Annotated in this window: 197 protein-coding genes, 3 tRNA genes, 3 rRNA genes, 1 other RNA gene, 2 pseudogenes and 2 riboswitches (1 of these 208 cut by a window edge); of the genes and pseudogenes, 88 read left to right on the top strand and 118 right to left on the bottom strand. The window is 68.4% G+C overall.

Annotated features, from left to right (window positions below; genetic code table 11):
* Positions 1-93, top strand: partial view of a hypothetical protein gene (locus AC3ANK_RS16060; protein WP_484171527.1) — the 3' portion only. The gene continues 426 nt to the left of window position 1, outside the view; only the last 93 of its 519 coding nucleotides appear in the window; its start codon lies beyond the left edge, outside the window; the stop codon is at positions 91-93.
* A gap of 70 nt (positions 94-163) precedes the next feature.
* On the opposite strand, the gene AC3ANK_RS16055 is transcribed toward AC3ANK_RS16060, so the two are convergent.
* The 3 genes from AC3ANK_RS16055 to AC3ANK_RS16045 form a co-directional block, all read right to left on the bottom strand.
* Entirely contained in the window at positions 164-628 is a 465-nt protein-coding gene (locus AC3ANK_RS16055; protein ID WP_206862153.1) for a DUF2846 domain-containing protein, read from the bottom strand.
* 5 nt (positions 629-633) lie between these two features.
* Positions 634-1275 carry a hypothetical protein gene (locus AC3ANK_RS16050; protein ID WP_206862152.1) on the bottom strand — a complete coding sequence of 214 codons (642 nt, stop codon included), beginning with the start codon at positions 1273-1275 and terminating at the stop codon, positions 634-636.
* A gap of 71 nt (positions 1276-1346) precedes the next feature.
* Complete coding sequence (locus tag AC3ANK_RS16045; RefSeq protein ID WP_206862151.1) at positions 1347-2603, bottom strand: 6-phosphofructokinase; 1257 nt, start codon at positions 2601-2603, stop codon at positions 1347-1349.
* A 188-nt stretch (positions 2604-2791) separates the two neighbouring features.
* On the opposite strand from AC3ANK_RS16045, the gene AC3ANK_RS16040 reads away from it, so the two are divergent.
* The 3 genes from AC3ANK_RS16040 to AC3ANK_RS16030 all read left to right on the top strand — a co-directional run bounded on the left by AC3ANK_RS16040 (position 2792) and on the right by AC3ANK_RS16030 (position 5653).
* Positions 2792-3370: an adenylate kinase gene (locus AC3ANK_RS16040; protein ID WP_206862150.1), complete on the top strand. Its 579-nt coding sequence runs from the start codon at positions 2792-2794 to the stop codon at positions 3368-3370.
* Between the two features lie 235 nt (positions 3371-3605).
* On the top strand, positions 3606-5012 hold the full coding sequence (locus tag AC3ANK_RS16035; RefSeq protein ID WP_484172891.1) for a Mur ligase family protein: 1407 nt from the start codon (positions 3606-3608) through the stop codon (positions 5010-5012).
* A gap of 53 nt (positions 5013-5065) precedes the next feature.
* On the top strand, positions 5066-5653 hold the full coding sequence (locus AC3ANK_RS16030; protein ID WP_206862149.1) for an LON peptidase substrate-binding domain-containing protein: 588 nt from the start codon (positions 5066-5068) through the stop codon (positions 5651-5653).
* Here the strand turns inward: AC3ANK_RS16030 and AC3ANK_RS16025 are convergent.
* Positions 5642-7651 (bottom strand): bifunctional DedA family/phosphatase PAP2 family protein, encoded by a 2010-nt coding sequence (locus AC3ANK_RS16025; RefSeq protein WP_206862148.1) that lies wholly within the window; start codon positions 7649-7651, stop codon positions 5642-5644. The genes AC3ANK_RS16030 and AC3ANK_RS16025 overlap by 12 nt on opposite strands.
* Before the next feature lie 135 nt (positions 7652-7786).
* Here AC3ANK_RS16025 and AC3ANK_RS16020 point away from each other — a divergent pair, with 135 nt between their 5' ends.
* Both AC3ANK_RS16020 and AC3ANK_RS16015 read left to right on the top strand, forming a co-directional pair.
* A complete protein-coding gene (locus AC3ANK_RS16020; protein WP_206862147.1) occupies positions 7787-8467 on the top strand; it encodes a protein kinase family protein in 681 nt (226 codons plus the stop codon).
* Positions 8468-8552: 85 nt separating this feature from the next.
* Positions 8553-9401 (top strand): SDR family oxidoreductase, encoded by an 849-nt coding sequence (locus AC3ANK_RS16015; protein WP_206862146.1) that lies wholly within the window; start codon positions 8553-8555, stop codon positions 9399-9401.
* 3 nt (positions 9402-9404) lie between these two features.
* Here the strand turns inward: AC3ANK_RS16015 and AC3ANK_RS16010 are convergent, their stop codons facing one another.
* Positions 9405-10277: an ion transporter gene (locus AC3ANK_RS16010; RefSeq protein WP_206862145.1), complete on the bottom strand. Its 873-nt coding sequence runs from the start codon at positions 10275-10277 to the stop codon at positions 9405-9407.
* 173 nt (positions 10278-10450) lie between these two features.
* On the opposite strand from AC3ANK_RS16010, the gene AC3ANK_RS16005 reads away from it, so the two are divergent.
* Positions 10451-11674, top strand: coding sequence for an acetylornithine/succinyldiaminopimelate transaminase (locus tag AC3ANK_RS16005; protein ID WP_206862144.1), 1224 nt, complete (start codon positions 10451-10453; stop codon positions 11672-11674).
* 51 nt (positions 11675-11725) lie between these two features.
* Here AC3ANK_RS16005 and hemL read toward each other — a convergent pair whose 3' ends face one another.
* Together hemL and thiE are read right to left on the bottom strand one after the other, a co-directional pair.
* On the bottom strand, positions 11726-13012 hold the full coding sequence (gene hemL, locus AC3ANK_RS16000; RefSeq protein WP_206862143.1) for a glutamate-1-semialdehyde 2,1-aminomutase: 1287 nt from the start codon (positions 13010-13012) through the stop codon (positions 11726-11728).
* Positions 13009-13677: a thiamine phosphate synthase gene (thiE, locus tag AC3ANK_RS15995; RefSeq protein WP_484171526.1), complete on the bottom strand. Its 669-nt coding sequence runs from the start codon at positions 13675-13677 to the stop codon at positions 13009-13011. Before thiE ends, hemL begins: the two co-directional genes overlap by 4 nt.
* Before the next feature lie 70 nt (positions 13678-13747).
* Between thiE and AC3ANK_RS15990 the strand changes: the two genes are divergently transcribed.
* Positions 13748-13939 (top strand): rubredoxin, encoded by a 192-nt coding sequence (locus tag AC3ANK_RS15990; RefSeq protein ID WP_206862141.1) that lies wholly within the window; start codon positions 13748-13750, stop codon positions 13937-13939.
* A gap of 31 nt (positions 13940-13970) precedes the next feature.
* Here AC3ANK_RS15990 and AC3ANK_RS15985 read toward each other — a convergent pair whose 3' ends face one another.
* Positions 13971-14420, bottom strand: a complete 450-nt coding sequence (locus AC3ANK_RS15985) for a DUF192 domain-containing protein (protein WP_206862140.1) — start codon at positions 14418-14420, stop codon at positions 13971-13973.
* Between the two features lie 570 nt (positions 14421-14990).
* Here AC3ANK_RS15985 and AC3ANK_RS15980 point away from each other — a divergent pair.
* The 5 genes from AC3ANK_RS15980 to rrf all read left to right on the top strand — a co-directional run bounded on the left by AC3ANK_RS15980 (position 14991) and on the right by rrf (position 20244).
* Positions 14991-16535: ribosomal RNA gene (locus AC3ANK_RS15980) — 16S ribosomal RNA — on the top strand.
* Positions 16536-16649: 114 nt separating this feature from the next.
* A tRNA-Ala gene (locus AC3ANK_RS15975) sits at positions 16650-16725 on the top strand.
* Positions 16726-16799: 74 nt separating this feature from the next.
* Positions 16800-16876 (top strand) — tRNA-Ile (locus AC3ANK_RS15970).
* Between the two features lie 232 nt (positions 16877-17108).
* A 23S ribosomal RNA gene (locus tag AC3ANK_RS15965) occupies positions 17109-19972 on the top strand.
* A gap of 157 nt (positions 19973-20129) precedes the next feature.
* A 5S ribosomal RNA gene (gene rrf / locus AC3ANK_RS15960) occupies positions 20130-20244 on the top strand.
* Together the 16S, 23S and 5S rRNA genes with 2 tRNA genes alongside form the textbook arrangement of a ribosomal RNA operon.
* 239 nt (positions 20245-20483) lie before the next feature.
* On the opposite strand, the gene AC3ANK_RS15955 is transcribed toward rrf, so the two are convergent.
* The 8 genes from AC3ANK_RS15955 to AC3ANK_RS15920 form a co-directional block, all read right to left on the bottom strand.
* Positions 20484-21950 carry a DNA polymerase Y family protein gene (locus AC3ANK_RS15955; protein ID WP_484171525.1) on the bottom strand — a complete coding sequence of 489 codons (1467 nt, stop codon included), beginning with the start codon at positions 21948-21950 and terminating at the stop codon, positions 20484-20486.
* Between the two features lie 111 nt (positions 21951-22061).
* Complete coding sequence (gene rpiA / locus AC3ANK_RS15950; RefSeq protein WP_206861796.1) at positions 22062-22724, bottom strand: ribose-5-phosphate isomerase RpiA; 663 nt, start codon at positions 22722-22724, stop codon at positions 22062-22064.
* A 49-nt stretch (positions 22725-22773) separates the two neighbouring features.
* Entirely contained in the window at positions 22774-23244 is a 471-nt protein-coding gene (locus AC3ANK_RS15945) for an EVE domain-containing protein (RefSeq protein WP_206861795.1), read from the bottom strand.
* Positions 23241-23828: a 5-formyltetrahydrofolate cyclo-ligase gene (locus AC3ANK_RS15940; protein ID WP_484171524.1), complete on the bottom strand. Its 588-nt coding sequence runs from the start codon at positions 23826-23828 to the stop codon at positions 23241-23243. Before AC3ANK_RS15940 ends, AC3ANK_RS15945 begins: the two co-directional genes overlap by 4 nt.
* Positions 23829-23986: 158 nt before the next feature.
* A non-coding RNA gene (ssrS, locus tag AC3ANK_RS15935) (6S RNA) lies at positions 23987-24173 on the bottom strand.
* Between the two features lie 100 nt (positions 24174-24273).
* The gene (locus tag AC3ANK_RS15930; RefSeq protein WP_206861793.1) at positions 24274-24573 is read right to left on the bottom strand and encodes a cell division protein ZapA; all 300 of its coding nucleotides are present in this window, start codon (positions 24571-24573) and stop codon (positions 24274-24276) included.
* Positions 24574-24580: 7 nt separating this feature from the next.
* Positions 24581-24802, bottom strand: a complete 222-nt coding sequence (locus tag AC3ANK_RS15925; RefSeq protein ID WP_206861792.1) for a TIGR02449 family protein — start codon at positions 24800-24802, stop codon at positions 24581-24583.
* Positions 24803-24876: 74 nt separating this feature from the next.
* Entirely contained in the window at positions 24877-29391 is a 4515-nt protein-coding gene (locus tag AC3ANK_RS15920; RefSeq protein ID WP_206861791.1) for an EAL domain-containing protein, read from the bottom strand.
* Between the two features lie 183 nt (positions 29392-29574).
* On the opposite strand from AC3ANK_RS15920, the gene AC3ANK_RS15915 reads away from it, so the two are divergent.
* Positions 29575-30114 (top strand): UPF0149 family protein, encoded by a 540-nt coding sequence (locus AC3ANK_RS15915; RefSeq protein ID WP_206861801.1) that lies wholly within the window; start codon positions 29575-29577, stop codon positions 30112-30114.
* 122 nt (positions 30115-30236) lie between these two features.
* Positions 30237-31565 carry an aminopeptidase P N-terminal domain-containing protein gene (locus AC3ANK_RS15910; RefSeq protein WP_206861790.1) on the top strand — a complete coding sequence of 443 codons (1329 nt, stop codon included), beginning with the start codon at positions 30237-30239 and terminating at the stop codon, positions 31563-31565.
* A gap of 15 nt (positions 31566-31580) precedes the next feature.
* On the opposite strand, the gene AC3ANK_RS15905 is transcribed toward AC3ANK_RS15910, so the two are convergent.
* From AC3ANK_RS15905 to rph, 8 genes and pseudogenes are all read right to left on the bottom strand, one after another.
* Positions 31581-31985, bottom strand: coding sequence for a putative quinol monooxygenase (locus AC3ANK_RS15905; protein WP_206861789.1), 405 nt, complete (start codon positions 31983-31985; stop codon positions 31581-31583).
* Between the two features lie 432 nt (positions 31986-32417).
* Positions 32418-33740 carry a Xaa-Pro dipeptidase gene (pepQ, locus tag AC3ANK_RS15900; protein WP_206861788.1) on the bottom strand — a complete coding sequence of 441 codons (1323 nt, stop codon included), beginning with the start codon at positions 33738-33740 and terminating at the stop codon, positions 32418-32420.
* Between the two features lie 181 nt (positions 33741-33921).
* Entirely contained in the window at positions 33922-34272 is a 351-nt protein-coding gene (locus tag AC3ANK_RS15895; protein ID WP_206861787.1) for a PilZ domain-containing protein, read from the bottom strand.
* 11 nt (positions 34273-34283) lie between these two features.
* Positions 34284-36446, bottom strand: a complete 2163-nt coding sequence (locus AC3ANK_RS15890; RefSeq protein ID WP_206861786.1) for a DUF1631 domain-containing protein — start codon at positions 36444-36446, stop codon at positions 34284-34286.
* A 317-nt stretch (positions 36447-36763) separates the two neighbouring features.
* A pseudogene (hemW, locus tag AC3ANK_RS15885) lies at positions 36764-37909 on the bottom strand (radical SAM family heme chaperone HemW); the annotation flags it as partial.
* A 121-nt stretch (positions 37910-38030) separates the two neighbouring features.
* A complete protein-coding gene (rdgB, locus tag AC3ANK_RS15880) occupies positions 38031-38630 on the bottom strand; it encodes an RdgB/HAM1 family non-canonical purine NTP pyrophosphatase (RefSeq protein ID WP_206861784.1) in 600 nt (199 codons plus the stop codon).
* Positions 38627-39016 carry a VOC family protein gene (locus AC3ANK_RS15875; protein WP_206861783.1) on the bottom strand — a complete coding sequence of 130 codons (390 nt, stop codon included), beginning with the start codon at positions 39014-39016 and terminating at the stop codon, positions 38627-38629. The genes rdgB and AC3ANK_RS15875 overlap by 4 nt, the downstream gene beginning before the upstream one ends.
* Positions 39017-39024: 8 nt before the next feature.
* Positions 39025-39789 carry a ribonuclease PH gene (rph, locus tag AC3ANK_RS15870; RefSeq protein WP_206861782.1) on the bottom strand — a complete coding sequence of 255 codons (765 nt, stop codon included), beginning with the start codon at positions 39787-39789 and terminating at the stop codon, positions 39025-39027.
* Between the two features lie 90 nt (positions 39790-39879).
* Between rph and AC3ANK_RS15865 the strand changes: the two genes are divergently transcribed.
* The 5 genes from AC3ANK_RS15865 to AC3ANK_RS15845 all read left to right on the top strand — a co-directional run bounded on the left by AC3ANK_RS15865 (position 39880) and on the right by AC3ANK_RS15845 (position 44899).
* Positions 39880-40740 carry a YicC/YloC family endoribonuclease gene (locus tag AC3ANK_RS15865; protein WP_206861781.1) on the top strand — a complete coding sequence of 287 codons (861 nt, stop codon included), beginning with the start codon at positions 39880-39882 and terminating at the stop codon, positions 40738-40740.
* A 136-nt stretch (positions 40741-40876) separates the two neighbouring features.
* The gene (gmk, locus tag AC3ANK_RS15860) at positions 40877-41503 is read left to right on the top strand and encodes a guanylate kinase (protein WP_206861780.1); all 627 of its coding nucleotides are present in this window, start codon (positions 40877-40879) and stop codon (positions 41501-41503) included.
* A gap of 164 nt (positions 41504-41667) precedes the next feature.
* Positions 41668-41967: a DNA-directed RNA polymerase subunit omega gene (gene rpoZ / locus AC3ANK_RS15855; protein ID WP_115844089.1), complete on the top strand. Its 300-nt coding sequence runs from the start codon at positions 41668-41670 to the stop codon at positions 41965-41967.
* Positions 41968-42230: 263 nt separating this feature from the next.
* Positions 42231-44423: a RelA/SpoT family protein gene (locus tag AC3ANK_RS15850; protein WP_206861779.1), complete on the top strand. Its 2193-nt coding sequence runs from the start codon at positions 42231-42233 to the stop codon at positions 44421-44423.
* A gap of 92 nt (positions 44424-44515) precedes the next feature.
* Positions 44516-44899, top strand: coding sequence for a RidA family protein (locus tag AC3ANK_RS15845; RefSeq protein ID WP_206861778.1), 384 nt, complete (start codon positions 44516-44518; stop codon positions 44897-44899).
* 115 nt (positions 44900-45014) lie between these two features.
* Here AC3ANK_RS15845 and AC3ANK_RS15840 read toward each other — a convergent pair whose 3' ends face one another.
* Positions 45015-45275 carry a DUF1232 domain-containing protein gene (locus AC3ANK_RS15840; RefSeq protein WP_425492590.1) on the bottom strand — a complete coding sequence of 87 codons (261 nt, stop codon included), beginning with the start codon at positions 45273-45275 and terminating at the stop codon, positions 45015-45017.
* A 38-nt stretch (positions 45276-45313) separates the two neighbouring features.
* The gene (locus tag AC3ANK_RS15835) at positions 45314-46366 is read right to left on the bottom strand and encodes an AraC family transcriptional regulator (protein ID WP_206861776.1); all 1053 of its coding nucleotides are present in this window, start codon (positions 46364-46366) and stop codon (positions 45314-45316) included.
* Positions 46367-46582: 216 nt separating this feature from the next.
* Here AC3ANK_RS15835 and AC3ANK_RS15830 point away from each other — a divergent pair, with 216 nt between their 5' ends.
* From AC3ANK_RS15830 to AC3ANK_RS15780, 11 genes are all read left to right on the top strand, one after another.
* Positions 46583-47833, top strand: coding sequence for a parallel beta-helix domain-containing protein (locus AC3ANK_RS15830; RefSeq protein ID WP_206861775.1), 1251 nt, complete (start codon positions 46583-46585; stop codon positions 47831-47833).
* Positions 47830-48978 (top strand): SO2930 family diheme c-type cytochrome, encoded by a 1149-nt coding sequence (locus tag AC3ANK_RS15825; RefSeq protein ID WP_206861774.1) that lies wholly within the window; start codon positions 47830-47832, stop codon positions 48976-48978. Before AC3ANK_RS15830 ends, AC3ANK_RS15825 begins: the two co-directional genes overlap by 4 nt.
* Positions 48979-49066: 88 nt before the next feature.
* Complete coding sequence (locus AC3ANK_RS15820; RefSeq protein ID WP_206861773.1) at positions 49067-51481, top strand: TonB-dependent receptor; 2415 nt, start codon at positions 49067-49069, stop codon at positions 51479-51481.
* Between the two features lie 325 nt (positions 51482-51806).
* Positions 51807-53918, top strand: coding sequence for an ATP-dependent DNA helicase RecG (gene recG, locus AC3ANK_RS15815; RefSeq protein WP_206861772.1), 2112 nt, complete (start codon positions 51807-51809; stop codon positions 53916-53918).
* 106 nt (positions 53919-54024) lie between these two features.
* A complete protein-coding gene (locus AC3ANK_RS15810) occupies positions 54025-55044 on the top strand; it encodes a glucokinase (protein ID WP_320415198.1) in 1020 nt (339 codons plus the stop codon).
* Between the two features lie 53 nt (positions 55045-55097).
* Complete coding sequence (locus AC3ANK_RS15805; RefSeq protein ID WP_484171523.1) at positions 55098-56105, top strand: glycosylasparaginase; 1008 nt, start codon at positions 55098-55100, stop codon at positions 56103-56105.
* The gene (locus AC3ANK_RS15800) at positions 56102-56830 is read left to right on the top strand and encodes a copper homeostasis protein CutC (protein WP_206861770.1); all 729 of its coding nucleotides are present in this window, start codon (positions 56102-56104) and stop codon (positions 56828-56830) included. Before AC3ANK_RS15805 ends, AC3ANK_RS15800 begins: the two co-directional genes overlap by 4 nt.
* A 49-nt stretch (positions 56831-56879) precedes the next feature.
* Positions 56880-57812 (top strand): nucleoside hydrolase, encoded by a 933-nt coding sequence (locus tag AC3ANK_RS15795; protein WP_206861769.1) that lies wholly within the window; start codon positions 56880-56882, stop codon positions 57810-57812.
* An 81-nt stretch (positions 57813-57893) separates the two neighbouring features.
* Complete coding sequence (locus tag AC3ANK_RS15790; protein WP_206861799.1) at positions 57894-58142, top strand: type B 50S ribosomal protein L31; 249 nt, start codon at positions 57894-57896, stop codon at positions 58140-58142.
* 571 nt (positions 58143-58713) lie between these two features.
* Entirely contained in the window at positions 58714-60018 is a 1305-nt protein-coding gene (locus AC3ANK_RS15785) for a citrate synthase (protein WP_206861768.1), read from the top strand.
* Positions 60019-60031: 13 nt separating this feature from the next.
* The gene (locus tag AC3ANK_RS15780; RefSeq protein WP_206861767.1) at positions 60032-60634 is read left to right on the top strand and encodes a hypothetical protein; all 603 of its coding nucleotides are present in this window, start codon (positions 60032-60034) and stop codon (positions 60632-60634) included.
* Positions 60635-60638: 4 nt separating this feature from the next.
* Here the strand turns inward: AC3ANK_RS15780 and AC3ANK_RS15775 are convergent, their stop codons facing one another.
* Complete coding sequence (locus AC3ANK_RS15775; protein WP_206861766.1) at positions 60639-61142, bottom strand: isochorismatase family protein; 504 nt, start codon at positions 61140-61142, stop codon at positions 60639-60641.
* A gap of 112 nt (positions 61143-61254) precedes the next feature.
* On the opposite strand from AC3ANK_RS15775, the gene AC3ANK_RS15770 reads away from it, so the two are divergent.
* A complete protein-coding gene (locus tag AC3ANK_RS15770; protein ID WP_206861765.1) occupies positions 61255-61659 on the top strand; it encodes an Lrp/AsnC family transcriptional regulator in 405 nt (134 codons plus the stop codon).
* Between the two features lie 3 nt (positions 61660-61662).
* On the opposite strand, the gene AC3ANK_RS15765 is transcribed toward AC3ANK_RS15770, so the two are convergent.
* Positions 61663-62316 (bottom strand): hypothetical protein, encoded by a 654-nt coding sequence (locus AC3ANK_RS15765; RefSeq protein ID WP_206861764.1) that lies wholly within the window; start codon positions 62314-62316, stop codon positions 61663-61665.
* A 226-nt stretch (positions 62317-62542) separates the two neighbouring features.
* Positions 62543-65035, bottom strand: a complete 2493-nt coding sequence (locus AC3ANK_RS15760) for a penicillin-binding protein 1A (protein ID WP_206861763.1) — start codon at positions 65033-65035, stop codon at positions 62543-62545.
* 280 nt (positions 65036-65315) lie between these two features.
* Between AC3ANK_RS15760 and AC3ANK_RS15755 the strand changes: the two genes are divergently transcribed.
* The 14 genes from AC3ANK_RS15755 (at position 65316) to tkt (ending at position 83258) form a co-directional block, all read left to right on the top strand.
* The gene (locus AC3ANK_RS15755; protein ID WP_206861762.1) at positions 65316-66374 is read left to right on the top strand and encodes a type IV pilus assembly protein PilM; all 1059 of its coding nucleotides are present in this window, start codon (positions 65316-65318) and stop codon (positions 66372-66374) included.
* Positions 66374-67156: a PilN domain-containing protein gene (locus AC3ANK_RS15750; RefSeq protein ID WP_206861761.1), complete on the top strand. Its 783-nt coding sequence runs from the start codon at positions 66374-66376 to the stop codon at positions 67154-67156. The genes AC3ANK_RS15755 and AC3ANK_RS15750 overlap by 1 nt, the downstream gene beginning before the upstream one ends.
* A complete protein-coding gene (locus AC3ANK_RS15745; RefSeq protein ID WP_206861760.1) occupies positions 67153-67827 on the top strand; it encodes a type IV pilus inner membrane component PilO in 675 nt (224 codons plus the stop codon). Before AC3ANK_RS15750 ends, AC3ANK_RS15745 begins: the two co-directional genes overlap by 4 nt.
* Position 67828: 1 nt before the next feature.
* Complete coding sequence (locus AC3ANK_RS15740) at positions 67829-68383, top strand: pilus assembly protein PilP (RefSeq protein WP_206861759.1); 555 nt, start codon at positions 67829-67831, stop codon at positions 68381-68383.
* 18 nt (positions 68384-68401) lie between these two features.
* On the top strand, positions 68402-70342 hold the full coding sequence (locus AC3ANK_RS15735; protein ID WP_206861758.1) for a type IV pilus secretin PilQ: 1941 nt from the start codon (positions 68402-68404) through the stop codon (positions 70340-70342).
* A 635-nt stretch (positions 70343-70977) separates the two neighbouring features.
* Positions 70978-71970, top strand: a complete 993-nt coding sequence (locus AC3ANK_RS15730; protein ID WP_206861757.1) for an AAA family ATPase — start codon at positions 70978-70980, stop codon at positions 71968-71970.
* 127 nt (positions 71971-72097) lie between these two features.
* The gene (locus tag AC3ANK_RS15725) at positions 72098-73045 is read left to right on the top strand and encodes a DUF58 domain-containing protein (protein ID WP_206861756.1); all 948 of its coding nucleotides are present in this window, start codon (positions 72098-72100) and stop codon (positions 73043-73045) included.
* Positions 73045-73530: a DUF4381 family protein gene (locus AC3ANK_RS15720; RefSeq protein WP_206861755.1), complete on the top strand. Its 486-nt coding sequence runs from the start codon at positions 73045-73047 to the stop codon at positions 73528-73530. The genes AC3ANK_RS15725 and AC3ANK_RS15720 overlap by 1 nt, the downstream gene beginning before the upstream one ends.
* Positions 73527-74549: a vWA domain-containing protein gene (locus AC3ANK_RS15715; RefSeq protein WP_206861754.1), complete on the top strand. Its 1023-nt coding sequence runs from the start codon at positions 73527-73529 to the stop codon at positions 74547-74549. The genes AC3ANK_RS15720 and AC3ANK_RS15715 overlap by 4 nt, the downstream gene beginning before the upstream one ends.
* Positions 74546-76279, top strand: a complete 1734-nt coding sequence (locus AC3ANK_RS15710) for a VWA domain-containing protein (protein ID WP_206861753.1) — start codon at positions 74546-74548, stop codon at positions 76277-76279. Before AC3ANK_RS15715 ends, AC3ANK_RS15710 begins: the two co-directional genes overlap by 4 nt.
* Positions 76280-76308: 29 nt before the next feature.
* Positions 76309-77982 carry a BatD family protein gene (locus tag AC3ANK_RS15705; RefSeq protein ID WP_206861752.1) on the top strand — a complete coding sequence of 558 codons (1674 nt, stop codon included), beginning with the start codon at positions 76309-76311 and terminating at the stop codon, positions 77980-77982.
* A 164-nt stretch (positions 77983-78146) separates the two neighbouring features.
* Positions 78147-79508 carry a dicarboxylate/amino acid:cation symporter gene (locus AC3ANK_RS15700; protein WP_242525254.1) on the top strand — a complete coding sequence of 454 codons (1362 nt, stop codon included), beginning with the start codon at positions 78147-78149 and terminating at the stop codon, positions 79506-79508.
* A 220-nt stretch (positions 79509-79728) separates the two neighbouring features.
* Positions 79729-81000, top strand: coding sequence for a dicarboxylate/amino acid:cation symporter (locus tag AC3ANK_RS15695; protein WP_206861751.1), 1272 nt, complete (start codon positions 79729-79731; stop codon positions 80998-81000).
* Positions 81001-81272: 272 nt separating this feature from the next.
* Entirely contained in the window at positions 81273-83258 is a 1986-nt protein-coding gene (gene tkt / locus AC3ANK_RS15690; RefSeq protein WP_206861750.1) for a transketolase, read from the top strand.
* Between the two features lie 73 nt (positions 83259-83331).
* Here tkt and AC3ANK_RS15685 read toward each other — a convergent pair whose 3' ends face one another.
* The 6 genes from AC3ANK_RS15685 to AC3ANK_RS15660 form a co-directional block, all read right to left on the bottom strand.
* Complete coding sequence (locus AC3ANK_RS15685; RefSeq protein ID WP_206861743.1) at positions 83332-85275, bottom strand: acetyl-CoA hydrolase/transferase C-terminal domain-containing protein; 1944 nt, start codon at positions 85273-85275, stop codon at positions 83332-83334.
* Positions 85276-85302: 27 nt separating this feature from the next.
* Positions 85303-85719 carry a DUF6691 family protein gene (locus tag AC3ANK_RS15680; RefSeq protein ID WP_206861742.1) on the bottom strand — a complete coding sequence of 139 codons (417 nt, stop codon included), beginning with the start codon at positions 85717-85719 and terminating at the stop codon, positions 85303-85305.
* Positions 85716-86141 carry a YeeE/YedE family protein gene (locus tag AC3ANK_RS15675; RefSeq protein ID WP_206861741.1) on the bottom strand — a complete coding sequence of 142 codons (426 nt, stop codon included), beginning with the start codon at positions 86139-86141 and terminating at the stop codon, positions 85716-85718. The genes AC3ANK_RS15680 and AC3ANK_RS15675 overlap by 4 nt, the downstream gene beginning before the upstream one ends.
* Before the next feature lie 12 nt (positions 86142-86153).
* Positions 86154-87020, bottom strand: a complete 867-nt coding sequence (locus tag AC3ANK_RS15670) for an MBL fold metallo-hydrolase (protein WP_206861740.1) — start codon at positions 87018-87020, stop codon at positions 86154-86156.
* A 112-nt stretch (positions 87021-87132) separates the two neighbouring features.
* Positions 87133-87933, bottom strand: a complete 801-nt coding sequence (locus tag AC3ANK_RS15665; protein ID WP_206861739.1) for a S1/P1 nuclease — start codon at positions 87931-87933, stop codon at positions 87133-87135.
* Between the two features lie 92 nt (positions 87934-88025).
* Complete coding sequence (locus tag AC3ANK_RS15660) at positions 88026-88649, bottom strand: OmpW/AlkL family protein (RefSeq protein ID WP_206861738.1); 624 nt, start codon at positions 88647-88649, stop codon at positions 88026-88028.
* A 201-nt stretch (positions 88650-88850) separates the two neighbouring features.
* Here AC3ANK_RS15660 and gap point away from each other — a divergent pair, with 201 nt between their 5' ends.
* Both gap and AC3ANK_RS15650 read left to right on the top strand, forming a co-directional pair.
* The gene (gap, locus tag AC3ANK_RS15655) at positions 88851-89852 is read left to right on the top strand and encodes a type I glyceraldehyde-3-phosphate dehydrogenase (protein ID WP_206861737.1); all 1002 of its coding nucleotides are present in this window, start codon (positions 88851-88853) and stop codon (positions 89850-89852) included.
* Positions 89853-89979: 127 nt separating this feature from the next.
* Positions 89980-90432, top strand: coding sequence for a group III truncated hemoglobin (locus tag AC3ANK_RS15650; RefSeq protein ID WP_206861736.1), 453 nt, complete (start codon positions 89980-89982; stop codon positions 90430-90432).
* 24 nt (positions 90433-90456) lie between these two features.
* Here the strand turns inward: AC3ANK_RS15650 and AC3ANK_RS15645 are convergent, their stop codons facing one another.
* The 3 genes from AC3ANK_RS15645 to AC3ANK_RS15635 form a co-directional block, all read right to left on the bottom strand.
* Entirely contained in the window at positions 90457-90945 is a 489-nt protein-coding gene (locus AC3ANK_RS15645) for a DUF4019 domain-containing protein (RefSeq protein WP_206861735.1), read from the bottom strand.
* 127 nt (positions 90946-91072) lie between these two features.
* Positions 91073-92092 carry a ribonucleotide-diphosphate reductase subunit beta gene (locus tag AC3ANK_RS15640; protein ID WP_425492588.1) on the bottom strand — a complete coding sequence of 340 codons (1020 nt, stop codon included), beginning with the start codon at positions 92090-92092 and terminating at the stop codon, positions 91073-91075.
* A 194-nt stretch (positions 92093-92286) separates the two neighbouring features.
* A complete protein-coding gene (locus AC3ANK_RS15635) occupies positions 92287-94650 on the bottom strand; it encodes a ribonucleoside-diphosphate reductase subunit alpha (protein WP_242525252.1) in 2364 nt (787 codons plus the stop codon).
* Positions 94651-94968: 318 nt separating this feature from the next.
* Positions 94969-95258: riboswitch (cobalamin riboswitch) on the bottom strand.
* A gap of 188 nt (positions 95259-95446) precedes the next feature.
* Here AC3ANK_RS15635 and AC3ANK_RS15630 point away from each other — a divergent pair.
* From AC3ANK_RS15630 to AC3ANK_RS15580, 11 genes are all read left to right on the top strand, one after another.
* Complete coding sequence (locus tag AC3ANK_RS15630; RefSeq protein ID WP_484171522.1) at positions 95447-96619, top strand: phosphoglycerate kinase; 1173 nt, start codon at positions 95447-95449, stop codon at positions 96617-96619.
* A 230-nt stretch (positions 96620-96849) separates the two neighbouring features.
* Positions 96850-97488, top strand: coding sequence for an HAD hydrolase-like protein (locus AC3ANK_RS15625; RefSeq protein WP_484171521.1), 639 nt, complete (start codon positions 96850-96852; stop codon positions 97486-97488).
* A 281-nt stretch (positions 97489-97769) separates the two neighbouring features.
* Entirely contained in the window at positions 97770-99251 is a 1482-nt protein-coding gene (gene pyk / locus AC3ANK_RS15620) for a pyruvate kinase (RefSeq protein WP_206861730.1), read from the top strand.
* A 366-nt stretch (positions 99252-99617) separates the two neighbouring features.
* Positions 99618-100319, top strand: coding sequence for a hypothetical protein (locus tag AC3ANK_RS15615; RefSeq protein WP_206861729.1), 702 nt, complete (start codon positions 99618-99620; stop codon positions 100317-100319).
* A 136-nt stretch (positions 100320-100455) separates the two neighbouring features.
* A complete protein-coding gene (locus AC3ANK_RS15610) occupies positions 100456-101466 on the top strand; it encodes a class I fructose-bisphosphate aldolase (protein WP_206861728.1) in 1011 nt (336 codons plus the stop codon).
* A gap of 272 nt (positions 101467-101738) precedes the next feature.
* Positions 101739-101903, top strand: a complete 165-nt coding sequence (locus AC3ANK_RS15605) for a periplasmic nitrate reductase, NapE protein (protein WP_206861727.1) — start codon at positions 101739-101741, stop codon at positions 101901-101903.
* A gap of 1 nt (position 101904) precedes the next feature.
* A complete protein-coding gene (napF, locus tag AC3ANK_RS15600) occupies positions 101905-102408 on the top strand; it encodes a ferredoxin-type protein NapF (RefSeq protein ID WP_206861726.1) in 504 nt (167 codons plus the stop codon).
* Positions 102405-102713 (top strand): chaperone NapD, encoded by a 309-nt coding sequence (locus AC3ANK_RS15595; protein ID WP_206861725.1) that lies wholly within the window; start codon positions 102405-102407, stop codon positions 102711-102713. The genes napF and AC3ANK_RS15595 overlap by 4 nt, the downstream gene beginning before the upstream one ends.
* A 22-nt stretch (positions 102714-102735) precedes the next feature.
* Positions 102736-105228 carry a periplasmic nitrate reductase subunit alpha gene (gene napA / locus AC3ANK_RS15590; RefSeq protein WP_484171520.1) on the top strand — a complete coding sequence of 831 codons (2493 nt, stop codon included), beginning with the start codon at positions 102736-102738 and terminating at the stop codon, positions 105226-105228.
* 10 nt (positions 105229-105238) lie between these two features.
* A complete protein-coding gene (locus AC3ANK_RS15585) occupies positions 105239-105856 on the top strand; it encodes a nitrate reductase cytochrome c-type subunit (RefSeq protein WP_206861723.1) in 618 nt (205 codons plus the stop codon).
* Positions 105856-106464 (top strand): cytochrome c3 family protein, encoded by a 609-nt coding sequence (locus tag AC3ANK_RS15580; protein ID WP_206861722.1) that lies wholly within the window; start codon positions 105856-105858, stop codon positions 106462-106464. The genes AC3ANK_RS15585 and AC3ANK_RS15580 overlap by 1 nt, the downstream gene beginning before the upstream one ends.
* A 105-nt stretch (positions 106465-106569) precedes the next feature.
* Here the strand turns inward: AC3ANK_RS15580 and AC3ANK_RS15575 are convergent, their stop codons facing one another.
* Both AC3ANK_RS15575 and cysK read right to left on the bottom strand, forming a co-directional pair.
* Positions 106570-107091, bottom strand: coding sequence for an O-acetyl-ADP-ribose deacetylase (locus AC3ANK_RS15575; RefSeq protein WP_206861721.1), 522 nt, complete (start codon positions 107089-107091; stop codon positions 106570-106572).
* Between the two features lie 51 nt (positions 107092-107142).
* Positions 107143-108099: a cysteine synthase A gene (gene cysK, locus AC3ANK_RS15570; RefSeq protein WP_206861720.1), complete on the bottom strand. Its 957-nt coding sequence runs from the start codon at positions 108097-108099 to the stop codon at positions 107143-107145.
* Positions 108100-108435: 336 nt separating this feature from the next.
* Between cysK and AC3ANK_RS15565 the strand changes: the two genes are divergently transcribed.
* The 6 genes and pseudogenes from AC3ANK_RS15565 (at position 108436) to AC3ANK_RS15540 (ending at position 116987) form a co-directional block, all read left to right on the top strand.
* On the top strand, positions 108436-109557 hold the full coding sequence (locus tag AC3ANK_RS15565) for an efflux RND transporter periplasmic adaptor subunit (RefSeq protein ID WP_425492587.1): 1122 nt from the start codon (positions 108436-108438) through the stop codon (positions 109555-109557).
* A 100-nt stretch (positions 109558-109657) separates the two neighbouring features.
* Complete coding sequence (locus AC3ANK_RS15560) at positions 109658-112798, top strand: efflux RND transporter permease subunit (protein WP_206861718.1); 3141 nt, start codon at positions 109658-109660, stop codon at positions 112796-112798.
* Between the two features lie 210 nt (positions 112799-113008).
* Complete coding sequence (locus tag AC3ANK_RS15555) at positions 113009-114508, top strand: alanine/glycine:cation symporter family protein (RefSeq protein WP_484172890.1); 1500 nt, start codon at positions 113009-113011, stop codon at positions 114506-114508.
* Between the two features lie 103 nt (positions 114509-114611).
* Positions 114612-115181, top strand: a complete 570-nt coding sequence (locus AC3ANK_RS15550; RefSeq protein WP_206861716.1) for a GNAT family N-acetyltransferase — start codon at positions 114612-114614, stop codon at positions 115179-115181.
* A 66-nt stretch (positions 115182-115247) separates the two neighbouring features.
* Positions 115248-116181: pseudogene (locus AC3ANK_RS15545) on the top strand (TrmH family RNA methyltransferase).
* A complete protein-coding gene (locus AC3ANK_RS15540; protein WP_206861714.1) occupies positions 116178-116987 on the top strand; it encodes a class I SAM-dependent methyltransferase in 810 nt (269 codons plus the stop codon). The pseudogene AC3ANK_RS15545 and the gene AC3ANK_RS15540 overlap by 4 nt, the downstream one beginning before the upstream one ends.
* Before the next feature lie 45 nt (positions 116988-117032).
* Here the strand turns inward: AC3ANK_RS15540 and AC3ANK_RS15535 are convergent, their stop codons facing one another.
* The 6 genes from AC3ANK_RS15535 to AC3ANK_RS15510 form a co-directional block, all read right to left on the bottom strand.
* Positions 117033-118067 (bottom strand): sensor histidine kinase, encoded by a 1035-nt coding sequence (locus tag AC3ANK_RS15535; protein WP_206861713.1) that lies wholly within the window; start codon positions 118065-118067, stop codon positions 117033-117035.
* A gap of 14 nt (positions 118068-118081) precedes the next feature.
* A complete protein-coding gene (locus tag AC3ANK_RS15530) occupies positions 118082-119254 on the bottom strand; it encodes a methyl-accepting chemotaxis protein (RefSeq protein WP_206861712.1) in 1173 nt (390 codons plus the stop codon).
* Between the two features lie 366 nt (positions 119255-119620).
* Positions 119621-120688: a protein-glutamate methylesterase/protein-glutamine glutaminase gene (locus AC3ANK_RS15525; RefSeq protein WP_206861711.1), complete on the bottom strand. Its 1068-nt coding sequence runs from the start codon at positions 120686-120688 to the stop codon at positions 119621-119623.
* The gene (gene cheD, locus AC3ANK_RS15520) at positions 120688-121290 is read right to left on the bottom strand and encodes a chemoreceptor glutamine deamidase CheD (RefSeq protein WP_206861710.1); all 603 of its coding nucleotides are present in this window, start codon (positions 121288-121290) and stop codon (positions 120688-120690) included. Before cheD ends, AC3ANK_RS15525 begins: the two co-directional genes overlap by 1 nt.
* An 11-nt stretch (positions 121291-121301) precedes the next feature.
* Positions 121302-122156: a CheR family methyltransferase gene (locus AC3ANK_RS15515; protein ID WP_206861709.1), complete on the bottom strand. Its 855-nt coding sequence runs from the start codon at positions 122154-122156 to the stop codon at positions 121302-121304.
* Between the two features lie 260 nt (positions 122157-122416).
* A complete protein-coding gene (locus AC3ANK_RS15510) occupies positions 122417-125116 on the bottom strand; it encodes a methyl-accepting chemotaxis protein (protein ID WP_305062455.1) in 2700 nt (899 codons plus the stop codon).
* Between the two features lie 294 nt (positions 125117-125410).
* On the opposite strand from AC3ANK_RS15510, the gene AC3ANK_RS15505 reads away from it, so the two are divergent.
* Positions 125411-125722 carry an energy transducer TonB gene (locus tag AC3ANK_RS15505; RefSeq protein WP_206861708.1) on the top strand — a complete coding sequence of 104 codons (312 nt, stop codon included), beginning with the start codon at positions 125411-125413 and terminating at the stop codon, positions 125720-125722.
* Positions 125723-126022: 300 nt separating this feature from the next.
* On the opposite strand, the gene AC3ANK_RS15500 is transcribed toward AC3ANK_RS15505, so the two are convergent.
* The 53 genes from AC3ANK_RS15500 to AC3ANK_RS15240 all read right to left on the bottom strand — a co-directional run bounded on the left by AC3ANK_RS15500 (position 126023) and on the right by AC3ANK_RS15240 (position 182834).
* Complete coding sequence (locus tag AC3ANK_RS15500) at positions 126023-128194, bottom strand: methyl-accepting chemotaxis protein (RefSeq protein WP_305062454.1); 2172 nt, start codon at positions 128192-128194, stop codon at positions 126023-126025.
* A 296-nt stretch (positions 128195-128490) separates the two neighbouring features.
* A complete protein-coding gene (locus AC3ANK_RS15495; RefSeq protein WP_206861707.1) occupies positions 128491-130386 on the bottom strand; it encodes a methyl-accepting chemotaxis protein in 1896 nt (631 codons plus the stop codon).
* A gap of 230 nt (positions 130387-130616) precedes the next feature.
* On the bottom strand, positions 130617-131099 hold the full coding sequence (locus AC3ANK_RS15490; RefSeq protein ID WP_206861706.1) for a chemotaxis protein CheW: 483 nt from the start codon (positions 131097-131099) through the stop codon (positions 130617-130619).
* A 121-nt stretch (positions 131100-131220) separates the two neighbouring features.
* Positions 131221-133227 (bottom strand): chemotaxis protein CheA, encoded by a 2007-nt coding sequence (locus AC3ANK_RS15485; protein ID WP_206861705.1) that lies wholly within the window; start codon positions 133225-133227, stop codon positions 131221-131223.
* Between the two features lie 116 nt (positions 133228-133343).
* Positions 133344-133709: a response regulator gene (locus AC3ANK_RS15480; protein ID WP_115844924.1), complete on the bottom strand. Its 366-nt coding sequence runs from the start codon at positions 133707-133709 to the stop codon at positions 133344-133346.
* 45 nt (positions 133710-133754) lie between these two features.
* Complete coding sequence (locus AC3ANK_RS15475; protein WP_206861704.1) at positions 133755-134036, bottom strand: STAS domain-containing protein; 282 nt, start codon at positions 134034-134036, stop codon at positions 133755-133757.
* Positions 134037-134335: 299 nt separating this feature from the next.
* Positions 134336-135559, bottom strand: coding sequence for a chemotaxis protein CheW (locus AC3ANK_RS15470; RefSeq protein WP_484171519.1), 1224 nt, complete (start codon positions 135557-135559; stop codon positions 134336-134338).
* 61 nt (positions 135560-135620) lie between these two features.
* Positions 135621-136400, bottom strand: coding sequence for a ParA family protein (locus AC3ANK_RS15465; RefSeq protein WP_206861702.1), 780 nt, complete (start codon positions 136398-136400; stop codon positions 135621-135623).
* Entirely contained in the window at positions 136400-137512 is a 1113-nt protein-coding gene (gene motD / locus AC3ANK_RS15460) for a flagellar motor protein MotD (protein ID WP_206861701.1), read from the bottom strand. Before motD ends, AC3ANK_RS15465 begins: the two co-directional genes overlap by 1 nt.
* 16 nt (positions 137513-137528) lie before the next feature.
* Positions 137529-138269 carry a flagellar motor protein gene (locus AC3ANK_RS15455; RefSeq protein ID WP_206861700.1) on the bottom strand — a complete coding sequence of 247 codons (741 nt, stop codon included), beginning with the start codon at positions 138267-138269 and terminating at the stop codon, positions 137529-137531.
* Positions 138270-138410: 141 nt separating this feature from the next.
* On the bottom strand, positions 138411-140129 hold the full coding sequence (locus tag AC3ANK_RS15450) for a chemotaxis protein CheA (protein WP_206861699.1): 1719 nt from the start codon (positions 140127-140129) through the stop codon (positions 138411-138413).
* Positions 140130-140340: 211 nt separating this feature from the next.
* Positions 140341-140979, bottom strand: a complete 639-nt coding sequence (locus AC3ANK_RS15445; RefSeq protein ID WP_206861698.1) for a protein phosphatase CheZ — start codon at positions 140977-140979, stop codon at positions 140341-140343.
* Positions 140976-141368 carry a chemotaxis response regulator CheY gene (gene cheY / locus AC3ANK_RS15440; protein WP_206861697.1) on the bottom strand — a complete coding sequence of 131 codons (393 nt, stop codon included), beginning with the start codon at positions 141366-141368 and terminating at the stop codon, positions 140976-140978. The genes AC3ANK_RS15445 and cheY overlap by 4 nt, the downstream gene beginning before the upstream one ends.
* A 120-nt stretch (positions 141369-141488) precedes the next feature.
* Entirely contained in the window at positions 141489-142256 is a 768-nt protein-coding gene (locus tag AC3ANK_RS15435) for an RNA polymerase sigma factor FliA (RefSeq protein ID WP_206861696.1), read from the bottom strand.
* Positions 142253-143155 carry a MinD/ParA family protein gene (locus AC3ANK_RS15430; RefSeq protein WP_206861695.1) on the bottom strand — a complete coding sequence of 301 codons (903 nt, stop codon included), beginning with the start codon at positions 143153-143155 and terminating at the stop codon, positions 142253-142255. The genes AC3ANK_RS15435 and AC3ANK_RS15430 overlap by 4 nt, the downstream gene beginning before the upstream one ends.
* A complete protein-coding gene (gene flhF, locus AC3ANK_RS15425) occupies positions 143139-145379 on the bottom strand; it encodes a flagellar biosynthesis GTPase FlhF (protein ID WP_206861694.1) in 2241 nt (746 codons plus the stop codon). Before flhF ends, AC3ANK_RS15430 begins: the two co-directional genes overlap by 17 nt.
* A 144-nt stretch (positions 145380-145523) precedes the next feature.
* Positions 145524-147602, bottom strand: a complete 2079-nt coding sequence (flhA, locus tag AC3ANK_RS15420) for a flagellar biosynthesis protein FlhA (RefSeq protein ID WP_206861693.1) — start codon at positions 147600-147602, stop codon at positions 145524-145526.
* Positions 147599-148753 carry a flagellar biosynthesis protein FlhB gene (gene flhB, locus AC3ANK_RS15415; protein ID WP_206861692.1) on the bottom strand — a complete coding sequence of 385 codons (1155 nt, stop codon included), beginning with the start codon at positions 148751-148753 and terminating at the stop codon, positions 147599-147601. The genes flhA and flhB overlap by 4 nt, the downstream gene beginning before the upstream one ends.
* 116 nt (positions 148754-148869) lie before the next feature.
* Complete coding sequence (gene fliR, locus AC3ANK_RS15410) at positions 148870-149658, bottom strand: flagellar biosynthetic protein FliR (RefSeq protein WP_206861691.1); 789 nt, start codon at positions 149656-149658, stop codon at positions 148870-148872.
* A 138-nt stretch (positions 149659-149796) separates the two neighbouring features.
* The gene (locus tag AC3ANK_RS15405; RefSeq protein WP_206861690.1) at positions 149797-150066 is read right to left on the bottom strand and encodes a flagellar biosynthetic protein FliQ; all 270 of its coding nucleotides are present in this window, start codon (positions 150064-150066) and stop codon (positions 149797-149799) included.
* A 4-nt stretch (positions 150067-150070) separates the two neighbouring features.
* A complete protein-coding gene (gene fliP, locus AC3ANK_RS15400; protein WP_206861747.1) occupies positions 150071-150886 on the bottom strand; it encodes a flagellar type III secretion system pore protein FliP in 816 nt (271 codons plus the stop codon).
* 176 nt (positions 150887-151062) lie between these two features.
* A complete protein-coding gene (gene fliO, locus AC3ANK_RS15395; protein WP_206861689.1) occupies positions 151063-151857 on the bottom strand; it encodes a flagellar biosynthetic protein FliO in 795 nt (264 codons plus the stop codon).
* Positions 151854-152183 (bottom strand): flagellar motor switch protein FliN, encoded by a 330-nt coding sequence (gene fliN / locus AC3ANK_RS15390; protein WP_206861688.1) that lies wholly within the window; start codon positions 152181-152183, stop codon positions 151854-151856. The genes fliO and fliN overlap by 4 nt, the downstream gene beginning before the upstream one ends.
* Before the next feature lie 3 nt (positions 152184-152186).
* Positions 152187-153224: a flagellar motor switch protein FliM gene (gene fliM / locus AC3ANK_RS15385; RefSeq protein WP_484172889.1), complete on the bottom strand. Its 1038-nt coding sequence runs from the start codon at positions 153222-153224 to the stop codon at positions 152187-152189.
* Positions 153225-153248: 24 nt separating this feature from the next.
* Positions 153249-153743 carry a flagellar basal body-associated FliL family protein gene (locus AC3ANK_RS15380; RefSeq protein ID WP_206861687.1) on the bottom strand — a complete coding sequence of 165 codons (495 nt, stop codon included), beginning with the start codon at positions 153741-153743 and terminating at the stop codon, positions 153249-153251.
* 286 nt (positions 153744-154029) lie between these two features.
* Positions 154030-155340 (bottom strand): flagellar hook-length control protein FliK, encoded by a 1311-nt coding sequence (locus AC3ANK_RS15375; RefSeq protein WP_206861686.1) that lies wholly within the window; start codon positions 155338-155340, stop codon positions 154030-154032.
* Entirely contained in the window at positions 155340-155783 is a 444-nt protein-coding gene (locus AC3ANK_RS15370; protein WP_206861685.1) for a flagellar export protein FliJ, read from the bottom strand. Before AC3ANK_RS15370 ends, AC3ANK_RS15375 begins: the two co-directional genes overlap by 1 nt.
* Positions 155780-157177: a flagellar protein export ATPase FliI gene (fliI, locus tag AC3ANK_RS15365; RefSeq protein ID WP_206861684.1), complete on the bottom strand. Its 1398-nt coding sequence runs from the start codon at positions 157175-157177 to the stop codon at positions 155780-155782. The genes AC3ANK_RS15370 and fliI overlap by 4 nt, the downstream gene beginning before the upstream one ends.
* Positions 157178-157331: 154 nt before the next feature.
* Positions 157332-157937 (bottom strand): FliH/SctL family protein, encoded by a 606-nt coding sequence (locus tag AC3ANK_RS15360; protein WP_206861745.1) that lies wholly within the window; start codon positions 157935-157937, stop codon positions 157332-157334.
* A gap of 26 nt (positions 157938-157963) precedes the next feature.
* Entirely contained in the window at positions 157964-158950 is a 987-nt protein-coding gene (gene fliG / locus AC3ANK_RS15355; RefSeq protein WP_206861744.1) for a flagellar motor switch protein FliG, read from the bottom strand.
* A 10-nt stretch (positions 158951-158960) separates the two neighbouring features.
* A complete protein-coding gene (gene fliF / locus AC3ANK_RS15350) occupies positions 158961-160661 on the bottom strand; it encodes a flagellar basal-body MS-ring/collar protein FliF (RefSeq protein ID WP_206861683.1) in 1701 nt (566 codons plus the stop codon).
* 122 nt (positions 160662-160783) lie between these two features.
* Positions 160784-161152 (bottom strand): flagellar hook-basal body complex protein FliE, encoded by a 369-nt coding sequence (gene fliE, locus AC3ANK_RS15345; RefSeq protein ID WP_206861682.1) that lies wholly within the window; start codon positions 161150-161152, stop codon positions 160784-160786.
* Positions 161153-162041: 889 nt separating this feature from the next.
* Entirely contained in the window at positions 162042-163517 is a 1476-nt protein-coding gene (locus AC3ANK_RS15340; protein ID WP_206861681.1) for a sigma-54 dependent transcriptional regulator, read from the bottom strand.
* Positions 163514-163897, bottom strand: coding sequence for a response regulator (locus tag AC3ANK_RS15335; protein WP_206861680.1), 384 nt, complete (start codon positions 163895-163897; stop codon positions 163514-163516). The genes AC3ANK_RS15340 and AC3ANK_RS15335 overlap by 4 nt, the downstream gene beginning before the upstream one ends.
* A 7-nt stretch (positions 163898-163904) precedes the next feature.
* Positions 163905-165287: an RNA polymerase factor sigma-54 gene (gene rpoN / locus AC3ANK_RS15330; protein WP_484171518.1), complete on the bottom strand. Its 1383-nt coding sequence runs from the start codon at positions 165285-165287 to the stop codon at positions 163905-163907.
* Positions 165288-165788: 501 nt separating this feature from the next.
* A complete protein-coding gene (locus AC3ANK_RS15325; RefSeq protein ID WP_206861678.1) occupies positions 165789-166418 on the bottom strand; it encodes a response regulator transcription factor in 630 nt (209 codons plus the stop codon).
* Positions 166419-166632: 214 nt separating this feature from the next.
* Positions 166633-167199, bottom strand: a complete 567-nt coding sequence (locus tag AC3ANK_RS15320; protein WP_206861677.1) for a PilZ domain-containing protein — start codon at positions 167197-167199, stop codon at positions 166633-166635.
* On the bottom strand, positions 167196-167498 hold the full coding sequence (locus AC3ANK_RS15315) for a hypothetical protein (RefSeq protein ID WP_206861676.1): 303 nt from the start codon (positions 167496-167498) through the stop codon (positions 167196-167198). Before AC3ANK_RS15315 ends, AC3ANK_RS15320 begins: the two co-directional genes overlap by 4 nt.
* A complete protein-coding gene (gene fliS / locus AC3ANK_RS15310; RefSeq protein WP_206861675.1) occupies positions 167498-167893 on the bottom strand; it encodes a flagellar export chaperone FliS in 396 nt (131 codons plus the stop codon). The genes AC3ANK_RS15315 and fliS overlap by 1 nt, the downstream gene beginning before the upstream one ends.
* An 18-nt stretch (positions 167894-167911) precedes the next feature.
* Complete coding sequence (fliD, locus tag AC3ANK_RS15305) at positions 167912-169246, bottom strand: flagellar filament capping protein FliD (protein ID WP_206861674.1); 1335 nt, start codon at positions 169244-169246, stop codon at positions 167912-167914.
* A gap of 166 nt (positions 169247-169412) precedes the next feature.
* Positions 169413-170621 (bottom strand): flagellin, encoded by a 1209-nt coding sequence (locus AC3ANK_RS15300; protein ID WP_206861673.1) that lies wholly within the window; start codon positions 170619-170621, stop codon positions 169413-169415.
* Between the two features lie 538 nt (positions 170622-171159).
* On the bottom strand, positions 171160-172359 hold the full coding sequence (flgL, locus tag AC3ANK_RS15295; protein WP_206861574.1) for a flagellar hook-associated protein FlgL: 1200 nt from the start codon (positions 172357-172359) through the stop codon (positions 171160-171162).
* Positions 172356-174236, bottom strand: a complete 1881-nt coding sequence (gene flgK, locus AC3ANK_RS15290) for a flagellar hook-associated protein FlgK (protein ID WP_206861573.1) — start codon at positions 174234-174236, stop codon at positions 172356-172358. The genes flgL and flgK overlap by 4 nt, the downstream gene beginning before the upstream one ends.
* 2 nt (positions 174237-174238) lie before the next feature.
* Entirely contained in the window at positions 174239-175195 is a 957-nt protein-coding gene (flgJ, locus tag AC3ANK_RS15285; protein ID WP_206861572.1) for a flagellar assembly peptidoglycan hydrolase FlgJ, read from the bottom strand.
* A 160-nt stretch (positions 175196-175355) separates the two neighbouring features.
* A complete protein-coding gene (locus AC3ANK_RS15280) occupies positions 175356-176501 on the bottom strand; it encodes a flagellar basal body P-ring protein FlgI (RefSeq protein WP_206861571.1) in 1146 nt (381 codons plus the stop codon).
* Positions 176502-176510: 9 nt separating this feature from the next.
* On the bottom strand, positions 176511-177209 hold the full coding sequence (gene flgH / locus AC3ANK_RS15275; RefSeq protein WP_206861570.1) for a flagellar basal body L-ring protein FlgH: 699 nt from the start codon (positions 177207-177209) through the stop codon (positions 176511-176513).
* Positions 177206-177991: a flagellar basal-body rod protein FlgG gene (gene flgG, locus AC3ANK_RS15270; protein ID WP_206861569.1), complete on the bottom strand. Its 786-nt coding sequence runs from the start codon at positions 177989-177991 to the stop codon at positions 177206-177208. Before flgG ends, flgH begins: the two co-directional genes overlap by 4 nt.
* A 219-nt stretch (positions 177992-178210) precedes the next feature.
* On the bottom strand, positions 178211-178954 hold the full coding sequence (locus tag AC3ANK_RS15265) for a flagellar basal body rod protein FlgF (RefSeq protein WP_206861568.1): 744 nt from the start codon (positions 178952-178954) through the stop codon (positions 178211-178213).
* A gap of 32 nt (positions 178955-178986) precedes the next feature.
* Positions 178987-180210 (bottom strand): flagellar hook protein FlgE, encoded by a 1224-nt coding sequence (gene flgE / locus AC3ANK_RS15260; protein ID WP_206861567.1) that lies wholly within the window; start codon positions 180208-180210, stop codon positions 178987-178989.
* 75 nt (positions 180211-180285) lie between these two features.
* Entirely contained in the window at positions 180286-180948 is a 663-nt protein-coding gene (locus AC3ANK_RS15255; protein ID WP_206861566.1) for a flagellar hook capping FlgD N-terminal domain-containing protein, read from the bottom strand.
* 40 nt (positions 180949-180988) lie between these two features.
* Positions 180989-181396 (bottom strand): flagellar basal body rod protein FlgC, encoded by a 408-nt coding sequence (flgC, locus tag AC3ANK_RS15250; RefSeq protein ID WP_206861565.1) that lies wholly within the window; start codon positions 181394-181396, stop codon positions 180989-180991.
* A gap of 11 nt (positions 181397-181407) precedes the next feature.
* A complete protein-coding gene (gene flgB / locus AC3ANK_RS15245; protein WP_206861564.1) occupies positions 181408-181767 on the bottom strand; it encodes a flagellar basal body rod protein FlgB in 360 nt (119 codons plus the stop codon).
* A 140-nt stretch (positions 181768-181907) separates the two neighbouring features.
* Positions 181908-182834, bottom strand: coding sequence for a chemotaxis protein (locus AC3ANK_RS15240; protein ID WP_206861563.1), 927 nt, complete (start codon positions 182832-182834; stop codon positions 181908-181910).
* 150 nt (positions 182835-182984) lie between these two features.
* Between AC3ANK_RS15240 and flgA the strand changes: the two genes are divergently transcribed.
* The 9 genes from flgA to AC3ANK_RS15195 all read left to right on the top strand — a co-directional run bounded on the left by flgA (position 182985) and on the right by AC3ANK_RS15195 (position 196218).
* Entirely contained in the window at positions 182985-183650 is a 666-nt protein-coding gene (flgA, locus tag AC3ANK_RS15235; RefSeq protein ID WP_320415188.1) for a flagellar basal body P-ring formation chaperone FlgA, read from the top strand.
* Positions 183651-183738: 88 nt separating this feature from the next.
* The gene (flgM, locus tag AC3ANK_RS15230; RefSeq protein ID WP_242525141.1) at positions 183739-184056 is read left to right on the top strand and encodes a flagellar biosynthesis anti-sigma factor FlgM; all 318 of its coding nucleotides are present in this window, start codon (positions 183739-183741) and stop codon (positions 184054-184056) included.
* A 10-nt stretch (positions 184057-184066) separates the two neighbouring features.
* Complete coding sequence (locus tag AC3ANK_RS15225) at positions 184067-184405, top strand: flagellar protein FlgN (RefSeq protein WP_206861561.1); 339 nt, start codon at positions 184067-184069, stop codon at positions 184403-184405.
* A gap of 210 nt (positions 184406-184615) precedes the next feature.
* Positions 184616-185863: an ATP-binding protein gene (locus AC3ANK_RS15220; RefSeq protein ID WP_242525140.1), complete on the top strand. Its 1248-nt coding sequence runs from the start codon at positions 184616-184618 to the stop codon at positions 185861-185863.
* Positions 185864-186744: 881 nt separating this feature from the next.
* Complete coding sequence (locus tag AC3ANK_RS15215) at positions 186745-189948, top strand: TonB-dependent receptor (RefSeq protein ID WP_425492565.1); 3204 nt, start codon at positions 186745-186747, stop codon at positions 189946-189948.
* 229 nt (positions 189949-190177) lie between these two features.
* The gene (locus AC3ANK_RS15210; RefSeq protein WP_206861560.1) at positions 190178-190924 is read left to right on the top strand and encodes a SapC family protein; all 747 of its coding nucleotides are present in this window, start codon (positions 190178-190180) and stop codon (positions 190922-190924) included.
* Positions 190921-191979 carry a cupin-like domain-containing protein gene (locus AC3ANK_RS15205; RefSeq protein ID WP_206861559.1) on the top strand — a complete coding sequence of 353 codons (1059 nt, stop codon included), beginning with the start codon at positions 190921-190923 and terminating at the stop codon, positions 191977-191979. The genes AC3ANK_RS15210 and AC3ANK_RS15205 overlap by 4 nt, the downstream gene beginning before the upstream one ends.
* A gap of 54 nt (positions 191980-192033) precedes the next feature.
* Positions 192034-193560: a tryptophan halogenase family protein gene (locus tag AC3ANK_RS15200; protein WP_206861558.1), complete on the top strand. Its 1527-nt coding sequence runs from the start codon at positions 192034-192036 to the stop codon at positions 193558-193560.
* 102 nt (positions 193561-193662) lie between these two features.
* The gene (locus AC3ANK_RS15195; RefSeq protein ID WP_484171517.1) at positions 193663-196218 is read left to right on the top strand and encodes a glycoside hydrolase family 3 protein; all 2556 of its coding nucleotides are present in this window, start codon (positions 193663-193665) and stop codon (positions 196216-196218) included.
* Positions 196219-196418: 200 nt separating this feature from the next.
* Here AC3ANK_RS15195 and AC3ANK_RS15190 read toward each other — a convergent pair whose 3' ends face one another.
* Entirely contained in the window at positions 196419-196958 is a 540-nt protein-coding gene (locus tag AC3ANK_RS15190; RefSeq protein ID WP_206861557.1) for a hypothetical protein, read from the bottom strand.
* Positions 196959-197038: 80 nt separating this feature from the next.
* Here AC3ANK_RS15190 and AC3ANK_RS15185 point away from each other — a divergent pair, with 80 nt between their 5' ends.
* Positions 197039-199039: an alpha/beta hydrolase family protein gene (locus tag AC3ANK_RS15185; RefSeq protein WP_206861556.1), complete on the top strand. Its 2001-nt coding sequence runs from the start codon at positions 197039-197041 to the stop codon at positions 199037-199039.
* 30 nt (positions 199040-199069) lie between these two features.
* Positions 199070-199957, top strand: a complete 888-nt coding sequence (locus AC3ANK_RS15180) for an MBL fold metallo-hydrolase (RefSeq protein WP_206861555.1) — start codon at positions 199070-199072, stop codon at positions 199955-199957.
* Positions 199958-199961: 4 nt separating this feature from the next.
* Here AC3ANK_RS15180 and AC3ANK_RS15175 read toward each other — a convergent pair whose 3' ends face one another.
* The 6 genes from AC3ANK_RS15175 to AC3ANK_RS15150 all read right to left on the bottom strand — a co-directional run bounded on the left by AC3ANK_RS15175 (position 199962) and on the right by AC3ANK_RS15150 (position 204991).
* The gene (locus tag AC3ANK_RS15175) at positions 199962-201695 is read right to left on the bottom strand and encodes an EAL domain-containing protein (RefSeq protein WP_206861554.1); all 1734 of its coding nucleotides are present in this window, start codon (positions 201693-201695) and stop codon (positions 199962-199964) included.
* An 11-nt stretch (positions 201696-201706) separates the two neighbouring features.
* On the bottom strand, positions 201707-203119 hold the full coding sequence (locus AC3ANK_RS15170; protein ID WP_206861665.1) for a M28 family peptidase: 1413 nt from the start codon (positions 203117-203119) through the stop codon (positions 201707-201709).
* Between the two features lie 143 nt (positions 203120-203262).
* The gene (locus AC3ANK_RS15165) at positions 203263-203418 is read right to left on the bottom strand and encodes a hypothetical protein (RefSeq protein WP_206861553.1); all 156 of its coding nucleotides are present in this window, start codon (positions 203416-203418) and stop codon (positions 203263-203265) included.
* Between the two features lie 80 nt (positions 203419-203498).
* Positions 203499-203900, bottom strand: a complete 402-nt coding sequence (gene mscL / locus AC3ANK_RS15160) for a large-conductance mechanosensitive channel protein MscL (protein WP_206861552.1) — start codon at positions 203898-203900, stop codon at positions 203499-203501.
* A gap of 50 nt (positions 203901-203950) precedes the next feature.
* A complete protein-coding gene (locus AC3ANK_RS15155; RefSeq protein WP_206861551.1) occupies positions 203951-204670 on the bottom strand; it encodes a fumarylacetoacetate hydrolase family protein in 720 nt (239 codons plus the stop codon).
* Between the two features lie 6 nt (positions 204671-204676).
* Positions 204677-204991, bottom strand: coding sequence for a hypothetical protein (locus AC3ANK_RS15150; RefSeq protein WP_206861550.1), 315 nt, complete (start codon positions 204989-204991; stop codon positions 204677-204679).
* A 60-nt stretch (positions 204992-205051) separates the two neighbouring features.
* Here AC3ANK_RS15150 and AC3ANK_RS15145 point away from each other — a divergent pair, with 60 nt between their 5' ends.
* Both AC3ANK_RS15145 and AC3ANK_RS15140 read left to right on the top strand, forming a co-directional pair.
* Positions 205052-205441 (top strand): Rieske (2Fe-2S) protein, encoded by a 390-nt coding sequence (locus AC3ANK_RS15145; protein ID WP_206861549.1) that lies wholly within the window; start codon positions 205052-205054, stop codon positions 205439-205441.
* A 43-nt stretch (positions 205442-205484) separates the two neighbouring features.
* A complete protein-coding gene (locus AC3ANK_RS15140; protein WP_206861548.1) occupies positions 205485-205913 on the top strand; it encodes an MAPEG family protein in 429 nt (142 codons plus the stop codon).
* A 550-nt stretch (positions 205914-206463) separates the two neighbouring features.
* On the opposite strand, the gene AC3ANK_RS15135 is transcribed toward AC3ANK_RS15140, so the two are convergent.
* The 4 genes from AC3ANK_RS15135 to thiS all read right to left on the bottom strand — a co-directional run bounded on the left by AC3ANK_RS15135 (position 206464) and on the right by thiS (position 210523).
* Positions 206464-208305, bottom strand: a complete 1842-nt coding sequence (locus tag AC3ANK_RS15135) for an SLC13 family permease (protein WP_206861547.1) — start codon at positions 208303-208305, stop codon at positions 206464-206466.
* A gap of 118 nt (positions 208306-208423) precedes the next feature.
* On the bottom strand, positions 208424-209155 hold the full coding sequence (gene trmB / locus AC3ANK_RS15130) for a tRNA (guanosine(46)-N7)-methyltransferase TrmB (RefSeq protein ID WP_206861546.1): 732 nt from the start codon (positions 209153-209155) through the stop codon (positions 208424-208426).
* A 146-nt stretch (positions 209156-209301) separates the two neighbouring features.
* Positions 209302-210108, bottom strand: coding sequence for a thiazole synthase (locus AC3ANK_RS15125; RefSeq protein WP_206861545.1), 807 nt, complete (start codon positions 210106-210108; stop codon positions 209302-209304).
* A gap of 214 nt (positions 210109-210322) precedes the next feature.
* Positions 210323-210523 carry a sulfur carrier protein ThiS gene (thiS, locus tag AC3ANK_RS15120; protein WP_206861544.1) on the bottom strand — a complete coding sequence of 67 codons (201 nt, stop codon included), beginning with the start codon at positions 210521-210523 and terminating at the stop codon, positions 210323-210325.
* A gap of 173 nt (positions 210524-210696) precedes the next feature.
* Here thiS and AC3ANK_RS15115 point away from each other — a divergent pair, with 173 nt between their 5' ends.
* The 6 genes from AC3ANK_RS15115 (at position 210697) to AC3ANK_RS15090 (ending at position 216669) form a co-directional block, all read left to right on the top strand.
* Complete coding sequence (locus tag AC3ANK_RS15115; RefSeq protein WP_206861543.1) at positions 210697-212532, top strand: autotransporter domain-containing protein; 1836 nt, start codon at positions 210697-210699, stop codon at positions 212530-212532.
* 93 nt (positions 212533-212625) lie between these two features.
* Positions 212626-212699: transfer RNA gene (locus tag AC3ANK_RS15110), tRNA-Gly, on the top strand.
* Positions 212700-212769: 70 nt separating this feature from the next.
* On the top strand, positions 212770-213291 hold the full coding sequence (locus AC3ANK_RS15105) for an ATP-dependent zinc protease family protein (RefSeq protein ID WP_206861542.1): 522 nt from the start codon (positions 212770-212772) through the stop codon (positions 213289-213291).
* Positions 213288-214193, top strand: coding sequence for a 30S ribosomal protein S6--L-glutamate ligase (gene rimK, locus AC3ANK_RS15100; protein ID WP_206861541.1), 906 nt, complete (start codon positions 213288-213290; stop codon positions 214191-214193). The genes AC3ANK_RS15105 and rimK overlap by 4 nt, the downstream gene beginning before the upstream one ends.
* Positions 214194-214643: 450 nt before the next feature.
* On the top strand, positions 214644-215324 hold the full coding sequence (locus AC3ANK_RS15095) for a response regulator transcription factor (protein ID WP_115843471.1): 681 nt from the start codon (positions 214644-214646) through the stop codon (positions 215322-215324).
* A complete protein-coding gene (locus AC3ANK_RS15090) occupies positions 215284-216669 on the top strand; it encodes a sensor histidine kinase (protein WP_206861540.1) in 1386 nt (461 codons plus the stop codon). Before AC3ANK_RS15095 ends, AC3ANK_RS15090 begins: the two co-directional genes overlap by 41 nt.
* Positions 216670-216917: 248 nt before the next feature.
* Here AC3ANK_RS15090 and AC3ANK_RS15085 read toward each other — a convergent pair whose 3' ends face one another.
* From AC3ANK_RS15085 to metK, 6 genes are all read right to left on the bottom strand, one after another.
* Entirely contained in the window at positions 216918-217829 is a 912-nt protein-coding gene (locus AC3ANK_RS15085) for a branched-chain amino acid transaminase (protein ID WP_206861539.1), read from the bottom strand.
* Positions 217830-217912: 83 nt separating this feature from the next.
* Complete coding sequence (locus AC3ANK_RS15080; protein ID WP_206861538.1) at positions 217913-218521, bottom strand: hypothetical protein; 609 nt, start codon at positions 218519-218521, stop codon at positions 217913-217915.
* Between the two features lie 77 nt (positions 218522-218598).
* Positions 218599-219174, bottom strand: a complete 576-nt coding sequence (locus AC3ANK_RS15075; RefSeq protein ID WP_206861537.1) for a hypothetical protein — start codon at positions 219172-219174, stop codon at positions 218599-218601.
* A gap of 76 nt (positions 219175-219250) precedes the next feature.
* Positions 219251-220078 (bottom strand): methylenetetrahydrofolate reductase [NAD(P)H], encoded by an 828-nt coding sequence (metF, locus tag AC3ANK_RS15070; RefSeq protein WP_206861536.1) that lies wholly within the window; start codon positions 220076-220078, stop codon positions 219251-219253.
* Positions 220079-220221: 143 nt separating this feature from the next.
* On the bottom strand, positions 220222-221682 hold the full coding sequence (ahcY, locus tag AC3ANK_RS15065; RefSeq protein ID WP_206861535.1) for an adenosylhomocysteinase: 1461 nt from the start codon (positions 221680-221682) through the stop codon (positions 220222-220224).
* Between the two features lie 74 nt (positions 221683-221756).
* Positions 221757-221852: riboswitch (S-adenosyl-L-homocysteine riboswitch) on the bottom strand.
* 155 nt (positions 221853-222007) lie between these two features.
* Positions 222008-223228 (bottom strand): methionine adenosyltransferase, encoded by a 1221-nt coding sequence (gene metK / locus AC3ANK_RS15060; protein ID WP_206861534.1) that lies wholly within the window; start codon positions 223226-223228, stop codon positions 222008-222010.
* A 266-nt stretch (positions 223229-223494) separates the two neighbouring features.
* On the opposite strand from metK, the gene olsF reads away from it, so the two are divergent.
* From olsF to AC3ANK_RS15045, 3 genes are all read left to right on the top strand, one after another.
* Entirely contained in the window at positions 223495-225240 is a 1746-nt protein-coding gene (gene olsF, locus AC3ANK_RS15055) for a bifunctional ornithine lipid synthase OlsF (protein WP_484171516.1), read from the top strand.
* Positions 225241-225245: 5 nt separating this feature from the next.
* On the top strand, positions 225246-226079 hold the full coding sequence (locus AC3ANK_RS15050) for a UDP-2,3-diacylglucosamine diphosphatase (RefSeq protein WP_425492562.1): 834 nt from the start codon (positions 225246-225248) through the stop codon (positions 226077-226079).
* Positions 226080-226276: 197 nt separating this feature from the next.
* A complete protein-coding gene (locus tag AC3ANK_RS15045) occupies positions 226277-227350 on the top strand; it encodes a metal-dependent hydrolase (protein ID WP_206861531.1) in 1074 nt (357 codons plus the stop codon).
* Positions 227351-227500: 150 nt separating this feature from the next.
* On the opposite strand, the gene AC3ANK_RS15040 is transcribed toward AC3ANK_RS15045, so the two are convergent.
* Positions 227501-227815, bottom strand: coding sequence for a hypothetical protein (locus AC3ANK_RS15040; RefSeq protein WP_206861530.1), 315 nt, complete (start codon positions 227813-227815; stop codon positions 227501-227503).
* A gap of 305 nt (positions 227816-228120) precedes the next feature.
* Positions 228121-228957 (bottom strand): class I SAM-dependent methyltransferase, encoded by an 837-nt coding sequence (locus tag AC3ANK_RS15035; RefSeq protein WP_206861529.1) that lies wholly within the window; start codon positions 228955-228957, stop codon positions 228121-228123.
* Positions 228958-229024 lie beyond the last annotated feature (67 nt).

Below are 229024 nucleotides of genomic sequence, written 5' to 3'. Positions count from 1 at the left end.
GAGCAGTCGCAAAAGGCGAAGGCGGGCCAGCTCGACGCCATCCCGATGTATGCGGCGCAGATGGAAGTCGAAGGCGCGGCCTGCGGGCGCTGACCGGTTGGGGAATCGTAGAACGACAAAGGGGCCCGCAAGGGCCCCTTCGCGTATCGATCAACGCAAGCCGTTACTTCGCGGGCTTGAGCTTGTTCGACATCGACAGGAACGTCGCTTCGTCGGAGGGCGACAGGTTCGGCCGGCCCGCAACGATGCCCATGCCGATGGACGCCTGCACGTAATAGGTCTCGCCGGCTTCGATTTCCATCGTCAGCACGTCCTTGGTTTCGCCGTGCACGTTGTACTCGTGCTTGCCCGGCTCGACCGTCGCGACGAAGTACTTGCCGCTGCGCAGCTTGCCCAGCTCGGTTTCGCCTTCGCGGACCTTGAAGCCGATGGCGCCGCCGACGAACTTGGATTCGCGGAAGAACACGATCTGGCCCTTGTCCTGCGGCGCGGCGGCGATGAGTGTGTTCGCGGCCGGCGCGGCGCTGGTCGCGGCGGCCGGAGCGTCGGCCACGGTATCGGCGGCGAACGCGAGGACCGGCGACATCAGCACGGCGACCGCGAGGGCACGGGAAAACATGTGACGCATGTGGATCACTCCTTGGGATCGGACACCGCGGTGTCCTGTGTGGTCGGGTGTGGGGATGGGGTGGGCGGCGCCGCCATGTCCTGCGCGTGCGGCTCGGCAGGCTGTGTTGCGATCCGAGCAGGATCGATGTCCCGCGCGAGCTTCGCGTGCGCGCGGGTGCCGGGCGGGATCTCGATCTCGCGGCCGTGCACGAACATCGCGAAGGGCCCCGCAACGAAGGAGGTCGCCAGCGCCGCGGCGGCCTTGTCCTTGCCGCGTGCGCTGAGCTTCATCGCACGCAGGGGCAGGGTGCCGTCGGCGAGTTCGAGATGGCGCGCGGCGAGGAGGAGTTCCCCCGGCTTTCCGCCGGCGCGGGACGAGGACGCGTGGATCACCTCGCCGATGCCGGTCGTGCCGGCCGGGACGATCACGGTGCCGTCGAACATCAGCGGTTCGGCCAGCGCGATCCGGAACCGGTCGCCATTGCGATGGCGCTCGGAGCTCACGGCTTCGAGCAGTTCGATCTCGACGGGCTGGCCCGCGCACAACTGCACGCAATCCGGGAGTGTCGCGGAGGACGGGGTTGCCGCGGCGGATTCCGTCATCGAGGCCGGATCCGGCGCCGGAAGCGATTGCGCGCGTGCGCTGCCGATGGCCAGCGCGGCCATCAGCATCCATGACGAACGGTGCATCCCACTGCCCCCCGCAGCTGGCGTGCGGCAAGGCTAGTGGATGCGTGTCATTCGGCCAAGGGGGGAAGTTTCCTGGCGACCAGCGTGTTCTTCAGCGACACGTACTTGGGCAGCCCATCGCGTCCGTACGGCGGCGGCGCCTCGCCGCGGATCAGCGGTTCGAGGTAACGCCGCGCCTGCGCGGTGATGCCGTAGCCGTCCTTGCGGATGAAGTCCGCCGGCATCTTCTTCTCGTGGTTCGCGACCTTCGACAGCGGGGCGGCTTCGACCTTCCAGCGATACGGCGCGTCCGACGTGCGCACGATCACAGGCATCACCGAATTCATGCCCTTGAGCGCGAACTCCACCGCCTTGCGGCCGACGGCCTGGGCCTGGTCGAGGTCGGTCTTGGACGCGAGGTGGCGTGCCGATCGCTGCAGGTAATCCGGCAGCGCCCAGTGCACTTTGTAGCCGAGCGCGTCCTTGACGCGGCCCGCCAGGAACGACGCCACGCCGCCGAGCTGCGTGTGGCCGAAGGAATCCTTGCCGCCGCCCGCGTCGGCGACGAACCGGCCGTCGGCGGTCTGGATGCCTTCGCTGGCGACGACGACGCAGTAGCCGACGCGTTCGACCGTGGCTTTCACCTTCGCGAAGAAATCCGCCTCGTCATACGGGCGTTCGGGAAAAAGGATCAGGTGCGGGGCGGCGTCCTCGCCTTCGCCGGCCAGGCCCGCCGAGGCCGCGATCCAGCCCGCATGCCGGCCCATCGCCTCGTAGACGAACACCTTCGTGGACGTGTCGGCCATCGCGGCGACGTCGAGCGCGCATTCGCGCACCGACACCGCGGTGAACTTGGCGACCGAGCCAAAACCCGGGCAGCAATCGGTGACGGCCAGATCGTTGTCGACCGTCTTCGGCACGCCGACGCAGGTGAGCGGGTAGTCGAACTCCGCCGCGAGCTGCGACACCTTCAGCGCGGTATCGGCCGAATCGTTGCCGCCGTTGTAGAGGAACCAGCGCACGTCGTGCGCGCGGAAGACCTCGAGCAGACGCTCGTAGCGGGCGCGGTCCTGCTCCAGCGATTTCAGCTTCACCCGGCACGAACCGAAGGCGCCGCCCGGGGTATGCGCGAGTCGGCGGATCGCCAGCGCCGATTCCTTCGAGGTGTCGATCAGCTCCTCGCGCAGCACGCCGAGGATGCCGTTGCGACCGGCGAGCACGCGGACCTTGCGGGCCCGCGCGGCGTGGATCACCGCGGAGGCGGTGGCGTTGATGACGGCGGTGACGCCGCCCGACTGCGCGTAAAGCAGGGTTCCGGAGGGCATGTGCGATTCCAGGTCCGTGGTCGGATCGGGTGAGGGGGGCCGGGCAGGATGCGGTAAAGTGGCCGCACCATGTGCCCGCCGGGCAGGGCGCTGCGAGTGTAGCGCCGGCCGGCGGGAGGCGGACGGGGCCTGACCCGTGTCCGCCGGCCCTTCGGCCGCACCATTTTCCCGTTCTAGGAGTGATGTTGATGCGATTGGTACTTCTGGGCGCGCCCGGCTCCGGCAAGGGCACGCAGGCCGCGCGCCTCAAGGAGCATCTGCAGGTCCCGCACATTTCCACCGGCGACCTGCTGCGCGCCGAAGTGGCCGCGGGCAGCAAGCTGGGCCTGGAGGCGAAGGAGATCATGGCCTCGGGCAACCTCGTCAGCGACGAGATCCTGCTCGGCATGCTCGAAGACCGCTTCTCGCGCGACGACACGAAGGGCGGCTTCATCCTCGACGGCTATCCGCGCAACCTCGCGCAGGCCGCGGCGCTGGACCGGCTGTTGCAGCGCATCGGCCAGCCGATGGATTACGCCGTGCAGCTGGAAGTGCCGACCGAGATGCTGGTCGAGCGCATCGCCGGCCGCGCCAAGGCCGAAGGTCGCGCCGACGACAGCCCGGAGTCGGTGCGCACGCGCCTGAAGGTCTACAACGACCAGACCGCGCCGGTGGTCGATTTCTACCGCCAGCACGGACAGCTGACCGTGGTGGACGGCGTGGGGTCGCTGGATGAGGTGTTCACGCGGATCGTCGAAGCGCTGCAGCCGGCGAAAGAGGTCGGGTGAAGCAGGCCGCTTGCGCGGCACTGCTTCAGCGGTGAACTCCGCGATGTATGGGGTGAGGACGACCGCCCATGCGCTTCGACCGGCGCGACCGGCCGCCTTCCTCACCCCTCGGCCTCTCCCGCAGGCGGGAGAGGGGGAGTGATGGCCGCGCGGTGCCATCTTCGTTGACGCTGTTGCGAACGTTCGGGAAGTCTCGATCTTGAAGATTCATATTCTGGGCATCGCCGGCACTTTCATGGGCGGCGTCGCCGCGCTCGCGCGCGAACTCGGGCATGAGGTCGAAGGCAGCGACCAGGCGGTGTATCCGCCGATGTCCACGCAGCTGGAAAACCTCGGCATCGCGCTGAAGCAGGGCTACACGCCCGAACACATCGGCGCCGATTGCGAACAGATCGTCGTGGGCAACGCGCTCTCGCGCGGCAACGCGGCGGTGGAGCAGGTGCTCGACGACGGACGGCGCTACACCTCCGGCGCGCAATGGCTCAGCGAGAACCTGCTGCCCGGTCGCGACACGCTCGCCGTCGCCGGCACGCACGGCAAGACCACCACCACCACCATCCTCACCTTCCTGCTGCAGGCGGCCGGGCGCGAGCCGGGCTTCCTGATCGGCGGCGTCGCCGAGGACTTCGGCGTGTCCGCGCGCGTCGGCGCGGGGCGCGAATTCGTGGTCGAGGCCGACGAGTACGACACGGCGTTCTTCGACAAACGCAGCAAGTTCGTGCACTACCGCCCGCTGGTGGCGATCCTCAACAACCTCGAGTACGACCACGCCGACATCTTCCCGGACGTGGCCGCGATCCAGCGCCAGTTCCATCATCTGGTGCGCACCGTGCCGCGCCGTGGACGGTTGATCGTCAACGGCGAGGACAGGCATCTGGCCGAAGTGCTGGCGATGGGCTGCTGGACGCCGGTGGAAACCTTCGGCCTCGACGCCAGCCTGCTGCCCGCCGCCACCGGCGAGGGCAGCCATGGCGATCGCGCCGACGATCGCACCGCCGCGCGCGCCGCGTTCGACTGGACCGCGCGCCTGATCGCGCAGGACGGCAGCCATTTCGCGGTCGTGCATCGCGGCATCGAACTGGGCGAAGTGCGCTGGCCGCTGCTCGGCCGCCACAACGCGATGAACGCGCTGGCCGCGCTTGCCGCGGCGAATGCAGTGGGCGTGGACGTGTCCGGCATCCTGGCGTCGCTCGCGGATTTCCGCAGCGTGAAGCGCCGGCTGGAAGTCATCGGCCAGGCACAGGGCGTCACCGTTTACGACGATTTCGCGCACCACCCGACGGCGATCGCGACGACGCTCGCCGGCCTGCGCGCGAAGGTCGGCGATGCGCGGATCGTGGTCGCGATGGAGCCGCGCAGCAATTCGATGCGCCTGGGCGCGCATGCCGATGCGCTGGCACCGTCGCTCGACCTCGCGGACACGGTGGTGTTCCTGCATCGTCCGGAACTCGCGTGGGACGCGGGCAAGGTCGTGTCCGCGCTGCGCAACGAAGGCATCGCCGTGCCGGATGCGGACGCGCTGATCGCCGTCCTGCGCGAACGCGTGCGCGAGGGCGACCACGTCGTGTTCATGTCCAACGGCGGCTTCGACGGTGCGCCGCGCCGCTTCCTGGCCGCGCTGAAGGAAACGGCCGCGCGCTGACGCGCGGCACGCCTTCGCATCGCGGGCACCCGTCCGGTCCTACACTGCGCGCGATGTCCGACGACGCCGAGCTGCAACCGCTGGGGCTGTTTCCGCTGCACACCGTGCTCGTCCCGGGCGCGGCGCTCGGGCTGCGCGTGTTCGAACCGCGCTACCTCGACCTGGTCCGCGATTGCAGCCGCAACGGCAAGGGCTTCGGCGTGTGCCTGATCATCGACGGCGAGGAAGCCGGCGCGCCGGCGAGCGCCGCGGCGTACGGTACCGAGGCGGTGATCGAGGATTTCGGCCGTGGCGACGACGGCCTGCTCACCTTGCAGGTGCGCGGCACGCGGCGGTTCCACGCTCGGCGCGTGCGCGTGCGCGACAACGGCCTGCAGGTCGCCGACGTGCGCTGGTGCGACGCCGATCCCGACGACCCGCTGCGCCCGGAGCACAGCCTGCTCGGCAAGCTGCTGGAGCAGATCGTGGAAAAGATCGGCGGCGAGCATGCGAAGGCGCCGCACTCGCGCTTCGACGATGCGGCCTGGGTCGGGTGGCGCCTGGCGGAACTGCTGCCGCTGGACAACGCGCAGCGGCAGGTGCTGCTGCAGACCGACGATCCGCACGCGCGGCTGGATCGCCTGCTCGCGTTACTTCCCTGACGCCTCGCCCGCAGGCGTCGTGCGCACGCGCAGCACCGGCGTGTCGCCGTGCGGATGCGGGGCTTCGATGCGCTCCAGGTCTTTCAGCGCCTCGCGCACCAGGGCGTGCGCGCGCCCGTCGTCGTTGACCGGCAGCCACAGCGCGGCCACGGCCAGCGGCTTGTTCAGGCGCAGCGTCTGGCTGGTGCCGATCCACAGCGGCGTGCCGTCGTCGAGCAGCACCGGCGCGCGCCACAGGCGCAGCACGAATTCCTCGTCCTCGCGCGCGCCCGGATGCACCATCAGCAACGTTTCGGCCTGTGCATCGAGCGTGGCGGGCAGCACCGGCTGGTCGCCCGCGGCGGCATCGTCGTCGAGCAGGCCGAGCGTCGCGATCCAGTCGGCCTGCGATTGCACGCGCCAGCCGCGCGCCTGCAGGCGTTCGCGCACCGGATCCAGCGGCCCGGCGATCTGCACGTCCAGCGGCCAGCGACGGCGCTCGTCGCGCTCGTTGCGCTGCGCGGGCAGCGTGCTCCAGCCCTCGCGCCACCATCCCTCGTCGTCCATGACCGTGGTCGGCGTGGCCGCGTCGAAGCGGGCCAGCAGCGTGTCGGCCGTGCGTGGGGCGTGCCACAGCGCGGCGACGGTGAAGGTGCCGTAGAACAGCCACGCCAGCGGGCGCATCCAGAACGAGCGCTGCACGTGCCGGCGATACGCGATGCCCAGCGCCAGCAGCCACAGCACGCCGAACAGCGTGCCGCCGACCAGGTCGCTGGGCCAGTGCGCGCCCAGGTACAGGCGCGCGAAGGCGACGACGGTGGTGATCACGCCGGCGAGCAGGTACGGCCACACGCGCGTGCGGCCGGGCAGTTCGCGCGCGATCAGCACCGCGAAGAAGCCGAAGACGATGGTGCACATCGTCACCGCCACCGACGGGAAGCCGAAGCCCGCCGGCGCGGTCGGCGGGCGCGGCATGTCGATCGCCGCTTCCAGCAGCGACGTGAACACCAGGCCGAACACGATCGCCGCGGCGAAATGCGCCGCGGCCATCCAGCGCTTGCGCCACAGCAGGTACGCCAGCGCGACCAGCACGGCCGGGCCCAGCACGGAGGCATCGCCGATGCACGCCAGCGCCGCCATCAGGCGATCGGCGAGGGGGTTGCGCAGGCTCCACATGAAGTCGTGGATCGTGTGGTCGAGCGCCAGCGGCCCGCCGCTGGCGAGCAGCGAGGCCACCAGCGTGAACCATGCCCAGCTGATCGCCAGCAGGCACACCGCGAGCATCAGCAGCGACGGGGATTCCGGCCGGTTCGGATCGATCAGCGCTGCCGCGTACGGCCCGAGCCGCGGATGCTGGCGCGTCCAGCGCAGGGCGCGGGCGAGCAGGGTGTCGGCGTGGTCGGCGAACCATCGCCACGTGTACAGCACGATGGCCCAGACCAGCGCGATGGCGACCACGAGCGCACCAAGCACCAGCGCGAGGCGATCCGCGACCGCGGCCACCGCGTCGTACGAACGCCCCAGCACCCAGCCCGGCGCGAGGAACAGCGCCGACCAGGCGATGCACGCGACGAGGCTCGGCAGGGCGTAGCGCCGCAGCGGCATGTGCAGCATGCCGGCGATCGCCGGCACGAAGGGACGCACCGCGCCCACGAAGCGCGCGATGAAGATGCTCTTCACGCCATGCCGGCGGAACATCGCCTCACCGCGGTCCAGCCATTGCGGATACCGCGAGAACGGCCATCGCGAACGCAACTGCGGTCCCCACCGGTGGCCGACCCAGTAGCTCAGGGCGTCGCCGATGAACGCGCCGAGCGTCGCGCACGCCAGCGCGTACGGGCCGTTGATGTGCCCCAGCCCCACCAGCGCGCCGACCGCGAACAGCAGCGGCAGCGCCGGCACGACGATACCCAGCAGGACCACGGCATCGCAGAACGCGATGAGGAAGATGGCGGCGCCGGCGGCGACGGGGTGTTCCGCGATCCATGCGGTCGCGCTTTCGATCCAGGCCGGTTCCATCGGAGGATTATAGGCAGCGCCTCCATGACGACGCGATGGCGGGAGTCACCGTGACCAACGGCCGTGGCCGCCGGGATCGGGGCGTCGGGGCATGCACATTCGAGGCGCGCCGCCGTCATTCCGTACACTGGCGCGATGTCCGAAACCCTCCATGCGACCGGAACCCCGGCCGTCGAAGTGCAGGCGCTCAAGGCCGACAGCTTCGGCCGCATCGCCCTGATGCGCGATGCGCGCGGCCTGTTCGTGCGCCGCGACCTGCGCCACGTGCCGGCATGGCTGCGGCTTCCGGCGTGGTGGCTGGCCCGGCGCGAAGCCCGCGCGCTGCAGCGCGTGGACGGCCTGCCGGACGTGCCGCAGCTGCTGCGCTGGGACGGACGGCGGCTGGATCGCAGCTACCTCGACGGCGCGGCGATGTACCAGCGTCCGCCACACGGCGACGTGGCGTACTTCCGGCGCGCGCGTCGCCTGCTGCAGCAGTTGCATCGACGCGGGCTCGCGCACAACGACCTGGCGAAGGAAGCCAACTGGCTCGTGCTGGCCGATGGGCGCCCGGGGATCATCGACTTCCAGCTCGCCACGCGCGGCGAGCCGCGTTCGCGCTGGATGCGGCTGCTCGCCCGCGAGGACCTGCGCCATCTGCTCAAGCACAAGCGCACCTATTGCCCGCACGCGCTCACGCCGGTGGAGCGGCGCGTGCTCAAGCGGCATTCGTGGCTTCGCGAGGCGTGGTTCGCCACCGGCAAGCCGGTCTACCGGTTCGTAACGCGCCGCCTGCTGAAATGGGAAGACAACGAAGGCCAGGGCCCGAAACCCTGACCGGCCGGTCGCGGTCTGCCGGCATAATCCGGCGCACCTGGCGGCGCGCCCCGACGGCGCGCCCCGACGATAAGGAGGACGCGCCATGCGCACCCTGTCCGGAAAGACGCTCTTCATCACCGGCGCCTCGCGCGGCATCGGTCGCGCCATCGCCCTGCGCGCCGCACGCGATGGCGCCAACGTCGCCATCGTCGCGAAGTCGGCGGTGCCCAATCCCAAGCTGCCCGGCACGATCCACACGGTCGCCGAGGAAGTCGAAGCGGCGGGCGGCAAGGCATTGCCGATCCGATGCGATATCCGTGAGGAAGAGGAAGTGCGCTCGGCCGTGGCTGCAACCGTCGACGCGTTCGGCGGCATCGACATCCTGGTCAACAATGCCAGCGCGATCTGGCTGCGCGGCACGCTCGACACGCCGATGAAGCGCTACGACCTGATGCAGGAGGTCAACGCCCGCGGCACGTTCCTGTGTTCGCAGGCCTGCCTTCCGCATCTGCTGAAGGCCGCCGATCCGCACATCCTCTCGCTCGCGCCGCCGCTGAACCTCGACCCGAAATGGTGGGCGCCGCACACCGCCTACACGCTGGCGAAGATGGGCATGAGCTTCGTGACGCTGGGGCTGGCGGCCGAATTCGGCCCGCAGGGCGTGGCGGTGAATGCGCTGTGGCCGCGCACCGTGATCGCCACCGACGCGATCAACATGATCCCCGGCGTCCGCCCCGAGTTGTGCCGCACGCCGGAAATCGTCGCCGACGCTGCGCACATCGTGCTTTGCCGGCCGTCGGACGATTACTTCGGCCATTTCCTGATCGACGACGACGTGCTGTTCGCCGCCGGCATCACCGATTTCAGCCGCTATGCCGTGGACCCGAACGTCGAGCACCTGCTGCCCGACCTGTTCCTCACCGAGTCGCAGCTGGCGCGAAAACCGCGCTGACGTTCAACCGGTAGGCGACAACAGCGCCGTGCCGCAATGCCGGCAGAAACGCGCGGCGGGATCGTGGCCTTCGAGGCCGCAGCCCTTGCAGCCGCGGCGGTCGAGATGGCCTGCTTCGTGGCTCGCTTCGCGCAGGCTGCTGGCCAGTTCCGCCGTATAGATGCCGGTGGGCACGGCGATGATGCTGTAGCCGATCAGGATCAGCAGCGAGGTGATGAAGCGCCCGAGCGTGGTCTGCGGCGCGATGTCGCCGAAGCCGACGGTCGCCATCGTCACCACCGCCCAGTACATGCTGGTGGGAATGCTCGCGAAGCCGTGCTCCGGGCCTTCGACCACGTACATCAGCGCGCCGAAGATCACCGTGATGGTGAGCACCGCGCACACGAATACGAAGATCTTGCGCCGGCTGCGCCACAGCGCGCCCATCAGCACGCCGCCTTCCTCGACGTAGTTCGTCAGCTTGAGGATGCGGAACAGCCGCAGCATGCGCAGGATGCGCAGCACCAGCAGGCTCTGGCTGCCCGGCAACACCAGCGACAGGTACGTCGGCAGGATCGACGCCAGGTCCACCAGTCCCCACAGGCTCAACGCGTAACGCCACCGGTTGCGCACCACCGACAGGCGCAAGGCGTATTCGGCGGTGAACAGCAGCGTGAAGCACCATTCCAGCGCGTAGAGCACGGTCGCGTGCCGCGCGTGGATGCGCGGCACGCTGTCGAGCATGATGACGACGACGCTCGTCAGGATCGCCGCGATCAGCCAAAGGTCGAAGTTGCGCGAGCGCCGCGTGTCGTGACGGAACACGATGTCGAACCAGCGGCGGCGCCAGCCGGACTCGGTGGCGGGCTGGAGCTGCGGATCCATCAGCAGGGGCATGGGCGTCCTCCTGCGGGCGATTGTGCGGAGCGGCTCGTGCAGGCGACGCAAACCTCCTGCCGTGATCTTCCCGGCGCGCTGGGCTTCGAAGGCGAGGAAGTCGACCGTTGGCGAAGGCGCCGCGACGGCCGGGATCAGCGACAATGTCGCATTCCGTCTCCCACCCGACTGCCATGACCGCCTCGTCCGACCTGTTCTCGCTCTCCGAACGCTACTACCTGCCGGTCTACCGGCCGCGCCGGATCGTGCTCGACCACGGTCGCGGCGCGCGCGTGTGGGATCGCGAGGGCCGCGAATACGTGGATTTCGGCGCAGGCATCGCGGTGAACGCGCTCGGCCACGCGCATCCGGCGCTGGTCGCGGCACTGACCGAACAGGCCGGCAAGCTCTGGCACACCAGCAACGTGTTCGTCAGCGAGCCGCCGCTGCGCCTGGCGGAGGAACTCGTCACCGCCTCGCGTTTCGCGCAGCGCGTGTTCTTCTGCAATTCCGGCGCCGAAGCGAACGAGGCGGCGATCAAGCTCGCGCGCAAGTGGGCCGCATCGCAGGGCCGCGCGGCCGAACAGCGCGGCATCCTCACCTTCCGCGGCAGCTTTCACGGGCGAACGCTCGCGACCGTCACGGCGGGCGCGCAGCCGAAGTACCACGAGGGCTTCGAGCCGCTGCCGCCGGGTTTCGTCTACAGCGATTTCAACGATCTCGCCGCGGCCGAAGCGGCGATGGCGTCCGGCAACGTGTGTGCGGTGCTGGTCGAGCCGGTGCAGGGCGAGGGCGGTGTGACGCCGGCGACGGCGGACTTCCTGCTCGGCCTGCGCGCGCTGTGCGACCGCTTCGGCGCGCTGCTCATGCTGGATGAGATCCAGTGCGGCATGGGCCGCACCGGCCATCTGTTCGCATGTCATGCATACGGCGTCACGCCCGACGTGGTGACGCTGGCGAAGGCGCTGGGCAGCGGCTTCCCGATCGGCGCGATGCTGGTCGGCGAGAAGGCCGCCGAGACCATGCAGTTCGGCACGCACGGCACGACCTTCGGCGGCAATCCGCTCGCGGCGGCAGTGGCGCGAGCGGCGCTGGCGGAATTGTCGTCGCCGCAGTTGCTGGCGAACGTCACGCGCCAGTCGCTCGCGATTCGCGATGCGCTGGCGGACATCGATGCGGAACTGGGGCTGTTCTCCGAAGTCCGCGGCGCCGGCCTGATGCTCGGCGCGCAGCTGCGCGAGGCCCACGCAGGCAAGGCGGGCGCGATCCTCGACGTGTGCGTCGAACACGGCCTGTTGCTGCTCCAGGCCGGCCCCGATGTGCTGCGTTTCGTGCCGGCGCTGAACATCAGCGACGAGGATGTCGCCGAAGGTCTGCAGCGGTTGCGCTCGGCGCTGCGGGCGTTTCTCGCCGGCTGATACGTTCTGCCGACATCCCCGCGTGTGTGCGGGGATGTCGCTTTGAAGCCGTTACGCGACCTCTGCGAAAGAAGCGCGCGCCGCCTCGACGGTATGCGCGATTTCCGCCTCGCCATGCGCGCTCGACACGAATCCGGCCTCGAACGCGGACGGCGCCAGGTACACGCCGCGCCCCAGCATCGCGTGGAAGAAGCGGTTGAAGCGCGCGGTGTCCGACGCCTTCGCATCCTCGAACGTTTCCACCGGTCCTTCGCGGAAATACAGGCCGAACATGCCCGGCGCGCGCGTCGTGGTGAACGCGATGCCCGCTTCGCTCGCGGCGGCTTCCAGGCCATCGCACAGCATGTGCGTGCGGCGCTCCAGCTCGGTGTGGAAACCCGGCACCTGGATCAGGTCCAGCGTCGCCAGGCCCGCGGCCATCGCCACCGGGTTACCACTGAGCGTGCCGGCCTGGTAGATCGGGCCGCTCGGCGCGACCTGTTCCATGAGATCGCGACGACCGCCGTACGCGCCCACCGGCATGCCGCCGCCGATAATCTTGCCGAACGTCGACAGGTCGGGCGTGATGCCGTAGCGCGCCTGCGCGCCGCCGAGCGCGACGCGGAAGCCGGTCATCACCTCGTCGAAGATCAGCAGCGCGCCGTGCTTCGTGCACAGCTCGCGCAGGTGCTGGAGGTAGCCGTCGCGCGGCAGGATGCAGTTCGCATTGCCGACGATCGGTTCGATGATGAGGCCGGCGATTTCGCCGCCGACTTCGTCGAACAGCTTCGTGGCGGCGTCGAAATCGTTGTATGGAATCGTCAGCGTCAGGTCCGCCAGCGCGGAGGGAACGCCCGGCGAATTCGGCAGGCCCAGCGTCATCACGCCGCTGCCGGCCTTCACCAGGAAGCTGTCGCCGTGCCCGTGATAGCAGCCTTCGAACTTGACGATGCGGTTGCGCCCGGTGGCGCCGCGCGCGACGCGGATCGCCGACAGCGTCGCTTCGGTGCCGGAATTCACCATGCGCACCATTTCGCAGCTGGGCACGATCCTGGTGATGCGCTCGGCCATCGTCACTTCCAGCGCGTTGGGGACGCCGAAACTGAGGCCATTGCGCATGGTTTCCGCGACTGCGGCGAGCACTTGCGGATGCCCGTGGCCGGCGATCATCGGGCCCCACGAGCCGACGTAATCGACATAGCGGTTGCCGTCGACGTCGACGATGTAGGCGCCTTCCGCACTCTGCGCGAAGAACGGCTCGCCTCCGACCGACTTGAACGCGCGGACCGGCGAGTTCACGCCGCCGGGGATGAGTTCGCGGGCGCGGGAAAACAGGGCGTGCGATCGTTCTTGGTTCATGGCGTGGGAATGTCCGTCTGAAGGGAGGAATGCGCGCGGCGCGCATCGAAGCAGTCGAGATAGGCGCGCACCGCGGTCGCGGGATCGGGTGCGTCGAACACGCCGGAAATCACGGCGAGCAGGTCGGCACCCGCATCGACGAGCGGGCGTGCATTGTCCGGCGTGATGCCGCCGATCGCCACGCGCGGCAGGCCGAGCGGTGCGCTGTCGTGCAACAGATCGGGCGTCGCCCGTCGCGCGTTGGGCTTGGTCGGCGAGGGGAAGAACGCGCCGAAGGCGATGTAGCTCGCGCCGGCCGCGGCGGCGTGTCGTGCGAGGGCGAGGTCGTCGTAGCACGACGCGCCGAGGATGGCGGTTTCGCCCAGCGCCGCGCGCGCGGCCGTGAGTTCGCCGTCGTCCTCGCCCAGATGCGCGCCGTCGGCGCCGATCGCCGCGGCCAGGCGCCAGTCGTCGTTCACGATCAACGGCACGCCGCGGCGGCGGCATAGCGGCAGCAATTCGCGGGCCTGGGCCTCGCGCAACGCGGCGTCGGCGGCCTTGTTGCGGTACTGCAGCCAGGTGGCGCCGGCCGCGAGGACCGTCTCCACGCGCGCCAGCAGGCGTGCGGTGTCGTTCTCGTCCGGCGTGATGGCGTAGAGGCCGCGCGGCGGCCGGGGCGGATTCATGCGGGAAGCTTCCGTGTGCGCGGACGCGGTGGGACAATGCGCGTTCCGCAAAGACCCGCATTATCCGCCCATGTCCGAGACCGCCGCGACCACCACGTTCCGCACCTGGATGTGCGTCGTCTGCGGCTTCATCTACGACGAAGCCAAGGGCCTGCCGGAAGAGGGCATCGCCCCGGGCACCCGCTGGGAAGACGTGCCGGACACCTGGACGTGCCCGGATTGCGGCGTCACCAAGGACGATTTCGAGATGATGCCGCTCTGAGGCGGCTTTCCAGGCCGATTCTCCGGCCGGATCAGGGGCTCGCGAGCCCGGGGCCGAACGTCAGCTCCGTTCCGTCTTCCAGCTTCAGCCGCGCGGCTTCGCCGGCGTTGAGTTCCAGCACGTAGCGCGCGGGCGCGTCGCTCGGGTACGGCGGGCAGCCGTCGCCCAGCGAGCACGGCGGCACGTCGCGCTGCTGCGAGACCAGTCTGCGGGCGGAATCGAAGTAGAGGATGTCCAGGGGGATCTTCGTGTTCTTCATCCAGTAGGCGAGCGGCTCCTGGCGCTCGTGGATGAACAGCATTCCGTGGTCTTTCGCCATTTCGTCGCGGAACATGAGACCGCGGGCCCGCTCGGCATCGTCGTCGGCCACTTCCACGGAATAGCGCTGACCTCCCACCTCGACCCACGGCGCGTCCGCGCCGGTGGCGCAGCCGGACAGGGCGAGGCCGCAGCAGGCGAGCAGCAGTCGGAAGGCGGTCATACGGGGCTCCGGGGCGGCGTGAAGAAGGGAGAGCGGAACATCCGGCAGCGCCCTGCGCGAGTCAATAGATGAAGTTCGACGAACCCCCTTCCCAAAGCCCGAACACGTGTGCACAATGCGCGCCCCGCCGAGGTGAATCACTGACGCGGGGCGCGGTTGAAGCGGCGGATTTCGAGGGGCGGTTGACGAACTTCGAAGGTGCTGTAAGATGCGCGGCCCGCTCCCCGGGACGGCCTCGAAAGAGGCGCTGAACGGAGGGCGGGGGCGGCGAAAAAGATCCTGACACGGTGTTGACGGAATCGAAATTCGCTGTATAGTAGTCGGCTCCCTCGGGCACTTCGGTGCGGCGGGGTGAGGCGAGAAAGGGAAAGGCGCTGAGGCCGGCCCCGGGATCTTTGACAGTGTGCGCAGGTGACTTGTGCGGGCGTCTGGCGAGTGGATGGTTGTCCATGAGCAGACGTTCGTAACAGAGCAACAAGTCAATTCAAATGCATGCAAATGCAAGCGAGTAATTTGGTGCCTGGGACGGGCTCTGCACTCAAGATATTGAACCTTCGGGTTCAGCAATTTTAAGTGAAGAGTTTGATCCTGGCTCAGAGTGAACGCTGGCGGCAGGCCTAACACATGCAAGTCGAACGGCAGCACAGAGGAGCTTGCTCCTTGGGTGGCGAGTGGCGGACGGGTGAGGAATGCATCGGAATCTGCCTATTTGTGGGGGATAACGTAGGGAAACTTACGCTAATACCGCATACGTCCTACGGGAGAAAGTGGGGGACCTTCGGGCCTCACGCAGATAGATGAGCCGATGCCGGATTAGCTAGTTGGCGGGGTAAAGGCCCACCAAGGCGACGATCCGTAGCTGGTCTGAGAGGATGATCAGCCACACTGGAACTGAGACACGGTCCAGACTCCTACGGGAGGCAGCAGTGGGGAATATTGGACAATGGGCGCAAGCCTGATCCAGCCATGCCGCGTGTGTGAAGAAGGCCTTCGGGTTGTAAAGCACTTTTGTCCGGAAAGAAAAGCGCTCGATTAATACTCGGGTGTTATGACGGTACCGGAAGAATAAGCACCGGCTAACTTCGTGCCAGCAGCCGCGGTAATACGAAGGGTGCAAGCGTTACTCGGAATTACTGGGCGTAAAGCGTGCGTAGGTGGTTTGTTAAGTCTGATGTGAAAGCCCTGGGCTCAACCTGGGAACTGCATTGGATACTGGCTTACTAGAGTGCGGTAGAGGGTAGCGGAATTCCCGGTGTAGCAGTGAAATGCGTAGATATCGGGAGGAACATCCGTGGCGAAGGCGGCTACCTGGACCAGCACTGACACTGAGGCACGAAAGCGTGGGGAGCAAACAGGATTAGATACCCTGGTAGTCCACGCCCTAAACGATGCGAACTGGATGTTGGGTGCAACTAGGCACTCAGTATCGAAGCTAACGCGTTAAGTTCGCCGCCTGGGAAGTACGGTCGCAAGACTGAAACTCAAAGGAATTGACGGGGGCCCGCACAAGCGGTGGAGTATGTGGTTTAATTCGATGCAACGCGAAGAACCTTACCTGGCCTTGACATGCACGGAACTTTCCAGAGATGGATTGGTGCCTTCGGGAACCGTGACACAGGTGCTGCATGGCTGTCGTCAGCTCGTGTCGTGAGATGTTGGGTTAAGTCCCGCAACGAGCGCAACCCTTGTCCTTAGTTGCCAGCACGTAATGGTGGGAACTCTAAGGAGACCGCCGGTGACAAACCGGAGGAAGGTGGGGATGACGTCAAGTCATCATGGCCCTTACGGCCAGGGCTACACACGTACTACAATGGTGGGGACAGAGGGCTGCGAACCCGCGAGGGCAAGCCAATCCCAGAAACCCCATCTCAGTCCGGATTGGAGTCTGCAACTCGACTCCATGAAGTCGGAATCGCTAGTAATCGCAGATCAGCATTGCTGCGGTGAATACGTTCCCGGGCCTTGTACACACCGCCCGTCACACCATGGGAGTTTGTTGCACCAGAAGCAGGTAGCTTAACCTTCGGGAGGGCGCTTGCCACGGTGTGGCCGATGACTGGGGTGAAGTCGTAACAAGGTAGCCGTATCGGAAGGTGCGGCTGGATCACCTCCTTTAGAGACTAAGGCAGCTAATTGCTGGCCGGACGTCCGCACAAGTGACCTGCATCTAGTTCCGGAAGCTCCCAAGGGGGAGTTTCGCGGGAGCGTCCCGTTCACTCGATTGAACATGGGGCTTTAGCTCAGCTGGGAGAGCACCTGCTTTGCAAGCAGGGGGTCGTCGGTTCGATCCCGACAAGCTCCACCAAGCTATGACGCGAATCCTTCGCAACAGCCCGCACATCCCTGTGCGGACTATTCAAGGAAACACGCACGACTTTTGGGTCTGTAGCTCAGGTGGTTAGAGCGCACCCCTGATAAGGGTGAGGCCGGTGGTTCGAGTCCTCCCAGACCCACCACTCCCGAACGAAACTAGATTGCGCACACATCAAGAATTGAAGCGGTGCGGCGTTGAGGCCGGATCGTGTTCTTTGAAAACTGGGAAAGTAGCGAGCGTTTTGAGACGAATGTCCATGACGTGTCGTGAGGCTAAGGCGGGTGCCGAAAGGCACCTTATATTGAGTCGTTGAATTCGCGTCCGGGCTTTGTACCCCTGGACACAGACGACCCTGAGGCGACTTGGGGTTATATGGTCAAGCGAATAAGCGCACACGGTGGATGCCTTGGCGGTCAGAGGCGATGAAGGACGTGGCAGCCTGCGAAAAGTGCGGGGGAGCTGGCAACAAGCATTGATCCCGCAATGTCCGAATGGGGAAACCCACCTGGTAACAGGTATCCTGCAGTGAATACATAGCTGCTGGAAGCAAACCCGGAGAACTGAAATATCTAAGTACCCGGAGGAAAAGAAATCAACCGAGATTCCCTAAGTAGTGACGAGCGAACGGGGACCAGCCCTTAAGTCGAATGAGTTTTAGCAAAACAACCTGGAAAGGTTGGCCATAGACGGTGACAGCCCGGTATGCGAAAGGGCTCATTCGATGAAATCGAGTAAGGCGGGGCACGAGAAACCCTGTCTGAACATGGGGGGACCATCCTCCAAGGCTAAATACTCCTGACCGACCGATAGTGAACCAGTACCGTGAGGGAAAGGCGAAAAGAACCCCGGAGAGGGGAGTGAAATAGACCCTGAAACCGTGTGCGTACAAGCAGTCGGAGCCCGCAAGGGTGACGGCGTACCTTTTGTATAATGGGTCAGCGACTTACTGTTCGTGGCGAGCTTAACCGTATAGGGGAGGCGAAGGGAAACCGAGTCTGATAAGGGCGCATAGTCGCGGGCAGTAGACCCGAAACCGGGTGATCTAGTCATGCCCAGGGTGAAGGTTGAGTAACATCAACTGGAGGCCCGAACCCACTCCCGTTGCAAAGGTAGGGGATGAGGTGTGATTAGGAGTGAAAAGCTAATCGAACCCGGAGATAGCTGGTTCTCCTCGAAAGCTATTTAGGTAGCGCCTCATGTGAATCTTCCTGGGGGTAGAGCACTGTTATGGCTAGGGGGTCATTGCGACTTACCAAACCATGGCAAACTCCGAATACCAGGACAGACTGCATGGGAGACACACGGCGGGTGCTAACGTCCGTCGTGAAAAGGGAAACAACCCAGACCCACAGCTAAGGTCCCAAATTTCGTGCTAAGTGGAAAACGATGTGGAAAGGCACAGACAGCCAGGAGGTTGGCTTAGAAGCAGCCACCCTTTAAAGAAAGCGTAATAGCTCACTGGTCGAGTCGGTCTGCGCGGAAGATTTAACGGGGCTAAGCACGGAACCGAAGCTTGGGGTGCACACTTTGTGTGCGCGGTAGAGGAGCGTTCCGTAAGCCGGTGAAGGTGTGTCGAAAGGCATGCTGGAGGTATCGGAAGTGCGAATGCTGACATGAGTAACGATAATGCGGGTGAAAAGCCCGCACGCCGAAAGCCCAAGGTTTCCTTGCGCAACGTTAATCGACGCAGGGTGAGTCGGCCCCTAAGGCGAGGCAGAAATGCGTAGTCGATGGGAAGCTGGTTAATATTCCAGCACCTCGCGTAAGTGCGATGGAGGGACGGAGAAGGTTAGGCAGGCCGGGCGTTGGTTGTCCCGGTGAGAGAGTTGAGGCGGTCCCCTTAGGCAAATCCGGGGGGGCAACGTTGAGACTAAGGACGAGTCCTTTAGGACTAAGCTGCCGATATCACGCTTCCAGGAAAAGCTCCTAAGCTTCAGCTTACGCAGACCGTACCGTAAACCGACACAGGTGGGCAGGATGAGAATTCTCAGGCGCTTGAGAGAACTCGGGTGAAGGAACTAGGCAAAATAGCACCGTAACTTCGGGAGAAGGTGCGCCCTTTTTGGTTCATAGCTGAGAAGGGCCGCAGTGACCAGGCCGCTGCGACTGTTTATCAAAAACACAGCACTCTGCAAACACGAAAGTGGACGTATAGGGTGTGACGCCTGCCCGGTGCCGGAAGGTTAATTGATGGGGTCAGCCGCAAGGCGAAGCTCTTGATCGAAGCCCCGGTAAACGGCGGCCGTAACTATAACGGTCCTAAGGTAGCGAAATTCCTTGTCGGGTAAGTTCCGACCTGCACGAATGGCGTAACGACAGCGGCGCTGTCTCCACCCGAGACTCAGTGAAATTGAAATCGCTGTGAAGATGCAGCGTTCCCGCGGCAAGACGGAAAGACCCCGTGAACCTTTACTATAGCTTTACACTGAACGTTGAGTTCGTCTGTGTAGGATAGGTGGGAGGCTATGAAGCGCAGGCGCTAGCTTGCGTGGAGCCATCCTTGAAATACCACCCTGATGTGCTTGACGTTCTAACCTAGGTCCGTAATCCGGATCGGGGACCGTGTATGGTGGGTAGTTTGACTGGGGCGGTCTCCTCCCAAAGTGTAACGGAGGAGCACGAAGGTACGCTCAGCGCGGTCGGACATCGCGCACTGTGTGCAAAGGCATAAGCGTGCTTGACTGCAAGATCGACGGATCAAGCAGGTACGAAAGTAGGTCTTAGTGATCCGGTGGTTCTGTATGGAAGGGCCATCGCTCAACGGATAAAAGGTACTCCGGGGATAACAGGCTGATACCGCCCAAGAGTTCATATCGACGGCGGTGTTTGGCACCTCGATGTCGGCTCATCACATCCTGGGGCTGTAGTCGGTCCCAAGGGTATGGCTGTTCGCCATTTAAAGTGGTACGCGAGCTGGGTTCAGAACGTCGTGAGACAGTTCGGTCCCTATCTGTCGTGGGCGTTGGAGATTTGAGAGGGGCTGCTCCTAGTACGAGAGGACCGGAGTGGACGAACCTCTGGTGTTCCGGTTGTCACGCCAGTGGCACTGCCGGGTAGCTATGTTCGGAAGCGATAACCGCTGAAAGCATCTAAGCGGGAAGCGCGCCTCAAGATGAGATCTCCCGGGAGCTTGACTCCCCTGAAGGAACCATCAAGACCAGGTGGTTGATAGGCTGGGTGTGTAAGTGCAGCAATGCATTGAGCTAACCAGTACTAATGATCCGTGTGGCTTGACCATATAACCTCAAGTGGCCTTGGACTTACGACAACGTCGTGACGTTCGGCTCACTCGCTACTTATCCCAACCTATCCGCGAAGGACGGCAACGTCCCAAGCAACCCAACGAGAGCGTGTGCGCGATCCAGTACACCGGAACCGCGACCCTCCACCCTCTCCCTGGTGACAATAGCTGTGTGGTCCCACCCGATCCCATTCCGAACTCGGAAGTGAAACGCACATGCGCCGATGGTAGTGTGGCTCAAGCCATGCAAGAGTAGGTCATCGCCAGGGGCTTTACCCCAGAAGGCCGGTCCGACAGGACCGGCCTTCTTCTTTTGTGCGGTTGAATAACCATCCGAGCGCCGCGCGACTCATGTGCGCGCGCCCAAAGCACTGGCCCGCTTCCAGTCCGAAGCATCACCTGCGAATAAATGCCGACTCCTGAGCCGGCATTTGCTTGCGAGGTGGAAACGGCACCCACCGCAGCCAGAACGCGAAACTCGAGCCTGCCCAGTGGCGCTTTTCACGGCCTAGAACAGCGATCCCGTAGTTCCGGGCGCCTCCGGCTCGGCTGCTGGATTTCGCACCCAGCCACCCACTCCGAATGGCTTTGCGGCAGCCCGAACCCGCTCCGGGTGTTCCCGTGCTTTCCGGTGCGCCTCTTCGGCCATCACCTTGAACTGGCGCTCGCGCTCGAGCCAAAGCTCCTCGGCGGTATCGGCAGGCTTGCGCGCGCCGACGTCTTCTTCCAGCCCCACCTCGGGAATCGTCGCGAACGGAATGCGCATCGGAGCGGCGTCCTGCTCCAGCGCTTCCTGCATGGCGCCGAAGTAGAGCGCGTTGTTGCCATAACGACGGTTGATCGAATCGAGCGTCGCGCTGATCGCTTTCGCGCGCCCGCGCGAGGCCATGAGTTCCTGCGTGATGCTGCCCACCGGCTCGAGTTGGGTAAGCGTCACGGCGACGGACAGCGGTGGATGCCGCTTCACGTTCCAGCGCCGGCGCTGGATGGCGCTCTCCAACGCTGCGAGCTCATCGCCCAGCAGCCGCAGCAACGTCGGCGTATCGTCGAGCGGGGCAAACGTCAGGTCGCGTTCGAATCGCTTGTCCAATCCGACGAAGCGCATGCGGATCGCCAAACCACCCGCGAGGTGGCGCTCATGCCGCAACCGCATCGCGGCCTTGGCGAGAAGCTTGAACAACACGGCGCGCGCGCCTTCGAAGGTGCGCAGTTCGGGGCCGAGTACGTGCGAATGACCCAGCGAGGCGCGGCGCTCGGCGCGGCCCGGCAATTCATGGCCACGCAGTTGCAACCAGTAGCGCTCGCCTTCGATGCTGCCCCAGGCGGCGCGCAACTGCGATCGGGACGCCGCGCAGAGCTGCTCCGACGTATGGATGCCCGCGCGCAGCAGGCGTTGCTCCACCGCCGGCCCGATCCCGCAGAAATCCCGCAATTCCAACGAATGCAGCGAATCCGGGAGATCGGATTGCTCCAGCACCGTCAGCCCGTCCGGCTTGCGCATGTCCGACGCCGTCTTCGCCAGGAAGCGGTTCGGTGCGATGCCGATCGAGCAGCGGATCGCCGGGCTGAAGCCCTCGTCGACCAGCCGCTGCTTGATGCGAAGCGCGATCGCCTCGGCGTTGGCGCGCTCGCGTTCGCGGCCGATCAGCCAGCACGGTACTTCGTCGATCGACTCCGCCTTGCCGTGCGGAATGCAGTCCTCGATCGCCGCCATCAGCCGATGGTGCAGGGCGATGTAGCGGGCCGGCCGCGCCTCGCGTAGCACCAGGTCCGGGCACAGCACCAGCGCTTCCCAGACCGGCGTTCCGGTCTTCACGCCGAACGCCTTGGCCTCGTAGCTCGCGGCGATCGCACACGTCGTCGCGGACATAACCGGCACGACGGCGACCGGCCGTCCGAGCAGCGCCGGGTCGTCGTACTGTTCGACCGAAGCGAAGTACGAGTTGAAGTCGACGAAGAGGCAGCGCAGGGTCATGGCGTACCGGCGATCGCACCGGAGGGAAGTCTGGCGCGCCGGCGTCGCCGGCGCGCATGCGATCGAATTGTCGACCCGGCCGGTCTCAATCCGCGAGACCGGCCAACGGGATTACAGAACGATCGGCGGCTCGCCGCCCACGATCACCACGTCCGCCGGACGACGCGCGAACAGCCCGACGCTCACCACGCCCGGGATCTGGTTGATCGCCTGCTCCAGGCCGACCGGATCGACGATGGACAGCCCGTGGATGTCCAGGAGCACGTTGCCGTTGTCGGTCACGACGCCGGCGCCGTCGGCGGTCTGGCGCCACACCGGCTGGGCACGGGTCATCGCCTGTATCTCGCGCGCGACCAGGCTGCGCGCCATCGGGATCACCTCGACCGGCAGCGGGAACCGGCCCAGCACGTCGACACGCTTGCTCGGGTCGACGATGCATACGAAGGTCTGGCTGGCCTCGGCGATGATCTTCTCGCGCGTGAGCGCCGCGCCGCCGCCCTTGATCAGCCGCTTGTGCGGATCGCATTCGTCCGCACCGTCGACGTAGAGCGAAAGCGGCCCCGTAGCATTGAGATCCAGCACCTCGATGCCATGCTGCCGCAAGCGCGCGGTGCTTTGCTCGGAGCTCGACACCGCGCCCTTGATGCGGTCCTTCATGCGCGCGAGCGCGTCGATGAAGTAGGCGACGGTGGAACCGGTACCGACGCCGACGATCATGCCGTCCTCGACGTACTCGATGGCTTTCTCGCCGGCCAGGCGCTTGGTTTCGCTCATTGTGGGCTACGTGGTGAGTGGAAATTCGGAATGCGCGACGCGTGCGACGTCACTCGAGCGACAACAGGTACTTCCACTGCGCCGCCGACACCGGCAGCACCGACAGGCGATTGCCGCGGCGGATCAGCGCGAAGTCCTCGCCGAGCCTGTCGGCGTGCTGCTTGAGTTCGTCGAGCGTAATGGTGCGTTTGAGCTTGCGATCGAAGGCGACGTCGACGAGGAACCAGCGCGGCTCCTCGCGTGAACTCTTCGGGTCGTAGTAGTCCGACTTGGGATCGAACTGCGTCTCGTCCGGATACGCCTTGCTCGCCACCGTCGCGGTGCCCACGATGCCGGGCACGTCGGTGTTGGAGTGGTAGAACAGCACGCCGTCGCCGACCTGCATGCCATCGCGCATGAAGTTGCGCGCCTGGTAGTTGCGCACACCGTTCCAGGGTTCGGTGCGGACGCGTTCGAGGTCGTCGATCGAGAAGGTGTCCGGTTCGGACTTCATCAGCCAGTAGCGGCGACGGGCGCTCATTCGGGACTCCTGCAGTCGAGCGTGGTCGATTCGGTGCACACCGTGTCGAGGGCGACATCCCAGTCCGCGCGATCGAGCGCGTCGACACGTTGCACGTCGAAGGCGGCTCCGACCAGCCACGGCGGCGCGGCGAGCTGGTGGCGGAAGGCGAAGCTGCGGTCGTACCAGCCGCCTCCCATGCCGAGCCGGTGGCCGCGCTCGTCGAAGCCCACCAGCGGTGCGACGACGAGGCTCATCTGCTCCGGCTCGAGCAGCGAGGTCGATGCGATGTCGGGTTCCGGAATGCCGTGGCGATTGCTGACCAGCGCATCGCCCGGACGCCACGGCGCGAAGCGCAGCCGGCCGTCCTCCTCGAGGACCGGCAGGCAATAGACGCATGCGCGCGGCAGGCGCAGCTGCCATACGTGCAGGGCGATCTCCCCATCCATCGCCCAGTAACCGGCGACATAGCCGGACGTCGGCGCGAAGGGCAGCGCGAGCAGGCGTTCGGCGAGGCGTTCGGCGGCGGCGATGCGATCGCCGGCGGCCAGTCCGCGGCGGCGGTTGCGGAGTTCGCGGCGCAGCGCCGTGCGATCGACCGTCATGCAGCGCGGGATCCTGTGGTGCGGCGGCTCATGTCGCCGGTGGAATCGAACGGGGAGGCAAAGGATTCGGGCGTGGGTCCACGCCGTTACCATAGAAATTCGGGCGCGAATCCGCGCCCGAACCGTGGTGCGGCATTTCTGCCGCGACCGTGAAATGGAAGTCCTCCGCCAATGGCGATGCTTGCGAAACGACCTTGAACCCGGGGTTCAAGTGGGGACGCTTGGATGCCTTCGGGCTTCCCGCTACGGGGCGGACCTGCACTCCGGGCTTCCGCCGCGCCCCCGTGGTCGTCATTAAGGGACAAGGCGAATGTTTGCGCACGCTGTCGCGCACAGCAGAGGACGTGGCGAAAGTATAGCGCGCCAGGCCGTGCCTGCGGGCCCGCTCGTCGGTGCCGTCGCGGAACGATTCAGTGCGGCGGGAACGCCGCCAATTCAGCGTCGTTCAGCGCGCCGGCGCGTCGAACAGATCGTCGAGGCGGCGGTGCAGCGTGTTGAGCGTGCGTTCGAGTTCGCGGTCGCGCGTGGCCAGTTCGTCGCGCATCTGCTGCAGGTCGTGCGCGAGGTTCAGCGCCGCGAGCACGGCGACGCGATCGAGCGCCGCCATGCGGTTGTTGCCGCGGATTTCCCGCATCTTCCCGTCGAGCAGTTTCGCGGCGGCCTGCAGGCTGTCGCGTTCGCCGGGCTCGCAACCGACGGTGTATTCGCGATCGAGCAGACGGATGCTGACGACTTCGCTGGTCATTGCGATCTCACGTGTGCTGTTCCAGCGATTTCAGCCGCGCGATCATCGCCTCGACCCGCGTGCGCGCCTGTTCGTTCTTGGCGAGCAGGGCGGAGCGTTCGCCCATCAGCTGTTCCTGTTGCTGGCGCAGGCTGCGGTTCTCCTCGGCGAGGCGGCGCGCGCGTTCGGCCAACTGCTCGACACGGTCGGCCAGCGACTGCATTTGTGCGAGGAGATGGGCCTGTTCCATGCCGGGCACGATAGCAGGGCGCGGTGACGGGTCAAGGGCGCGGCTGGCGAGGGCTGCGAGCCTGTTCACGCCCGTCAGGAGACCGTGCCCACGGTCCCGCCGCCGACCGGCACCGAATGCGGCGTCCAGGCGCGGATGAAGGACAGGCAGCTGGCTGCCTCCAGCGGGCGTGCCAGCCAGTACCCCTGGATCTCGTCGCAGCCGCGACCGCGCAGGAATTGCATCTGCGCCTCGGTTTCCACGCCTTCGGCGATGACCGTCAGGCCCAGCGAATGCGCCATCGCGATCACCGTGGTCGTGATGGCCTCGTCGTCGGCGTCGCGGGTGAGGTCACCGATGAATTCCTTGTCGATCTTCAGCGTGTGGATCGGCAGGCGCTTCAGGTACGCCAGCGACGAATAGCCGGTACCGAAGTCGTCGATCGCCAGGCCCACGCCGAGCGAGCGCAACGCATCCAGCGTCGCCGAGGTCTGCCCGGCGTTGGCCATGATCACGCTCTCGGTCAGCTCCAGCTGCAGCATTTCCGGTGGCACGCCGCTTTCGACCAGCGCACGCGCGACCTGCTTGGGCAGGTTGCCGCGCAGCAGCTGCAGCGACGAGACGTTCACCGCCATCGTCAGCTGGTCCAGGCCCTTCATGCGCCAGCCCTTGAGCACGCTGCACGCCTCGCGCAGCGCCCATTCGCCGATGTCGAGGATGAGTCCGCTTTCCTCCGCGAGCGGAATGAACTGGGCCGGCGAGATGTCGCCCAGTTCCGGGCTCGTCCAGCGCAGCAGCGCTTCCACGCCGGTGATGCGCGAATGATCCAGCGACAGCTTGGGCTGGAAGACGAGCCGCAGTTCGTTGCGATCGAGCACGCCGCGCAGCGCGGCGGAAATCGTCGCGCGCCCGCGGATCTCCACGTCCATCGCCTCGGTGTAGCGCATGAACGTGCGGCGTCCCGCGGCCTTGGCCTGGTACATCGCAGTGTCGGCGTGCTTGAGCAGGTCCGTCGGCACCAGCGCGTGGTCGGGATACAGGCTGATGCCGATCGACGGCGAAATCACCACGTCGTGGCGCTGGTCGATGTCGAGCGGCGCCTCGAACGCCGCCAGCACGTCGCGCGCGACCTGCTCGGCGTGCTCGATGGTTTCGAGGTTCTCCAGCAGCACCGTGAACTCGTCGCCGCCCAGGCGCGCGACGGTGTGCTGCGATCCGACCGCCTGCTGCAGGCGATGCGCCGCCGCGCGCAGGATGCGGTCGCCGGCGGCGTGGCCGAGCGAATCGTTGATGTCCTTGAACCGGTCCAGGTCGAGGAACAGCATCGCGATGCGCGTGTTGCCGCGACGCGCCTTCACGATCGCGCGCGACAGCCGCTCCGACAGCAAAGCGCGGTTCGGCAGGCTGGTGAGCGTGTCGTAGTTGGCGAGATAGCGAAGTTCCTGCTCGGCGCGCTTCTGGTCGGTGATATCGCCCAGCACCGCGACGTAATGCCCGTGCTGGCCGCCCGCGTCGAGCACTTCGCTGCCCTGGAACCAGCACAGGAATTCGTCGCCGTTCTTGCGCTGCTGCCAGATCTCGCCGGACCAGCGCCCGTTGCGGCGCAGTTCGCCGCGCACGTGCTGGTAGAACGCCGGGTCGTGCTGGTCGCTGTCGAGCAGCCGCGTCGGCCGGCCGATCACTTCCGCATCGGTGTAGCCGGTCATGCGGGTGAAGGCAGGATTGACCGAGACGAAGCGGAATTCCTGGTCGAACACCGCCACCGCTTCCATCATGCTGTTGAGCACCTGGCCGGCGACGCGACGGTCGCGCTCGGCGCTGCGGTTGGCGGTGATGTCGCGCGCCGTGCCGGCCACGCGCAGCGCACGGCCGGTGGCGTCGCGTTCGACCACGCGACCGCGCGCACGCATCCACACCCACTTGCCGTCGACCTCGCGCACGCGGTGTTCGGACACGTACAGCGGCGTTTCGCCGCGCAGGTGCCGGCGCAGCGAGGCGATGGCGCGCGGCAGGTCGTCGGGATGGATCTGGAGGTTCGCGTCCACCAGCGTCTGCACGCCCAGGTCCGTGGTCAGGCCGGCCTGGTCGTCGGCGCGCGTGCGGCGCAGCACGCGGCGTTCCAGGTCGTAATCCCAGAACTGCTCGCCGGACGCCCACAGCGCGAGCTTCAGGCGTTCGTCGCGTTCGCGGATCTGGGCGAAGTAGCCGCGTTCGCGACGACGATCCTGCATGCGACGCCACGTCAGTGCGCCGACCAGGCCGAACAACGCCAGCACGCCGGCCGCGATCACCAGCGGATGCCGCCACAGCGGCGGCGCGACGTGCACGGGGATTTCCAGCGTTGCCTCGTTCCACGCGCCGTGACGGTTGGTGGCCTGCACGAGGAAGGTGTAACGCCCGTTCGGCAGGCGCGAGTACGTCACGTCCTGCGCGGTGCCGTTGTCGATCCACTCGCGATCGAAACCGTCCATCCGGTAGCGGTAGCGCGTGGCGGCGGTCGGGGCGAAATCGAGCGCGCCGATGCGCAGGCGCAGCAGGCCGTCGCCTTCGTCGAGTTCGAGATTCGGCGCCTGCCACAGCGAGCGCGGATCGGCCTTGGCCTGGTTGCCCACCCACGCGCCGAGCAGGCGCAGCGGTGCGGTGTAGCCGGACTCGTGCATGCGCCGCGGATCGAACAGGTTCAGTCCGCGCACGCCGCCGAAGGCGATGCGTCCGTCGCCCAGCTGCGCGACGGAGCCACCGTGGAATTCCAGGTCCTGCAGGCCATCGGCGAGACCGTAGCTGCGCGTGCGTTCGTCGCGGATGTCGTAGCTGATGATGCCCGCCTGCGTGCTCAGCCACAGGCGTCCGGCCGGCGCTTCGGCGATGGCGAACACCACCGGTACCAGATCGCTGCTGAGCGTGCCGGTGAGCGGATGGGCGAAGTGGATGCCGCCGTCCTTCTCTTCGACGATGCGGCTCAGCCCGGCGTGCGTGCCGACCCACAGCGAGCCGTCATGCGCGACGTGCAGCGCACGCACGCGATTGCCGGGAAGGCTGTGCGGATCGCGGTTGGAATGGCGGAAGTGACGCAGGCGCCCGGTCTTCGGATCGAGTACGTCGAGTCCGTCGCCGGTGCCGAACCAGACGTGGCCGTGGCGGTCCTCGACGATCGCGTGCACGACCGGATAGCTCAGCCCGCTGGGGTCGTTCTCTCGATACGCGTAATGGGTGAGCTCGCCGGTGGTCGGCCGGTAGCGGTACACGCCGTAGCCGTGAGTACCGATCCACAGCGTGCCGTCGCGCCCGGTCGCGAGCGTGCGCAGCGGCGTGCGGCCGAGTTCCGGCACCGGCTGCGGCTGCGCGGTGCGACGCTGCGGATCCAGCCGGTACAGGCCCGCGTCCGAGGCGACCCACAGGTCGTCCGGACTGGCCGGCGCGAAGCCGGTGACGTGCGGCGTCCGTCCGCGATCGGCGAGGATCGCGCTCAGGTCTTCGAACCGGTCGTCGGCCAGCACGTAGCGGAACAGCCGCGCGTTGTCGGTGCCCAGCCACAGCGCACCGTCCTGGCCCTGCACGATGGAGCGGATGCTGTCGGCCGACGCCGGGCTGTCGGGTCGACGCGGATGCTCCATGTTGAACACGTAGCGGAAGCGCGTGCCGCGCGGATCGGCGACCGCGACGCCGCGGAACTGGCCGCCGATCCACAGCATGCCGCCGCGGTCGATCATCAGCGCGTTGATCGAATCGTCCGGCAGGCTAGCATCGATGCCGGGTTCCTCGCGCACTTCCTCGACGCGACCGCTGGCCGGATCGAGCCGGCGCAGGCCGTAGCCGTACACGGAAAACCACAACTGGCGATCCGGCGCCTGCACGATCGCGCGCACCGCCGGCGCCGCGTCGTCGGACAGCGGCTGCTGCGGCCAGGCACGCACGAGTTCGCGCCCGTTGCTGTGCAGGCGGAACAGGCCGTCGCGGCGGCCCAGCCACAGCTGGCCGGCGGCGTCCTGGAACAGCGCGGTGACCGGTACGTCCGGGCCGATGCGCTCGGGCAGGCTGCCATCGAGCCGGTACAGCCCCAGCGGGCCGCCCCACCATGCCACGCCATCGCGCGAGGCGAGCAGGCTCTGGGGGCTCGCGCGGCCGATCGTCTGCGTCTCCAGCGCCAGCATCGTCTGGCGCTTGCCGGTGACCGGATCGAGGTGCTCCAGTCCCGCCATCGTGCCCACCCAGACCTGCCCGCGATGCGGCAGCACGGCCATCACCTGGCGGTGCGGATGCGCGGAGCCCGAAGCGGCGAAGCGGCGGATCCGCCCATCGGCGAGATCCAGCCGGCTCAGGTATTCGGAATACGTGCCGACCCAGAGCGCGCGGTCGCCGTCCATCGCCAGCGCCGTGATGTGGCTGTCTGGCAGGCTGGCGGCGTCGCGCGGGTTGTGGCGGTAAGGCAGGTAGCGCTGCCCGTCGTAACGGTGCAGGCCGCCCTGGGTGGCGACCCAGACGTACCCCTGCGTGTCCTGCGCGAACGCGGTGACGGTGTTCTGGACCAGTCCGCGGTCGCTGCCGGGGCGGTCGAAGTAGAAGTCACGCGTGGCCGCTCCGGCCGTCCCGGCCAGGGCTGCAGCGATCACGAGCACCGCGCCGGCGAACCGGGCGGCTGGCAAGAAGGTCTGGCGGAACACGAACACCCCCGGCAACGACTCCAGCGTTGCTGCGTGCAGTGTAGGCAGGCGTTCGCGCCGGCAACAACCACCGGATTGCTACACTGCGCGCCGTCCCCCGCTTTCACGCCCTTCACGCCCTTCGTGTCCGACATCGAACTGCCCGACGTGTCCGCGATCGAGGCCGAGAGCCGCCAGTTGGCGCTCGCCGCTTCGCCCTATGAACTGCATGGCGGCCTGTGCGGCTGGCTGGCCGGCGGCGGCCCGTCGCTGCGCGAATGGCCGGCGAAAGTGCTGGCCGACGACGCGCTGCCCGCGCCCGCGACCGGCGGCGCGCTGGACGAACTGCGCCTGGCGAGCGCCGCGCAACTGGCCGACCGCAGCTTCGACTTCGCCCTGCTGCTGCCCGAAGGCGACGCCTCGCTCGCCGAGCGCAGCGGCGCACTGTTCGAGTGGTGCCGCGGTTTCCTCGGCGGCTTCGGCCTCGCGGCCGGTTCGCGTCCGAAGCTGTCGGACGAAGGCGCCGAAGCCCTCGGCGACCTCGCCAAGCTCGCCGCCGCGCAGCCGCAGAGCGACGGCGACGAGGAAGACGAGGAAGCGCTGGTCGAAATCGAGGAATTCGTGCGCGTGGCCGTGCTGCTGCTGCACGGCGACTGCGTGCTGGCAGCGCAGCATCGGCAGAAGTTGAACTGACGCCGGTTCGTGATTTGTGATTCGTGATTCGAGAAGGCGGATGCCACCTCGTTCTGGATCACGGACCTGATCCTGTCGCGTTCGAATCACGTTGCACGAATCACGAATCACGGTTCGACGACATGCACAAACCCCTCCGCATCCCCGACAAGGCCTACGCGAAGCGCCGCAGGCAGCTCATGCGCATGGCCGGCGACGACGCCATCGCGATCCTGCCGTCGGCGCCGGAGCGCATCCGCAGCCGCGACACGCACTATCCGTACCGCCAGGATTCGGACCTGCTGTACCTCACCGGTTTCCCCGAGCCCGAAGCGGTGCTCGTGCTGGTGCCCGGCCGCAAGCACGGCGAGGTGATCCTGTTCTGCCGCGAGCGCGATCCCGAGCGCGAAGGCTGGGACGGCCCGCGCTTCGGCCCGGAAGGCGCGGTGGAGGCGTTCGGTCTCGACGACGCGTATCCGATCACCGATCTGGACGACATCCTGCCCGGCCTGCTCGAAGGCCGTTCGCGCGTGTACTACCACTTCGGCCGCGACCAGGAATTCGATCTCAAGCTCATCGGCTGGCTCAACCGTGTTCGCGCGATGGTGCGGCAGGGCGCGCAGCCGCCGCACGAATTCCTGGAACTGGGCCATCTGCTCGACGAGCTGCGCCTGTTCAAGGACCGCGACGAACTGCGCCTGATGCAGCGCGCCGCCGACATCAGCGTGCTCGCGCATGAGGCGGCGATGCACGCCGCGCGTCCCGGCATCCACGAATACCAGTTGCAGGCGGAAGTCGAACGCGTGTTCCGCTCGCACGACGCCGATCCCGCGTACAGCAGCATCGTCGGCGCGGGCAGCAATGCGTGCGTGCTGCATTACCGCGCGAACGCGGCGCAGGCGAAGGACGGCGACCTGGTGCTGATCGACGCCGGCGCCGAGTATCGCGGCTATGCGGCCGACATCACGCGCACCTTCCCGGTCAATGGCCGCTTCACGAAGGAACAGCGCGCACTGCACGATCTCGTGGGCGAAGCGCAGGCGGCGGCGCTCGCGCAGGCGTGTGCGGGCATTGCGTACGAAGCGGGTCATGTCGCCGCGGTGGAAACGCTGACCGAAGGATTGCTGCGGCTCGGCCTGCTCAAGGGCAAGCTCGAGAAGAACCTCGCCGACGGCAGCTACCGCCGCTTCTATCGACACAAGACCGGGCACTGGCTCGGCCTCGACGTGCACGACGTCGGCGAATACCGCCTCGATGGGGAATCGCGCCTGCTCGAGCCGGGCATGGTGTTCACCATCGAGCCGGGCGTCTACATCTCGCCCGACGACACCACGGTGGATGCGAAGTGGCGCGGCATCGGCATCCGCACCGAGGACGACGTGCTGGTCACCAACGACGAACCGCAGGTGCTCACCAACGCGCTGGCGCGCAGCGCGGATGAGATCGAGGCGTTGATGGCTTCGCGCGCCTGAGTTCCGGAACCGAGGTTACTTCGACAGGCCGTGTCCGCCCGCCGGCGCGGTCTGGATGTAATCGCCGAACCCGGCGATCAGTAGCTTGGCCTTTTCGATCGCCGCCTTCACCGCCGGTCGCGAAAGCGACGCCTTATGGCTCGCCTCGCTGTCCCAGACCTCGGTGATCCAGATCGCGTCCTCGTGGCTGGTGTCGCGCGCGACGATGTAACTCAGGCAACCGGGCATGTCGTGGATGCCGTCGAGCAGGATCTCGATCAGCGCATCGCGCTGGCCGGGTGCGGCCATCATCCGGCCGATGAGTCCGTGCATGGAGGACTCCTTCGTGGACAACGCCTGCGCCGCGACGCTGCCCGGCAGTACGAAGGACAGCGCGCCCTGCGCGGCGCTGGTGATGAAATGGCGGCGATCGAGCGGCATGGCGGCGTCCCTGGCGATGGCCCAAGCCGATGCTAACCACGTGCGTGTCGCGCCGACGCAAACGCCGGGCCCGCTTCTGTAGCCCGGGCAAGCGGAGCGCACCCGGGAACGCCGCAGGATTCGATAACGTCACCACCGCCTCCCCGGGTGCGGCCTGCGGCCTTACCCGGGCTACAACGGCAGGTGATCAGCTTTTGTAGCCCCGGTAAGCGAAGCGCACCCGGGGAACGCCGCAGGATTCGAGAACGTCACCACCGCCTCCCCGGGTGCGGCCTGCGGCCTTACCCGCGCTCAAACGGCAGGTGATCAGCCTTTGTAGCCCGGGTAAGCGGAGCGCACCCGGGGGACGCCGCAGTACCTGGCAACCAGCAACGCCACATCCCGGGTGCGGCCTTCGGCCATACCCGGGCCACGACGGCAGGCGACGGCGAATCAGCCTGCGTCGGCGAACGCGTCACGCGTCAGATTGATCGGCGCCTCGCCCGTGCACACCACGTCGTCCTCGATGCGGATGCCGCCGTAGGGCCTGAACGCGTCCACGCGCGCCCAGTCGACGCTGTCGGCGTGACCGTTCTTCCTCACCTCGTCCAGCAGCATGTCGATGAAGTACAGGCCCGGCTCGATCGTCACCACCATGCCCGGCTCGAGCACGCGCGTGAGGCGCAGGTACGGGTGGCCGTCGGGCTTTGCGATCGTGCCGCCTTCGTCGCTCGCCGCGAAGCCGGCGACGTCGTGCACCTGCAGGCCGATGCCGTGGCCGATGCCGTGCGGAAAGAACGCGCTGCTCACGCCGGTGGCGACGGCGGCTTCCGGCGAGACGTTGATCACGCCGAAGTCCTTCAGCACGCCCGCGAGCGCGAGGTGCGCGTCCAGGTGGATCTGCTTGTAGTCCACGCCCGGACGCACCTGGTCGCACATCTTCAGCTGCGCCGCGTCGACCGCGTCGATCATCGCCTGGAATTCGCTGCCCGCATCGTGCGCGTAGGTGCGCGTGATGTCGCAGGCGTAACCGTCGTGCGCGGCGCCGGCATCGATGAGGAAGCTGCGCGGCGTCTGCGGCGCGACGAGGTCGCGATCGGTGTAGTGCAGCACCGCGCCATGTTCGTTGATCGCGATGATGTTGTTGTACGGCAGGTCGTTGGCGTCCTGTCCGGCGGCCTGGCAATACACCAGGTGGATGCCGAACTCGCTCGCACCGGCACGGAACGCGCGCTCCGCCGCGCGATGCGCGCGCACGCCGCGGCGCGAGGCCAGTCGCATCATCTCCACTTCGTACGGCGTCTTGAACGCGCGGTGGTATTCCAGGTAGTTGACCACCGGCGCAGGATTGTTCGGCACGAAGTTGCCGACCGCGCTCTGCGCCTCACCCAGGATCGCGCAACGCGCCGGATTCGCCGGCAGGTGCTGCAGCGCTTCCTCGGGCTTGCGGATGATCACGATGTCGAAATGCTCGACCCAGTAGCCGCTCGGCGCCGACGGCACGACGTGCCAGTAGTCGAACGGCTGCAGGAAGATCAGCTTCGGCTTCTGCCCCGGCGTGGTGACCAGCCAGCTGCCGGGCGCGCGCGTCAGCGGCAGCCAGGCCTTGAACTGCGGGTTCACCGCGTAGGGGTAGTCGCGGTCGTCGAACACCTGGTAGTGCGCGGTGCCGCTGGGGATCACGAGGTGTTCGAAGCCGCCGCGGGCCAGGGCCTGCTCGGTGCGGCGGTGAAGTTCGGCGATGTGGTTCGGGTACAGCGCGGCGACTTGGCTCATTGCGGAGGCATTCGGAGGCGGGAAACCGTCTTATTGTGCCGCATGCCGGCCGCGTTGCCCGATTCAGAAACAGGGGGAGGAACGCGGAACAGGAACGAGAGAGGAACGAAAACCGAGAAACGGCAAAGTCGCTGCTTTTCCCGCTTCTCGTGCCTGGTTTCTCGTTTGTTGTTCCCCGGCTCTACATCGGCCGCCCGTTCCCCGACTCCAGCCAATGCCGCAACTGCTGCAGCTCACTCTCCAGCATCGTGATGAAGCGGAAGCCCGACCACGTCTGCCCCGGCGTGCTGGTGCTGTCCTGCCACAGCAGGTGCGCGCCGACCTCGATCGGCGAGGACTGGTGCGGCGCGCCGCGCAGGTTGAAGCGCAATTGATACAGGCCGTCCTCGACCAGCGGCGTGGTGGCGATCAGCAGCATCCCGGTTTCCGAGAGGTTGCTGAGCTGGCCGATCACCGTGTCGGTCATGGTGTCGACCACCTGCACCGGTTCCTGGATCGCACGGCGGCGGGCGCGGCGGAACTCTTCCATCATGCGTGCATCCTTCAGGCGTGCGCTTCGGAGTGGTTGTTGTGCCCGACCAGCTGGCCCAGCGCGCCCATCACGGCGCTCCAGGCGCGATCCACCAGCCGGCTCTTTTCCTCGGTGACCACGCGCGCGCGGCCCGCGGCGACCTGGCGCGCGAGGCTGTCCAGCGACTGCTCGCTCACGCGCTGGCCGCGATGGTTCACGAACAGCGCGTTGTCGGTCACCGGGCTGAACCACGACAGCCGGCGGCGCACGACCTCGCCCGCATCGCCGATGTCGAATTCGAACCACGTACCGAACGGCAATGTGCGCAGATGGCGCCAGCATTCCTGTTCCTTCGGCGAGCGCTCGGGCGTCTTCGGTGCCAGCGCGTCCGCATCGTCGCTGCCCAGGCGCGTGCGCGCCTTCAGCTTGAGCGCGAGCTCAGTCCGCGATGCCGCATCGTCGTTGGCGGCGGTGCCGGTGACGAGCTGGCGCGAGATCGCGCCCGCATCCTCGACGTGGTAGCCGACCTGGGTGAGCGCGGCCTCGATGTCCTCGCCCAGCGCACCGGAGACCTGGCCGCGCTGTCCCGCCGCATTGGCGGCGACGATCTCGCGCGTCGCCTCGAGCTGCCGCTGCCAGTCTTCCGAATCCTCGCCGCTGCGCAGCAGCGTGAGCGTCAGCACGTCGGTCCACGCCTGGCTGAGCAGCGTCTGCACGAAGCGCGGCAGCTTGTGTTCGCCGACCACCTCGTCGATCGCCGCGCCCGCCTGGCGCTTGGCCAGCACGAGTTTCTCCTTGCCGCGCGCGGCCTCGACGTGCCGCCGCTCGGCGACTTCGGCCTTGCGCGCCATCGAACGCAGGTGCTCCTGCAACTGGCGATTCGCGTTCTCGAACACGCCGGTGTCGCCGTCGTAGTTGTCCACGACGTGATCGACCGCGCGGCGCAGCTGGTCGTTGAGGTGCGGATCGCTCTCGTCCTTCGGCACCCAGTGCGCGCCGGCTTCGGCCACGGCGTTGAGCAGCTGGCGGGCGGGATGTTCGTTGCGCACGAAGAAGCCGCGATCCTGCAACGCGAGCCGGACCAGCGGCACCTGCAGCCGGTTGAGCAGGCTGGACACCGCCGCATCGGTGCGCAGTTCGCGGCCGATCTCGGTGTAGAACAGGTCCAGCAGTTCGAAGGTGTCGGCGTCGTCGCGCGAGAGGAACGCCGCCTCGCCACGCTGCTGGCGCGCCTGCGCGAGCAGCGTCTGGCGCACGTCGGTGAGGTTGCGCGGCTTCGACTGGTGCTGCGGCACGCCCTGCAACGTGGACAGCGCCTTGACCAGTTCGTCGCGGGTCAGGGTCGGTCGCGCGGCAGGACCGTCGCTGGTGCGCAGGCGGCTGGTCAGTTCGCGCCGTGCGGACAGCAGGTGCTGCAGCAGCGCGAAGGTTTCCTCGTCCGCCGGGGTCGCGGTGGCGTTCCCGTCGAGCTGGCCCGGCCATGCCGTCATCGGCCGCTGCTTCGGCGGCGTGGGATCGGCGGCCTCGACGATGCGGCGCTGGCCCTCCTGGCGCTGCGGCGAGCGCGGGCGGATCGGCACGAACGACAGGCTCGGCAGCACGTTCTCGCGCGCGAGCAGGGCGTTCATGGTTTCCACCAGTTGCGCGTAGCCGGTCATCACCTGGTGGTCGAACACCTTGTACAGGTGCATGCGCGCCTCGGCGCTGATCTGCAGCGCGTGCGCGGCTTCCGACAGGATCCTGCCCAGCGCGTAGGGCCCGACCGGCAGGCGTTCTGCATCGAACGCCGGCTGCCCCGCGAGCACGCCGAAGCGCTGGCCGAGCAGCAGCAGCGGCAATCCCGCGCGCGATTCCTGCCGCGAGGCGATCGAGCGCAGCACCAGCGCCTCGTCCACCTCGCCATGCTCGACCAGCTTGAGGTCGCGGAACGCGGGCACCGCGGCATCGCTTTCGGCGGGCGCGCCGAGCGGTTCGCGGATCGTCGTCAGCTCGCCTTCCACCAGCGCGAGGAACCGCGGCACCAGGTCGGCGCGGTTGAGGCGCGTGGTGCGGAGGGTTTCCAGATGGCCGGCCTGCTGCGCCGGATTGCGCGCCAGGTCCGCATGCTTGAACAGCTGCTGCTCGAATTCGCCGAGCATCGCTTCCAGCTGGCGCGACATTTCGTCGGACACCAGCGCGTAGAGATGTTCGAGCACGCGTCGTACGCGCGGCGGAAGCGCGGCCGACGCCAGGGTAGGACGGGGTATCGAACTGCCTAGGGGTTCGAATGTGGCGGACATGGGATCACCGTCTCAGATCGGACGATCATGCATCGGCCCATCCGTGCCCCGCCAGCCTTGTCGCTCAGGCGGTCCCTCAGGGGGCGACCACTCGATGAAACGTCGTGGGACCTAAACAGCGGCCAGCGCGGCTCGCGGACCCGGCGTGTCCACCGGACAACGCGCCGTCACCCGACCGTGTAACCGGCGACCTCATGCGGCAGCGCGGGCGTTTCGTGGTCGCCGTCGCCTTCGAGGAAGAGTTCGATCACGTCGTTGGTGAAGCGGCGGCCGAGTTCGGTCGGACGCACGCGGCCGTCCTCGATCGACAACCAGCCCTGCGCCTCGGCCTGGTCGAGCGCGCCGGCGATGCTCGCCCGCGGCAGGCCGGTGCGCGCTTCGAACGCGTCCAGCGGGAAGCCGTCCACCAGCCGCAACGCGTTGAGCATGTATTCGAACGGACGGCGCGCCGGCGCGATGCGGTCGTCGCCGCCGATCGCCTCCGCATGCCCCGCCGCCGCGAGATAGCGCGTGGGATGCTTGATCTTCCAGCGGCGCAGGATGTCCTGCTCGGCGCCCAGCGTGATCTTCCCGTGCGCGCCGGCACCGATGCCCAGGTAGTCGCCGTACTGCCAGTAGTTGAGGTTGTGCAGGCACTGCCGGCCGGGCCGCGCGTAGGCGCTGACCTCGTACTGCGCATAGCCGGCCTGTGCGAGCATCGCCTGGCAATGCTCCTGCATGTCCCAGCTGGCGTCGTCGTCGGGGATGTCGCGCGGCGGCCTCGCGGCGAACACGGTGTTGGGTTCGAGCGTGAGCTGGTAATGGCTGACGTGCGTCGGCTGCAACGCGAAGGCGCGTTCGAGGTCGCGTTCGGCCATCGCCAGCGTCTGGCCGGGCAGGGCGTACATCAGGTCGAGGTTGAAATTGTCGAAGCCCGCGTCCTGCGCGAGCTTCACCGCCGCGTCCGCCTCGCCGCTGTCGTGGATGCGCCCCAGGCGCTTGAGACATTCATCGTCGAAGCTCTGCACGCCGAAGCTCAGACGATTCACGCCGGCGGCGCGGTAAAGCTCGAAGCGGCCGTGCTCGGCGGTGCCTGGGTTGGTCTCCAGCGTGATCTCGCACCCCGGCGCGAAACGCAGCCGGCTGCTCGCGCCCTGCAGGAAGCGGTCGATGAACTCCGGGGGGAACAGGCTCGGCGTCCCACCGCCGAAGAACACCGAATGGATCGTTCGGCCCCAGACCAGCGGCAGGTCGAAGTCGAGGTCGGCCAGCAGCGCGTCCACATAGGCGTCGAACGGCAGCGGCCCGCGTCCCTCATGCGAATTGAAATCGCAGTACGGGCACTTGCGTACGCACCAGGGTAGGTGGACGTAGAGCGACAGAGGTGGCGTGGTGAGCATGGGGTGATTCTGATCCCGGCGTGCTTAGGGATTCGTCATGTCCAGGAACCCTCATCCCGGAGGGGAACGTCTCCCGGCGGGGGCCGGGATACAGGCCGATGGCGTGTCCAGGAAGAGAGGCTTACGGCGAAAGCCGCCGCTTCAACTCCGCCAGCGCCAGCCCGCGATGGCTGATGCGATTCTTCAGCTCCGCATCGAGCTCCGCCGCCGACATGCCCTGTTCCTCGTCGAGGAACACCGGGTCGTAGCCGAAGCCGCCCGCACCGCGGCGCTCGTGCAGCACACGGCCGCGCCAGAGGCCTTCGGCGATGATCGGCTGCGGGTCCTCGGCGTGACGCAGCAGCACGATCACCGCATAGAAATGCGCGGTGCGCTGCGCATCGGGCACGTCGCGCAGCGCGTGCAGCAGCTTGTCGATGTTCGCTTCCGGATGGCCGTGCTTGCCGGCGTAGCGCGCCGAGTACAGCCCCGGCGCACCGCCGAGCGCATCCACGCACAGGCCCGAATCGTCGCCCAGCGCCGGCAGCCCGGTTTCGCGCGCCGCCTTGCGTGCCTTCAGCAATGCGTTCTCGACGAAGGTCAGGCCGGTCTCGTCGGCGTCGGCCACGCCGAGCTCGCCCTGCGTGACGATCTCGATGCCGGTGCCGCCGAGCAGTTCGCGGATCTCGCGCAGCTTGCCCTGGTTGCTGCTGGCGATGACCCAGCGTTCGTTCGCACTCATGCCGAGCGCTCCAGCAGGTCCCATCGGTTGCCGTGCAGGTCCTCGAACACCGCGACGGTGCCGTATGGCTCGTGACGCGGTTCTTCGAGGAAGCGCACGCCGTGCGCGAGCATCGAGGCGTGATCGCGCGCGAAATCGTCGGTATGCAGGAAAAAGCCCACGCGCCCGCCGGTCTGGCGGCCGATCGCCGCGCGCTGTTCGTCGTCCACCGCCCGCGCGAGCAGGATCGCCGTCTGCGCGCCGCGCGGGGCGACGAGCACCCACCGCTTGCCGCCGCCCAGGTCGGTGTCCTGCCGCAGTTCGAAGCCGAGCTTGCGCACGTAGAAGTCGATGGCCTCGTCGTAATCGGCCACGACCAGCGCGAAACAGCCGATGTGTGTCTGCATGGCCGGAATCAGCGTCCCAGCGCTTCGCGCTGCTTCGCGATCAGTTCGGCGATGCCGACTTCCGCCAGCGAGGTCAGCGCATCGAGCTCTTCGCGACGGAACGCGTGGCCTTCGGCGGTGCCCTGCAATTCGATGAAGCCGCCGCCATCGTTCATCACGACGTTCATGTCGGTGTCGCAGGCGCTGTCCTCGGCGTAATCCAGATCCAGCACCGGCACGCCGCGATAGATGCCGACGGACACCGCCGCGACCGCGCCGAAGATCGGATCGCGCGCGATCTCGCGGCGCTTGAGCAGCCACTGCACCGCATCGACCAGTGCGACGTAGGCGCCGGTGATGGCAGCGGTGCGCGTGCCGCCGTCGGCCTGCAGGACGTCGCAATCCAGGGTGATGGTACGTTCGCCCAGCACCTTGCGATCGATGCAGGCGCGCAGCGAACGGCCGATCAGGCGCTGGATTTCCAGCGTGCGTCCGCCCTGCTTGCCGCGCGCGGCCTCGCGGTCGGAGCGCGAATGCGTGGCGCGCGGGAGCATGCCGTACTCCGCCGTGACCCAGCCTTCACCCTTGCCGCGCAGGAACGGCGGCGCCTTGTTCTCCACGCTCGCGGTGCACAGCACGCGGGTTTCGCCGAAGCTCACCAGCACCGAACCCTCGGCGTGGCGGGTGTAGCCGCGTTCGATGCGGACCTCGCGCATCTGCGCGGGCGCGCGGCCGCTGGGGCGCGCGACGGAGGCCGGGAGGCCGGCGGAAGGGGCGACGGGCGTGCCGGACATGGCCTGAATACCTTGGTTTATACCGTTCGGGGGCGCGCGAGTTTACCATTCGCTCCCGGTCGGCCCGCCCGCCGACGTTGGATGTGCCGAATGATCCGCAGCATGACCGCCTTCGCCAGCGGCGAACGCTCCACGCCCTGGGGCACGCTCGGTTGCGAGCTGCGCTCGGTCAACCACCGCTTCCTCGAACTCGGCGTGCGCCTGCCCGACGAGCTGCGCGCGCTGGAACCGGCGCTGCGGGAGCGCGTCGCCGGTCGCGTGGCGCGCGGCAAGATCGACCTGACCCTGCGACTGCGTGCGCCGGAAGGCGAGGGCGCATTGCAGCTCAACGTCTCGCGCCTGCGCGAGTTGAGCGAGCTCGCGCTGGACCTCGACGCGCGCTTCCCGCGCCTGCGCACCGAGCTGACCGAACTGCTGCAGTTCCCCGGCGTCCTGCAGGCGCAGGCGGCCGATCCGGCGGAGCTCCAGGCGCAGGCGTTGTCGCTGCTGGACGAGGTGCTCGACGAATTCGTCCGCGCCCGCGAACGCGAGGGCGGCAAGCTCGCCACGGTGATTTCCGAACGCGTCGACGGCATCGCCTCGCTCGCCTCGAAGGTGCGCGCGATGATGCCGCAGATCCGCGCTGGCCAGCGCACCAAGCTGGAAACGCGCCTGGCCGACCTCGCCCAGCCGCTCGACAACGGCCGCCTGGAGCAGGAACTGGTGATGTGGCTGCAGAAGCTCGACGTGGACGAGGAACTCGACCGCCTCGACGCCCACGTCGCCGAAGCGCGCCGCGTGCTCAAGCTGAAGGAAGCCGTCGGTCGCCGCCTCGACTTCCTGCTGCAGGAATTCAACCGCGAAGCGAACACGCTCGGCTCCAAGTCGGTGGACGCGCGCAGCTCGGCGGCGGCCGTCGAGCTGAAGGTGCTGATCGACCAGGTGCGTGAGCAGATACAGAACATCGAGTAGCCGTGATTGGTGATTCGTGATTCGTGATTCGCGCAGAGCCGAAAGCGCGCCACGATTTCCGAATTCTTGGCCGGTACCGCTCGCTCCGCTTTTTCGAATCACGAATCACGAATCACCAATCACGAATCCCGACCCAATGCGCGGAACCCTCTTCATCGTCGCGGCCCCCTCGGGCGCCGGAAAATCCAGCATCGTCAACGCCGTGCTGGCGCGCGATCCGAACATCTGCCTGTCGATCTCGTTCACCTCGCGCAAGCCGCGGCCGGGCGAGCGGCACGCCGAGCACTACCATTTCGTCAGCAAGGAAGCGTTCGAGGCGATGGTCGCCGCCGGCGACTTCTTCGAGCATGCGCTCGTGCACGGCGACTGGAAGGGCTCGGCGCGCCAGTCGGTGGAGCCGCAGCTGGCGTCCGGCAAGGACGTGCTGCTGGAGATCGACTGGCAGGGCGCGCGCCAGGTGCGCGAGAAGGTGCCCGATGCGGTGAGCGTGTTCATCCTGCCGCCGTCGCGCCAGGCGCTGGAGCAGCGCATGCGCAACCGCGGCCAGGACACCGAGGAGGTCATCGCCCAGCGCCTGGCCGCCGCCCGCGAGGAGATGTCGCACTACGGCGAGTTCGACTTCGTGATCGTCAACGAGGACTTCGAGACCGCCGTGACCGAGATGTGCTCGATCTTCATCGCCAGCCGCGTCCGCAAGGACCAGCAGGTAGCCCGCCACGCCCGGCTGATCACGGCCCTGCTGGCGGACGATCCCGGCGCCTGAGCCCCCAGGCGAGGGTCCGCGGGGGGGGGGAACGCCCTGCAGTGGCGCGCCGGCCGTCCATAAGCCACTGATTCATATAGACCGGCTTGCCTGTGGACAACTCCCCCGCTAAACTTCGCGGTCCCATCTAGTCGCATGACGGCCCGCCGGCCGCCAGGAGCCCCATGGCCCGCATCACCGTTGAAGATTGCCTGGAAGTGGTCAACAACCGCTTCGAACTCGTCATGATGGCCGCCAAGCGCGCGCGCCAGCTCGCCAATGGCGTGGATCCGCAGCTGGACAACAGCGAAGCCAACGACAAGCCGACCGTGCTGGCGCTGCGTGAGATCGCCGCGCGCCGCATCGACACCGACTACATCGATGCCGTCGAGAAGGCCGAGCGCGAGCGCAAGGAGCGCGAGGCGCTGGAGTGGGCCGCCGCCGAAGTGGTCGCCGACGACGACCTGTCCAAGGGCGACGACTGAGTCCGATGCCCGCCGCGGCCGGTGCTCCGGCCCGCCGCATGAACGGCCCCGCTCTGGCGGGGCCGTTTTCGTTTGTGTCCGTTCACCACGGCCGTCACGAGTTTCGGGCGTTATGAGGTCCGTTTCCACGCGGCCAGCGCAGGCCGGCACCGGGGAATCGCGTGTCGCCCGCCTTGAATCTTCGTACAGTCATCGACGCGGCCTATCCATTGCATGATTCCGTTCGCATTGCGTGCCCGCGGGACCGCGCTTAGATTCCTCCCATGACCCCCGCAAACCCCGCGCCGACCGCCCCGCTTGCGGTGCCGCCCGTTCACGACGCGGCCGACGCCCCCGACTACGTGCGTGAACTGGAGCAGGCGGCCGACTACCTCCCCGACGACCAGCGCGCCCAGCTGCGCCGGGCGTGGGCGGTAGGCGCGGCCGCGCACGTCGGGCAGACGCGCAAGTCGGGCGAGCCGTACATCACCCACCCGGTCGCCGTCGCGAAGGTGCTGGCCGACCAGGGCCTGGACGTCGAGACGCTGATCGCGGCGATCCTGCACGACACCATCGAGGACACGCCGCTCACCTACGACGGCCTGGTGAGCGAGTTCGGCGAAACCGTGGCCGAACTGGTCGATGGCGTCACCAAGCTGGACAAGATCCAGTTCCGCGATCGCCAGGAAGCCGCGGCGGAGAGCTTCCGCAAGATGCTGCTGGCGATGTCGCGCGACCTGCGCGTGATCCTGATCAAGCTCGCCGACCGCCTGCACAACATGCGCACGCTCGGCGCGCAGAGCATGGAAGCGCGCCATCGCATCGCGCGCGAGACGCTGGAGATCTACGCGCCCATCGCGCAGCGACTCGGCATGAACCTGATCAAGGCCGAACTGCAGGACCTCGGCTTCCGCGCGCTGCATCCGTGGCGCCATGCGGTGATCGAAAAGCGCCTTCGCACGCAGCCGGTCGTGCGGCGCGAATCGCTGGTGCAGATCGAGGCGCAGCTCGCGCAGCGTCTGGCGAAGGAAAAACTCGCGCACCGGCTCGTCAGCCGGGTGAAATCGCCGTGGAGCATCTACACCAAGATGCGCGCCGAGCACAAAACCTTCGCGCAGGTGATGGACGTGTTCGGTTTCCGCATCGTCGTGCGCACGGTGCCGGACTGTTACCACGCGCTCGGCGTCGTGCATGCCGCGTACAAACCGCTGGATTCGCGCTTCCGCGACTTCATCGCCATTCCCAAGGCCAACGGTTACCAGTCGCTGCACACGGTGCTCTTCGGCCCGTACGGCTCGCCAATCGAAGTGCAGATCCGCACCGAGGAAATGGACCTCATCGCCGAACGCGGCATCGCCGCGCACTGGTCGTACAAGCACGGCGGCGACGGTCCGAACAGCGCGCAGAGTCGCGCGCACAGCTGGATCGCCAACCTCGTCGAATCGCAGCGCGCCACCGGTTCGTCGCTGGAATTCCTGGAGAACGTGAAGGTCGACCTCTTCCCCGACGAGGTCTACCTGTTCACGCCCAAGGGCGACATCATGGCGCTGCCGCGCAATTCCACCGCGCTGGATTTCGCCTACGCCGTGCACACCGACGTGGGCAACCGCGCGGTCGCCGCGCGCGTGGACGGCCGCCTGGTGCCGCTGCGCACCAAGCTCGCGAGCGGCCAGCGCGTGGAGATCATCACCGCCAAATCCTCCACGCCGAAGCCGCAATGGCTGGAATTCGTGGTCTCCGGCAAGGCGCGCACGTCGATCCGCCAGCAGCTCAAGCAGCTCGAACACGAAGATGCGGTGCAGCTGGGCCATCGCATGCTCGATCGCGCGCTGGAAGCGCTCGGCATCTCGCTCGACCGCGTGCCTGCCGTACGCATGGATGCATATCTCAACGAATTCCGCTATCCGCGCCTGGAAGCGCTGCTGGCCGACATCGCCCTGGGCAACCGCATGCCGCAGCAGGTCGCGATGGCGCTCGCGCGCGAGGCGCCCGGCAAGCCGTTGCGCGAACCGGGCAGCGGCATGCTGCCGATGTCGCAGGACAAGATCCTGATCACCGGCGCCGAGCGCGGGGTCATCAGTTTCGCCAACTGCTGCCTGCCGATTCCGGGCGACGAGATCATGGGCTACCACACCGCCGGCAAGGGCATCGTGGTGCATCGCCTGGATTGCCCGAACGTCGCCGATTACCGCAAGTCGCCCGACCGCTGGGTGCCGATCGGCTGGGACCGCCAGGTGGCCGGCGACTTCGCCGCGGCGCTGCGCATCGAAGTGGACAATCGTCCGGGCTCGCTCGCGCAGGTCGCCGCCGCGATCGCCGAGGCCGAATCGAACATCGATCGCGTCGAGTACCTGGAGCGCGACGCGAACATCGCGGTGATGCGCTTCGCGATCGAGGTGAGCGACCGCCGCCATCTCGCCGACGTGATGCGGCGCGTGCGGCGGCTCAACGTGGTGCTGGGCGTGCAGCGGATCTGAGGGCCGGGTTTCGGGACTGAGATTCGCAGGAACGCCGCCGCCGTGCGAGTTCTGTTCTAATCCCGGATCTCCCATCCCGAAAGAACAGGCCCATGTCCCGACAGATCATCCAGACCGACAAGGCACCGGCCGCGATCGGCCCGTATTCGCAGGCCGTGCGCGCCGGCGACACCGTCTACCTGTCCGGCCAGATCCCGCTCGATCCCAGCACCGGCCTGCTCGTGGAAGGCGACATCACCGCGCAGGCGCGCCGTTCGTTCGAGAACCTCAAGGCGGTGTGCGAAGCCGCCGGCGGATCGCTCGGCGACATCGTGCGCCTGGGGCTGTACCTCACCGATCTGGACAACTTCGCCGCGGTGAACGCGGTGATGAGCGAGTTCTTCAAGGCGCCGTATCCGGCGCGCTCCACCGTCGAAGTCGCCGGCCTGCCGCGCGGCGCGCGCTTCGAGGTGGATGCGGTGATGGTGCTGGACTGATCGTCCGCGCAACGCATCGCGTTTGTAGCCCGGGTAAGCGAAGCGCACCCGGGTTCTCTCTCGCCGTCATCCCGGGCGCGCTCCGCTTACCCGGGCTGCAACGGCAATAAGGGCATCAATGGCGAAACGCTCGCCGCGCCCACACGGCGAGCAACGCCAGCGCGATGGCCGAGATGGCCGGAGCCCGCAACACCAGCCACGATCCGAGCGGCACGAGGATGACGTCGCCCTCGTAATTCCGCACCGGGATGAAGTCGGGGATCAGGTCGATCGGACTCAGCGCATACGCCGCGACGGCGAGCGCGAGCAGGCGTGGAAACCATGGCGTGCGTGGATGCGTGCGGCGAACCCCAACGACGAGCGTCTGCCGCTTCATGGCGCGAGCCCAATCGCGCAGGCGCGACAGGTGCTCGATCAGCCACCGCCAGCTGCGGTGTGTTCGACGGCGCCCGCGTCCTGCTTTTCGCTCACGCGCATCTCGCGCGGCGCCACGCCCGTCCATCGCTTGAACGCGCGGCGGAACTCGCGCGCGTCCTTGAACCCCACCGCCGCGCCGACGTGCGCGATGCTCAGTCGCGCATCGGCGAGCAGCGCGCGCGCCGATTCGCTGCGCACGCGATCGTGCAGTTCGCTGAAGCTGGTGTGCGCGGCATGCAGCTGGCGGCGCAGCGTGCGTTCGGTGAGATGCAGCTCGGCGGCGATCTCGACCTCACGCGGGTTGTCGGCGATGCGCTGGCGCAGCAGGCGCTCCACGACCGCAACGATCTCGCTGCGCGGCTGCCCGGCGGGCATCTGTTCCTCGCACAGCGCGATGATCTGCTGCGCGCTCGCGGTGTTGTTCGCCGGCATCGCCGCCTGCAGCCAGCGCGGGTCGATGACCACGCGGTTGCGCGGCGATTCGAAGCGCACCTCGCACGCGAACACGTGCACGTAGTCGGCCGCGTAGGGCGGCGGCGGATAGGTCAGTTCGAGCACGCGCGGGCGGAATTCCGCGCCGAGCAGGCCGCGGCACAGCATCAGCGAACTGGCGAACAGTTCCTCGCACAGGAACGGTTCCAGCTCCGGTTCCTCCGACGGCATGCGCGCGACGACGCCCATCGCGCCGTCGTCGTATTCGTCCAGTTCCAGCTGCATCATCGCGCCGGTGATCGGCGCGTAGCGGATGCCCAGCTGCAGGGCCTGCGCGAACTTCGGCGCGGTCAGCATCGCGAGCCCGAGCAGGCCGAAATGGCCGATGCCCTGACGCTGCCCAAGCACGAGTCCCGGCCCCGCGACCGGCAGGCTGCGGGTGGCGCGGCGGATGATCTGGCACGCCTGCCGGTAGGAGAGATAGACCGGCGTTTCGCCGTCGAACGCGGCCGGTCCGAGCCGCAACCCCGAGAACCAGCCGTCGCATGCCACGCCATGCTCGCGCGCCATCGCGACCAGGCCGGCGACGATGCCGCTCTTGATCGTGGCGGTGCTCAATCGGGGATCGTCGCGGTGCTGGCTCGGCATACGCTGGCGTAGCTTGTCCGGTTTTCCCCCCTGAGTATGCCGGCTTTGCCCTCCACCGGGATCGCCGGATGGTCACAGACTTCCAAGGGGACCGGGGGGAGGGCCACGCCGCAGGGTCGGCGTGGCCCGGTTTTCCCGGCGGATCATTCGCGGCGGGGTGTCGCCGCAGGACAGGACGGGAGTCGGATGAAGCGCATCGTGCTCGGCGTGGCGGTCACCGTGGGACTGGCGGCGCTCGCCGCCTGCCAGCAGCAACCGGCCGCGCCCGCGGCCAGCACCGACTACCAGAAGGTGCTGATCGAACGCCTGCTGGACGCCAAGCCCGGCGACGTCATCGAGATCCCCGCCGGCCGCCACGCGTTCGATCGTAGCCTGACGCTGCGCGTGAACGGCGTGACCATCCGCGGTGCGGGCATGGACAAGACGGTCCTCAGCTTCAAGGACCAGAAGGCCGGTGCCGAAGGGCTGCTCGTCAACGCGGGCGATTTCACCCTGGAGAACCTCGCCATCGAGGATACGAAGGGCGACGGCCTGAAGATCAACGAAGGCGCCAACATCACCATCCGCGGCGTGCGCGTGGAATGGACGGGCGGGCCGAAGACCAGCAACGGCGCGTACGGCATCTACCCGGTGCAGACGAGCAACGTGCTGATCGAGGATTCGGTGGCGATCGGCGCCTCGGACGCGGGCATCTACGTCGGCCAGTCGAAGAACGTCGTGGTGCGCCGCAACCGCGCCGAGCGCAACGTGGCCGGCATCGAGATCGAGAACACCATCGGCGCCGACGTCTACGAGAACACCGCCACGCAGAACACCGGCGGCATCCTCGTGTTCAACATGCCGAACCTGCCGCAGCCGGGCCACACGACGCGCGTCTACAAGAACAGGGTGTTCGAGAACAACACCGGCAACTTCGCCGCGAAGGGCGCGGCGGTGGCGAGCGTGCCGGCCGGTTCGGGCATCGTCATCAATTCCAACGACAAGGTCGAGATCTTCGACAACGACATCGCCGACAACCAGACGGCGAACGTGATCGTGTCGAGCTACTACTCCACCGGCTACATGACCGACAAGGGCGTGGCGAAGAGCTTCGATCCGTATCCGGAGGAAATCGCCATCCACGGCAACCGCTTCAAGGGCGGTGGCGACAGGCCGGATGGTCTCGACCTGAAGGCGCTGAAGGTGGCGATGTTCGGCTTGAACGGACGCCTGCCCGACGTGTTGTGGGACGGCTACGTCAACACGCAGCGTGCCGGCGGCGCGCAGGTGTGCATCGACAACGGCGAAGCGCAGACGCTCAACGCCGACGGCCCGAACAAGTACAAGAACCCGAGCGTAGTCACCGACAAGGTGCGGTGCACACTGCCGCCGCTGCCGGTGGTGACCCTGCCCGGCGATACCGCGGCGACGACCGCGAAGGCGGCTCCGTCGGCATGAAGCGGTTCGTGATCTGCGCGGCGATGATCACCGCCGCGATGTTCCTCTCCGGTTGCAGGCGCAGCGAAGCCCCGGTGATGTTCCATGCGCAGGGCCAGCCGGAAACGCTCGGCGAATGGCACGTGCTCGCGTCCGACGGCGAGCATCTGCGCCTCAATCCCGGCGTGGAGCCGTATGCGCTGAATACCGCGTTGTTCAGCGATTACGCGCACAAGCTGCGCACGATCTGGATGCCGCCGGGCACGAAGGCGACGTACCACGCGAGCGAGGCCTTCGACTTCCCCGTCGGCACCATCATCACCAAGACGTTCTACTACCCGCGCGCGAAGGACGACGCAGTGCTGCGCGTGGCCGAAAACGCGGACGAAACGCGCGATGGCCTGGACCTGGCGAACGTGCGCCTGATCGAAACGCGCCTGCTGGTGCGCCGCGAAACCGGCTGGGTCGCGCTGCCGTACGTGTGGAACGCCGAGCAGACCGAGGCGACGCTCGCGCGCGCCGGCGACACCGTGCCGCTGGTGATGCACAAGCCCGATGGAAGCGCAAAGGAATCGTTCGCCTACCAGGTGCCCGACGAGAACCAGTGCGCCGGTTGCCACTCCACCAACAACACCACGCGCGAGCTGCACCCGATCGGCCCGAAGGCGCGGCATCTCAATCGCGACGATCCGTGGTATCCGGGACAGAACCAGCTCGCGCGGATGGCCTCGCTGGGCCGCCTGCAGGGATTGCCCGCCGACGGCGTGCCGCACAACGCGCGCTTCGACGATGCGGGCGCGTCGATCGAAAGCCGCGCCCGTGCGTACCTCGACGTGAACTGCGGCCACTGCCACAGCCAGGTCGGCCCGGCCGACACCTCGGGTCTATGGCTCGATGCCGGCACCAACGAACCGCGCCAGCTCGGCCTGTGCAAACCGCCGGTCGCGGCGGGGCAGGGTACGGGCGACCACCTGTTCGACATCGTGCCCGGCAAGCCGGAGGACTCGATCCTGCTCTACCGCATGAGCAGCCTCGATCCCGGCGCGATGATGCCCGAGGTCGGGCGCGCCACCGTGCACGAGGAAGGCGTCGCCGTGGTCCGCGACTGGATCGCCGCTTGGCTGGGCAACTGCACCAGCGAAGGCGAGCACGTCGCGATGAGGTAAGGTGCGATCGTCGCGCGGGCAGGGGCCGCGCGGCGCGGTGTTCAACGTCAGCCGCCACAATTCGAAAGCCATTGGGAGGGGAGTTCCGATGTCGCCACGCAAGAGCAGGCTCGCGCTCGGTCTGGGCCGCGCGCTGTTTGGATGTATCGTCGTCGCGGCCTCGCCGCTGGCCTTCGCGCAGACCGCGCCCGACCGGCCGGATGCGACCGAACTGGACACCATCACCGTCACCGCGCAGAGCCGCGAGCAGGAACTGCTCGACGTGCCGATCGCGCTGCAGGTCGTCACCGAACAGCTGATCGACGACGTCGCCGCCGAAGACCTCGGCGACATCGACAGCTTCGTGCCGGGCCTGCGCGTGAACAGCCTGCAGCCGACGCAGCCGAGCTTCCAGCTGCGCGGCATCGAAACCGACGACTTCGGCATCGGCACCGATCCGGCGGTCGGCGTGTACGTCGATGGCGTCTACGCCGGACGCGGCGGCGGCGTGCTGCTGCCGTTCACCGACGTGCAGCGCATCGAAGTGCTGAAGGGTCCGCAGGGCACGCTGTTCGGCCGCAACACCGCGGCGGGCGCGATCTCGATCATCACGCACCGTCCAGATACCGACGGTAACCACGCGCGCGGCAAGCTGCGCCTGGGCAACGACAACAAGACCTACTTCGAAGGCATGGCGAACGTCGCCGTGAGCGACACGTCCGCGTTCCGCTTCAACGGCATCTTCAACCATTCCGATGGCTGGGTGCGCGATGCGGCGACCGGCGAGGACCTCGCGCCGGAGAACAACTGGGCCACGCGCGCCGCGTTCCAGACGCGCTTCGGCGACAACACGCGCGCATGGATTTCGTGGGACCACGAAAGCCTCGACCAGCGCGGACAGGCGACCACCGGCGTGGTGCCGATTCCCGCGCTGCCGGCGTTGCCGACGGCGCCCGCGGATCCGGATTCGTTCCTCGATCCGGAGCGCCAGCCGTACATGACCGATGCGCCGGATGCGGAAACGCGCACCTTCGACGGCGCGACGCTGATCGTGGACCACAACTTCGGCGGCTTCAGCCTGACCTCCACCAGCGCGTGGCACCAGTACGACTCGCTCAACCGCGTCGAGGAAGACGGAACGAACCTGAGCTACCTCTACGTCGATTCGACCAACACCGAGAGCAACGAGAACTTCTACCAGGAGTTCAAGTTCGCCGGTTCCACCGACCGCATAGACTGGGTCGCGGGCCTGAGCTACTTCCAGGAAGAGGCCGACCAGACCAGCGAGGTCAACGCGCTCACCGATTCGGTCGACACCATCGCCAACAACCTCGGCCTCGCGCCGGGTGGCCTGTATGGGCCGCTGACGATGGCGGCGAACATGTTCGGCATCCCGGTGGACCTCACCGGCCTGCCGTGGAACGAGAAGTTCGTCAACACGCTCGACACCAAGGCCTACGCCGCGTTCGGTGACGTGATCTGGCACGTCAACGATCGCCTGAACCTCACCTTCGGCCTGCGCTACACGCGCGACGAGAAGGACTTCAGCTGGTTCAACGACGTGCGCAGCGCGCCGGAACTCGACGCGCAGCTGGCGCTGCTCGACCAGATCGGTTTCCTCGACGCGGTCGGCGTTCCGCTGGAAATGCTCATGTTCGACATCGCCTTCATCGATCCGCCGGCGGTGATGAACAAGGGCGTGCTCAATCGCGCGAAGAAGTCCTGGGACGACTGGAGCCCGCGCTTCGTCGTCGATTACCACTTCACCGACGACCTGATGGGCTTCGCCTCGCTCGCCAAGGGCTACAAGGCCGGCGGCTTCAACGCGCTGCAGATCGGCAGCGAGTTCGAGAACGAGGACGTGTGGAACTTCGAGACCGGCATCAAGCACGCGCTGCCGGATTACCGGCTCGCGTACAACGTGTCGGCGTTCTACTACGTCTACGACAACCGCCAGGCCGTCACGCTGGACATGACGACGGAGATTCCGCGCTTCGTCGTGAACACCTCCGACCAGGAAGCGTACGGCGTCGACTTCGACCTGCGCTGGCAGGCGACGCAGGGCCTGGGTTTCGACTTCAACGCCGAGTACCTGGATTCGACCTACAAGACCTACGTCAACCCGCAGGGCGTGGACCTGGGCGGCCAGCCGACCGGCGCGCCGGAGTGGTCGTTCGCGGTCGGCGCGAACTACGTGTGGCGCCTGGCGGACGCCGGCGACGTGCGCGCGGCCGCGCGTTACTCGTACGTGGGCGAATGCCGCAGCAACGACGAGTCGGTGTCGGTGCTGGGCTGTGGCCGCTTCGGCCAGGCGGAGGCGGGCGAGGCGCAGGAGATCCTCGATGCGCGCATCGGCTGGACCTCGGCCAGCGGGCATTGGGGCATCGCCGTGTACGGCAACAACCTGCTCGACAACCAGTACGTGAACTCCTTCGGCACCTACGGCATGACCGTGCTGGGCACCGTGGGCGCCCGGATGACGCAGCCGCGTACGTATGGCGTGGAGTTCACGGCGGATTTCTGATCTTGGTTGGAAAGCGCCTCCTTCTCCGCGGATGCAGGGAAGGTTGGAAGGCTCCCCACGCAATACTCCCTCCCCTGCGGAAGCAGGGGAGGATTGGGGAGGCGTGAAGCAGCGCCCGTTGCGTCCGGTTGGAGCGCGTCGCCCCCGGGTGCGCTTCGCTTACCCGGGCCACCAACGCCCGGCGATGCGTTAGGACGATGCGGCACTGCGCGGCATTCCTGCCCGGTCCCGCAGCCATCGGACATGGAGCAGGGAGACTTCTCCGACATCGGACCGCTCACTTTCCCTCTTTCTCCCGCGTCACCTTTCACGGCATCCTTTCCGGATGCCGATTCGCAAGGGCGGGGTGTCCGTCGATCTCCAGCAGCAGCCGATCAGCGCCCTGAAGGGTGTCGGGCCGCGCGTGGCCGAGAAGCTCGCCGCGCGCGGGCTCGCCACGTTGCAGGATCTGTGGCTGCAGCTGCCCCGCCAGTACGAGGACCGCACCGCGATCACGCCGATCCGCCTGCTGCAGCCCGGCGTGGCGGCGCAGGTGGAAGGGCGGGTGGAGGCGGTCGAGCGCGGATTCCGCTATCGGCCGATGCTGCGCGTGGCCGTCGGCGACGATTCGCACGGCACGCTGGTGCTGCGGTTCTTCCATTTCCGTGCGGCGCAGGTGGCGCAGTTCCAGGTCGGCGCGCGCGTGCGCTGCTACGGCACGCCGCGGCCGGGGCAGCACGGGCTGGAGATCGTCCACCCGAGCTACCGGATGATCGACGAGGCCGGCGACGACGCGCTTGGCACCAGCCTGGACCCGGTGTACCCGGCGATCGAGGGACTCGGCCCCGTATCCCTGCGACGCTTGATCGGCCAGGCCCTCGACCGCCTGCCCGACGAGGCCGCGCTCGAACTGCTGCCGCGTGAACTGCGCGACGGCCTGCCCTCGTTGCGCGAAGCACTGCTGACGGTGCATCGCCCGCCGCAGGATGCCGACGTCGCCTCGCTGCTCGCCGGCCGGCATCCCGCGCAGCGGCGGCTCGCGATCGAGGAACTGCTCGCGCATCACCTCAGCCTGCGTCGCCAGCGCATCGCGCAACAGGCGCACGCGGCGCCGGTGCTGCGCAAGACCGCGCTCGCCGACAAGTTGCGCAAGCGGTTGCCGTTCGCGCTGACCGGCGCGCAGCAGCGCGTGTTCGAGCAGATCCGTGCTGATCTCGGCAAGCCGCATCCGATGCTGCGTCTGGTGCAGGGCGACGTCGGCAGCGGCAAGACCGTGGTCGCCGCGCTCGCCGCGATGTGCGCCGTCGAGGCCGGCCAACAGGCCGCGCTGATGGCGCCGACGGAGTTGCTCGCCGAGCAGCACCTCCACAACCTGCGCGGCTGGCTCGAGCCGCTGGGCGTGCGCGTCGCGTGGCTCGCCGGCAAGGTCACCGGCAAGGCGCGCGCGAAGGTGCTGGAAGACGTCGCATCCGGACAGGCGCAGGTCGTCGTCGGCACGCACGCGCTGATGCAGGAGGGCGTGGCCTTCCACGACCTCGCGCTGGCCATCGTCGACGAACAGCATCGCTTCGGCGTGCACCAGCGCCTGGCCCTGCGCGACAAGGGCAGCGGCGGCAGTGGCAATGGCGATGCGATCGTCCCGCACCAGCTGGTGATGACCGCCACGCCCATTCCGCGCACGCTGGCGATGGCCGCGTACGCGGACCTCGATGTCTCCGCCATCGACGAACTTCCGCCCGGCCGTACGCCGGTGCAGACGGTGGCGCTGAGCGCCGAACGCCGTCCGGAACTCGTCGAACGCATCCGCAAGGCCTGCGCCGAGGGCCGGCAGGCGTACTGGGTGTGCACGCTGATCGACGACAGCGACGAGGTCGTCGCGCAGGCCGCGCAATCCACGTACGAGGACCTGTGCAAACGCCTGCCCGAAGTACGCATCGGCCTGGTCCACGGCCGCATGAAGGCCGCCGAGAAGCAGGCGACGATGCGCGCGTTCAAGGACGGCGAGATCGGCCTGCTGGTGGCGACGACGGTGATCGAAGTCGGCGTGGACGTACCCAACGCCTCACTGATGATCATCGAGAACGCCGAGCGGCTCGGCCTCGCCCAGCTGCACCAGCTGCGCGGACGCGTGGGGCGCGGCAGCGCGGCGTCCAGCTGCGTGCTGCTCTACCAGGCGCCGCTGTCGCAGATGGCCCGCCAGCGGCTGGAAACCATGCGCGAGACCAACGACGGCTTCGTCATCGCCGAGAAGGACCTGGAACTGCGCGGCCCCGGCGAGCTGCTCGGCACGCGCCAGACCGGCCTCGCGCAGTTCCGCGTCGCCGATCTGTCCCGCGATGCCGACCTGCTCCCGCAGGTGCACGAGATGGGCGAGCGCCTGCTGCGCGAATCGCCGGAACTGGCCGAACGCATCGTCGCCCGCTGGGTGGGCGGTGCGGTGCGGTTCGCGGCGGCATGAGCGCGCTGCCGTACGCCGGAGGGCCGAAGCGTGAAGGCCGGTCCTGCAGCCCGCCGCCCGAAACGGGCATCATGATCCCCCGCCGCCAGCCGCCGAACCGCCGATCGTGATCTCCGCTCCAAACGAACAACCCGTCGGACGGCACGGCTCGCAGCCGTTCATCGCCGCCGACGTCGGCGGCACCCACGCGCGGCTCGGCCTGGTCCACGTCCGGCCCGGCGGCAAGGTCGACGTGCTGGCCTATCACCGCTACGCCTGCGCCGAATTCCCCACGCTCGCCGCGATCGTCGCCGACTTCGCCGCCACGCACGGGGCCGACCGCACCCACGTCGTGGTCGCCATCGCCGGCCGGCTGGAAGGCGACACCCTGATCAACGCCAACCTGCCGTGGCCGGTGTCGCTGGAGCGCACGCGTCGCGAGGCGGGCATCGCGTATCTCGCGCTGCTCAACGATTTCGAAGCCGTGGCCTGCGCGATGCCCTACATCGACGTCGGCGCGATGACCCGCGTCTGCGGCCCGCTGCAGGCCGGCGAAGGCCCGGCGCTGGTGCTCGGACCGGGCACCGGCTTCGGCGCCTCGCTGTGCCTGCCGCGCTCGCTGCAGCAGGGCGTGCCGCTGCGGGTGCTCGCCAGCGAGGCGGGGCACGCCGCGCTCGCGGTCGGCACGGAGCGCGAAATGGCGCTGCTCGCGCGATTGCTCAGGCGCTGGCCGCACGTGGACAACGAGCGCGTGCTCTCCGGCCCGGGCCTGGTGAACACCTACGCCGCGCTGTGCGAGCTCGATGGCATCGCGCCGAAGCTCGACACGCCCGAAGCCGTCGCCGCCGCGGCGCAGGCCGGCAGCGACGCGCAGGCGCTCGAATCGCTGCGCCTGTTCTGCAGCCTGCTCGGCAGCCTGGCCGGCGACCTCGCGGTGACCTTCGGCGCCGATTCGGTGTACCTGGCCGGCGGCATTCCCGCGCAGATCCGTCCGTTCCTGCTCGAAAGCGACTTCGCGCAGCGCTTCCGCAACAAGGGCGTGCTGGGCGAAGTGCTGGCGCGCGTCCCGGTGTGGCTGGTCGATCACGGCCAGCTTGGCCTGATCGGCGCCGCCGCCTGGTATTACGAGCGCCATTCCGGCTTCTGATTCGACGCCGGTTCCGTCCGACCTTCTCCGACACAACGTTACGAAAGTTCCCGATGACCAATCGTCGTCAGTTCCTGCAGGCCTCGCTGTTCGCCGCCGGCGCCGCCATGCTCCCGCACGGCGAAAGCGCGCCTGCGACAGGCCGCGCGCGTGTCGTGTCGACCTGGGATTTCGGCGTCGGCGCGAATGCCGCGGCGTGGCCGGTGCTCGCGCGCGGCGGCAGCGCGCTGGACGCGGTCGAAGCCGGCGCGCGCTGGGCCGAGGCCGACCTGTGCAATCCCACCGTCGGCCGCTGCGGCAATCCCGACCGCGACGGCGTGCTGACGCTCGACGCCAGCATCATGGACGGCGACGGCCGCTGCGGTTCGGTTGCGGCGCTGGAGGACATCGCGCATCCGGTCTCGGTCGCACGCGCGGTGATGGAAAAGACGCCGCACGTGATGCTGGTCGGCGCGGGCGCGCAGCAGTTCGCCATCGCGCAGGGCTTCGAGAAGACGCCGCTGCTCACCGACACGGCGCGCGAAGCGTGGCGCGAATGGCTGAAGGCGTCGAAGTACGCGCCGCAGATCAACGCCGAGCGCCAGACGCGTCCGGGCGACAAGACCAACCACGACACGCTCGGCATCCTCGCGCGCGATGCGAAGGGAAACCTCGCCGGCGCGTGCACGACCAGCGGCATGGCGTGGAAACTGCACGGCCGCGTGGGCGACAGCCCGATCATCGGTGCGGGCCTGTATGTCGACAACGAAGTCGGCGCGGCGACGGCGTCGGGTGTGGGCGAGGAGATGATCCGCAACGCCGCCAGCTTCCTCGTGGTCGAACTGATGCGGCAGGGGCGCTCGCCCGCGGATGCGTGCCGCGAGGCGATCGACCGCGTGGTGCGCAAGCGGCCGGAAGCCAGCAAGACCTTGCAGGTGTGCTTCCTCGCGATGAACAAGGACGGCGACGTCGGCGCGTTCGCGCTGCACAGGGGCTTCGTCTACGCGGTGCAGGACGCCTCGCCCGGTCCGCACGATCGCCTGCATGAATCCGCATCGGTGTATCGCACGGAGCAGACGTGACCTCGTGCGCGACGCTGGAGATCGCGGCGAACTCGCTTGCCTCCGCGCTCGCGGCGCAGGACGGCGGCGCCGATCGCGTCGAGCTGTGCGAGAACCTCGGCGAAGGCGGCTGCACGCCGTCCTACGGCACGCTCGCGATGGCGCGCGAACGCCTGCGTATTCCGCTGTACGTGCTGATCCGTCCGCGCGCGGGCGATTTCGTCTACGACGCGCTCGAACGCGACACGATGCTGCGCGACATCGAACTGTGCGTGCGGCTGGGCTGCGACGGCGTGGTGATCGGCGCGCTCGATGCCGGCGGCGATGTCGATGTCGCACTGTGTCGTGAACTTGTCGACGCGGCGCGTCCGCTCGGCGTGACGTTCCATCGCGCCATCGACGTGGCGCGTGATCCGCAGGCGGCGCTGGACGCGGCGATCGCACTCGGGTGCGAACGCGTGCTCACTTCGGGAGCGCACGCTGCGGCGATCAAGGGCGCCGAGGTGATCGCCTCGCTCGTGCAGCGCGCTGTCGGGCGCATCGGTGTGATGGCCGGCGCGGGCGTCACGCCGGAAAACGTGCGCGATCTCGTGCAGCGCACTGGGGTTCGCGAGGTGCATGCGTCGGCGAAGGTATTGCGCACCTCCGGGATGCGCTCGACTCGCGAACAACCGGGCTTGGCAGCGGAATGGTCGCAATCAAGCGCGGACGTGGTGCGCGCGCTTCGACTTGCGCTGAACGCCTGACGCCCGAACGCTGACAGCACGCCGCAACCACAGCCCCCATAATGGGGCAATGAGAAAAATTCCCCTCCTGATCGACACCGACCCCGGCGTGGACGACGCGCTCGCCCTGCTGATGGCCTTCAACGATGCGCGGCACGAGGTAGTCGGCCTCACCATCGCCGCCGGCAACGTCGGCCTGAAACACACCGTCGCCAATGCGCTCAAGCTGTGCGAAGTGGCCGGCATCGATGCGCCGGTGTTCGCCGGTTGCCCCGGGCCGTTGCTGCATCCCGCGCCGGATGCGGGGTACGTGCACGGCGAGGACGGTTTCGGCGACGTCGGCTACGAGGCCGCGCAGCGCGCCGCCGAACGCGAACACGCCGCGCAGGCGATCCTGCGCCTCTCGCACGAGCACGCGGGAAAGCTGGTGCTCGTCGCGCTCGGTCCGCTGACCAACGTCGCGCTGGCGCTCAAGCTCGATCCGACGTTGCCCGAACGCGTCGGGCGCATCGTGGTGATGGCCGGCGCGGTGACCGGCCACGGCAACATCACGCCGGCGGCGGAATTCAACGTGTACTTCGATCCGGAAGCGGCGCACATCGTGTTCGAAGCGTTCCCGCAGATCGACCTCGCCGACTGGGAAGCGACGCTCGCGCACGGACTGCTGCATGATCGCGTGGTCGAGTGGCTTGCCGTCGATTCGCCGCGCGCCCGCTTCTACGAGCGCATCTCGAAGAAGACGCGCGAATGGTCCGCCGACCGGCGCGGCGAGTACTGGCATTCGGCCGACGCGCTGGCGATGGCGTACGCGCTGGAGCCGGAAGGTGCGACCGAACTCGTGGACCGCCCCGTCGCGGTCGAACTCGGCCATGGGCACGCGCGCGGCATGACGGTCGTGGACTGGAACCGCCAGGACGGCCGGCCGGACCGGTTCAGGATCCTCATGCGCTACGACCAGGCGCGTTTCGAGGGGCTGATCCGTGCAGCGCTGGCGGCCGGTTGAGCGGGGTGTCAGGGTGACTTGCGCAAGGGTGGGGGTGGTCGCTATACTGCCGCGCTTTCCCCGAATCTTTTGGTGAGTGCCATGAAGGCCGGCATCCATCCCGACTATCGCGACGTCATCTTCCAGGACGTCACCACCGATTTTCAGTTCCTGACCCGCTCGACCCTTGGCAGCAAGGAGACGATCAAGTGGGAAGACGGTAACGAGTACCCGCTGATCAAGGTCGATATCAGCTCGGCTTCGCATCCGTTCTACACGGGCAAGCACAAGATCGTCGACACCAGCGGTCGCGTCGACAAGTTCCGCAAGCGCTACGGCGCGCAGAAGTAATCCGCGGTCCGCGCCTTCAAGCGCGACCCACGGGACTTCGCCCGACGACTCGCCGGCCTCGCGGTTGCCCGCGGCGTCCCGGATCGCGATGAAATACCCGACGGCTGCCGAAAGGCGGCCGTCGGCCTTTTCGCGTTTGCGCGCAGGCACCGTGCCGACGGTTCAGTCGGTCGGTTCACAGGGGCGGGCGCCTCAGAGACGCCGATCACGCCGCGCCGGGCGCTCACATCGACTCACGGGTACGAGCGCGCACCCGCGCCGGCCCGATCCGGGACACTGCGCGCCCGACGGCCCGCCAGATCCGGGGACGCACCGCCGTCACTCGTTTCCCACTCCTGCCTTCTCTCACTCCTCGCCTTACGGCATGTGGCCGCTTCCTGCGCCCATTCCCGCGCAAGCCGCCAGACGGCCCGCCGGAACGGCGCGTGCCGTCCCTGCCACCAAAGTCCGGGGGTCAGGGGCCTCGGACGTTGTGCGATAATTCACGGATCGCGGCGTCGATCTGCGCCGTGACCCCCGTCCCCGCTTCGTGCCGCGCCTCCCGGCGGCATGCAGACTTGAGGAGTGTTTCGTGTCCGATTCCAAGAAGTCCGGCTTCGATCAGGTCTCCCTGACCGCCGGCGACAAGACCGTGACCCTGCCGGTCCACCATCCCGTCCTCGGCCAGCCGTGCATCGACATCGGCAAGCTGCCCAAGGAAACCGGCGCCTTCACCTACGACAACGGCTTCACGGCGACCGCCAGCTGCAAGTCGGCCGTGACCTACATCGACGGCGACGCCGGCGTGCTGCTGTACCGCGGCTACCCGATCGAACAGCTGGCCGAGAAGTCGAGCTTCCTCGAAGTCGCGTACCTGCTGATGAACGGCGAACTGCCGGGCAAGGGGGAGTTCGACGCGTTCGAGCACGAGGTCACGCATCACACGATGATGCACGAGGCCTTCCGCACGTTCCTCTACGGCTTCCGCCACGACGCGCATCCGATGGCGATGCTGGTCGGCATGCTCGGCTCGATGGCGAGCTTCTACCACAACGATCTCGACCTGGAAGATCCGGAACAGCGCCGCCTGGCCGCGATCCGCCTGATTGCCAAGGTGCCGACGATCGCCGCCGCCTGCCATCGTTATTCGATCGGCTGGCCGATGCGCTATCCGAAGAACAACCTCGAATACACCACGCGCTTCCTGCACATGATGAAGGAAGTGCCGAGCGAGCCGCTCGAGCTCAACCCGGTCGCCGCCAAGGCGCTGGACCTGCTCTTCATCCTGCACGCCGACCACGAGCAGAACGCATCGACCTCGACCGTGCGCCTGGTCGGTTCCACCGGCGCCAACCCGTACGCGTGCGTCGCCGCCGGCGTCGCCGCGCTGTGGGGACCGGCGCATGGCGGTGCGAACGAAGCCGTGCTGAAGATGCTGGAAGAGATCGGCCGCCCGGAGAACGTCGGTTCCGCCGTCGCCAAGGCGAAGGACAAGGAATCGGGTTTCCGCCTGATGGGCTTCGGCCACCGCGTCTACAAGAACTTCGACCCGCGCGCGAAGATCATCCGCGAGATGACCCACAAGGTGCTCGGCGAGCTCGGCATCAACGATCCGCTGCTCGAAGTGGCCATGAAGCTGGAAGAGGCCGCGCTGAAGGACGAGTACTTCGTGCAGCGCAAGCTCTACCCGAACGTCGACTTCTACTCCGGCATCATCTACAAGGCCCTCGGCATCCCGGTGGAAATGTTCACCGTGATGTTCGCCATCGCGCGTACCGCCGGCTGGGTCTCGCACTGGCTGGAGCAGCAGAACGATCCGGAAAACAAGATCGGCCGTCCGCGCCAGATCTACATCGGCTCGCCGCAGCGCGATTACACCGACCTGGCCAAGCGCTGAGTCCATCGCGCCGGTGGCTCGCGTCACTGCCGACCCTTCGAAGCCGCGGCCCCGCCGCGGCTTCGTCGTTTTCAAGTGGATCATCTACGCGCTGCTCGCCGGCGACGTCGTGCTGTATTCGCTGTATGGCCGACTCACCGAACTGATCGACACCGCCGCATGGCTGGTCCTGCTGATGCTGTTCGAGTGGGAAACCGGCGGCTGGCCGCTCCGCGCGCGCTGGATTCCGGTGCTGCACGGCGTGCGCTTGCTGGCGAGCATCGCGGTCGTCGTCGCGGTGATCGGCTACGCGCTGGAACGCGTGTGGCTGGACTTCTTCAACGAAACCACCTGGCTTGGCGTGATCGCGCTGCTCGAACTGGAAGTGCGCCTGCCGCCCGACGCGGTGCGCCTGCACCGGTTGCGGCGCATGCTCGCCGCCGTGCTGTACCTCGCGCTGGTGGGCTTCCTGCTGACCTGGGCGGCCATGGGATTCGGCGACGAGAACCCGCAGGCCGCGTGGCTCGACACCTGGGACGCGCTGCTGTGGCTGATCGCGTTCGTGGTGATCGAACTCAACGTCTTCGGCGTGCGCGACGCGGGCAGGACCGCACGTCGCGCCGCTCCGGCGCGATGACGCCTCAAGCACGCGCCGGATCGACGACCGGCACGCGATCGGACAAAGCGCTGAGCGCGATGCGGTGGACCATCTCGTCCACCGTCGTCGTGCACGGCGCGAGCACTTCGACGCGATAGCGATCGGCGGAACGCGAGAGGGCGGTATGCGTGACACAGTTCTGCGTCATCATGCCGGCAATGCGCAGGCGCTCGACGCCACGGCGCGCGAGCAGCGCCTCCAGGCCGGTGTCGCGGAAGGAATCGGCGTGATGCTTGACGATCACCGGCGCGTCGGGCGCCACCGCGAAGGCGCGCGGGTGGATCGCCACGCCGTCGGTATCCGGTTCGAAGAACGGCGCGCCCGGCGTGGCGATGTGCTGCACGTGGATCACCATCTCGCCCCGCGCGCGCGCGGCGGCGGTTTCGGCTTCGACGGCGGCGAGCGTCGCGTCCGCGTTCCACAGCGGATAGCGACCGCCGGGGAAATAGTCGTTCTGCAGGTCGATCAGGATCAGGGCGGTGCTCATGGCGCACTCCAGGGGGAAGTGGGTGCAGACTAGGCGGCGGGGCCGCGCGAGGCCATTGCGGATCGAAGGAATCGGGGCCCCCGCGCTTGCGGATTGAAAGAGCGAAGACAACATGGACAAGATCAACCACGAGATCCTCGCGCTGCTGTCGAACGACGCGCGCATGAGCTGGCAGGAACTGGGCCGCCGCGTGCACCTCACCGGGCAGGCGGTCGCCACGCGCGTGCAGCAACTCGTCGACGACGGCGTGATCCGGCGTTTCGGCATCGTGCGCGGCGATCTGCGTCGCCATTTCGTCACGGTGTTCCTCGACGGACCGAATTTCCAGGACGTCGAAACCTTCCTGCGCCAGCATCCGCACGTGGAGAGCGCCAGCAAGACCGCCGGCGAAGGGTGCTATCACGTGGTGCTGGCGTGCACGGACGATGCGGGCCTGGAAGCGTTCACCGAACAGCTGCAGCCGTACGGCCGCTATCGCGTCGCCAGCGAACTGCGGCGCGTGCGGGATGGCCTCTAGCGATCACTCGCCCGTGTAGCCCTGAATCTCTTCCTCGGCGAGCATCTGGCGAAGCTGCATCGCGCTCGCGCGCTTCATCGGCTTTTCGTCCAGGCTCGACAACGGTGCCTGGCGCAGGACGTCCAGCGGCAGCACGGTGAGATCGAACGCGAGGTCCTCGGCGGTGAACACCCACACCGGCACGTCGGCGGCGCGCTCGCGGTCCAGCCGCACGCGACGGCTGCGCGATTCGGCGGGAATGCCGTGCTGTTCGAGGAAACGCGGCGCCGCGTCGGGATCGTCGCTGAACAGGTGCAGCGTGACCGGGCTGCGCGTATCGGCGGTGCCGTCGAGCACCGGGCCGACCAGTCGCGGCTGGAACGCATGGAAGAACTCCATGGCGCGCAACGCCGCTTCACGCCGCTGGCGCAGCGCCGGCACGTTCTCGCGCTGGAACAGGCGCTGGTATTCGCGCAGCGCGTCCTCGATCTCGCGATTCCGCGGCAGCGAGGCATCGTCGAAGATGCCCAGCCTTTCCGCCGCCTTGAGCTTGGCCTGGTGGTAATCGCGAATACCGCCTTCGGCCATCAGCCGCGCGGCTTCGTGGGCGAGGCGATGCCGGCGTTCGCGGGTGCGCGTGAGCGCGTGCTGATGGGCGTGCTGTCGAGCGTGGGGCATGAGGACCTCCGCGGCTGGCACGACGACGGCGGAATTCGCCGCGGCCGGCAGCACCGGCAGAGGCGAAGCTAGCATGTTTCCTGGCGCACGCACGTTACCGTCCGTGGCGTGTCGGTTTCGTGGACGCCGCCGGCCCAGCATGAACGCCCGCCGTCCTGCATGAAAAGTCCTGCATGAAAAACGCCGGGACGTGCCCGGCGTTCTCATGCGGGTCGCCATGCGGCGATCAGAAGATGTCGAACGCTTCTTCCGCCGGCGCCGTTTCCTGCGGACCGAAGTCGACGTAGCTCTGCATGCGTTCGAGGTCTTCGGCCTTCACCCACTCGATGATGCCGCCTTCGCCGCCGGGGATCAGCGCGCCGTTGCCGCCCACCGAGACCTTCACCATGCCTTCCGGCGGCTCGTTCACCGCCAGCGGCTGGTCCTTCAGCGCCACGCGCATGTAGTCGATCCAGATCGGCAGCGCGGCCTTGCCGCCGTACTCGCGATAACCCAGCGACTTGTAGTTGTCGCGGCCGACCCAGACGGTGGTGACGTACGGGCCGCCGATGCCGGAGAACCATGCGTCGCGGTGATCGTTGGTCGAACCGGTCTTGCCGCCGACGTCGTCGCGCTCGAGCACCTTCGCCGGCGTGCCCGTACCGCGCTTGACCACGTCGCGCAGCATCGAAACGATCTGGTAGGCGATGCGGCCGTCGATCGCGCGCGGCGCCAGCACCATGTTGCTGGTGTCGATGGCCGGCTTCTTCGGCTCGTCCTTCGGCGCTTCCGGCGTCGCCGCCTGCGCGCCGGAGGTGGCCGGGCCGAGATTGAAGCCGTCGACGACGGTGGTGTTCTGCACCGCGCGGCCGACCGTGCCGGGCACGCCGCATTCGGGGCACGCGACCGCGGGCTTTTCCTTGAACACCACCGCGCCTTCGCGATCCTTCACTTCATCGATGAACCACGGCGTGATGCGGAAACCGCCGTTGGCGAACACCGCGAAGCCGCGCGCGACGGACAGCGGCGTGAGCGACGCGGTGCCCAGCGACATCGACAGGTTCGGCGGCAGTTCGGCTTCGTCGAAACCGAAGTGGCTGATGTACTTGCGCGCGTAGTCCACGCCGATCGCATCGAGCAGTCGCACCGAGACGAGGTTGCGCGACTGCACCATCGCTTCGCGCAGACGCATGGGGCCTGCGAAGTTGCCGGTGTCGTTCTGCGGACGCCAGATGTGGCCGCGGCGATCCTTGAACACCACCGGCGCGTCGAGCACCACGGACGCCGGATTGAAGCCGCGTTCGAACGAGGCCGCGTAGACGAACGGCTTGAAGCTCGAACCCGGCTGGCGGCGCGCCTGCGTGGCGCGGTTGAACTTCGCGCCGGCGAAGCTGTAGCCGCCGGACAGGGCGCGCAGCGCGCCGTTGGACGGCTCCAGCGACACCAGCGCGGCCTGCGCCTGCGGCACCTGGTCGAGGCGGTAGCGCGGCGGCGGCGGGACATCGCCCGGCTTCACCGGTGCGTTGGATTCGATACGGCTCACGCGGACCAGATCGCCGCGCTTGACCAGGCTCGCCGGCGCGCGTCCGCCCCAACCCTGGTCGTTGCCGAGTTCGACCTGGCTGCCGTCGGCGAGTACCAGTTGCACCTGGCTGCCACTGACGCGCGTGACGATCGCCGGCAGCAGCGCCGCCTGCGCCGCGACGTTGCGCAGGCGCGCGCGAACGGCGGTGGCATCTTCGTTCGGGGCGAGTTCGAAATGCTGCTCCACGCCATGCCAGCCGTGGCGACGGTCGTACACCGCCAGGCCGTCGCGCACCGCCTTGTCGGCCGCGGCCTGCAGCACCGGATCGATGGTGGTGGTGACGTGGTAGCCCTTGGTCAGCGCCTCGTTGCCGAAGCGCGCGACCATCTCCTGGCGCACCATCTCGGCCACGTACGGCGCGTACACCTCGACCGGGCGCTCGTGCGGTGTGGCGTGCATCGGCACGGCCTTGGCCTGGTCGGCCTCGGCTTGGCTGATGAACTTCAGCTCGGCCATGCGATCGAGGATGTAGTCGCGGCGCACCTTCGCGCGCTCGGGATTGCTCAGCGGATTGCCGCTGGACGGGAACTTCGGAATGCCGGCCAGCGAGGCCATTTCATCGAGCGCGAGCTCGTTGAGCTTCTTGCCGTAGTAGAACTCCGCCGCCGCCGCGACGCCGTAGGCGCGGTTGCCGAAGAAGCTCTTGTTCAAGTACAGCTCGAAGATCTCGTCCTTGCTCAGCTCGCGCTCCATGCGCATCGCCGTGGCCATCTCGGCGAGCTTGCGCGTGTAGCTGTATTCGTTGCTGAGGAAGAACTGGCGTGCGACCTGCTGGGTGATGGTCGAGCCGCCCGGCACGCGCTTCGCATCGGTGGTGGCGATGAGCCACACCGCGCGCGCGACGCCCTTGAAGTCGACGCCGTGGTGCTTGTAGAAGCGCGCGTCCTCGATGGCGAGGAACGCCTGCTTCTGCCGCTCCGGCACGTCCTGGATCGACACCGGGTAGCGGCGCGTCTCGCCGAACAGCGCCATCAGGCGGCCGTCCTTGGCGTAGACGTACATCGGCTCCTGCATCTCCACCGCGCGCAGGGTTTCCACGTCGGGCAGCTTGGGAGCCACCAGGTAGTACAAAGTGCCCAGGGCGATGGCGCCGAGAAGGGCCAGGCCGGCCAGCGCGAACAGCGCCCAGCGCAGCAGGCGGCGAAGACGGGGCATCAAGCAGATTCCGATTGCGGGTGTAGTGGGCGTGGAGTATAGAGGAGCGGGGAAGGGGGTTTTTTAAGCGCAGGACACCGGCGGAACGCGCAGCCGGCAAGGCGGCGCGGGCGTGGCGACCCGGGGGTGGGTCGGCCGGCCGGAAGGGCGCCGCGACAGGTTGGAAAGTGACGCAGTAAGGCAATTCGGAAGGAAACGGTTGCCAGCCTGTGCAAACTTGGTTATTTAAAGCGGGGTCACACAAGGCGCACGTAAGCGCCTGTGACAAGGGGAAAATATCGTGGGGATCGTCACAAAAAGCCAGCCGGCGCTCGTCGGCGTGGATATCAGTTCGACTGCCGTAAAGCTGTTGCAGCTCTCCCGGGCCGGCAACCGCTACCGCGTCGAGCATTACGCGGTCGAGCCGCTGCCGCCCAACGCCGTGGTCGAGAAGAGCATCGTCGAGGTCGAGGCCGTCGGCGAGGCGATCCGTCGCGCGGTCGCGCGTTCGGGCACGCGCGCCAAGCACGCCGCCGCTGCGGTGGCCGGATCGTCGGTCATCACCAAGGTCATCCCGATGCCGGGCGACCTGGACGAGGACGAGCTGGAATCGCAGGTCGAACTGGAGGCGGTGAACTACGTCCCGTACCCCATCGAGGAAGTCAACCACGATTTCGAAGTGCTGGGCCCGATGCCCGGCAGCCCGGACATGCTGCAGGTGCTGCTCGCCGCGTCGCGTTCGGAGAACGTCGAAGTGCGCGCGTCGGCGCTGGAGATCGGCGGCCTCACCCCGAAGGTGATGGACGTCGAGGCCTTCGCGCTCGAGAACGCCTTCGCGCTGGTCGCCGACCAGCTCGGCGGTCCGCGCGATGGCCTGATCGCGCTGGTCGATTCGGGCGCGACGATGACCACGCTCAACGTGCTGCGTAACGGCCGCAGCCTGTACGCGCGCGAGCAGGTCTTCGGCGGCAAGCAGCTCACCGACGAGGTCATGCGCCGCTACGGCCTGAGCTACGAGGAAGCCGGGCTGGCCAAGCGCCAGGGTGGCCTGCCGGAGAGCTACGAAGCCGAAGTGCTCGAACCCTTCAAGGAGGCGATGGTCCAGCAGATCAGCCGCCTGCTGCAGTTCTTCTACGCCGGTAGCGAGTTCAACCGTGTCGACCAGATCGTGCTGGCCGGCGGTTGCGCCTCCATCGCCGGCATCGCCGAGATGGTCGAGGAGCAGCTCGGCGTTCCCACCACCATCGCCAACCCGCTGGCGCACATGACGCTCGGCCCGCGCGTGCAGGCGCATGCGCTGGCGCAGGACGCCCCGGCCCTGATGATCGCCTGCGGCCTCGCCCTGAGGAGCTTCGACTGATGGCACGCATCAACCTCCTCCCGTGGCGCGAAGAGCGCCGCAAGCAGCGGCAGAAGGAAACCGGGCTGATGCTCGGTGCGGCGGCGATCGGCGCGTTGCTGCTGTCGTTCGTCATCGTCAGCTACTACAACGGCCAGATCGACGGCCAGAACGAGCGCAACACGTTCGTGCAGGGTCAGATCGACGAGGTCAAGAAGAAGAACGAGGAAATCAAGGTCCTCGAAGAGAAAAAGGCCAAGTTGCTCGCGCGCAAGGAAGTGATCGAGAAGCTGCAGGCCAACCGCTCGCAGATGGTGCACCTGTTTGATTCGCTGGTGCGCACGATCCCCGACGGCGCGGTGTTGACCTCGATCAAGCAGGACAGCGAGACGCTCACGCTGGAAGGTCGCGCGCAGTCCAACGCGCGCGTCAGTACCTACATGCGCAACCTCGAGGGTTCGGGCTGGATGACCAATCCGGACCTGTCGATCATCGAGGCCAAGGGTAGCGACAAGGGCCTGCCGTACGTGTTCAAGCTGCAGGTCAAGCTCGCCAACCCGAACGCGCCGAAGGATGAGGACGGCGACGGCGTACCGGACGCACCGGCCGCGCAGATCGCCCAGTCGGGCGATGCCGGCGCCACGGCCGGCGCCGCTCCGGCCAGCGGCGCCCCGGCCGCGCCTGCCGCGACGCCGGCCGATGCCGCGGCGCAGCCGGCCTCCGCGCCCGCTGCTCCGACCGCAACACCCGCCACTGCGCCCTCGGCGCCGAATGCCACGCCGGCCCAGGGAGCGGCGTCATGAGCAAGAAGAAACCCATCAAGCTCAACGAACTGGACTTCAACAACATCGGCGGCTGGCCGCAGCAGGCCAAGATCGGCCTGTGCGGCGTGATCGTCGTGGTGATCGTCGGCCTGGCCTGGTACCTGTTCGTCAGCGACCAGCGCAGCGAACTGGAAAACCTGGAAAGCAAGGAAGTCGCGCTTCGCACCGAGTTCGAAGCCGAGCAGGGCAAGGCCGCCAACCTCGAGCCGCTCAAGCAGCAGCTCGCGCAGATGGAGCAGCAGCTGCAGCAGATGCTGCGCCAGCTGCCCAGCAAGACCGAGATGCCTGACCTGATCGTCGACATCTCGCAGACCGCGCTGGCCACCGGCATCACCAACGAGTTGTTCCAGCCCGGCCCCGAGGAACCCAAGGAGTTCTACGCCGAGAAGCCGATCGCGCTGCGCATGGTGGGCAGCTACCACCAGTTCGGCGGGTTCGTCAGCGGCGTCGCCTCGCTCCCGCGCGTGGTGATCATGACCATGCACGACATCTCGCTGAAGCCGCGCGGCAAGGAAGGCGGCGTGATCACGCCCAACAGCCCGCTCGAACTCGCCGGCACGGTGAAGACGTACCGTTACCTGGACGAACAGGAAGTCCAGGAGCAGGAAGCCGCCGCGCAGTCGACCGCCGGCAAGAAGGAGGGCACCTGAGATGCGCGCATTGTTGAACCGTGACGGCGCCGCACCGCTGCGTGTCCTGGCGGCGATCGCGCTGGCGCTCGGTCTGGCCGCGTGCTCGCGCGGCGTCACCAGCACGCCAGGCGACGCTCCGAACCTGGAGAAGTGGATCGCGGAAGTGAAGGCGCGTCCGGCACCGCCGCTGGATCCGCTGCCGGTGATGCAGCAGTTCGAGACGTTCGAATACAACGCCTATGCGCTGCGCGATCCGTTCAGCACCGCCTTTACCGACGAAGACGGCGGCAACGGTCCGCGTCCGGACGCCGGACGCCGCAAGCAGACGCTGGAACAGTTCCCGCTGGACAGCCTCGACATGGTCGGCACGCTCGGCAAGGGGAGCAGCGTGGTCGCGCTGGTGATGGCGCCCGACAAGGTGACCTATCGCGTGACGCCGGGGAACTACATGGGGCAAAGCGACGGTCGCGTGACCGGCGTGTTCGAGGACCGCATCGAGCTGGTGGAACTGGTGCCGGATGGCGCGGGTGGATGGTTGGAGCGTCCGGCCACGGTCGCGCTTGAAGATCAATGATTCTTGGGGGAATGCACGATGACCGTTTCTAAACCGGCCCGATTTGAACCGGGTAGCTCCAGCGCGCGCGCTGAGCGTCGCCCCCTGCTGCGCAGCGGGTCCATCGGCCTGCTGATCGGCGCGATCGCCGCCGTCAGCGCCGTCCACGCCGCTTCGCCCGCGCCGACCGCCGGCACGGTCGTCGCGCCGCCGGCCAGCTTGGATCCGTCCAAGCAGCTGCCGGGCACCGTCGAGGTGTCCAACATCGACTTCAAGCGCGGCAGCGACGGCGCCGGCCGCCTGGTCGTGAAGTTCAGCGGCGATGGCGCCGCGCCGGACCTGCGCAACCAGGGCCAGAGCGTGATGGTGAACGTGGGCAACGCCACGCTGCCCGACTCGCTGCGCAAGTCGCTCAACGTCGTCGACTTCGCCACGCCGGTGCAGCGCATCGACGCGCGCGCCAGCGGCGCGGGCACGCAGCTCGTGCTCGACATGAGCGGCAACTTCGAATCGATGGCCTACCAGACCGGTCGCGAGTACATCGTCGAGATCGTGCCCCGCACCGGCTCCGCCAAGGGCCGCGCCGTCGGCCAGACCACCACCGGCAAGGCCGCGACCGGCGCTTCGCGCGGTTACAGCGGCCGTCCGGTGACGTTCAACTTCCAGGACGTGCCGGTGCGCACCGTCCTGCAGCTGATCGCCGAGGAGTCCGGCCTCAACGTGGTGGCCGCGGACACCGTGACCGGCAACGTCACCCTGCGCCTGACCAACGTGCCGTGGGATCAGGCGCTGGACATCGTGTTGCAGGCCAAGGGCCTGGACAAGCGCCGCAGCGGCAACGTCGTGTGGGTCGCCCCGCAGGCCGAGATCGCCAAGTACGAGCAAGACAAGGAAGACGCGCGCATCGCGCTCGACAATCGCGTCGACCTGCAGACCGAGTACGTGCAGATCAACTACCACAACGCCCAGCAGATCTTCAAGGCGCTGACCGAGGCCAAGGGCATCGGCGGCAGTGGCGGTGGTGGCGGTGGTGGTCAGGGCGGCAACACCGACAGCGGCTTCCTCTCGCCGCGTGGCCGCCTGGTCGCCGATGAGCGCACCAACACGCTGATGATCAGCGACATCCCGAAGAAGATCGCGGAGATGAAGCAGCTCATCCACGTGATCGACCGTCCGGTGGACCAGGTGCTGATCGAAGGTCGCGTGGTCATCGCGCAGGACACCTTCGCCCGCGAACTCGGCGCGCGCTTCGGCATCGCCGGTACGAAGGACGGCAAGTACTTCTTCAACGACACCATCGAGAACAACGACGCCACGCGCGGTTCGCTGGCCGAAGCGGGCCAGTCGGGCGACCTGCCGACGCTGTTCAAGGGCCCCATGAGCAATCTCGGTGTCGTGAACCCCGCCGGTTCGGTGGCGCTGCAGATCCTCAACGCCGGCTACGCGCTGGACATCGAGTTGTCGGCAATGCAGGAAGAGGGCCGTGGCGAGGTGATCTCCAACCCGCGCATCGTCACCAGCAACCAGCGCGAAGCCGTGATTCGTCAGGGCCAGGAAGTGGGTTACGTGACGATCTCCCCGCAGAGCGGCACGAACACCATTCCGATTCCGAACGTGCAGTTCAAGGATGTGCTGCTGGAGCTGAAGGTCACGCCGACCATCACGCATGATGGCCGCGTCTTCCTCAACATGAACGTGAAGAAGGACGAGGTCGAAGGTTTCGTCGATACCTCCATCGGCCAGGTGCCGACCATCGCCAAGCGCGAGGTCAACACCGCCGTGCTGGTCGAGGATGGCCAGACCGTGGTCGTGGGCGGTGTGTACGAGTTCCGCGATCGCAGCGACATCTCGAAGGTGCCCTTCCTCGGCGACATTCCTTTCCTGGGCAACCTGTTCAAGAAGAAGGGTCGCAGCAAGGACAAGGCGGAGTTGCTGATCATGATCACCCCGAAGGTGATGAAGGTCGAACAGCGGGGGTGAGCGGCCGCGCGGCCGCTAAAGCCCGGCCAGGATGGCCGGGCAGGGCGATCCAACGCCCATAAGGCATCGCCATGGACGGCGACCTCATCGCTACAGAATCCGGTGATGCGCGGCACTGCCACGTGGCCTGCCGAACGCCCGGTCGGTTGGCCGGGCCATCCAACGCGCATAAGGCATTGCCGTGGATGGCGACCCCATCGCTACAGAATCCGGTGATGCGCGGCCCTGCCGTGTGGCCTGCCGAACGCCCGGTCAGTTGGCCGGGCGATCCGAAGCCATCAAGGCATCGAGTGGATGGCGACCGCATCACCATGGATGGCGACCTCAGCGCTGCGGAACGGGGCATGCGCGGTACTGCCGCATGGGCCTGCCGAACGCACGGCGGCCCCCGGCAAGACGATGGCAAGGGGAAGCGCACAGCGCCACATCCCGAGGCCGTGGGGGCGAACCCAGCGTCCGCCACGCCGCCCCAAACCTCCCGCACCGACGGCCGCACGAATCGCGCCGCCTCCGCAGTTACACCCAGGGGCTCCCAGCGGAGCCTTTCGCATTTCATTGCTGAATGAATGACACAGCACGTGAACTGCCACGTCCGTCTTCGGTCAAACTGGCCCGGATTCCCCAACGAGACCGCCATGGACCGCCGCAGCGATGATCTTCCCCGCCTGTACGACGCCTTCCGCGCCCTGCGGGAGGCCTTATCGGCGCAGATCGTCGGCCAGGCGGCGCTGATCGACCGCCTGTTGATCGTCCTGCTGGCCGATGGCCACCTGCTCGTCGAAGGCGCCCCGGGCCTGGCGAAGACCTCGGCGATCCGCGCGCTCGCCGCGCGCCTGGAAGCCGAGTTCGCCCGCGTGCAGTTCACGCCCGACCTGCTGCCGGCGGACCTCACCGGCACCGAGGTCTGGCGCCCGCAGGAGGGCCGCTTCGAATTCCAGGCCGGCCCGATCTTCCATCCGATCCTGCTCGCCGACGAGATCAACCGCGCCCCGGCCAAGGTCCAGTCCGCCTTGCTGGAGGCGATGGGCGAGCGCCAGGTCACCGTTGGGCGCGCGACCTACGCGCTGCCGCAGCTGTTCCTGGTGATGGCCACGCAGAATCCGATCGAGCAGGAAGGCACGTTCCCGCTGCCCGAGGCGCAGCTCGACCGCTTCCTGATGTACGTCCGCATCGGCTACCCGCAGGCGGCGGCGGAAGCCGAGATCCTCCGCCTCGCCCGCGATCGCGCGCGCCAGACCACGCAGCACGTCGCGACCGCCATCGAGCGCATGTCGCTGGACGACGTCTTCGCCGCGCGCAATGCCGTGCTGGACCTGCATCTGGCGCCGGCGGTCGAACGCTACCTGATCGAACTCGTGCTCGCCTCGCGCGATGCCGCGCGCTACGACGCGACGCTCGCCCGCCGCATCGCCTGGGGCGCGAGCCCGCGCGGTTCGATCGCGCTGGAGCGCTGCGCACGCGCGCATGCCTGGCTGGCGGGCCGCGATTTCGTCACGCCCGACGACGTGCGCGCGGTCGCGCCGGACGTGCTGCGCCATCGCATCCTGCCCAGTTACGAAGCCACAGCCGAAGGCTGGGACGGCGAGCGCCTCGTCGCCGAACTGCTGCAGCGCGTGCCGTTGCCGTGACGTTCGCTTTCGAGACGGATCGAGCCTCGTGAACATGCGTCTCGCGACACGGAACCGGCTCGTGAAGCCTTGCGCCTGATCCGTTTCCATCCGTCCGATCCGCGTTCAACCGCTCCCCAATCGAACCGTGCAGAAAACCCCGCCATCCCATGATGAAGCCACCGGCAACGGCGTCACGCCGACGCTGCCGGAACTCGTCGCGTTGCGTCAGGCGGTCGCGGGAAGACGGCCCGCGCAGCGCGGCCGCTTCGGCGTGAGCGGACATGCGCTGTCGCCCTTGCGCGGGCGCGGCATGGAGTACGCCGAATCGCGCGAATACGTCGCCGGCGACGACGCGCGCCACATCGACTGGCGCCTCACCGCGCGAACCGGCCGCGCGCACACCAAGCTGTTCCAGGCCGAGCGCGAACGCCTGAGCCTGATCGTCGCCGACACGTCGCCGTCGCTGTATTTCGGCACGCGCGTGCGCTTCAAGTCGGTGCAGGCCGCACGTGCCGGCGCGGTGGCCGCTTGGGCCGCGGTACGCGACGGCGACCGCATCGCCGCCCTGCGCGGGAGCTTGCGCGAAGCGCCGATCGCGCCCGCTGCCGGTCCACGCGGTGCGCTGCGGGTGCTCGATGCGCTCACGCGGTGGTACGCGCGTGCGCCGGACGACGACGCCGGCCTCGGCGTCGCGCTCGACCACGCGCAGCGCCTGCTGCGTCCCGGTTCGCGGCTGGTCGTGCTCGCCGATCCGGAAAGCGTCGCCGCGCTGCCCGCGCAACGCTGGCCCGCGCTGACCCACCATCACGAAGTCATCGTGTTGCTGCTGACCGATCCGCTGGAAGTCGCACCGCCGAAGGCGTCGCTGCCGTTCGTGAGCGCCGATGGCGAGCCGCGCGCCACGCACCGCATCGACGTCGATCTCTCCGTCGCAGCGCAACGACAGGCCTGGCGCGCCGAGTTTGGGCGCCCGCTCGAAGCCGCGCTCGCGCAACTGCCCGCGCGCGGCGTGCGCGTGCAGGCGCTCTCCACGCAGGCGGATAGCGCATCGTGGCTGCCGCTGCTCGGCCGCAACCGGCCGCTGGTGGCGTGATGGGCGCGCCCGCTTCGCTCGTGCTGCGCGACATCCATGCCACGCCCGCGCCGTCGTGGTGGCCACCGGCGCCGGGATGGTGGATCGTCGCCGGCATCGTCGTCGCGGCGTTCGCGCTGCTTGCAGGGTGGCGACTTCGCGCACGCCGGCGTCGCGACGCCATCGCCGCGTTGTTCGATCGCGAAGTCGATGCCGCACCGAACCCGCCGCAGCAGATCGCAGCGATGTCCGAACTCCTGCGCCGCGCCGCACGACGGCACGACGCACGCGCCGATACGCTGCACGGCGAGGACTGGCTGCGTCATCTCGACGCCGCCGCGACGAACGCGAAACGCAAGGCGCCCGTGCGGACCGATTTCTCCGAAGGTCCGGGGCGGCTGCTGCTCGACGGCGGTTTCCGGCGTGACGTGGATGCCGGCGAAGTCGCTGCATTGCGCGCGCTGGCGCGCCAACGCTTCCTGCAATGGATGGGCGCCGCCGGATGATGGACGCCCTGCTCGCACCATTGGCCGTCCTGCACGACAGCTTCGCGTGGCCGTGGATGCTGCTCGCGCTGCCGCTGCCGTGGTTCGCGCGCTGGGTGCTGCCGCCGGCGCGGCATGCGTCGTCCGCGGCGTTGCGCGCGCCGTTCGGCGAACGCCTCGATCGCGTCGCGCACGCCGGCGGTCGCACCGCGTTCGGCGCGCGCACGGGCTGGCTCGTGTGGCTGGCGTGGATCGCGCTGTGCGTCGCGGCGGCACGGCCGCAGCAGCTTGGCGATGCCGTGCAGCCGCCGCAGGTCGGCCGCGACCTGATGCTCGCGCTCGACCTCTCCGGCAGCATGCGCGAGCCGGACATGGAACTCGGTGGCAGCACGGTGGATCGTCTCACCGCGGCCAAGGCCGTGCTTGCCGACTTCCTCGATCGCCGCCGCGGCGATCGCGTGGGCCTCATCGTCTTCGGCCGCCGTGCGTATGCGCTCACGCCGCTGACGCTCGACCTGACTTCCGTGCGCCAGCAGCTGGACGACAGCGTGATCGGCCTGGCCGGTCAGGAGACCGCCATCGGCGACACCATCGCGCTCGCGGTCAAGCGCCTGCGCGGTCAACCGGCGGAGCAGCGCGTGCTGGTGCTGCTCACCGACGGCGTGAACACCGCCGGCCTGCTCGAACCGAAGAAGGCCGCCGAGATCGCCCAGGCCGAAGGCGTGCGCATCCACACCATCGCGTTCGGCGGCGAAGGCACGATGTCGCTGTTCGGACTGCCCGTGCCGATGCCCGGCGGTGGCGACGAGATCGACGAATCCACGCTGCGCGACATCGCGCGCAGCACGGGCGGACGCTTCTTCCGCGCGCGCGACACCGGACAGCTGGCAGGCATCTATGCCGAGATCGATCGCCTCGAACCGGTCGAGCGTCCTGGCCAAGCGGTGCGCCCGCGCATCGAACGGTATCCGTGGCCGCTCGGCGTGGCGTTCGCGTGCGCGCTGCTGGCCTTCGCGTGGCCGCGACGGAGGGCGGCATGAATCCCTTCGCCGATCTGTCGCTCGCCGCGCTGCACCTGCTGCGTCCGCAGTGGCTGTGGGCGCTGCTCGCACTGCCGCTGCTGCTGGGGCTGTGGCGCGTGCGGCGACGCCGCACCAGCGTCTGGCGCGAGAACGTCGATGCACATCTGCTACCGCACCTGCTGGTCGAACGCGGTGGCGCGCGCGTGCGCTGGGGCGCGTGGGTCGCCGGTCTCGCGTACGTGCTCGCGGTGCTCGCGCTTGCCGGTCCGAGCTGGCGGCAGAGTCCGCAGCCGCTGTGGCAGAGCCGCACGCCGCTGGTGGTCGCGGTGGATCTGTCCGGCGCGGCGCTCGCGGCCGATCTTCCGCCTTCGCGCCTCGCGCAGGCGCGCGCGAAACTCTCCACGCTGCTGCGCGAACGCCAGGGCGGGCAGGTCGCGCTGGTCGCCTTCGCCGACGATGCGTTCACCGTCGCGCCGCTCACCGAGGACGCCGCGAACGTCGCTCTGTTCCTGGATGCGCTGTCGCCCGACGTGATGCCGGTCGACGGCCAGCGCGCCGATCGCGCGATCGAATGGTCCGCGCAGCTGCTCAGGCAATCCGGTTTCGATCGCGGACGCATCCTGGTGATGACCGACCACGCAGGCGAGGGCGCCACTGATGCGGCTTCGCGCGCGGTGCAGCAGGGCTATCGCGTGGACGTGCTCGGCGTGGGCGGCGAGAACGCAGTGCCGTACCGGCGCAGCGACGGCGCGTTCGCCAACGCGCGGCTCGACGAAGGCTCGCTGCGCGGCCTCGCATCCGCCGGCAACGGCCGCTATGCGCGCATCGCCAGCGACGACGGCGACCTGCGCGCGCTGGGCGTGCTCGATCCCAACGACGCCGGCGACGCCACGCGCGTGGACGGCAAGCGCGGCAGCGCGTGGCAGGACGAGGGCTACTGGCTGCTGCCGCCGCTGATGCTCCTGGCACTGTTCGCGTTCCGGCGGCGTGCGGCGCTGGCGGTGGTCGCGCTGTGCGTGCTGTGGACGCCGGTGAAGGCCGCCGACCTGTGGCGCCGCGCCGACCAGGTCGAACACGCGCGCATCGAACAAGGCAACGACGCGTATCGTCGTGGCGATTTCGACGCCGCCGCGCAGGCCTACCAGTCCGGCGACAGCGCCGACGCGCACTACAACCGCGGCAACGCGCTGGCGAAGGCGGGGCAGTATCCGCAGGCGATCGCCGCCTACGACGAAGCGCTCAAGCGCCAGCCGGGCATGGCGGACGCGATCGCCAACAAGCGCGCCGTGCAGGCCGCGATGCAGCGCAAGCCGCCGCCGCAGGGCGGAGGTTCGGGCGGGCAGTCGAAGGATCCGCAGCAGCAGAAGCCCGACCAGAAGCCGCAATCCGGCCAGGGCCAGCAGGGTTCGCAATCGCAGCAGCCACAACCGCAGGATTCGCAGCCGCAGGGTGCGAAGCAGGACCCGCAGCCGCAGTCGCGCTCGAAACTGGAAGCCGGCGATTCGCAGCAGCAGCGCGAGGCCGACGCCGCACTGCGCGAACGCATGCAGCGCGCCCTGGAGCAGCAGGGGCAGGGCAAGCCGCAGGAACAGGCGCAGCGGCGCGGCGAAACCCCGCAGCAACGCGAGCAACGCCTGGCCAACGAAGCCTGGCTGCGCCGCGTGCCGGACGATCCGGGCGGCCTGCTGCGCGAGAAATTCCGCATCGAGCACGAACGCCGCCGCTCCGGAGGCGAGGTCAACGAATGAACGTCGCGAGCTTCCCTCCGTCACGGCCCATGGCGTCGCGCCTGTTCGCCCGCGCGTCGCTGCTGTTGCTGCTCGTGCTGGCGAGCCTTCCCGCTGCCGCGCAGGTGCGCGCGTGGCTGGATCGCGACCGCATCGCGATGGGCGAGACGGTGACGCTCAACATCGAAAGCACCGCGGCCACGACCTCGACCGAGCCCGATTACGCGCCGCTGCTCACCGATTTCTTCGTCAGCGGCCGCACCAGCCGGCGCGAGTTCGTGATGAGCGGCGGACGCAGCACGATCCGCACGCTCTACGCGATCGCGCTGCGCCCGAAGCGCGACGGCGTGATCACGGTGCCGGCGCTACGCGTCGGCAGCCTGCAGACGCAGCCGATCCCGCTGACCGTCGCGCCATCCGCCGCGCCGCCGCCGACGCGCACGGAGGACGTCTTCATCGAAAGCGAGGCGGACGATCCCGATCCGTACGTGCAGCAGTCGGTGGGCTGGGTGGTGCGGCTGTATTCGGCCACGCCGCTGATCTCCGGGCAGCTCGACCAGGAAGCGCCGGAAGGCGCGTCGCTGCAGCGCGTCGGCGACGATGCGCAATACCAGCGCGACATCGGCGGCCGTCGTTACCACGTGGTCGAACGCCGCTTCCTGCTGGTGCCCGAGCGCAGCGGCGTGCTGACGGTGCCGCCGGCGCGTTTCGAAGGTCGCGGTGCGGGCGGCTTCTTCGACGATCTGCTCGGCGGGCGCGGCGGTGCGCTGCAAGCGCAGGGTGCGCCGCGCAAGCTCGACGTCCAGCCGGCACCCGCGAACGCGCCGCAGCCGTGGCTGCCGTTGCAGAACCTGACGCTGCGCTACCAGTCCACGCCGCAGGAACTGCGCGTGGGCAGCGCCGCGACGGTGACCGTCGAAGCCGTCGCCGACGGCGCCACCGCCGCGCAGATGCCCGAACTGCAACTGCCGCCGATCGACGGCGTGCAGGTGTTCGCCGAACCGGTGCAGGCCGACGAGCGCTTCGTCGATGGTCGCCCGCGGGTGAAGCTCACGCGGCGCTTCTCGCTGGTGCCGGCCCGCGAGGGAGGCGCGCAGCTGGCCGGCCTGCAACTGCGCTGGTGGGACGTGCGCGACGGCGTGGCGCAGACCTCCAGCCTGCCGCCGCTGTCGTGGACCGTGCTGCCCGGCACGACAACGGGCGCGAGCCCCGCGCCCGCGACGCCTTCGACGTCGGTGCCGGGCGATGTGGCCGCGACCGGGCCCGGTGAGCGCGACGCGCGCTTCGCCGACCTCGGCGGCGCGAACAAGGCCTGGGTGCTCGCGGCGCTGCTGTTCGCGGCGCTGTGGTTGTTCACGCTGGTGTGGGGCCTGCATCGCGGCGATGCCGCCAAGATCGCGACAAAATCCCAGGGCGACGCACCATCGACACCGCCGTCAGGCCATGTGGACCTGAAGCGGCTGATCGACCGCGGCGATCTCGGCGACGTCGCCGACGCGCTGTGCGCGCTCGCGCACCCGCCGGCACGCGACCTGGACGAGGTCCGCGCGCGCCTGGACGACGCCGACCAGCGCGACGCCGTCGACGAACTCCAGCGCGCACGCTGGGGCGGTGGCAGCGCCATCACCGCGCGTGAGCGCCTGCGCCGGGCGTTCGCGAAGGGGCCGTCGTGGCGTTCCATACCCGCGCGAACGGTTTCGCCGTTGCCGCCGTTGTATCCGTAGGACGCGGCCCGGAGCCGTGGTTCGACGACAGGGGAGGGCCCGCGCGGTGCGGGCCCGGATCCCGGCCTTCGCCGGGATGACGGGGCAGAGGGGCCGTCATCCGCTTTCCCGAATCCCCGCCTCTGCTACTCTCGCCGGCTGATTTTGCCCGGAGAGAGCCCCGCATGAGCCACGCAAGCCTGCCCGACGCCACGATGCCGGCGAAGGGAATGCCCCTCCACATCAAGGTGATGCTGGGCTTCGTCGCGGGTGCGGTGCTGGGCCTGATCGCGCACTTCATCGCACCGGGCTCCCCGTTCGTGCTCGGTGCGGTGGGCTATGTCGCGCAGCCGATCGGACAGCTGTTCCTCGCGCTGCTCTTCATGCTGGTGCTGCCGCTGATGTTTTCTGCGCTGGTGCTGGGCGTGGCCGAACTGGGCGACGTCGCGAGCCTCGGCCGCCTCGGCTGGCGCACGCTGATCTACACCGCCGTGGTCACGCTGATCGCCGTCGCCATCGGCCTGATGATGGTGAACCTGATCGGCCCCGGCCACGGGCTCGATCGAGGCATGCTCGACCAGGCCATGGCGCAGGGCGCGCAGAAGGCGGGCGAGATCGCCGCCACCGGCCAGCAGCTGGACTTCATGAAGATGCTGCTGGGCATCGTGCCGAAGAACGTGCTCGCCGCCGCGGTCGACGACAAGCAGAAGCTGGGCGTGATGTTCTTCGCGCTGATGCTCGGCATCGGCCTGGTGATGGCGCCGAGCCCGCACACGCAGGCGTTCAAGAACGCGGTGCAGGGCCTGTTCGAGATCTGCATGCGCCTGATCGGCATGATCATCAAGCTCGCGCCGTACGCGGTGGCGTGCCTGATGTTCGCGCTGTGCGCGCAGTTCGGCTGGGAACTGCTGCTGGTGCTGGGCAAGTTCGCGCTGACGGTGGTGCTGGCGATCGGCGTGCACATGTTCATCGTGCTGCCGCTGTGGGTGAAGTTCGCCGGCGGCATGAGTCCGCGCGCGTTCTTCCGCGGCAGCCAGGAAGCGCTGCTGACCGCGTTCGCCACCGCCTCGTCGACCGGCACGCTGCCGGTGACGCTGCGCGTGGCCGAGCAGAACCTGAAGCTGCCGCGCAAGGTCGCGCGCTTCGTGCTGACCGTGGGCGCGTCGGCGAACCATCACGGCACCGCGCTGTTCGAAGGCATCACCGTGCTGTTCCTCGCGCAGGCGTTCGGCGTCGAACTGACGCTGATGCACCAGGTGATGGTGCTGGGCCTGTGCCTGCTCGGCGGCATCGGCACCGCAGGCGTCCCGGCCGGTTCGTTGCCGGTGATCGCCATGATCTGCGCCGTGCTCGGCATCCCGGCCGAAGGCGTCGGCATCATTCTCGGCGTCGACCGCTTCCTCGACATGTGCCGCACCTCGCTCAATGTCACTGGTGACCTCGCTACCGCCGTCGTCGTCGCGAACCGCAGCGGCGACGTGGCCGAGGGCGAGGTCGTGCTGCCGGCCGGCATCGCATCCGAAGCGGCGCCCGAAGCCGCGGGCTGACGCGCATAGCGCCGCCGGCACAATCCGGCGGCGCCGCACGCGTGCGTGCGAAATGCGCGCGCAAGGCGTGCGGAATGTGTCCCGGTGCGCGAAGTGGCGGATGAAGACGCCCTCCACGCGCGTTTCTGCATCATCCTGAACTCCCGCCGCTGCGTGGAGTTCCGGGATGACGCCCGAACGCGGACACGAAACTGACAAACCGGGCGCCGGCAAATCCGGAATGCCGCTGCACTGGAAGATGGCGATCGGCTTCGCCGCCGGCCTGGTGCTGGGCCTCATCGTGCATTCCACCGTCGGCGCGAACGCCGACTGGGTCCAGTGGATCACCAGCAACGTCACGCAGCCCGCCGGCACGCTGTTCCTGCGGCTGATCTTCATGCTCGTCATCCCGCTGCTGTTCTCGGCGCTGGTGATGGGCGTGGCCGAAATGGGCGACGTGCGATCGCTCGGCCGCATCGGCTGGCGCACGCTGGCGTACACGATCCTGGTGTCCGGCATCGCGGTGATCCTCGGCCTGGTGCTGGTGAACTGGCTGCAGCCGGGCGCGGGCATCGATCCGGCGCGCGCGCAGCAGCTGCTCACCGAAGGTTCCGAGCGCGCGAGCGCCATCGTCGGTAGCGCCAGCGGCCAGCCCAGGGGCCTGGACATGCTGGTGTCCATCGTCCCCGACAACGTGGTGAAGGCCGCGGCCGAGAACACCATCCTCGCGGTGATGTTCTTCGCGCTGATGCTCGGCATCGGCCTGGTGCTCACGCGGACGAAGGCGACCGAAGTCCTGCAGCGCGGTATCGAAGGCCTGTTCGAAGTGTCGATGACGCTGATCGGCCTGGTGATCCGGCTGGCGCCGTACGCGGTGTTCTGCTTCATGTTCAACCTGGCCGCGCTGTTCGGCTGGGAACTGTTGCGCAGTCTCGGCGCGTACGTGGGCGTCGTGGTGCTGGCGCTCGCGCTGCATCAGTTCGTGGTGTATTCGCTGGTGCTGAAGTTCGCCGCAGGCTACCCGCCCGCGCGCTTCTTCAAGGGCGTGCAGGAAGCGATGGTGATGGCGTTCTCCACCGCCTCGTCGAACGCGACGCTGCCCACGTCCCTGCGCGTGGCCGACGAGAAGCTCGGCCTGCCCAGCCGCGTGTCGCGCTTCGTGCTGACCGTCGGCGCCACCGCGAACCAGAACGGCACGGCATTGTTCGAGGGCGTGACGGTGCTGTTCCTCGCGCAGTTCTTCGGCGTGGAACTCACGCTGGCGCAGCAGTTCACGGTGATGTTCGTGTGCATCCTCGGCGGCATCGGCACGGCGGGCGTGCCGGCGGGCTCGTTGCCGGTGGTGGCGCTGATCTGCGGCATGGTCGGCGTGCCGCCGGAGGGCATCGGCCTGATCCTCGGCGTCGACCGCTTCCTCGACATGTGCCGCACGACGCTCAACGTCACCGGCGACCTCATGCTGGCCACCGTGGTGTCGAAGGGCGAGCCGGACGGGCCGGGCCCAACGTCCTGAGGCTCCCTCTCCTGCCTGCAGGGGCGAGGAGCGACGCTAGCGCGCCACTGGCGCGCGTCGTGACGAACGCCATCAGGCCATCCCTATGGCCGCGGGGTTGGGCAGGGGAAGCCGGTGCGGTAGCGCTGGAAGCACCCCTCTCCCGCAGGGAGAAGGGCTTGAACGCGGGGCGACATCCCCGCCTCAGGGTGTGACAATGGGCGTCCGCCGGCCGGGCAGCGTGCCCGGAGCCCCGCGCGGCCTCCTCCCGCAGCCGAAGACCGCCCGACGCCATGACGACGCCCAGCCGCCGCGACCTCGCCAACGCCATCCGATTCCTCGCCATCGACGCGGTGCAGGCCGCCAACTCCGGCCACCCGGGCATGCCGATGGGCATGGCGGACATCGCCGAGGTGCTCTGGAACGATTACCTGCGCCACAATCCGGCCAATCCGGACTGGTTCAACCGCGACCACTTCGTGCTCTCCAACGGCCACGGTTCGATGCTGCAGTACGCGCTGCTGCACCTGTCGGGCTACGACCTGCCGATCGAGGAAATCAGGAACTTCCGCCAGCTGCATTCGAAGACCCCGGGCCACCCGGAAAACTTCATGACGCCCGGTATCGAGACGACCACCGGTCCGCTCGGCCAAGGCTTCGCCAACTCGGTCGGCATGGCGCTGGCCGAGAAGCTGCTCTCGCAGCGCTTCAACAAGCCGGACTTCTCCGTCGTCGACAGCCGGACCTGGGTGTTCATGGGCGACGGCTGTCTGATGGAAGGCATCTCGCACGAAGCGGCCTCGCTCGCCGGCACCTGGGGTCTGCACAAGCTGGTCGCCTTCTGGGACGACAACAAGATTTCCATCGACGGCAACACCGACGGCTGGTTCACCGACGATACGCCGAAGCGTTTCGAAGCCTACGGCTGGAACGTGATCCGCGGCGTCGACGGGCACGACGCGGAGAAGATCAAGGCCGCCATCGAGCAGGCGCTGAAGTCCACCGACAAGCCGACGCTGATCTGCTGCCGCACCACCATTGGCTTTGGTTCGCCGAACAAGGCGGGCAAGGAGTCCTCGCACGGCGCCGCGCTGGGCAAGGACGAAGTGGCCGCCACGCGCGCGGCACTCAACTGGAACCATGGCGAATTCGAGATCCCGCAGGACATCTACGACGGTTGGCGCAAGCGCGACCACGCCGCGGAAGAAAAGGCCTGGAACAGGCTGTTCGACGAGTACGCGAAGCAGTTCCCGGAACTGGCGGCCGAACTGACGCGTCGTTCGCGCGGCCAGCTGCCGGACGGCTTCATCGAAGCGGCCGATGCGTACATCGCCAAGCTGCAGGCCGACGGCCTGACCATCGCCTCGCGCAAGGCGTCGCAGATGGCGATTGAAACCTTCGCGCCGCTGCTGCCGGAACTGATCGGCGGCTCGGCCGATCTCGCGCACTCCAACCTGACCCTGTGGAAGGGCAGCAAGTCGGTCGCCACCGACGATCCGAACGCGAACTACGTCTATTACGGCGTGCGCGAGTTCGGCATGACCGCGATCAGCAACGGCCTGGGCCTGCACGAGTGCTTCATCCCGTACGACGCGACCTTCCTGGTGTTCAGCGATTACGCGCGCAACGCCGTGCGCATGAGCGCGCTGATGGGCGCGCACGCGATCCACGTCTACACGCACGATTCCATCGGCCTGGGCGAGGACGGCCCGACGCACCAGCCGATCGAACACATGGCGTCGCTGCGCTACATCCCGCACAACGACGTGTGGCGTCCGTGCGACGCGGTGGAATCGGCGGCGTGCTGGAAGGCGGCGATCCTGCGTTCGGACGGCCCGAGCTGCCTGATCTTCTCGCGCCAGAACCTCGCCCATCAGCAGCGCACCGCGCAGCAGGTCGCCGACATCGAGCGCGGCGGTTACGTGCTGAAGGATTCGGTCGGTGCGCCGGAGCTGATCCTGATCGCGACGGGTTCGGAAGTCGGCCTGGCGATGGACGCGGCCAAGCAGCTGGGCGACAAGGTGCGCGTGGTGTCGATGCCGTCGACGACGGTGTTCGACCGCCAGGACCCGGCGTACCGCGAATCGGTCCTGCCGAAGGCCTGCCGCAAGCGCGTGGCGATCGAAGCGGGCGTGACCGATTTCTGGCGCAAGTACGTGGGCCTGGACGGCGCGGTGATCGGCATCGACGAGTTCGGCGCCTCGGCCCCGGCGGAGCAGCTGTTCCCGTACTTCGGCTTCACGGTGGAGAAGGTGGTCGAGGCGGCGCGTTCGCTTTGATTCGTGATTCGTGATTCGTGATTCGTGATTCGAAAGAAGCGGCTTCGGCCGCTTCTTTCGTTTGGGCTTCGCGCTACGACCCGCGCCCGCTCTCCACCAGCGCCAACGACACCAGCCGCGCTTCCAATCGCTCGCCAAAGCCCTGCGGCGACGCAAGGTCCATGCGTTCCAGCGCTTCGCGATCAAGCGCCTTCGCGCCCAATGCGCGCCATACCGTGCGCAGCTTCGCGCCACGCGTCGCGGTGTTCGACTTCAACCACGCCAACGCCTTCACCAGCCGCTGCTCGACCGGCGTGAAATCGCTCCCCAGCGGGTAGTCCGGCAGCGCGCCGCTCTTGTGGAACGGGCGCAGCGCCGCGGCGAGGCGTTCTGGCGTATTGCGCGCCGCGGAAGCCGGCAACGCGAAGTCCGCGCGCAGCTTGCCTTCGCGCTTGGCGACATCGATCAGGCCCTGCTGGAAACGCGCATCGGCGATGGCCGCCATCGCCATCACGCAATCCTCGTCGCAACGTCCGCGGATGTCGGCGATCCCGTACTCGCTGATGTACACGTCGCGCAGGTGGCGCGGGATCGTCGTGTGCCCGTAATTCCATACGACATTCGACGTGACCCGTCCACCCGATTCGCGCGCGGCGCGCAGCATCAGCACCGAGCGCGCATCCGGCAGCGCGTGCGCCATCGCCACGAAGTTGTACTGGCCGCCGACACCCGAGACGACGCGACCGTCCTCAAGCGCGTCGGATACCGCCGCACCCAGCGCGGTCGCCATCATGCAGGTGTTGAAGAAACGCGCATCGCGACGCTGCAGGCGTTCCAGTTCGATGTCGCCGACCAGATCGTTCACTTCGCCGACACGACGCATGCCGATCGCGCGGCGCGCGTCCGGCGGCAGGTCGCGCAGCCACTCGTAGAACTCGGGCGAACCAAGATAGAACGCGCCGTGCAGGAACTCGCCCTCCCGTTCGAGCAAGGCAAGGTCGTGCGCGCTCGGGCCGCCGCGTTCGATGCGCTGCATCGCGGCGAGATCGTCCACCACGCGCCGCTTGATCACGCCCACTTCCACCAGCCGGCGGAAGCCTTCGTTGATCATCTCGCTGCAACCATAGAGGCCGCGCCCGAACGGCGCGAGCGCGGCATCGTCGGCGTGCGCGGAGCCGAGCGCGCGCAACACCTCGCGATACGCATCGTTGTCGACGTGACGCAGCACCAGCGCATGGCACAGCGCATCGGCGAGCGCGCCGATGCCGATCTGCAGGGTTCCGCCGTCGCGCACGAACGTGCTGGCGTGGAAGCCGATCGCGTAGTCGGCGTCGGTCACCGGTTGGCGCGGCAGGCCGAAGAGCTTCGGATACGGGCCTGGCGGAGTCACGATCGCATCGAAGAATTCAGGCGCGACCGCCGCGCTGCCGCCGAGCCATGGCAGGCGTGGATCGATCTCGGCGATCAGCACCGGACGCGGCAGGCCGCGCGCGGCGAGGGCGTCGATCGCATCGAAGGTGAGGTCGGTGTTGCACGACAGCGACAGGCGCGTGCCGTCGGGCGATCGCGCGACTTTCTGCACGATCGCGTTGAGTCCGCGGTCGGCGAGCGCGCGGGCGACGTGCGTGTAGTTCAGGCTCGCGTAGCGGCGCTGCACCGGCGCGGAGTTCAGCATCGCGCCGGATTGCAGGTAGAACTCCTCGATCTCGACGTGCGCCGGCAGTGCGTTGCGCTTGAGCGCCTGCACATACGCCAGGCGCGGGAAATCCGCGCCGAAGTGGCGTTCGACGAACGGCTTCACGAAGCGCGCTTCGAGCCCCTTACCGCCGCCGGGTGGATCGAGCGAGAGCGCGGTGTACAGATGCAGCGGGCGCGAGGCGTCGTTCTCGACGCGTGCATACAGGGCATTGAGCAGCCGGTGCGGTTTGCCTAGACCGAGCGGCGCGCCGACGTGCAGCGGGCCGCGGACGCGCGCGAGCAGGAACTCGACGGCGGCGTCGAGCGAGTCGAAGGAAAGGGGAGCGGGTCGGGGTTCCATGGCGCAAAGCTAACCGCTGGCGACGGCTCAGCGCGCGGGGAGGAGCGTTCGCGCCAGGCGCGAACCGGCGAGCATCGCGACGACGAACACCACGGCCTCCAGGCTGCCGTGCGCCAGGTTCGCCAGCGCCGGTCCCGGGCAGTAGCCGGCCAGTCCCCAGCCGATGCCGAACAGCACGCTGCCAAGCAGCAGGCGACGATCCACTCCGCCCGACGGCTGCGGCGGAAGGGCCGAACCGTCCAGCGTGCAGCCGCGCCGGCGCAGCCACGCGAATCCCGGCACGGCGACGGCGAGCGCCGCGCCCATCACCAGCGCGAGCGAAGGGTCCCAGCGTCCGCCGACGTCCAGGAAGTTGAGCACCTTGTCCGGATCGGTCATCGCGGACACGGCCAGTCCGAGGCCGAAGATCGCTCCGGCGATGAGCGCGTGCGCGACCTGCCTCATGGCCCGGCCCCGAGCACATGGCGCATCACGTAGACCGTCGCGATGGCCGTGCCCATGAACACCATCACCGCCCACAGCGAGCGCTTCGAGAAGCGTGCCAGTCCGCAGATGCCGTGACCGCTGGTGCAGCCGTTGCCGAGCCGCGTGCCGAAGCCCACGAGTGCGCCGCCGATGACGAGCCAGGTCCAGGAGAAGCCGACGCGCGGGGCCGCGCCGGACCAGGCGAACCACGCGCCGGCGGCGATCACCATGCCGGCGAGAAAGGCCAGCCGCCAGCCGCGTCCCTCGCGCGAATCGATCGCGGCGTTAGCGATGCCGCTGATACCGGCGATGCGGCCCAGCGTTGCCAGCAGCCAGACGGCGGCGAAGCCGATGAGTGCGCCGCCGAGCAGCGCGGAAACCGGTGTGAAGGAAGTAGGCATGCCGGAGTGGAATCAGATGCGGTCGAGCGGGATCCGGAGGTAGCGCACGCCGTTGGATTCAGGCGGCGGCAGCGCGCCGGCGCGGATGTTGGTCTGCACCGCCGGCAGGATCAGCGCCGGCATCGGCAGCGTCGCGTCGCGCGCGGTGCGCTGCGCGACGTAGTCGTCCTCGGTCGCGCCGTCGCGCACGTGGATGTTGTCGCGACGCTGTGCGCCGATCGTGGTCTCGCACGCGACCTCGCGTCCGCCCGGACCGTAGTCGTGGCAGACGAACACGCGCGTGTCGTCGGGCAGCGTTTCGAACAGGCGGCGGATCGAACGGAACAGCGTGCGCGCATCGCCACCGGGGAAGTCGCAGCGCGCCGTGCCGCCGTCGGGCATGAACAACGAGTCGCCGGTGAACAGCGCATCGCCGATCAGGTAGGCGCAGCTGTCGCTGGTGTGGCCCGGCACCGCGATGACGCGCGCGTCGAGCGTTCCGATGCGGAAGGTGTCGCCGTCGGTGAACAGGCGATCGAACTGCGAGCCGTCGGTGCGGAATCCGTCTTCCAGGTTGAACACCGGCGCGAAGGACTTCTGCACATCGCGGATGCCTTCGCCGATGGCGACCGCCGCGTCCGGCCATTGGGACTTGAGCCATTGCGCCGCGCTCAGGTGATCGGCGTGCGCATGTGTTTCCAGGATCCACTGCACGTCGAGGCCGCGTTCGCGCGCGGCATCGGCGACCTTCCGCGCCGACGTCGTCGACGTGCGTGCCGCCTTCGCGTCGAAATCGAGGACGGGGTCGATGATCGCCGCCGCGCTGCCGGCCGGATCGCGGACGAGGTACGTCCACGTGTTGCTGTCGGCGTGGAAGAAGGGATCGACGTCGGGCTTCATCGCGGTCCTCCACGCGGGGCGGGGAGCCCGCACGGGCCCAATCTAGCGGATCGGCGCGAGCGGCGTGATCGCGGCGCGTTAAACCGCAGTGGTTTCCGGCTTCGACCGGAACTCAGCGCGACAACGCGGCGTTCAGCGTGGCGGCCAGTTCGGCGCCGCCGCGCCGCAGCTGTTCCTCGGCCAGCGGGCGCCAGGTCTGCACGTAGGCGTCGCCGATCTTCGCCCTGGGCGGATAGAAGCCCGGCTGCAGCACGATGCGGCACGAGGCTTCCGCCCACAGCGCCGATGGCGGCGGCAACGCCGGGCCCGACCGTTCGACGGCCAGCGGCATCGCGCGAAGGCGCTGCAGCCAGGCGGCTTCCTCGAGGTCGGCGGCGTTGAGCATGCCGCTGTCCCACAGCGAGTGCAGGTTGGTGCCACGACCGTCGAACTGGACCTGGAAATCGTTGCCGCCCTTGTCGTGCCCGAAGCCCGCGTGCAGCGGCTGGTGCACGTCGCCGACGAAGTGCACGACGAACTTCAGCGCCTGCAGGCGTTCGGCGCGGCTGCGCGACGCGTCGGCGAGGATCGCGGTCTGCGCGCGGATCGCCTCGACCACGCAGTCGCCGCCCTTGCAGTGCTTCGCCGCGTCGTAATGGCAGTCGTCCTCGGCGATGTTGACGTAGTGCCAGCGGCTGCTGCGCTTGCCCAGGTCCGGATCGTGTTCGCGCAGCTCGTCCGCCCAGCTGGCGATGCCGGGCAGGGTCGGGTCGGCTTCGCCTTCGAGCAGTTCCGTAATGCGAGCGCGAACCTGCGGCGTGAGCTCGTCCCACGCCAGCGCGGCAACGAGGCGATGACCAAGGCGGCCCCACGCGTGCGCCGGTTGCGGCACGAGGAGGAAGGCGAGAACGAGGGTGATGAGAACGCGGGCCATGCCGGCATTCTAGCCGGCACGGCCTGTTCGCAGGATTGCGTCCGAGCGCATTCGCGGGTCGGAAAACACCGCGGCGTGCACCGGAAGTCGGCTCAGAACTTCATCACGTACGCCGCGCCGTAAACGATCGGGTCGATGTCCACGGTGCCGACCCCGGCGCCGTCCAGCGTCACGTCGGTGTCGATGTCGATCCAGCGCGCATCCACGCGGATCGCACTGCGCTCGTTCAGCGCAAAATCGATGCCGGCGTGCGCGGCGAGGCCCCAGGAGTCGTCCAGCTTGAGCTTGGAACCCGCCAGCGCGCCGCGCGTGTCCTCGCTGAAGAAGGCGGTGTAGTTCATGCCGGCGCCGAGGAACGGCGAGACCTTGCCGCGGCTGTTGAAGTGGTACTGCAGCGACACGGTCGGCGGCAGCTGCTTGGTGCTGCCGACCGTGCCCAGGCCGTCGATCGAGATGTCGTGTTCGAACGGCCACGCGGCGATGACTTCCACGCCCAGGTTGTCGCGGACGAAGTACTCGAAGGTGAGGGTCGGCTTCACGTCGGAGTCGACGTGGGTCGGCAGGCTGCCGTCGACCAGGCGGCCGTTGCCGGACTTGGGGTCGACCGCATGGACGCCGACGCCGAGGGTCCAGTCGCCCTTGGACTGGGCGAGGGCGGGCAGGGCGGCGCCGCCCAGGGCGACGGCAAGAGCGCAGGCGATGAGGGGTTTTTGCATGGAAGTGCCTCGTTTGGGAACGCTTCCAGTCTCCTCGGCGGTTCAAACGCGCGCTTGATCATGATCAATTCAGTTCCTGCCGCCTTGGTGGAGCCTGTGGCCGGGGCGGTCGCGGTAGAATGGGCATTCGCGGTTTTCCCCTTGTCCGGGCTCGTCCCGTCCACCCGCCGCGCGCGACGCGGCCGCAGGAGCTTGCAACTCATGACCATCAAGGTTGGCATCAACGGCTTTGGCCGCATCGGGCGCAACGTGCTGCGCTCGGCCGTGCAGAACTTCGCTGGCGAGATCGAGATCGTCGCCATCAACGACCTGCTGGAGCCGGAGTACCTGGCCTACATGCTGCGTTACGACTCGGTGCACGGCCGCTTCAAGGGCGATGTGTCGGTCGAGGGCAACACGCTGATCGTCAACGGCAAGAAGATCCGCCTGACGCAGGAGAAGGACCCGGCGGCGCTGAAGTGGGACGAGGTCGGCGCCGAAGTCGTCATCGAATCCACCGGCCTGTTCCTGACCAAGGAAACCTGCCAGAAGCACCTCGACGCGGGCGCGAAGAAGGTCATCCAGTCGGCGCCGTCGAAGGACGACACGCCGATGTTCGTCTACGGCGTGAACCACACGACCTACAAGGGCGAGGCGATCATCTCCAACGCTTCGTGCACGACCAACTGCCTCGCGCCGCTGGCGAAGGTGCTCAACGACAAGTGGGGCATCAAGCGCGGCCTGATGACCACCGTGCACGCCGCCACCGCGACGCAGAAGACCGTCGATGGTCCGTCGAACAAGGACTGGCGCGGCGGTCGCGGCATCCTGGAGAACATCATTCCGTCGAGCACCGGCGCGGCGAAGGCCGTGGGCGTGGTGATCCCGGAACTGAACAAGAAGCTCACCGGCATGTCGTTCCGCGTGCCGACCTCGGACGTGTCGGTGGTCGATCTCACCGTCGAGCTGGAAAAGTCCGCCACCTATGCCGAGATCTGCGCGGAGATGAAGGCGCAGTCGGAAGGCGCGCTGAAGGGCATCCTGGGCTACACCGAGGACAAGGTCGTCGCCACCGATTTCCGCGGCGATGCGCGCACCTCGATCTTCGACGCCGAAGCCGGCATCGCGCTCGACGGCACGTTCATCAAGCTCGTCAGCTGGTACGACAACGAGTGGGGCTATTCGAACAAGTGCCTGGAAATGGTCAAGGTCGTCGCGGAGTAAGCCGCGACGCACGCGAACCGACAGGGGCCGGCGCAAGCCGGCCTCTGCCTTTCCGGGCTCCGGCCAGCATCCATCGATCGGGCCGGAAGCCCTTGTTTTCCCGGCGTTCCGGCCGCACTACACCGCCATGAACGACACGCGCGACACGCCGCCAGGCGACCTCCCGGATCCGGCCGCCGCCGAAACCCTGACCGAACAGCACCTGGCCGAACTGGTCGACCGCTTCTACGAGAAGGTCCGCGCCGACGCCGAGCTCGGCCCGGTCTTCAACGCCGCCATCGACGACTGGCCCGAGCACAAGCGAATGCTCACCGCGTTCTGGTCGTCGGTCGCGCTCGGTACGAAGCGTTATCGCGGCAACCCGATGGCCGCGCACCGGCCGCACCCGATCCGCGTCGAACATTTCGACCGCTGGCTGTCGCTGTGGCGCGAGACCGCGCGCGAAGTGCTGCCCGCCCCGCACGTGGACACCGTGTGCGCATATGCGGAGAAGATCGGCTACAGCCTGCGTTACGGACTCGGGCTGATGGAGCGCAAGGGGGCGTTGCCGCTGGGATTGCCGATCGCGCCGGAGCGCTGATGCAGCGCCACGTTCCGTGCCCAGTCAATTGACCGTATAACCCGCCAGCCGCCAGGTGTTGTCGTCGTCGTAGTGGAGCGAGACCAGCTCCTCGGCAACACGGTTGGCGAAGCGTGTCTGGAAGCGCGCGCTGACGTACATCCCGGCCGGCACGTTGTCGCCGGCGGGAACGACGTTCCTCGACACCGACATCCATTCGCGCGACACCGGCGCGCCCAGCGCGTTGCGCTTGGCGGCGATGCCGTCGACGAACTGCTTCTCGGTGGTCGTGCCGCGTGCGACGGGCGAGGCGCCCTTCCAGACGTCGGCGGCCTGGCCGCGATCGATCACCTGTGCGATCGCGAGCGCCGCCTGCACGACGCTGTTGGGATCGACCTGCGGCGCCACGGCGCGGGATGCGGCCGGAGCCTGCTGCGCGGGCGCGGCCTGCGGCTGCGCCGGGCGTGTCTGTGCGGAAACGGTCATCGCGGCGCAGGACAACAACGCGATGGCGAGCGGGGTGCGTGCGTTCATGGCCGTGACTCCAACGTCGGTGGCGCGCGGAACTGGAGTCTGGACCTTGCGATGTAAAGGCGCCGCGACAGGCGACGCGGTTGCATCGCCGTCGGTCGCACGAGCCATCCCGTCGCCACGTCAATGATCAGAACGCCGCGTCGAACGCCACCTCGCCTTCCACGCCGACCTGGTACGCCGATACGCGGCGTTCGAAGAAATTCGTCACTTCCTGCACGTCCTGCAGGTCCATGAAGGCGAACGGGTTGCTTGCATTGAAGTGCTTCGGAAGCCCCAGCTGCGCAAGTCGCTGGTCGGCGCAGTACTGCAGGTACTGGCGCATGTCCTTGGGCGACAGTCCCGCAACGCCGCCGGAGAGCACGTCCTGCGCGAACTGCATCTCGCACTCGACCGCGTCCTCCAGCATGCGCACGACCTGCGCCTTCAGTTCGTCGTCGAACAGATGCGGATCCTCGCTGCGCGCGGTGCGGATCACCTCGAACGCGAAGGCCATGTGGCAGCTCTCGTCGCGGAATACCCAATTCGTGCCCGACGCCAACCCGTGCAACAGCCCGCGCGAACGCAGGTAGTAGACATAGGCGAACGCGGCGAAGAAGAACAGGCCTTCGATGCAGCACGCGAAGCAGATCAGGTTGAGCAGGAACTGCCGGCGCTGTTCGACGGTTTCGATGCGCTTGAGGTCCTGGACCGAATCGATCCACTTGAAGCAGAACTCCGCCTTCGCGCGGATCGACGGGATGTTCTCCACCGCCGCGAACGCCTTCGCGCGCGCGACCGGATCGGGCAGATAGGTGTCCAGCAGCGTGAGGTAGAACTGCACGTGCAGCGCTTCCTCGTACAACTGGCGCGAGAGGTACATGCGTGCTTCTGGCGCGTTGATGTGCTGGTAGAGGTTCAGCACGAGGTTGTTGGCGACGATCGAATCGCCCGTCGCGAAGAACGCGACGAGGCGTTCGATGAGGTGGCGCTCGGCCGGCCCGAGCTTGTGCTTGAGGTCGTTGACGTCGAGCGAGAAGTCGACTTCCTCGACGGTCCATGTGTTGCGGATGGCGTCGCGGTACATCTCGTAGAACTGCGGATAGCGCATCGGTCGCAGCGTGAGGTCGAAGCCGGGATCGAGCAGGCGGGGCGTGTGCGACATGGTCATTCTCGTCTGGGACCTTGCCCTTCAGCGGCAGCCGTTCCGCGACCCTGCGGAAGGGGAGGGAGGCAGGCCACGCATCGGCTGCCGGCTGAAGGGAAGGTTGGGGTTTCGTCATTCCCGCGGAGTCGGGAATCCAGTGCCTTGAGGCTTTCGTTCGAAGTCGCTGGATCCCCGCGTTCGCGGGGATGACGATGGGATCACTGGCACGCCTCGCACGCTTCCGGATTCTCGAGCGAGCACGCCACCGCTTCGGTAGGCGTGACTTCCGGCTTCGGCGCCTGCGTGGTGGCGCCACTCACCGTCGCCTTCGCGATCTTCGTCGCCGGTCGCGAGCGCAGGTAGTACGTCGTCTTCAGGCCCTTCTTCCACGCGTACATGTACATCGACGACAACTGGCCGATGTTGGGGCTCTCGATGAACAGGTTGAGCGACTGGCTCTGATCGATGAAGGCGCCGCGGTCGGCGGCCATGTCGATGAGCGAACGCATCGGCAGTTCCCACGACGTGCGATAGACCGCGCGCAGCGATTCGGGAATCGCGTCGATGCCCTGGATCGAGCCTTCCGACATCTTGATGCGGTCGCGCAGTTCCGGCGTCCACAAGCCGAGCGCCTTCAGTTCTTCCACGAGGTAACGGTTCACCACGAGGAAATCGCCCGACAGCGTCTCGCGCTTGAACAGGTTCGACACCTGCGGCTCGATGCATTCGTAGCAGCCGGCGATCGACGCGATCGTCGCCGTCGGCGCGATCGCGACCAGCAGCGAATTGCGCAGGCCGTGTTCGCGGATGCGCGCCCGCAGCGCCTCCCAGCGTTCGCCGTCTTCGGGTACCACGCCCCACGCATCGAACTGCAATTCGCCCTGCGCCGCGCGCGTATCGTCGAAGCCCGGATGACGACCGCGTTCAAGAGCGAGTTCGTTGGATGCGGACAGCGCGTGGAAGTAGATGTTCTCGGCGATCGCCCGCGACAACGCGCGTGCTGCTTCCGAATCGAACGGCAGGCGCAGTTTGAAAAACACGTCCTGCAGGCCCATCACGCCGAGGCCCACCGGCCGCCACTTCAGATTCGCGCGGCGCGCGGTTTCGATCGGATAGAAGTTCAGGTCGATCACGCGATCGAGCTGGCGAACGGCCAGTCGCACGGTTTCGGCGAGCTTGTCGAAATCGAAGCGTCCGGCCTCGCCGTGCAGCGGGCCGTCGTCGAACACCTCCACATGATGCGACAGGTTGATCGAGCCCAGGTTGCACACCGCGGTTTCGTCCTGCGAGGTGACTTCGAGGATCTCGGTGCACAGGTTCGACAGGTGCACGACGTTGCCGTCGCGCAGGGTCTGGTTGCAGGCGCGGTTGGATTTGTCCTTGAAATTCATCCAGCCGTTGCCGGTCTGCGCGAGCGTGCGCATCATCCGCGCGTAGATGTCGCGCGCCTTCACCTGCTTGGTCGCCAGTCCGGCGACTTCCGCCGCGCGATACGCGCGATCGAACGCCTCGCCCCACAGGTCGGTCAGTTGCGGCACCTTCGCCGGATCGAACAGCGACCATTCGCCATCGTTCTCCACGCGACGCATGAATTCGTCGGGAATCCAGTTCGCCAGGTTGAGGTTGTGCGTGCGGCGCGCCTCGTCGCCGGTGTTGTCGCGCAGTTCGAGGAATTCCTCCACGTCCGCATGCCACGGCTCCAGGTACACGCACGCGGCGCCCTTGCGCTTGCCGCCCTGGTTCACCGCGGCCACCGACGCATCGAGCGTCTTCAGCCACGGCACGATGCCGTTGGACAAACCGTTCGTCGAACGGATCAGCGAACCGCGCGAACGGATACGCGTGTACGACAGGCCGATGCCGCCGCTGAACTTCGACAGTTTCGCCACGTCCATGTAGCGCCTGTAGATGCCTTCGAGCGAATCGTCCGGCGAATCGAGCAGGAAGCAGCTGGAGAGCTGTTCGTGCGTGGTGCCGGAGTTGAACAGCGTCGGCGAGGACGGGATGTAATCCAGCTGCGCCATGCGACGGTACAGCGCGAGTGCTTCGCCGACGTCCTCGCTCAGCGCGCAGGCGATGCGCAGGAAAAACTGCTGCGGCGTTTCGATCACGGTGCGCGCGGTCGGATGGCGCAGCAGGTAGCGGTCGTAGAGCGTGCGCAGGCCGAAGTAGTCGAAGCGCTGGTTGTGCGCGTTGTCGATCGCGTCGTTGAGCTTGCGCGCGTGCGCCTGCACGAAGGCGAGCAGGCGGTCGTTGATCAGGCCCAGCTCGTGGCCGCGCTGCACCGACTGCGAGAACGCGTGGATCTCGATGCCGGCGACTTCCTTCTCGATCACGCCCGCGAGCAGGCGCGCGGCCAGGCGGCCGTACTCGGGCTCCTCGGCGGTGAGCAGCGCGGCGGTGCGGATCGACAGTTCGTCGAGTTCGCGCGTGCTGGCGCCGTCGTAGAGGCCGGAGATGGTGCGCGTCGCCACGCGCATCGGGTCGATCGCGAAGAGGCCTTCGCTCGCGCGCGTCACGGCGCGCACGATCTTGTTGAGGTCCACCGGTTCGCGATGGCCGCTGCGCTTGGTCACCGTCATGGTGAGGTTGGCGGCGGGCGGCGTGAGCGCGAATCCGGACTCGTGGTCGGACGGACGCGCTTCGGGCGCGCGTGCGGCGGGCTCGCGGACGGGCGTGGCGACGGGGGCTTGCGTGGTGGTGGTCATCGGCGACTCCGGTGCGTGGGCGCACGTCTGGCCGTCCTCTCCCTCGAAGGACGACGCGGGCGCGGGAGTCGGAGCGTGAATCCGGGGTGTCGCTCAGCCCGAGACGGCGGGCGGGCGACGGCGCGAACCGTCGCGTGCAGCGACACCGACCGTCTTCCCTCCGAAGACTCCGTGGCCGGTCACCGCGCGGTGTGCGACGCGCGGCTGTCGGCAGGTCTTCGGACTCGGGACCTGGAGCCGGAAACGAGCGGGGCAGGAACGAGAACCTGGAGAAAAGCGCTGCGAGCGCTCACTCGTTTCCCGTTCCTCGTCCTCGTGACTCGTTTCCCGTCTCCACCTACCAGCAGCCGCTTCCCAGGCGCGACGCCCAGTGCCATGGCCACCTTCGTTTCCCATACCGCTGCGGGGCAGTGCTGGATTCCCACCAGCTTCCCGTTTTAAGCCAGCCCGCGAGGGCCGGCACCGACGGGCCACAACATATGCGGGCTCACCGGATCCGTCAACGCAAAATGTTGTGGATAACCGCAGAACCGCAATCGCGTTCGATTTGCCCGCGCCCGTGTCGGGGAGGACAATGCACGGCTTCGCGGCGGCGATCGCACGCCGGCCCGCGCCTTCCCGTCACTCCCATCCCACCCCTTCCGCAGGAAGGGCAGCAGAGGAAGCACCCATGTCCATCGTCCGCATGTCCGACCTCGATCTCACCGGCAAGCGCGTGCTCATCCGCGAAGACCTGAACGTGCCCATCGAGGGCGGCCGGATCACCTCCGAGCAGCGCATCACCGCCGCGCTGCCGACGATGAAACTGGCGCTGGAGAAGGGCGCCGCCGTGATGGTCACCTCGCACCTGGGTCGCCCGAAGGAAGGCACGTGGACGCAGGAGGACTCGCTGGCGCCGGTGGCCAAGCGTCTTTCCGAGCTGCTCGGCATCGACGTGCCGCTGGTGAAGGACTGGGTCGATGGCGTCGACGTGAAGCCCGGCCAGCTCGTGCTGCTCGAGAACTGCCGCATGAACGTCGGCGAGGGCAAGGACGACGAGGCCCTGTCGAAGAAGTACGCCGCGCTGTGCGACGTGTACGTCATGGACGCGTTCGGCACCGCGCATCGCGCGCAGGCGTCCACGCACGGCGCCATCAAGTTCGCGAAGGTCGCCGCCGGCGGCCCGCTGCTGATGGCCGAACTCGACGCGCTCGCCAAGGCGCTCGACAACCCGGCGCGCCCGCTGCTCGCGATCGTCGCCGGTTCGAAGGTCTCGACCAAGCTCGAACTGCTGTCGTCGCTGGTGTCGAAGGTCGACCAGCTGATCGTCGGCGGCGGCATCGCCAACACCTTCATCGCGGCGATGGGACACGGTGTGGGCAAGTCGCTGGTGGAGATGGACCTCATCGACACGGCCAAGAAGATCATGGCCGACGCGAAGGCACGCGGTGCCGACATTCCGGTGCCGGTCGACGTGGTCGTCGCGCCGGCGTTCGCCGCCGATGCGCCGGCGACCGTGAAGGCCGTCGATGCGGTGGGCGCGGACGACATGATCCTCGACATCGGTCCGCAGACCGCGGCGCGTTACGCGGAGCTGATCAAGGCCGCCGGAACGGTGGTGTGGAACGGCCCGGTCGGCGTGTTCGAATTCGATGCGTTCGGCAAGGGCACCGAAACCCTGGCGCGCGCGATCGCCGCGTCCAAGGCGTTCTCGATCGCAGGCGGCGGCGACACGCTGGCGGCGGTGGACAAGTACGGCATCGAGGACGACGTTTCGTACATCTCCACCGGGGGCGGTGCGTTCCTGGAATTCCTGGAAGGCAAGGAGCTGCCGGCAGTGGCGGCGCTGAAGGCGCGCGCGTAAGCACCGCCGTTGTGGCCCGGGTATGCGAAGCGCACCCGGGCCAAATGCACCATCACGCATCACCCCGGGTGCGCTTCGCTTACCCGGGCTACACAAGCCGAAAGCATTCGCGTAACCACCGCGTCTGTAGCCCGGGTAAGGTCGAAGACCGCACCCGGGTGGCCCGCACCATCACGCATCACCCGGGTGCGCCTCGCTTACCCGAGCTGCAACAGCAATCGAGTACCCGCATGACCACGCTCTTCTTCGACATGGACGGCACCCTCATCGATTCCGCCGTCGGCATCACGCGCTGCGTCGAGCATGCGATGGTGCAGATGAGCCTGCCGGTCCCGCCGCAGGAGGAACTGCGTCGCTGGATCGGTCCCGCGCTGCGCACCAGTTTCGGCCCCCTGCTCAACGACGAGGCGAAGGTCGAGCAGGCCGTGCTGCATTATCGCGACCGTTTCGAAACGCACGGCTGGGCCGAGCACGAGATCTATCCCGGCATCGGCGAGACGATCGAGGCGCTGCACGCCGCCGGCCATCGCCTGGCCGTGGTCACCGCGAAGAACGAGCCGCACGCGCGCAAGATCGTCGACCATCTGCCGTTCGGCCATCGCTTCGACGACGTCGTCGGCGCCACGCTCGACGGCCGCATCAGCCACAAGGACCAGCTCATCGCCGAGGCGCTGCGCCGTTTCGAACTCGACGCCGATGCGTGCTGGATGATCGGTGATCGCCGCATGGACATCGAAGGGGCGCGCCATCACGGCATGCGCAACATCGGCGTGCTGTGGGGCTTCGGCGGCGAAGTCGAGCTGCGCGAGGCCGGCGCGCTTCACCTGGCGTCCACGCCGGGCGACTTGCCGGCGCTGCTGGCCGCGTGATCCGCTTTCCGCGCGTGTAGCGCGGCGGCCGGTGCTTCACGAACGGCTTCATCCGTGTTCATCCGTGTCGGAGGCACCCGCGCCGACCGCCCACACTCCGCGCGCGACCCGCCACGCGAGCCTCTCCACACGGTCTTGCGCCTCGCGGTGGTCTGCTTTCGGGTAGGTGTTTGCAGACCACTTGGAGGAATGCGATGCGGTATGGCGGCGCGGCAGGAGTGCTCGAACCGAAACGGCGGACGTCTGTGCTAGCGTCGCGGGGTTCCAGGGACCCGCACTCGATGACGACGCACTCGATCACTGCCGCAAAACGCCGCACCAAGATCCTCGCCACCCTCGGCCCGGCCACCGATCCGCCGGGCGTCCTCGACGCACTGCTCTCCGCGGGCGTCGACGTGGTCCGCCTCAATTTTTCCCACGGCGATCCGTCCTCGCAGATCGCCCGCGCGCAGGCCGTGCGCGACGCCGCGCAGCGCGTCGGCGTGGAAGTCGGCATCCTCGCCGACCTGCCCGGCCCGAAGATCCGCATCGAACGCTTCGCCGAAGGCCGCGTGCTGCTCAAGACCGGCGACCGCTTCGATCTGGTCGCCAGCGCCGACGCGCCGCCCGGCAACCTGCGCGAAGTCGGCGTGAGCTACCTCGGCTTGCCCAATGACGTGCGTCCCGGCGACGTGCTGCTGCTCGACGACGGCCTGCTGCAGCTGCGCGTGGGCGCGGTCGAAGGCGAGCGCATCGTCACCACCGTGCTCAACGACGGCGCGCTGTCCGATCGCAAGGGCCTGAACAAGCAGGGCGGCGGCCTGTCGCTGGGCGCGCTGACCGAGCGCGACAAGGAGCTGATCAAGGTCGCCGCCGAACTCGGCGCGGATTTCATCGCCGTGTCCTTCTGCCGCAACGCGCAGGACATGAACGATGCGCGCGCCATCGCACGCGCGCACGGCAGCGATGCCGCGCTGGTGTCGAAGATCGAACGCGCCGAGGCGATCGAGAACCTCGCCGAGATCGTCGACGCCAGCGACGTGGTGATGGTCGCGCGCGGCGACCTCGGCGTGGAAATCGGCGATGCCGAACTGCCGGGCCTGCAGAAGAAGATCATCCGCGAGGCGCTGGAGCGCAACAAGGTCGTCATCACCGCCACGCAGATGCTGCAGTCGATGGTCGACAGTCCGATCCCGACGCGCGCGGAAGTGCTCGACGTCGCCAACGCGGTGATCGACGGCACGGACGCGGTGATGCTGTCGCAGGAATCGGCGGCCGGGCGCTATCCGATCAAGGCGGTCGAGGCGATGGCGCGCATCTGCCTGGGCGCCGAACGCCAGTTCGTGCACGACACCGATTTCGAGGCCGCGCCGCGCAACCTCGAACGCGCCGACCAGGCCATCGCGATGGCGGCGATGTTCCTGTCCGAGCACATCGGCGTGCGCGCGATCGTCGCGATGACCGAGTCCGGCGGCACGGCGCGCTTCCTGTCGCGTTTCCGCGCGCAGGTGCCGATCTACGCGATGTCGCGCCACGACGACGCACGTCGCCGCATGGCGCTGATGCGCGACGTCGTTCCGTACAACTTCGACAGTCGCGGCCTGACGTCGCGCGACGCCGCTCGCAAGGCGGTGAAGCAGCTGTTCGAACAGGACCTGCTGAGCGTGGGCGACCGCGTGATGTTCACCAGCGGCGACCACATGGAACGTCACGGCGCCACCAACACGCTGCGTCTGCTGGTGGTGGGCGAGGACGGCGTCGCCGAGGGCCTGGGCGAGCTTTAACGGCCGTTGATGTTGCTTGAGCCCCTCTCCCAGCGGGAGAGGGGTTGTGGGGAGGGGCAACGAAGCTGAAGCGGCGAATCGCCGTTGCCGTACAGTGCTGCGCTGTTGCCTGAGCGCGCCTTGAAACAATTTCAAACTCGAAATGGATTCCAGCTTTCGCTGGAATGACGGTGACGCCCGTTGATCGCGTGACAGACTGGCTCCCGGCCTTCGCCGGGATGACGGACTCCGGGATAACAGACTGCCGAATGACGGCCTCTCGCGTTCCCGCACAGCCCCACGCACGAGCGCACCGCCTCCGACCCTGGCCGGACACCTCCTCCCGCACCGTTCATGCCATGGCCATCCCAACGCAAGGGGATCGTCATGGCACACCATCCTGCCGGCGGCATCGCCGCGCGGTGTTTCGCGATCGCATTGGGATGTCTCGCGCTGTCCGGCTGCACCAGCGTCGGCGTGCAGACCGGCATGCGGCACGCGCTCGACTACGGCCCGCGGATGCAGCTGCGCGTATGCGTGCTGCACACGCCGGACGTGAAGCCCGCGCGCGTCGATGCACTGATCCGCGCCGTCAACGACGAATTCGCGGACTACGGAATCGAGGTCGTGGTGCCGTGGTCGCGCCCCTGGCAACGCGCCGGATTCAGCCATGAGCGCCTGTTCGACGACATCGCGCGGCGCGAGCTCGAAGCGCCGTGCGACCGCCTCGTCGCCTTCGTCGACCGCAATGCCGGCGACGCGCTGTGGGGCCTGCTGATGCCGGAAGTGCTGGGCATGGTCGACGAGGCCACGCACACGCGCGGGTACGTCGTGGCCACGCGCGCTTCGCTCAACCAGTTGTTCGTGTCGCCGGCGAAGGCCACCGTGCACGAGTTCTACCACCTGCTCGGCTGCCCGCATGCGGAGTCGATGGACGCGTGCTACCAGCGCATCGCCGCACTGAAACAGGCACGCGCGGAAGGCGCGGACTTCGTGCCGGGCGTCGACGGGGAGGGCGAATTCGTGATGACCCGCGAAATGGCCAACCGCACGCTCCATCTCGCCTTGGCCGGACAGCCGGGCATGTAACCGCATACATGCGAAGTGGTATTGGATTCGGGGGTGTCCGGTCTGCAAGTGGTTGATTTTCTTTCGCGTTGACCGGCCCTTTGCACACCTGCGCGGCTATAATGTCGGGCTTCCCACCGCTCCCGCAGGACGACCCATGAGCATCGAACAGCTTGCCGAAACCGCCCAGGCCATGGTGGCCCCGGGCAAGGGCATCATCGCCATCGATGAGTCCACCAGCACCATTGCCAAGCGCTTCGCCGGTGTCGGCATCGAGAACACCGAGGAAAACCGCCGCCGCTACCGCGAGCTGCTGCTCACCACGCCGAAGCTGAGCGACTACATCTCCGGCGCGATCCTGTTCGACGAGACCATCCGGCAGTCCACCAGGGACGGCGTGCCGTTCGCCAGGTACATGAGCGAGAACGGCATGATCCCGGGCATCAAGGTCGACAAGGGCACGCACAATCTCGCCGGCTTCCCGGGCGAAGTGGTGACCGAGGGCCTGGACGGCCTGCGCGCGCGCCTGGAGGAGTACTACAAGCTCGGCGCCCGCTTCGCCAAGTGGCGCGCGGTGATCAACATCGGCGACGACATCCCGTCGGGCACCTGCATCGACGCCAACGCCCATGCGCTGGCCCGCTACGCCGCGCTGTGCCAGGAGCAGGGCCTGGTGCCGATGGTCGAGCCGGAAGTGATCATGGACGGCAGCCACGACATCGAGACCTGCTATGAGGTCACCGAAGTCACGCTGCGTTCGCTGTTCGCCTCGCTGTACGAGCACAGCGTCATGCTGGAAGGCACGATCCTGAAGGCTTCGATGGTCGTTCCGGGCACCACCTGCGCCGATCAGGCCTCGTACGAGGAAGTCGCCGCCGCCACGTTGCAGTGCCTGAAGTCCACCGTGCCGGCGACGCTGCCGGGCATCGTGTTCCTGTCGGGCGGCCAGTCGGACGAAGCCGCCACCGCGCACCTCAACGCGATGAACCAGATGGGCCCGAACCCGTGGCCGCTGTCGTTCTCCTACGGCCGCGCGATGCAGGCCGCCGCGCTGAAGCTGTGGTCGCAGGACCTGGTGAACAACTTCGCCAAGGCGCAGCAGACCGTGTACGACCGCGCCCGCGACAACGGCCTGGCCGCGCTGGGCCAGTGGAAGCAGGCCGCGTAAGCGTCGCTTCCATCGCAAGCGGAAACGGAAAGCCGGCCTCGTGCCGGCTTTCTTTTTGTGCGCCGCCGCGCTGGAGTACGGTCGGCCGCGTGTCCACATCGCGTCCACGCAGCGTGCACACGGCGCAGACGAGGATGCGGGCGGGTGGGGAACACGGGGCGCCGGGACAGGTTGATCCGGATCAAGTCCCGCTCCGGTCCCGCCAGCAGACTGGACGTGAGGGCCGCCATCGCGGCGGCCCGCACGAGCGACTGCAGCCACGGGAGCCGGCCATGGACCAGCCAGACGACACCGTCGTCAAGCGAAGAGAACGCACGGCCTTCCTGCTTCTCACGGCGGTGGTGTTCCCGCTGCTCGCGGTGCTGATCGTCGCCAGTTACGGTTTCATCGTGTGGTTCTGGCAGATGTTCGTGTCCGGTCCGCCGACGGGGCACTGAGATGGCCGTCGCGCCGGATCCATCGCGACGCGCCCTGCTGTTCGGCCGCCGGGCCGCGGCCACGCCGCTGCGCCCGCCGTGGGCGCTGGGCGAGGACGATTTCCTCAACGCCTGCACCGCCTGCGGCGCCTGCATCGAACGCTGTCCCGAACGCGTGCTCGTGCGCGGCGCGGGCGGGCATCCGGTGTTCGATCCACGCCTGGGGGAATGCACCTTCTGCGGCGAATGCGACACCGCCTGCGCGCCGCGCGCGCTGGATCGTTCGGCTTCGGACGAACCCTGGACCCTGCGCGCCCTCGTCGGCGACGCCTGCCTGCCGCGCCACGGCGTGGTGTGTTCCAGCTGCCGCGATGCGTGCCCCGAACGCGCCATCGCCTTCCCCCTGAACGCGCGCGTGCCGACGCCAACCATCGACGCCGCGCGCTGCACCGGCTGCGGCGCGTGTGTGGGCGTATGCCCGGCGCAGGCGATCGCGCTCTCCGCGCGGGCCACGGAGGCCGCATGAACCCCGAAGCCAGCCCGAACGCCGACATCCACATCGCCAGCCTCGTCGTGCAGCACCGCGCCGAGGCGGGCGAGGCGCTGGCCGCGCACGTCGCCGCCGACGACGCCCTCGAACTCGCGTTGCAGGGCGGCACGCGCAGCGTCGTCGTGTGCGAATGCGCCGACCAGTACGCGGTGCTAGACCGCATCGACGCGTTGCGCGCGCTGCCCGGCGTGCTGAACGTCGCGCTCGTCTACCACCATGCCGAACCGCGCGAGGCGCTCGATGCGCCGGCGCGGCCGGCGTCCGATCTTCCCGTCCTTTGACCGTACGACCTGGAGTCGCGCCATGACCACGCGCCGCGAATTCATCCGCAACACCGCCGTCGCCACCGCCGCGGCCGCCGCCGGCCTGCCGTTGCCGGGCGGCACCGCCAACGTGACGACCGAAGGCGACCTCACCGCGCTGAAGTGGGACAAGGCGCCATGCCGCTTCTGCGGCACCGGTTGCGGCGTCAACGTCGCGGTGAAGAACGGCCGCGTCGTCGCCACGCACGGCGATGTGCATGCCGAAGTCAATCGCGGCATCAACTGCGTGAAGGGCTATTTCCTCTCGAAGATCATGTACGGCGCCGACCGCCTCACGCTGCCGCTGCTGCGCAAGAAAAATGGCGTCTACGCGAAGCACGGCGAGTTCACCGAAGTGTCGTGGGACGAGGCCTTCGACGTGATGGCCGCGCAGTTCAAGCGCGTACTGAAGGAGAAGGGCGCCGACCACATCGGCATGTTCGGCTCGGGCCAGTGGACGGTGTGGGAAGGCTACGCCGCCAACAAGCTGATGAAGGCCGGCTTCCGCAGCAACCACATCGATCCCAACGCGCGCCACTGCATGGCCTCGGCGGTGATGGGCTTCATGCGCACCTTCGGCATGGACGAGCCGATGGGCTGCTACGACGACATCGAGGCGGCCGACGCGTTCGTGCTGTGGGGTTCGAACATGGCCGAGATGCATCCGATCCTGTGGACGCGCGTCACCGACCGCCGCCTCACGCATCCGCACGTGAAGGTCGCGGTGATGTCCACGTTCGAGCACCGCAGCTTCGAGCTGGCGGACATCCCGATCGTCTTCAAGCCGCAGACCGATCTGGTGATCCTCAACTACATCGCCAACCACATCATCAGCACCGGCAGGGTCAATCGCGATTTCGTCGACCGGCACACCAGCTTCAAGCGCGGCAACGACGACATCGGCTACGGCCTGCGTCCCGACAATCCGCTGGAGATGAAGGCCAGGAACGCGAAGGACGCGAACGGCGGCCAGGTTATCGACTTCGAGCAGTTCGCCGCGTTCGTGAAGCCGTACACGCTGGACAAGGCGGTCGAGATGACCGGCGTGGAGCGCGGCTGGCTGGAGAAGCTCGCCGAGCTGTACGCCGATCCGAAGATCAAGGTGATGTCGTTCTGGACCATGGGCTTCAACCAGCACACGCGTGGCGTGTGGGCCAACAACATGGTCTACAACATCCATCTGCTGACGGGAAAGATAGCAACGCCCGGCAACAGCCCGTTCTCGCTCACCGGCCAGCCGTCCGCATGCGGCACCGCGCGCGAAGTCGGCACGTTCAGCCATCGCCTGCCGGCGGACATGCTGGTGGCCAATCCGGAGCATCGCAGGCACGCCGAGGAGATCTGGAAGATCCCGCACGGCATCATCAATCCCAAGCCCGGTTACCACGCGGTCGAACAGAACCGCATGCTCAAGGACGGCAAGCTCAACGCGTACTGGGTGCAGGTCAACAACAACATACAGGCCGCGGCGAACCTCTACGAGGAAACGTGGCCGGGGTATCGCAATCCGGAAAACTTCATCGTCGTCTCCGACGCGTATCCGACGGTGACCGCGCAGGCCGCCGACCTGATCCTGCCCGCCGCGATGTGGGTGGAAAAGGAAGGCGCCTACGGCAACGCCGAGCGTCGCACGCAGTTCTGGCACCAGCTGGTGAACGCGCCGGCACAGGCGCGTTCGGACCTGTGGCAGCTGATGGAATTCTCCAGGCGCTTCACCACCGACGAATGCTGGCCGGCGGAGATCCTCGCGGCGAATCCGCAGTTCAAGGGCAAGACGCTGTTCGACGTGCTGTATCGCAACGGCAACGTCGACCGCTATCCGCTGTCCGACATCCAGGAAGGCTACGCGAACGACGAATCGCAGCACTTCGGCTTCTACGTGCAGAAGGGATTGTTCGAGGAATACGCGGCCTTCGGGCGCGGCCACGGCCACGACCTCGCGCCGTTCGACGCCTACCACCAGGCGCGCGGCCTGCGCTGGCCGGTGGTGGAAGGACGCGAGACGCGCTGGCGTTATCGCGAAGGATCCGATCCGTACGTGAAGGCCGGAAGCGGCTTCCGGTTCTATGGAAATCCCGACGGCCGCGCGGTGATCTGGGCGTTGCCGTACGAACCGCCGGCCGAGTCGCCCGACGAGGAATTCGACCTGTGGCTGGTCACCGGGCGCGTGCTGGAGCACTGGCATTCGGGTTCGATGACGATGCGCGTGCCGGAGCTGTTCCGCAGCTTCCCCACCGCGGTGGTGTTCATGAATCCCGAGGACGCGCGCAGGCGCGGCTTGAAGCGCGGCGACGACGTGCGCGTGGTGTCGCGTCGCGGCGAGATGCGCACGCGCGTGGAAACGCGCGGTCGCAACCACATGCCGCCGGGCGTGGTGTTCGTGCCGTGGTTCGACGCGGGGCAGCTGATCAACAAGGTCACGCTGGACGCGACCGATCCGATTTCCAAGCAGACCGACTACAAGAAGTGCGCGGTCAAGGTGCTGGGCGCATAGGAGGCCGGCCATGAGCAACGCATTCACGCGAAATCGCCCGTTGTGGATCGCCGGCGCGCTCACCGTCGGGCTGCTGGTCCTGGTGTTCGTCGCCGGCTGGCTGTTCGGGCGCGGCAGCGAGCGGAAGCATGAAGCGCAACGCGAAGTCGCCGCAGTGACGACGCCGGTCGTGCGTGCGGATTCGGCGCTCGGCCGCACCGATCTCCGGCAGGTCGATGCGCTGCGCCGCGGTATTCCGGTCGACCAGGAAGCCGCGCCGCAGCCGCTGTGGCACGTGCAGAACATGGACGTGAAGCGCGAGCGCGCGTATCCGATGCAGCCGCCGACGATCCCGCACGCGATCGATGGCTACCAGGTCGACATGAACAGCAACCGCTGCATGCTCTGCCACGCGCGCGCGAACGCCGAGAAGTTCCAGGCGCCGCCGGTGAGCGTCACGCACTACATGGACCGCGACGACCAGTTCCTCGCGACGATTTCCTCCCGGCGCTACTTCTGCAACCAGTGCCACGTCGTGCAGACCGATGCGCCGCTGCTGGTGAACAACACCTTCCAGACCATCGACGCGGTGCTCGCGGCGGCCGAAGCCGGCACGGCCACTGCGGAAACCGCGCAGGGGAGGCCGTGATGCGTCGTCTCCGGGAACGCGTGTGGTCGTGGTTGCGGCCGATATGGCTCACGCTGCGCCGCCCCAGCGTGCATTACAGCCTGGGGTTCCTGGTGGCGGCGGGCTTCGTCGCGGGCATCGTGTTCTGGGGCGGCTTCAACACCGCGCTGGAAGCGACCAACACCGAGGCGTTCTGCACGAGCTGCCACGAGATGCGCGACAACGTGTACCAGGAGCTGCAGACGACGATCCACTACACCAACCGTTCCGGCGTGCGCGCGACGTGCCCGGACTGCCACGTGCCGCATCGCTGGACCGACAAGATCGCGCGCAAGATGCAGGCATCGAAGGAAGTGTGGGGCAAGGTGTTCGGCACGGTGAACACGCGCGAGAAGTTCCTCGATCACCGCCTGGAACTGGCGATGCACGAATGGGCGCGGCTGAAGGCGAACGATTCGCTGGAATGCCGGAACTGCCATCAGTACGACTCGATGGACCTCACCCGCCAGGGTTCGCGCGCCGCGCAGATCCACAAGCGCTGGCTCGGCACGGGGGAGAAGACGTGCATCGATTGCCATAAGGGCATTGCGCATCGGCTGCCGGACATGGCGGGGGTTCCTCAAGGATGAGGGCCCCGTGCGGCCTTCGGCCTTACCCGGGCTACCAGCGCCCGGCATAGTTCGCCTTTGTAGCCCGGCCAGGCGCAGCGCACCCGGGAGGACGCGCAGAACGCCTCAACCTCCCAGCTCCGCGCGATACAACCGCGCCATCGTCTCCCCGAAGCACGCGAACACCACGCGCATCGGCGCCTCGTGTTGCGCCAGCCAGTCGCGCACTTCGCGCACCGCGACCGGCACCGCCGACTCCGGCGGGTAGCCGTAGATCCCGCAACTGATCGCCGGAAACGCCATCGACGCGACGCGCTGCTCCAGCGCCAGCCGCAGCGACCGGCGATAACACGACGCCAGCAGCGCCGGCTCGCCCGAAGCGCCGCCGCGCCACACCGGCCCCACCGTGTGGATCACGACACGCACCGGCAACCGATGCCCGCCGGTGGCGCGCGCCTCGCCCGTCGGGCAGCGCACGCCGGGGCGCACTTCGGGCAGCGAACGGCATTCGGCGAGCAACCCCGGCCCCGCCGCGCGGTGGATCGCGCCATCCACGCCGCCGCCGCCGAGCAGGCTCTCGTTGGCGGCGTTGACGATGGCGTCGACGTCGAGCGTGGTGATGTCGGTCTGGATGACTTCGATGGGCATGTGGAGCCACTTCGATCGCCCTCTCCCGACGGCAGAGGGGCTGAACGCGCGTCACCCCAGCGACGCCAGCCACTCGTCATCCGACCCTTCGTTGACCCCTTCGAACAGGAACGTCGAGAGGTAACGCTCGCCGGTGTCTGGGAGCATCGCCAGGATCACCGAGCCTTCCTCGGCATTGCGCGCGACTTCCAGCGCGGCGGCGGCGGTGGCGCCGGCGGAAATGCCGACGAACAGGCCTTCCTCCTGCGCCAGGCGACGCGCGGTGTCGCGCGCGAGCACGTCGTCGACCGGCAGGATCGCATCGGCGACGTCGCGATTGAGCACTTCCGGCACGAAGTCCGGGGTCCAGCCCTGGATCTTGTGCGGCTGCCATTCCTTGCCGGCCAGCAGCGAGGCTCCCGCCGGTTCGCACGTGGTCACGCGCACTTCCGGGCGCGCGACCTTGAGCACTTCGCCCACGCCGGTCAGCGTGCCGCCCGTGCCCCAGCCGGTGACGAAGTGGTCGAGCCGGCGGCCGGCGAAATCGCGCAGGATCTCCGCCGCCGTGGTCTGCCGGTGGTACGCGGGATTGGCCGGGTTGGTGAACTGGCGCGCGAGGAACCAGCCGTGCTTCTCCGCCAGTTCGGCGGCGCGGCGCACCATGCCGCTCCCGCGTTCGGCGGCGGGCGTGAGGATGAGTTTCGCCCCGTAGGCGCGCATGAGCTTGCGGCGCTCCATCGAGAACGAATCGCTCATGACCGCCACGAACCTGTAGCCGCGCGCGGCGCAGACCATCGCCAGCGCCACGCCGGTGTTGCCGGACGTGGCCTCGACCACGGTGTCGCCCGGCTTGAGCTGGCCGCGCGCTTCGGCGTCGAGGACGATCGCCAGCGCCAGGCGGTCCTTGACCGAGCCGCCGGGGTTGAAGGCCTCGACCTTGGCGTAGAGCGTGACGTGTTCCGGCGCGAGGCGGTGCAGGCGCACCACCGGGGTACGGCCGATGGTGTCGAGGATGCTGTCGTGGATCATGGGGGGAACTCCTGCGCGAGTGGGCTTGGAGCGGGACGGACGGAGCCGCCGGAAGCGGCCAGCCGCGGGCGCCGGACAGGTGCGTGGCGGGCCCCTGGCGCCTGTCGCGGCCCTGCACGAGACCGTCATCGGAGAGTGCCACAGTCGGGTGTCAGATCCCGTTCGGCCCCGGCCAGGCGCCGGCCGACCGACGGCCTTGCGCGATCTGGCGCGTGAAGGCGTTTGCGCAATCGGTTGTCAACCAATGGGCTAGGCGACCGTTGAAGATCGGCCGCTAGAATCCCCGGGCTTCACAGCGCGTCCGCTCCACCTTCGTCGTTTCCTTCCAGGCCCCGCATGCGACCTCGCTCCAGCTTCAGTTTTCGCGTCCTCCGAGCCGGCCTCGTGCTGGCCCTCGCCGGCGCGACCGTCGCATGCGGCAGCAATGGCGCCGAGCAGCGCCAGGACGGCGGCGAGCGCCCGATCCCGGTCACCACGCAGCGCGTGCGCCTGCAGCCGTTCAGCGACACGGTGCTGGCGCTGGGCAACGTGAAGGCGCGCGAATCCATCACCGTAACCGCCAAGGTCAGCGAGACGGTGCAGCAGGTGCATTTCGAAAGCGGCGACGTGGTGGCCGCGGGCGCGCCGCTGGTCACGCTCACCGGCCGCCAGCAGGAGGCCGCGCTGAAGCAGGCCGAAGCCACCGCCAACGAAGCCGAACGCCTCTACCAGCGCCAGCGCGAACTCGCCGACCAGCAGCTCGTCGCGCGTTCCACCCTCGACACCCAGCTCGCCCTGCGCGATGCCGCGCGGGCCCGTGTCGCGCAGATGCGCGCCGACATCGGCGACCGCGTGATCCGCGCGCCGTTCTCCGGCGTGCTCGGCATCCGCCAGGTCAGCCCCGGCGCGCTGGTCCAGCCGGGCACGGCGATCGCCACGCTCGACGACACCGCCCGCGTCTACGTCGATTTCCCGGTGCCCGAGGCGCTGATCGCCGCGCTCGGCGTCGGCCAGCAGGTCGCCGGGACCAGCGCGGCGTATCCCGGCCGCACGTTCGAAGGCCAGGTCAGCACGATCGACGCGCGCGTGGACGAAGCCACGCGTTCGGTCGTGGTGCGCGGCGATTTCGCCAACCCCGACCGCGCGCTGCGCCCGGGCATGCTGATGCAGGTCACGCTGTCGCGCCCGCAGCGCGAGGCGCTGCTGGTGCCGGAAATCTCCATCGTGCAGGTCGGCACCGATTCGTTCGTCTACCGCGTCAAGCCCGACTCCTCGGTCGAACGCGTGGACATCAAGGTCGGCAGCCGTCGTGACGGCCTCGCCGAAGTGGCGCAGGGCCTGAACGTCGGCGACCGCATCGTCGTGGACGGCACCGGCAAGCTGCGCGTGGGCGCGCGCATCGTCGACGCGGCGGGCGACAAGGCGCCGGCGGGCGAAGTCGGCGCCGCCACGAAGAACGGCACGGCCAAGGCCGGCTGAGCATCGCAAGCGAGCGAGGAGGAGTGGGAAGTGAGCGGAAGCGCTTCATCGCCGGTCCCACGCCCCGCTTCTCGTTCCTCACTCCTCCACGGGTGACGTCATGAATCTGTCCGACCTCTCGATCCGCCGTCCCGTGTTCGCCACGGTGATGAGCCTGCTCATCATCGTGCTGGGCGTGATGGCGTTCTCGCGCCTCACCCTGCGCGAACTGCCGGCGATCGATCCGCCGATCGTCTCGGTGGACGTGAACTATCCCGGCGCCTCGGCGGCGGTGGTGGAAACGCGCATCACCCAGATCCTGGAAGACGCGCTGGCGGGCATCGAAGGCATCGAGACGATCGAATCGCGCAGCGTCAACGGACGCGCGGCGATCAGCATCGAATTCACGCTCAACCGCGAGATCGAAGCCGCCGCCAACGACGTGCGCGACGCGGTCAGCCGCGTGCTCGACCGCATGCCGGAAGAGGCCGATCCGCCGGAAATCGAGAAGGTCGAGTCCGACGCCGACCCGATCCTGTGGCTCAACATGAGCTCCACGCGCATGGACACGCTGCAGCTGTCCGATTACGCCGAACGCTACGTGGTCGATCGCCTGTCCTCCGTGGACGGCGTGGCGCAGGTGCGCATCGGCGGCCAGCAGCGCTATGCGATGCGCATCTGGCTGGACCGCGACGCGCTCGCCGCGCGCGGCATCACCGTCAACGACGTGGAGAACGCGCTGGAAGCGGAGAACGTCGAGCTTCCCGCCGGCCGCATCGAATCCAACGCGCGCGACTTCACCCTGCGCGTGGCGCGCAGTTACCAGCGGCCGGAAGACTTCGCGCAGATCCCGCTGGGCAAGGGCGTGGACGGCTACGTGGTGCGCATGGGCGATGTGTCGCGCATCGAGCTCGCGTCCGCCGAACGCCGCGCGTACTACCGCAGCAACGGCGAGCCGAACATCGGCCTGGGCATCGTCAAGACCTCCACCGCCAACAGCCTCGACGTCGCGCGCGCGGTGCGCGCCGAAGCGGAGAAGGTGCAGAAGACGCTGCCGGAAGGCACCAAGATCTTCGTCGCCTTCGATACCACGATCTTCATCGAATCGGCGGTGGAACGCGTGTACCACACGCTGATCGAGGCGATCGTGCTGGTGCTGGTGGTGATCTGGCTGTTCCTGGGCAGCTTCCGCGCCGCGCTGATCCCGGCGGTGACGGTGCCGGTGTGCCTGATCGCCGCGTTCATCCCGCTGTACCTGTTCGGCTTCTCGATCAACCTGCTGACGCTGCTCGCACTGGTGCTGGCGATCGGCCTGGTGGTGGACGACGCCATCGTCGTGCTGGAAAACATCCAGCGACGCACCGACCTGGGCGAGCCGCGCCTGGTCGCGGCCAAGCGCGGCACGGCGCAGGTGGCGTTCGCGGTGATCGCGACCACCGCCGTGCTGGTCGCGGTGTTCCTGCCGGTGGGCTTCATGGAAGGCAACACCGGTCGCCTGTTCCGCGAGTTGTCGGTCGCGCTGGCCGGCGCGGTGGCGATCTCGGCCTTCGTCGCGCTGACGCTCACGCCGATGATGTCCTCCAAGCTCGTGCGCCCGCACAGCCAGGAGAAATCCAACGTCGTCCACCGCTGGGTGAACGCGCGCCTGGACGGCGTCACCTCGCGCTATCGCGGGCTGCTCTCGCGCGTGACCGACCACAAGCCGTCGAAGCTGTGGATGCTCGTCGTCGGCGTGATGCTCGCGACGATGGTGGTGAGCGGCTTGCTGCTGAAGCTGGTTCCGTCGGAACTGGCGCCGGCGGAGGATCGCGGCTTCTTCTCGATCTCCATCCAGGGGCCGGAAGGCGCCGGTTTCGACTACACCGTCGGCCAGGTGCAGCAGGTCGAGAAGATCGTCGCCGCACACACCGGCGAGGGCGAGACCATCCAGCGCTACAACCCGCGCGTGCCGGGCGGCTTCGGCGCCAGCGAGGAGATGCACACCGGTCGCATCTCGGTGTTCCTGCAGGACTGGAAGAACCGCACCACCTCCACCGCCGACGTCGCCGAATCGTTGCGGTCCGAACTGGGCAAGCTGCCCGGCGTGCGCGCGATGCCGCAGGTGTCCGGCGGCCTGGTGCGCTCGCGCGGCCAGCCGATCAACATCGTGCTGGGCGGCCCGGAATACGCCGAACTGGCGCAGTGGCGCGACAAGCTGATCGCGAAGATGGAAACCAACCCGGGTTTCTTCTCGGTCGATTCGGACTACAAGGAAACGCGCCCGCAGATGCGCGTGGAGATCGACCGTCAGCGCGCCGCCGACCTGGGCGTGCCGGTGACCGACATCGGCCACGCGCTGGAAACCATGATGGGCAGCCGCCGCGTCACCACCTTCGTGCAGAACGGCGAGGAGTACGACGTGGTCGTGCAGTCCGACCGCGAACTGCGCGCTTCGCCTGAAGACCTCGCGGCGATCCAGGTGCGCGCGCGCGACGGCGCGCTGATCCCGCTGTCGAACCTGGTGACGCTGCGCGAACTCGCCGAGCCCGGCAGCCTCAACCGCTTCAACCGACTGCGCGCCATCACGATCAGCGCCGGCCTCACGCCGGGCTATCCGATGGGCGATGCGATCACCTGGTTGCAGGACACCGTGCGCGCGGAGCTTCCGGATCATGCGCAGATCGACTGGAAGGGCGAGTCGCGCGAGTACATCCAGGCCGGCGGTGCGGTGCTGCTGACCTTCACCCTGGCGCTGCTCGTCGTGTACCTGGTGCTCGCCGCGCAGTTCGAAAGCTTCATCCATCCGTTCGTGATCATGCTCACCGTGCCGCTGGGCGTGCTCGGCGCGCTGATCGGCCTCGCCGCGACGGGCGGCACGCTCAACCTGTTCAGCCAGATCGGCATCGTGATGCTGGTGGGCCTGGCGGCGAAGAACGGCATCCTGATCGTCGAGTTCGCCAACCAGCTGCGCGACGAAGGCCGCAGCATCCGCGAGGCGATCGTCGAGGCCTCCTCGGTCCGTTTGCGCCCGATCCTGATGACCTCGATCGCGACGGTCGTCGGCGCGATCCCGCTGGTGCTCGCCGGCGGCCCGGGTTCGGCAAGCCGCGCGACCATCGGCATCGTGGTGATCTTCGGCGTCTCGTTCTCGACGTTGCTGTCGCTGTTCGTGGTGCCGGCGTTCTACATGCTGCTGGCGAAGTACACGCGATCGCCCGAAGCGGTGGGCCAGGAGCTGGAGAAGCTGGAGGCCACGACGCCGTCGGTGGGCGGGCACGCGTAACGCGTGCCCTTCGTGCCGGGGCGAGCATGACGGCGCAGGTTCGAACCTGTCTGCGCGGATCGCCGGCAGGCACGCACGGCGCCGCGCTTTCATGCAGAATCGGGCGGTTCCCCCACGACGGGGCGACGCCCTTTCCTCCGTCCGGGAGCCTGCGTGGAAAACATCCTTAGCGCCGTCAACGGCATCGTCTGGAGCCAGGCACTGATCTTCATGTGCCTCGGCGCCGGCCTGTACTTCAGCATCCGCACCCGCTTCATGCAGGTGCGCGGCTTCGTCGAGATGTTCCGCCTCACCGTCGCCGGGCAGAAGTCAGAGGCGGGCGTGTCGTCGTTCCAGGCGCTGGCGATGTCGATGGCCGGGCGCATCGGCATCGGCAACATCGCCGGCGTGGCCACGGCGATCGCGTTCGGCGGGCCGGGCGCGATCTTCTGGATGTGGGTGATGGGCTTCCTCGGCGCGTCGACGTCGTACGTGGAATCCACGCTCGCGCAGATCTACAAGACCAAGGACGCCGAAGGTCGCTACCGCGGCGGTCCGGCGTACTACATCGAGAAGGCGATGGGCCTGAAGTGGTACGCGATGGCCTTCGCGATCGCGACGATCGCCGCCGCCGGCTTCCTGATGCCCGGCGTGCAGGCCAACGCCATCGCCGACAGCGCCGCCAACGTGTGCCACGGCTCGGCGCTGTGCGGTTCGCTCGACGGCCAGTGGTTCGGGCTGGATGCGCGCGACGCGTTCAAGCTCGGCATCGGCGCGGCGGTGTCGGTGCTGCTGGCGATCATCATCTTCGGCGGCGTGAAGCGCATCGCGAACTTCGCCGAGATCGTCGTGCCGTTCATGGCGATGGGCTACATCCTGATGGCCGTGGTCGTGATGGCGATGAACGCCGGGCAGGTGCCGGAGATGTTCGGCATGATCTTCTCCAGCGCGTTCGGCGGCCACGCGGCGTACGGCGCACTGCTCGGCCTGGCGGTGGAGTGGGGCGTCAAGCGCGGCATCTACGCCAACGAGGCAGGCCAGGGCACCGGTCCGCACGCGGCGGCCGCGGCGGAGGTCTCGCATCCGGCCAAGCAGGGTTACGTGCAGGCGTTCGCGATCTACTTCGACACGATGATGGTGTGCACCGCCACCGCCTTCCTGATCCTCTCCACCGGCCGTTACAACGTGGTCGCCGCCGACGGTGCGGCGCTGTATTCGGGGCTGGCGGGCATCGAGGCGGGACCGGGCTTCGCGCAGGCGGCGGTGGAATCGGTGCTGCCGGGCTGGGGCGCGGGCTTCGTCGCGGTGGCGCTGTTCTTCTTCGCCTTCACCACGATCATGGCCTATTACTACATGGCCGAAACCAACCTGGCCTACGTCAACGGCGGCCGTCGCCGCCCGCTGACCGTGCTGCTGCTGCGGCTGGGCATCATCGCCATGGTGATCTTCGGCGCCTCGCACAACGCGACCGTGGCCTGGGCGCTGGGCGACATCGGCGTGGGCCTGATGGCGTGGCTCAACATCATCGCGATCCTGATCCTCGCCAAGCCGGCGATGATCGCGCTGCGCGATTACGAACGGCAGAAGAAGCTGGGCCTGGACCCGGTGTTCGATCCGGACGCGCTGGGCATCCGCAACGCCGATTTCTGGCGTGGCCGTCGCGGCGCGCAGCCGGCGGACGAGTCCGCCGCCGCCGCGTCCGCGCAGCCCTCGCTGCAGGGCGAAGGCTGAATCCGCCGGTTCCGCCGCCTTCGTCCCGGCAACGGGCAGGCGGCGGGGCCCGACTGAACACGCCGTTCGGATTCCCGCGCCCTCGCGCGGGTACCCTGTGCGCATGCTCGCCAGCCCGCCCGTCCGCGATCCACGTTCCGTCCGCCTGCAGGGCGACGGCTTCGTGCTGCGGGCGTGGCGCGCGGACGATCTCGAACCGCTGCTGCGCCACGCCAACGACGCGGAGGTCGTGCGCGGCCTGAGCAGCCGCTTCCCGCATCCGTACACGCGTGAGGACGGCGAACGCTTCCTCGCCGGCGAGGTCGTCGATTTCGACGATCCGGTGTTCGCCATCGAAGTGGACGGACAGGCGTGCGGCGGCATCGCCGCGCGGCCGGGGCAGGCGGAACGCGGTCAGTCGGCGGAGCTGGGGTACTGGCTCGGCCGGTCGATGTGGGGTCGCGGACTGATGACGCGCGCGGTCGCGTTGTACGTGCCGTGGGCGATGCAGGCGCTTTCGCTGCATCGGCTGCAGGCGAATGTGCTCACGTTCAACGAGGCGTCCGCGCGCGTGCTGCTGAAGAACGGTTTCATCGAGGAGGGCGTCGCGCGCTGCGCCCTCGTGAAGGACGGCCATGCGCACGACCTGCGCGTGTTCGCCAAAGTACGAAGGAGTCTGTGTGACGCACCGTGATCCGCCCAATCGTCCGCCCCGTGGTCCGCGCCCGCCCGGCCCGCCTTCGCGCGACGCAGCGTCGCCGTGGGGTGGCACGCACGTGCGCAGCCGCAAGGAGCGGTTCGAGGAGCACACCGCGCGCTTCCGCCGCGACCGCGATGCGCACGACGCACAGGCGCGCGGCAGCCGTGCCCAAGACGCCCGTCCGCACGAAGCCCGCGTGCACGATGCAGCCCACGACGCGACCGGCCACGAAGGCGAGCACGTCGCGCATCCCGCGCGCGAACGCCGCAGCGCCGAGCTGCGCCTGTACGGCCTCAACGCGATCCACGCGGTGTTCTCGCGCCGGCCGCAGGCGATCCGCAAGCTGTACCTCGCCGAAGCGCGCATTCCCGCGTTGCAGCCGCTGCTGAAGTGGTGCGTCGCCAACCGCGTGGGTTATCGCGTGGTGGACGAACTCGACCTGCACAAGCTCGCCGCCAGCAGCCATCACGAAGGCGTGGTCGCCGACGTGCTGCGCGAGGAACCGCTGCCGTTGTCGACGTGGCTGCGCGATCTGCCGTCCGGTCCGCAGTGCGCGATCTGGCTCGACGGCGTCGGCAATCCGCACAACTTCGGCGCGATCCTGCGTTCGGCGGCGCACTTCGGCGTGTCGGCGATCCTGCTGCCGAAGCATTCGAACCTGTCGTTGTCCGGCGCCGCCGCGCGCGTGGCCGAAGGCGGCGCCGAAGCGGTCCCGCTGGTGCGCCTGGGCCGCGAGGACAACGCCATCGCCCAGCTGCGTGGCGCCGGCTTCACCCTCGCGGCCACGGTGGTGAACGGCGGTACCGACGTGTTCGCCACGCCACTGCCCGATCGCACGATCTACGTGCTGGGCGCGGAAGGCGAGGGCATGGACCGTGAACTGGCGGCGGCCTGCGACCTGCGATTGTCGATTCCGGGGACGGGGCTGGTGGAAAGCCTGAACGTGGCATCGGCTGCGGCGGTGCTGCTGGCGGCATGGCGCGCGAAGCGATGAGCGGGTCTGCGTTGCAGTGGTCCACCGCCGCCGCCTGGAGGGCGGACGCGGGCTCGCCCGAGCCGCTGCCGCACGACTTCGTCGTCGATGGGCGCTGTCCCCTGTGCGGAGACGCCATCCGCGTGGAAACCACCGGCCGGAAGATCTGCTTCCGCGAGGGACTGGCATGCCCGCGTTGCAGGACCAACGCGCGCCATCGTGCGGCCGTCGTTACGCTGCTGGAGGAACTGCATGGCCGCGACGACGCGCGCGTCTACGCGACCGAGCAGGCCACGCCGTTCTACGTCGCGCTGAAGCGCCGCTTGTCCAACCTGAGCGGTAGCGAGTACGTGCGCGACCTTCGCCGGCGTCTTCGGCTGACCGGCTGGCTGTGGTGGCACGGCGTGCGGGAATGCCTTCACTTCGCCGACCTGACCGCGCTGAAGCGGCGCGATGCGTCGCTCGATGCGATCGTGTCGCTGGACGTGCTCGAACACGTCTCCGAGCACCGCCTCGCCCTGCGCGAGTGCGCGCGCGTGCTTCGACCGGGCGGCACGCTGGTGCTGACCGTGCCGTTCCAGGAATCGATGCTGCAGTCCCGTCGCCTCGCACGCGTCCGCGGCGACGGGACGATCGAACACCTGATCCCCGAGCCCGAGTACCACGGAGATCCCGTCTCCGGCGGCGTGCTGTGCTTCCACCACTTCGGCTGGGACCTGCTGGACGACATGCGCGAGGCCGGGTTCGCCGAAGCGTGCGCAAGGCGCGTGCACGCGCCGGGCGCCGCGATACCGCAGCCGCTGTGGGTGCTGGTCGCCACGCGCTGACGGACGCCCGCATTCCGCATCGCCTCGTGGGCCGTGGCGGCTGCGTCAGGGCCGCGCAATGCGCATCGGCAAGCACGCACGAACGCACGTCCCCGCATCCGCCACCGTCTCCACGTCGAACGTGCCGCCCAGGTGCGTCGCGCGTTCGCGCATCGCGATCAGGCCCAGGCCGTGGACGTTTTCGGGATCGAAGCCGCGCCCGTCGTCGATGATCGACAGCAGCAGCTGGTCGCCACGCGGTGCGAGCAGCACCGTCACCTGCGTCGCGCCGGAATGGCGCAGCACGTTGGTCAGCGCTTCCTGCGCGATGCGGAAGCATGCCAGTTCCACCGGAGCGTCCGGGCGTTCGGCCAGCGGCGACAGATCGAGTTCCAGCGCCGGCGCGCCGCCGCGGAACAGCCGCTCGCATTGCCAGCGCAATGCCGCGACCAGGCCCAGCGCATCCAGCTGCGGCGGGCGCAGCAGGATCGAGATGTCGCGCAGCTTGGCGATGGTCGCGTCCGCGATGCCGACGATCTCCTCGACGATCTCGCGCCGCCCGGCTTCGTTCTCGCCTTCTATCGAAGTGGCCGACATCTTCATCGCCGAGATCGCCTGGCCGATGTCGTCGTGCAGTTCGCGCGACAGCGTGCGGCGTTCGGCTTCCTGCACGTCGATCAGGCGGCCGGTGAGCGCGTGCAGTTCCTGCTGCTGGCGATGCAGGTGTGCGGTCAGTTCGACCTCGCGCGCGTCCGAACAGGTGCGGCGCAGCATCAGGAACATCAGCACCGCGACCAGTGGCAGCGAGAGCGCGTTGGCGATCCAGTGCGCGGCGTCGCCGAAGAAGCGGCGCAGTTCCAGCGCGAGGGCGGGGGCGATCAGCGCCATCCACGCGATCGCCAGCGCGGCCATCGCCAGCGAGAGCAGGAAACCCCGGCGTCCGCGCAGCCGCGCGCGCAGGCCGCCGCCGTCCAGCCGATCCGCCGGTCCGTCCACATCGGGCGAAGCGGGCTCGACACGCGCACGGGCGCGCTCTTCAGCGCGCCCGTGGGCGGGGTCCTGGCCGGTGGAGCCGGCCGGCGATGGAGGGATCGCGTTCATCCCGTCATGGAAGGTCAGAAGAGTTCGACGCTACCAGCATCCATCGACTGCTGCATCACGGCCTTGTGAGGCGGACGCTCCCACTCGGACTTCATCTGCGCGATGCGCTGGCCGAGCTGCTGCAGGGCCTGGCGTACTTCGGCGTCGGCGCGGTCGGCGTTGTGCAGCAGCTGGTGCAGGGCGGTGGCCTCGCGGTTGATCGCGCTCAGGCGGTCCAGGTGCGTGGTGGCCGCGCCCAGGGCCTGGGTGGCGATGTCCTCGAACTGCAGCGAACGCACGGCTTCGGCGACGGAGCCGTCGATGGCGCGGCCGCAGTCGGCGATCTCGCGCATGCCGTTGCCTAGGCCGCGGTTGATGCCGTCCACGCGTTCCAGCATCGCGGCGGCTTCGGCGCGGGCGCCGCGGGAGCGGTCCATGTCGCGGGACGCCATCGTGGTGACGGTGTCGCGGACGCGGGCGATGGCGTCCTTGGAGCTGTGCGCGAGCTTGCGGATCTGTTCGTTGAAAGCGGTGGAGCGCTCGGACAGGTTGCGCACCTCGTCGGCGACGACCGCGAAGCCGCGGCCCGCCTCGCCGGCACGCGCCGCTTCGATCGCGGCATTCAGCGCGAGCAGGTTGGTCTGGTCGGCGATCGACTTCACGTCTTCCAGCAGCGCGAAGATGCCGTCCAGGTGATCGGCCATCGCGTCGATGTGCGTGACCGTCGTGGTGCTCTGGCCGCTGACGGCTTCCAGCGCTTCCACCAGCTGTTCCATCTGCTGGCTGGCCTGCAGCGCGAAGCGCGAGACGTCCACGCCGCCGTGTTCGCCGTCGGTGCGGTCGATGATGCGCGAGACCACTTCGCTCTGTTCGCGCGACTTGCGGTTCACCGCCTCGAAGCTGGTGCCGAGCTTGGCGACCGACTCGCGGATCAGCGTGCGGGTGCGCTCGATCTCGCCGCGCGAACCCTGCACTTCGGAATTGACGAAGTTGCGCAGGTCGTCGAGCAGGCGCGTCTGTTCGCGCAGCATCGCCGCATCGTTGTGGCTGGGACGCTGCATCGTCCAGGCAAAGCCCAGCCACGCGAGCGTCATGGCGACCAGCGCGCCCCATTGCACGGCGGAGGGCCAGCCCATCGCTTCGGCGGCGATGAGCAGGGTCGTCAGCGCCACGGGCGCTGCAAGGCGAATCAGTACGCGGGAATCCATCTTCGATCTCACCGAATGGGGCAACTTAGATAACGGCGGGGGTTGCGGGTGCTTTAGAGCGAGGAACGAGGGCAGAGGAGCCAGAAGTGAGTAAAAGCGTCAGTGCGTCACGGTTTTGGTTGGGGCGAAGGTGCGGGCGGTCACTGGGTTCTCGTTTCCCTTCACTCACTCCTCGCCGCGACGTGCGGGCTCCCTCCCCTGCGTGCAGGGGAGGGTCGGGGAGGGGTGACGTGCACGGCGCCGCATCAGTCGGTTGTCGGCTCCTGCAACCCGGGTAAGCGAAGCACACCCGGGGTCGAACGTCGCGGCGACCTGTTTCCCGGGTGCGGCCTGCGGCCTTACCCGGGCTACAAACGCAGGCGTTCGTTACTCGTGCGCGGTGCCCGACAACAACTTCTGCGCGACCAGCGACAGCGGCACGGTTTCCTGCGCCGCGCCGAGTGCGACCGCCGCGCCGGGCATGCCCCAGACGACGCTGCTGGCCTCGTCCTGCGCGATCGTCGCCGCGCCGGCCTTGCGCAAGGCGAGCAGGCCACGCGCGCCGTCGTCGCCCATGCCGGTCAGCAGGGCGGCGCTGGCGTTGGCGCCGACGTGTTCGGCCACCGAATCGAACAGCGCGTCCACGCTGGGACGATGACGGCGCACCGGATCGTCGTCGCCGAGCCGGCAATGCCAGCGCGCACCGCTGCGGAACACGCGCAGGTGACGACCGCCCGGTGCGACGTACGCATGCCCCGGCAGCAGTTCCTGGTCGCGTTCGACGTGGATCACCGTCATGCGGCTGTGCCGATCAAGCCGATCGGCGAAGGGCGCGCTGAATGCGCCCGGGATGTGCTGCGCGATCACCGTCGCCGGCGCATCGGCCGGCATCTGCGAGAGCACTTCGCGGATCGCCTCGGTGCCGCCGGTGGAGGCGCCGATCGCGATCAGCCGGTGCGTCGTGCGATACGCCACCGCCGGCATCGCCGACGCCTCGGCGACGCGGGCCGGCGAGGGCGGCACCACGCGCGCCTTCGCGGCCTGCTTGACCTTCTCGATCAGCAGCCCGGCGTATTCGGTCAGCCCGCGCGCGACGTCGAGCTTGGGCTTGGCGATGAAATCCACCGCGCCCAGCGCGAGCGCGTCCAGCGTCACCTGCGCGCCGCGCTCGGTCAGCGTGGAGACCATCACCACCGGCATGGGCCTGAGGCGCATCAGGTTGCGCAGGAAGGTCAGGCCGTCCATGCGCGGCATCTCGACGTCGAGCGTGAGCACGTCGGGTTCGAGCTGCTTGATCTTGTCGCGCGCGATGTACGGATCGGCCGCGCTGCCGACGACCTGGATGCCCGGATCGGCCTCCAGCAATTGCGTCATCAACTGGCGCACCAGCGCCGAGTCGTCGACCACGAGCACGCGGATGGGACCGCGTGCGGGAGTACGTACGGCCGCGTTCATCAGAACAACTCCACGCTGCCGCTGGCGACCGGCTCGCGGGCGAGGCGACCGTAGTAGGCGCGTTCGGCGTCGACGATCACGTCGTTGCGTGCCGACGGCAGGCGCTTGACCAGCGTGCGCCCGGTCTGCGCGAAGAAGCAGACCTTGCGCGGGTGGATGTCGCCCAGGTCCTGCGCCATCACCGGGATGCGCTCGGCGGTGAGGTATTCCAGCACGAAGCTCGCGTTGCGCGTGCCGATCGGATCGCTGTAGAAGCCCGACAGCACGTTGCCGCCGCCGAACACCTTCGCCATCAGCCGCGCACGGCGCGCGCCTCGCTTGAGCAGGTCGTTGATCAGCAGTTCCATCGCGTGCGCGCCGTAGCGCGAGGACACCGAGCCCGCTTCGCCGCCGGGCAGCATGAAGTGGTTCATGCCGCCGACCTGCAGCATCGGGTCGTACAGGCACGCGGCCACGCACGAGCCCAGCAGCGTGACCAGCGCGATCGGGCGATCGGTGACGCGGTAATCGGCCGGAAGCAGCTTGATCGCCTCGGTCTGCAGCACCGGATCGAAATAGCTGCCCGGCTCGATCGCGGGACGGGCGGGAATGGCGGCGTTCATGGTCGCTGCGTCTATCGGCGGGGGTCGGTGCGGGAGGCGGGGCGGTAGGTGGTCCGGCCGCAGGGCGTGATCAGGTCGTGCGCGTGGCCGAAGCTTTCCGAATGCCCGGCGAAGAGCAGGCCATCGGACGCGATCAGCGGTGCGATGCGCGTGAGCACCTGGTACTGCGTGGCCTTGTCGAAATAGATCATCACGTTGCGGCAGAACACCGCGTCGAAACCGCCGCGTAGGCCGTAGTCGGCATCGAGCAGGTTGAGCGGGCGGAATTCGATCAGCGCCTGCAGCTCCGGCTTGACCCGGCACAGCCCCGCGTTGGGCCCGTCGCCGCGCTGGAAGAACTGGCGGCGCCGTTGCAGCGACAGCGCGTTGATGCGCTCCACCGGATACACGCCGCGCGCGGCGGTCTGCAGCACGTTGGTGTCGATGTCGGTGGCCAGGATGCGCACCGGCGGCGTCATCGTGCCGTACGCCTCGCAGGCGGTGATCGCCAGCGTGTACGGCTCCTCGCCGGTGGAGGCGGCGTTGCACCAGATCGACGCGCCGTCGCGGCAATGCGCGCGCAGGTGGTCGGCGAGCAGGTCGAAGTGGTGCGACTCGCGGAAGAACGAGGTGAGGTTGGTGGTGAGCGCGTTGATGAAGCCCTGCAGCTCGGCGTCGGGATCGGCCTCGACGTAGTCGAGGTAATCGCCGAAGCGTTCCATGTCCAGCGCACGCACGCGCCGCGCGAGGCGGCTGTAGACCATGTCGCGCTTGTGCGGGTGCAGGTGGATGCCGGCGTGGTCGCGGATCATCCGGCAGACGCGGCGGAAGTCGCGTTCGTCGAAGGTGAACTCGCGGTCGTCGGAGGTGCGCGGGGAAGGACGCATGGGGCCAGGGGCGAGTGAGGAGGAACGAGGGTGAGGAGTGAGAAGCGAGTGCTTCGGTTCGCTGGGCGCCCGCCTTGGCTTCTTGCTCCCTCCCCTGCTTGCAGGGGAGGGTTGGGGAGGGGTGAAGTGCACAGCGCGGTTACGCCAGTGCACTTGCATTGAGCTCGGCGCTCTCGCGCCTCACGACCCCCTCCCAACCTCCCCCTGCAAGCAGGGAGAGGAGCTCACCCCGAAGGGAGAGGGCTTCACGGCAATACGGCTCAGAACTCCTGCCAATCCCCATCCGCATTCGCCGCCGCCGTGGCGCGCACCTTGCGCGTTGCGGGCTTGGCGGGCGATGCGGAAGCGGCCGGCGCGGCGGGCTTGGCGCGCGGCGGCTTGGCCGCCGGCATCTCCACCACCGTCGCCTGCGCGGCGCGTGCGGCCTGCGTGGCACTGGCCTGCGCGAGGCGGAACACCGCGACGGTCTGCACCAGCTGCTCGGACTGCTGTTCCAGGCTGCGCGCGGCGGCCGACGCCTGTTCGACCAGCGCCGCGTTCTGCTGCGTGCCCTCGTCCATCTGCGTGATCGCGTTGTTGACCTGCTCGATGCCCGAGCTCTGTTCCTGCGACGCCGCCGAGATGTCGGCGATGATGTCGGTGACCTTCTTCACGCTGGTCACGATCTCGTGCATCGTGCGGCCGGCCTGGTCGACCAGCTGGCTGCCTTCCTCGACCTTGCCGACCGAGTCGGTGATCAGCTGCTTGATCTCCTTCGCCGCATTCGCCGAACGCTGCGCGAGCGAGCGCACTTCGGCGGCCACCACCGCGAAACCACGGCCCTGTTCGCCGGCGCGTGCGGCTTCCACCGCCGCGTTCAGCGCCAGGATGTTGGTCTGGAAGGCGATGCCGTCGATCACGCCGATGATGTCGGCGATCTTCTTCGACGACTGGTTGATCGCGTTCATCGTCTCGACCACTTCGCCCACCACCGTGCCGCCCTGGCCGGCGACTTCGGCCGCGCTCTGCGCCAGCTGGTTGGCCTGGCGCGCGTTGTCGGCGTTCTGGCGCACCGTGCTGGTGAGCTCTTCCATCGACGAGGCGGTTTCTTCCAGCGACGCCGCCTGCTGCTCGGTGCGCTGCGACAGGTCGTTGTTGCCGGCGGCGATTTCCGCCGCGGCCGAGCTGATCGCATCCGAACCCTGGCGGATCTGGCCGACGATCTGCGCGAGCTGGTCGACGGTGCGGTTCGCATCGCCGGCGAGGCGGCCGAACTGGCCCGGCAGTTCCACTTCGACGCGGCGGTTCAGGTCGCCGTCGGCGACCGCCGACAGCAGCGTGCCGACTTCGTGCAGGCCTTCCTCGGCGGTGGCCATCAGCTGGTTCAGCGACTGCACCACGTCGTGGTAGACGAACTCGAACGCCGACGCATCGCCGCGACGGCTGAAATCGCCCGCGACGGCGGCGTCGACCAGCGTCTTGATCTCGGCGTTGATCGCGTTCATGCCGCTCTTCACCGAATCCACGGCGTCGGTGATGCGCGCCTTCTGGCCCGGCAGGCGGTCCATGTCGCGCGACAGGTCGCCGCGCGCGTAGGCGGCGACGATCTCGATCGCGCGGGTATTCACCTGGATGTGCGAATCCACCAGCGTGTTCACTTCGCCGGCCATCTGGCCGTAGGCGCCGGGGAAGTCGTCGCTTTGCAGGCGGCGGTCGATCTCGCCGGCCTGGTGCGCTTCGAACAGTTCACGCTGCGCGCCCGCGAAGTTGCGCAGCGTGTTGATGGCGCGTTCCAGCCCGCGCGCGATGTCGCGCACTTCGTCGCGGCTGTCCACGCGCACCGCGTCGGGGAATTCGCCGCGTGCGAGCAGATCGGAGGCGTCCTGCACTTCCTTCAGCGCGGCGCGCGTGCTGCGGCTGAAGCCGAGGAACAGGTAGGTCGCCAGCGCGAGGATCAGGATGCACGAGCCCAGCGTCCACGCGGTGCGCTGTTGCAGGCGCGAGATTTCCGTCGAGGCGGCGTGGTCGAGCGAGGCGTTCGCGGCCGACAGCGCGGAGGCGAGCGCAAGGCGCGTGGCCTCGGTGCGCGCGGCCATGATCTTCACCGGCAGCACCGGCGTTTCGGCGTCGAGGATGTGCTTCTGGATGTCGGCGTTCTGCTTGGCGACCGCATCGAGCGCCTTGCGGAACGGCGCGCCGATGGTCGCGGCCAGCTCGGCCATTTCCTCTTCGGCGTCCTTGATCTCGATTTCCGAACGCGTGCGCACGTAGTCCTGCATGTTGCGCGAGACAGCCAGGCCGGTGCGGTCGTCGACCCAGATCGCGCCGTCGCCCAGCACGCGCAACGCGGTGGCGCTCTGCTGCTGGGTGTATTCGGCCAGCGTCGGCACCCACACGGTCGCGGCGCGGCCCATGTAGAGCACGGCGGGGTTCTGGGCCTGCGCCAGGCCGGTTTCGTCGGCGATCAGGCCGTGCACTTCGCCCAGCTTGCGCACCGCGACACCGTGGTCGGTCGCGGCGGCGGCCGAATCGCCGTGTTCGCCGTTGGCCTTGTCCCACGCGGCGCGGGCGTCCTTCAGCGCGGCCGGCAGGGCCGACGCGGGCAGGTTGCGCGCCTGCCAGGCAGTGAGCGCGTCGAGTTCGCGCGCGACCTGCGCGGCCGATTCCTGCAGCGCCTGGTCGGACACCTCGTCCTTGGCGAACTTGCGCACGACCTGCAGCTCGTGCTGCTGGATCGCCAGCATCGCGCGATGCAGGTGGCCCAGGCCCACGACCGCGTCGCGTTGCTTCGTCGCGGCGCTGACCTCGGCGTTGGAACGCACCACGAGGATGCCGGCCAGTACGCCGCAGGTGAGCATGAAGGCCGCGCCGATGACGATGGCCTTCTGGTTGAAGCGCAACTGCGACATCAGGCGGGTGGCCGGACCCAGGAAGCGGTCCAGCAGGGTGGCCGACGGCCGACGGTGTGCAAGGGTGGACATGGATCCTCTCGTGCGGAACGGACCCTTTCGGGTCGACATCCGTTGCATCGGCGCGGGGGAGGGAAACTTTAGGTGAGGGACTTTGCGGGTCCGGCCCTTACCCGGTGCGAGGGCGCACGGCTCCTGTAGCGGGTAAGCGAAGCGCACCCGGGGGCGCGTCTGCGGTGGCGTTGCCCCGGGTGCGGCCTGCGGCCTTGCCCGGGCTGCAACCGCCCGGAATTCGAGGGCTAAAGATTCCGCGGAACCGGCCGATGACCCCGGTGTCGCCAGACACCATCCCCAAGGAGCCATCCCATGCGCCGTTCCCTCCTCACCGCCGCCGGCATCGCCGTGCTGGCCCTGTCCTTCGCCGCCCCGGCCTCGGCCGACCTCAAGCCGATCAAGCGCGTCGAGCCGCAGTACCCGGCCGAAGCGGCCCGTGCCGGCACCCAGGGCTTCGTCGAAGTCGAATTCACCGTGGACCCGGCCGGCAAGGTCGCCAGCGTCTCGGTCGTCAACGCCAAGCCGGCCCGCGTGTTCGAGCAGTCGGCCGTGCGCGCCGTGAAGCAGTGGGAGTTCGCTCCGGGCGGCGGCAAGGGCAAGGTGCGCCTGGACTTCTCGCTGTAAGCACCGCTGCATCCGCCATCGCGGGGAGGAAGACGCGCCGGAGACGGCGCGTTTTTCTTTTGTGGGGCGCAGGGAGGCCGATGTTGCTCTTGTAGCCCGGGTAAGCGAAGCGCACCCGGGGATCGCCAAGAGAATGGCCGCTTTATCGATGCAACGCGCTGCGGCGCGGTCATCGCAACCACAACTGAATTACACAATGGCGCGGTGCGCTTCGCTTACCCGGGCTACAACAGCGCGACGGCGTCGTCGCACCGCTTGCCCCGACCCTCACCCACAACCCTCTCCCGGAGGGAGAGGGGCTTACCGCCGCCGCGCGATCCGCGCCAGCTCCGTATCTACCGTCGCACCCGCTGCTGCACCCGATCGCGACAGCCGGAACACCGCCACCGTTTCCACCAGCTCGGCGGCCTGCTGCTCCAGGCTGCGCGCCGCGGCGGAGGCCTGCTCGACCAGCGCGGCGTTCTGCTGCGTGCCCTCGTCCATCTGCGTGATCGCGCCGTTGACCTGCTCGATGCCCGCGCTCTGCTCGCGCGAGGCGGCGGAGATGTCGGCGATGATGTCGCTGACCTTCTTCACGCTGGTCACGATGTCCTCCATCGTGCGCCCCGCCTGGTCGACCAGCTGCGTGCCCTGCTGCACTTCCACCACCGAATCGGTGATCAGCTGCTTGATTTCCTTGGCCGCATTCGCCGAACGCTGCGCGAGCGAACGCACTTCGCCGGCGACCACCGCGAAGCCGCGGCCCTGTTCGCCGGCGCGCGCGGCTTCCACCGCGGCGTTCAGCGCCAGGATGTTGGTCTGGAACGCGATGCCGTCGATCACGCCGATGATGTCGCCGATGCGGCGCGAGGATTCGCTGATCGCGCTCATCGTGCGCACCACGCGGTGCACGATCGCGCCGCCCTGCGAGGCCACTTCCGCCGCATCGCGCGCCAGGCCGTCCGCCTGCAGCGCGTTGTCGGCGTTCTGGCGCACGGTGGAGGTGAGTTCCTCCATCGACGAGGCGGTTTCCTCCAGCGACGCCGCCTGCGACTCGGTGCGCTGCGAGAGGTCGTGGTTGCCCGCGGCGATTTCCGCCGCCGCGCTGCCGACCGCGTCCGAACCTTCGCGGATGCGGCCGACGATCTGCTCGAGGCGGTCGACCGTCTCGTTCGCGTCCACGCTCATGCGCGCGAACACGCCGCGGAAATCGCCGTGCATGCGCTGGGCGAGATCGCCCTTCGCCACGCCCTGCAGCAGCGTGGACAGCGCGGAGAGGTTCTCGTCGGCGGTGGCCATCAGGCGGTTGAGCGTGTCGACCATCGCGCGGAAATCGTGGTCGAAGCGCGACGCGTCGCCGCGCGCGGCGAAATCGCCGTCGGCCGCGGCGGCGGCGAGGCGGCGGATCTCGCCGTTGATCGCGCGCAGGTTCGCCTTCACCGAATCCATCGTCCGCGTCAGCACGGCCTTCTCGCCGGGCAGGCGGTCCATGTCCTGCGAGAGGTCGCCGATCGCGTAGCGTTCCATGATCTGCAACGCGCGCTGGATCGAATCGATGTGCGAGGCGACCAGCCCGTTAGTCTCGCGCACCATGCGGCCGTACGCACCGGGGAAGGCGGATTCGTCGATGCGGAAGCTGATCTGGCCTTCGTCGTGTCGGCGCGCCATTTCGCCCTGCGCGCTGGAATAGTCCTCCAGCCGGCGGCACATGCGCTCCAGCGCCTGCTGCAGCTGGCCGATCTCGTCGCGCTGTTCGGTGTGGATGACCAGGTCGAAGCGGCCGTCGGCCACCGCCTGCGCGGCCTCCGTCGCGCCGCGCACCGAGGCGGCGATGCTGCGCGCGATCACCAGGCACAGCACGATCACCGCGGCCAGCGCGATCGCCGCCGCCACCAGCAGCATGCCGGCGAAGCGCCACGCGCGCGCGGCGATGTCGTCGGTGTATTCGCCGCTGCCGACCACCCAGCCCCAGCGCGGCAGGTGCTCGACGTAGGAGATCTTCAGCACCGGTCCTTCGACGCCCGGCTTGGCCCACTGGTAATCGACGAAGCCGCCGCCGTCGCGCGCGACCTTCACCATCTCCACGAAGATGTGCTTGCCGTCGGGGCTGACGTAATCGGTGAGGTCCTTGCCGACGAGCTGCTTCTGGTGCGGGTGCATGAGCATGCGCGGATGCTCGTCGTTGACCCACAGGTAATCGGTGCCGTCGCGGCTGCGCAGCGTGGAGAGCACCAGCAGCGCCTCGCGCCGCGCGACGTCGTCGGCGAGCTTTCCGGCCTGCGCCAGGTCGGCGTAGCGCCGCACCACGGTCATGGCGGCGGCGACGCGCGTGTGCAGGCGGGCGCGCTCGTCGGCGATCTGGCCGGTGTAGTTGCGCTGCACCGCGATGCCGGTGAGCACGACCAGCCCGAGCGCGAGCACCGCGATCATCCACGCGAAGCGCGCGCGCAGGGAGAGGGAGGAGAAACGGAAAATCGAAAGGACGTTCGGCATGGGGCACCGCGACAGGGACTCGACGCGGAAGCGCGTCTTGCCGTCGTTATCGGCGCCGCGCGTTTTTGATTCAGATCGAAGTTGCGGTATTTGCCGGGATTTATTGCTGAATGGGGGAAGTGGGATGTCGGTCACTTGTGGCGAGGTGATGCGGCTTTCGTAGCGGCTTTCGTAGCCCGGGTAAGCGAAGCGCACCCGGGGTCACGCGTCTCCGGCGGCGTTGCCCCGGGTGCGGCCTGCGGCCTTACCCGGGCTACAAGAGCTGCAGTCGCATCGCTGCATTGATCGGGAGGGGCTCAATCGTTCGCCGGCAACCGCGACGGCACCTGCCGCAGCGTCCCCATCGTCCGCGCGTCATCGCGCACACCGCCCGACCCCTCGTTCGCAGCCACCCGCCGCGCATCGCTCGACCCCAGCCGGAACGCCGCCACCGTCTGCATCAGCCGCGCGGCCTGTTCCTCCATGCTGCGCGCGGCGGCGGAGGCCTCCTCGACCAGCGCGGCGTTGCGTTGCGTGCTCTCGTCCATCTGCGCGACGGCCTGGTTGACCTGCTCGATGCCCGCGCTCTGTTCCTGCGAGGCCGCGCTGATCCGCGCGACGATCTCGCCCACGCGCTTCACGCTGCCGACGATCTCGTCCATCGTGCCGCCCGCGCCGCGCACCAGCCGCGTGCCGGTGTCCACGCGCTCGCTCGAATCGCCGATGAGGTGCTTGATCTCCTTCGCCGCGTTCGCCGAACGCTGCGCGAGCGAACGCACTTCGCTGGCGACAACCGCGAAGCCGCGGCCCTGTTCGCCTGCGCGCGCCGCTTCCACCGCGGCGTTCAGCGCGAGGATGTTGGTCTGGAACGCGATGCCGTCGATCACGCCGATGATGTCGGCGATCTTCTTCGACGAGTCGCTGATCTGCGACATGGTGGCGATCACCTCGCGCACCGCCTCGCCGCCGCGCGCGGCGATCTGGGTGGCGCCGATCGCCAGCTGGTTGGCCTGGCGCGCGTTGTCGGCGTTCTGGCGCACGGTGTGGGTCAGCTCGTCCATCGACGAGGCGGTTTCCTCCAGCGACGCCGCCTGCGATTCGGTGCGCTGCGACAGGTCGCTGTTGCCCGACGCGATCTCGCGCGCGCCCAGGCCGATCGTGTCGGCGGCGAGCCTGATCTGCCCGAGGATGCCGGCCATCGTGTCCACCAGCGCGTTGATGCCTTCGCACAGCTGCGCGATCGAGCCGGACTTGTCGGCCATGTCGATGCGGCGGGTGAGGTCGCCCGCCTGCGCGGCGCCGACCACTTCGTGCGTCTGTTCGACCGCGCGCTGCAGCGCCTGGGTGTCGCGCACCTGCGTGGTGATGTCGGTGGCGTACTTCACGACCTTCACGACCCGGCCGTTCATGTCGAGGATCGGGTTGTACGACGCCTGGATCCACACCTCGCGCCCGCCCTTGCCCAGGCGGCGGTACACGCCGGCGTCGTATTCGCCGCGGCCGAGCTTGTCCCAGAAGCCGCGATATTCCGCGCTGTGGCGATACGCCTCCTCGGCGAACATCGAGTGATGCCGGCCGCGCACGTCGTCCAGCGCATAGCCCATCACCGCGAGGAAGTTGTCGTTCGCCGCGAGGATGGTGCCGGTGAGGTCGAACTCGATCACCGCCTGCGACTTGCCGATCGCCGCCAGCTGGCCGGCGGAATCGGCCGCCTGCATCTTCTGCGCGGTGATGTCGGTGGCGAACTTCACCACCTTGCGCGCACGTCCCGCGCGGTCGAACACGGGGTTGTACGACGCCTGGATCCAGATTTCGCGGCCGTCCCTGCCGAGGCGCCGGTACTGGCCGGCATCGAACTCGCCGCGCGCGAGCCGCGCCCAGAACGCGCGGTACTCCTCGCTCTTCGCATGCGCCGGATCGACGAACATCGAATGGTGGCGGCCCCGGATCTCGTCGAGCCGATACCCCAGCGTGCCCAGGAAGTTCTCGTTGGCGTGGACGATGGTGCCGTCGAGATCGAACTCGATCACCGCCTGCACGCGGTCGATCGCGGCGATGCGGCCCTCCAGGTCGGCGACGTGCGCGTCCTGGATGCGGTCGTCGGCGGCGGGGGAGAAGAGGGCAGCCAGGCGGCGCCAGAACGGCGCGGGCGTGGCGGCGCGGCGCGACAGGGGACGGTCGGCGAAGGCGGCCGGGGTCCTTGCGGTGTCCATCGATGTGGTCCTCGGGTGTCGTCAAATCGAAGACGCCGCGTGCGATGCGGCGTCCATCACTACGCTGATTCGTGACTCACGAAAGATCGCCCGGGGGGACGGCGGACCTTGGGTGCGACTACAACTGCGCTGGCTTGGCGGATGCGCTCCGCCTGGCGTGCGTTTGCGGAAACCCCGATGCCGCGCGCGATGTGCGCCCGCGGCGACCGGTTACTGCTTCGATGTTGCGATCAGGCGGCGTCCGCGTGAGAGACCAGGCCCATTTCCGCGCTGGTCATCAGCCTCTCGATCTCCAGCAGGATCAGCATGCGCTCGCCGTGCGTGCCGATGCCGGTGATGAACTGGCGGTCGATCGTCGCGCCGATTTCCGGCACCGGGCGGATCTGCTCGGCCTCCAGGCGGACCACGTCGGAGACGCTGTCCACGACCATGCCCACGACGCGGTCGGCGACGTTGAGCACGATCATCACCGTGAGCGCGTTGTATTCGGCCTTCGCGAGGCGGAACTTCAGGCGCATGTCGATGACCGGCACGATGGTGCCGCGCAGGTTGATCACGCCCTTGATGTAGTCGGGCGCGTCGGGCAGGCGGGTGACGGTGTCGTAGCCGCGGATTTCCTGGACTTTCAGGATCTCCACGCCGTACTCCTCCTCGCCCAGGGCGAAGGTGAGGTACTCGTCGGCCGATTCGATGGTGGCGGTGATGTCGTTCATGTCGGGCTCTCGCTGGTTCTTTTGTAGCCCGGGTAAGCGCAGCGCACCCGGGTATTGCGTTTGTTGGGGCGTGCACCCCGGGTGCGGCCTGCGGCCTTGCCCGGGCTGCAACATCGGGCGGTCAAGCCGCCTGCGGCATCCGCTGCGCCTGCACCAGCCCGCCGACATCGACGATCAGCGCGACGCGCCCGTCGCCGAGGATCGTCGCGCCGGAAATGCCCTGCACGCGGCGGTAGTTCGCTTCCAGGTTCTTCACCACCACCTGCTGCTGGCCGAGCAGTTCGTCGACTTCCAGCGACAGGCGCTGGCCGTCGGCTTCGACCACCACCGCGATTCCGTTGCCCGGATTCGCGCCGGCATGCGCGTGGGCGGACGCGCCGGCGGACAGGCCGTACTGCGAGGCCAGGTCGATCAGCGGCAGGTAGTCCTCGCGCACGCGCAGCACGCGCGCCTCGCCGGCGATGGTGCGTACATCCCCCGCGGCCGGCTGCAGCGATTCGATCACCGAATTCAGCGGCAGGATGAAGACTTCGCCTCCGACCGCGACGGTCATGCCGTCGAGGATCGCCAGCGTCAGCGGCAGGCGGATCGACACCGTGGTGCCGGCGCCCTTCTTCGACCGGATCTCGACCTGGCCGCCGAGCGCGGCGATGTTCTTCTTCACCACGTCCATGCCGACGCCGCGACCGGACAGGTCGGTGAGCTGTTCGGCGGTGGAGAAGCCCGGATGGAATACGAGGTCCCACACCTGCGCGTCGGTCGGGTTGTCGCCGATGGGCAGGTTGCGTTCGGCGGCCTTGCGCAGGATGCGCTCGCGATCCAGGCCGCGGCCGTCGTCGCTGATCTCGATGACGATGTGCCCGCCCTGGTGCTGCGCGTTGAGCGAGATCGTGCCGGTCTCGTCCTTGCCGGCCGCGCGGCGCTCGGCAGGCAGCTCCAGGCCGTGGTCGATGGCGTTGCGCACCAGGTGCACGAGCGGATCGACGATCTTCTCGATCACGCCCTTGTCCAGCTCGGTGGCTTCACCGCTGGTGCGCAGGCGCACCTTCTTGTCCAGGCGCGCGGCGAGGTCGCGGACCATGCGCGGGAAGCGGCTGAAGGCGAATTCCACCGGCAGCATGCGCACGCCCATCACCGCTTCCTGCAGGTCGCGGGTGTTGCGGTCGAGCTGTTCCAGGCCCGACAGCAGCAGTTCGTTGGCGACCGGGTCCAGCTGCGTGGAGCGCTGGCGCAGCATCGCCTGGGTGATGACGAGCTCGCCCACCAGGTTGATCAGCGCGTCGACCTTGTTGACGGCGACGCGGATGGACGAGTCGGCGGCGTCGCCCGCGCCGGCCTTGCGCGCGTCGTTGCCGCCGTTGCGCGTGTCGATCGCGACGACGTTGTCGGGCGTTTCCGGCAGCGGCGACGGCGGCGGCGCGACGGCGGACGTGGCCGGAATGCCTTCGATGGCGAGTTCGCACTGGTCCTCGACCCACGCGAACGCGTCGTCGATCGCGCTGCGCGGCACGCTGCCGGGCAGCATCAGGTCCCAGGCGAGGTAGGCCTCGTACGGATCGAGTTCGGAGAACTTCGGCAGCGTGTTGTCGAGCGCGGTGACGCCCAGTTCGCCGTGGCTGGACAGCTCGCGCAGGATGCGCAGCGGATCGTTGCCGGACAGGAACATCGACGGCGCCGGCTTGAAGCCGATGCGCCATTCGGCGATTTCCGGCGCCTTCGCTTCGGTCTTCGCGGCGGACGCGACTTCGCGGCCCATCATCTTCGCCAGGCCGTCGTGCGCGCGCTTGAGATTCGCCTCGTCGATCGCATCGCCGTGTTCGGCCGCGCCGAGCAGGCCGCGCAGCGCATCGCCGGCGACCAGCAGCGCGCCGATCGCATCGGCGTCGAGCTGGCGGCGGCCGCTGCGCGCTTCGTCCAGCAGCGTTTCAAGCTGGTGGGTCAGTTCGCTGATCGCGGTGAAGCCGAACGTCGCCGCGCCGCCCTTGATCGAATGCGCGGCGCGGAAGACGACGTTGATGGTCTCGCCGTCTGCCGAACCGGACTCCATCGCGAGCAGGCCCGCTTCCATGGCGTCCAGGTTTTCGCGGCTTTCCTCGAAGAAGGCGGCGTGGAAGCGGGTGATGTCCATGGGCGAGTGATGAGTGAGTAGGAACGGGAAACGAGAGGGAAGGGCGCGGCGGTGGTGGGTCGAATCAACTAGCGCAACTGGCCAGGTTCTGGGTCCTCACCACTCGTTCCTCGCTTTCAGCCCAGGACCTTGCGGACCGTCGCCAGCAGCTGTTCCGGATCGAACGGCTTGACCAGCCAGCCGGTCGCGCCGGCGGCCTTGCCTTCGGCCTTCTTGTCGCCGCCGGATTCCGTGGTGAGCATCAGCAGCGGGGTGAAGCGGTAGTCGGGCAGCTGGCGCAGCTGGCGGATCAGTTCGATGCCGTCCATGCGCGGCATGTTCACGTCGGTCACCACGGCGTCGAAACGCTGGGTCTTGGCGACGTCGAGCGCGGCCTGGCCGTCCTCGGCTTCGCGCACGTTGAAGCCGCCGCCGGTGAGGGCGAAGGCGACCATCTGCCGCATGGAGGTGGAGTCGTCGACGATCAGCAGGTTCTTGGACATCGTGGCCGGCTTCTGTTGGAAGTGAAAGGAGAGGTGGGGATGGGGTCAGGCGGTCGGCGCGTCGACGCCGAGGCTCTTGGCGAGCGCGAGCTGGCGCGCGGCGTCGGCGAGCACCGGCGATGCGCCGGTCACGACGGTGGCGAGGCCAAGCGCGGCGCGTTCGCGCACGAAGGCATGGAGCATCTGCAGCCCGGCCGTGTGCACGCGCTCGACGGCGTCGCCGGTGAGCGAAAGCGGTTCGGCGTCCTCCAGGTGCGGGCGCAGCGCGGCCTGCAGGTCGGCGACGTGTTCGATGCCGAGGTCGGAGGGAAGGGGCAGTGCGTTCATGGCTGTGTGCGGTTCGCCGTGGTCATTCGAATGGGATAACGGCGGGGGTTGGGAGGACTTGAGTGCGTGGCGTGGCGGGCGTTTGTAGCCCGGGTAAGCGAAGCGCACCCGGGAACATCGTCTCCGGCGCCGTTGCCCCGGGTGCGGCCTTCGGCCTTACCCGGGCTACAAGAGCCGCTTCGATCGGACGCACCGCTGCCATCCATGGCGGGACGCTTCAGCTCCCGGAACGCCCGGCCCGTCCATCCATGGCCGGTCGTTCGTCTCGACGCGCGCCAGTGGCGCGCAAGCGTCGCTCCTCACCCGAACAAGGCATTGGCGTCCAGCAGCACCGTCGGCTTCGCCACCACGCGCGCGACACCCACGATCGCCCGCGACGGCGACGCCATCAGCGGCGGTTCGATGCGATCGGGGCCGAGCGTCACCACGTCGTCGACCGCGCTGACCAGTGCGCCGATCAGTTCGTTGTCGCGTTCGACCACGACGATGCGCGCGCGCTCGTCGGGCGTGACGCGGCCGGTGCCGAGCCACAGCCCCAGGTCGAACACCGGCACGATCCGCCCGCGCAGGTTCATCGCGCCGAGCACCGACGGCGCCGCGCCACGCATGGCGACGATGGGCGCGGTGCGGCCGACTTCCTGCACGCGCAGCAGTTCGATCGCGTAGCTGTCCTCGCCCACGGCGACGCGCAGCCAGCGGTGCGTGGTGGTGACCGACGGCGGCAACGCGGGCGGGGTGAATTCGACCGGACGCAGGCCGGTGCGGGCGTCGGGTTGCGCGCTGGTGGGGCGGTGGGCGGGTGGTTGCGGGGGTGTTGCGGGCGCGGGTGCGGCGATGGGAGCGGAAGCCGGTATCGACGCCGAAGCAGAAGCCGCGGCGCTCGACATGGACGGCGCAGCCGGTGCGGCCATGGCCGCGGCGAACAGCGGATCGGAGTCGAGTTCGGCGAGCAGCCCGGGATCGATCTGCGGCGCGGCGACGTCCGGCGCAGCGAACAAGGGGTCGGAGTCGAGCTCGGCGAGCAGGCCTGGATCGATCTGCGACGCCGCGACTTCGGGCGCAGCGAACAGCGGATCGGAGTCCAGTTCGGCGAGCAACCCCGGATCGATCCGCGACGTGGCCGGACTTGCCGGAGCATTCGTCGCGAACAACGGATCGGAGTCCAGTTCGGCAAGCAGACCCGCGTCGATCAACGTCGTCGAAACGTCGTCGTGAGCTGCAGCCTCAACGCTCCCTCCCCTGCCTGCAGGCGAGGGTTGGGGAGGGGTGACGTCCACAGCGCGGTCGTGCCCGGAGCCCGGCACCTGCGCGCCGCGTAGCTGTCCGGCGAACAACGGATCGGAGTCCAATTCCGCAAGCAACCCCGCATCGATCACCGACGGCGCAGCGTTGCCGTCAGCGACAGCCTCACCGCTCGCCAGCGCCATCACCGGCGCATTCGCCGCCACAGGCGCAGGCGCCACCGCATCGACCGTGAGGTCGAGCAGTTCGTCGAGGTAGGCGTCGAGGGCGGGATGGTTCATGTCGGTTCCGTTACGGGCGCATCGCCGCGCGCGAAGGCGGCAACGCAGGGCCCTGCAAATCTCAAGCCGCTTCCTTGTGCTGATCGCCGGCGGCTTCCTGCTCCAGCAGCCACTTCAATGCGCGCCGGTACATGTCGACGCCGCGACCGTCCGGCGGATCGGCCTTCACCAGCGAGGCCGCATCGCGCAGGCGCGTGTCCATCGGCACGGCGTGCGTCCAGACGCGGTCGCCGTAGCGGTCCTGCAACTCGTACAGGCTCGCCACGCCCGTGCGCGTGCGGCGGTCGAACAGCGTCGGCAGCACGTGGCGCGGCAGCGGGCGGCGGCGCGAACGCTCGACCATCTCCGCCGTGCGCAGCATGTCGGCCAGGCCGTGCAGCGCGAGCGGGTCGGTCTGCGTCGGCACGATCAGGCGATCGGCCGCCGCCAGCGCGTTGACCATCAGCAGGCCGAGCGTGGGCGGGCAGTCCATCAGCACGTAGTCGTAGACCTCGCGCACGGTGTGCAACGCGCGACCGAGCGCCAGGCCCAGGCCCGGCTGCGTCGCGCCGCGGCGTTCCAGCGTCGCCAGCGCGGCCTGCGCGGCGACGACCTGCAGGTCGGGCACGTGCGTGTAGCGCGCCAGTTCGAGCAGCCCGGCACCGCTGCCGCTGAACAGGTCGTGGGTGCCGGATGGCGGCGGATCGGCGGGGATCTCGAAGGCGCGCGTCAGCGACGCGTGCGGATCGAGGTCGAGCAGCAGCACGCGGTTTCCCGCGGTCGCGAGGCCGCGTGCAAGCAACAGCGACGTCGTGGTCTTGCCGACGCCGCCCTTCTGGTTGGCGATTGCCCAGGCGCGCATCAGCCCGCTCCCGGTTGGGTGGTGGTGGAATTCGTTCGTGCCGCCGCCGCACGCGCGGCGTCGGCGGCGGTGCGATCGGTTTCGGCGGCGATGCCGTCGTTCCCCGCGCCATGCGCGCGCGCGGCGGCCGCGGCGGCGCCCGGCGCCTTCGCGGCGGGGTAGAGGTCGGCGGCGACGTCGTCGGCCGTGTCGTCATCAGCCGCGTCGTCGTCCATGGCGATCGTCGGCGGCGAGCGGTCCTCGACCGCGTCAGGGCCCTGCGGACTGGCGAGGATCACCAGCAGCACGCGGCGGTTCGCGTTGCGGCCTTCGGGCGTGGCGTTGTCGGCGACCGGCTGGTATTCGCCGTAGCCGACCACCGCGAGGCGCGCCGGCGAAATGCCCGCCTGCGCCATCACGTGGACGATGCTCGCCGCGCGCGCGGTCGACAGTTCCCAGTTCGACGGGAACTGCGCCGTCGCGATCGGCATGTTGTCGGTGTAACCCTCCACGCGCAGCGCGTTGGGCTCGTCGGCCAGCACGGTGGCGATGCGGCGCACGGTGTCGACCGCGCGCGGGTTGGGCACCGCGACGCCGCTGGCGAAGAGGATGTCGCTCTGGATCTCGACTTCCAGGAAGTTGTAGCTGCGCCGCACGGTGACCAGCTTCTGCTTCACCAGTTCCGACAGCGCCTCCTGGATGCGCCGGCCGATCGAATGCAGCTGCGCGCCCTGCGCCGACTCGCGTTCGCTCACCTGGCGCGCGGCCTCCTTCGCGCTGCCGCTGGCGCCGAAGGTCGGCATGTCGAGCACCTGCTTCATGCGCGGCGAGGCGATGGGCGTGGACGAGGACGGCCCGGATTTCGAACCCGGCGTCACCAGCGAGGGACGATCGAACGCCGAACCGCGCAGCTGGTGCATGCCCAGCTGGATCGGCGTCACCGTGCGCGGCGGTCCGCCGAACGCGGACGACAGCGCATCGGCCAGCACGCGGTACTTGCCCTCGTTGATCGAGGAAATCGCGTACATCACCACGAAGAAGGCGAGCAGCAGCGTGATCAGGTCGCCATAGGGGATCGCCCACGCTTCGTGGTTGGCGTGCTCCTCGTGCTGGTGTCGGCGGCGACCGGCCATGATCGTGCGCGCTCCGTCAGACCACGAAGCCGTTGAGCCGCGCTTCGATGTTGCGCGGGTTCTCGCCCTGGGCGATGCCGATGAGGCCTTCGATGATCATCTCGCGCTCGTCGGCCTGCTGGTTGATCAGGCCCTTCAGCTTGGCCGCGATCGGCAGCAGCATCAGGTTCGCAAGGCCGATGCCGTAGATCGTCGCGGTGAACGCGGCGGCGATGCCGTGGCCGAGCTTGCTCGGGTCGGCGAGGTTCTTCATCACCGCCATCAGGCCGAGCACCGCGCCGATGATGCCCAGCGTCGGCGAATAGATGCCGGCGCCCTCGAACACCTTCGCCGCGGCGAGGTCGCGCTGCGACTGGCCGTGCAGTTCGATCTCCAGCATCTGCCGGATCGATTCGGGCTCCACGCCGTCGACCACCATCTGCAGGCCCTTGCGCACGAACGGATCGTCCTGCGCCTGCACTTCCGCTTCCAGGCCGAGCAGGCCCTGGCGGCGCGCGACGGTGGACCACTCGACCAGGCGCGCGATCATCGCCGGACGGTCCTGCACCGGCGGGCGGAACACCCAGCGCACGATCGCCAGCGCACGCTTGAACGTCGCCATCGGCGTCTGCACCAGGATCGCCGCGCACGTGCCCAGGATCACGATGACGAACGCCGCCGGCGACCACAGGCCGGAGAGGCCTGCGCCCTTCAGGATGCTGCCGCCGACCAGGGCGACCAGCGCGAGTACGATGCCGATGACGGAGAGTCTGTCCATGGGTCGATGGTCCTGGCTCAGGAACGAGGGAAGAGCAGCGGGAAACGAGCAGGGACGTCAGCGCTCACTCGTGTCTCGTTCCTGTTCACCCGTTCCTAGTTCTTAACGGTTGCCGCCTGCCCGACTTGAGCCGGCCTGCCTTCACTCGTTCCTGGTTCCCCGGCCTTCGTTCCTGGCCCGCAGGCCGGTCCTGAGCAGCGCGTCGACATCCAGGATCAGCGCCATGCGGCCGTCGCCGACCAGGCTGGCGCCGGCGTAACCGGCCAGGCCGCGCAGCGTGCGGGGCAGGGCCTTGATGACCACTTCCTCGCGACCGCGCACGCGATCCACCGTCAGGCAGAAGCGCGAATCGCCCGACTGCAGCACCACGCAGGTCGTCGCCGCGCCGGGTTCCGGCGGCAGGCCGAGCCAGGTGCGCAGCTCGATCAGCGGCAGCGGTTCGTCGCGCAGGTCGAGCATGCGCTGGCCGTCGACCCACAGCGGTTCGATGCGCTCGTGCGCGAGCACTTCGACCACGCGCACCAGCGGCAGCGCGTAGACGTCCTCGTCCAGTTCGATCAGCAGCGTCGGCAGGATCGCCAGCGTCAGCGGCACGCGGATCGCGAAGCGCGAACCGCGCCCGACCTCCGAATGGATCTGCACCTGGCCGGACAGTTCGCGGATCTTCGACTGCACCACGTCCATGCCGACGCCGCGCCCGGACAGGTCGCTGACTTCGCTGCGCGTGGAGAAGCCGGCCATGAAGATCAGGTTGAGGCATTCGTCCGAGGTCAGCCGCGCGGCGGCATCGGAATCGATCAGGCCCTTCCTGATTGCGCTGCGGCGGATCTTTTCCGGATCGATGCCGGCGCCGTCGTCGCTGACTTCGATCGAGACATGGTCGCCTTCCTGCTGCGCCGACAGGCGCACGATGCCCTGTTCGGGCTTGCCGGCGGCGCGGCGCGCCTCGGGCGATTCGATGCCGTGGTCGATCGCGTTGCGCACCAGGTGCACGAGCGGATCGGCCAGCGCTTCGACGAGGTTGCGGTCCAGTTCGGTTTCCGCGCCGATGATCTCCAGTTCGACCGACTTCTTCACCTGCCGCGCGACGTCGCGCGCGAGCTTGGGGAAGCGCGCGAACACGCGTCCGACCGGCTGCATGCGCACCATCATCACCGCCGATTGCAAACGCGAGGTGGCGACGTCGAGCGCGGTCACGGCGCGGTCGAGGTCCTCGTCGCGCAGGCGCGGGCGGATGGTCTTCAGGCGGTTGCGCGCGAGCACCAGTTCGCCGACCAGGTCGACCATGGCGTCCAGGCGGCGCACGTCGACGCGGACGGTGGGGTCTTCGGCGGCTTTTGAAGGAGCCGCGGCTTTTGCTCCTCCCGCTGCCTGCGGGGAGAGATGGGGAGGAGGTGAAGTCCGTGCGATTGCGTCGCCCGCAGGGGCCGGCTTCGCGACCGGCTTCGCCGAAATCGTCGGCACGTGCGTGACGAAACCCTTCGCGCCGTCGCGCAATGACTGCAGCAACCCGGCCGGTGCGTGTTCGGGTTCCTCGCCGTTCGACACGGCCGCGAGCATGTCCACCAGCAGGTCCAGCGACTGCTGCGCACCGTCGAACGCGTCCGCGTCCATCGGCACGGTGCCGTCGCGCGCGACGTTGAGGCGATCCTCCACCGCGTGGCAGATCTCCACCATCGGGCCGAAGTCGAGGAAGCCCGCGCCGCCCTTGATGGTGTGGAAACCGCGGAACACGGCGTTGAGCGCGTCGCGATCGGTCGGCGCGTGTTCCAGCGCGACCATCTGCTCGCCGAGCTGGTCGAGGATCTCGCGCGCTTCGATCAGGAAGTCGGCGGCGATGTCGTTGGCGATGGCGCTCATGAGCAGGAAACGAGAGGAGAGGGGTGAGGAACGAGTGACGCGGTCACGCGGAGCCCGGCGTTGGTAGCCCGGGTAAGCCAAGCGCACCCGGGGTTTGCGGCGCCGGAGACGTTGCCCCGGGTGCGGCCTTCGGCCTTACCCGGGCTACAAGAGCGACGCGCGCCGCGATTTGCTTCATCCGTTCTCATCGGCATGACTCGCGTCGAACGCCTCAAAGCCCCAGCGACGACAGCAGATCGTTCGCGTCTTCCTGCGTCGCGGGCGTCGGGTCCACGCCCGCCACCGACGGGCCGTAACCGCGGTTGTTGTGGTTGAGGTGGCTAAGGTGGATTGGCGTCGCCTCGCCGTCGGTGATCTCGCCCAGACCCGCATGCACCGCACGGACGAGTTCGACGACGCGGCGGATGATCTGGCCGGTGAGGTCCTGATAGCCCTGCGCCGCGGTCATTTCCGACATGCGCGAGCGGATCGCGGCGATGGTCGCGGCTTGTTCGTCGGTCGATGCATCCGGCAGCGTGCCCAGCAGGACGCCGCATTCCTGGATCAAATCGAGCGTGCGATGGCTCGCGTCCTCGCTCACGTGCACGACGTGCTCGAGGCGCGCGCAGGCTTCCGGCAGCGATGCGTTCGGATTCGCGCTGCCGTTGCCCAGCGCGGTGTCCAGTTCGCGCGCGAGCTTCGCCAGGCCCTGCACCAGCGGCTGGCTGCGCCACTGGATCAGCGCGTCGACGTTGCTGCGCCAGCCGGCGAGGTCGTCGTGTTCCAGCGCCCACAGCGCCGCGTGCAGGCGCGCGATGACGGCCTGCCGATCCTCGCTGAGCGCCTTCTCGAAGGAGGGCGCGTCGGTCACGCGGCGGCTCCCAGGCGCTCGAACACCTTGTTGAGCTTGTCTTCCAGCGTCGCCGCGGTGAACGGCTTGATGACGTAGCCGTTCACGCCGGCCTGCGCGGCTTCGATGATCTGCTCGCGCTTGGCTTCGGCGGTGACCATCAGCACCGGGATCTTCGCCAGCGACGCGTCGGCGCGGATCGCCTTGAGCAGGTCGATGCCCGGCATGCCCGGCATGTTCCAGTCGGTGACGACCAGGTCGAACGGCGCCTTCTTCAGCTCGATCAGCGCGGTCGAGCCGTCGTCGGCCTCGGCGGTGTTGTGGAAGCCCAGATCGTTGAGCAGGTTCTTGACGATGCGGCGCATGGTCGAGAAGTCGTCGACGATGAGGATGCGGATGTTCTTGTCCATGTGGGCTTGCTCGATACGAAGTGGTTCAAAAGGGAAGATCAGGCGGTTGCAGCCCGGGCAAGCGGAGCGCACCCGGGTCGTGCGCGTGGGTCCCCGGGTGCGCTGCGCTTGCCCGGGCGGTCAGAACTCGTCGTCGTCATCGCCGTGCGTCCCGCGCCATTCGCCCAGGCGCGAGCGCAACCGCAGCATCGCCTGGCCGTGGATCTGGCACACGCGCGATTCGGATACGTTGAGTACCGCGCCGATCTCGCGCAGGTTCAGTTCCTGCTCGTAGTACAGCGACAGCACCAGCTGTTCGCGCTCGGGCAGATGGCCGATGGCCGCGCCGAGCGCTTCCTTGAAGGCGACCTGCTCGAACTCGCGCGCGGGCGTCGCGCCGGCGTGGTGCGCCAGGTGCGGTTCGCCGTCGTGTTCGTCCAGGTGCGCTTCCAGGCTGATCAGCTGGCCGCGCGCGGCGTCCTCGAGCATGCGGTGGTATTCGTCGAGCGGGACGTTGAGCGCGACCGCCACTTCCTGCGCGGTCGCGGCGCGGCCGGTGCGCTGTTCGACCTCGCGTGTCGCCGCGACCACGTCGCGATAACGGCGATGCACCGAACGCGGCACCCAGTCGCCACGGCGGATCTCGTCGATCATCGCGCCGCGGATGCGGATGGATGCATATGTTTCGAACGCGGCGCCTTGATCGGCCTGGAAATTCCGCGCCGCGTCGATCAGGCCGAGCATGCCGGCCTGGATCAGGTCGTCGATCTCCACGCTCGCGGGCAGTCGCGCGGCGAGGTGGTGCGCGATGCGGCGCACCAGTTCGCCGTGTTTCTCGACGATCTCCGTGGCGTTGCCGTGGTCGGCCGCGCGCTGGGTCGCCTTGTATTGGGCGGCGGCGGCGTTCATGCGACGGCGCTCCTCAGCGGGTCGTTGGCGTTGGCGGCATTCGCGCCATGGGCGACGAGGCGTTCCATGAAGAACTCCACGCCGCCGCGCGGGCCGAGCGGCGACTGCCAGCTGCCGGCGCGTCGCGCGATGTCGCGGAAGGCCAGCGCCGACGGGCAGCCGGGAAAGGCCTCGACGACGGCTTCCTGACGCTGGATCGCGCGGCGCAGCCATTCGTCGCGCGGGATCGCGCCGAGGTAGTGCAGGGTGACATCGAGGAAGCGCGCGCTGACGCGTTCGAGCTTCTCGAACAGCTGCTTGCCCTCGATCGCGTTGTTGACCTGGTTCGCCAGCACCTGCACGCGGGTGACGCCGCGCTCGCGGCTGAGCACCTTGATCAGCGCGTAGGCGTCGGTGACCGAGGCCGGCTCGTCGCAGACCACCACGATCACGTCCTGCGCGGCCTGGCAGAAGGTCAGCACGCTGTCGGAAATGCCGGCGGCGTTGTCGACCACCATCGCGTCCAGCGGCAGGTCGAGCTGGCAGAAGGCGTGCACCAGGCCGACGTGCTGCTGCGGCAGCAGTTCGGTCATGTGGCGCTTGCCCGACGCGGCGGGGACGACCCACAAACCGCGCGGGCCTTCCAGCAGCGTGTCCTGCAGTTCGCAGCGGCCGGCGAAGACGTCGGCAAGGGTGAACTGCGGCGACAGGCCGAGCATCACGTCGACGTTCGCCAGGCCCAGGTCGGTGTCCAGCAGCAGCGTGCGCTGGCCGGCGTGGACCAGCGACATGGCGAGGTTCACCGACACCGAGGTCTTGCCCACGCCGCCCTTGCCGCTGGCCACCGCGATGACGCGTACCGGCGCGCGCGCGCTGCCGTTGGCGGCGGAGGTGGCGTTGAGATCAGCTGGCGAATGCATGGCGGTCCTCGGTGGGGAGGGTCACAGGGCGGGAATCGAGAGACCCGAGGGGGTTATCGGCAGCACGTCGCACTTTCTCGAGGGTCGAAACGAGGCGATGTGCATCGGCGGCGGCGATGTCGGCCGGAACCGCCTGTCCGTCGGTGGTGTAGGCCAGGCTCAGGCCCTGCTGGACCAGCACCGACAGCGGCGAACCCAGGCGGCCGGTCTCGTCCAGCTTGGTCAGCACCACGCCTTCCGGCGAGGCCGGGCGGTAGCGGCGGACCACTTCGCCCAGGTCGTGGGCGTTGGTGTTGGCCGGCAGCACCAGCAGGCTGCGCACGCGCTTGGCGGCGCGCAGCCAGAGGATCTGGCCGAGCAGCGCCCGGTCGCGCAGGCCGTGGCCGGCGGTATCGACCAGCACCAGCGGGTAGTCGGCGAGCTGGTCGAGCGCGTCGTTCAGCGCCTCCGGGCCGGCGGCTTCGCACACGGTCACGCCGAGGCGGCGGCCGAGGATGTGCAGCTGCTCCGTGGCGCCGGGGCGTTCGGTATCGGTGGTCACCAGGGCGACGTCGCGGGCGCGGTGGCGCTGGGCGAAGCGCGCGGCGAGCTTGGCGGCGGTGGTCGTCTTGCCGGCGCCGGTCGGGCCGACCAGGGCGATCACGCCGCCGTCGTCGATGGGTTCGTGGCGGGCGACGGAAATCGCGCGCGCCAGTTCTTCCAGCACCGGTTCGCGGATCTGCGCCGGCTCGAGGCGGGCGTCGATGCGGCCGGCGATGGTCTGCGCCAGATTTTCGTCGCAGCCGTAGCGCAGCAGCATGTCGAACGCGGCGGCCCGCGCCGGCGATCCGCGCAGGCGTTCGACGGTGAGCTGGCCGAGTTCGCGCTCGATCAGGGCGCGCATGGTCGCCAGTTCGTCGCGCATGGCGATGAAGGCGGGGTCGCGGTTGTCGGGGACGGCGTGGAGGTGGGGGGCTTCGGCTTTCGCAGCGGCGCTGTTCGGGGCGACGTTCGAGATCGCGGCCGACTGGGCCGCTCTCCCCACGGGAGAGGGGTTGGGGTGAGGGGCAACGGAGGGATTGCTCAACAGATCGATGTAGGAGGCAGAACCCCCTGCGGCAGCGACCTCTTCGACGTGATCCCGACCTCCAGGAGAAGGAAGCAACGCGTCATCGCTCCACAGATCCGCAAGGCTGCGGTACTCGCCCGCACCACTCGCCGAAGCGTCGGAAGAGAGGACAGCGCCACCGATCGGAGAGGCGGCCGTGGGCGCGGCCTCCTCCCGATCGGTGGCGCTCTCCCGCATTGCCTCGTTGCTGGCGGCGACCTTGCCGGCGTTCGCAGCCGCTTCGGCGATGGCGGCATTCGAGAAGGCCGCCGCCGTCGCTTCGAACTTCTCCCCCTGCGGAATCAGCGCCGCCATCATCGCGTCGAAACGCGAGGTGTCCGGCGGCGGCAGCGGCGAGGCCGTCACGACCGTTTCGGACTTCGGCATGCGCGGCGCGGTCTGCAGCGGCGTGCCGTCGCCGATGGCGAACACGGCGCGGCCCCGGATCGGCGATTCGGCGATCTTCGCGCGCGGCTGCGCGCCGGCGGACAACGTGACCACGGCCGGTTCGTCGCGTTCGAGTTCGACGCGCGTGGCCTGCGCAGGTTCCACGTTCTTCATTTCGATGCGCTCCATGTGGGCGCGCGCGTCCTCGCGCGGCGCTTCGCCGACCGGCGCGGTCCAGGCGGGCTTGGACTTCGATGGCTTGGTCAGCAGCGCGGCGAGCGAGCCGAAGCGCGATTTCTCTTCCGAGTTCGCCGCGGAGCGGTTTTGCTCCTCCCCCTCCTTGGAGGCCGGGGTTGGGAGGAGGGAGCCCGGCGCGGTAGCGCCGAGCCCTGCGCGGTTGGTTGTATGGCGTGCAAGCTCGCCGCTGCGCGGCTTCGCGACCCCTTCCCAACCCTCCCCTGCACGCAGGGGAGGGAGTCGATCGGCTTCGGGCTGCTTCGCCACCGGCACCGCAGCCACCGTCGCCGGCGTGCTCGGCGACGCCACCGGCGCCGGCGTGGCCGGCAGCGACGGCAAGGCGGCGCGCAGGGCCTGCTGCGCCAGCGATTCGTCGTAGTCGGTGGCGGCGACGATCTCGATGCCTTCCTCGACCGGACGGTTCGACAGGATCACCGCGTCGGGACCCTGTTCGTCGCGCACCATGCGCAGCGCGGTGCGCATGTCGGGGGCGGTGAAACGTTTGATTCGCATGGTGAGAGCCGTGATTCGTGATTCGTGATTAGTGATTCGTCAAAGCGGTGAACAACTGCGGCGGTGATGTGGTCGGTACCTGTGGGCCATCGGCGTTTGCTCCTGACGAATCACAAATCACGAATCACGAATCACGGATCGAAATCACCCCACCGCCCCCACCAACCGCAACCGCTTGTCCTCCGGCACCTCGCCGTAGGCCAGGACGGTCAGCGCGGGGACGCTGTGCCGCACGAGCCGGGCGATCGCCGAACGGATCCCGCCGGGGACCAGCAGCACGGCGGGTTCGCCGCGGCTTTCCTGGCGGGTGACGCACTCGCTGAGGTTCTGATGCAGACGCTCGGCGAGTCCGGGTTCCAGCGCGGCGCCCTGGCCGCTGACGGAGTCCTGCAATACCCGTTCCAAAGCCGGCGCCAAGGTATAGACGGGCAGTTCGGCGCCCAGTCCGTTCAGTTCCTGGACGATGAAGCGGCCCAGCGCGGTGCGCACCGCGGCCGTCAGCAGCGCCGGGTCCTGCGTATGCGGGCCGTGCTCCAGCAGCGCTTCGACGATCTGCCGCAGCTGGCGTACCGGCACGCGTTCGGCCAGCAGCGACTGCAGCACGCGCACGATGGTCGACAGCGGTAGCAGCTTCGGCGTCAGGTCTTCGATCAGGCGCGGCGAGGCGCGGCCCAGCGTCGCCAGCAGCTGCTGCACTTCCTCGTGGCCGAGCAGTTCCGCCGCACGCTCGCGCACCAGGTGCGACAGATGCGTGGCGATCACGGTCGCCGCATCGACGACCGTGTACCCCAGCGATTCGGCCTGCGCGCGCTGGCTCGGCAGGATCCACACCGCATCCAGCCCGAACGCCGGGTCCTTGCCGGGAATGCCGTCGACCTTGCCGAACACATGGCCCGGATCGAGCGCGAGGTGGCGGTCGGGATGGATCTCGCCGCTGGCGATCGGCACGCCGTGCACCAGCACGCGGTAGCTGCCGGGCGCGAGTTCCAGGTTGTCGCGCACGTGCACGGCGGGAATCAGGAACCCCAGGTCCTGCGTGAGCTTGCGACGCACGCCCTTCAGGCGCGCCAGCAGTTCGCCGCCCTGGTGCTTGTCGACCAGCGCGATCAGGCGGTAGCCGACTTCCAGGCCCAGCGGTTCGACCGGGCGCAGTTCGTCCCAGCTCAGTTCCGGCTGCGCGGCGGCGGTGGCGGCGGCCTCGCCTTCGGGCGTGTCCTGCGGCGGCGCGAGCGATTTGCGATGCAGGCGCCACGCGGCGAAGCCGAGCAGCGCGGCCAGCGTCAGGAACGGCAGGTTCGGCATGCCCGGCACGACACCGACCAGCCCGAGCAGCGCCGCCGACACCGCCAGCGCACGCGGATGCAACACCTGCGTGCTCACCGCCTGGCCCATTTCCTGCTCGCGCGTGGCGCGCGTGACCAGCATCGCGACCGCGGTGGAGATCAACAGCGCCGGCAACTGCGCGACCAGGCCGTCGCCGATGGCGAGCAGCACGTAGGTGGTGCCGGCGTCCTTCAGCGCCATGTCGTGCTGGAGCACGCCGATCAGCACGCCGCCGATGATGTTGATCGCCAGGATCAGCAGGCCCGCGATCGCATCGCCGCGCACGAACTTGCTGGCACCGTCCATCGAGCCGTAGAAGTCCGCTTCGGCGCGCACTTCCTCGCGGCGCAGCTTGGCGTCCTCGCGCGACAGCAGGCCGGCGTTGAGGTCGGCGTCGATCGCCATCTGCTTGCCGGGCAGGGCGTCGAGGATGAAGCGCGCCGACACTTCCGAGATGCGCCCGGCGCCCTTGGTGACGACGACGAAGTTGACGATGGTCAGGATCGCGAAGACCACGATGCCGACCGCGAAGCTGCCGCCGATGACGAACTGGCCGAAGGATTCGATGACGTGGCCCGCCGCCGCAGGGCCCTGGTGGCCGTGCAGCAGCACCACGCGGGTGGAGGCCACGTTCAGCGCCAGGCGCAGCAGCGTGACCAGCAGCAGGACGCTGGGGAAGATCGAGAACTCAAGCGGCCGCCGCACGTACACCACCGCCAGCAGCACCACCAGCGACATGGCGATGTTCACGGTGAACAGCGCGTCCAGCACCAGCGGCGAGAGCGGGACGATGACCATCGCCAGCATCGCGAGGACGACGACCGGCGTCGCCAGGCCGCTGCGGATGGCGTGGCCTACGTTCGCGATGGAGAAGCGGCTGTCGGACGCCTGGCTGCTCATGCCGACGGCTTTCCGTCACCCGCGGGATCGATGTCCGCCAGGCCCTTCTCGACCGACACATCGCCCAGCGTCGGCATCGGCCCATGCGCCGGGTGCCAGCGCTTGAGCTGGTAGACGTAGGACAACACCTGCGCGACGGCGGCGTAGAGCTTCACCGGGATCTCCTGGTCGATCTGCGCATGCCGATACAAGGCGCGTGCCAGCGGCGGCGCCTCGATGATCGAGACGCGGTGCTTGCCGGCGACGTCGCGGATCGCCAGGGCGATCTCGTCCACGCCCTTGGCCACGACCTTGGGCGCGCGCATCTTCCCGGCCTCGTACTTCAGCGCCACGGCGTAGTGGGTCGGGTTGGTGACCACCACGTCGGCGGTGGGCACCGCTTCCATCTGCTGGCGACGCGACAGCTGCGCGGCGACCTGGCGCACGCGCGCCTTCACTTCCGGGTTGCCCTCGCTTTCCTTGTATTCGTCGCGCAGCTCCTGCTTGCTCATCTTCAGCCGGTTGCGGTACGACCAGTGCTGCCACGGCACGTCGATCAACGCGAGCAGGCCGAGCGCGCCGACCATCGCCAGCACCGCCCTGGTGATCAGCGAAAGACCGACGGACACGGCTTCCTGCAGCGACATGCCGGCCATGCCGGTGAGATGCGAGAACGCGCCGTACACGACCATCCCGGCGAGGCCGCCGATGAGCAGCACGCGCAGCAGCGAGCGCACGAGTTCGGCGGCGCTCTCCTTGCCGTACATGCGCTTGAAGCCGTTGAGCGGGCTCAGCCGTGCGAAATCCGGCGCCAGCGACTTGCTCGCGAAGCGCAGCCCGCCCATCACCATCGGCGCGATGAAGCAGGCGCCCAGCGCGGCGAGCAGCACCGGCAGCATCGGCTTGAGCAGGCCGAGCAGCAGCGAGGCGGCGTGCGGGAGGAGGCGATCGGGCTGGTCGAGAATGGCCGGATCGATGATCAGCGCGTTGCGCAGCCAGTCCTGCGACGCGCTGCCGATGCCCGAACCGGTCGCCACCAGCGCCATCGCCGCGCAGCCGAGCACCGCCACGTTGCCCAGTTCGCGCGATCGCGGAACGTCGCCGCGTTCGCGCGCCTCGCGCAATCGTTTCTCTGATGGCTGCTCGGTCTTGTCTTCCTGGTCTTCGCTCATTGCGTGCGGCCCTGGCTTTTGTAGCCCGGGTAAGGCCGAAGGCCGCACCCGGGACCGGAGTCGAGGCGGCGCCCGGGTGCGCTTCGCTTACCCGGGCTACAACAGCGAAGGAACCGTCAGGCCGTCACCGCGCGCGCCGCTTCGAACGCCTGATCGAACAGACGCTCCACCGGCCCCTGCATCTCGCGTGCCAGCAGCATCAGCAGCACCAGCCCCACCAGCAGCGCGACCGGCAGGCCCAGCTGCACCGGATTGAGCTGCGGCGCCGCGCGCGCCAGCACGCCGAAGGCGAGGTTCACCGCCAGCATCGCCACGATCACCGGCAACGCCAGCAGCAGGCCTGCCTGCAACGCGGCGGAGAAGAACGTCGGCACCACCGACAGGAACTGCTGCACGTCCGGGATGGGCGTGCCCAGCGGCAGCGCGTGATAGCTGTCCAGCAGCAGTTTCACCAGCGCCAGATGACCGTCGAAGGCGAAGAAAAGCAGCCCGAAGACGAGGTAGAACCACTGCGACAGCACCGGCGAGGACGCGCCGGAGAGCGGATCGGCCATCGTCGCGAACGACAGGCCCATGCCTTGGGATACCAGCTCGCCCGCGAACTGGCCCGCTTCGAACGCGAGCCGCAGGATCGTGCCGATCGCCAGGCCCACGGCGAATTCGCGCACGACGGTGAGCACGGTGGCGGCATCCACGCCCGCGGCGGGCGGCGTCGGCAGCAGCGCGGAAAGCGCGCCCGACAGCGCCAGCGTGATCATCAACCGCGCCCGCATCGGCACGCCGCGCCCGCCGATCATCGGCATCGCCTGCATGGCCGCGCCGATACGGATCGCATGCCACAGCACCGTGGCGAGCATGCCGAACAGGTTGAGGCCGTCGATGACGGTGGCGGAGGTGGGTTCCATCTCAGCGACGCGATGTTGCGGTTGCCGTGGTAGCCCGGGTAAGCGAAGCGCACCCGGGGCTTGCGTCTCCGGAGGCGTTGCCCCGGGTGCGGCCGTTGGCCTTGCCCGGGCTACAAACGCCGGTCCTGCGCGATGCGTTCATCCGACGATGTGCGGAATGCGATGAAACAGATCCGTCGTGAACGCGACGAGCTTCCCGAGCAGGAAATGCCCCGTCAGCGCCAGCGTCGCCACCAGCGCGATGGCCTTCACGACGAAGCCGATCGTCGGTTCGTTGAGCTGCGTGGCCGCCTGCACGATGCCGACGACCACGCCCACCACGAGCACCGCGATCAGCGGCGGCGCGCCGAGCACCAGCGCCATTTCCAGGCCACGGCCGATTTCGGTGAGGGCGGTTTCCGGCGTCATGGCGTCAGACCGGGTTGAACGACGCGGCGAGCGAGCCCACCACCAGCACCCAGCCGTCCACCAGCACGAACAGCAGGATCTTGAACGGCGCCGACACCAGCATCGGCGAGAGCATCATCATGCCCATCGACATCAGCACGCTGGCCACCACCAGGTCGATGATCACGAACGGGATGTAGATCAGGAACGCGATCTCGAACGCGGTCTTCAACTCGCTGGTGAGGAACGACGCGGCCAGCACGCTGAACGGCACGTCCTGCGGCGTCGCGTACGGGCCGCTGTTGGAAAGACCCGCGAAGGTCATCAGGTCGTTCTCGCGGATCTGCGCGAGCATGAAGCCGCGGAACGGCTCCGACGCGGCGGTCCACGCGCTGCGGAAATCCATCTGGTCGTTGAGGTAGGGCGCGATGCCGGCGGCCCAGGCCTGGTCGAACACCGGCATCATCACCATCGCGGTGAGGAACAGCGCCAGCGCCAGCAGCACCTGGTTGCTCGGCGTCTGCCCGGTGCCGAGCGCCTGCCGCAGCAGGCCCAGCACGATGATGATGCGCGTGAACGCGGTGAGGCCCAGCAACGCCGCCGGCAGCAGCGTGATGCCGGTCATCAGCAACAGCACCTGCATCGGCAGGCTGACCGGTTCGCCGCCGACCTTGCCGACCGTCACCGATGGCAGCGGCTTGTTGAGCGACGGGAGGCCGGGGGCGGAGAGCGGGGCGGCGGGCTGTGCGGTGGGTGCCTGCGCCGGGACAGGGTCGGGCAGGGCCTGGGCGTTGGCGGGGTGGACGACCGCAAGGCTGGCGACGAACAGCGCCAGCGACATCGCGAACGCCGAAGCGATGCGCTTCACGTTGGTCCGTTGAAACAAGGACAGCGTCATTCCGGCGAAGGCCGGAATCCAGGCCGTCATGGCCTGGGTCCCGGCCTGCGCCGGGACGACGGTTTCCCCAAACGATGCGGCGGCATCATGCGCCGCCGTGGAATCCTGATTCGCGAACGTCACGGCTTCTTCCCAAGGTGTTTCTGCAGCAACTGCGCGAACGGCGTCGCGAGGTTCTGCAGGCTGGGCGTTCCCTGCGAAGGCTGTGCCACGGGAAGCGGTTCGGTGAGCGTGTGCAGCGCCGTCATGCCGTTCTGGCCGACGCCGAGCAGCAGCTGCGTGCCGCCGACATCGACCACCACCACGCGATCGCGCGGGCCGAGCGTCAACGAGCCGACGATGCGCAGCGCGTTGCCGCCGCCGGTCGCGCGCGTGAAACCGGGCATGCGCCTGGCGAGCCAGCCGAGCGCGAGGATCAGCGAGACGACGAGGATCAGCGCGAACAGCGCGCCGCCGATGCCGGGACCTTCGGGTTGTTTGGCGAAGGTTTGGGGTTTGGACGGGTGGCCGACGGTGGCTGTGTGCTTTGCGGTGGACGCAGCCGGAGTCGACGCCGCACCGAAGTCCGACCCTGCTTGCAGGGGGAGGTTGGGAGGGGGTAGCGAAGCCGCGCCAGCGGCTGAGGCCTCTTGCGGGGGAAGCTGCGAAGAAATCGTCTCCGAAGAGCCCGCCGCAAGCGGCGCGCACCCCTCCCCAACCCTCCCCTGCGAGCAGGGGAGGGAGCTGTCCGCCGCAGCGGCGAGGCTCACGGCAGTGCCTGCACTCTTCGCAGGAATAACGCCAGCGGAAGTGGCATCAGCAGAGGCGACAGAAGCAGCGGAAGCAGCAGGAGCAGCAACCGGCGCCGAAGCCACCACGAACGCCGCATTCCCGACCGCGACCGTCGCCTCGCCAAGCGGAACCGGACCGCTCATCGCAGCCTCTTGATCCGCTCCGCCGGGCTCACCACGTCGGTCAGCCGCACGCCGAAGCGGTCGTTCACCACCACCACTTCGCCCTGCGCGATCAGCGTGCCGTTCACGTAGAGGTCCAGCGGTTCGCCCGCGCCGCGTTCGAGTTCCACCACCGAACCCTGGTTGAGCTGCAGCAGGTTGCGGATCGGGATGCGGGCGCGGCCGACTTCCAGCGACAGCGTCACCGGCACGTCGAGGATCACGTCCAGGTTGAGGTCGCTGGCCGCGCCGGTCTCGGCGGTCAGCGGGTCGAAGGCGGCGCGTGCGGCGTTGTCGGAAGTGTTCATCGGTCAGGCCTGGGTGAGCGCGGTGGCGCTGATGGTGTCGAGTTGGTTCGGGTTGTGCGGATCGAACACCGGCGCGCTGCGGACCGCGTGCACGGCGTTGACCTTGATGGCGTTGCGGCCGTTGTGCGTGCCGAATTCGCCGGAAAACAGCGGCATCTGCTCCACCTTCAGCATCGCCGTGCCGGGCAGTTCGATCGGGATCACGTCGCCCACGCGGAGCCGGCACAGCTCGCGCAGGCTGATCGAACGCTGCGCCAGCACGCTGGACAGCTCGATCTCCGCGTCGTGCAGCTGCGAGCGCAGCGCGATCGTCCAGCTTTCGTCGCGTTCGATGCGGTCGCTCTGCACGCCGGCGTCGAGCTGCTCGCGGATCGGCTCGAGCATCGCGTACGGGAAGGAGATGTGGAACTCGCCGCCGCCGCCTTCCAATTCGACGTGGAAGCGGCACACCACGATGTATTCGCGCGGGCTGATGATGTTGGCGAAGTGCGGGTTGACCTCGGAATTGAGGTATTCGAACTCCACCGGCATCACCGGCGCCCAGGCATCGACCAGGTCGGAGAAGGTCTGTCGCAGCAGCAGCTGGATCACGCGCATCTCGGTGGGCGTGAACTCGCGGCCCTCGATGCGCGTGTGGTACTTGCCCGAGCCGCCGAAGAAGTTGTCCACCACGGTGAACACCAGGCGCGGCTCGAACATCACCAGCGCGGTGCCGCGCAGTGGCTTCATCTTCACCAGGTTGAGGTTGGTCGGCACCTGCAGCGAGTGCATGTACTCGCCGAAGCGGATCAGGTCGATGCCGCGCACCGACAGGTCCGCCGAGCGGCGCAGCAGGTTGAACAGGCCGATGCGCCAGGTGCGCGCGAAGCGCTCGTTGATCATCTCCAGCGTCGGCAGCTTGCCGCGGACGATGCGGTCCTGGCTGGCGAAATCGTAATTGCGGGCCTCGCCGGGCGCCGGCGGCGGCTCGGTCTCGACCGCGCCGCTGTCCATGCCGTGGAGGAGGGCGTCGATCTCGTCCTGTGAAAGCAGGTCGGTCATCATCGAAGTCGCGCTCCGGCGGGGTTACTGCGTGACCAGGCTGGTGAAGAACACGGCTTCGACCTTGTCGGGCGCGTGTTCGGCCTTCAGCACGCCGCGCACTTCGGCCAGGGCCTGCTGCTGCAGGCGTTCCTTGGCCGAGCGCTGCGCGAGCTGGGCGGCGGTCTGCTGCCCGAACAGGAGCAGGAGGCGGTTGCGGATGGCCGGCGTGTGCAGTTCGAGCGCGGCGCCGGTGGCTTCATCGCGCGTCATGACCTGCACGTCGGCCTGGAGGTAGCGCACGGCCGTGGTGTCGGCGAGGTTCACCACGAACGCCGGTTCCAGCGCGTAGTAGCGCGCCGGCTGCGAGGCGGCGGCGGGTTCCTTCTGGGCGCCGGCCGATTCGCCGCCGCGCCCCTGCATGAACCACCACGCCCCGGCACCGGCCAGACCGATCGCCAGCAGGGCGATCAGGATCCACAGCGCGAGGTTGTTGCTCCTGGGCGCGGGCGGAGCGGCTTGGGCAGCGGGCTTGGACATTGCGGTGGAGCTCGGCGTGATGGGGATGCCGGGTCCGTGCAAGGCGTGTGCCGGTGGTTAGCCGCTCTCCCGAGGGGAGAGGGGCTCAAGAGTGTTTGTAGCCCGGGTAAGGCCGCAGGCCGCACCCGGGACGCCGGCGCCGGAAACCTCGACCCGGGTGCGCTTCGCTTGCCCGGGCTACAAGGGCAAATGGATCGCCTGGTTCAAGCCCCTCTCCCGCGGGGAGAGGGGCTTAACAGCGTCGGCCTTTTGACAGGAGCCGGGCGTCAGACTCCCGACAGCCCCGTTAGGCGTACTCGTCCAGCAACCCGCGCGACGCCCTCACCGCCGGGCCGCGCGACCAGCCGGCATCGTTCCCGGCATCGGCGCGATCGGCGCCGCCGGCAAACGCTGACGACGCCTGCCCGTTCGCCCCCTGCTGCTGCGCCTGGCGCTGGCCGACGTCGGCCTGGCCAAGTTGCAGCCCCTGCTGCCCCAGCATGTCGCGCAGGCGCGGCAGGCTCGATTCCAGCGCATGCCGCACGTCCGGCTGGGCGCTGTTGAATTCGGCGTTCACGCGGTTGCCGTCGATCTGCAGGCGCACGTCGATCGCGCCGAGGTGATCCGGCGTGATGCGGATTTCGGCGTGACCGATCTTCTGGTCGGCCAGCCACGCGATGCGCGAGGAGAAGCCATCGTCGAAACCGTTGTCCAGCGGAATCGGCGTGTTCGTCTGGACCGTCGCTGCGACACCGCGCGGAAGCGGATGGTTCGTCATCGTCGATACCGAGGGCAGCGACGCGGACGTCGAAGCCGTATCGCCCATTCCGATCGAATCCAGCGTGGCGTCGGTAGCGCCCGAGGTCTTCGTGTCCGCCGAAGCGGCGGCGCCCATCGCCATCGCGAACGCAGCCGTGGCGCCGCCATCGGTCGCCGCAGCGGTCGCGGCTTGCGCGCCGGGCAGCGTCGGCAGGACCGGAGCGGTGGCATTGCCGCCGCGCGGATCGGAAGCCGTCGCCACGGCAACGTCACGCAGCAGGCCGGGCGGCTGCGCTTCGGGGGCAACGGCGAACGGCGTCGCGGCGGCACCCGTGCTGGCGCCCGCCAGGCCGTTGAGCAGCGCCAGCATCTGTTCGGGAAGCGCCGGCGCCGTTGCATCGCCGGACGCCGTCGTCGCAGCGGGCGCGGACGTGTCGCTCGCAGCCGTCGTGTCTTCCGAAGCGGTCGCAGCGGTGTCGGACTCGGAAGCGCCATCGCTCGCGTCGCGCGGTGCATCGTCCCTGGACTCGGCACGCGCGGTCTCGCGCGACGCGTCGTTCGATTTCGCCTCGCCGGACTTCGTTTCCGGCGACTTCGATTCCTCCGACGCACGCGGCGATTCCGCATGGCGCGGCGACGCGTCCTTCGCCTTCGCCTGCGCGGACGCATTCGGCGATTCGTTCATGCGCGACGCCGGATTCGACGCGATGTTGCGCGCCCCCTGCGCCTGCAGCATCCGGTCGAACCCGCCCGACGAAGCTGCGCCGTCCTGCGCGTTCGAAGAGCGCGACGCATCCGGAGTCGTGTTGCGCGCCGAACCCGCGCGCTGCCCGCCGAAGAGGGCGTCGAACGCCTGCATCACTCCGCTCCGTCGTTGCCGTTGGTGCGGCGCCGTCCGCCGAGGTCGTCCAGTTCGCGCTGCACGCGCTGTTCGGCCACGCGCGTTTCCTGCGCGCGGTAGCTGTCGGCCAGCTGCCCGAGTACCTTCGTGTCGCGGCTGGCGAGCATCAGGCGCGCGCGCTCGACGTCGCGGTTCTGGCGGCTGGAATCGACGATGCGCGTCTGCTGGTCCACGGCGGTTTCGAGCTTGGCGCGGAAGGCGATGCGGTTGGCGAGCAGCGCCGGCGCGATGGTCGCCTCGCTCGGCGTGATCGCGTATTCCTCGGCGTAGCGGCGCAGCGCGTCCAGGCGCTGTTCCTGCTCGGCGAGCTGGCGGTCGCGCTCGGCGACCTCGCGCGCGGCGGCGTCCTGGCGCTGCTGCATCAGGTTGAGCAGGGGATCTAGGCGTTGGGAGCGGGTCATGCAGTCTCCATCGGTCGGGCGACAACGGGTTCACGGACATCGTCAAGCAGTCGGGCGAGCGCATCGCGACTGGCGGCGACATCCGCCGCCTCGCTCACGTCCTGGCCCAGGAAATTCAGGATCGCCGGCCAGCGCGCCAGCGCTTCGTCGACGACCGGATCGTTGCCGCGCTGGTAGGCGCCGATCGCGATGAGGTCGCGCTGCGCGTTGTAGGCGGCCATCAGGCGCTTGAGCTTGCGGATGCGCTCGCGCCACGGCGCGTCGGTGATGTCCTGCATCACGCGGCTGACCGAGACTTCCACGTCGATCGCCGGGTACTGGCCGGCATCGGCGATGCGGCGCGTCAGCACGATGTGGCCGTCGAGGATCGCGCGCGCGGCGTCGGCGATGGGTTCCTGCTGGTCGTCGCCTTCGGTGAGCACGGTGTAGAACGCGGTGATCGAACCGCGCCCGTCGGCGCCGTTGCCCGCGCGTTCGACCAGCGCCGGCAGTTTCGCGAAGACCGACGGCGGATAGCCGCGCGTGGTCGGCGGCTCGCCGACGGACAGGCCGATCTCGCGCTGCGCGTGCGCGTAACGCGTGAGCGAATCCATCAGCAGCAATACGTGCAGCCCCTGGTCGCGGTACCACTCGGCGATAGCGGTCGCACGCAACGCGCCGTGCAGTCTCGCGAGCGGTGGGCGATCGGCGGGTGCGGCGACGACGACGGCGCGGCGCAGGCCTTCCTCGCCGAGCGTGGCTTCGACGAAATCGCGCACTTCGCGGCCTCGTTCGCCGATCAGCCCCACCACGATCACGTCGGCGGCGGTGAAGCGCGTCATCATGCCCAGCAGCGTGGATTTACCGACGCCGGAGCCCGCGAACAGGCCCACGCGCTGGCCGCGGCCGATGGGCAGCAGCGCGTTGATCGCGCGCACGCCGACGTCGAGCGAACGCGTGATCGGTTCGCGCATCAGCGGATTGACGGATTTGCCGGCGAGGCCGACCCAGTTCTCCGCGCGGATCGGCCCGCGTCCGTCGAGCGGCACGCCGTCGCTGTCGATCACGCGGCCGAGCAGGCCTTCGCCCACCGCGACTTCACCGCGTTGCCGCGACGGGACGACGCGCGCGTTCGGAAGCAGCCCTTCCAGGTGTGCGCTGGGCATGAGGAAGGTGCGGTCGCCGGAGAAGCCGACGACTTCCGCATCGACCCACACGCCGCCCTGCGTTTCCACGCGGCAGCGCGAGCCCAGCGGCGCGCTGCAGCCGGAGGCTTCCAGCGTCAGGCCGACGGCGCGACGCAGCACGCCTTCGCGCGCCAGCCCCATGGACGTGGGCTGCGGCGCGGCTTCGTTGAGGCGCGCGGCGAGGCGGAGGTTGCGCGCGTCCTGCCAGTGGGAGGCGGGGGTGGTCATGCCTGGGCCGTGCAAATTCCGGACCGTTTGCCGGGCCAGGCGTTCGTAGCCCGGGTAAGCGAAGCGCACCCGGGGCGTACATCCCCGGAGCCGTTGCCCCGGGTGCGGCCTCCGGCCTGACCCGGGCTACACGAGCGAGGCTTCAAAGGCGCGCTCACTTCACCGCCCCATGCGCCGCGATCGTGCTCTCCAGCACCGCCTGCAGCCGCGCCGCGAGCGTGCCGTCGATGCGCACGCTTTCGCTGTGCACGCGCAGTTCGCCGCGAGCCAGCGTGCTGTCGTTGGTGAAACGCACGCCGTCCAGGCCGGCCAGGTGCGGGTAGAGCACGCCCATGTCGTCCGGATGCAGGCGCAGTTCGACCGCGCGCTGGTCGGTGCCGACGGCGTCCAGCGCTTCGCGCACCAGGTCGGCCAGCAGCGACGGATCGGCCGTGTAGGCAGGCCCCAGCAGCGATCCCGCCACGCGCACCGCGAGTTCGGCGAGCGCTTCCGACACCTCGTCGTCGAGCCGCGACAGCGGACGCGTGAAGCCGTCCAGGATGCCCTCGATCTGCGCGATCAGCCGGCGCACTTCCGCCTGGCCCGTCGCGAACCCTTCCGCATGCCCGCGCGCGAGGCCGTCGGCATAGCCCTGGTCGTGCGCGGCCTGCTCGATCGCCTGCAGTTCCTCCACGCTCGGCGGCGGGGGCGGCGGTTCGACGATCGGTTCCGGCGGTGGCGGTTCCAGGCCCGGCGCGGTCCAGCGCACGGCGCCGGCCATCTCGGTGTTCCAGGCCGAGGTGAGGCTCATACGAACGCCTCGGCCTTCGCCGCCAGCTGGATCGTGCCCGCGTCGGCCATCTTGCGGACCATCGCGAGGATGTCCTTCTGCGCCGCCTCGACTTCCGCCAGCCGCACCGGGCCGCGCGCCTCCATGTCCTCCAGCAGGATTTCCGCCGCACGCTGCGACATGTTGGAGGTGATCTTCTCGCGCACCCGCGCCTCGGCGCCGCGCAGCGCGACGGAGAGCTTGTCGTTGGGCACCTCGCGCAGGATCGCCTGCATCGCGCGGTCGTCGATCTCGGCCAGGTTGTCGAACACGAACATCAGGTCGCGGATGCGCACGCCGAGCTCGCCGTCGATCTCGCCGATGGTGCCCAGGATCTGCTCGTCCTGGCCCGAATCCATGAAGTTGAGGATGTTCGCCGCGACCTTCACGCCGCCGACCGAGGACGACTTCAGGTTCTGCGCGCCGGCGAACTGGCGCGCCATCACGTCGTTGAGTTCGTTCAGCGCGTTCGGCGGGATGCCGTCGAGCGTGGCGATGCGCAGCAGCACGTCGGCGCGCACGCGGTCCTGCAGGCACTTGAGCACTTCCGCGGCCTGGTCGCTGTCCAGGTGCGCCATCACTATCGCGATGATCTGCGGGTGCTCGTTGCGCACCAGGTCGGCGATCGCGCGCGGCTCCATCCACTTGAGCGTGTCCAGGCCGGAGGTGTTGCGGCCCAGCAGGATGCGGTCGATCAGGCTGCTCGCGCGCTCCTCGCCGAGCGCCTGCACCAGCACGGCGCGCACGTATTCGTCGGCGCCGGCGCCCAGGCCGCTGGGCTGGGCGAGGGTGTCGACGAACTGGTCGATCACCCGGCCCACGGCATCGCGCGAGACGCCGCTGACGGACGTCATCGCCAGGCCCAGTTTCTGCACTTCCTTGGCGCTCATGTGCTTGAGCACCTCGGCGGCCTGCTGCTCGCCGAGCGAGAGCAGCACCACCGCGGCGCGCTGCACGCCCGTCAGTCCGGTCGGATCAGCCATCGGATTCCACCCACTCGCGTACCACCTGCGCCACGCGCTTGGAGTCGTTGCTGACCGCCGCGCGCGCCACTTCCAGTTTGTCGTCGAAACTCATCGTGCCCGGCGGCAGCGCGGCCGGCGCGGCTTCCTGCGGCGGCGCGGAGAGCGCGACCGGAATCTCCTCGTCCTCCACCGGCACGATGGTGGCTTCGGCGATCTGCTTCTTGTTCTTCTTCGGCTCGGGCTTGACGCCCATCAGCTGGCGCAGCATCGGGCGCAGCACGAACAGGATCAGCGCGAGCACCGCCAGCCCCCCGACGACGATGCGCAGGAACTCCATCGCGCGCGGGTGCTCCCACAGCGGCACGTTGTCTTCCTCGCCCTGCGCGGCGACGTCGCGCGCGAACGGCGCGTTGACCACCGACACCGCATCGCCGCGCTGCGCGTCGAAGCCGATCGCCTGCTGCACCAGCGCCTCGATGCGCTTGAGTTCCGGATCGGTGAGCGCGCGCAGCGACGGCTTGCCGTTCTTGCCGGCCGCGCCGGGCACGTTGTCCACCAGTACCGCGGCGGTCACGCGGCGCACGCGGCCCGGGCCCTGGCGGGTGTGGGTGAGCGTGCGGTCGATCTCGTAATTGCGCACCGAACTGCGCGAGGACGGGCCGCTCGGCGCGGCCTGCTGCTGTTGCTGCGCGGCGGCGGTGGCGTTCGCGGGCGCGTTCGCATTCGCGGCGGCATTCGCCGGCGGCGGTGCGGGCGGCGTGTTGCTCGCGCTGCCCGGCACGCCCTGCGGCGCGTTGCCGCCGCCGGCGCTGGATTCGGACAGCTGTTCGCTGCGGATCATCGGCTGCTGCGGGCCGTAGACCTCGCGCGCCTCCTCGGTCTGCGCGAAGTCCATGTCCACGCTGACCTGCGCGCTGACGCGGCCGTTGCCGGTCATCGGTTCGAGCAGTTCGTGGATGCGCTGGACGTAGGTCGCTTCGAGGCGATGCTGCTGGTCGAACTGCTTGGCGCTGATGGCGGCGTCGGAATCCGGATCGACGTTCGACAGCATGCGGCCGTACTGGTCGACGACGGTGACGCGTTCCGGCGGCAGGCCGGGGATGCTCGAGGCGACCAGGTGCACGATGGCGTCGACCTGGCCCTGTTCCAGCGCCGCGCCGCTGTGCAGCTGCAGGACCACCGACGCGCTGGCCGGCTCCTTCTGCCGCGTGAACGCGGACGGCTTGGGCATCGCCAGGTGCACGCGCGCCTCGCGCACCGGGCGCAGGTTGGCGATGGTGCGGGCGAGTTCGGCTTCCAGCGCATGCTGGTAGCGGGCGTTCTCGATGAACTGGCTGGTGCCGAAACCCTGGTCGCCCTTGATGGCGTCGAAGCCCGAATCGGTCTTCGCCGGAAGCCCGGCCGCGGCGAGCGCGAGCTTGGCGTTGCCGAGCTGGTCCTGCGGGACGGCGAGCGCGCCGGAACCCGGATCGATGCGGAACGGGATCTGCGCGGTGCCCAGCAGCTCCGACGCTTCGCTGGTGGACTTCGGATCGAGCCCGGCGAACACCGGCACGTAGTCGGGCTTCTGCGTCCAGAAGAACATCCACAGCCCCAGCGCGATGACCGCCGCCACGAGCGCGAACAGCCCCAGCTGCCGCACCACCGGGATGTCCTGCAGCCCGCGCAGTTCGCGCAGTTTGGTCTGGTTGGGGAGGGTGATGACGGCCATGGGCGTGGTTCGTGATTTGTGATTCGTGATTGGTGTTGCGGGCGCGAGGTGGTGGGCTGGCGATCAGGTTGTCGTGCGGTGGCTCTTTCGAATCACCATTCACGAATCACCAATCACGGTCATCAGACCGGCATGTTCATCACGTCCTGATACGCCTGCACCAGCCGGTTGCGCACTTCGACCGTCGCGCGGAAGGCGACGGAGGACTGCTGCATGGCGACCATGACGCGGGCGAGGTCGGCGCGCGGGTCGCCGAGTTCGAACGCCTGCTGCAGCGCGCCGCTGGTGTTCTGCGCGCGGCTGACGCTGTCGATGGCGTTGCTGAGGGTCTGCTGGAATCCCGGCGCACCCTGCGTCCCCGACGCGCCGCTGGCGGCGCCCGGCGCGAGCGCGGACGGCGAGATCGCGTTGCCCGGCGCGGCATCGGGCCCGCGCATGCGCATTTCATGCGCGCGGATCTGCGACAGGATGGAAGAAATGGCGTCGGTCATGAGGCGTGACGTACCGGCACGGAGGTCCTGCCGGGTACAGGCAAGCGGCGTGCCACGGATTCATGAACGGGTTTCTGGCGCGGGGGAGGGGAGGCGCCGCAATTCCGGCGCGTAGGCGCTTCGGGTACTCCGTCTGTGGCGTCCCGCACCACACCGTCAACCCGGCGGAGGATGGGGTGACGATCCTCCTTGGAATCACGGTGTTCTCCGGCGGCGATGTGTCTTTGTAGCCCGGGTAAGCGAAGCGCACCCGGGTTGGAGACGCGACCGCGCCCGGGGTGCGCTTCGCTTACCCGGGCTACAAGAGCGTTGGCAAACGCAATGGGTTCCAGCTTTCGCTGGAATGACGGTGGGGTGGTTTGCCGGTGAGAAAGTGCCCGCGCATTACGGGCCTGGATCCCGGCCTTCGCCGGGATGACGATCCTCTCGGGATCACGGCGTTCTCGGGCGGCGATGTTCTTCTCTAGCCCGGGTAAGCGAAGCGCACCCGGGTTGGAGACGCGACCGCGCCCCGGGTGCGCTTCGCTTACCCGGGCTACAAGAGCGGTGGCAAACGCATGGGTTCCAGCTTTCGCTGGAATGACGGTGGGGTGGTTTGCCGGTGAGAAAGTGCCCGCGCATTACGGGCCTGGATCCCGGCCTTCGCCGGGATGACGATCCTCTCGGGATCACGGCGTTCTCGGGCGGCGATGTTCTTCTCTAGCCCGGGTAAGCGAAGCGCACCCGGGTTGGAGACGCGACCGCGCCCCGGGTGCGCTTCGCTTACCCGGGCTACAAGAGCGGTGGTAAACGCATGGGTTCCAGCTTTCGCTGGAATGACGGTGGGGAGGTTCGCCGGTGTTTCCCGATTACCGAACAACGCGCGAGCGCTAACACCCTCCGCGCGAAATCAGAACTCCGACGCCAGCTCCATCGAATCCCGCTCGATCCCGTACTTGCGCAGCTTCTCCACCAGCGTGGTGCGGCGCAGGCCGAGCAGGGGGGCGGCATGGGCGACGACGCCGCCGGTCTGGGCCAGCGCGGCGCGGATGAGGTCCAGTTCGATGTTCGCGATGTGCCCGCGCAGGTCGATGCCCTGCGGCGGCAGCGTGGTGGTCGGCGAGAGCGTCGCCGGGTCGGGCGCGGCTTCGGCTTCGCGCAGCAGCGCCATCACCGGCGCGGGTTCTTCCGGTTCGATGCGGTCGATCGACGCCAGCGTTTCCGCCGGCAGCTGGCAGCGGTAACGCGCCGGCAGGTCGTCGGCGCGCACCAGGCCGTTCGGGTGCAGCACCGACAGGCGCTCCAGCAGGTTGCTCAGCTCGCGCACGTTGCCCGGCCAGGCGTACTGCTGCAGCATCGCGACCGCATCGCCGGCCAGCGTCACGCGGCCACGGCCGCTGTCGGACAGCTGGCGCGAGATCGCGTTGATCAGGTCCGGAAGATCCGCCGCGCGCTCGCGCAGCGACGGCATCTCGATGGGGAACACGTTGAGGCGATAGAACAGGTCCTCGCGGAACTTGCCCTCGGCGATGTGCGATTCCAGGTTGCGGTGCGTCGCGGCGATCACGCGCACGTCGCACTTCATCGTCGCGCCGCCGCCGACGCGCTCGAAGCAGCGCTCCTGCAGCACGCGCAGCAGCTTGACCTGCATCGCCATCGGCATGTCGCCGATTTCGTCCAGCAGCAGCGTGCCGCCTTCGGCCATCTCGAAACGGCCCTTGCGCTGCGTCAGCGCGCCGGTGAAGGCGCCCTTCTCGTGGCCGAACAGTTCGCTTTCCAGCAGGTCCGGCGGGATCGCGCCGCAGTTGATCGCGACGAACGGCTTCTCGCGACGCTTCGAACGCGCATGGATCGCGCGCGCGGCGACTTCCTTGCCGGTGCCGGATTCGCCAAGGATCAGCACGGTCGTATCGAAGTTGGCGACCTGGTCGATCATGCGGTTCAGGCGCAGCACGGCGGCGCTGCGGCCGGTCGGGCCGACCTGCGGGATCTCGCGGCGCGCGTCGTCGTCCAGCCGCTTGAGGCTCGCGCGACGCAGCACGTCCTGCAACTGCGTGCGACGGATCGGGTAATCCAGCGCCCAGACCTGGTCCGGATGCAGCTGCACGCGCCACGCGGCGTTATCGGCATGGCCCGGCAGTTCCAGCACCGGCGGATGCAGCGGATGCGAACCCAGCCACGCGGCGAAGCGCTCCCACGCCTGCGCGTCGCCGCTGGTGTCGCCGGCGATGACGGCGACCCAGTCGGTGGCGCGCGCGCGGTCGAGGTTGATCTCGCCGGCGTCGCTGGCGATGCGCGGGGTGAAATCCATGAACTCCAGCAGCGTGGCGACGCGTTCGGCGCGCGCCATGTCGGTGTCGATCAGGAGGATGCGGGACTCGCTCATGGGGTGTCTTCCGAAGCCAGGCGCTCCAGCAGCGGGAGCACGTCCTGGATGTAGGCAAGCTTGCTGACGAAGGCATCGGCGCCGGCGCGCAGGGCGTGCTCGCGGTGCTCGGTGTCGTCGAAATGGCTGGCGATGACGATGTAGGGCAGCGGTTCGTCCTGCGCCTTGATCAGGCGCGCGGCCTGCAGGCCGCCCATTTCCGGCATCGCCATGTCCATCAGCACCACGTCCGGACGCAGCGTCTCGCACTGGGTGATGGCTTCGATGCCGTTGCCGGCGGTGCCCACGACGTTCGCCCACGGCTGCTTGCGCAGGTGGCGGATCGCCGCGCTGATGAAGCCGGGGTGGTCGTCGACGATGAGGATCTTGAGTTCGCGCATGTTCGGATCATCCAGCCTTGGCGAGGGCCGGGCGGCGGCGCTGGCGCGCCGGCGCGATGGCCAGCTGGTCACGGTACTTCGCGACGGTGCGGCGCGCCACGCGCACGCCCTGGCGGGCGAGCAGGCCGGCGATGGTGTCGTCGGCGAGCGGCGCGTGCGAGGGTTCGGCGTCGATCAGGCGCTTGACCATCGCCTTGACCGCGCTGCCGGAGACTTCCGCGCCGTCCAGGCGCACGGCGAACAGGCGCTTGAGTTCGATCGTGCCGCGCGGCGTCTGCAGGTACTTGCCGCTGGTGATGCGCGAGACGGTGGATTCGTGCATGCCGATGGCGTCGGCGACCTCGCGCAGCGTCAGCGGGGCGATGGCTTCCTCGCCGCGCTCCAGGAACGCGCGCTGGCGTTCGACCAGCACCTGCGTGGTGCGCAGCAACGTGTCGTTGCGCATCGCCACGCCGCGAACCAGCCAGCGCGCTTCATCGAGCAGGCCGCGCAGCGCGGACACGTCGCCCGGCGCATCGGCCAGGGCGCGTTCGCAATGCGGCGCGATGCGCAGGCGCGGGGCGGTGCGCGAGTTGAGCGCGACGTGCCAGCGGCCGTCGGCGCGCCAGGCGACGACGTCGGGCACCACGACGTCGCGTTCGTTCACCGCGCTGTCTTCGATGGGATGCGCGCGCAGGGTGAGGATCAGGGCGATGGCGTCGCGAACGTCGCCGGGGTCGGCCTTCAGCGCCTTGGCGAGCGCGGCTTCGTCGTGCATCGCGAGCAGGTCGATGTGATCGGCCAGGATGCGCGCGGCGAGCGTGCGCGTGGCCGATCCGGGCGCAAACGAGAGCTGCGCGCGCAGGCATTCGGCGGCATCGCAGGCGGCCACGCCCGGCCATTCGCCGTGGAGCAGGCGCTGGCGGACGATTTCCAGTTCGCTGGCATCGGCATTGCACGTGCCCGCACCGAGCGCGTGCAGTTCGTCGAGCGGGGCTTCCAGGTAGCCGCGGTCGTCGCACTGGTCCAGCCACCACGCGGCCAGTTCGACGTCGCGCGGCTTCCACTGCAGCGACAGCGACTGCAGCAGGCGCACGCGCGGATCGCTCGATTCCCCGTCGGCGATCCGCGACGCGGCGTCGTCGTCGAACTCGCCGCCGCCGTTGCCGCCGGACAGGAACGACGGCTCGGGAAGCTCGTCCCACGCGGCGGTTTCCTGCTGCGCGTCGGCCGTGGGTTCGGTGCCGTCGTCCTCGACGTCGTCCTGCTCCAGCAGCGGATTGCGCTCCAGCGCCTGGCGGAGCTCGAGTTCGAGCTGCGGCGCGGTGAGCTGCAGGAGCCGGATCGATTGCAGCAGTTGCGGCGTCAGGTTGACGCCGAGTCCGAGCTTCGGACTCAAGGTAGCTTTCACTGTCGTGTCCCCATCCGCCGGAGCCGGCGGCCACGGAGGTAATCGTGGTGTGAAGGTGACGGCAAACGAATCGGGGCATCCCCGGACATGAGCCGGGGAATTCCTGTCGGTTTGTCGGGGCGTCCCCTACATTGCGACGTGTTTCCGACTGGGGTTGTTCGCGCGCGTCAGGCAGTGACGCGGATGGGCACGTGGATACGGGTCACTGTCGGGGGATGTGACGACGCTTTGGCGTTGGCGCGATGTCGGGTTTGTGGCGTTGGGGGTGTTGCAAGGGGTGGGCCACAGGGGCGGCTGGGCGTGACGTGTGGCGCTCGCTCGCCGGTGAGCCACCCAGCCGTCATTCCAGCTTTTGCAGGGACCACGATCTTCCAGGGAGGACGATGCTGCTCTTGTAGCCCGGGTAAGCGAAGCGCACCCGGGAAGGGGAGGTGACCGCGTTCCCGGGTGCGCTTCGCTCACCCGGGCTGCAAAGGCTCGCTACAAGGGCAGCGCCTTTCGTTATCCCGCCGGCCGATCGTGCAGCCGCATCGCCATGCGCAGCAGTTCGATCGCGTTGCGGCAGCCCAGCGTGGCCATGATGCGGGCGCGGTGGGTTTCCACCGTCTTGACGCTGATCCCCAGGTCGGCGGCGATCTGCTTGCTGGTGCGGCCGGCGCCAAGCGCGGCGAGGATTTCGCGCTGGCGCGGGGGCAGGGCGTCGACGCCCTCCTCGGTGCGCGGGCGCGCGAACAACTGCGGTGCGGAGACCTGCGGGCTGAGGTAGGTGCGGCCGGCGGCGGCGGCGCGGATCGCGATTTCCAGCTCCGCCGGCGCGGCTTCCTTGACGACGAAACCGCTGGCGCCGCGCGCCAGCGCTTCGCGCACGTGGGTCGGATCGTCGTGCATCGACATCACCACGACGCGGCAGGCGGGTTGCTCGCGGCGCAGTTCGACCAGCGCTTCGAAGCCGCTGCGGCCGGGCATGGAGAGATCGAGCAGGACGATGTCCGGCTGGTGCTGGCGCGACCCGATGACGGCCTGGTCCGCGTTGGCGGCCTCGGCCACGACCTCGATATCGGCGAACGACTCCAGCAGGCGCCGCAGCCCCGCACGGACCAGCGTATGGTCATCGCAGATCAGTACGCGCAACAGCCCCGAGCCCAACTCCGTTCCCCAGAAACGCCAACCCTTCGTCGGGCACCTTATCCGAGGTGACGTGGAGGGACCATTCGTTCACGTCCGGAATGTGACGGGGGCTGCAAATGTGTCGTCGGAGCGCCGGGGACCGGACGCGACGGTATGGGTGCACGGCTCCATTCCTCCCTGCACGCAGGGCCGGAGCTTTCGGCAAAAGCTGCAAGCGCTACAAGTCCTTCAGGCGCCTGCTTTCCGCCACCTGCTTGCGATGCAGGCGGAACAGGTGACGCTCCAGCGCGTCGGCCAGCGTCGGCGGCAAGGGGTCGAAGGCGAGCCACGCACGGGCGCCTTCGACGGCGATCGCGTGCGCGGGCAGTTCGATGCAGTCGGGGAGCCATTCGGCCGGCTGCACGCGCAGCACGCCGCGCGCGCCGGGGTGGATCGCCAGCGCATCGCCGAGCACGTCGATGCACGCGCCGCGCGTGGACCAGCGCAGCACCGTGGGCGGCGGGAGGTCGCCACGCTCGCGCAGCATCGCGCCGAGCAGGCCGAGCACGAGGTCGAGCTTGGCTTCCACGCGTTGCAGCGACGACGACGGTTCGACGTGTTCGTCGCCGTCCTCGCTGCGCGCGTTTTCGCTCAGCGCGAGCGAGGTCAGCAGCATTTCCGCGCGCGCCGCGGCCAGATGCGCGGCGGCGGGATCGGCCGGGCCGGGCACGAAGGCCGCCGGGCGCCGGTCCTGGTAGGCCAGCACGTCGCCGAACAATTGCGCGTCGGCGGCCGAAGAGGTCATCCGGCGAAGGTCCGGTAGGCGAGGGCGCCGCGACGCTCGCGACCCATGCGCGCGAGGATCTCCGCGGTTTCGTCGCGCAGCGCCACCAGGTCGCCGAGCAGCGCGGCCTGCTGGTCCAGCAGTTCGCGCCACGGCGCCGACGGCAGTTGCGACAGATCGGCCGATCCCAGCGCCTCGCGCAGGGCGCGGTCGTGGTCGGCCAGCAGTTCGAACGCGCGCTCCCACTGCTGCGCGTGCATGGCCGCGCGGATGTCGGCTTCGGGCAGCGCGGGCACGGTGGGCGACACGGAACCGGACATCACGGCGACTTCGGCGCGATCGCCAGCCAAGCCGATTCGATCTCGCCCAGCAGCGAATCCACTTCGTTCAGGGCCTCGGCGTCGTTGTCGCTGTTGGCCAGCAGCAGGCGCTGCTGCGCGTAGTCGTACAGCGACTGCAGGCCCTGCGCGATCTCGCCGCCGGCTTCCAGGTTGAGCGCGCCGTTGAGGCCGGTGATCAGGCCGCTGGCGTCGCTGATGGCCTTGGCCTTGCGCGGGATGTCGCCGCGTTCCAGGCACGCGCCGGCCAGGCGGATGCGATCGCGCGCGCCGGCGAGCATGAGCGCGACCAGGCGGTGCGGATCGGCTTCCAGCACGGCGGCGCTGACGCCGGTGCTGCGGTACTGGTTGGCGTAGTTGCGGTGGGCGCCGAGCATGTGGATGGGCTCCAGGGATTACGACATCGAAACGAGTTGCTGCGAAAGGAAGCCGCTGGAGCTCTGCAGCTGCGTGACCATCTGCTCCATCGCGGTGAACTGCGCGGTGTAGCGGGCCTGCAGCGATTCCATGCGGCGATCCAGGTCTTCGTACTGCTTGTTGTAGGTCTTCAGGCGCGCGTTGAGGCTGTCGGTGCGCGAGTCGAACAGGCCTTCGTTCTCCAGCACGTCGCCGAGCATGGTCTCCAGCTTGGCGCCGTAGCTGGTGTCGTCGCCGGAGAACAGGCGCGACAGCGCGCCCGGGTCCTCGGCCAGCGCCTTGGTCAGCTCGGAACTGTCGAGCGTGAGCGTGCCGTCGGTGTTGATCTTCACGCCCAGCTCCTTCAACGCGACGACCTGTTCGCTGGCCATGTTGCGCAGCTGCGCCTGCAGGCCGCGCACCATGCTGTCGCCGGTGAGCGCCGAGCCGGTCTGCGTGTCGGCGTTGTAGGCGGTGAGCGACTTGGTCAGCCCGATCGCCGCGTTGTACGCGCTGATGAAGCCCGACAGCGTGGTCTTGAGCGCGTCGTTGTCGGTGGACACCTTCAGCGTGAACGTCTCGTCCGGCTTGGCTTCGGTCAGGGTGAGCGTGACCCCGGGCAGCAGGTCGGTGATCGAGTTGCTGGACGAGGTGCGCGCCAGGCCGTCGACGATCACCTTCGCGTCCTTGGCCTGCACGGTCTCGGCCATCGCGGTGCTGACGCCCGGATCGAAGGTGAGCATCGACAGGCCGCCGTCGCCGCCGGTCGTGGTGATGCGCAGCTTGCCTTCGGTGCCGGTGTCGGTGGCGGTCAGCACCAGGTGCTGGCCGTCGTCGGCGTTGACCAGGCTGGCGCTCACGCCCTTGCCGGCGGCGGCGGTGTTGATCGCGCTGCGGATGTCGGCCAGCGTGTTGCGGCCTTCCTCGATGGTGACCTCGATGGTCTCGTCGCCTGCCTCGATGACCAGCGTGCCGGTGCCGATCTTCGTGTCGGCCGGCTTGCCCGCGGAGGTGAGCTTGTGCGCGGTGGCCAGCTCGCGCACCTGGATGTCGTACTCGCCCACCGCCGCCGTCGTGCCGGCGCTGGCGGTGAAGCCGGCGTCTTCGGGCACGTTGGTGACGCGCGCGTTGGTGCCGTCGTCCTTGCGCAGCTTGTCGAGCGCGGTCTTGAGATTGGAGAACGCGCTCTTGAGCGAACCGATCGCCGAGAGTTCGGTCTTCGCCGCGTTCTCGCCGCGCGCGATGCGGTTCTCCACCGGCGAACGCTCGGCCGCGACCAGCTGCGCGACGAGCGAGGGGATGTCGATGCCGGAACCGAGCGTCGAAATGGCCATGACCGCTCAGCCTCCGTGTCGACCGTGGACCGCGTTGCGCGGCGTGGGACGGAACGAACGATGAGCGGTCATGGCGACTCCTGTCGGAAAGAACCGGCGGGATGCGTTCGCGCGCATCCCGCCGGGGTGCCATCGGGGCGCGCATCGCGCCCCGTCTGGCGGTGGATCAGCCCAGCAGGCTGAGGACGTTCTGCGGAACAGCGTTGGCCTGCGCGAGCATCGCGGTGCCGGCCTGGCTCAGGATCTGAGTACGGGTCAGCTCGGCGGTTTCCTTCGCGTAGTCGGCATCGCGGATGCGGCTGCGCGAGGCGGTCAGGTTCTCGCTCGTCGCCTGCAGGTTGGCGATGGTCGAGGTGAAGCGGTTCTGGATCGCACCCATGTCGGCGCGGGCCGAGTTCACGCTGGTCAGCGCCTTGTCGACGATTTCCATTGCCTGCTGCGCGCCGGTGAACGAGGAGATGTCCAGGTCGTTGGCGTACTTGGCGGCCGGAGCGGTGGCGGTGGCGGTCGGGGCCGTCGGGGCGGTCGCGCCCGTCCAGGTGCCCATGTCCACGTCGATCGCGTTGAACGTGCCGTCGGAGCCGACGCTGTGCTTGATCGACGTCATGTTGATCTGGCCGGCGGTGCCGCTGTCGACTTCGGCGTAGACGCCGGTCTGGTCCATCTTGGCGTTGATCGCGGCGGCCACGGCCTTGGCGGTGGCTTCCTGCGTGGCGGCGGCATCGGCGCCCATCTTCACTTCGATGTCGTCCAGCGTGACTTCCACGCCGTCGGTGCCGGTGATCTTCATGCCGGTGATCTTGACGTCGGCGTTGGTGCCCGGCGCGGCGATGGTGAAGTCGTTCTCGTCGAACACCGCACCGCCCAGCGCGTTGGCGTTGGCGTCGACGATGTTGTTCACGGCGATGGTCTGGCCCGAGTTGGCGCCGACCTGGAACAGCGCGCCGGCGAAGGAGCCGTCGAGCAGCTTGGTGCCGTTGAAGTTGGTCTGGTTGGCGACGCGGTCGATTTCCGAGACCAGCTGCGAGACTTCCGCGTTCAGCGCGTCGCGGTCGGACTGCGAGTTGGTCGCGTTGGACGACTGCACGGCCAGTTCGCGGATACGCTGCAGGTTGTTGCCGATCTCGACCATCGCGCCTTCGGCCGACTGGGCCAGCGAGATGCCGTCGTTGGCGTTGCGCACGGCGACGTCGAGGCCGCGGATCTGCGTGCTGAAGCGTTCCGAGATCGCCAGGCCGGCGGCGTCGTCCTTCGCGCTGTTGATGCGCAGGCCCGACGACAGGCGCTGGATGGTGGTGCCGAGGCTGGCGCTGCTGGTGCCCAGGTTGCGCTGGGCGTTGAGCGACATCACGTTGCTGTTGATGACTTGTGCCATGGTGGTTCTCCGTGGGTTTCCGTTAGGGCACCGGCGAAGCGCTCGCCGGCCGGCAATTACCGCAGTGGTTGGTCGGTGGTGCCGGCCCTTGCCGCTGCTGAACTAGGTAGCGGCGCGGCGTGGGAAACCTTTAGCTCCTGGTTGACAAGTCTTTGGAAGTGGGATGGACGTCTAGAAGCGGGGGCGTGATTCGTGATTTGTGATTCGTGATTCGTGATTCGCAAGGGCCGGGCGCCCGGTCGGACCCGGCTCCTGTAGCCCGGGTAAGCGGAGCGCACCCGGGGTTTACCTCGCCGGAGCCGTTGCCCCGGGTGCGGCCTTCGGCCTTACCCGGGCTACAAACGCTGGGTTCTCCCATCGTCCCGGCCCCGGAGCCGTGCCCCGGGTGCGGCCTTCGGCCTTACCCGGGCTACAAACGCCCGGCTCACGGCTCACCAATCACCAATCACCAATCACCAATCACCAATCACGAATCACGAATCACGAATCACGAATCACGAATCACGAATCACGAATCACGAATCACGAATCACCAAACTCACATCAGATCGAACAACGAACTCGACTGCAGCCGCATGAACGCCTGCTGGGCCGCCTGCAACGCCGTGCTTTCCAGCTGGAAGCGGCTGATCGCCTCGGCGTAGTCCAGGTCGCGGATGCCCGACAGCGTGGTTTCCAGGGTCACCGACTGCGCCTCGCGCAGTTCGGCCGCGCTGTCCATCGCCGCCAGTTGCGCGCCGCCGGCCGCACGGCCGTCGATGAAATGCTCCTGCGCCGTCGCCGCGTCGCGCAGCGAGGCCTGCAGCGCGTTCTGCTGCGCCGCGCGCTGGGCCGGGGAGTCGTCGGGCATTTCCAGCGCGCCGACCAGGTCGTCGATCATCGCGAACACGTCGTTGGTGCCCGCTGGGCCGACGGAAAAGCGGTCGCCCGCCGCCGGCGCGCCGTCGATGCGCAGGTTGAGCCCGCCGACGTTGATGCCTTCGCCGCTGGCGTACGTGCCGGTGCCGATGACCGCGCCGCTCGCGTCGCGCAGTTCGTACGCGTCGGCGGCGGTGAAGACGACGCTGTAGCTCGCACCGCTCCACGTGCCCGATGCATCCAGGCCGAATTCCATCAGCACGCCGCTGCCGGTGTTGGTCGTCGCGGCGGCGCCGTCGATACGGCCGTCGCCGGTCTTGACCCGCATGAACAGCTCGCTGCCCGGGATCGTGTCGGACACGAACTGGTCCGGTGCGATCTCGACCTCGCGCTGGCGCTGGTCGCCGGTGTAGCTGACGTTGCCGCCGCTCACCACGAACGGCGCGTGGTCGTCCGCGGTGCCGCCGAACAGGTAGCGACCGCTGCCGTCCTGGCTGTTCGCCAGGCCGATGAGTTCATCGCGGATCACCTTGAGTTCGGCGGTGATCGCCTTCTTGTCGTCGCTCGACATCGCGGCGTTGTTGGCCTGGATGGTCAACTCGCGCACGCGCGCCAGGCGGTCGCCGGCCTGCGCGAGCACGCTTTCCTGAAGGTTGAGGCGATTGCCGAGCAGGTTGGCGTTCTCGCCGAAGCGTTCCAGCTCGGCGGTCGCGCGATCCAGCGACACCGCCGTGCCGGCCGCGACCGGATCGTCCTTCGCCGTGACCAGCCGCTGGCCGGTGGCGAGCTGCTGCTGCGTGTGCGCCAGGCTCGACTGCTTGCGCAGCATCGTGCCCAGCTGCAGCTGGTAGGCGCCTGCGGTGGAAATGCGGTTGTTCATCGGCTCACCGCCGCGATCAGGGACTGGAACATGCTGTCGGCGGTGGAGATCACCTGCGCCGCGGCCTGGTAGGCCTGCTGGAAACGCAGCATGTTCGCCGCCTCCTCGTCGAGGTTCACGCCGGACACCGAATCGCGCGCCGCCTGCGCCTGGTCGAACAGCACCTGCTGCGCCTCGGCGGCGTAGTCGGCCTGTCTCGCGGCCGAGCCGATCGACGTGGTCAGGCCGCCGATCGCGCCGTTGAGCGACACCGTGCTGCCGTTGAGCGCCTTGGCGTCGTCGATGTTGCCCAGCGCGATCGCGTTGCCGTTGTCGCTGGAGCCGGCGCCCGTGCTGCCCACGCTGAAGCGGTCGCCCGCGGCGGGCACGCCGTCGAGGCTCAGGCTCCAGCCGTTGGCTTCGATCGGCTGGCCCGGCGTCCAGGTGAACGGGCCCGCGCCGTTGACGGTGTACTGCGTGCCGTCGATGAATTCGATGTCGGCCGGGGTCAGCAGGTCGGCGTTCGCCGCATCGGTGACCTTCACCCCGCCGATCCTGCCGGTGCCGATGTTGTCGAGTTCCGCCTGCGCCTTCACCGGAGTGGCTGCCGCTATCCGGTTGGGATCGTCGATGGCGACGCCGATGCCGCCCGCCGCGCCCGCGGTGGGCTGCAGCAGGAAGCGGTCGCCCGCGGCCGGCGCGCCACCGACGACGAGTTCCACGCCGTTGACGACCAGCGGATCGCCCGCCGTACCGGTGCCGGTGAGCGGCACGTTCGCGCCGGTGTCCGAACGCGTGGCGCTCCACGCGGTGCCGTCGAACTTCAGCACGACGTTCTGCGCGTCGAGTCTGGAAAGATCGCCGATGCTCGCCGTCAGCGTGCCGGTGCCGGTGTTGTTCGCGTGGCTGTTGACGGCGGGCGCGGGCACGGTGAAGAAGTCCGTGCCCATCTGGCCGTTGAGGTCCATGCCGGCGCGGTGCTGCTGGTTGAACGCATCGGCCAGGCCCACCGCGATGCGCCCGAGTTCGGCCTGCGCCGGATCGAGCACGTCGCTGCGGAAATCCATCAGTCCGCCGATCTTGCCGCCCAGCGCGGAATCGCTGAGCTGGATCTGCTGGCCATTGCCGTCCAGCGCCAGGCGCACGCGCTCGGGGCGGTACGGATCGGTGCCCACGGTGAGCTTGGCCGACGTGTTGCCGACGACCAGCGCCTGCCCGCCGGCGGTGAACACGTTGAGCGAGCCGTCGCCCTGTTCGACCGCGGTGCCGCCGGTGAAGCCGACCAGCTGCGAGACCAGGCGGTCGCGCTGGTCGAGCAGGTCGTTGGAGACGTTGTTCGGGTTGCTGGCGACCTCGCCGTTGAGGCGGGCGATCTCCGCGCCGATGCGGTTGACTTCCTCGGCGCTGCTGCGCAGGCCGCTGTTGACTTCGTTGCTGAGCGAATCGAGCTGGTTGTTGAGCTGCTTGAAGCGCGCGGTGAGCGCGTTCGCGTCGGCCAGCACGTCCTCGCGCGCGGCGCTGGAGGCGGGGTTGCTGGTCAGGCCCGTGGTCGCGTCGAAGAAGTTCGACCACACGCCGGCCAGGCCGGTCGCGGTGTCGGAGAACAGCGCGTCCACGCGCGAGGCGAGCCCGGAGAGCTGCTGCGCGCGGGCGAGTTCGCCGCCGCTTTCCAGCAGGCGCGTGTTGGCGAGCTGGTCGGCGATGCGGCGCACGTCGCTCACCTGCACGCCGTTGCCGACGTAGCCGTAGCCCATGTCGGTGGGCGAACGCGTCGACAGTTCGACGCGCTGGCGCGAATAGCCGTCGGTCGCCACGTTGGCGACGTTGTGGCTCACGGTCGCCAGTGCGCGCTGGAACGCGATCAGGGCGCCGGTGCCGGTGGACAGGACGTTGGCCATGCTTAGCCTCGGGTCGGACCGTCGAGCGCGGCGAGCGCGCGGTTGAGGGTGGCGCCTTCGGCGATCGCGTTGATCTTCGCGGCGTAGGCGGGATCGGTGGCGTAGCCGGCCTTCTGCAGCGCCTGCGCGAACTGGCGCGTGTCGCCGCCGGCGGCGCGCGCCTGGGCGTAGCGGGGGTTGTTCAGCAGCCTGGCGTAATCGGCGAAGCTCTCGCCGATGGAGCCGTAGGCGCGGAAATCGGCGCGCTCGCTCACGCGCGTGCCGCCCACGTATTCGTGCGTGGCGGCGTTGACGCGTTGGCCGCTCCACTTCGAGCCGGCCTTGATGCCGAACAGGTTGTGCGAGGTCGCCTCGCCGCCGTCCTTCGCCAGGCGCCGGCCCCAGCCGGTTTCCAGCGCGGCCTGCGCGACGAGCGCCTTCGGGTCCACGCCCAGCTCCTGCGCGGTGCGTTGCGCGTGCGGCCACACCGACTTCACGAAGGCTTCCGGGCTGGAGCAGTCGAGCTTGGCGTTGGGATCGCATTCGACCTGCGGCGTTTCCACGCGCGGCAGGGCGGGCGTGGCGAGCGCGGGGAGCGAGACGCCACCGCTGCTCGGCGTGAGCGACAGCGACATCGGCGATGCGCCGGGCGAGAGCGGGAAGCCGCCCTCGGGCGCGATGGCGGCGTCGGTCTTCATGCCGGCGCTGCGCTGCAACTGCTGCACGATCATCGGCGCCAGGCCGAGGCCGCGACCCTTGGCGAGCTCGCGCGAGAGCTGCTGGTCGTACATGTCGCGGTAGGTCGAGTTGTCGCCCATCAGCGGATCGCCGAAGGACGCGCTGCGCATCGACTTCACCAGCATCTGCGCGAACTGCGCTTCCAGCTGCCGCGCGGCGTATTCCAGGCGCGAGCGATCGCGCGGGGCACCGTCGGTGCTCGGCGTGGTCAGCGGCTGGGACAGGGTGGGGCGCAGGTGCATGGTGGGGTCAAGGCAAGAGTTGTGCCGTGACGCAGCGGAAGTCCGGCGCTGGTAGCCCGGGCAAGGCGAAGCCGCACCCGGGATGGCGCACCATCAACGCACGAAACCCGGGTGCGCTTCGCTTGCCCGGGCTACAGGAGCGATGGCGTGCGAGCGCCACTCAGATCACCTCCAGCTCCGCCCGCAGCGCCCCTGCGCGCTTGAGCGCCTCCAGGATCGCCACGATGTCGCCGGGCGCGGCGCCCACGGCGTTCACCGCGCGCACGATCTGCTCCAGCGACGTGCCGCCCTGGAACAGGAACATGCGACCGCCGTCCTCCGAGGCTTCCACCGTGGACTGCGGCGTGACCACGGTCTGGCCGCGGCCGAATTCGTTGGGCTGGCTGACCTGCGCGTTCTCCGAGATCGACACCGTGAGCGAGCCGTGCGACACCGCCGCCGGCAGCACGCTCACCTGGCCGCCCATCACGACGGTGCCGGTGCGCGAGTTGACGATGACCTTCGACGCCGCGGCGCCCGGACTCACGTCCAGCGATTCCAGGCGCGCCAGGAATCCGACGCGGTCGCCGTCGGCCGGCGGGCTCACTTCGATGGTCACCGCGTCCACGGCACGCGCGCGGCCGTTGCCGAACTCGCGGTTCACCGCATCGACGATGTGCGCGGCGGTGGTGAAGTCGGCTTCGTGCAGGTTCAGCGTGACGTTGCCCGACGGCGGCGCGCCGGCGACGGCGCGCTCGACGATCGCGCCGTTCGGGATGCGGCCGCCGTTGGGCGCGTTGACCGAGATGCGCGAACCGTCGCGGCCGGAGGCGCCGAAGCCGGAGACGATCAGGCTGCCCTGCGCGATCGCGTAGACCTGCCCGTCCGCGCCACGCAACGGCGCCATCAGCAGGCTGCCGCCGCGCAGCGAACCGGCGTTGCCGATGGACGAGACGGTGACGTCGATCGGCTGGCCCGGCTTGGCGAACGGCGGCAGTTCGGCGTGGATCGCCACCGCCGCGACGTTCTTCAACTGCGGATTCACGCCCGGCGGAATGCTGACCCCGAGCTGGTCGAGCATCGTCTTCAGGCTCTGCACGGTGAAGGGCGTCTGGCTGGTGCGGTCGCCGCTGCCGTCCAGGCCCACGACCAGGCCGTAGCCCACCAGCGGATTGCCGCGAACGCCGGCGACCTGCGCGAGGTCCTTGATGCGCTCGGCGCGCGCGGGCGGGACGACGGCGAGCGTGAGCACCAGGCCGGCGAGGGTGCAGGCGATCGCGTAGGCGATGAGGCCGGTGCCCCTGAAAGAGGACTTGCGAGTGTTCATACGCCCCCCTCAGTACGGATAGATCGCGGAATTGAAGAACCGGCCCAGCCAGCCCATCGCGTTGGAACGCGCGAGCGTGCCGCGACCGCCGTAGACGATGCGCGCGTCGCCGACGCGGTCGGACGATATGCGGTTGTCGGGACCGATATCGGCCGTGCGCACGATTCCTTGAACCTGGATCAGCTCGTCGCCCTGGTTCAGGCGCACGCGCTTCTCGCCGCGCACCAGCAGGTTGCCGTTGCCCAGGTTCTGCACGACGGTCGCGGTCACCGAACCGTTGAGGCGGTTGCTCTGCGTGCTGTTGCCCGAGCCCTGGAAGTCGCGCGAGCCCTCGACCGAGGCTTCCAGGATGGGATTGCCCTTGTAGGTGATCGGCACGCCGGCGATCGTCGGCGCGGCCATGTCGATGCCCGATTCCTTGCTCACCGAGGTGTCGGCCTGCGCGCGCGCGCTGGTGTTCTCCACCAGCACGATGGTCACCAGGTCGCCGACATCGCGCGCCTTGTTGTCCTCGAACAGGCGCAGGCTGCGGCCGGAGTAGATGGAGCCTTCGCTGGCCGGGGCGGGCGCGGCGACCACGGCCGCGGGCGGCGCGGACATCGGCTCGAACGGTCGCACGTCGCCGACGACCGTGGCGCAGCCGGACAGCGACAGCGCCACGCCGGCGATGGAAAGACGGATGAACGCGTTCACGGGCGCCGCACTCACAGGTTGTTGTTGAGGAAGCCGAGCATCGAGTCGGTGGTCGAGATCGCCTTGGCGTTGGTCTCGTACGCGCGCTGGGTTTCGATCATCGACACCAGCTCCTCCACGACGTTGACGTTGGAGCCTTCCAGCTGGCCCTGCGCGAGCTGGCCGATGCCGTTGGTGCCCGGCGCGCCCTGCTGCGCGGGGCCGCTGGCGCCGGTCTCCACGAAGAGATTTCCGCCGATGGCCTGCAGGCCCGAGGGATTCACGAAGTCGGCCAGGGTCAGCGCGCCGACCTGCACGTCGTCGGCCTGGCCCTGCACCTTCACCGACACGGTGCCGTCGGCGCCGATGGTCACGCTCTGCGTGCCTTCGGGGAACTGGATGCCCGGCTGCACCGGATAGCCGGCGCTGGTCACCAGCTCGCCCTGCGAATTGCGCTTGAAGCTGCCGTCGCGCGTGTAGGCGCTGCTGCCGTCGGGCATCAGCACTTCGAAGAAGCCGCGTCCGTCGATGCCGACGTCGAGCGCGCCGCCGGTGACGGCGAGGTTGCCCTGCGAGAACTCCTTCGCCGTCGCCGCCACCCGCACGCCGGTGCCGGTGGAAAGCCCGGTCGGCAGCTGCGTCTGTTCGGACGTGGCACCGCCGGGCTGGCGCACGGTCTGGTACAGCAGGTCCTGGAACTCGGCGCGATCGCGCTTGAAGCCCGTGGTGTTGACGTTGGACAGGTTGTTCGAAATCACCGCCATGCGCGTCTGCTGCGCGTCGAGGCCGGTCTTGGCGATCCATAGAGCCTGGGTCATGGCGTGCTTCCTCTTGAAGGTCGGGGTGTTGCTCCTCCCCGTGCTTGCAGGGGGAGGTTGGGAGGGGGTGCGAAGCCGCTTGCGGCGAGCTCGGCATGACATCGCCTTGCTCGATGCACCGCGGCCATCCCTGGCGAAACGTCCTGGGGACGGATCGCCCGGCCGGCCGTCCATGGCCGGTCGGGTAGGCGGGCCACGCGGCAGTGCCGCGTAAACGGCCTACCTGCCCCCAAGCAGCGAATTCGCGCTGCGCGCGTTCTCATCCACGCTCTGCAAGACGCGTACCTGCATCTCGAACGCGCGCGCCGTCTGGATCATCTGCACCAGCATCGAGGTCGCCTCGACGTTGCTGTTCTCCACCGCGCCGGGCGTGAGCGATTCGCCGGCGGCGGGCGCGGGCGGCTGGCCGTTGGCGGGGCGCATCAGGCCGTCGTCGCCGCGCACCAGGTCCGCCGTGCGCGCCTGCACGACGCCCAGGCGTCCGGCTTCGGCGATGGTGTTGGCGGGCTGGCCCTGCGGAACGATCGAGATCGTGCCGTCGCTGGCGATGTCCATCGACTGGAACGGCGGCACCGTCACCGGCGCGCCATCCGCGCCGATCACCGGGCGGCCGTTGCTGGTGAGCAGGCCGTTGGCGTTCATCGCCAGGTTTCCGGCGCGCGTGTAGGCGAGGTTGCCCTGGGCATCCTGCACGGTGAGCCAGCGGTCCTGGTTCAGCGCGACGTCCAGCGTGTTGCCGGTCTGCAGGATCGCCCCGTGCGTGCCGCTGATGCCGTAGGTCTGCGAGGCGGCGGCCACGCGCGAGGCGTGGCCGTTGCCGGCGACCGGCGCGGCGGTGGAACCGGCGAGCGTCGCCTGGAAACCCACCGTGTTCGCGTTCGCCAGGTTGTGCGACACCGCCGCCTGCGTCTTCAGCGACGTGCTGGCGCCGGTCATCGCGATGTAGAGCGCGCGGTCGGTCATGACGCGAACCTCCTATCCCATCGCGTCCGCGCTTAGCGGATGTTGATGATCGTCTGGGTGACCTGGTCCTGCGTCGAGATCATCTGCGCGTTCGCCTGGAAATTGCGCTGCGCGGTGATCATGTTGACCAGCTGTTCGGTGAGGTCGACGGTGGACGCTTCCAGCGCGCCGGACTGCAGCGTGCCCAAATCCGCCGTGTCCGGCGCACCGGTGCGCGGATTGCCCGACGCGTAGGTTTCGGCCCACACGTTGTTGCCCTGCGGCGCCAGGCCCTGCGGATTGGTGAAGGTGCTCAGCGCGATCTGGCCCAGCGCCTGGTCGGCGCCGTTGGAGTAGCGCGCGTAGACCACGCCGGTGGAATCGATGTCGATCTCGTTGAGCTTGCCGGCGGCGTAACCGTCGGGATTGAGGTCGCGCAGCGCGAAGGCCGAACCGTACTGCGCCGAGTCGGACAGGTTCAGCGTCAGGTTCATGACGCCCGCGCCGGTCGGCGGCGTGAACGGATCCATCGCGATCTGACCGCTCGCCGGCGCGATCAGCACGCCGGAGCCGTTGAACTGCAGCGTGGTCGGCGCGCCGACGGCCGTGCCGTCGATGAAGTTGTGCACCTGCCACTCGTTCGGGTTTGCGGTCTTCACGAAGTACGAGGTCTGCACGTGCGCGACGCCGAGCGAGTCGTACACCGTCGCGCCGCCGCTGGAATGGTTGTAGGTGTTGGTGTCGGTCGGATCGAACGGCGCCACCGTCGGCGCGCTCGCGTTGCCCGGCAGCGTCACCTGCATGTCGACGGTGGTCGAGGCCTGCGGCGGGCTGGTGGTGGTGAGCAGCTGCAGGTCGACCAGGCGGCCGACGTCGAAGCCGTTGCCGTTCGCGTTGGGCGCGAACACCTGCAGGCGCTTGCCGTCGGGCGTGCCGATGAAGCCGTTCGGATCGGGCTGGAAATTGCCCGCGCGCGAATACACGCGCGCGCCGTTGTCGTTGAGCACGAAGAAGCCTTCGCCGTCGATCGCCACGTCCAGGCCGCGACCGGTCGGGTCGATGTTGCCCTGCGAGAACTGCTGGGCGACGTTGCTCAGCTTCACGCCCGAGCCGATCGCGTTGCGCGACAGGCCGTAGGCGGTCGACGAGAACAGGTCGGCGAACTCGGCGCGCGATTCCTTGAAGCCGGTGGTGTTGACGTTGGCGATGTTGTTCGCCGTGACGTTGAGGTCGGCGTTGGCGGCGTTGATGCCGGACAGCGAGGTGTTGAAGCCCATGTCGTGTTCTCCGGGATGGAGGTCTTGTTTCCCTCTCGCCAGAGAGGGCGGATGAGGGAAATCAGTGGTAGGTGTTCATCGGATGCGCAGCACGTAGTCCAGCGGCGCCGTGCCCAGTCCCGCGAGGTCGAGGAACACGCCGTCGCTGCCCACGGTCACGCTGTCCACGCGCGATTCGACGTAGGTGCTCAGGTCCTGCCTGGTCTCGCCGGAGCCCATGCTCGCGGTGACGCCGTAGGTGCCGGCCACGAGGCGATTGCCGTCCGCGTCCTTGCCGTCCCATTCGAAGGCCACTTCGCCGGCCTTCTCCGCAGTGACGATGATCTTGCGGACGCTCTGGCCGTTGGCGTCGGTGATGTCGAAGGTGACGGTGCCGGCGTCGGGTGCGGCGACCACGCCCCTGACGCTCCCTTCGCCCTCCAGCGCCATCTTCGCCGAGGGCACCAGCACAGTGCGCCCGACCAGCGAGGCGCCGCGCAGCATCTGGTCGGTGGCGAGCGAGGTGCCCAGGCCGTCGAGCGAGCTCTGCAATCCCTGGATGCCCTGCACCGTGGAGAACTGCGCGAGCTGCCCGAGGAACTCGCTGTTCTGCATCGGATTGAGCGGGTCCTGGTGCTGCAGCTGCTCGGTCATCAGGCGCAGGAAATCGGCCTGGCCGAGCGAGTCGGACTTCTTGCCCGTGTCGCCGGTGGTGCCGGTGGCGCCGTAGGTGGCGGCGAAGTCGGAGATGGTGGTCATGCGGGTTCCCGATCAGGTTCGGCGAAAGGTGGCGAGGGCCTCAGCGGCCCATCTGCAACGTCGACAGCGCCAGTTCCTTGGCGCTGTTGAACACCTCGACGTTGGCCTGGTAGCTGCGCGAGGCGGAGATCAGGTCGACCATCTGCGCCACCGGATCCACCGCCGGCGCGTACACGTAGCCCTGCGCGTCGGCGAGCGGATGGCCCGGCTCGTAGCGCTTGAGCGGCGCGTCGTCGCTCTCGCGCACTTCCACCACGTTGACGCCGGCGAGCGAGGCATCGCCCGGTACGCCTTCGGCGCGGAAGACCGGCTGCTTGGCGCGGTAGACCTCGTCGGGATTGCCGGACACCGAATCGGCGTTGGCGAGGTTGGACGCGATCGTCGAAAGACGCACCGACTGCGCGTTCATCGCCGAACCGGCGACGTCGAAGATGGGCAGGTTGCTCATGCGGTCGCTCCTTACTGGCCAGTGATCGCGGTGAGCATCCCGCGCACCTTCGATTCCACGAAGGTCAGCGAGGCGCGGTATTCCAGTGCCGCCTGCGCGAACAGCGCGTGCTCGCGCTCGCCATCGACGGTGTTGCCGTCGACGCTGGGCTGGCTGCTCGGACGTGCGTAGCGCGCGCCCTGCGCGGCGCCGTCGATGGCGTCGCCCACGGCGGCATTGGGTTGCAGGGCCGATTGCAGGGCGCTGGTGAAGTCCAGGTCCTGCGCCTTGAAATTGGGCGTGTCGGCGTTGGCCAGGTTGGCCGACAGCAACTGCAGCCGCTGCTCGCGCAGGGCCAGCGCAGTGCCGTGGATGCCAAGGAAATCGGACATGACGCCTCCGGGATCGGGTTCAACCGGAGGAGAGGCAAGACGTGTGCCAGAACGGCCGTGATTGGTGATTCGTGATTCGTGATTCGCCAAGAGCGGGGTGCCCCGGCTTCTTGCGAATCACCAATCACGAATCACGGGCTTCAACCCAGCGAATTCACCCGCGCCGCCACCCGCTGCGCCAGCTCGTGCTCGGAATACTTCGGCACGAAGTCGTCCGCGCCCACGCGCTCGACCATCGCCTGGTTGAACACGCCCGACAACGAGGTGTGCAGCAGCACGAACAGGCCGCGCAGGGCGGGGTCGCGTCGGATTTCCGTCGTCAGGGTGTAGCCGTCCATGGCGGGCATCTCGATGTCGGAGATGACCATGGCGTAGCGCTCGTTCGGATCGATGCCGCTCAGGAGCAGCGCCTGCAGGTGGTCCAGCGCCTGACGGCCGTCGGAGAGCAGGGTCGAGCCCAGGCCGAGTTGCTCCAGCACCATGCGGATCTGGTTGCGCGCCACGCGCGAGTCGTCGACCACCAGCACTTCGCGCGGCGCGGTCGGGCTGGTCGCGGCGAGCGGGGCGATGCGGTCGGCGTCGCTGGCGCGCGGGGCGGATTCGGCCAGCACGCTTTCCACGTCGATCAGCTGGATCAGCTCGCCGTGGTGGCGCGTCACGCCGGTGAGGTAGTGCTGGTCGGCGCCGTGTTCCGGCGGCGGGTGGATGTCCTCCACCGCGATGTTCACGATGCGGTCCACCGCCGAGACCAGGAAGCCCTGCACGGAGCGGTTGAATTCCGTCACCACCAGGTACCTGGGTTCGACCGAATCCGCATCGCCGTGGCCGATCGCGCGCGCCAGGTCCAGCACCGGAATGCTGCGCCCGCGCACGTCGGCCGCGCCGCTGAATGCCGCCGGCAGCTGCGGCAGGGTGAACAGCGGGGGGCGCGGCAGCACTTCCTGCACCTTGAAGACGTTCACGCCAAAAAGCTGACGCGTGCCCAGGCGGAACAGCAGCAGCGCCAGCCGGTTGTGGCCGGCCAGGCGGGTGCGTTGGTCGATGCGGTCGAGCAGGTCCTGACTCATGGTCGGGTTGTCGGCCGGGCGGGGCGGGACTTGAGCATGGCCGGCGCCGTGCAAGGGGCGGGCCGTGATCGCGGCGGCGCTCTACAAACGCTCAGGCCGTTCCGGCACGAATCCTGCACGCACCTTCCGAATCTCCCTCCGGAGCCCCGCGTGCGCGCCATTCCGAATGCCTTGCTGACCGCCCTCGCGCTGTCGCCGTTACTGGCGACGGCGGGTACGTTCCAGCCGGTCGAATCGATCCGCGACGCCGCGATTGCCGCCATGGGCGCGATGGACGCCAACGCGCAGGCCGAAGCCGCCGTGGATTCGCGCCTGCGCATGCCGGCCTGCACGCAGCCGCTGGCGGCGACCGTCGCCGGGCCGACTTCAGTGGCGGTGCGCTGTGCCGATACCCCGGGGTGGCAGCTCTACGTGCCGGTGCGGGTGCGACGCGAGGCCGACGTGGTCGTGCTCGCCAAGCCCGTGCGCGGCGACGAGCCGATCACGCCTGCGCACCTCACCGTGCAGCGGCGCGAGCTCGGCGCGAGCGACGGCCCGGTCGTAACCGACCCGGCCGCCGTCGTCGGCAGGCGCCTGCGCCGGGCCATGCCGGCCGGCGCGGTGCTCGGGCCGGACGACATGGGCGGTGAAGGCGCGCTCAAGCGCGGCGACCCGGTCACGCTGGTCTCGCGCGTGGGCGGGATGGAAGTGCGCATGGGCGGTCGCGCGATGGGCGCGGGCAGGGTGGGGTCGACCGTCTCGGTCGAGAACACCACCTCGCGCCGTATCATCCGGGGCCGCGTGGTCGGGCCCGGGATCGTCGAGGTCAATTTGTGACGACCCTTACAAAGTTGTCAGGTTTTCCCCTCAAGTCCGGCCGCGGGCGGCCGTTATCGAGTTCGAACACGTTCCCCAGGAGTCAGCCATGACCCACAAGATCGACGGCGCCATGTCGCCCGCGCTGCGCCAGATCGAGTCGGCCGCCAGCTCGTCCGTCCAGTCGCGCTCCGGCGCCGACCGCGGCCAGCCGGTGGGCGCCACCGCTTCCGCCGACCAGATGCGCCTCACCGGCGATGCCACCCACCTGCAGGCGCTGGAGCGCGAGCTCGGCGCGGCGCCGGCCGGCATCGACGTCGCCAAGGTCAACGCGATCCGCGCCTCGCTCGCCGAAGGCAGCTACAAGGTCGATCCGCAGGCGATCGCCGACCGCATGCTTTCGCTCGAGAACGCACTGTCGAAGTGAGCCATCGCGGATGAACCCGCAACCGCATCCGCTCGACGTACTGGAAAGCGCCCTCAACGAGGAGCGCCGCGCGCTGCTCGACCACGACGTCGAGGCGCTGCTGCGCTCCACGCAGGCGAAGCTCGACGCGCTGCGTGCGGCCGAACGCGCCGGCACCGCCGCGGCGGACATTCCGCGCGTGATGGCGCTGAGCGAGCTCAACCACGCCAACGGCGCCCTGCTGGCGCGCCGTCGTCGCGAAGTGAACTGGGCGTTGCGCCACCTCGGACGCATCGACGCCGACGCGGTGTACGACGCGAACGGCCAAGCCGGCGCGCGTCCGCATAGTCGGGTCAACGTGTCGGCCTGAAGGCGGGCACTCGCCGACGTCATCCCGGCGAATCGTTTCACCGTCATCCTCGCCAACGGCGAAACTCCGGCCTCCAAAGGTGGTGACGCTCGCATGCATGGAGCCCCACCTTCGCGGGCATGACGCATTGCAGGGCGATCGCGCATTCCGACGTGATTCCTCCACCTCGAATGCGATAAGTTGAACCCGCCCACGCATGCGCGGAACGCAATGAGCGAACAACCCAGCACACACACCGGCGAGGCCTGGAGCGAAGACATGCTCTGGGCGGTCGCGATGTCGGACCTCGCGGTCTTCCTGCTCGACGACCAGGGCCGCCTGCTGCACAGCAACGACGCCGGCCGCGTGCTGGCGATGCGCCTGCATCCGGACGATCCGCATCCGGATCCGGCGAGGCTGCTGACGTACATCCCCGAACAGGGCTGGCAGATCGCGCAGCGGGACGGCCGCTGGATCGGCGAGGTGCCCACCGCGTTGCCGGGCCTGGTGCTGGAGATCAAGGCTTTCGCCGGCCGCGATCGCGGGCGCTGCCGCCGCTACACGGTGATGACCGACATCTCCGTGCGATCGGCGCGCGAAGGCGAACTGCGACGACGCCACGACGAACTGCAATCGACCTACGACCGCCTCGCCAGCGCGCAGGAACAGCTGCTGCAGTCGGAGAAGATGGCGTCGATCGGCCAGCTCGCCGCGGGCGTCGCGCACGAGATCAACAATCCCATCGGCTACGTGCATTCCAACCTGGGCACGTTGCAGGAATACGCCAGCGCGCTGCTCGCGCTCGTCGACGGTTACGCCAACGCGCTGCAATCGTCCGATCCCGCGGCGAGCCGTGCGCAGTTGAAGCAGCTGCGCGAGCGGCTCGACGTCGACTTCATCGTCGGCGACCTGCCGAAACTGCTGGAGGAATCGCGCGAAGGCATCGAGCGCGTGACCAAGATCGTGCAGGACCTCAAGGAGTTCTCGCACGTCGAGCGCGACGAGCCGATGCGCCCGTCGGACCTGCGCAAGGGCCTGGAGTCCACGCTCAACATCGTGTGGAACGACCTCAAGTACAAGGCGAAGGTCGAGAAGCATTACCAGGACGTGCCGCTGGTGGAGTGCTACCTGTCGGAGATCAACCAGGTCTTCATGAACCTTTTGATCAACGCGGGCCAGGCGATCGACGACCGCGGCCTGATCACGCTCGCGATGGGCGTGGAAGGCGACGAGGTGTGGGTGAGCGTGGCCGACGACGGCGTCGGCATTCCCGAAGAAGCGTTGCAGCGCATCTTCGATCCGTTCTACACGACCAAGCCGATCGGTCGTGGCACCGGGCTGGGGCTCGCGATCGCGTATCGCATCGTCGCCAAGCATCACGGCCGTATCGAAGTGCACAGCCGGCCCGGCGAAGGCAGCACGTTCCGCGTGGTGCTGCCGATCATGCAGCCGGTGCTTTCGCGGCCAAGAAGCAAGTGAAGCAGGAACGAGTGGGCCGGAACTAGGCACGAGAGCGGCGAAGCGCTTCGCGAGCAAGCGCTTCGCACACGGCGAAAAGCCTCGCCGTCATCCCGGAGAAGGCCGGGATCCAGGCCGATAACGCGCGGGCATTCCAACAACATCGAACAACAGCGCCGTCATTCCAGCGAAAGCTGGAACCCATTTGCTCGTCGCCGATCTTCGCGACGACGAGCAACGACGACGAGCAACGACGAGCCCCGCGGTTTCTCCCTCCCCTGCGTGCAGGGGAGGGTTGGGGAGCGGCGCGAGCCGCACAGCGGCAAGCAGGCTTTTCCGCGCGGAAGCCGTGACCGCTTGGCACCGGGACGACGGCCAAGGGTGAAGGAAGAGTGAGGCCGAGCCGTCGTCCAGTCGGGCGTTGAATCACGGGCCGCAACCACGCTCACGCCCATTCACCCCCCGCGACCTCACCCGTTTCCCAAGGTTTCAAACGAAACCTGTGGAACGACCAGCCCATTGCTGCACCGCACGATGACAAACTCGGCACACTTTGCTTATTTTGCGTTAAGCCGGGTGGTAGCGCTATCACAGGGGGCGCGGACGACCCGTCTTCGGAAGCTTCGATTCAAGCGATTGCACGTTTCTGGAACCGCAACGGAAGTCGGCAACAGTGGTGCGTGAAGCGGCGTTCTCCCGGACGTCCGGCTGTGGAAATGAGCGGGCGCGCGCCCGCGGGGTGCCCTGGGGAGGGGCAAGTACATCCATCGATCGAAGTAGAGGGCAGACCACATGATTTGGTTCCAGTCCCACGCAGACGTAGCGTCCCGGACGCACGCGGCAACCATCGCGCCGCAACTCCGGGACCATGAGGGTTCGTGCATCCAACGGAGGGTCGCGCCATGAGCCTGCGCTCCAGGATGATCAGCACAACGAAGTCCACCACACGCACGTTCCGGCGCACGGCGATGTTCACCTTCGTCGGCGGCGTGCTGGTGATCAATCCGGCGTTCGCACAGGACGCCACGCAGGCCACGCAGGCGCAGGTCGCGCAGTCGCAGCGACCCGCGGGCGATGAAGCCACCACGCTGGATTCGGTGGTCGTCACCGGCCTTCGCAATTCGCTCAACCAGTCGATGGAACTCAAGCGCGAAGCCGCGGGCGTGGTCGATGCGATCAGCTCCGAGGATATCGGCAAGTTCCCCGACACCAACCTCGCCGAATCGCTGCAGCGCATCACCGGCATCTCGATCGAACGCCGCGACGGCGAAGGCGCGCAGATCACCGCGCGCGGCTTCGGCCCGCAGTTCAACATGGTGACCCTCAACGGTCGCCAGATCCCGGGCGCCGACGCGTTCGGCGCGCCCGGCCAGGTGCCGATCGGCGGCGTCGACGGCGGCACGCGTGCGTTCAACTTCGCGCAGCTGGCTTCGGAGGCGATCGACACGCTGGTCGTCTACAAGACCGGCCAGGCGACCGTGCCCAGCGGCGGCATCGGCGCGACGATAGACATCCAGACCGATCGCCCGTTCAACCACGCCGGCGGCAGCATCGTCGCCAGCGCGGGCGCGAAGGCGGTGTACGACGAATCGCAGCCGTTCGACAGCGACATCACGCCCGAAGTCTCCGGCATCTTCAGCTACGCCAACGAAGACAAGACCTGGGGCGTGGGCATCTCGGCCAGTTACCAGAAGCGCCACGGCGGTTCGGTGCAGTCCACCGAGAACGCCTGGAACATGCAGCGCTGGACCGGCACCGATCCGGCGCTGCGTCCGGACGCGATCGTCGAGAACGCGCCGGCGATCGGCCAGTTGTACGGCATGCCGAACGACCTGCGCTACGCCTTCGCCGATTTCGAACGCGAACGCATCAACGGCCAGGCGGTGCTGCAGTTCGCGCCGACGGACGCGGTGACCTTCACGCTCGACTACACCTACTCGACCAACGAGATCACCGAGAACCGCGGCGAGCAGACCATCTGGTTGCAGCGCGCCAACAGCTTCAGCCACCTGGTGTTCGACACCGGCGAGGAAGTCGCCACGCCCGTGTACCTGCGCGACATCGTCGGCACCAAGGACTTCGGCTTCGAGCAGCAGCGCCAGGAGCAGGAATACAAGCTCGATTCGCTCGGCCTGAACGTGAAGTGGGACGTCACCGACCGCTTCCGCCTCGCCTTCGACGCGCACAACACCACGTCGAAGAGTTTGCCGAACGATCCGGTCACCGGCGGCGGTTCGACGTTCTTCTCGATCGCCGGCACCAACAACTGCACCGTGGGTCCGTACTGCGGCGGCAACTGGGCGCAGGAGCTGTGGTTCAACAACGGCCTGCCGATCGGCGCGCGCACGTGGTATCCGGATCCGACCTCGGCCGTGTCCGGCGCCAACGGCACGGTGAACCCGGACTTCCCGGTCGAGCAGGTCGGCTCGCAGGTGCTGCGCATCAACTCGCAGCGCCAGGAAACCGAAGTGAAGCAGGGCCGCATCGACGGCGAATACAACTTCGACGACGGCCGCTTCATGTTCGGCGTGGATTCCTCGCGCACGACGATGATCCGCAAGCAGACCACCGAGGCGTATTCGACGCTGGGCGACTGGGGCGTGGCCAACACCGGCAACGAACCGGGCCTGGCCGAACTGCTGCGTCCGGTGAACATCATCGGCATGTTCGACGACTGGAGCGCCCCGGGCGCGGCCACCGGCGCATGGCGCGGCGATGCCACGGCCGGTGCGTTGTGGGCCGGCGACTTCTACGGCGCACAGACCCGCGCGAACACCCAGCTCGCCAACGACGATCGCGTCGAGGAAGACACCGACTCGGTGTACGGCCAGATCGAACTGGACGGCGAACTGGGCGGCATGCCCACGCACACGCGCATCGGCGTGCGATACGAGAAGACCTACGTCACCTCGACCTCGCAGGTCGCCACGCCCAGTGCGATCCAGTGGCAGGCGAACAACGACTTCCGCATCCTGCGATCGGAAGAGCAGCAGCCCTTCAGCCAGACGCACAGCTACGACTACGTGCTGCCGAACCTGGACTTCGCGCTCGACATCACCGATGAGATCAAGGCGCGCGCCTCGTTCAGCCAGACCATCGCGCGCGCGCCGTACGGAAATCTCTACGCGGGCCCGATCCCGAACCAGCCCACCGGTTCGATCCTGATCAACCCGTCCACGCGTGCCGACGGCGAGTCGCAGAACCCGGCGCTGGATCCGCTGGAATCGGACAACCTGGACCTGGCGATCGAGTGGTACTTCGCCGATGCCAGCTTCGTCTCGGTGACGTTCTGGAACAAGGACGTGAAGAACTTCGTCGGCAACTCGGTGGTGCGCGAGAACCTGTACGGGCTGCGCGATCCGACCTCCGGTCCCGATGCGCAGGCGGCGCTGGCCTTCCTCACCGGCGACCAGTGCGTCGCGCAGGTGAGTGCGGTGGGCGGCGACCTGTCGCAGGCGTGCTCGGCCAACGACACCGCGCTGTTCACGGCGATGGCGATGCTGCGCAATCCGGAAACCGGCGGCCTCGCCGCGTACGACGGCAGTTCGGCGCAGACCCTGCTGATGGAGAACACGTACGACCTCGTCGGCGAAGCGGACGATCCGCTGTACGAGTTCGACGTGCAGCGTCCGGTCAACCAGAACAACGCCAACCTGCACGGTTGGGAAATGGGCGGCCAGTACTTCTTCGGCGAGTCGGGCTTCGGCATCTTCGCCAACTACACGCTGGTGGACGGCGACGTCGCCTTCGACAACACCGTCATCGAACGCGACCAGTTCGCGCTGCTCGGCCTGAGCGACACGGCCAACGTGATGTTCATGTTCGAGAAGTACGGCTGGTCGGCCCGCCTGGCGTGGAACTGGCGCGACGAGTACCTGATCGCGGCCAACGAGAACGGTTCGAACCGCAACCCGTTCTACGTCGAGGAATACGAGCAGTGGGACCTGAGCGTGAACTACTCGTTCAACGACCACTGGCAGGTGGGCTTCGAGGCGATCAACCTCACCGGCGAGGACGTGCGCTGGCACGCCCGTTCCGAGAAGCAGATGATCAAGCTGATCGACCAGAGCCCGCGCTACATGCTGGGCGTGCGCTGGCGCTTCTGAGGCCGGGGAACGGGTGAGGCGCAGGAACGGGAAACGAGCCGGGCATCGCCCCTCGTTTCCCGCTCCCTGCGAACACGGATGTTCGGGTACAGGAACGGGAACGGACAGGAACCCTCTCGCTTGTTCGTTTCCCGTTCCTTTCCGGGAAAGAAGCGAGTAGAAACCAAGCATGAAGCCGTAGCGACCGCTCTTCTCGTTTCCCCACTCCCGTCCACTCGCTCCTGCTCCAATGGCCCGATACGAACTGCTCAACAACATCACGCACAAGGACCTGCGCGTCGTCACGCGTTTTGGACGCGAGTTCGGCGACGACATCGGCATGGTCGCGGCCTTCCCGACCGAATTCGCCGAGCTGCAGCGCGAATACCCGATCTTCTTCCGCAGGGAGCAGGGCAGCGGCGAGTGGCAGGCGATCGCGCTGCTCGGCTTCGACGCGAAGGAGAACCTGTTCCTGCAGGGCGAACGCTGGAACGCGACGTACCTGCCCGGCGCGATCGCGAAGGGGCCGTTCCTGATCGGCTTCCAGGAACAACGCATCGACGGCGAACTGCGCCGCGAACCGGTGGTGCACGTCGACATGGAACACCCGCGCATCGACCCGACCGGCGCAGGCGAGGCGGTGTTCCTGCCGCAGGGCGGCAACAGCGCGTACCTGGACCACATCTCCACCGTGCTGCGCGGCATCCGCGACGGCGTGGACGCGGGCGGCGCGATGTACGCGGCGCTCGACGAACTCGAACTGATCCAGCCGTTGTCGCTGGAGATCCAGCTGGACGAAGCGCATCGCGTGAGCCTCGCCGGCCTGCACGGCATCGATCGCGAACGGCTCGCGGCGCTCGATCCGGAATCGCTGCACCGCCTGCATCGCGCCGGATACCTGGAAGGCGTGTACCTGGTGCTCGCCTCGCTGCACAACCTGCGACGGCTGATGGCGGAAAAACAGCGCCGCCTGCGCCAGGCAGCGGACGCGCAATGAACGCGCGCGCCGACGACGCGACCATCGACGCGGGCGTCGGCGTCGCCGGACGGCTGCACGAACTGCACGGCCTGAAGGCCGATGCATTGCCGATCGACGAACTGCTCGCGCGCGGCGAGCCGGTCGTGCTGCGCGGCATCGCGCGCGACTGGGAACTGGTGACGGAAGGCATGCGTTCGATGCATGCGGCGATGGACTGCCTGCGTCGTCACGACAACGGCCAGCCGGTGACGTATTCCTGGGGCGGGCAAGACGTTCGCGGACGTCCGTTCTACAACGACGATCTCACCGGGCTCAACTTCGAAGTGCGGCGCAGCGGGTTGTCGCAGGTGCTCGACGGGATCGCCGCGCATGCGGACGACGCATCGCCGCCGACGTACTACGTCGCGTCCCTGCTGATCGACACGCGCTTGCCCGGACTGCGCGCGGGGAACGACCTCGCGCTCGCCGCGCAGGGCATCGAGGCGCCGCCGAGCATCTGGATCGGCAATCGCGTCACCGCCTCGTGCCACTACGACGCGATGAACAACATCGCCGTGTGCGCGGTCGGTCGCCGTCGCTTCACGCTGTTTCCGCCGGAGCAGATCCACAACCTGTATCCCGGCCCGCTCGATCCCACGCCGGGCGGTCAGGCGGTGAGCCTGGTGGATTTCGACAAGCCCGATTTCACGCGCTTCCCGCGCTTCCGCGACGCGCTCGCGGCCGGGCGCAGCGCGGTGCTGGAGCCGGGCGACGCGGTGTTCATCCCGAGCCTGTGGTGGCACCACGTGCAGGCGCTGGAAGCGTTCAACGTGCTGGTGAATTACTGGTGGAGCAGCGTGCCCGCGTACGTGCCCACGCCGATGCACGCGCTGTACCACGCGATCTGGGCCTTGCGCGATCGCCCCGCGCGCGAGAAGCAGGCGTGGCGCGAGGTGTTCGAGCACTACGTGTTCGGTCCGCCGGAAACCGCGCGCGAACAGCTTCCGCCGCAGGCGCAGGGCGCGCTCGGCCCGATCGACGAGACGCTCGCGCGGCAGTTGCGCGCGATGCTGATCGCCAAACTCAATCGCTGAGCGCCCGCGCTCATCGTCACGGCACACGAGGGGCATGAGATGGAGAAGAGCCGGATGGAGAAGGGTCGAATCCGCAGGGTCGTGATCGCAGGCGGCGGCACCGCCGGCTGGCTTGCCGCGGCGGCGCTGACGCACCAGTTCCGCGATCTGCTCCAGGTCACCCTGATCGAATCCGAGCAGATCGGCACCGTCGGCGTCGGCGAATCGACCGTGCCGCCGATCCGCAATTTCCACCGTTTCCTGCAGATCGACGAACAGGAGTTCCTGCGCGAGGTGGCCGGCACGTTCAAGCTGGCGATCTCGTTCGAGAACTGGCGCCGCAGAGACGAGCGCTACATCCATCCGTTCGGCGTGACCGGGCAGGGTACGCTGGTCGCGGCGTTCCATCATTTCTGGCTGGAAAGCCTGCAGCGCGGCATGGATTCGAAACTGGGCGACTACTGCCTGGAAACGCAGGCCGCGCTCGCCGACCGCTTCGCGCTGCCGGCGCAGCCGCAGGTGAACTACGCGTACCACCTCGACGCGGGCCTGTATGCGCGGTTCCTGCGCAAGCGTTCGGAAGGCTTCGGTCTCACGCGCATCGAAGGCAAGATCCGCGAAGTGCGCCAGAACGCCGAGTCGGGTTACGTGGAAGCGCTGGTGCTGGAGGACGACCAGGTCGTCGAAGGCGATCTGTTCATCGACTGCACGGGCTTCCGCGGGTTGCTGATCGAGCAGACGCTCAAGACCGGCTACGAGGACTGGCACCAGTGGCTGCCGTGCGATCGCGCGGTCGCGGTGCAGACCGAATCGCTCGGCGGCCCGGTGCCGTACACGCGCGCCATCGCGCACGAGGCCGGCTGGCGCTGGCACATTCCGCTGCAGCATCGCGTGGGCACCGGCTGGGTGTACTCGAGCCGCCACATGTCCGACGACGAAGCGACCTCGCGGCTGCTCGCCGACGCGGCGGCGACGCCGATCCGCGATCCGTGGCGCGTCCCGTTCCGCAGCGGCCGTCGCCTGAAGGGCTGGAACAAGAACGTGGTGTCGCTCGGCCTCGCCAGCGGCTTCATCGAACCGCTCGAATCGACGAGCCTGCACCTGTCGATGACCTCGATCATCCGCCTGGTCGAGTGCTTTCCGTTCGACGGCATTCCCGATTCGCTGGTGGAGCTCTACAACGAGACCGGCCGGCGCGAGATGGAGCACGTGCGCGACTTCATCATCCTGCACTACCACGCCAACCAGCGCGACGAGGCGATGTGGACGATGTGCCGCGAGATGGAGATTCCAGAATCGCTGTCGATCCGCCTGCGCGCATGGCGCGAGCGCGCGCACGCGTGGCAGGGCGCGAACGAGCTGTTCCGCGTGGATTCGTGGACGCACGTGATGCTCGGGCAGGGGCTGGTGCCGCAACAGCATCACCCGCTCGCGCGCGCGCTGCCGGACGACCAGATGCGGCGGTTCTTCGATTCGATCCGCAAACCGATCTTTGATGCGGTGGCGAAATTCCCGACGCAGCAGGAATTCATCGAGCGGTACTGCAAGGCGGCGCCGGAGGTGTGGGGCGGGCGGCAGCAGGTGCAGGCGGAACGGGCTTGAGAACGAGGAGCGAGGGGAGAGGAACGTGAAGACCAGGGAGCGGAGGATTTCCTTCGATTCTCGTCCTCCTCGCGCGTTTTCCCAAAACACAGGAGCGAAGCGGTGAAAGCAAGGAACTTCACGCGTATCGGAACGACCGTCCTCATCACGGCGCTGGCGCTGGCGGCATGCAAGGGCGATGAGAAACCGCAGGCCGGCGCGCAGGCGCAGGCCGATGCATCGCCATGGCCCGAGGTGAAGTGGCCGCTGCCCGAGGACCCCGCACTCGAGAAACGCGTGAACGACCTGCTCGCCACGATGACCCTCGAAGAGAAGGTCGGCCAGATCGTGCAGGGCGACATCGCCAGCCTCACGCCGGAAGACGTGCGCACGTATCGCCTCGGTTCCGTGCTGGCGGGCGGCAACTCCGATCCCGGCGGGCGCTACAACGCGACGCCGGCGGAATGGCTCGCGCTCGCCGACGCGTTCCATGAGGCGTCGATGGACACGTCCAAAGGCGGCAAGGCGATCCCGGTGATCTTCGGCATCGACGCCGTGCACGGGCAGAGCAACATCGTCGGCGCGACGCTGTTCCCGCACAACATCGGCCTGGGCGCGACGCGCAATCCCGAGCTGCTGCGCCGCATCGGCGAGATCACCGCGCTGGAAACGCGCACCACCGGCATGGAATGGGCGTTCGCGCCGACCGTCGCGGTGCCGCAGGACGACCGCTGGGGACGTTCGTACGAGGGTTATTCCGAATCGCCCGAAGTCGTCGCCAGTTTCGCAGGCGCGATGGTCGAAGGCCTGCAGGGCAAGGTCGGGTCGAAGGAGTTCCTCGACGGCCGGCACGTGATCTCGTCGGTGAAGCATTTCCTCGGCGACGGCGGCACGGCCAACGGCGAGGACCAGGGCGACACCAAACTCGGCGAAGCCGAACTCGTGCGCATCCACGCGGCGGGTTATCCGCCGGCGATCGCCGCCGGCGCGCAGTCGGTGATGGCCTCGTTCAACAGCGTCAACGGCGTGAAGATGCACGGCAACAAGCCGTTGCTCACCGACGCGCTGAAAGGCCGGATGAACTTCGGCGGTTTCGTCGTCGGCGACTGGAACGGCCACGGCCAGGTCGAGGGCTGCACGAACACCGATTGCCCGGCGACGATCAATGCCGGGCTCGACATGGCGATGGCGCCCGACAGCTGGAAGGGCTTCTACGACACCGCGCTCGCGGCGGCGAAGGCCGGCACGCTCCCGCAGGAGCGGCTCGACGACGCGGTGCGCCGCATCCTGCGCGTGAAGTTCCGCCTCGGCCTGTTCGAAGCGGACAAGCCCTCGCAGCGTGAGGTTGGCGGCAGGTTCGAACTGCTCGGCGCGCCGGAACATCGCGCCGTCGCAAGACAAGCCGTGCGCGAATCGCTGGTGCTGTTGAAGAACCAGGGCGGCGTGCTGCCGGTGGATCCGCGCAAGCGCCTCCTCGTCGCCGGCCGCGGCGCCGACGACATGGGCAAGCAGGTCGGCGGCTGGACGCTCAACTGGCAAGGCACGGGGACGAAGCGCGAGGATTATCCGAACGCCGACACGATCTTCGAAGGCATCGCGCAGCAGGCGAAGGCGGCCGGCGGCGAGGCGACGCTGTCGGTGGACGGCACGTTCACCGCGAAGCCGGACGTCGCGATCGTCGTGTTCGGCGAGGATCCGTACGCGGAATTCCAGGGCGACATTCCCAACCTGCTCTACCGGCCCGGCGACGATGCGGACCTGGAACTGATCAAGCGGCTGAAGGCGGCGGGCATTCCGGTGGTGTCGGTGTTCCTCAGCGGCCGTCCGTTGTGGGTGAATCGCGAGATCAACGCGAGCGATGCGTTCGTCGCCGCATGGCTGCCGGGTTCGGAAGGCGGCGGCGTCGCCGACGTGCTGCTGCGAAAGGCCGATGGCGGCGTGCAGAACGACTTCAAGGGCAAGCTGGCTTTCAGCTGGCCGCGCAACGCGATGCAGGTGGCGAACAACGTCGGGCAGAAGGACTACGACCCGCAGTTCGCGTTCGGCTTCGGCCTGACGTACGCCGACGACGGCAACCTCGCGCCGCTGCCGGAGGAATCCGGCGTGAAGGGCGGGCAGACCGCGGCGGGCACGTTCTACGCGCGCGGCACGCTCGCCGACGGCCTGCGCCTGCGCCTGCACAACGCCGCCGGGCAGAACGTGGATGTGACGACGCTGCCGGCGAAGCTTCCCGACGGAAGCCTGTCGGTCAGCGCGGTGGATCACCAGGCGCAGGAGGACGCGCGGCGCTTCGCGTGGTCGGGTGCGCAGCCGGCGACGGCATCGATCCTCACCGACAAGCCGATGACCTTGATGCGCGAAACCAACGGCGAGGTGATGCTCGTGCTGACGATGCGCGTGGAAGAGGCGCCGACGGGCGACGTGATGGTGGGCGTGACCTGCGGCAGCGGCTGCAAGGGCGGAAGCCTGCCCGCACGCGACGCACTCGCGCAGTTGCCAAAGAACCAGTGGACGACGTTCGGCGTGCCGTTGCAGTGCCTCGCCGCCGCGGGCGCGGACATGCGCAAGCTCGATTCGGTGCTGGCGCTGCAAAGCGCGGGCAAGCTGCAGCTGTCGGTGTCGCGCGTGAGGCTGGGCGCTTCGAACGAAGCGGAGCATGTGTTGCCATGCAAGCGGTGAGCGGGTGATGCAGGAGTAGGAAGTGGAGCCGTGGTAGCCCGGGCAAGCGAAGCGCACCCGGGTTCACGGCGCCTCTCCCGGGTGCGCTTCGCTTATCCGGGCTACAAGAGCGGCACCCGCTGTGTGTCTTGGTGTTGCCGCGCCTCACCAACGCGTGACCGGCTGAACGATCGCGTGCACGAAGCGCACATGCGCGCGATTCATCCGCGTGCGGCCGGGTCCGCACGTGTTTCCCCCTGCTTGCACATTCTTCCGGCGTTTGCGCGCATCGCGTCCTTCACCGTGGTTGGACCACGGATGTGCCACCGCGACTCGCTTTCGACATCGCTCAAACTGAATGCGCAGCGGACGCGACCGCGTGTGCGGAAAACCCGCTGCGCATGCGATGGCACGGCGCTTGCGACATCTCCCTTGTCAGGCAATACCGCCTGCACATCGGAGAAGCAGTAATGGGCAACAGCAACCAGCGTGATCAGAACCAGGGCGGCCAGAAGCAGGGTCAGGGCCAGGGCCAGGGTCAGGGCCAGGGCGGCATGCAGGGCCAGGGCCAGGATCGCGGCGGCCAGGGCGGTGGCATGCAGGGTCAGGGCCAGGATCGTGGCGGCCAGGGCGGCATGCAGGGCCAGGGTCAGGGCGGACGCCAGGAACGTGGCGGCAGCCAGCGCGATGAGGAAGGCGGCCGCGGCGGCAATCGCCGTGACGAGGAAAGGGGCGGCGGCCAGCGTCGCTGATCCACGCACTTTCGCGATACGCGAAACGAATGGCGCCCGGAGCGGATTCCGGGCGCTTCGCGTGATGCCGCCAACGACAAGGAGCCCGGATGAAGTCGTTCGATGTCGACGATCTCTACCTGCATTCCACCCTGCAGACGCTGCAAGGTTCGCCCCGGCATTCGCTCGCGGTCTTCGTGCAGTCGCAACCTTCGCGCAAGCGCGACGGCTATCGTGCCGCCGCGTGGTGCGTGGACCTGCGCGGCGACGGCGCGCCACGGCAACTCACAGCCAGCGAATCCAACGCGCGCTCGGCGCGCCTTTCGCCGGACGGAAAAACGCTCGCGTTCCTGACGCGCCGCCTCGGCAAGATCGGCACGCAGATCTATCTGTTACCGATGTCCGGCGGCGAAGCGGCCCGTCTCACTTCGATGAAACATCCGCTGGAAAGCATCGACGGCTGGTCCGCCGACGGCGCATGGCTGCTCGCCAGCGCGTCGGTGCCGTGGGCGGAGGACGAATTCGACGACACGAACCTCGCGGAGGGCGATCGTCCATTCGTGGTCCGGCACCTTCCGTACAAGATGGATGGCAGCGGTCCGACGGTGGGCCGGCGCACGCATCTGTTCCGCATCGAGGTCGCCACTGGCGAGGCGACGCCGATCACGCGTGGCGACTTCGACGTGAGGGAAGCGCGCTGGTCGCCGGACGGGAAGCGGCTGGCGTTCGTGCGCACGCGCGAGGAAAGGCAGCGTCACACCATGGACCTGTGGATCGCCGATGCCGACGGCCGCAACGCGTCGCGGGCCACGCGCACGCTCGCCTCCGTCACCGGCGTGGAATGGTCGCCGGACGCCACGCGCATCGTGTTCGGCGGCAATCGGACGACGGGCGATTCGCTCGATCATCCCTGGCTGCTGCACATCGACGACGGCAGGCTCACCGAACTGGGCGACGCCGACCTGCACCTGGAAGGCGACCAGTTCGTCTGGCACGAGGACGGCGCGCGCATCGCGACGGTCGCGGCAGTGCGCGGCATGCAGGAGCTGTGCGTGATCGACAGCGAACGCAACCGCGTGCGTCATTTCCCGCGTCGCCTGCGACACGTGCTGCAGGTGGCGCAGGGGGATGGACGACTGCTGTTCGCTGTCGCGACGATGCGCAGGCCGGAGGAGATCCACAGCTGCGACTGGGACGGCGGATCGGAACGGCGCCACACCGACGTCAACCGCCGCTGGAACCGCCAGCGCGCGCAGCCGCGCGTCACGGTGCGACGCTTCGACGTGCCCGATGGCGACGGCGGCACCGAGCGCGTGGACGCGTGGCTGCTCCGTCCGCAGGGAAAGGGTCCGTTCCCGGTGCTGGTGGACATGCACGGTGGGCCGCAGAGCGCGGTGCTGGTGGATTACCCGAGCCACGTCTACTGGTACGAGCTCCTCGCGCGCGGCTGGATGATCCTCGCGCCGAACACGGTCGGTTCGGCGGGCTATGGTTCTTCGTTCGCCAAACGCTTGATCGGCCGCTGGGGCGAACTCGACCTGCCGCAATACCGGGCGATCCTCGATCGGCTTCGTCATGACGGCCTGATCGACGATCGCGTCGCCTGCACCGGCAAGTCGTACGGCGGCTTCCTGAGTGCGTGGGCGATCGGGCGTTCGGAGGCGTTCCGCGCGGCGGTGGTGTGCGCGCCGATCACCGACGTGGAAGCGCACGCCGGCACGTCCGACACCGGCTTCTACGTCACGCCGTACGCGATGGGCGGCGAGATCGACGAAGCGCGCGATCGCTACCACCGTCTGTCGCCGATCGAGTACTGCACCGACGTGGACTCGGCCGTGCTGATCCTGCAGGGACAGGACGACGAACGCTGCCCGCTCGGCCAGGCCGAGGCGCTGTTCGCGAGCCTGGTGCGCTTCTCGCGCCGATCGCTGGGCATGGTCGTGTATCCCCGCGCCAGCCACGCGCTGGCGAGCAGCGGTCGTCCAAGCCATCGCGCCGACTATCACCGGCGACTGGTGGACTGGATCGTGCGCCACGCCGGCGAAGCGCGCGGCGCATCGAAGCGGGTTTCGGCGGGCGAAACGGAGCGCGCGGACGCCGCGACGTCGTAGCGCTTCGCGACGACGCGACGAGGAGGCGACATGCGCATCCATCATCTCAACTGCATCTCGACCTGTCCGCTCGGCGGACGGCTGATGGACGGGCGCACGCGCGGCATCCTCGAACGCGGCCGGCTCGCCTGCCATTGCGTGCTGGTGGAATCGCGCAACGAGCTCGTGCTGGTCGATACCGGCCTCGGGCTGCGCGATGTCGCCGATCCACGCGGCCGGCTCAGCGCGTTCTTCCTCGCGCTGCTCAGCCCGGACTTCCGCGAATCGATGACGGCGGTGCGGCAGATCGAGGCGATGGGTTTCGACCCGCGCGACGTGGGGCACATCGTGCTGACGCACCTGGATTTCGACCACGCGGGCGGGCTCGACGATTTCCCGCGCGCGCGCGTGCACCTGGTGGCGACCGAGCGCGGTTACGCGATGCAGCAGAAGACCTGGCTCGATCGCCAGCGCTTCCGTCCGCAGCAATGGTCCACGCGCGATCGCTGGACGGTGTACTCGCCGCAGGCGGGCGACGACTGGCTCGGCTTCGAATGCGTGCGCGACCTGCCGGGCGTGCCGCCGGAGATCCTGCTGGTGCCGCTGTCCGGCCACACGCACGGGCACACGGGCGTGGCGATCGACGCGGACGATGGCTGGAAACTGCTCGCAGGGGACGCGTATTTCTGCCATCACGAGATGGAGGCCGATCCCTCGTGCACGCCGGGATTGCGCTTCTACCAGTGGATGATGGAGAAGGACCGCCGGTCGCGGCTCGCGAACCAGGCGCGGCTGCGTGCGCTGCACGCGCGCGATGGCGCGCACGTGCGGATCTTCTGCTCGCACGATCCGGTGGAGTTCGAATTCGCCGCGGGCCGCCGCATCGACGAGCCGGCGTTGTCCGTGCAGCCGCTGCGCGGCGTACAGCTCGCGTACTGACGCGTCAGTACACCGATTCGCCGGCGGCGCGGCGCTCGTGCGCGCGGAAGGCGTCGAGGATGTGCTCGCGCAGTTCCTCGTCGTTCCACGGCTTGGTGAGGAAGCGGTAGATCGCGCCGCGGTTGATCGCCTCGGTGATCGTCGCAAGGTCGGTGTAGCCCGACAGCACCATCCGGATCGTGTCGGGGTAGAGATCGCGCACGCGCGTGAGGAACTCGGTGCCGCTCATGTCGGCCATGCGCTGGTCGGAGAGGATCACCTGCGCGGTGTTGCTAGCGAGCAGGTCGAACGCCTCGCGGACGCTCGATGCGGTGAGGATCTGGTAGCCGTCGCGGCGGAACAGACGCACCAGCGAGCGCAGCACGTTTTCCTCGTCGTCCAGCAGCAGCAGCGTGCGCTCCGGGCGCGTGGCGGCGAACGCGCCGGGCAGCAGGAAGCGCTTGCGCACCACTTCGCCGAGCTGGTCCGCCGGCGCCGACGGACTGAACAGGTAGCCCTGGAAGAAATCGCAATGGTTGCGGCGCAGGAAGCCGAGTTCGGCCTCGCTTTCCACGCCCTTGGCGATCACCTTCATGCCCAGCTGGTGGCCCATCGCGATGATGCCGCGCACGATCGCCGCGCTGCGCGGATCGCTGGCGACGTTGCGGATGAAGCTGCGGTCGATCTTGATGCGGTCCAGCGGGTACTGGCCGAGTGCGGCGAAGGACAGCCCGCCGAGGCCGAAGTCCTGCACCGTCAGCGTCGCGCCCATCGCGCGCAGGCCGGTGAGCGTGTCGTGCACGCGATGGCTGTCGGTGACCAGCACGCTTTCGGGAATCTCGAATTCCAGCGCGTTGCCGGGCAGGCCGTAACGATGCAGCAGCGCGCCGATGCGGTCCAGGCAATCGCGCTGCACCAGCAGCGGGCCGGACAGGTGCACCGACATCGACAGGTAATCCAGCCCTTCGGCGCGCCATTGCGCGAGCTGCGCGATCGCCGATTCCACGACCCACGCGCCCAGGCGCGCGGCGAGACCGACGCGGTTGATCGGTTCGAGGAACTGGCTCGGACGCAGCAGTCCGCGATCGGTCTGCCAGCGCAGCAGCGCGGCGAACCCGGTGACGCCGCCATCGTGCGCGGCGACCTGCGGCTGGTAGTACAGGCGGAACTCGCCGCGATCGAGCGCCTCCACGAAGCGCTGCGCGAAGCCGTCGTTCGGCGCGCCGCGATCTTCCGCCGCCGAATACAGGCCGACGTTGTTCAGACCTTCCTGCTTCACCCGGCGCAGCGCTTCCTCGGCCTTCGACAGCAGCGTCGCGGCGTTGGGCGCATGGTCGGGGAACACGGCGATGCCGATGGAGAGCGTCACCGGCAGCGTGTAGGGCGGAATCGACAGCGGCGTTTCGAACGCATCGCGCAATCTTTCCGCGAGGCCGGCGCCATCGAGTTCGCCTTCGCGATATCCCACGCCGATGACGAACTCGTCGCTGGCCAGGCGCCAGATCCAGCCGTCGCGCGGCACCGCGCGGCGCAGCCGCTGGGCGATGGCGGCCAGTGCCTGGTCGCCGGTCGCCGAGCCCATGTTGGTGTTGATCGAGCGGAACATGTCCACGTCGATGTGCAGCAGCGCGATGCGCCGCCGCGTCGCGCCCGCGACCGCGATGGCCGTCGCCAGGCTGGGGCCGTTGGCCCCGAGGCGGTGCAGTCCCGTGATCGGATCGACCGCGGTATCAACTTTGTCGTCGTACCGCTGCGCCATTGCCTTCCTGGTTACTTCGTCGCTGCCTGGGGAGTCGCGGGCTTGCTGCCGAAGTCGCCCTCCGCGGACGCCGCCAGGTAGGCGAATACCGCATAGGCCGCGACATTCTGCGCCAGCGCCTGCGGGTCGATTTTATCGAACGTGTCGTCGGGGGTGTGATGAAGATCGAAGTAGTCGGTGCCGTCCTGCGCCAGTCGCGCCCAGGCCATGCCCTTCTCGGCCGACGGGCCGATGTCCGGGCCCGGACCGCCCTGGCCCGGCACGTACTCGATGCCCAGCGGCGCCAGCGCCTGCGCGATCTGCGCGTCGGCGGCCTTCGCGTGCGCCGGCGCGGAGCTGGAATAGGCGTAGATGCGGCCCGCGCCGAAGTCGCTCTCGGCGCCGATCTGGTGCTTGAGGACGTCCTTCATGTGCTCGGCCGCGTACGCCTTGCCGCCGTGCAGGCCCTGTTCCTCGTTGGCGAACGCGACCACGCGGATCGTGCGCGCCGGATGCTGCTTGAGATCGCCGATCAGCTTGGCCGCGGCCATGGTCAGGCCGACGCCGGCGCCGTCGTCGATTGCGCCGGTGCCGAGGTCCCACGAATCCAGGTGGCCGCCGATGACGACGACCTCGTCCGGCTTTTTCGAACCACGGATCTCGCCGATCACATTCTGCGAGGTGTACGTGCCGTCCCAGCCGCAATCCAGCGCCAGCTTCACCGTGACCGGCTTGCCGCGCGCGAGCAGGCGGCCGAGCTGGTCGGCGTCGGGCACGGCGAGCGCGGCGGAGGGAATCGGCGTCAGGCCTTCGTCGAAACGGGTGATGCCGGTGTGCGGATTGCGGTGCGAATCGGTGCCGGCCGAACGCATCAGATAGCCGATTGCGCCAGCGCGGATCGCCGCCGACGGGCCGCGGCTGCGCACGCGCGAGCCCGGGCCGTAGCCGGCGCCATCACGGGCGCGTTCCATCCTGTAATCGATGAAGGCGATCTTGCCGGCAAGCGAGCCGGCCGGTGCGGCTTCCAGCGCGGCCAGGTCGGCGAAGCGCACGACTTCGGCCTGGACCACGCCCGCCGGACTGCCGCCCAGCGCGGTGAGGTGCAGCGGCTGCGCGTTATCGCCGACGACATGCGCCGACTCGCTGCGGCGTTCCCATTTCGGGAAGGTGACCGGCTCGGTCCAGACCTTGTCGAAGCCCAGCTCCTTGAACTTGGCCACGGCCCATGCGACGGCGCGCGCATCGGCTTCGCTGCCGGCCAGACGCGGTCCGACTTCGGTGGTCAGCGATTCGGTGATGCGGTAGCCCAGGTCGCTCTTCAGCGCGGTCTCGCGCAGTTGCGCGGCGGTGGCGATGGCGTTGTCGGGAATGCGCGTTTCGCGTTCGGCGGCGATACCGCTTGCGGTGGCGGCGAACAGACAGGTGGCGATGGCCACCGACAGCATTGCGCGCATCGAACAACTCCCCTGGAAGACGGTGTCGAAAAGAAACGACGAGAACGCGAGCGTAGCAACTCGCGGCCGGAAGGCAGGGTGTCGTCAGTCACGCGCTGGAGTTTGCGGGATCGGTCGCTTCGCGCGAAGCGCGGCTACGCGGGGCCGCGCACGTAATTCGACACGCCGATGCACAGCACCACCAGGATCAGAACACCGGGCCCGACGTATTCCAGATCGATATCGCCGCGCGCGAACCAGCGCCGGAAACGATGGCTGGGCAGCAAGGGGGCGACCACGATGACGCCCACCGCCGTACACGCCAGCCCGAACAGCAGATGCGAGCCGGCCCACGACCACAGTGGGGGTCGAGCACGGCGCGCGATCGCGCTTACTTCTTCAATTCGTCGCGGATTTCCCGCAGTAGCAGGATGTCTTCCGGCGTCGCCGCAGCGGCGGCCGGCGCGCGCACGCGGTTGTACGCCTTCAGGAACAGGAAGATCACCAGTGCGATCAGCAGGAAATCGATGATCGTCTGCAGGAACATGCCGTAGCGGATCGCCAGTTCGGCCGCCACTTCCTTGCCCGCCGAATCCAGCTGCGAGGGCTTGATGACGTATTTCCAGTCGCTGACGCTCACGCCCTTGGTGAACGCACCGATCGTCGGCATCACGATGCCGTCCACCAGTGCCGTGACGATCTTGCCGAACGCCGCACCGATCACGACACCGACGGCGAGGTCGACGACGTTGCCGCGCGAAACAAATTCCTTGAACTCGGTGATCAGGCCCATGGCGTCGTGGTCTCCAGCGTTGACATTGGGGGCGGTCCCCGGCGTTGCGACTATACCGTCGGGGCGGCGACGATCGTCCCGGAATGCTCGGCGATGCCCTCGAGCACCGCGTGGAAGCGGTCGCCCGGCTGCAGCGGGCCGACGCCGGCGGGCGTGCCCATGAAGACCAGGTCGCCGGCGCGCAGCGCGTAGAGCTTCGACAGCTCGTGCAGGATGTCCGGCACCGTCCAGATCAGGTCCGCGAGCGAGCCGTGCTGCTTCGTCTGGCCGTTGATGGTCAGGGTGAGCACGCGTTCGCCGAGTTCGCCGGCGACGCTCGCCGGCACGATCGCGCTGATCGGCGCGGCATGGTCGAACGCCTTGCCGGTGTCCCACGGCAGGCCCTTGGCCTTTGCGGCGCCCTGCAGGTCGCGGCGGGTGAGGTCGAGGCCGACGGCGTAACCGTAGACGAGGCTCATCGCATCGGCGGGATCGAGCACGCCGACCGGCGCGTCCTTGCCGAGCGCGACGACGAGTTCGACTTCGTGGTGCAGGTCGTTCGTGCCGGGCGGGTAGGGCACGTCGGATTGCAGCGCGATCGCATCGGCCGGCTTGAGGAAAAACACCGGCGTGCCGCGATCGGCGCGCGAAGCCGGAACCGCCGCGCCCATTTCGCGCGCGTGGTCGGCGAAGTTGCGGCCGACGCAGTAGATGCGGTGTACGGGAAAGGTCTGGTCCGTGCCACGGACCGGGACGCGCGGCTGCGGCGGGGCCGCGATCACGTCGCTCATGCGGGCTTACAGGGTGGTGTGCGGGCGGGAACGGTCGATCGCCGGCTGGCCGACGACGCGGAATTCGCCTTCGACGATGCGCGCATCCTGCGAGCGCGCGATGCGCTTGCCGCGCTGCTTCCACAGCTTGTAGAGCATGCCGGCAGCGATCATCGCCGCGCCCAGCGCCACCGAGAACGCCACCAGTACCGCGAGCACGCCCAGGCCGACCACGCCGAGCGCGAAACGCAGCAGGCGATGACGCGGCTTGCGCGGCTCGAAGGCCGAACGCACGCGCGAATGGAAGTGGGAAGTACCGAAGCGGAAGGTCTGGGCGAACATCGGATTGCGTCGTGACACAATGCGGCAACAAGCGCCGGGGAGGCGAGTATCGGGCCAGCCATGAGCGAGGGTGTGAGAACTTCGTTAAGCATTTCGCATGAAGGGGACGCGGCGGCGGACCCGCTCCTGGCGCTGGAACGCTTGCAGGACGGGGCTTTCGCCGAGGTCGAAGCGGTCCTCGACGGGGATGCGGAAAGCCTGATTCTGTATCGTGACGGCGATCACGTCCGAGCCTGGCTCAACATCTGCCCCCACGCCGGCCGGCGCCTCGACTGGGCGCCGGGCCAGTTCCTCAAGAGCAGGGACGGGCACCTCGTGTGCGCCGCGCACGGCGCGAGTTTCGAACTCGCCGGCGGCGAATGCGTGGCGGGTCCGTGCCGCGGGGAGTCGCTGCGGGCGGTGGATGTCAGCGTTCGCGATGGGGCGGTGTGGCTGGGCGACGCGCGCTGATGCGCGTGCCTGAGGCACATCGCCACCGTTGCATGGAGGCGTCGTGTCGCATCCCTTGATGGTGCCGATGGGGGCGCATGTCGCGTGGGCCGCATTCCTTTATGTGCTGCTGACCGTTGCGCGTGCGCCTGCCGTGTGGGGCGTCGGCCGTCGCGCCGATGGAAGCAATCCGTGGTCGAAGGTCGAGCCGCGCATCAGCGCCAACCTGTCGAACCAGTTCGAATGGCCGCTGTTCTTCCACGTCGCCTGCGTGTTGCTGATCGTGGGCAACGACGGCGGCGGCCTCGCGCGGTCGTTGGCGTGGACCTTCGTCGCCGGGCGCGTGCTGCACAGCCTGGTGCAGATCCCTACCGGGAACGTGCGCCTGCGTGGCGTGGTGTTCACCGTCAACTTCCTCGCGGTGCTTGGAATGTGGGCGGTGGTGGTGGCGAACGCGTTCGCCACACAAGCGACGCCTTTGCAGGCCGGGTAAGCGAAGCGCACCCGGGATCGCGCGCTTCGGTCATCGGTCATCTCGAAGCGTCGGGAACGAGTGTGATGGCGCGTTCGGCCACGATCACCTTCACCTGCGCGCCTGCGGCGAAGCCGGCTTCGGCGAGCCGGTATCCGCGCAGGCGGATGTGGGGGGCGGCGGGTTGCGCGGGGCGTGCATACCGTCGATTCGCGTAGCGACTCCGGCTGATCATGAGGCGGCGGGGTTCGAAGACTGACAACGGGAAGTCATTGGGAACTCCTGGCTCGAGGAGACCGCGGCTTCCGGATGCGATCGGTCCGCCGACAGATGAAGGTGTGTTCAGCACCTCTCGCGATGGGTAACGCGTGGGTGCCGCATTGGGCAATGCACGTTGCCGCGTCGGTTCCCGGGTGCGCTTCGCTTACCCGGGCTACAAGAGCGGGCATTGCGAGGTGGGGCGGTGGGGCCTTGATTCCGGCTTTCGCCGGGATGACGGATCAGCAAGGCGATGCGTGATCTGCTGTTTCGAATCACGAATCACGAATCACGAATCACGAATCACGAAGAATCAATACAACAGATTCACCATCGCCACCGCCACCGCCGTATAGATCAGCGACAGCGGGCCGCCGATCTTCCACAGCTCCTTGCCGGTGTAGCCTGCCGGGCCGGTGATCATCGAGATGACCGGGTTCGACGCGGTCATGAAGTTGTTCGATGCCGACAGCGCGACGATCAGCGCGAACGCGGTCGGGTTGCCGCCGGCGGCGAGGGCGAGGTTGATCGCCAGCGGCACCGTCACGATGGTCGCGCCGACGTGGCTGATCACCAGCGAGAACAGGGTGGTGAACAGACCGACGAGGATTTCCAGCAGCCAGACCGGTGTGCCGGTGGGTAACCGCTCGATCGTGTGTCCCGCGACCCACGCCGCCGCGCCGCTGGAATCCATCGCCCAGCCCAGCGGGATCAGGCAGGCCATCAGGAAGACGGTGCGCCAGTTGATCGCCGCGTACGCCTCGTCGATGTGGATCACGCCCGCGATGAGCATGCCGGCCACGCCGGTCATCAGCGCGATCGACACCGGCAGGCGCGAGGACAGTGCCAGCAGCATCGCGACGGCGAAGATCGCCATGGCGATCTTGAACTTGTGCGGACGCTGCTCGCCCTTGGGGTAGTCGGTGACGACGACCAGGTCCTTGCTCGCGGCGGCTTCGCCCAGGTCGGTCCAGATGCTGTGGAACACCAGCATGTCGCCCGCGCGCAGGTTCACGTCGCGCACGTTCTCGCGCAGCACGTTCTTGTCGCGGTTGATCGCCAGCAGGCTCAGGCCCATCTGCTTGCGCAGTTGCAGGTCGCGGCCGTTCTTGCCGATGAACTTCGACGTGGCCGGCACCACCGCTTCGGAAATGCCCGCGCGGCTGGGATTGAACAGATCGCCGAAGTTGCGCAGGCGCGAGGACAGGCGCAGGAAATGGTTCTGCGCGAAGTCCGCGACCTGTTGCCTGGGGCCCATCGCGCCGAGCACGCTGCCGACCCAGATGCGCGTGTCCGCCGGCGGTGCCAGCCGCGCCTCGCCGTCGCTCTTGAGCGCCAGCAGCAGCGGCGCGTTGTGCAGCGCCTCGGCTTCGCCCAGCGACATGCCCACCAGCGGACTGTCGGCGGTGACGGTGAGTTCGTACACGTCGCCTTCGATGCCGTAGGCCTTGGCGAAATAGCTCTGCGTGCGCGCGGGCGTCGCGCCGGTGCCGTCGTCGTCGTGGCGCAGGCGCTTGTCGCCGAAGAAATGGAAGTACGCCAGCGACGCGGCGAGCAGCGCGATGCCGATCGGCAGCGGCGCGAACATCTTCAGCGGTTCCAGCGTCGCCGCGCCCGAGGGCAGGTTGCTGTTGGCGGCGATCAGCAGGTCGTTGAGCAGGATCAGCGGCGAGTTGCCGACCATCGTCAGGCCGCCGCCCATCACGATGGCCGCGGCGAGCGGCAGCAGCAGGCGCGGCAGCGCGATGCCGGTGCGCGAGGACAGGCGCGCGGCGACCGGCATGTAGAGCGCCAGCACCGACGGGTTCTGCATCACCGAGGAATTGACGCCCGCCACCGCGGTGGTGAGCAGCAGCAGCCGCTGCTCCATGCCTTTCGCGCGGCGCAGCAGCCAGCCGGCGAGGCGGTTCAGCGCGCCGGTGCGGTCCAGGCCGGCGCCGAGGATCATCGTCGCCACGATGCTGATGACCGCGTTACCGGAGAAACCGTTGAACAGTTCGTCGGGTTCGACCAGCCCCGACAGGCCCAGCAGCACCAGCACGACCAGTGCGACGACGTCGGCGCGGATGCGTTCGAACAGGAACATCACCATCGTGAAGCCCACCAGCCCGAGCACGAGCTTCATGTCGGTGGTGAGCGTCAGCGCGGTGTCCATCAGATCCGTGATTTGTGATTCGTGATTGGTGATTCGGAAGAACCGTCACTCGACCAATCCGGTGCATCGTGGCAGGCGCTGGCGCCTGTTTTGCGAATCACGAATCCGGAATCACGAATCACGGCGCTTTGTCGTACAACAGGTCCCACACGCCGTGGCCGAGCTTCTGGCCGCGGGTTTCGAAATGGGTCTGCGGTCGCCATTGCGGCCGTTCCACGCTGCCGCGCGGACCGGCGCGATTGACCAGGCCGGGCGTGGCATCGAGCACGTCCCACATCTGCTCGGCATAGTCCTGCCAATCGGTGGCGAGGTGCAAGCGGCCGGTCGGCGCCAGTTTGGCCACGATCAGGTTCGCGAACTCCGGCTGGACCAGGCGCCGCTTGTTGTGGCGCTTCTTGTGCCAGGGATCGGGGAAGTAGATGCGGATCTCGTCGAGCGTGCCGTCGGCGATCTCGTTGCGCAGCACTTCCACGGCGTCGTGATGGTACAGGCGGACGTGTTCCGCCTCGTCCTGCGCCAGCGCGTTGAGCAGCCGGCCGACGCCGGGCGCGTGCACTTCGATGCCGATCAGGTCGCGGGTCTTGTCGTGCTGCGCGGCGTAACGCAGCGCCTCGCCGTTGCCGAAGCCGATCTCCAGCACGCGCGGCGCGCTGCGGCCGAACACGGCGTCGAAGTCGCGCGGCTGCCCGGTGTAGTCCAGCCCGTAGCGCGGCCACAGCGTGTCGAACGCGCGCTGCTGCGCTTCGGTGAAACGGCCCTGGCGCAGCACGAAGCTGCGGACCTGGCGGCGGCCTTCCTCCAGGGTGAAAGGCTTGGGGGGAAGCTTTCGATTGAAAGGCGAGTCGGACAAGCGGGTTCTTCTTGTTGGGCTTTGGTGCGATGTGCGCTAACGCGGCCATCCGTGGCCGAACGTGGCGGGCTGCGGAGAGCCCGGCCCGTCCATCCATGGACGGGCGTTCGACAGGCCGCGCGGCGGTGCCGCGCAAGCGGCCTGCCTCACCCGATGAGTCCGTCGACCGGGCTCGACGCCGACGCGAAACGCTTGCGCGGAATGCGGCCGGCCTTGAACGCGGCGCGACCGGCTTCGACGGCGAGCTTCATCGCGTGCGCCATCAGCACCGGATCCTTCGCGCCGGCAATGGCGGTGTTCATCAGCACGCCGTCGCAGCCCAGTTCCATCGCGATGGCGGCATCGGACGCGGTGCCCACGCCGGCGTCGACGATGATCGGCACCTTGGCGTTCTCGACGATTTCCAGCAGGTTGTACTTGTTCTGCACGCCCAAGCCCGAGCCGATCGGCGCGGCCAGCGGCATCACCGCGACGCAGCCGATCTCTTCCAGGCGCTTGGCCAGGATCGGATCGTCCGAGGTGTAGACCATCACGTCGAAGCCGTCCTTCACCAGCAGCTCGGCGGCAGCCAGCGTCTGCACGACGTCGGGGTAGAGGGTTTTCTGGTCGCCGAGGACTTCCAGCTTCACCAGCGAGTGGCCGTCGAGCAGCTCGCGCGCGAGGCGGCAGGTGCGCACGGCATCGTCGGCGGTGTAGCAGCCGGCGGTGTTGGGCAGGATCGTGTAGCGATCGGGCGGAAGGACGTCGAGCAGGTTCGGCTCGCCGGGATTCTGGCCGATGTTGGTGCGGCGGATCGCGACGGTGACGATCTGCGCGCCGGCGGCTTCGGTGGCCAGGCGGGTCTGTTCGAGGTCGGTGAACTTGCCGGTGCCGGTGAGCAGGCGCGACGCGTAGGCCTTGCCGGCGATCACGAGCGGATCGGCCGGGAACGTGGGGGAGTGCGGAGCGGTCATCGCGCTAGTTTAGCAGCGCGTCGCGGCGGCTCTTTCGCGTTCAGCGGCCTTTTGGTTGAGCCCGGCGATGTTCTGCGCGCCGTGTTGCACGGACTCCGTTCGGCCATGGCTGCCATCCCGGGCGGGACGTTGCGGGCTCCGGATCGCCCGGCCCGCCGATCCATGGACGGGCGTTCGGCACGCCACGCGGCAGTGCCGCGCAAGCGGCCTTACCTCACCCACCGCCCAGCGCGTGCACGATCTCGACGCGATCCCCTTCGCCCAGCGCATGCTCGCCATGCCGCCCGCGCGGGACGATCTCGCCATTGACCTCCACCGCGACGCGGCGCTCGCCCAGGCCTTCGGCCTGCACGAGCTGCAGCACGGTGGTCTGCGCCGCGATCGCGCGCGGCTCGCCGTTCAAAAGGATCTGCATTCGCGTATTGTCGCCCCTCGCCGCGGCGGCCGGCCAGTCGGCACGGTTTTTGACGCAGTGCGGCGTGAGTGCGCTGGCGCCGCATGGTTCGATTCGGCCATCCGCGGGCGTATGTATTCCCGGATCCAGCCCGAACCGGCTCCAGCCAAGAACATCCAACAAGGAATCGAAAGATGATGAAACCCGTCCGCTCCGTGCTCGCCGCCGCCCTCGCGCTGGCGACCGCGCCGGCCTTCGCGCAGGACTATTCGCAGACCGTGTTCTTCGGCGACAGCCTGACCGACGCGGGCTACTTCCGGCCGGCGATCATCGCCCAGGCCGGCCCCGCGGGCGCGATCCTGGGCCGCTTCACCACCAACCCGGGCCTGGTGTGGGCCGAGCACGTGGCGACCGAGCTGGGCACGAACGCCAACGCGTTCAACGCCGGCGGCACCAACTACGCCATCGGCGGCGCGATGGTCACCACCGACCGCGCCGGCCTGACGCCGCAGCTGCCGACGCTCTCGCTGCGTTCGCAGATCGCCACCTATCTGACCGCGAACGGCGGTGCCGCCGATCCGGACGCGCTCTACACGGTGTGGGGCGGTGCGAACGACCTGTTCGCCGCGGCGGCTGCGCCCGCGCAGGCGCAGGCGATCGTCGGCGCCGCGGCGGCCGGGCAGGTCGGCAACGTCATGGCGCTGCAGAACGCCGGCGCGCAGTACATCCTGGTGCCGAACGTGCCCGACCTGGGCATCACGCCGCAGTTCCGCTCGCAGGGCGCCGCCGCTTCGGCCGCCGGCACCGCGCTGGCGACCGGCTACAACAACGCGCTGTACGCGGGCCTGGCCTCGGTCGGCGCGCGTTTCATCCCGGTCGACACCTTCCACCTGCTGCAGGAAATCGTCGCCAACCCGACGCCGTACGGCATCACCAACACCACCGGCACGGCCTGCAATCCGCAGATCACGGCGCAGTCGATCACCTGCAACCCGGTGACTCCGGGCAGCATGGTCTCGCCGGACGCCCCGAACACCTACGTCTTCGCCGACGGCGTGCATCCGTCGAGCAAGGCGCACGAGATCCTCGCCGACTACACGCTGTCGCTGCTCGACGCGCCGCGCCAGATCGCGGTGCTGCCGCACTCCGAAGCGATGGTCGGCCGCGCCCGCGCCGAGCGCGTCGGCGCGCAGGCGGCGACGCGTCCGGACGTGGACGGCATGCGCTGGTGGGCGGACGTGCGCGCCGATTCGCAGCGTTACGGCGGCGGCGACGACTACGACGGCATCGGCCCGACGCTGAGCTTCGGCCTCGACTGGGCCAGTGGCAACCTGGTGTACGGCGGTTTCGCCGGCTACGGCCAGCAGAAGATGGACTGGGGCCGCAACCGCGGCGAGTTCGACCAGGACGACGCGAGCCTCGGCGGCTACCTCGCCTGGGCGAGCGGTTCGGCATGGGTGAACGGCCAGCTGAGCTACACCTGGGTGTCGTACGACATCGACCGTCGCGTGAACCTCGGTCCGACCTACCGCGTGCATAGCGGCTCGACCGACGGCACCAACCTGACCGCCGCGATCGCCGCGGGCTGGAACTTCGGCGAGGGCTCGCTCAAGCACGGTCCGCTGATGCAACTGGTCTCGCAGACGATCGAGGTCGACGGCTTCGATGAGAACAGCGACGAATCCACCGCGCTGTCGTATGGCGACCAGGAATTCGACTCGCTGATCGGCAGCCTCGGCTGGCAGGTGAACTACACCATCAACGAGCACCTGCAGCCGTACGCGAAGCTGACCTACGACCACGAGTTCGAGGACGCCCCGAACGAGGCCACCGCCGCGCTGCGTTCGCTGCCGGGCGTGGGCGCCTACGCGGTGCGCGGCCTGGAGTACGACCAGGACTACGGCACGCTGGTGATGGGCGCGCGCACGGAGCTGTTCGGCCTGCGCACCGACATCGGCGCCAACGTCACGGTCGGCCAGAAGGGCGGCAACGACGCGACGGTGTTCGTCAGCTTCGGCGGCGGGTTCTGACCGGGTAGGCTGAACCGGCACGCGGCGCCCGCGAAACGATCTCCCGGCGCCGCGTTGCCAAGCCTCCACGCGGGGGCATAGACTTCATCGCGTGCGGGTGTAGTTCAATGGTAGAACTGCAGCTTCCCAAGCTGCTAGCGTGGGTTCGATTCCCATCACCCGCTCCAAACAATTGCGACGGCGGCCTGCTTTACAGTGGCCGCCGTTTTTGTCTTTCAGACGATGTCTGGAGGCGCGATGGCAAGCAGGATCGTGCTCGGCTGGCGTGAATGGATCGCCCTGCCGGAACTCGGCATTGGGCGGTTGCGGGCGAAGGTGGACAGCGGCGCGCGAAGTTCGGCGCTGCACGTGGATTCGCAATGGCGGTTCCACGAGCGCGGTGGTCCGTGGGTCGGCTTCTGCCTGAGCCCCGGCCACGGCGCGCCGATGATCGAAGCCGTGGCGCCGGTGTTCGACGAACGCGAGGTCACCGATTCGGGCGGACACTGCACGCGTCGCGTGTTCGTCCGCACGACGCTGGCGCTGGCGGGCATCGAACGCGAGATTGAAATCAATCTGTCCGATCGGCGCGGGATGCTGTTCCCGATGCTGCTCGGGCGTACCGCGCTGGCGCGCGCGTTCACGGTCGATCCTGGGCGCTCGTTCCTGCACGGACGACATGCCCGGCGCGAGCCGGGTGTCGTCGCCGTATCCCGCCCCGCCGCGCCCGGCGAGGCGGTTCCCTTCCCGACCTCGCCCCCGCACCGCCGCCCTTCATGAAACTGGCGATCCTCTCGCGCAACAGCAAGCTGTACTCCACCCGCCGCCTGGTGGAAGCCGCGCGCGACCAGGGCCACAGCGTGCGCGTGCTCGACCCGTTGCGCTGCTACATGCGCATCGCCAGCGACGGATTCAGCATGCGCTACAAGGGCAAGCCGATCTCCGGCTACCAGGCGGTGATCCCGCGCATCGGCGCCTCGATCACGCGCTACGGCTCGGCGGTGCTGCGCCAGTTCGAACTGATGGGCACCCTCACGCCCAATTCCTCCGACGCCGTGCTGCGCGCGCGGGACAAGCTGCGCTGCCACCAGCTGCTCGCGGCCGAACACATCGGCCTGCCGACGACGGTGTTCGGCGACAACCCGGACGACACGCACGACCTGCTGTCGATGCTCGGCGCGCCGCCGCACGTCATCAAGCTCAACGAGGGCACGCAGGGCGCCGGCGTGATGCTCACCGAGAAGTTGTCCGCCTCGCAGGGCGTGATCGAGGCGCTGCGCGGCCTGTACGCCAATTTCCTGGTGCAGGAGTTCATCGAGGAAGCGCGCGGCGCCGACCTGCGCTGCTTCGTGGTGGGCGGCCGCGTGGTGGCGGCGATGAAGCGGCAGGCGCCAAAGGGCGACTTCCGTTCGAACCTGCATCGCGGCGGCACCGCCAAGGGCGTGCGCGCCAGCGCGGCGGAAGAAGATGTCGCAATCCGCGCCTCGCGCGTGCTGGGGCTCGGCATCGCCGGCGTGGACCTGATCCGTTCGCAGCGCGGTCCGCTGGTGCTCGAAGTCAACGCGTCGCCCGGACTGGAAGGCATCGAGGACGCCAGCGGCGTGGACGTGGCCGGGGAGATCGTCACGTATCTGGCCGAGCGCGTACGGCGGAAGGCGGTGAAACGGGCCGCCGCGCGCTGAGTCCGGCGTTCGCGGCGGATGCGTGCGCGTTCGCCGAAGTTCTGCGATCAAGCCGCGTTCAGCGGCCATTTTCAACGCTGAATAACGCGGATTTAACGCCTGTTTTTAACGACGGTTTAATCGAAATCGGCGTAGCCTGTGCCTACCGCAGCACTGCCGCTCTTCCAAGTCAGTACCTGGTCGATGCAGGTTACGGTAATCGGGGCAATACCTTTTTGGCCCAGGCACGGTGGCCCCGTGTCTGGGCCTTTGTTTGGGCGGTGCCGTCGGCTCCGGTCCGGCGCGCGGCGATCGCGAACGTGCGTTGCGACGTCAGCGCACGGTGATCGGCGCACTTCGGCGGCTCTGGCAATATCGTTAAGCTCCCCGGCAACGTCGCGCGCGCATTCAGACGATGCGGAACCGCAGCGGCTCGCGCCGGTCGAAGGCCCATTACCCAGGAAAGGTCACATGCGCATTCTCGTCATCGAAGACAACCAGGACATCGCGGCCAACCTCGGCGATTTCCTCGAGGACCGCGGTCATACCGTCGACTTCGCCGCCGACGGCGTCACCGGCCTGCACCTGGCGGTGGTCCACGACTTCGACGCGATCGTCCTCGACCTCAACCTGCCGGGCCTCGACGGCCTGGAGGTCTGCCGCAAGCTGCGCAACGAAGCGCGCAAGCAGACGCCGGTGCTGATGCTCACCGCGCGCGACTCGCTGGAGAACAAGCTGGCCGGCTTCGATTCCGGCGCCGACGACTACCTCATCAAGCCCTTCGCGCTGCAGGAAGTGGAAGTGCGGCTCAACGCGCTCTCGCGTCGCGGTCGCGGCGTGCAGACGCGCGTGCTCAACGTCGCCGACCTGGAATACAACCTCGACACGCTCGAAGTGCGCCGCCAGGGCAAGCTGCTGCAGCTCAATCCGACCGCGTTGAAGATCCTGCAGGCGCTGATGGAAGCCTCGCCGGCCGTGGTCACGCGCCAGGAACTGGAAACGCGCGTCTGGGGCGAGGAACTGCCCGATTCCGATAGCCTGCGCGTGCACATCCACGGCCTGCGCGCGGTGGTCGACAAGCCCTTCGACGTGCCGCTGATCCAGACCCGCCATGGCATCGGTTACCGCATCGCCGCGCCCGACAACGGCTGACCGGGTGGCCGAGGAAACCGCACCGCCGCGAAGGCGCACCCGTTTCCGGCGGCAGCTTCGCAGCCGCATCATCCTCGCGTTCGTGCTGCTGGGCTTCGGCCTGACGGCGCTGTTCGCGTGGGCGACCAACTGGACGCGCAACCGCGTGGAGAACCAGCTGGTCGAGGACGTGATGAACCGGAACATCGAAATGGCCGCGCGCCAGTTCGAGCTGGATCCGGAGAACCCGCAGTTCGCCGTCGACCAGATCCGCGCCTACGTCTATCCGATCGACAAGATCGATTCGGTCCGGGTGAACTGGCCCGAATGGTACGAGCTGGGCGACGGCATCTACGGCATGACCGGCGTCGCCAACGGCGAGCCATTCGCGTACAAGCTCGCCGTGCGCAAGACGCCCAAGGCATGGTTCTTCCTCGCCTACGACATGTCGCAGGCCTCGCGTGGCGAAGCGCAGTTCCAGCGGGCGATCTGGGCGTCGGTGTTCGTGTTCACGCTGCTCTCGCTGCTGGTGGGCTGGTGGTCGGCCTCGCGCGTGATGAGCCCGGTGACCGAACTCGCCAAGCGTCTCAAGCAGTCGGGCCGTAGCGCGGAGCCGGAAAACCTCGCCTCGCATTTCCCCAGCGACGAAGTCGGCCAGCTGGCCGAAGCGCTGGACGATTACGCCGAGCGGCTCACCGAAGTGGTGCAGCGCGACCGCGAGTTCAACGCCGACGTGAGCCATGAACTGCGCACGCCGCTGGCGGTGATCAAGGGCGCGGTCGAACTGCTGCTTTCGCGTCCCGACGTGGACGAGAAGACGCGCAACCGCCTGCTGCGCATCCAGCGCGCCGAGCAGCAGTGCACGGACCTGATCAGTGCGCTGCTGCTGCTCTCGCGCAACGAGCGCGGGCACGGCGCGACCGACGTGGCGAGGGTCGCCGAACAACTGCTCGATGCGCATCGGGCGCAGCTCGGCGGCAAGCCGCTGGACCTGCGCGTGGAAGGCGAACCGAGCCTGATCGTCGATGCGCCGGAAGCGGCGGTGTCGGTGGCGCTGGGCAACCTCATCGGCAACGCGGTGAAGTACACGACCGAAGGCGAGGTCGTGGTGCGCATCGGCAGGCGTTCGGTGGACGTGGTCGATTCGGGGCCGGGACTCAGCGAGGAAGATGCGGCGAAGCTGTTCCAGCGTGGGTATCGCGGCACGCATGCGGGGCATTCGCAGGGCGGTGGCATCGGCCTGTCGATCGTGCGTCGGCTGTGCACGCTCTACGCATGGGACGTGCAGGTGCGGCCGGGCGGACCGCGCGGGGTCATCGCGACGCTGACGTTCGATTCGCCGGTGATTTCGATTCCGGTGGGGTGAGAGGCGTTTGCCCTTCTCGGAAGGGCGATCTTCTCGGGAAGGTGGTGCTGCTCGTGTAGCCCGGGTAAGCGAAGCGCACCCGGGTAGGCGAGGCGGCCGGGCCCCGGGTGCGCTTCGCTTACCGGGCTACAAGAACAACGGGTGATGGTGCGACACGCACGCCCACACGCACCCGCAAGCACGCCATCGACCGCACCAACAGAAAAGGCGCCTCCCGGCGCCTTTTCCATCCACGACAATGCGCTCGCTTACAGCGCTTCCAACCAGCCGTACTTGTCCGGCGTCTTGCCGTCGAACAGGCCGAAGAACAGATCCTGGATGCGCCGCGTCAGCGGGCCCGGCTTGCCGGCGCCGACCTGTCGGCCATCGACCGAACGGATCGGGGTGATCTCGGCCGCGGTGCCGCACATGAACAACTCGTCGCACAGGTACAGGTACTCGCGCGGCAGGTCGCGTTCGACCACTTCGATGCCGGCGTCGCGGGCGAGGGTGATGATCGTGTTGCGCGTGATGCCGTTGAGCAGCGCCGCGCTCACCGGCGTCGTGTGCAGCGCGCCGTCGAAGACGAGGAACAGGTTCTCGCCGGCGCCTTCCGACAACAGGCCGGTCGACGCCAGCGCGATGCCTTCGCCGAAGCCGAGGCGACGCGCCTCGCGCGCGACCAGCTGGCCGGAGAGGTAATTGCCGCCCGCCTTCGCGCCGGCCGGCAGGGTGTTCGGGGCGAATCGCTGCCAGCTCGACACGCAGGCGTCGATGCCCTGTTCGAGCACGCTCGCGCCCAGGTACTGGCCCATCTTCCACGTGGCGACGGCGACGTCGGTCGGCGTGTCGGCCGACAGGCCGAAGCCGCCCAGGCCGCGGTAGGCGACCGGGCGCAGGTAGTCGGTGGTGTTCTCGTTCGCGCGGATGACCTCGCGGCAGGCCGCGTTGATCTGCTCCAGCGAGTACGGCATCGCCATGTCGTAGATCTTCGCCGAGGCGAACAGGCGGGTGTTGTGGTCGGTGAGGCGGAAGATCACCGGGCCGCCGGGCGTCTGGTAGCAGCGGATGCCTTCGAAGACGGACGAGCCGTAATGCAGCGCGTGCGACATCACGTGCGTGGTGGCGTCGGCCCAGCGCTTGATCGCGCCGTTGTGCCAGATCCAGTCGGGGTATTGCATCGCGGCATTCCGTCAGGGGAAACCGCTATTGTGCCCGCGTCGCGCCGGCTTCCCAAACGACCGGGCTTGCCGGTCGCGGCGCTTCAGCCCTTGATCCACCAGCAGCCGAAATGCTTCTGCAGGCCGAACACGGTCCGCGACGGGGTGATGCCGTTCTCCTGCGTCTGCTCCACGCGCACGGCGACCGGCACTCGCGGCGGCGGGGCCGTGGGTGCTTCGGCGGTGACGGCGTGGAGTTCGGCGTCTGCGAAGGCGGAGTAGGACGGTGCCGGCTCGGCCACCAGTGCTGGCTCGTCCTCGGGCATTACCGGCACGATGTCCACCAGCGGTCGCTGCACGATCGCATCCAGCCGCTCCATTACCCGGTACGCGCTGCTGCCGGACATGCCGGCCCAGTGGTAGACGCCGGCGAGGCGGTTGGCGTCGTGCGCGCCGAAGGCGGTGTTCATCTCGAACAGCAGGTCGTCGATATTGCGGGCGCAGCCGCCGCCGCGCTTCTTCTCGACATTGCCGACGACCGGCGGACCCTGCTGCACCTGTTCGACGCCGCCGACTTCCTCGCAGCCGCGATCGGTGAACACGCTCTGCCCATCGGGCAGCACGCAGTGCCGCACCTGCGCGGGGGCCGGCGCGGACCACGCCAGGGACAACAAGGCGGAGACGACGAGGAACGGGCGGGCGGGCACGGGCATCGGCGCAGACTAGCGGGGCGGATCGCCGTCGCACAGTGCGTGCATCGCACATCCGCGCGCGGTGTTCGGGGCGGCATTCAGAAGCGCACGAAGTAGCAGCCGGCGTACCGCTCCACGCCGACTTCCATCACGCGTTGCGGCCGGGCGAAGGTCAGCTGCATCGCGCCGCTGCCCCCACCGCCGGCGAAACCCGGCCAGAAGCTGGCGTCGATGAGCGACTGCCGCGCCAGTTGCTGCAGCCGGTTCATCACCACGTGCGCCTGCCGATGGCGAAGGCCGGGCCAGTGCACGCTTTCGGCGATGCGGTTCACATCGCCCATGGCGAAGGACGCGAGCAGGTCGATCGACAGTTGGGTGGGGCTGCGTGCGCAGCCGGCCTGCGGTGCGCGGCGGGTGCGGATCGCGTTGGAGAGCGAACGCGTGCGCGCGGAATCGGTGGCGAACGCCGCATCGTCCATCGCAAGACGGCTGATCAGTTCGCTCGACATCGGCGAAGGCTTCGCGTCGAACGCGGCGCAGGCGCTGTCGGTGTAGACGGCCGAGCCGTCGGAAGTCTCGCAACGGTGGAGGGCGCCTGCGGCATGCGCGGGGGCAAGCGCGCACGACAACGCGAGGATCGCACTCCACGCCGCAATCGAACGCGGCGGTTTCATGTCGGTTCCCGGGGGGGGCGGGTGCGCTCATCGTCCGCCCGGAACCGTCAATACCGCGTGTGAGATCGCCGCTTCGTCAGCCCATGCGCGCGAGCACGGACAGCGTCGGTTTGGTCAGGTTCAGCGTGTAGAAATGCAGGCCCGGAGCGCCGCCCTCGACCAGGCGACGGCACATGTCCGCGACGAAATCGGCGGCGAACTCGCGGATCGATTCCACGTCGTCGCCGTAGGCCTGCATGCGCTTGCCGATCCAGCGCGGGATCTCCGCGCCGCACGCATCGGAGAAACGGCGAAGCTGCGAAAAGTTCGAGATCGGCATGATGCCCGGCACGATCGGAACGTCCACGCCGAGCCGGCGCGCATCGTCGACGAAACGGAAATACGCATCCGCGTTGTAGAAGTACTGCGTGATCGCGCCGTTCGCGCCGGCATCCACCTTCGCCTTGAAGTGGCGCAGGTCGGCGAGCGCGTCGTCGGACTGCGGATGGCATTCCGGATAACAGCCGACCTCGATGTGGAAATAACCGTCGTGCTCGCGGCGGATGAACTCGACCAGTTCGGTCGCGTAGCGGAAATCGCCGGTGTGGCCCATGCCCGAGGGCAGGTCGCCGCGCAGCGCGACGATGCGGTGGCAGCCCATGGCCTTGTAGCGTTCCAGCAGTTCGCCCAGTTCCGCGCGCGTGCCGCCGACACAGGACAGGTGCGGCGCTGCATCCAGCCCGTGTTCCCGGTGCAGGCGCTCGACTGTCTCGGGCGTGTAGCTCAGCGTCGAACCGCCCGCGCCGAAGGTGCACGAGACGTACTCGGGCTTGTGCGACTTGAGCTTCGCCGCGGTCTTGTCGAGCTGCGCGCGCTGCTCGTCGGTCTTGGGCGGATAGAACTCGAAGCTGATGGGCGTGGGCATGCGGGCCGCTCGCAGAGGGTTCGGGAGAGTTTATCTCTTCATCGCGATGAATTGAACGGACTTTGGCGGCGTGGACGGTCGTCCAAAAGAAACGGGCGCCGAAGCGCCCGTTTCCGTGCATCGCGGAGCGATACCGCCGTGGATCAGTAGCGGTAATGATCCGGCTTGTACGGACCTTCCACCGGCACGCCGAGGTAGGCGGCCTGTTCGCTGGTCAGCGTGGTCAGCTTCACGCCGATCTTCTCCAGGTGCAGGCGCGCGACTTCCTCGTCGAGCTTCTTCGGCAGGATGTAGACCTTCGGCTCGTAGCTGTCCTTGTTCGCCCACAGGTCGATCTGCGCGAGCGTCTGGTTCGAGAACGAGTTCGACATCACGAAGCTCGGATGGCCCGTGGCGCAGCCCAGGTTCACCAGGCGGCCTTCGGCCAGCAGGAAGATCGAGTTGCCCGGCTTTCCGTCGGCACGATTGAAGGTGTACTTGTCCACCTGCGGCTTGATGTTCAGGCGCGTGGCGCCCGATGCGTTCAGGCGATCGACCTGGATCTCGTTGTCGAAGTGGCCGATGTTGCAGACGATGGCCTGGTCCTTCATCTGCGACATGTGTTCGAGCGTCAGCACGTCCTTGTTGCCGGTGGTGGTGACGTAGATGTCGCCACGGCCCAGCGTCGATTCGACGGTGTTGACCTCGAAGCCTTCCATCGCCGCCTGCAGGGCGTTGATCGGATCGATCTCGGTGACGACCACGCGCGCGCCGTAGGCACGCAGCGAATGCGCCGAGCCCTTGCCGACGTCGCCGTAGCCGCACACCACCGCAACCTTGCCGGCGAGCATGACGTCCATTGCGCGCTTGAGGCCGTCGGCCAGCGACTCGCGGCAGCCGTACAGGTTGTCGAACTTGCTCTTGGTGACCGAGTCGTTGACGTTGATCGCCGGCACCAGCAGCTTGCCGGCTTCGGCCAGCTGGTACAGGCGGTGCACGCCGGTGGTGGTCTCTTCCGAGACGCCCTTCCAGTCGCGAACGACGGTGTGCCAGAAGCCCGGACGCTCGGCGTGCACCTTCTTCAGCAGGTTCTTGATGACCTGCTCTTCGTGGTTGCCCGACGGGGTGTTGACCCAGTCGCTGCCGTTCTCGAGCTCGTAGCCCTTGTGGATCAGCAGCGTGACGTCGCCGCCGTCGTCGACCACCAGCTCCGGGCCGAGGTACTTGTCGGCGCCCGAACCCGGGAAGGTCAGCGCGGCCAGCGTGCAGTCCCAGTATTCCTCCAGCGTTTCGCCCTTCCACGCGAAGACCGGCGTTCCCGACTTGGCGATCGCGGCGGCGGCATGGTCCTGCGTCGAGAAGATGTTGCACGAGGCCCAGCGCACGTCGGCGCCGAGGTCGCGCAGCGTCTCGATCAGCACCGCGGTCTGAATCGTCATGTGCAGCGAGCCGGTCACGCGAACGCCCTTGAGCGAGGCCGCGGCGGCGTACTTCTTGCGGATGGACATCAGGCCCGGCATCTCGTGCTCGGCGATGTCGATTTCCTTGCGACCCCAATCGGCCAGGGAGATGTCGGCGACCTTGTAGTCGCCCTCGGTCGAGAAGGTCTTGATCTGTGCGTTCATCAGATTGCTCCGGTTTGTGTCCCGTTCTCCCGCTCGCGGGAGAGGGTGGGGTGAGGGCCGGCCGTGGAGGCCTGCCAAACCGGGCGCCGTTGTTCGTGTTCGGTCCTGCCGAGCCTGATTCCGTGCCTCCAGGAGATGGAGGTTCCGGACTTGCAGCGCCCCTCGGCGGGAACGCGCATTCTAGCCGTTCATGGCCCCGGATGAGTGAACCCGGCGCGGTCCCGGGCGTCGTCGCGCAGGCATGAAAAAGGCCGCTTTCGCGGCCTTTTTCCTTTCTCCCCGGCCCCTTCCGGACGAGCGGGAGGAGCTTTGGGGTGGCGATGCCTTACTTCAGCTTCGCATCGGCGCGCAGGGCATCGGCGCGGTCGGTCTTCTCCCACGAGAAGGCCGTGGCGGTCTGCTTCTTGCCGGCGCCGTCGACGTAGGACACTTCCTTCGGCTTGCGACCGAAGTGGCCGTAGGCGGCGGTGTCCTGGTAGACCGGGTGGATCAGGTCGAGCATCTTCACGATGCCGTACGGACGCAGGTCGAAGTGCTTGCGGATCAGCTTCTCGATCTTCTCGTCCGGGATCTTGCCGGTGCCGAAGGTGGTGACCGAAATCGAGGTCGGCTCGGCCACGCCGATGGCGTAGGACACCTGCACTTCGCAGCGGTCGGCCAGGCCGGCGGCGACGATGTTCTTGGCGACGTAGCGCGCGGCGTAGGCGGCCGAACGGTCGACCTTCGACGGATCCTTGCCCGAGAACGCACCGCCGCCGTGACGGGCCATGCCGCCGTAGCTGTCGACGATGATCTTGCGGCCGGTCAGGCCGCAGTCGCCCACCGGGCCGCCGATCACGAAGATGCCGGTCGGGTTGATGTGGATCTTGTTCTTCGGCAGCGACTCGAGCCACTTCTTCGGAAGCACCGGGCGCAGGATGTTCTCGTACACGCCTTCGACCAGGTCCTTCTGCTTGATGCCCGGATCGTGCTGCGTGGACAGCACGACGGCGTCGAGGCCGGCGACGTTGTGGTTGGCGTCATAGCGCAGCGTGACCTGCGACTTCGCGTCCGGACGCAGCCACGGCAGCGGCGAGTTCTTCTTCTTGCGGATCTTGGCCTGCTGCTCGACCAGGCGGTGCGAGTAGTAGATCGGGGCCGGCATGAATTCCGGCGCCTCGTTGCAGGCGTAGCCGAACATCAGGCCCTGGTCGCCCGCGCCCTGTTCTTCCGGCTTCTTGCGGTCCACGCCCGCGGCGATGTCCGGCGACTGCTTGCCGAGCATGTTGATGATCGCGCAGGTGTGGCCGTCGAAGCCGACGTCGGAATTGTTGTAGCCGATCTCGTTGATCACGCGGCGCGCCAGCGACTCGATGTCGACCCACGCGGTCGTGGTGACTTCGCCGGCGACGATCGCGGCGCCCGTCTTCACCAGCGTCTCGCAGGCCACGCGTGCGCGCTTGTCCTGGGCCAGGATCGCGTCCAGGACGGCATCGGAGATCTGGTCGGCGATCTTGTCCGGATGGCCTTCGGAGACGGATTCGGAGGTGAACAGGTAGCTGGACATCGAGGTCAATATCCCTTGATTCGGATGAAAGGATGGCCGCGCATGATACAGGCTCGGCCGGGTCGGCGCATTGTGCGCCATGGAGATGTTGCGCGCTGGTTAAGCGCTGCAGGGCGTTCGCGGGCGCCGCGCCGGCTGAACAACGCCCTGGAACCGCCCAATCGCCGGGCTGTCACGTTCCTGTCCCCAAACCGCCACCTCCCTGTCGCCATGCGCGCCCAACCTTCCGCGGCGAACGCCCCGCCGGGGCGATGCGCGCACGCTGCATGCCACTCGAACGCCGCCTGCAAGAACGCTTTCCGCACTGGTTCCGGGGCCGCCGCGCGAGCGTCGCCCGGCCGCTGCTGCGCACGATCGGCCGCTGGTCGCGATTCGACCAGGTCGAGGAATTCCTGCATGCCAACGGCCACCTGCGCGATTTCGACTTCGTCGCCGCGGGGCTCGACCACCTGCAGGCGCGCTACACCCTCGATGCGGACGAACTCGGGCGCATCCCCGCCACGGGCCGGCTGCTGATCGTCGCCAACCACCCGTCGGGCGCGCTCGATGCGCTCGCCCTGCTCGACGCCGTCGGCCGCGTGCGCCGGGACGTGCGGATCGTCGCCAACGACCTGCTCGGCGCGCTGGAACCGCTCGAGGGCCTGCTGCTGCCGGTGCGCATCCTCGGCGGGCGACCGAGCCCGCAAAGCCTGGCCGCCATCGATGCCGCGCTGGCCGCCGACGAGTGCGTGATCGTCTTTCCCGCCGGCGAAGTCGCGCGGCTCGGCCTGCGCGGCGTGACCGACGGGCGCTGGCGGCGCGGCTTCCTGCGCTTCGCCCGCGCGAGTGGCGCGCCGGTGCTGCCGGTGCGGATCGAAGCACGCAATTCAGCGCTGTTCTACGGCGCCTCGGTGTTGTTCAAGCCGGCCGGTACCGCGCTGCTGGCGCGCGAGATGTTCGCCCGCCGCGCGCACCGCATCGCCCTGCGCATCGGCACGCCGCTGGTGTTGCCGGCCGATGGAAACCCGCAGCGCGTGCTGCGCGATGTGCGTCGCGAGCTGTTCTCGCTCGGTCGCCGTCGCGGCGATTCGGCCACCTCCATCGCGGCCGAGCCCGCCGCGCCGCTGGTCGCGCCGCTCATCGATCCGCTCGATCCGGCGCAGGTGCGTGAAGGGGTCGACGCGATGACGCTGCTCGGCCAGACCTTCGACGGCAAGCAGATCCGCGTCGGAAGGCTCGCCGCCGGTTCGCCGCTGCTGCAGGAAATCGGCCGCCTGCGCGAACTCACCTTCCGCGCGGTGGGCGAGGGCACCGGCCAGCGGTTGGATGTCGATGTCTACGACAGCTGGTACGAACACATCGTGCTGTGGGATGCGCAGGCGGCGAAGATCGCCGGCGCGTATCGCATCGCGCGCGGTGCCAGCGTGCTTGCCGAACGCGGCCTGGCCGGGTTCTACACCGCGTCGCTGTTCGCCTACGCCGACGACGCGGTGCCGCGCATCGCGCAGGGCATGGAACTGGGGCGCAGCTTCGTCGCACCCGATTACTGGGGCAGCCGCAGCATCGATTACCTGTGGCAGGGCATCGGCGCGTACCTGGCGGCGCATCCGAACGTGCGTTACCTGTTCGGGCCGGTGTCGATCAGCGCCGCGCTGCCGGCCGCCGCGCGCGAGCAGATCGTCGCCTACTACGCGCGCTACTACGGCAGCGAGGCGCACAGTGCGGTCTCGCGCCAGCCGTTCGTCTACCAGGCCGCGCCGCCGCAATTCGGCGAAGTGGACGCGGCCACCGCGTTCCGCGTGCTGAAGAACAACCTCGACGCGCTCGGCGCCACGCTGCCGATGCTCTACAAGCAGTACACCGAGCTGTGCGAACCGGGTGGCGCGCGATTCCTCGCGTTCGGCGTGGATCCGGCGTTCAGCGATGCGGTCGACGGGCTGATCGAGGTCGACCTGGAAAAGCTTCGCCCGAAGAAGCGCGAGCGCTACCTCGGCGCCGCGCCCAGCCAACCGTGCCTGGAGACCGCCGGATGACGTCGATGCCGACCGTGTTGCCGCCGCGCCGACGCGCGGTCTTCGTGTCCGACGTCCATCTGGGTTCCAAGCACTGCCACGCGGCCGAACTGGCCGATTTCCTCGCCGGGCTGCGCTGCGATCGTCTTTACCTCGTCGGCGACATCGTCGATCTGTGGTGGATGGCGCAACGGCGCGCGCGCTGGGGCGCACACCACAACCGCGTGGTCGAGGCACTGCATGCGCTGCGTCGCGCCGGCACCGAACTGATCTACGTGCCGGGCAACCACGATCGCCCGATCCGCCGCTTCTGCGGCCTCGCGCTGCCGCGCATGCGGGTGCGCCGCCGCATGGTGCACGTCACCGCCGACGGCCGTCGCCTGCTGGTCACGCATGGCGACGACTACGACGGCGTCACCCATTTCGGCGGCCTGCAGGAACGATTCGGCGACTGGCTGTACTACCGCATCCTCACCGGCAACCAGTGGCTCAACCGCATCCGCCGGTTGTCCGGCCGGCGCTACTGGTCGTTGTCGGAATTCCTCAAGCGCCGCAGCGGCGCGGCCGAGCGCTACATCGCGCGGTTCGTGCAGGCCGGACTGGACGATGCGCGGCGCCGCGGACTCGACGGCATCGTCTGCGGGCACATCCATCGCGCGTCGCTGATCGAACGCGACGGCCTGATCTATGCGAACGACGGCGACTGGGTCGAAAGCCTCAGTGCGATCGCGGAGGACCCGGACGGGATGCTGCGGTTGCTGACGCATACGGGGGAGACGCGGGGGGTGATCGGGCCTTCGCGGCGCGACGAGAGCACCGACGCGGAGCAGCAGCCAGTGGCGGAACCGCAAGCGGCCTGAACTCCCCCGCGACTGCAGGAGGGTGGGGGAGGGGTGAAGTGCAGCACCGTTGCGCCGACGAAGGGCGCCGCGGACTTGAATGCCGCGCATGCTTCGGCCGCATCACCGCACCGCACGCCCTGACCCTCACCCCGACCCCTCTCCGGAAGGGAGAGGGGTTCAAACACCCAACCACGCGAACCCGCTAGCATCCGGGCATGGATTCCTTCACCCAGATCGTCCTCGGCGCCGCCGTCGCCGCCGCCATCGCACCGCCGCAGCATCGGCGCGCCGCACTGCTCGCCGGCGCGGCGCTCGGCACGCTGCCCGACCTCGACGTCCTTCCCATCAACCTGATCACCGACGACCCGGTCGCGCGCATGACCTGGCATCGCAGCTTCAGCCATTCGCTGCTGGTGCTGCCCTTCGTCGCGTGGGCGATCTGGGCGTGGTTCCGCTCGCGTGGCGGCCGTGTCGCGCAATCGCCCAAGCGCTGGTTCTGGGCGATGCAGGGCGCGCTGGTGACGCATCCGCTGCTCGACGCGTTCACCGTGTACGGCACGCAGCTGCTGTGGCCCCTGCCGGTTCGCCCGACGATGTGGTCGAGCGTGTTCATCATCGATCCGCTCTATACCGTATGGCTGCTGCTGGCGTGCGTCATCGCGTGGTTCGCGCGGGAGCGGCGCATCGCGCACGCCATGCTCGTCGCCGGGCTGTCGGTGAGTTCGCTTTACCTCGGCCTGTCGCTGCTCGCCAAGCGGCAGGTCGACCATGCGGCGGAGCAGGCGCTCGCAGCGCAGGGGCTGGCGGATGCGCCGCGATTCTCGGTGCCGATGCCGTTCAACATCCTGCTCTGGCGCGTGGTCGCGATGACGCCCGACGGCTTCGTCGAAGGCGAACGCTCGCTGGTCGCGGACCAGGGGCTGATGCGGTTCCGCCATCATCCCTCCGACGTCGCCGCGATGTCGCAGGTACGGGAATTCCCGGCCGTGCAGCGCCTGCAGTGGTTCAACCGCGGATTCATGAAGGCCCAGGTGCGCGATGGCGAACTCGTGCTGTCGGACCTGCGCATGGGCGCCGAGCCCGATTACAGCTTCAGTTTCGCGGTCGCGCGCCAGGACGGCGGCTGGAAGGAAATCCCGCCGCACCAGCTGCAATGGCCGTGGGAAGCGGGGCGACGCCTGGAAGCGATGTGGCATCGCATCTGGCACGAGCCGGCGAGCGACATCGCCAGTGCGGGCGCAAGCGAAAGCACGCCGCGCGCGTCGGCGGAAGGCGTCACGCTGGATTGATCCCCTGTGCCGGAACCGGCGTCTCCTGCGGGGCCGCGTGGCGTGCGCACGCGGTCCCTTCAGATGGACATTGAACGGTTCACGTAGGCACCCGATCGTCGGTTGGACCGGCCCGCCCGGAGCGCGCGACGACGCGCACCCCGGCCGGACTTACAGCGCATCGCGCTCCGAGAGCGTCTCGCGGTCGAGCTGCACGAGGTACTCGTTGCCCTGCGCGTCGCGCAGCGCGATGGCTTCGCCATCCATCAACCGCTCGTAGTTGTCCTTGCCGACGGCGGCAACGAACTTCTTGTACGCGCGATTGTAGGTGTACGGATACTCCGCGAACGCCGTGCGGTTGCCGACGAGCATCGTGACCTTGCGCTCGCTCAGCCCGGTGACTTTCGACAGATCGCCTACCGGATCGGCGGCCCATGCCGGGGCCACCGCCATTGCCAGGGCGATGAATGCAAGCTTGGCTTTCATGTTGGCCTCCTGGTCCGCCGGAGCGCTGCGGTGGATCCGCAGAGGGGACGCCCCGACGCTCGCAGGTTGGGTCATGCGATGCGGAAAAACATCGGCCGAAGGGGGGCGTTACTTTCGACCTGCACCGTTCGTCGCGAGCGCGATGCAGGCACATGCGCATGAAGGTTACATGCGAAAACGATGCGAGGCCTTCACGTATCTCACCAAAGCGGGGAACGAGTGGAGAGGAACGGGAAACGAGCAGGTGATGCAACGCGTTACCCGTTTCCCGTTCCTGGTTTCTCGTTCCTGCGCTGGTAGCAGTTTCAATAAACGACCGCGCGCGCCTGCACGAACGCGTAGAAGAACACCGCATTCGGATCGTTCTGCACCTGGTGCATCTCGCGGCGCATGCCGTCGACCACGTCCTGCGTGACCTTGCCCGCTTCGATCAGCTGGTCGGCGGCGGACAGCAGCAGTTCCTCCCAGAACGCGATCATCGTCTTGCGCCGCGCCGGTTCGCGGTTGTCGAAGTAGAACGTCTTCACTTCGGTGGTCACGTCCCGGAAGCCGCCGGCCAGCAGCAGGTTGCCGAGCTTCGCGCCGACGAACGGATCGCCGCCGCTGTCGTACTGGAAGTCGTTGAACGCCATCCAGTAGCGCCATACGTTCGGCGAATACGGATCGAGCAGGAAGGACGAGTTCATCACCTCGGTGATGTACACCGGCGATCCCGGCGCGAGCACGCGGCGCACTTCGTTGAGCACGCGCGAGGGCGAAGGCACGTGCTCGAGCACCCAGCACAGGAAGGCGGCATCGAAGCTGCGCGGTTCGAAAGGCAGATTGGTGGCGTCGGCCTGGTGCAGGTCGTAACGGCCTTTCAGCCATGGCATCGCATCGAGGTTGGCGCGCGCGGCGTCGAGCTGCGCTTCGTTGAGATCGACGCAGGTCGCGTGCAGTTCCGGGAAGCGGCGCAGCAGGATTTCGGTCTGCGCGCCGACACCGCTGCCCACTTCCAGCAGCCGCTGCGCGCTGCTGTAGTCGATGTTGTGGAAGATCGTCGATTCGGCCAGCCGCGCCTGCTTGACCAGCCGCGCCTGTTCGGTCGCGGAGAAGCCGTGCAGGTAGGGGAAGTCGGAGCAGGACGTCGGGTTGGAAGGCATGGCGGCACCGGTGCGGTATCGGATGCCGGGATGCTCGCATGGCGGAAGTTAAGAACCAGCCGTCGCG

This window comes from Lysobacter sp. SCRH-1R, assembly GCF_057747855.1.
The sequence above is the reverse complement of the archived record's forward strand: the minus strand, read 5'-3'. Positions and strand labels throughout refer to the sequence as shown.

Excerpts from the sequence above, each read along its gene's own strand:
- AC3ANK_RS16055 (WP_206862153.1), bottom strand. The coding sequence starts at position 628 with ATGCGTCACATGTTTTCCCGTGCCCTCGCGGTCGCCGTGCTGATGTCG.
- AC3ANK_RS16050 (WP_206862152.1), bottom strand. The coding sequence starts at position 1,275 with ATGGCCGCGCTGGCCATCGGCAGCGCACGCGCGCAATCGCTTCCGGCG.
- AC3ANK_RS16045 (WP_206862151.1), bottom strand. The coding sequence starts at position 2,603 with ATGCCCTCCGGAACCCTGCTTTACGCGCAGTCGGGCGGCGTCACCGCC.
- AC3ANK_RS16040 (WP_206862150.1), top strand. The coding sequence starts at position 2,792 with ATGCGATTGGTACTTCTGGGCGCGCCCGGCTCCGGCAAGGGCACGCAG.
- AC3ANK_RS16035 (WP_484172891.1), top strand. The coding sequence starts at position 3,606 with ATGGGCGGCGTCGCCGCGCTCGCGCGCGAACTCGGGCATGAGGTCGAA.
- AC3ANK_RS16030 (WP_206862149.1), top strand. The coding sequence starts at position 5,066 with ATGTCCGACGACGCCGAGCTGCAACCGCTGGGGCTGTTTCCGCTGCAC.
- AC3ANK_RS16025 (WP_206862148.1), bottom strand. The coding sequence starts at position 7,651 with ATGGAACCGGCCTGGATCGAAAGCGCGACCGCATGGATCGCGGAACAC.
- AC3ANK_RS16020 (WP_206862147.1), top strand. The coding sequence starts at position 7,787 with ATGTCCGAAACCCTCCATGCGACCGGAACCCCGGCCGTCGAAGTGCAG.
- AC3ANK_RS16015 (WP_206862146.1), top strand. The coding sequence starts at position 8,553 with ATGCGCACCCTGTCCGGAAAGACGCTCTTCATCACCGGCGCCTCGCGC.
- AC3ANK_RS16010 (WP_206862145.1), bottom strand. The coding sequence starts at position 10,277 with ATGCCCCTGCTGATGGATCCGCAGCTCCAGCCCGCCACCGAGTCCGGC.
- AC3ANK_RS16005 (WP_206862144.1), top strand. The coding sequence starts at position 10,451 with ATGACCGCCTCGTCCGACCTGTTCTCGCTCTCCGAACGCTACTACCTG.
- hemL (WP_206862143.1), bottom strand. The coding sequence starts at position 13,012 with ATGAACCAAGAACGATCGCACGCCCTGTTTTCCCGCGCCCGCGAACTC.
- thiE (WP_484171526.1), bottom strand. The coding sequence starts at position 13,677 with ATGAATCCGCCCCGGCCGCCGCGCGGCCTCTACGCCATCACGCCGGAC.
- AC3ANK_RS15990 (WP_206862141.1), top strand. The coding sequence starts at position 13,748 with ATGTCCGAGACCGCCGCGACCACCACGTTCCGCACCTGGATGTGCGTC.
- AC3ANK_RS15985 (WP_206862140.1), bottom strand. The coding sequence starts at position 14,420 with ATGACCGCCTTCCGACTGCTGCTCGCCTGCTGCGGCCTCGCCCTGTCC.
- AC3ANK_RS15955 (WP_484171525.1), bottom strand. The coding sequence starts at position 21,950 with ATGACCCTGCGCTGCCTCTTCGTCGACTTCAACTCGTACTTCGCTTCG.
- rpiA (WP_206861796.1), bottom strand. The coding sequence starts at position 22,724 with ATGAGCGAAACCAAGCGCCTGGCCGGCGAGAAAGCCATCGAGTACGTC.
- AC3ANK_RS15945 (WP_206861795.1), bottom strand. The coding sequence starts at position 23,244 with ATGAGCGCCCGTCGCCGCTACTGGCTGATGAAGTCCGAACCGGACACC.
- AC3ANK_RS15940 (WP_484171524.1), bottom strand. The coding sequence starts at position 23,828 with ATGACGGTCGATCGCACGGCGCTGCGCCGCGAACTCCGCAACCGCCGC.
- AC3ANK_RS15930 (WP_206861793.1), bottom strand. The coding sequence starts at position 24,573 with ATGACCAGCGAAGTCGTCAGCATCCGTCTGCTCGATCGCGAATACACC.
- AC3ANK_RS15925 (WP_206861792.1), bottom strand. The coding sequence starts at position 24,802 with ATGGAACAGGCCCATCTCCTCGCACAAATGCAGTCGCTGGCCGACCGT.
- AC3ANK_RS15910 (WP_206861790.1), top strand. The coding sequence starts at position 30,237 with ATGCACAAACCCCTCCGCATCCCCGACAAGGCCTACGCGAAGCGCCGC.
- AC3ANK_RS15905 (WP_206861789.1), bottom strand. The coding sequence starts at position 31,985 with ATGCCGCTCGATCGCCGCCATTTCATCACCAGCGCCGCGCAGGGCGCG.
- pepQ (WP_206861788.1), bottom strand. The coding sequence starts at position 33,740 with ATGAGCCAAGTCGCCGCGCTGTACCCGAACCACATCGCCGAACTTCAC.
- AC3ANK_RS15895 (WP_206861787.1), bottom strand. The coding sequence starts at position 34,272 with ATGATGGAAGAGTTCCGCCGCGCCCGCCGCCGTGCGATCCAGGAACCG.
- rdgB (WP_206861784.1), bottom strand. The coding sequence starts at position 38,630 with ATGAGTGCGAACGAACGCTGGGTCATCGCCAGCAGCAACCAGGGCAAG.
- AC3ANK_RS15875 (WP_206861783.1), bottom strand. The coding sequence starts at position 39,016 with ATGCAGACACACATCGGCTGTTTCGCGCTGGTCGTGGCCGATTACGAC.
- rph (WP_206861782.1), bottom strand. The coding sequence starts at position 39,789 with ATGTCCGGCACGCCCGTCGCCCCTTCCGCCGGCCTCCCGGCCTCCGTC.
- AC3ANK_RS15865 (WP_206861781.1), top strand. The coding sequence starts at position 39,880 with ATGATCCGCAGCATGACCGCCTTCGCCAGCGGCGAACGCTCCACGCCC.
- gmk (WP_206861780.1), top strand. The coding sequence starts at position 40,877 with ATGCGCGGAACCCTCTTCATCGTCGCGGCCCCCTCGGGCGCCGGAAAA.
- rpoZ (WP_115844089.1), top strand. The coding sequence starts at position 41,668 with ATGGCCCGCATCACCGTTGAAGATTGCCTGGAAGTGGTCAACAACCGC.
- AC3ANK_RS15850 (WP_206861779.1), top strand. The coding sequence starts at position 42,231 with ATGACCCCCGCAAACCCCGCGCCGACCGCCCCGCTTGCGGTGCCGCCC.
- AC3ANK_RS15845 (WP_206861778.1), top strand. The coding sequence starts at position 44,516 with ATGTCCCGACAGATCATCCAGACCGACAAGGCACCGGCCGCGATCGGC.
- AC3ANK_RS15840 (WP_425492590.1), bottom strand. The coding sequence starts at position 45,275 with ATGAAGCGGCAGACGCTCGTCGTTGGGGTTCGCCGCACGCATCCACGC.
- AC3ANK_RS15830 (WP_206861775.1), top strand. The coding sequence starts at position 46,583 with ATGAAGCGCATCGTGCTCGGCGTGGCGGTCACCGTGGGACTGGCGGCG.
- AC3ANK_RS15825 (WP_206861774.1), top strand. The coding sequence starts at position 47,830 with ATGAAGCGGTTCGTGATCTGCGCGGCGATGATCACCGCCGCGATGTTC.
- AC3ANK_RS15820 (WP_206861773.1), top strand. The coding sequence starts at position 49,067 with ATGTCGCCACGCAAGAGCAGGCTCGCGCTCGGTCTGGGCCGCGCGCTG.
- recG (WP_206861772.1), top strand. The coding sequence starts at position 51,807 with ATGCCGATTCGCAAGGGCGGGGTGTCCGTCGATCTCCAGCAGCAGCCG.
- AC3ANK_RS15805 (WP_484171523.1), top strand. The coding sequence starts at position 55,098 with ATGACCAATCGTCGTCAGTTCCTGCAGGCCTCGCTGTTCGCCGCCGGC.
- AC3ANK_RS15795 (WP_206861769.1), top strand. The coding sequence starts at position 56,880 with ATGAGAAAAATTCCCCTCCTGATCGACACCGACCCCGGCGTGGACGAC.
- AC3ANK_RS15790 (WP_206861799.1), top strand. The coding sequence starts at position 57,894 with ATGAAGGCCGGCATCCATCCCGACTATCGCGACGTCATCTTCCAGGAC.
- AC3ANK_RS15775 (WP_206861766.1), bottom strand. The coding sequence starts at position 61,142 with ATGAGCACCGCCCTGATCCTGATCGACCTGCAGAACGACTATTTCCCC.
- AC3ANK_RS15770 (WP_206861765.1), top strand. The coding sequence starts at position 61,255 with ATGGACAAGATCAACCACGAGATCCTCGCGCTGCTGTCGAACGACGCG.
- AC3ANK_RS15765 (WP_206861764.1), bottom strand. The coding sequence starts at position 62,316 with ATGCCCCACGCTCGACAGCACGCCCATCAGCACGCGCTCACGCGCACC.
- AC3ANK_RS15760 (WP_206861763.1), bottom strand. The coding sequence starts at position 65,035 with ATGCCCCGTCTTCGCCGCCTGCTGCGCTGGGCGCTGTTCGCGCTGGCC.
- AC3ANK_RS15750 (WP_206861761.1), top strand. The coding sequence starts at position 66,374 with ATGGCACGCATCAACCTCCTCCCGTGGCGCGAAGAGCGCCGCAAGCAG.
- AC3ANK_RS15745 (WP_206861760.1), top strand. The coding sequence starts at position 67,153 with ATGAGCAAGAAGAAACCCATCAAGCTCAACGAACTGGACTTCAACAAC.
- AC3ANK_RS15740 (WP_206861759.1), top strand. The coding sequence starts at position 67,829 with ATGCGCGCATTGTTGAACCGTGACGGCGCCGCACCGCTGCGTGTCCTG.
- AC3ANK_RS15735 (WP_206861758.1), top strand. The coding sequence starts at position 68,402 with ATGACCGTTTCTAAACCGGCCCGATTTGAACCGGGTAGCTCCAGCGCG.
- AC3ANK_RS15730 (WP_206861757.1), top strand. The coding sequence starts at position 70,978 with ATGGACCGCCGCAGCGATGATCTTCCCCGCCTGTACGACGCCTTCCGC.
- AC3ANK_RS15720 (WP_206861755.1), top strand. The coding sequence starts at position 73,045 with ATGGGCGCGCCCGCTTCGCTCGTGCTGCGCGACATCCATGCCACGCCC.
- AC3ANK_RS15715 (WP_206861754.1), top strand. The coding sequence starts at position 73,527 with ATGATGGACGCCCTGCTCGCACCATTGGCCGTCCTGCACGACAGCTTC.
- AC3ANK_RS15710 (WP_206861753.1), top strand. The coding sequence starts at position 74,546 with ATGAATCCCTTCGCCGATCTGTCGCTCGCCGCGCTGCACCTGCTGCGT.
- AC3ANK_RS15705 (WP_206861752.1), top strand. The coding sequence starts at position 76,309 with ATGGCGTCGCGCCTGTTCGCCCGCGCGTCGCTGCTGTTGCTGCTCGTG.
- AC3ANK_RS15700 (WP_242525254.1), top strand. The coding sequence starts at position 78,147 with ATGAGCCACGCAAGCCTGCCCGACGCCACGATGCCGGCGAAGGGAATG.
- AC3ANK_RS15695 (WP_206861751.1), top strand. The coding sequence starts at position 79,729 with ATGCCGCTGCACTGGAAGATGGCGATCGGCTTCGCCGCCGGCCTGGTG.
- tkt (WP_206861750.1), top strand. The coding sequence starts at position 81,273 with ATGACGACGCCCAGCCGCCGCGACCTCGCCAACGCCATCCGATTCCTC.
- AC3ANK_RS15685 (WP_206861743.1), bottom strand. The coding sequence starts at position 85,275 with ATGGAACCCCGACCCGCTCCCCTTTCCTTCGACTCGCTCGACGCCGCC.
- AC3ANK_RS15680 (WP_206861742.1), bottom strand. The coding sequence starts at position 85,719 with ATGAGGCAGGTCGCGCACGCGCTCATCGCCGGAGCGATCTTCGGCCTC.
- AC3ANK_RS15675 (WP_206861741.1), bottom strand. The coding sequence starts at position 86,141 with ATGCCTACTTCCTTCACACCGGTTTCCGCGCTGCTCGGCGGCGCACTC.
- AC3ANK_RS15670 (WP_206861740.1), bottom strand. The coding sequence starts at position 87,020 with ATGAAGCCCGACGTCGATCCCTTCTTCCACGCCGACAGCAACACGTGG.
- AC3ANK_RS15665 (WP_206861739.1), bottom strand. The coding sequence starts at position 87,933 with ATGGCCCGCGTTCTCATCACCCTCGTTCTCGCCTTCCTCCTCGTGCCG.
- AC3ANK_RS15660 (WP_206861738.1), bottom strand. The coding sequence starts at position 88,649 with ATGCAAAAACCCCTCATCGCCTGCGCTCTTGCCGTCGCCCTGGGCGGC.
- gap (WP_206861737.1), top strand. The coding sequence starts at position 88,851 with ATGACCATCAAGGTTGGCATCAACGGCTTTGGCCGCATCGGGCGCAAC.
- AC3ANK_RS15650 (WP_206861736.1), top strand. The coding sequence starts at position 89,980 with ATGAACGACACGCGCGACACGCCGCCAGGCGACCTCCCGGATCCGGCC.
- AC3ANK_RS15645 (WP_206861735.1), bottom strand. The coding sequence starts at position 90,945 with ATGAACGCACGCACCCCGCTCGCCATCGCGTTGTTGTCCTGCGCCGCG.
- AC3ANK_RS15640 (WP_425492588.1), bottom strand. The coding sequence starts at position 92,092 with ATGACCATGTCGCACACGCCCCGCCTGCTCGATCCCGGCTTCGACCTC.
- AC3ANK_RS15635 (WP_242525252.1), bottom strand. The coding sequence starts at position 94,650 with ATGACGGTGACCAAGCGCAGCGGCCATCGCGAACCGGTGGACCTCAAC.
- AC3ANK_RS15630 (WP_484171522.1), top strand. The coding sequence starts at position 95,447 with ATGTCCATCGTCCGCATGTCCGACCTCGATCTCACCGGCAAGCGCGTG.
- AC3ANK_RS15625 (WP_484171521.1), top strand. The coding sequence starts at position 96,850 with ATGACCACGCTCTTCTTCGACATGGACGGCACCCTCATCGATTCCGCC.
- pyk (WP_206861730.1), top strand. The coding sequence starts at position 97,770 with ATGACGACGCACTCGATCACTGCCGCAAAACGCCGCACCAAGATCCTC.
- AC3ANK_RS15615 (WP_206861729.1), top strand. The coding sequence starts at position 99,618 with ATGGCACACCATCCTGCCGGCGGCATCGCCGCGCGGTGTTTCGCGATC.
- AC3ANK_RS15610 (WP_206861728.1), top strand. The coding sequence starts at position 100,456 with ATGAGCATCGAACAGCTTGCCGAAACCGCCCAGGCCATGGTGGCCCCG.
- AC3ANK_RS15605 (WP_206861727.1), top strand. The coding sequence starts at position 101,739 with ATGGACCAGCCAGACGACACCGTCGTCAAGCGAAGAGAACGCACGGCC.
- napF (WP_206861726.1), top strand. The coding sequence starts at position 101,905 with ATGGCCGTCGCGCCGGATCCATCGCGACGCGCCCTGCTGTTCGGCCGC.
- AC3ANK_RS15595 (WP_206861725.1), top strand. The coding sequence starts at position 102,405 with ATGAACCCCGAAGCCAGCCCGAACGCCGACATCCACATCGCCAGCCTC.
- napA (WP_484171520.1), top strand. The coding sequence starts at position 102,736 with ATGACCACGCGCCGCGAATTCATCCGCAACACCGCCGTCGCCACCGCC.
- AC3ANK_RS15585 (WP_206861723.1), top strand. The coding sequence starts at position 105,239 with ATGAGCAACGCATTCACGCGAAATCGCCCGTTGTGGATCGCCGGCGCG.
- AC3ANK_RS15580 (WP_206861722.1), top strand. The coding sequence starts at position 105,856 with ATGCGTCGTCTCCGGGAACGCGTGTGGTCGTGGTTGCGGCCGATATGG.
- AC3ANK_RS15575 (WP_206861721.1), bottom strand. The coding sequence starts at position 107,091 with ATGCCCATCGAAGTCATCCAGACCGACATCACCACGCTCGACGTCGAC.
- cysK (WP_206861720.1), bottom strand. The coding sequence starts at position 108,099 with ATGATCCACGACAGCATCCTCGACACCATCGGCCGTACCCCGGTGGTG.
- AC3ANK_RS15565 (WP_425492587.1), top strand. The coding sequence starts at position 108,436 with ATGCGACCTCGCTCCAGCTTCAGTTTTCGCGTCCTCCGAGCCGGCCTC.
- AC3ANK_RS15560 (WP_206861718.1), top strand. The coding sequence starts at position 109,658 with ATGAATCTGTCCGACCTCTCGATCCGCCGTCCCGTGTTCGCCACGGTG.
- AC3ANK_RS15555 (WP_484172890.1), top strand. The coding sequence starts at position 113,009 with ATGTGCCTCGGCGCCGGCCTGTACTTCAGCATCCGCACCCGCTTCATG.
- AC3ANK_RS15550 (WP_206861716.1), top strand. The coding sequence starts at position 114,612 with ATGCTCGCCAGCCCGCCCGTCCGCGATCCACGTTCCGTCCGCCTGCAG.
- AC3ANK_RS15540 (WP_206861714.1), top strand. The coding sequence starts at position 116,178 with ATGAGCGGGTCTGCGTTGCAGTGGTCCACCGCCGCCGCCTGGAGGGCG.
- AC3ANK_RS15535 (WP_206861713.1), bottom strand. The coding sequence starts at position 118,067 with ATGAACGCGATCCCTCCATCGCCGGCCGGCTCCACCGGCCAGGACCCC.
- AC3ANK_RS15530 (WP_206861712.1), bottom strand. The coding sequence starts at position 119,254 with ATGGATTCCCGCGTACTGATTCGCCTTGCAGCGCCCGTGGCGCTGACG.
- AC3ANK_RS15525 (WP_206861711.1), bottom strand. The coding sequence starts at position 120,688 with ATGAACGCGGCCGTACGTACTCCCGCACGCGGTCCCATCCGCGTGCTC.
- cheD (WP_206861710.1), bottom strand. The coding sequence starts at position 121,290 with ATGAACGCCGCCATTCCCGCCCGTCCCGCGATCGAGCCGGGCAGCTAT.
- AC3ANK_RS15515 (WP_206861709.1), bottom strand. The coding sequence starts at position 122,156 with ATGCGTCCTTCCCCGCGCACCTCCGACGACCGCGAGTTCACCTTCGAC.
- AC3ANK_RS15510 (WP_305062455.1), bottom strand. The coding sequence starts at position 125,116 with ATGTCCACCCTTGCACACCGTCGGCCGTCGGCCACCCTGCTGGACCGC.
- AC3ANK_RS15505 (WP_206861708.1), top strand. The coding sequence starts at position 125,411 with ATGCGCCGTTCCCTCCTCACCGCCGCCGGCATCGCCGTGCTGGCCCTG.
- AC3ANK_RS15500 (WP_305062454.1), bottom strand. The coding sequence starts at position 128,194 with ATGCCGAACGTCCTTTCGATTTTCCGTTTCTCCTCCCTCTCCCTGCGC.
- AC3ANK_RS15495 (WP_206861707.1), bottom strand. The coding sequence starts at position 130,386 with ATGGACACCGCAAGGACCCCGGCCGCCTTCGCCGACCGTCCCCTGTCG.
- AC3ANK_RS15490 (WP_206861706.1), bottom strand. The coding sequence starts at position 131,099 with ATGAACGACATCACCGCCACCATCGAATCGGCCGACGAGTACCTCACC.
- AC3ANK_RS15485 (WP_206861705.1), bottom strand. The coding sequence starts at position 133,227 with ATGGACATCACCCGCTTCCACGCCGCCTTCTTCGAGGAAAGCCGCGAA.
- AC3ANK_RS15480 (WP_115844924.1), bottom strand. The coding sequence starts at position 133,709 with ATGTCCAAGAACCTGCTGATCGTCGACGACTCCACCTCCATGCGGCAG.
- AC3ANK_RS15475 (WP_206861704.1), bottom strand. The coding sequence starts at position 134,036 with ATGAACGCACTGCCCCTTCCCTCCGACCTCGGCATCGAACACGTCGCC.
- AC3ANK_RS15470 (WP_484171519.1), bottom strand. The coding sequence starts at position 135,559 with ATGAACCATCCCGCCCTCGACGCCTACCTCGACGAACTGCTCGACCTC.
- AC3ANK_RS15465 (WP_206861702.1), bottom strand. The coding sequence starts at position 136,400 with ATGCGCGCCTGGGCAATCGCCAACCAGAAGGGCGGCGTCGGCAAGACC.
- motD (WP_206861701.1), bottom strand. The coding sequence starts at position 137,512 with ATGGCCGGTCGCCGCCGACACCAGCACGAGGAGCACGCCAACCACGAA.
- AC3ANK_RS15455 (WP_206861700.1), bottom strand. The coding sequence starts at position 138,269 with ATGGACAGACTCTCCGTCATCGGCATCGTACTCGCGCTGGTCGCCCTG.
- AC3ANK_RS15450 (WP_206861699.1), bottom strand. The coding sequence starts at position 140,129 with ATGAGCGCCATCGCCAACGACATCGCCGCCGACTTCCTGATCGAAGCG.
- cheY (WP_206861697.1), bottom strand. The coding sequence starts at position 141,368 with ATGGACAAGAACATCCGCATCCTCATCGTCGACGACTTCTCGACCATG.
- AC3ANK_RS15435 (WP_206861696.1), bottom strand. The coding sequence starts at position 142,256 with ATGAACGCCGCCGCCGCCCAATACAAGGCGACCCAGCGCGCGGCCGAC.
- AC3ANK_RS15430 (WP_206861695.1), bottom strand. The coding sequence starts at position 143,155 with ATGCATTCGCCAGCTGATCTCAACGCCACCTCCGCCGCCAACGGCAGC.
- flhF (WP_206861694.1), bottom strand. The coding sequence starts at position 145,379 with ATGCGAATCAAACGTTTCACCGCCCCCGACATGCGCACCGCGCTGCGC.
- flhA (WP_206861693.1), bottom strand. The coding sequence starts at position 147,602 with ATGAGCAGCCAGGCGTCCGACAGCCGCTTCTCCATCGCGAACGTAGGC.
- flhB (WP_206861692.1), bottom strand. The coding sequence starts at position 148,753 with ATGAGCGAAGACCAGGAAGACAAGACCGAGCAGCCATCAGAGAAACGA.
- fliR (WP_206861691.1), bottom strand. The coding sequence starts at position 149,658 with ATGGAACCCACCTCCGCCACCGTCATCGACGGCCTCAACCTGTTCGGC.
- AC3ANK_RS15405 (WP_206861690.1), bottom strand. The coding sequence starts at position 150,066 with ATGACGCCGGAAACCGCCCTCACCGAAATCGGCCGTGGCCTGGAAATG.
- fliP (WP_206861747.1), bottom strand. The coding sequence starts at position 150,886 with ATGTCGCTGGCGCTGTTCGTCGCCAGCCTTGCGGTCGTCCACCCCGCC.
- fliO (WP_206861689.1), bottom strand. The coding sequence starts at position 151,857 with ATGAGCGGTCCGGTTCCGCTTGGCGAGGCGACGGTCGCGGTCGGGAAT.
- fliN (WP_206861688.1), bottom strand. The coding sequence starts at position 152,183 with ATGAACACTTCCGACAACGCCGCACGCGCCGCCTTCGACCCGCTGACC.
- fliM (WP_484172889.1), bottom strand. The coding sequence starts at position 153,224 with ATGACCGACCTGCTTTCACAGGACGAGATCGACGCCCTCCTCCACGGC.
- AC3ANK_RS15380 (WP_206861687.1), bottom strand. The coding sequence starts at position 153,743 with ATGTCCAAGCCCGCTGCCCAAGCCGCTCCGCCCGCGCCCAGGAGCAAC.
- AC3ANK_RS15375 (WP_206861686.1), bottom strand. The coding sequence starts at position 155,340 with ATGCAGGCGTTCGACGCCCTCTTCGGCGGGCAGCGCGCGGGTTCGGCG.
- AC3ANK_RS15370 (WP_206861685.1), bottom strand. The coding sequence starts at position 155,783 with ATGACCCGCTCCCAACGCCTAGATCCCCTGCTCAACCTGATGCAGCAG.
- fliI (WP_206861684.1), bottom strand. The coding sequence starts at position 157,177 with ATGACCACCCCCGCCTCCCACTGGCAGGACGCGCGCAACCTCCGCCTC.
- AC3ANK_RS15360 (WP_206861745.1), bottom strand. The coding sequence starts at position 157,937 with ATGGCCGGCGCCGTGCGCTGGACCGCGCCGGGCCTGGAACCGCCACCG.
- fliF (WP_206861683.1), bottom strand. The coding sequence starts at position 160,661 with ATGGCCGTCATCACCCTCCCCAACCAGACCAAACTGCGCGAACTGCGC.
- fliE (WP_206861682.1), bottom strand. The coding sequence starts at position 161,152 with ATGACCGACGCCATTTCTTCCATCCTGTCGCAGATCCGCGCGCATGAA.
- AC3ANK_RS15340 (WP_206861681.1), bottom strand. The coding sequence starts at position 163,517 with ATGAGCGAGTCCCGCATCCTCCTGATCGACACCGACATGGCGCGCGCC.
- AC3ANK_RS15335 (WP_206861680.1), bottom strand. The coding sequence starts at position 163,897 with ATGCGCGAACTCAAGATCCTCATCGTCGACGACCACCCCGGCTTCATC.
- AC3ANK_RS15320 (WP_206861677.1), bottom strand. The coding sequence starts at position 167,199 with ATGACCTCTTCGGCCGCCGACGCGCAATTGTTCGGCGACGTGCTGGCC.
- AC3ANK_RS15315 (WP_206861676.1), bottom strand. The coding sequence starts at position 167,498 with ATGTCCGGTTCCGTGTCGCCCACCGTGCCCGCGCTGCCCGAAGCCGAC.
- fliS (WP_206861675.1), bottom strand. The coding sequence starts at position 167,893 with ATGCTCGGCGCCCACCGCAACTACGCCAACCAGTACCGCAGCACCGGC.
- fliD (WP_206861674.1), bottom strand. The coding sequence starts at position 169,246 with ATGGCCATTTCGACGCTCGGTTCCGGCATCGACATCCCCTCGCTCGTC.
- AC3ANK_RS15300 (WP_206861673.1), bottom strand. The coding sequence starts at position 170,621 with ATGGCACAAGTCATCAACAGCAACGTGATGTCGCTCAACGCCCAGCGC.
- flgL (WP_206861574.1), bottom strand. The coding sequence starts at position 172,359 with ATGAACAACCGCATTTCCACCGCAGGCGCCTACCAGCTGCAGCTGGGC.
- flgK (WP_206861573.1), bottom strand. The coding sequence starts at position 174,236 with ATGGCCAACGTCCTGTCCACCGGCACCGGCGCCCTGATCGCGTTCCAG.
- flgJ (WP_206861572.1), bottom strand. The coding sequence starts at position 175,195 with ATGCACCTGCGCCCCACCCTGTCCCAGCCGCTGACCACGCCGAGCACC.
- AC3ANK_RS15280 (WP_206861571.1), bottom strand. The coding sequence starts at position 176,501 with ATGAACACTCGCAAGTCCTCTTTCAGGGGCACCGGCCTCATCGCCTAC.
- flgG (WP_206861569.1), bottom strand. The coding sequence starts at position 177,991 with ATGACCCAGGCTCTATGGATCGCCAAGACCGGCCTCGACGCGCAGCAG.
- AC3ANK_RS15265 (WP_206861568.1), bottom strand. The coding sequence starts at position 178,954 with ATGACCGACCGCGCGCTCTACATCGCGATGACCGGCGCCAGCACGTCG.
- flgE (WP_206861567.1), bottom strand. The coding sequence starts at position 180,210 with ATGGGCTTCAACACCTCGCTGTCCGGCATCAACGCCGCCAACGCCGAC.
- AC3ANK_RS15255 (WP_206861566.1), bottom strand. The coding sequence starts at position 180,948 with ATGACCACCATCTCCGACTTCGCCGCCACCTACGGCGCCACCGGCACC.
- flgC (WP_206861565.1), bottom strand. The coding sequence starts at position 181,396 with ATGAGCAACCTGCCCATCTTCGACGTCGCCGGTTCGGCGATGAACGCG.
- flgB (WP_206861564.1), bottom strand. The coding sequence starts at position 181,767 with ATGTCCGATTTCCTTGGCATCCACGGCACTGCGCTGGCCCTGCGCGAG.
- AC3ANK_RS15240 (WP_206861563.1), bottom strand. The coding sequence starts at position 182,834 with ATGAGTCAGGACCTGCTCGACCGCATCGACCAACGCACCCGCCTGGCC.
- flgM (WP_242525141.1), top strand. The coding sequence starts at position 183,739 with ATGACCCACAAGATCGACGGCGCCATGTCGCCCGCGCTGCGCCAGATC.
- AC3ANK_RS15225 (WP_206861561.1), top strand. The coding sequence starts at position 184,067 with ATGAACCCGCAACCGCATCCGCTCGACGTACTGGAAAGCGCCCTCAAC.
- AC3ANK_RS15220 (WP_242525140.1), top strand. The coding sequence starts at position 184,616 with ATGAGCGAACAACCCAGCACACACACCGGCGAGGCCTGGAGCGAAGAC.
- AC3ANK_RS15215 (WP_425492565.1), top strand. The coding sequence starts at position 186,745 with ATGAGCCTGCGCTCCAGGATGATCAGCACAACGAAGTCCACCACACGC.
- AC3ANK_RS15210 (WP_206861560.1), top strand. The coding sequence starts at position 190,178 with ATGGCCCGATACGAACTGCTCAACAACATCACGCACAAGGACCTGCGC.
- AC3ANK_RS15205 (WP_206861559.1), top strand. The coding sequence starts at position 190,921 with ATGAACGCGCGCGCCGACGACGCGACCATCGACGCGGGCGTCGGCGTC.
- AC3ANK_RS15200 (WP_206861558.1), top strand. The coding sequence starts at position 192,034 with ATGGAGAAGGGTCGAATCCGCAGGGTCGTGATCGCAGGCGGCGGCACC.
- AC3ANK_RS15185 (WP_206861556.1), top strand. The coding sequence starts at position 197,039 with ATGAAGTCGTTCGATGTCGACGATCTCTACCTGCATTCCACCCTGCAG.
- AC3ANK_RS15180 (WP_206861555.1), top strand. The coding sequence starts at position 199,070 with ATGCGCATCCATCATCTCAACTGCATCTCGACCTGTCCGCTCGGCGGA.
- AC3ANK_RS15175 (WP_206861554.1), bottom strand. The coding sequence starts at position 201,695 with ATGGCGCAGCGGTACGACGACAAAGTTGATACCGCGGTCGATCCGATC.
- AC3ANK_RS15170 (WP_206861665.1), bottom strand. The coding sequence starts at position 203,119 with ATGCTGTCGGTGGCCATCGCCACCTGTCTGTTCGCCGCCACCGCAAGC.
- mscL (WP_206861552.1), bottom strand. The coding sequence starts at position 203,900 with ATGGGCCTGATCACCGAGTTCAAGGAATTTGTTTCGCGCGGCAACGTC.
- AC3ANK_RS15155 (WP_206861551.1), bottom strand. The coding sequence starts at position 204,670 with ATGAGCGACGTGATCGCGGCCCCGCCGCAGCCGCGCGTCCCGGTCCGT.
- AC3ANK_RS15150 (WP_206861550.1), bottom strand. The coding sequence starts at position 204,991 with ATGTTCGCCCAGACCTTCCGCTTCGGTACTTCCCACTTCCATTCGCGC.
- AC3ANK_RS15145 (WP_206861549.1), top strand. The coding sequence starts at position 205,052 with ATGAGCGAGGGTGTGAGAACTTCGTTAAGCATTTCGCATGAAGGGGAC.
- AC3ANK_RS15135 (WP_206861547.1), bottom strand. The coding sequence starts at position 208,305 with ATGGACACCGCGCTGACGCTCACCACCGACATGAAGCTCGTGCTCGGG.
- AC3ANK_RS15125 (WP_206861545.1), bottom strand. The coding sequence starts at position 210,108 with ATGACCGCTCCGCACTCCCCCACGTTCCCGGCCGATCCGCTCGTGATC.
- thiS (WP_206861544.1), bottom strand. The coding sequence starts at position 210,523 with ATGCAGATCCTTTTGAACGGCGAGCCGCGCGCGATCGCGGCGCAGACC.
- AC3ANK_RS15115 (WP_206861543.1), top strand. The coding sequence starts at position 210,697 with ATGATGAAACCCGTCCGCTCCGTGCTCGCCGCCGCCCTCGCGCTGGCG.
- AC3ANK_RS15105 (WP_206861542.1), top strand. The coding sequence starts at position 212,770 with ATGGCAAGCAGGATCGTGCTCGGCTGGCGTGAATGGATCGCCCTGCCG.
- rimK (WP_206861541.1), top strand. The coding sequence starts at position 213,288 with ATGAAACTGGCGATCCTCTCGCGCAACAGCAAGCTGTACTCCACCCGC.
- AC3ANK_RS15095 (WP_115843471.1), top strand. The coding sequence starts at position 214,644 with ATGCGCATTCTCGTCATCGAAGACAACCAGGACATCGCGGCCAACCTC.
- AC3ANK_RS15090 (WP_206861540.1), top strand. The coding sequence starts at position 215,284 with ATGGCATCGGTTACCGCATCGCCGCGCCCGACAACGGCTGACCGGGTG.
- AC3ANK_RS15085 (WP_206861539.1), bottom strand. The coding sequence starts at position 217,829 with ATGCAATACCCCGACTGGATCTGGCACAACGGCGCGATCAAGCGCTGG.
- AC3ANK_RS15080 (WP_206861538.1), bottom strand. The coding sequence starts at position 218,521 with ATGCCCGTGCCCGCCCGCCCGTTCCTCGTCGTCTCCGCCTTGTTGTCC.
- AC3ANK_RS15075 (WP_206861537.1), bottom strand. The coding sequence starts at position 219,174 with ATGAAACCGCCGCGTTCGATTGCGGCGTGGAGTGCGATCCTCGCGTTG.
- metF (WP_206861536.1), bottom strand. The coding sequence starts at position 220,078 with ATGCCCACGCCCATCAGCTTCGAGTTCTATCCGCCCAAGACCGACGAG.
- ahcY (WP_206861535.1), bottom strand. The coding sequence starts at position 221,682 with ATGAACGCACAGATCAAGACCTTCTCGACCGAGGGCGACTACAAGGTC.
- metK (WP_206861534.1), bottom strand. The coding sequence starts at position 223,228 with ATGTCCAGCTACCTGTTCACCTCCGAATCCGTCTCCGAAGGCCATCCG.
- olsF (WP_484171516.1), top strand. The coding sequence starts at position 223,495 with ATGCCACTCGAACGCCGCCTGCAAGAACGCTTTCCGCACTGGTTCCGG.
- AC3ANK_RS15050 (WP_425492562.1), top strand. The coding sequence starts at position 225,246 with ATGCCGACCGTGTTGCCGCCGCGCCGACGCGCGGTCTTCGTGTCCGAC.
- AC3ANK_RS15045 (WP_206861531.1), top strand. The coding sequence starts at position 226,277 with ATGGATTCCTTCACCCAGATCGTCCTCGGCGCCGCCGTCGCCGCCGCC.
- AC3ANK_RS15040 (WP_206861530.1), bottom strand. The coding sequence starts at position 227,815 with ATGAAAGCCAAGCTTGCATTCATCGCCCTGGCAATGGCGGTGGCCCCG.
- AC3ANK_RS15035 (WP_206861529.1), bottom strand. The coding sequence starts at position 228,957 with ATGCCTTCCAACCCGACGTCCTGCTCCGACTTCCCCTACCTGCACGGC.